233 protein-coding genes, 4 tRNA genes and 1 pseudogene (1 of these 238 running past the window's edge) are annotated in these 226,199 nt (G+C 70.0%); 51 read left to right on the top strand and 187 right to left on the bottom strand.

Annotated elements, in window-relative coordinates; all coding sequences use genetic code 11:
- The 3 genes in view from BMY07_RS12570 to guaB are tightly spaced (at most 31 nt apart) and all read right to left on the bottom strand, a layout consistent with a single transcriptional unit that may run on beyond the window.
- Positions 1-320, bottom strand: the 5' portion of a protein-coding gene (locus BMY07_RS12570) for a GNAT family N-acetyltransferase (protein WP_092777789.1). It extends 181 nt beyond the left edge of the window; only the first 320 of its 501 coding nucleotides appear in the window; its start codon is at positions 318-320; its stop codon lies off the left edge, out of view.
- Positions 317-1,465, bottom strand: a complete 1,149-nt coding sequence (locus BMY07_RS12565; protein ID WP_092777787.1) for a GuaB3 family IMP dehydrogenase-related protein — start codon at positions 1,463-1,465, stop codon at positions 317-319. Before BMY07_RS12565 ends, BMY07_RS12570 begins: the two co-directional genes overlap by 4 nt.
- A 31-nt stretch (positions 1,466-1,496) precedes the next feature.
- Positions 1,497-3,008: an IMP dehydrogenase gene (gene guaB / locus BMY07_RS12560; protein WP_092777785.1), complete on the bottom strand. Its 1,512-nt coding sequence runs from the start codon at positions 3,006-3,008 to the stop codon at positions 1,497-1,499.
- A 245-nt stretch (positions 3,009-3,253) separates the two neighbouring features.
- Here guaB and BMY07_RS12555 point away from each other — a divergent pair, with 245 nt between their 5' ends.
- Complete coding sequence (locus BMY07_RS12555) at positions 3,254-3,628, top strand: DUF5319 domain-containing protein (RefSeq protein WP_092778321.1); 375 nt, start codon at positions 3,254-3,256, stop codon at positions 3,626-3,628.
- A 115-nt stretch (positions 3,629-3,743) separates the two neighbouring features.
- Here BMY07_RS12555 and BMY07_RS33640 read toward each other — a convergent pair whose 3' ends face one another.
- The 4 genes from BMY07_RS33640 to BMY07_RS12535 all read right to left on the bottom strand — a co-directional run bounded on the left by BMY07_RS33640 (position 3,744) and on the right by BMY07_RS12535 (position 7,215).
- Entirely contained in the window at positions 3,744-4,829 is a 1,086-nt protein-coding gene (locus BMY07_RS33640; RefSeq protein ID WP_245782343.1) for an anti-sigma-D factor RsdA, read from the bottom strand.
- A 1-nt stretch (position 4,830) separates the two neighbouring features.
- Positions 4,831-5,403, bottom strand: coding sequence for a sigma-70 family RNA polymerase sigma factor (locus tag BMY07_RS12545; protein WP_092777783.1), 573 nt, complete (start codon positions 5,401-5,403; stop codon positions 4,831-4,833).
- A 286-nt stretch (positions 5,404-5,689) separates the two neighbouring features.
- Positions 5,690-6,286, bottom strand: coding sequence for a response regulator transcription factor (locus BMY07_RS12540; RefSeq protein ID WP_018682728.1), 597 nt, complete (start codon positions 6,284-6,286; stop codon positions 5,690-5,692).
- 122 nt (positions 6,287-6,408) lie between these two features.
- On the bottom strand, positions 6,409-7,215 hold the full coding sequence (locus BMY07_RS12535) for a hypothetical protein (protein WP_245782342.1): 807 nt from the start codon (positions 7,213-7,215) through the stop codon (positions 6,409-6,411).
- A gap of 550 nt (positions 7,216-7,765) precedes the next feature.
- Between BMY07_RS12535 and BMY07_RS12530 the strand changes: the two genes are divergently transcribed.
- Positions 7,766-8,065 (top strand): WhiB family transcriptional regulator, encoded by a 300-nt coding sequence (locus tag BMY07_RS12530; RefSeq protein ID WP_092777779.1) that lies wholly within the window; start codon positions 7,766-7,768, stop codon positions 8,063-8,065.
- A 66-nt stretch (positions 8,066-8,131) separates the two neighbouring features.
- Here the strand turns inward: BMY07_RS12530 and groL are convergent, their stop codons facing one another.
- Both groL and groES read right to left on the bottom strand, forming a co-directional pair.
- A complete protein-coding gene (gene groL, locus BMY07_RS12525) occupies positions 8,132-9,754 on the bottom strand; it encodes a chaperonin GroEL (protein WP_092777777.1) in 1,623 nt (540 codons plus the stop codon).
- Between the two features lie 89 nt (positions 9,755-9,843).
- On the bottom strand, positions 9,844-10,137 hold the full coding sequence (gene groES, locus BMY07_RS12520) for a co-chaperone GroES (protein ID WP_026316263.1): 294 nt from the start codon (positions 10,135-10,137) through the stop codon (positions 9,844-9,846).
- Positions 10,138-10,361: 224 nt separating this feature from the next.
- On the opposite strand from groES, the gene BMY07_RS12515 reads away from it, so the two are divergent.
- Positions 10,362-10,853 carry a GNAT family N-acetyltransferase gene (locus tag BMY07_RS12515; RefSeq protein ID WP_245782341.1) on the top strand — a complete coding sequence of 164 codons (492 nt, stop codon included), beginning with the start codon at positions 10,362-10,364 and terminating at the stop codon, positions 10,851-10,853.
- Positions 10,854-10,865: 12 nt separating this feature from the next.
- Here the strand turns inward: BMY07_RS12515 and BMY07_RS12510 are convergent, their stop codons facing one another.
- Entirely contained in the window at positions 10,866-11,756 is an 891-nt protein-coding gene (locus BMY07_RS12510; RefSeq protein WP_092777775.1) for a patatin-like phospholipase family protein, read from the bottom strand.
- 145 nt (positions 11,757-11,901) lie between these two features.
- Here BMY07_RS12510 and BMY07_RS12505 point away from each other — a divergent pair, with 145 nt between their 5' ends.
- Positions 11,902-13,431, top strand: coding sequence for an alkaline phosphatase D family protein (locus BMY07_RS12505; RefSeq protein WP_092777773.1), 1,530 nt, complete (start codon positions 11,902-11,904; stop codon positions 13,429-13,431).
- Positions 13,432-14,032: 601 nt separating this feature from the next.
- Here BMY07_RS12505 and tsaD read toward each other — a convergent pair.
- Genes tsaD through BMY07_RS12485 form a run of 4 tightly spaced genes read right to left on the bottom strand, consistent with a single transcriptional unit; the run spans position 14,033 to position 16,843 of the window.
- Complete coding sequence (gene tsaD, locus BMY07_RS12500; RefSeq protein ID WP_092777771.1) at positions 14,033-15,076, bottom strand: tRNA (adenosine(37)-N6)-threonylcarbamoyltransferase complex transferase subunit TsaD; 1,044 nt, start codon at positions 15,074-15,076, stop codon at positions 14,033-14,035.
- Entirely contained in the window at positions 15,073-15,549 is a 477-nt protein-coding gene (rimI, locus tag BMY07_RS12495; RefSeq protein ID WP_092777769.1) for a ribosomal protein S18-alanine N-acetyltransferase, read from the bottom strand. The genes tsaD and rimI overlap by 4 nt, the downstream gene beginning before the upstream one ends.
- Positions 15,546-16,184 carry a tRNA (adenosine(37)-N6)-threonylcarbamoyltransferase complex dimerization subunit type 1 TsaB gene (gene tsaB / locus BMY07_RS12490; RefSeq protein WP_092778317.1) on the bottom strand — a complete coding sequence of 213 codons (639 nt, stop codon included), beginning with the start codon at positions 16,182-16,184 and terminating at the stop codon, positions 15,546-15,548. The genes rimI and tsaB overlap by 4 nt, the downstream gene beginning before the upstream one ends.
- Positions 16,185-16,219: 35 nt before the next feature.
- On the bottom strand, positions 16,220-16,843 hold the full coding sequence (locus BMY07_RS12485; RefSeq protein WP_092777767.1) for a hypothetical protein: 624 nt from the start codon (positions 16,841-16,843) through the stop codon (positions 16,220-16,222).
- 122 nt (positions 16,844-16,965) lie between these two features.
- On the opposite strand from BMY07_RS12485, the gene BMY07_RS12480 reads away from it, so the two are divergent.
- Positions 16,966-18,366, top strand: coding sequence for an acyl-CoA synthetase (locus BMY07_RS12480; protein WP_425426284.1), 1,401 nt, complete (start codon positions 16,966-16,968; stop codon positions 18,364-18,366).
- Positions 18,367-18,471: 105 nt separating this feature from the next.
- Here BMY07_RS12480 and BMY07_RS12475 read toward each other — a convergent pair whose 3' ends face one another.
- From BMY07_RS12475 to glmS, 7 genes are all read right to left on the bottom strand, one after another.
- Positions 18,472-18,984 carry an RICIN domain-containing protein gene (locus BMY07_RS12475; protein WP_092777763.1) on the bottom strand — a complete coding sequence of 171 codons (513 nt, stop codon included), beginning with the start codon at positions 18,982-18,984 and terminating at the stop codon, positions 18,472-18,474.
- A 103-nt stretch (positions 18,985-19,087) separates the two neighbouring features.
- Positions 19,088-19,789, bottom strand: coding sequence for an HAD family hydrolase (locus BMY07_RS12470; RefSeq protein WP_092777761.1), 702 nt, complete (start codon positions 19,787-19,789; stop codon positions 19,088-19,090).
- Between the two features lie 30 nt (positions 19,790-19,819).
- Positions 19,820-20,281, bottom strand: coding sequence for a tRNA (adenosine(37)-N6)-threonylcarbamoyltransferase complex ATPase subunit type 1 TsaE (gene tsaE, locus BMY07_RS12465; RefSeq protein ID WP_092777759.1), 462 nt, complete (start codon positions 20,279-20,281; stop codon positions 19,820-19,822).
- Positions 20,268-21,329: an alpha/beta fold hydrolase gene (locus BMY07_RS12460; protein ID WP_092777757.1), complete on the bottom strand. Its 1,062-nt coding sequence runs from the start codon at positions 21,327-21,329 to the stop codon at positions 20,268-20,270. Before BMY07_RS12460 ends, tsaE begins: the two co-directional genes overlap by 14 nt.
- Entirely contained in the window at positions 21,326-22,399 is a 1,074-nt protein-coding gene (alr, locus tag BMY07_RS12455) for an alanine racemase (RefSeq protein WP_092777755.1), read from the bottom strand. Before alr ends, BMY07_RS12460 begins: the two co-directional genes overlap by 4 nt.
- On the bottom strand, positions 22,396-23,823 hold the full coding sequence (locus BMY07_RS12450; protein WP_092777753.1) for an NAD(P)H-hydrate dehydratase: 1,428 nt from the start codon (positions 23,821-23,823) through the stop codon (positions 22,396-22,398). The genes alr and BMY07_RS12450 overlap by 4 nt, the downstream gene beginning before the upstream one ends.
- A 9-nt stretch (positions 23,824-23,832) precedes the next feature.
- Positions 23,833-25,692 carry a glutamine--fructose-6-phosphate transaminase (isomerizing) gene (glmS, locus tag BMY07_RS12445; protein ID WP_092778315.1) on the bottom strand — a complete coding sequence of 620 codons (1,860 nt, stop codon included), beginning with the start codon at positions 25,690-25,692 and terminating at the stop codon, positions 23,833-23,835.
- A 49-nt stretch (positions 25,693-25,741) separates the two neighbouring features.
- On the opposite strand from glmS, the gene BMY07_RS12440 reads away from it, so the two are divergent.
- Positions 25,742-26,548 carry a dienelactone hydrolase family protein gene (locus BMY07_RS12440; protein ID WP_092777752.1) on the top strand — a complete coding sequence of 269 codons (807 nt, stop codon included), beginning with the start codon at positions 25,742-25,744 and terminating at the stop codon, positions 26,546-26,548.
- Here BMY07_RS12440 and BMY07_RS12435 read toward each other — a convergent pair.
- The 16 genes from BMY07_RS12435 to BMY07_RS12365 form a co-directional block, all read right to left on the bottom strand.
- On the bottom strand, positions 26,545-26,757 hold the full coding sequence (locus BMY07_RS12435) for a hypothetical protein (RefSeq protein ID WP_092777750.1): 213 nt from the start codon (positions 26,755-26,757) through the stop codon (positions 26,545-26,547). The genes BMY07_RS12440 and BMY07_RS12435 overlap by 4 nt on opposite strands.
- 2 nt (positions 26,758-26,759) lie before the next feature.
- Positions 26,760-27,605 (bottom strand): hypothetical protein, encoded by an 846-nt coding sequence (locus BMY07_RS12430; protein WP_143073453.1) that lies wholly within the window; start codon positions 27,603-27,605, stop codon positions 26,760-26,762.
- A gap of 440 nt (positions 27,606-28,045) precedes the next feature.
- The gene (locus tag BMY07_RS12425; protein WP_092777746.1) at positions 28,046-28,351 is read right to left on the bottom strand and encodes a hypothetical protein; all 306 of its coding nucleotides are present in this window, start codon (positions 28,349-28,351) and stop codon (positions 28,046-28,048) included.
- A gap of 1 nt (position 28,352) precedes the next feature.
- On the bottom strand, positions 28,353-28,865 hold the full coding sequence (locus BMY07_RS12420; protein WP_092777744.1) for a hypothetical protein: 513 nt from the start codon (positions 28,863-28,865) through the stop codon (positions 28,353-28,355).
- Positions 28,866-28,868: 3 nt separating this feature from the next.
- Entirely contained in the window at positions 28,869-31,163 is a 2,295-nt protein-coding gene (locus BMY07_RS12415; protein ID WP_092777742.1) for a hypothetical protein, read from the bottom strand.
- Between the two features lie 2 nt (positions 31,164-31,165).
- Positions 31,166-31,489 carry a hypothetical protein gene (locus tag BMY07_RS12410; RefSeq protein ID WP_092777740.1) on the bottom strand — a complete coding sequence of 108 codons (324 nt, stop codon included), beginning with the start codon at positions 31,487-31,489 and terminating at the stop codon, positions 31,166-31,168.
- 149 nt (positions 31,490-31,638) lie between these two features.
- Positions 31,639-31,800 (bottom strand): hypothetical protein, encoded by a 162-nt coding sequence (locus tag BMY07_RS34290; protein ID WP_177215552.1) that lies wholly within the window; start codon positions 31,798-31,800, stop codon positions 31,639-31,641.
- 119 nt (positions 31,801-31,919) lie between these two features.
- Entirely contained in the window at positions 31,920-33,254 is a 1,335-nt protein-coding gene (glmM, locus tag BMY07_RS12405) for a phosphoglucosamine mutase (protein ID WP_092777738.1), read from the bottom strand.
- Positions 33,255-33,479: 225 nt separating this feature from the next.
- Positions 33,480-34,097 (bottom strand): 30S ribosomal protein S9, encoded by a 618-nt coding sequence (rpsI, locus tag BMY07_RS35335; protein WP_092777736.1) that lies wholly within the window; start codon positions 34,095-34,097, stop codon positions 33,480-33,482.
- Entirely contained in the window at positions 34,094-34,537 is a 444-nt protein-coding gene (rplM, locus tag BMY07_RS12395) for a 50S ribosomal protein L13 (RefSeq protein ID WP_092777734.1), read from the bottom strand. Before rplM ends, rpsI begins: the two co-directional genes overlap by 4 nt.
- Positions 34,538-34,922: 385 nt before the next feature.
- Entirely contained in the window at positions 34,923-35,216 is a 294-nt protein-coding gene (locus tag BMY07_RS12390) for a WXG100 family type VII secretion target (RefSeq protein ID WP_092777732.1), read from the bottom strand.
- Between the two features lie 71 nt (positions 35,217-35,287).
- Positions 35,288-35,599, bottom strand: a complete 312-nt coding sequence (locus tag BMY07_RS12385) for a WXG100 family type VII secretion target (protein ID WP_092777730.1) — start codon at positions 35,597-35,599, stop codon at positions 35,288-35,290.
- A gap of 217 nt (positions 35,600-35,816) precedes the next feature.
- Complete coding sequence (locus tag BMY07_RS12380; RefSeq protein ID WP_092777728.1) at positions 35,817-36,056, bottom strand: hypothetical protein; 240 nt, start codon at positions 36,054-36,056, stop codon at positions 35,817-35,819.
- A gap of 22 nt (positions 36,057-36,078) precedes the next feature.
- Complete coding sequence (locus BMY07_RS12375; RefSeq protein WP_092777726.1) at positions 36,079-37,836, bottom strand: type VII secretion-associated protein; 1,758 nt, start codon at positions 37,834-37,836, stop codon at positions 36,079-36,081.
- Positions 37,837-38,395: 559 nt separating this feature from the next.
- A complete protein-coding gene (gene eccCa / locus BMY07_RS12370; protein WP_092777724.1) occupies positions 38,396-42,388 on the bottom strand; it encodes a type VII secretion protein EccCa in 3,993 nt (1,330 codons plus the stop codon).
- Positions 42,389-42,684: 296 nt separating this feature from the next.
- Positions 42,685-43,068, bottom strand: a complete 384-nt coding sequence (locus tag BMY07_RS12365) for a hypothetical protein (protein WP_092777722.1) — start codon at positions 43,066-43,068, stop codon at positions 42,685-42,687.
- 131 nt (positions 43,069-43,199) lie between these two features.
- Between BMY07_RS12365 and eccD the strand changes: the two genes are divergently transcribed.
- From eccD to BMY07_RS12350, 3 genes are all read left to right on the top strand, one after another.
- Positions 43,200-44,594, top strand: a complete 1,395-nt coding sequence (eccD, locus tag BMY07_RS12360) for a type VII secretion integral membrane protein EccD (RefSeq protein WP_245782340.1) — start codon at positions 43,200-43,202, stop codon at positions 44,592-44,594.
- Entirely contained in the window at positions 44,591-46,042 is a 1,452-nt protein-coding gene (gene mycP / locus BMY07_RS12355; RefSeq protein WP_092777720.1) for a type VII secretion-associated serine protease mycosin, read from the top strand. The genes eccD and mycP overlap by 4 nt, the downstream gene beginning before the upstream one ends.
- Positions 46,043-46,241: 199 nt before the next feature.
- Positions 46,242-46,796, top strand: a complete 555-nt coding sequence (locus BMY07_RS12350; RefSeq protein ID WP_143073452.1) for a hypothetical protein — start codon at positions 46,242-46,244, stop codon at positions 46,794-46,796.
- A gap of 9 nt (positions 46,797-46,805) precedes the next feature.
- Here BMY07_RS12350 and BMY07_RS12345 read toward each other — a convergent pair whose 3' ends face one another.
- The 3 genes from BMY07_RS12345 to eccB all read right to left on the bottom strand — a co-directional run bounded on the left by BMY07_RS12345 (position 46,806) and on the right by eccB (position 50,080).
- Positions 46,806-48,041, bottom strand: a complete 1,236-nt coding sequence (locus BMY07_RS12345) for a WXG100 family type VII secretion target (protein ID WP_245782339.1) — start codon at positions 48,039-48,041, stop codon at positions 46,806-46,808.
- Positions 48,042-48,051: 10 nt separating this feature from the next.
- Complete coding sequence (locus BMY07_RS12340) at positions 48,052-48,366, bottom strand: hypothetical protein (protein ID WP_092777717.1); 315 nt, start codon at positions 48,364-48,366, stop codon at positions 48,052-48,054.
- Between the two features lie 79 nt (positions 48,367-48,445).
- The gene (gene eccB, locus BMY07_RS12335) at positions 48,446-50,080 is read right to left on the bottom strand and encodes a type VII secretion protein EccB (protein WP_092777715.1); all 1,635 of its coding nucleotides are present in this window, start codon (positions 50,078-50,080) and stop codon (positions 48,446-48,448) included.
- A gap of 525 nt (positions 50,081-50,605) precedes the next feature.
- Here eccB and eccE point away from each other — a divergent pair.
- The 3 genes from eccE (at position 50,606) to BMY07_RS12315 (ending at position 54,540) form a co-directional block, all read left to right on the top strand.
- Positions 50,606-51,790, top strand: a complete 1,185-nt coding sequence (eccE, locus tag BMY07_RS12325) for a type VII secretion protein EccE (RefSeq protein WP_092777713.1) — start codon at positions 50,606-50,608, stop codon at positions 51,788-51,790.
- Positions 51,787-52,515 carry a hypothetical protein gene (locus tag BMY07_RS12320; RefSeq protein WP_092777711.1) on the top strand — a complete coding sequence of 243 codons (729 nt, stop codon included), beginning with the start codon at positions 51,787-51,789 and terminating at the stop codon, positions 52,513-52,515. Before eccE ends, BMY07_RS12320 begins: the two co-directional genes overlap by 4 nt.
- A gap of 414 nt (positions 52,516-52,929) precedes the next feature.
- Complete coding sequence (locus tag BMY07_RS12315; RefSeq protein ID WP_092777709.1) at positions 52,930-54,540, top strand: S8 family peptidase; 1,611 nt, start codon at positions 52,930-52,932, stop codon at positions 54,538-54,540.
- A 95-nt stretch (positions 54,541-54,635) separates the two neighbouring features.
- On the opposite strand, the gene truA is transcribed toward BMY07_RS12315, so the two are convergent.
- From truA to BMY07_RS12115, 40 genes are all read right to left on the bottom strand, one after another.
- Positions 54,636-55,409, bottom strand: coding sequence for a tRNA pseudouridine(38-40) synthase TruA (truA, locus tag BMY07_RS12310; RefSeq protein ID WP_245782373.1), 774 nt, complete (start codon positions 55,407-55,409; stop codon positions 54,636-54,638).
- A gap of 68 nt (positions 55,410-55,477) precedes the next feature.
- Positions 55,478-56,035: a 50S ribosomal protein L17 gene (gene rplQ / locus BMY07_RS12305; protein WP_092777707.1), complete on the bottom strand. Its 558-nt coding sequence runs from the start codon at positions 56,033-56,035 to the stop codon at positions 55,478-55,480.
- Positions 56,036-56,081: 46 nt separating this feature from the next.
- On the bottom strand, positions 56,082-57,131 hold the full coding sequence (locus tag BMY07_RS12300; protein ID WP_092777705.1) for a DNA-directed RNA polymerase subunit alpha: 1,050 nt from the start codon (positions 57,129-57,131) through the stop codon (positions 56,082-56,084).
- A 123-nt stretch (positions 57,132-57,254) separates the two neighbouring features.
- Positions 57,255-57,860: a 30S ribosomal protein S4 gene (gene rpsD / locus BMY07_RS12295; protein WP_092777703.1), complete on the bottom strand. Its 606-nt coding sequence runs from the start codon at positions 57,858-57,860 to the stop codon at positions 57,255-57,257.
- Positions 57,861-57,883: 23 nt separating this feature from the next.
- Positions 57,884-58,291, bottom strand: coding sequence for a 30S ribosomal protein S11 (gene rpsK, locus BMY07_RS12290; RefSeq protein WP_091454169.1), 408 nt, complete (start codon positions 58,289-58,291; stop codon positions 57,884-57,886).
- 15 nt (positions 58,292-58,306) lie between these two features.
- Positions 58,307-58,489, bottom strand: a complete 183-nt coding sequence (locus BMY07_RS12285; RefSeq protein ID WP_092777701.1) for a hypothetical protein — start codon at positions 58,487-58,489, stop codon at positions 58,307-58,309.
- The gene (gene rpsM, locus BMY07_RS12280; protein ID WP_092777699.1) at positions 58,486-58,866 is read right to left on the bottom strand and encodes a 30S ribosomal protein S13; all 381 of its coding nucleotides are present in this window, start codon (positions 58,864-58,866) and stop codon (positions 58,486-58,488) included. Before rpsM ends, BMY07_RS12285 begins: the two co-directional genes overlap by 4 nt.
- 177 nt (positions 58,867-59,043) lie before the next feature.
- Positions 59,044-59,157: a 50S ribosomal protein L36 gene (gene rpmJ, locus BMY07_RS12275; protein ID WP_018682809.1), complete on the bottom strand. Its 114-nt coding sequence runs from the start codon at positions 59,155-59,157 to the stop codon at positions 59,044-59,046.
- Between the two features lie 79 nt (positions 59,158-59,236).
- Positions 59,237-59,458: a translation initiation factor IF-1 gene (infA, locus tag BMY07_RS12270; RefSeq protein ID WP_005166804.1), complete on the bottom strand. Its 222-nt coding sequence runs from the start codon at positions 59,456-59,458 to the stop codon at positions 59,237-59,239.
- 181 nt (positions 59,459-59,639) lie between these two features.
- Positions 59,640-60,410 carry a type I methionyl aminopeptidase gene (gene map, locus BMY07_RS12265; RefSeq protein ID WP_092778307.1) on the bottom strand — a complete coding sequence of 257 codons (771 nt, stop codon included), beginning with the start codon at positions 60,408-60,410 and terminating at the stop codon, positions 59,640-59,642.
- Between the two features lie 53 nt (positions 60,411-60,463).
- Positions 60,464-61,018, bottom strand: coding sequence for an adenylate kinase (locus BMY07_RS12260; protein WP_092777697.1), 555 nt, complete (start codon positions 61,016-61,018; stop codon positions 60,464-60,466).
- Entirely contained in the window at positions 61,015-62,316 is a 1,302-nt protein-coding gene (gene secY, locus BMY07_RS12255) for a preprotein translocase subunit SecY (protein WP_092777695.1), read from the bottom strand. The genes BMY07_RS12260 and secY overlap by 4 nt, the downstream gene beginning before the upstream one ends.
- A gap of 207 nt (positions 62,317-62,523) precedes the next feature.
- On the bottom strand, positions 62,524-63,138 hold the full coding sequence (locus BMY07_RS12250) for a LysE family translocator (RefSeq protein WP_092777693.1): 615 nt from the start codon (positions 63,136-63,138) through the stop codon (positions 62,524-62,526).
- Between the two features lie 273 nt (positions 63,139-63,411).
- Positions 63,412-63,864: a 50S ribosomal protein L15 gene (rplO, locus tag BMY07_RS12245; RefSeq protein ID WP_092777691.1), complete on the bottom strand. Its 453-nt coding sequence runs from the start codon at positions 63,862-63,864 to the stop codon at positions 63,412-63,414.
- On the bottom strand, positions 63,861-64,043 hold the full coding sequence (gene rpmD / locus BMY07_RS12240) for a 50S ribosomal protein L30 (protein WP_092778305.1): 183 nt from the start codon (positions 64,041-64,043) through the stop codon (positions 63,861-63,863). Before rpmD ends, rplO begins: the two co-directional genes overlap by 4 nt.
- Before the next feature lie 5 nt (positions 64,044-64,048).
- Entirely contained in the window at positions 64,049-64,714 is a 666-nt protein-coding gene (gene rpsE, locus BMY07_RS12235; RefSeq protein ID WP_092777689.1) for a 30S ribosomal protein S5, read from the bottom strand.
- A gap of 31 nt (positions 64,715-64,745) precedes the next feature.
- Positions 64,746-65,147, bottom strand: a complete 402-nt coding sequence (gene rplR, locus BMY07_RS12230; protein WP_245782338.1) for a 50S ribosomal protein L18 — start codon at positions 65,145-65,147, stop codon at positions 64,746-64,748.
- A gap of 2 nt (positions 65,148-65,149) precedes the next feature.
- Positions 65,150-65,689 carry a 50S ribosomal protein L6 gene (gene rplF / locus BMY07_RS12225; RefSeq protein ID WP_092777685.1) on the bottom strand — a complete coding sequence of 180 codons (540 nt, stop codon included), beginning with the start codon at positions 65,687-65,689 and terminating at the stop codon, positions 65,150-65,152.
- 12 nt (positions 65,690-65,701) lie between these two features.
- Entirely contained in the window at positions 65,702-66,100 is a 399-nt protein-coding gene (rpsH, locus tag BMY07_RS12220; RefSeq protein ID WP_092777683.1) for a 30S ribosomal protein S8, read from the bottom strand.
- 120 nt (positions 66,101-66,220) lie between these two features.
- Complete coding sequence (locus tag BMY07_RS12215) at positions 66,221-66,406, bottom strand: type Z 30S ribosomal protein S14 (protein ID WP_035279543.1); 186 nt, start codon at positions 66,404-66,406, stop codon at positions 66,221-66,223.
- A 3-nt stretch (positions 66,407-66,409) separates the two neighbouring features.
- Positions 66,410-66,973 (bottom strand): 50S ribosomal protein L5, encoded by a 564-nt coding sequence (gene rplE / locus BMY07_RS12210; protein WP_092777681.1) that lies wholly within the window; start codon positions 66,971-66,973, stop codon positions 66,410-66,412.
- A gap of 2 nt (positions 66,974-66,975) precedes the next feature.
- A complete protein-coding gene (rplX, locus tag BMY07_RS12205; RefSeq protein WP_092777679.1) occupies positions 66,976-67,293 on the bottom strand; it encodes a 50S ribosomal protein L24 in 318 nt (105 codons plus the stop codon).
- A 1-nt stretch (position 67,294) separates the two neighbouring features.
- Positions 67,295-67,663 (bottom strand): 50S ribosomal protein L14, encoded by a 369-nt coding sequence (gene rplN / locus BMY07_RS12200; RefSeq protein WP_018682823.1) that lies wholly within the window; start codon positions 67,661-67,663, stop codon positions 67,295-67,297.
- Between the two features lie 71 nt (positions 67,664-67,734).
- The gene (gene rpsQ / locus BMY07_RS12195; RefSeq protein WP_092777677.1) at positions 67,735-68,025 is read right to left on the bottom strand and encodes a 30S ribosomal protein S17; all 291 of its coding nucleotides are present in this window, start codon (positions 68,023-68,025) and stop codon (positions 67,735-67,737) included.
- Positions 68,022-68,267 (bottom strand): 50S ribosomal protein L29, encoded by a 246-nt coding sequence (gene rpmC, locus BMY07_RS12190; protein WP_092777675.1) that lies wholly within the window; start codon positions 68,265-68,267, stop codon positions 68,022-68,024. Before rpmC ends, rpsQ begins: the two co-directional genes overlap by 4 nt.
- Positions 68,267-68,686: a 50S ribosomal protein L16 gene (rplP, locus tag BMY07_RS12185; protein WP_092777673.1), complete on the bottom strand. Its 420-nt coding sequence runs from the start codon at positions 68,684-68,686 to the stop codon at positions 68,267-68,269. Before rplP ends, rpmC begins: the two co-directional genes overlap by 1 nt.
- Before the next feature lie 3 nt (positions 68,687-68,689).
- Positions 68,690-69,517, bottom strand: a complete 828-nt coding sequence (gene rpsC / locus BMY07_RS12180) for a 30S ribosomal protein S3 (protein ID WP_092777671.1) — start codon at positions 69,515-69,517, stop codon at positions 68,690-68,692.
- The gene (gene rplV / locus BMY07_RS12175) at positions 69,518-69,946 is read right to left on the bottom strand and encodes a 50S ribosomal protein L22 (RefSeq protein WP_092777669.1); all 429 of its coding nucleotides are present in this window, start codon (positions 69,944-69,946) and stop codon (positions 69,518-69,520) included.
- A gap of 50 nt (positions 69,947-69,996) precedes the next feature.
- Positions 69,997-70,278 carry a 30S ribosomal protein S19 gene (gene rpsS, locus BMY07_RS12170; protein ID WP_092777667.1) on the bottom strand — a complete coding sequence of 94 codons (282 nt, stop codon included), beginning with the start codon at positions 70,276-70,278 and terminating at the stop codon, positions 69,997-69,999.
- 16 nt (positions 70,279-70,294) lie between these two features.
- Positions 70,295-71,131, bottom strand: coding sequence for a 50S ribosomal protein L2 (gene rplB, locus BMY07_RS12165; RefSeq protein WP_092777665.1), 837 nt, complete (start codon positions 71,129-71,131; stop codon positions 70,295-70,297).
- A 14-nt stretch (positions 71,132-71,145) separates the two neighbouring features.
- Complete coding sequence (gene rplW / locus BMY07_RS12160) at positions 71,146-71,445, bottom strand: 50S ribosomal protein L23 (RefSeq protein WP_018682831.1); 300 nt, start codon at positions 71,443-71,445, stop codon at positions 71,146-71,148.
- Complete coding sequence (gene rplD, locus BMY07_RS12155; RefSeq protein WP_092777663.1) at positions 71,442-72,125, bottom strand: 50S ribosomal protein L4; 684 nt, start codon at positions 72,123-72,125, stop codon at positions 71,442-71,444. The genes rplW and rplD overlap by 4 nt, the downstream gene beginning before the upstream one ends.
- A complete protein-coding gene (rplC, locus tag BMY07_RS12150) occupies positions 72,125-72,775 on the bottom strand; it encodes a 50S ribosomal protein L3 (protein ID WP_092777661.1) in 651 nt (216 codons plus the stop codon). The genes rplD and rplC overlap by 1 nt, the downstream gene beginning before the upstream one ends.
- Positions 72,776-72,810: 35 nt before the next feature.
- Positions 72,811-73,116 carry a 30S ribosomal protein S10 gene (gene rpsJ, locus BMY07_RS12145; protein WP_003938093.1) on the bottom strand — a complete coding sequence of 102 codons (306 nt, stop codon included), beginning with the start codon at positions 73,114-73,116 and terminating at the stop codon, positions 72,811-72,813.
- A gap of 332 nt (positions 73,117-73,448) precedes the next feature.
- A complete protein-coding gene (gene tuf, locus BMY07_RS12140; RefSeq protein ID WP_092777659.1) occupies positions 73,449-74,642 on the bottom strand; it encodes an elongation factor Tu in 1,194 nt (397 codons plus the stop codon).
- Between the two features lie 136 nt (positions 74,643-74,778).
- On the bottom strand, positions 74,779-76,884 hold the full coding sequence (gene fusA, locus BMY07_RS12135) for an elongation factor G (protein ID WP_092777657.1): 2,106 nt from the start codon (positions 76,882-76,884) through the stop codon (positions 74,779-74,781).
- 66 nt (positions 76,885-76,950) lie between these two features.
- On the bottom strand, positions 76,951-77,421 hold the full coding sequence (rpsG, locus tag BMY07_RS12130) for a 30S ribosomal protein S7 (protein WP_026424116.1): 471 nt from the start codon (positions 77,419-77,421) through the stop codon (positions 76,951-76,953).
- 1 nt (position 77,422) lies between these two features.
- Complete coding sequence (rpsL, locus tag BMY07_RS12125; RefSeq protein WP_092777655.1) at positions 77,423-77,797, bottom strand: 30S ribosomal protein S12; 375 nt, start codon at positions 77,795-77,797, stop codon at positions 77,423-77,425.
- A gap of 492 nt (positions 77,798-78,289) precedes the next feature.
- The gene (locus BMY07_RS12120; protein WP_092777653.1) at positions 78,290-78,667 is read right to left on the bottom strand and encodes a hypothetical protein; all 378 of its coding nucleotides are present in this window, start codon (positions 78,665-78,667) and stop codon (positions 78,290-78,292) included.
- Between the two features lie 45 nt (positions 78,668-78,712).
- Positions 78,713-84,604, bottom strand: a complete 5,892-nt coding sequence (locus BMY07_RS12115; protein ID WP_245782337.1) for a PA14 domain-containing protein — start codon at positions 84,602-84,604, stop codon at positions 78,713-78,715.
- Positions 84,605-85,404: 800 nt separating this feature from the next.
- Here BMY07_RS12115 and BMY07_RS12110 point away from each other — a divergent pair.
- Positions 85,405-86,253: a DUF4082 domain-containing protein gene (locus tag BMY07_RS12110; RefSeq protein ID WP_177215551.1), complete on the top strand. Its 849-nt coding sequence runs from the start codon at positions 85,405-85,407 to the stop codon at positions 86,251-86,253.
- A gap of 15 nt (positions 86,254-86,268) precedes the next feature.
- Positions 86,269-87,972, top strand: a complete 1,704-nt coding sequence (locus BMY07_RS12105; RefSeq protein ID WP_092777650.1) for a DUF4082 domain-containing protein — start codon at positions 86,269-86,271, stop codon at positions 87,970-87,972.
- Here the strand turns inward: BMY07_RS12105 and BMY07_RS12100 are convergent.
- The 18 genes and pseudogenes from BMY07_RS12100 to rplJ all read right to left on the bottom strand — a co-directional run bounded on the left by BMY07_RS12100 (position 87,908) and on the right by rplJ (position 111,133).
- Positions 87,908-88,936, bottom strand: a complete 1,029-nt coding sequence (locus BMY07_RS12100) for a glycosyltransferase 87 family protein (protein ID WP_281245061.1) — start codon at positions 88,934-88,936, stop codon at positions 87,908-87,910. The genes BMY07_RS12105 and BMY07_RS12100 overlap by 65 nt on opposite strands.
- The gene (locus BMY07_RS35330; protein WP_245782335.1) at positions 88,926-89,576 is read right to left on the bottom strand and encodes a glycosyltransferase family protein; all 651 of its coding nucleotides are present in this window, start codon (positions 89,574-89,576) and stop codon (positions 88,926-88,928) included. The genes BMY07_RS12100 and BMY07_RS35330 overlap by 11 nt, the downstream gene beginning before the upstream one ends.
- Positions 89,577-89,635: 59 nt before the next feature.
- A pseudogene (locus BMY07_RS36160) lies at positions 89,636-89,743 on the bottom strand (glycosyltransferase 87 family protein); the annotation flags it as partial.
- Between the two features lie 465 nt (positions 89,744-90,208).
- Entirely contained in the window at positions 90,209-94,105 is a 3,897-nt protein-coding gene (locus tag BMY07_RS12090; RefSeq protein WP_092777645.1) for a DNA-directed RNA polymerase subunit beta', read from the bottom strand.
- Positions 94,106-94,239: 134 nt separating this feature from the next.
- Positions 94,240-97,743 (bottom strand): DNA-directed RNA polymerase subunit beta, encoded by a 3,504-nt coding sequence (gene rpoB, locus BMY07_RS12085; RefSeq protein WP_092777643.1) that lies wholly within the window; start codon positions 97,741-97,743, stop codon positions 94,240-94,242.
- A 333-nt stretch (positions 97,744-98,076) separates the two neighbouring features.
- Positions 98,077-99,123 carry a hypothetical protein gene (locus BMY07_RS12080; RefSeq protein WP_092777641.1) on the bottom strand — a complete coding sequence of 349 codons (1,047 nt, stop codon included), beginning with the start codon at positions 99,121-99,123 and terminating at the stop codon, positions 98,077-98,079.
- A gap of 11 nt (positions 99,124-99,134) precedes the next feature.
- Positions 99,135-99,710: a hypothetical protein gene (locus BMY07_RS12075; protein WP_092777639.1), complete on the bottom strand. Its 576-nt coding sequence runs from the start codon at positions 99,708-99,710 to the stop codon at positions 99,135-99,137.
- Between the two features lie 27 nt (positions 99,711-99,737).
- Positions 99,738-101,003 carry an MCE family protein gene (locus BMY07_RS12070; RefSeq protein ID WP_092777638.1) on the bottom strand — a complete coding sequence of 422 codons (1,266 nt, stop codon included), beginning with the start codon at positions 101,001-101,003 and terminating at the stop codon, positions 99,738-99,740.
- Complete coding sequence (locus BMY07_RS12065) at positions 101,003-102,175, bottom strand: MCE family protein (RefSeq protein ID WP_092777636.1); 1,173 nt, start codon at positions 102,173-102,175, stop codon at positions 101,003-101,005. The genes BMY07_RS12070 and BMY07_RS12065 overlap by 1 nt, the downstream gene beginning before the upstream one ends.
- On the bottom strand, positions 102,175-103,368 hold the full coding sequence (locus BMY07_RS12060) for an MCE family protein (protein ID WP_092777634.1): 1,194 nt from the start codon (positions 103,366-103,368) through the stop codon (positions 102,175-102,177). Before BMY07_RS12060 ends, BMY07_RS12065 begins: the two co-directional genes overlap by 1 nt.
- The gene (locus BMY07_RS12055) at positions 103,365-104,360 is read right to left on the bottom strand and encodes an MCE family protein (protein ID WP_092777632.1); all 996 of its coding nucleotides are present in this window, start codon (positions 104,358-104,360) and stop codon (positions 103,365-103,367) included. The genes BMY07_RS12060 and BMY07_RS12055 overlap by 4 nt, the downstream gene beginning before the upstream one ends.
- Complete coding sequence (locus BMY07_RS12050; protein WP_092777630.1) at positions 104,357-105,391, bottom strand: MCE family protein; 1,035 nt, start codon at positions 105,389-105,391, stop codon at positions 104,357-104,359. The genes BMY07_RS12055 and BMY07_RS12050 overlap by 4 nt, the downstream gene beginning before the upstream one ends.
- The gene (locus BMY07_RS12045; protein WP_092777628.1) at positions 105,388-106,734 is read right to left on the bottom strand and encodes an MCE family protein; all 1,347 of its coding nucleotides are present in this window, start codon (positions 106,732-106,734) and stop codon (positions 105,388-105,390) included. Before BMY07_RS12045 ends, BMY07_RS12050 begins: the two co-directional genes overlap by 4 nt.
- Positions 106,731-107,534 (bottom strand): MlaE family ABC transporter permease, encoded by an 804-nt coding sequence (locus BMY07_RS12040; protein ID WP_092777626.1) that lies wholly within the window; start codon positions 107,532-107,534, stop codon positions 106,731-106,733. The genes BMY07_RS12045 and BMY07_RS12040 overlap by 4 nt, the downstream gene beginning before the upstream one ends.
- A gap of 1 nt (position 107,535) precedes the next feature.
- Positions 107,536-108,324 carry an MlaE family ABC transporter permease gene (locus BMY07_RS12035; protein ID WP_170224127.1) on the bottom strand — a complete coding sequence of 263 codons (789 nt, stop codon included), beginning with the start codon at positions 108,322-108,324 and terminating at the stop codon, positions 107,536-107,538.
- Positions 108,321-109,394, bottom strand: a complete 1,074-nt coding sequence (locus BMY07_RS12030; RefSeq protein ID WP_092777624.1) for an ABC transporter ATP-binding protein — start codon at positions 109,392-109,394, stop codon at positions 108,321-108,323. Before BMY07_RS12030 ends, BMY07_RS12035 begins: the two co-directional genes overlap by 4 nt.
- 730 nt (positions 109,395-110,124) lie before the next feature.
- Positions 110,125-110,511, bottom strand: coding sequence for a 50S ribosomal protein L7/L12 (gene rplL, locus BMY07_RS12025; RefSeq protein WP_092777622.1), 387 nt, complete (start codon positions 110,509-110,511; stop codon positions 110,125-110,127).
- Between the two features lie 61 nt (positions 110,512-110,572).
- On the bottom strand, positions 110,573-111,133 hold the full coding sequence (rplJ, locus tag BMY07_RS12020; RefSeq protein ID WP_092777620.1) for a 50S ribosomal protein L10: 561 nt from the start codon (positions 111,131-111,133) through the stop codon (positions 110,573-110,575).
- Between the two features lie 270 nt (positions 111,134-111,403).
- Here rplJ and BMY07_RS12015 point away from each other — a divergent pair, with 270 nt between their 5' ends.
- The 3 genes from BMY07_RS12015 to BMY07_RS12005 are packed head-to-tail and all read left to right on the top strand — an operon-like array spanning position 111,404 to position 112,939.
- A complete protein-coding gene (locus BMY07_RS12015) occupies positions 111,404-112,174 on the top strand; it encodes a hypothetical protein (RefSeq protein WP_143073451.1) in 771 nt (256 codons plus the stop codon).
- 37 nt (positions 112,175-112,211) lie between these two features.
- A complete protein-coding gene (locus BMY07_RS12010; RefSeq protein WP_177215549.1) occupies positions 112,212-112,499 on the top strand; it encodes a toxin-antitoxin system HicB family antitoxin in 288 nt (95 codons plus the stop codon).
- Positions 112,496-112,939, top strand: coding sequence for a type II toxin-antitoxin system VapC family toxin (locus BMY07_RS12005; protein ID WP_092777614.1), 444 nt, complete (start codon positions 112,496-112,498; stop codon positions 112,937-112,939). The genes BMY07_RS12010 and BMY07_RS12005 overlap by 4 nt, the downstream gene beginning before the upstream one ends.
- On the opposite strand, the gene BMY07_RS12000 is transcribed toward BMY07_RS12005, so the two are convergent.
- Positions 112,940-113,455, bottom strand: coding sequence for a hypothetical protein (locus BMY07_RS12000; protein WP_143073450.1), 516 nt, complete (start codon positions 113,453-113,455; stop codon positions 112,940-112,942). It lies immediately after the preceding gene.
- A 145-nt stretch (positions 113,456-113,600) separates the two neighbouring features.
- Between BMY07_RS12000 and BMY07_RS11995 the strand changes: the two genes are divergently transcribed.
- Positions 113,601-113,867: a hypothetical protein gene (locus BMY07_RS11995; protein ID WP_092777610.1), complete on the top strand. Its 267-nt coding sequence runs from the start codon at positions 113,601-113,603 to the stop codon at positions 113,865-113,867.
- Here BMY07_RS11995 and rplA read toward each other — a convergent pair whose 3' ends face one another.
- The 13 genes from rplA to BMY07_RS11930 all read right to left on the bottom strand — a co-directional run bounded on the left by rplA (position 113,868) and on the right by BMY07_RS11930 (position 123,316).
- The gene (gene rplA / locus BMY07_RS11990) at positions 113,868-114,587 is read right to left on the bottom strand and encodes a 50S ribosomal protein L1 (RefSeq protein WP_092777608.1); all 720 of its coding nucleotides are present in this window, start codon (positions 114,585-114,587) and stop codon (positions 113,868-113,870) included. It lies immediately after the preceding gene.
- Between the two features lie 117 nt (positions 114,588-114,704).
- Positions 114,705-115,136 carry a 50S ribosomal protein L11 gene (gene rplK, locus BMY07_RS11985; RefSeq protein WP_092777606.1) on the bottom strand — a complete coding sequence of 144 codons (432 nt, stop codon included), beginning with the start codon at positions 115,134-115,136 and terminating at the stop codon, positions 114,705-114,707.
- Between the two features lie 110 nt (positions 115,137-115,246).
- Positions 115,247-116,128, bottom strand: coding sequence for a transcription termination/antitermination protein NusG (nusG, locus tag BMY07_RS11980; protein WP_092777604.1), 882 nt, complete (start codon positions 116,126-116,128; stop codon positions 115,247-115,249).
- A 55-nt stretch (positions 116,129-116,183) separates the two neighbouring features.
- Positions 116,184-116,600, bottom strand: a complete 417-nt coding sequence (gene secE / locus BMY07_RS11975; RefSeq protein ID WP_092777602.1) for a preprotein translocase subunit SecE — start codon at positions 116,598-116,600, stop codon at positions 116,184-116,186.
- A gap of 61 nt (positions 116,601-116,661) precedes the next feature.
- A tRNA-Trp gene (locus tag BMY07_RS11970) sits at positions 116,662-116,734 on the bottom strand.
- A gap of 208 nt (positions 116,735-116,942) precedes the next feature.
- Positions 116,943-118,040: an aminotransferase-like domain-containing protein gene (locus BMY07_RS11965; protein ID WP_092777600.1), complete on the bottom strand. Its 1,098-nt coding sequence runs from the start codon at positions 118,038-118,040 to the stop codon at positions 116,943-116,945.
- Positions 118,041-118,101: 61 nt separating this feature from the next.
- Positions 118,102-118,503, bottom strand: a complete 402-nt coding sequence (locus BMY07_RS11960) for a MaoC/PaaZ C-terminal domain-containing protein (RefSeq protein WP_092777598.1) — start codon at positions 118,501-118,503, stop codon at positions 118,102-118,104.
- Entirely contained in the window at positions 118,500-118,958 is a 459-nt protein-coding gene (locus BMY07_RS11955) for a MaoC family dehydratase N-terminal domain-containing protein (RefSeq protein WP_092777596.1), read from the bottom strand. The genes BMY07_RS11960 and BMY07_RS11955 overlap by 4 nt, the downstream gene beginning before the upstream one ends.
- Before the next feature lie 124 nt (positions 118,959-119,082).
- Entirely contained in the window at positions 119,083-119,247 is a 165-nt protein-coding gene (gene rpmG, locus BMY07_RS34955; protein WP_092777594.1) for a 50S ribosomal protein L33, read from the bottom strand.
- Positions 119,248-119,405: 158 nt separating this feature from the next.
- Positions 119,406-119,478, bottom strand: a tRNA-Met gene (locus BMY07_RS11945).
- 62 nt (positions 119,479-119,540) lie between these two features.
- Positions 119,541-119,613, bottom strand: a tRNA-Thr gene (locus BMY07_RS11940).
- Positions 119,614-119,689: 76 nt separating this feature from the next.
- Positions 119,690-122,407, bottom strand: a complete 2,718-nt coding sequence (locus tag BMY07_RS11935) for a putative bifunctional diguanylate cyclase/phosphodiesterase (RefSeq protein WP_092777592.1) — start codon at positions 122,405-122,407, stop codon at positions 119,690-119,692.
- 144 nt (positions 122,408-122,551) lie between these two features.
- Positions 122,552-123,316 (bottom strand): PhzF family phenazine biosynthesis protein, encoded by a 765-nt coding sequence (locus BMY07_RS11930; protein ID WP_092777590.1) that lies wholly within the window; start codon positions 123,314-123,316, stop codon positions 122,552-122,554.
- A 32-nt stretch (positions 123,317-123,348) separates the two neighbouring features.
- Between BMY07_RS11930 and BMY07_RS11925 the strand changes: the two genes are divergently transcribed.
- Entirely contained in the window at positions 123,349-124,233 is an 885-nt protein-coding gene (locus BMY07_RS11925) for a GNAT family N-acetyltransferase (protein WP_092777588.1), read from the top strand.
- Here BMY07_RS11925 and BMY07_RS11920 read toward each other — a convergent pair.
- Positions 124,230-125,171: a winged helix DNA-binding domain-containing protein gene (locus BMY07_RS11920; RefSeq protein WP_177215547.1), complete on the bottom strand. Its 942-nt coding sequence runs from the start codon at positions 125,169-125,171 to the stop codon at positions 124,230-124,232. The genes BMY07_RS11925 and BMY07_RS11920 overlap by 4 nt on opposite strands.
- Positions 125,168-125,587 (bottom strand): VOC family protein, encoded by a 420-nt coding sequence (locus BMY07_RS11915; RefSeq protein ID WP_092777584.1) that lies wholly within the window; start codon positions 125,585-125,587, stop codon positions 125,168-125,170. The genes BMY07_RS11920 and BMY07_RS11915 overlap by 4 nt, the downstream gene beginning before the upstream one ends.
- A gap of 99 nt (positions 125,588-125,686) precedes the next feature.
- Between BMY07_RS11915 and BMY07_RS11910 the strand changes: the two genes are divergently transcribed.
- The gene (locus tag BMY07_RS11910) at positions 125,687-126,196 is read left to right on the top strand and encodes a sigma-70 family RNA polymerase sigma factor (RefSeq protein ID WP_177215546.1); all 510 of its coding nucleotides are present in this window, start codon (positions 125,687-125,689) and stop codon (positions 126,194-126,196) included.
- Complete coding sequence (locus BMY07_RS11905) at positions 126,193-127,410, top strand: hypothetical protein (protein ID WP_143073449.1); 1,218 nt, start codon at positions 126,193-126,195, stop codon at positions 127,408-127,410. The genes BMY07_RS11910 and BMY07_RS11905 overlap by 4 nt, the downstream gene beginning before the upstream one ends.
- A 68-nt stretch (positions 127,411-127,478) precedes the next feature.
- On the opposite strand, the gene BMY07_RS11900 is transcribed toward BMY07_RS11905, so the two are convergent.
- Positions 127,479-128,030, bottom strand: a complete 552-nt coding sequence (locus BMY07_RS11900) for a hypothetical protein (protein WP_143073448.1) — start codon at positions 128,028-128,030, stop codon at positions 127,479-127,481.
- An 836-nt stretch (positions 128,031-128,866) separates the two neighbouring features.
- On the opposite strand from BMY07_RS11900, the gene cmk reads away from it, so the two are divergent.
- Both cmk and BMY07_RS11890 read left to right on the top strand, forming a co-directional pair.
- Positions 128,867-129,541, top strand: a complete 675-nt coding sequence (cmk, locus tag BMY07_RS11895) for a (d)CMP kinase (protein ID WP_092777576.1) — start codon at positions 128,867-128,869, stop codon at positions 129,539-129,541.
- 163 nt (positions 129,542-129,704) lie between these two features.
- A complete protein-coding gene (locus BMY07_RS11890) occupies positions 129,705-130,148 on the top strand; it encodes an HIT family protein (RefSeq protein WP_092777574.1) in 444 nt (147 codons plus the stop codon).
- On the opposite strand, the gene BMY07_RS11885 is transcribed toward BMY07_RS11890, so the two are convergent.
- The 6 genes from BMY07_RS11885 to BMY07_RS11860 all read right to left on the bottom strand — a co-directional run bounded on the left by BMY07_RS11885 (position 130,127) and on the right by BMY07_RS11860 (position 137,393).
- Complete coding sequence (locus BMY07_RS11885; RefSeq protein WP_177215545.1) at positions 130,127-130,729, bottom strand: class I SAM-dependent DNA methyltransferase; 603 nt, start codon at positions 130,727-130,729, stop codon at positions 130,127-130,129. The two genes, BMY07_RS11890 and BMY07_RS11885, sit on opposite strands and share 22 nt — an antisense overlap.
- Positions 130,730-130,775: 46 nt before the next feature.
- Positions 130,776-131,498, bottom strand: coding sequence for a hypothetical protein (locus BMY07_RS11880; protein WP_143073447.1), 723 nt, complete (start codon positions 131,496-131,498; stop codon positions 130,776-130,778).
- 86 nt (positions 131,499-131,584) lie between these two features.
- Positions 131,585-133,276, bottom strand: coding sequence for a thiamine-phosphate kinase (gene thiL, locus BMY07_RS11875; protein ID WP_143073446.1), 1,692 nt, complete (start codon positions 133,274-133,276; stop codon positions 131,585-131,587).
- Positions 133,277-133,611: 335 nt separating this feature from the next.
- Positions 133,612-134,157 (bottom strand): NUDIX domain-containing protein, encoded by a 546-nt coding sequence (locus tag BMY07_RS11870; RefSeq protein WP_092777566.1) that lies wholly within the window; start codon positions 134,155-134,157, stop codon positions 133,612-133,614.
- A 321-nt stretch (positions 134,158-134,478) separates the two neighbouring features.
- A complete protein-coding gene (locus BMY07_RS11865) occupies positions 134,479-136,161 on the bottom strand; it encodes a DUF262 domain-containing protein (protein WP_092777564.1) in 1,683 nt (560 codons plus the stop codon).
- A 98-nt stretch (positions 136,162-136,259) separates the two neighbouring features.
- A complete protein-coding gene (locus BMY07_RS11860; protein WP_092777562.1) occupies positions 136,260-137,393 on the bottom strand; it encodes an NsdA family TPR-like regulatory protein in 1,134 nt (377 codons plus the stop codon).
- A 51-nt stretch (positions 137,394-137,444) separates the two neighbouring features.
- On the opposite strand from BMY07_RS11860, the gene BMY07_RS11855 reads away from it, so the two are divergent.
- From BMY07_RS11855 to BMY07_RS11845, 3 genes are all read left to right on the top strand, one after another.
- Positions 137,445-138,038, top strand: a complete 594-nt coding sequence (locus BMY07_RS11855; RefSeq protein ID WP_143073445.1) for a G protein-coupled receptor family protein — start codon at positions 137,445-137,447, stop codon at positions 138,036-138,038.
- A complete protein-coding gene (locus BMY07_RS11850; RefSeq protein WP_092777558.1) occupies positions 138,035-138,265 on the top strand; it encodes a hypothetical protein in 231 nt (76 codons plus the stop codon). Before BMY07_RS11855 ends, BMY07_RS11850 begins: the two co-directional genes overlap by 4 nt.
- 65 nt (positions 138,266-138,330) lie before the next feature.
- Positions 138,331-138,639 carry an XRE family transcriptional regulator gene (locus tag BMY07_RS11845; RefSeq protein WP_245782334.1) on the top strand — a complete coding sequence of 103 codons (309 nt, stop codon included), beginning with the start codon at positions 138,331-138,333 and terminating at the stop codon, positions 138,637-138,639.
- 138 nt (positions 138,640-138,777) lie between these two features.
- Here BMY07_RS11845 and BMY07_RS11840 read toward each other — a convergent pair whose 3' ends face one another.
- Genes BMY07_RS11840 through BMY07_RS11825 form a run of 4 tightly spaced genes read right to left on the bottom strand, consistent with a single transcriptional unit; the run spans position 138,778 to position 141,693 of the window.
- Positions 138,778-140,772 carry a cell division protein FtsK gene (locus BMY07_RS11840; protein ID WP_425426271.1) on the bottom strand — a complete coding sequence of 665 codons (1,995 nt, stop codon included), beginning with the start codon at positions 140,770-140,772 and terminating at the stop codon, positions 138,778-138,780.
- Positions 140,769-141,098, bottom strand: coding sequence for a hypothetical protein (locus tag BMY07_RS11835; protein WP_092777554.1), 330 nt, complete (start codon positions 141,096-141,098; stop codon positions 140,769-140,771). Before BMY07_RS11835 ends, BMY07_RS11840 begins: the two co-directional genes overlap by 4 nt.
- Positions 141,095-141,421, bottom strand: a complete 327-nt coding sequence (locus BMY07_RS11830) for a WhiB family transcriptional regulator (protein ID WP_342741534.1) — start codon at positions 141,419-141,421, stop codon at positions 141,095-141,097. The genes BMY07_RS11835 and BMY07_RS11830 overlap by 4 nt, the downstream gene beginning before the upstream one ends.
- Positions 141,418-141,693 (bottom strand): helix-turn-helix domain-containing protein, encoded by a 276-nt coding sequence (locus tag BMY07_RS11825; protein ID WP_092777553.1) that lies wholly within the window; start codon positions 141,691-141,693, stop codon positions 141,418-141,420. The genes BMY07_RS11830 and BMY07_RS11825 overlap by 4 nt, the downstream gene beginning before the upstream one ends.
- 157 nt (positions 141,694-141,850) lie before the next feature.
- On the opposite strand from BMY07_RS11825, the gene BMY07_RS11820 reads away from it, so the two are divergent.
- Positions 141,851-142,228, top strand: coding sequence for a helix-turn-helix domain-containing protein (locus tag BMY07_RS11820; RefSeq protein WP_092777551.1), 378 nt, complete (start codon positions 141,851-141,853; stop codon positions 142,226-142,228).
- A gap of 152 nt (positions 142,229-142,380) precedes the next feature.
- Positions 142,381-143,499: an NsdA family TPR-like regulatory protein gene (locus BMY07_RS11815; RefSeq protein WP_092777549.1), complete on the top strand. Its 1,119-nt coding sequence runs from the start codon at positions 142,381-142,383 to the stop codon at positions 143,497-143,499.
- Here the strand turns inward: BMY07_RS11815 and BMY07_RS11810 are convergent.
- The 3 genes from BMY07_RS11810 to BMY07_RS11800 all read right to left on the bottom strand — a co-directional run bounded on the left by BMY07_RS11810 (position 143,482) and on the right by BMY07_RS11800 (position 145,530).
- Positions 143,482-144,033 carry an NUDIX domain-containing protein gene (locus BMY07_RS11810; protein WP_092777547.1) on the bottom strand — a complete coding sequence of 184 codons (552 nt, stop codon included), beginning with the start codon at positions 144,031-144,033 and terminating at the stop codon, positions 143,482-143,484. The genes BMY07_RS11815 and BMY07_RS11810 overlap by 18 nt on opposite strands.
- A gap of 46 nt (positions 144,034-144,079) precedes the next feature.
- Positions 144,080-145,348, bottom strand: a complete 1,269-nt coding sequence (locus BMY07_RS11805; RefSeq protein WP_092777545.1) for a tyrosine-type recombinase/integrase — start codon at positions 145,346-145,348, stop codon at positions 144,080-144,082.
- Between the two features lie 98 nt (positions 145,349-145,446).
- Positions 145,447-145,530: transfer RNA gene (locus tag BMY07_RS11800), tRNA-Tyr, on the bottom strand.
- Positions 145,531-145,689: 159 nt separating this feature from the next.
- Here BMY07_RS11800 and BMY07_RS11795 point away from each other — a divergent pair.
- The 3 genes from BMY07_RS11795 to rfbA all read left to right on the top strand — a co-directional run bounded on the left by BMY07_RS11795 (position 145,690) and on the right by rfbA (position 147,623).
- The gene (locus BMY07_RS11795; protein ID WP_092777543.1) at positions 145,690-146,181 is read left to right on the top strand and encodes a YajQ family cyclic di-GMP-binding protein; all 492 of its coding nucleotides are present in this window, start codon (positions 145,690-145,692) and stop codon (positions 146,179-146,181) included.
- Between the two features lie 56 nt (positions 146,182-146,237).
- Positions 146,238-146,594, top strand: coding sequence for a divalent-cation tolerance protein CutA (gene cutA / locus BMY07_RS11790; RefSeq protein ID WP_092777541.1), 357 nt, complete (start codon positions 146,238-146,240; stop codon positions 146,592-146,594).
- Positions 146,595-146,741: 147 nt separating this feature from the next.
- On the top strand, positions 146,742-147,623 hold the full coding sequence (gene rfbA / locus BMY07_RS11785) for a glucose-1-phosphate thymidylyltransferase RfbA (RefSeq protein ID WP_092777539.1): 882 nt from the start codon (positions 146,742-146,744) through the stop codon (positions 147,621-147,623).
- On the opposite strand, the gene htpX is transcribed toward rfbA, so the two are convergent.
- On the bottom strand, positions 147,620-148,483 hold the full coding sequence (gene htpX / locus BMY07_RS11780) for a zinc metalloprotease HtpX (RefSeq protein WP_092777537.1): 864 nt from the start codon (positions 148,481-148,483) through the stop codon (positions 147,620-147,622). The genes rfbA and htpX overlap by 4 nt on opposite strands.
- Positions 148,484-148,558: 75 nt before the next feature.
- Positions 148,559-149,341: a siderophore-interacting protein gene (locus tag BMY07_RS11775; protein WP_092777535.1), complete on the bottom strand. Its 783-nt coding sequence runs from the start codon at positions 149,339-149,341 to the stop codon at positions 148,559-148,561.
- A 74-nt stretch (positions 149,342-149,415) separates the two neighbouring features.
- On the opposite strand from BMY07_RS11775, the gene BMY07_RS11770 reads away from it, so the two are divergent.
- Positions 149,416-150,744 carry an amidase gene (locus tag BMY07_RS11770; protein ID WP_245782333.1) on the top strand — a complete coding sequence of 443 codons (1,329 nt, stop codon included), beginning with the start codon at positions 149,416-149,418 and terminating at the stop codon, positions 150,742-150,744.
- Positions 150,741-151,253 carry a TetR/AcrR family transcriptional regulator gene (locus BMY07_RS11765; RefSeq protein WP_245782332.1) on the top strand — a complete coding sequence of 171 codons (513 nt, stop codon included), beginning with the start codon at positions 150,741-150,743 and terminating at the stop codon, positions 151,251-151,253. The genes BMY07_RS11770 and BMY07_RS11765 overlap by 4 nt, the downstream gene beginning before the upstream one ends.
- Before the next feature lie 221 nt (positions 151,254-151,474).
- Here BMY07_RS11765 and BMY07_RS35325 read toward each other — a convergent pair whose 3' ends face one another.
- Entirely contained in the window at positions 151,475-152,017 is a 543-nt protein-coding gene (locus BMY07_RS35325) for a GIY-YIG nuclease family protein (protein WP_342741539.1), read from the bottom strand.
- 169 nt (positions 152,018-152,186) lie between these two features.
- Complete coding sequence (ddaH, locus tag BMY07_RS11755; RefSeq protein WP_342741533.1) at positions 152,187-153,053, bottom strand: dimethylargininase; 867 nt, start codon at positions 153,051-153,053, stop codon at positions 152,187-152,189.
- Positions 153,054-153,127: 74 nt separating this feature from the next.
- On the opposite strand from ddaH, the gene BMY07_RS11750 reads away from it, so the two are divergent.
- The 8 genes from BMY07_RS11750 (at position 153,128) to BMY07_RS33630 (ending at position 162,253) form a co-directional block, all read left to right on the top strand.
- Positions 153,128-153,577: an Lrp/AsnC family transcriptional regulator gene (locus BMY07_RS11750; protein WP_092777529.1), complete on the top strand. Its 450-nt coding sequence runs from the start codon at positions 153,128-153,130 to the stop codon at positions 153,575-153,577.
- An 11-nt stretch (positions 153,578-153,588) separates the two neighbouring features.
- Positions 153,589-154,353, top strand: coding sequence for an enoyl-CoA hydratase (locus tag BMY07_RS11745; RefSeq protein ID WP_092777527.1), 765 nt, complete (start codon positions 153,589-153,591; stop codon positions 154,351-154,353).
- A gap of 235 nt (positions 154,354-154,588) precedes the next feature.
- The gene (locus BMY07_RS11740; RefSeq protein WP_092777525.1) at positions 154,589-156,490 is read left to right on the top strand and encodes a 2-oxoacid:acceptor oxidoreductase subunit alpha; all 1,902 of its coding nucleotides are present in this window, start codon (positions 154,589-154,591) and stop codon (positions 156,488-156,490) included.
- Positions 156,487-157,545, top strand: a complete 1,059-nt coding sequence (locus tag BMY07_RS11735; RefSeq protein WP_092777524.1) for a 2-oxoacid:ferredoxin oxidoreductase subunit beta — start codon at positions 156,487-156,489, stop codon at positions 157,543-157,545. The genes BMY07_RS11740 and BMY07_RS11735 overlap by 4 nt, the downstream gene beginning before the upstream one ends.
- Positions 157,546-157,670: 125 nt before the next feature.
- Entirely contained in the window at positions 157,671-158,333 is a 663-nt protein-coding gene (locus tag BMY07_RS11730) for a Crp/Fnr family transcriptional regulator (protein ID WP_177215544.1), read from the top strand.
- A 67-nt stretch (positions 158,334-158,400) separates the two neighbouring features.
- Complete coding sequence (locus BMY07_RS11725; RefSeq protein WP_092777520.1) at positions 158,401-159,288, top strand: nucleotidyl cyclase domain-containing protein; 888 nt, start codon at positions 158,401-158,403, stop codon at positions 159,286-159,288.
- The gene (locus BMY07_RS34275; RefSeq protein ID WP_092777518.1) at positions 159,285-161,174 is read left to right on the top strand and encodes a hypothetical protein; all 1,890 of its coding nucleotides are present in this window, start codon (positions 159,285-159,287) and stop codon (positions 161,172-161,174) included. Before BMY07_RS11725 ends, BMY07_RS34275 begins: the two co-directional genes overlap by 4 nt.
- Entirely contained in the window at positions 161,171-162,253 is a 1,083-nt protein-coding gene (locus BMY07_RS33630) for a hypothetical protein (protein WP_143073444.1), read from the top strand. Before BMY07_RS34275 ends, BMY07_RS33630 begins: the two co-directional genes overlap by 4 nt.
- A 2-nt stretch (positions 162,254-162,255) precedes the next feature.
- Here BMY07_RS33630 and BMY07_RS11705 read toward each other — a convergent pair whose 3' ends face one another.
- From BMY07_RS11705 to BMY07_RS11615, 19 genes are all read right to left on the bottom strand, one after another.
- A complete protein-coding gene (locus BMY07_RS11705; RefSeq protein WP_092777512.1) occupies positions 162,256-162,645 on the bottom strand; it encodes a sunset domain-containing protein in 390 nt (129 codons plus the stop codon).
- Positions 162,646-162,786: 141 nt separating this feature from the next.
- Positions 162,787-164,772 (bottom strand): sunset domain-containing protein, encoded by a 1,986-nt coding sequence (locus BMY07_RS33625; RefSeq protein WP_143073443.1) that lies wholly within the window; start codon positions 164,770-164,772, stop codon positions 162,787-162,789.
- Between the two features lie 146 nt (positions 164,773-164,918).
- Positions 164,919-165,926: a polyprenyl synthetase family protein gene (locus BMY07_RS11695; protein WP_245782330.1), complete on the bottom strand. Its 1,008-nt coding sequence runs from the start codon at positions 165,924-165,926 to the stop codon at positions 164,919-164,921.
- Positions 165,927-166,062: 136 nt separating this feature from the next.
- Positions 166,063-167,643 (bottom strand): NADH-quinone oxidoreductase subunit NuoN, encoded by a 1,581-nt coding sequence (gene nuoN / locus BMY07_RS11690; RefSeq protein WP_092778291.1) that lies wholly within the window; start codon positions 167,641-167,643, stop codon positions 166,063-166,065.
- On the bottom strand, positions 167,643-169,247 hold the full coding sequence (locus tag BMY07_RS11685; protein WP_092777508.1) for an NADH-quinone oxidoreductase subunit M: 1,605 nt from the start codon (positions 169,245-169,247) through the stop codon (positions 167,643-167,645). Before BMY07_RS11685 ends, nuoN begins: the two co-directional genes overlap by 1 nt.
- Positions 169,244-171,199, bottom strand: a complete 1,956-nt coding sequence (gene nuoL, locus BMY07_RS11680) for an NADH-quinone oxidoreductase subunit L (RefSeq protein WP_425426270.1) — start codon at positions 171,197-171,199, stop codon at positions 169,244-169,246. The genes BMY07_RS11685 and nuoL overlap by 4 nt, the downstream gene beginning before the upstream one ends.
- Before the next feature lie 12 nt (positions 171,200-171,211).
- Positions 171,212-171,511 carry an NADH-quinone oxidoreductase subunit NuoK gene (gene nuoK, locus BMY07_RS11675; protein WP_092777506.1) on the bottom strand — a complete coding sequence of 100 codons (300 nt, stop codon included), beginning with the start codon at positions 171,509-171,511 and terminating at the stop codon, positions 171,212-171,214.
- Positions 171,508-172,344, bottom strand: a complete 837-nt coding sequence (locus BMY07_RS11670) for an NADH-quinone oxidoreductase subunit J (RefSeq protein ID WP_092777504.1) — start codon at positions 172,342-172,344, stop codon at positions 171,508-171,510. Before BMY07_RS11670 ends, nuoK begins: the two co-directional genes overlap by 4 nt.
- On the bottom strand, positions 172,341-172,868 hold the full coding sequence (gene nuoI, locus BMY07_RS11665) for an NADH-quinone oxidoreductase subunit NuoI (protein ID WP_092777502.1): 528 nt from the start codon (positions 172,866-172,868) through the stop codon (positions 172,341-172,343). Before nuoI ends, BMY07_RS11670 begins: the two co-directional genes overlap by 4 nt.
- Complete coding sequence (gene nuoH / locus BMY07_RS11660) at positions 172,865-174,166, bottom strand: NADH-quinone oxidoreductase subunit NuoH (RefSeq protein ID WP_092777500.1); 1,302 nt, start codon at positions 174,164-174,166, stop codon at positions 172,865-172,867. The genes nuoI and nuoH overlap by 4 nt, the downstream gene beginning before the upstream one ends.
- Positions 174,163-176,604, bottom strand: coding sequence for an NADH-quinone oxidoreductase subunit G (locus tag BMY07_RS11655; RefSeq protein ID WP_092777498.1), 2,442 nt, complete (start codon positions 176,602-176,604; stop codon positions 174,163-174,165). Before BMY07_RS11655 ends, nuoH begins: the two co-directional genes overlap by 4 nt.
- Complete coding sequence (gene nuoF, locus BMY07_RS11650; RefSeq protein WP_177215543.1) at positions 176,601-177,914, bottom strand: NADH-quinone oxidoreductase subunit NuoF; 1,314 nt, start codon at positions 177,912-177,914, stop codon at positions 176,601-176,603. The genes BMY07_RS11655 and nuoF overlap by 4 nt, the downstream gene beginning before the upstream one ends.
- Complete coding sequence (nuoE, locus tag BMY07_RS11645) at positions 177,911-178,771, bottom strand: NADH-quinone oxidoreductase subunit NuoE (protein ID WP_092777496.1); 861 nt, start codon at positions 178,769-178,771, stop codon at positions 177,911-177,913. Before nuoE ends, nuoF begins: the two co-directional genes overlap by 4 nt.
- Positions 178,768-180,093, bottom strand: coding sequence for an NADH-quinone oxidoreductase subunit D (locus tag BMY07_RS11640; protein ID WP_092777494.1), 1,326 nt, complete (start codon positions 180,091-180,093; stop codon positions 178,768-178,770). Before BMY07_RS11640 ends, nuoE begins: the two co-directional genes overlap by 4 nt.
- The gene (locus BMY07_RS11635; protein WP_092777492.1) at positions 180,090-180,887 is read right to left on the bottom strand and encodes an NADH-quinone oxidoreductase subunit C; all 798 of its coding nucleotides are present in this window, start codon (positions 180,885-180,887) and stop codon (positions 180,090-180,092) included. Before BMY07_RS11635 ends, BMY07_RS11640 begins: the two co-directional genes overlap by 4 nt.
- Positions 180,888-180,891: 4 nt before the next feature.
- Positions 180,892-181,443 carry a NuoB/complex I 20 kDa subunit family protein gene (locus tag BMY07_RS11630; protein WP_092777490.1) on the bottom strand — a complete coding sequence of 184 codons (552 nt, stop codon included), beginning with the start codon at positions 181,441-181,443 and terminating at the stop codon, positions 180,892-180,894.
- A gap of 16 nt (positions 181,444-181,459) precedes the next feature.
- Entirely contained in the window at positions 181,460-181,876 is a 417-nt protein-coding gene (locus tag BMY07_RS11625) for an NADH-quinone oxidoreductase subunit A (RefSeq protein WP_425426283.1), read from the bottom strand.
- Positions 181,877-182,557: 681 nt separating this feature from the next.
- Positions 182,558-183,139 (bottom strand): DUF3800 domain-containing protein, encoded by a 582-nt coding sequence (locus tag BMY07_RS11620; RefSeq protein ID WP_245782329.1) that lies wholly within the window; start codon positions 183,137-183,139, stop codon positions 182,558-182,560.
- Positions 183,140-183,189: 50 nt separating this feature from the next.
- Complete coding sequence (locus tag BMY07_RS11615) at positions 183,190-184,482, bottom strand: geranylgeranyl reductase family protein (protein ID WP_092777488.1); 1,293 nt, start codon at positions 184,480-184,482, stop codon at positions 183,190-183,192.
- A 112-nt stretch (positions 184,483-184,594) separates the two neighbouring features.
- On the opposite strand from BMY07_RS11615, the gene BMY07_RS11610 reads away from it, so the two are divergent.
- Positions 184,595-185,317, top strand: a complete 723-nt coding sequence (locus tag BMY07_RS11610) for a DUF4328 domain-containing protein (protein WP_092777486.1) — start codon at positions 184,595-184,597, stop codon at positions 185,315-185,317.
- Here BMY07_RS11610 and BMY07_RS11605 read toward each other — a convergent pair.
- From BMY07_RS11605 to BMY07_RS11595, 3 genes are read right to left on the bottom strand one after another with little or no spacing between them, the layout of a single operon-like run.
- Entirely contained in the window at positions 185,314-186,003 is a 690-nt protein-coding gene (locus BMY07_RS11605) for a demethylmenaquinone methyltransferase (protein ID WP_092778281.1), read from the bottom strand. The genes BMY07_RS11610 and BMY07_RS11605 overlap by 4 nt on opposite strands.
- A 35-nt stretch (positions 186,004-186,038) precedes the next feature.
- Positions 186,039-187,148 carry a glycosyltransferase gene (locus BMY07_RS11600; RefSeq protein WP_092777484.1) on the bottom strand — a complete coding sequence of 370 codons (1,110 nt, stop codon included), beginning with the start codon at positions 187,146-187,148 and terminating at the stop codon, positions 186,039-186,041.
- Positions 187,149-187,151: 3 nt separating this feature from the next.
- Complete coding sequence (locus BMY07_RS11595; protein ID WP_218150652.1) at positions 187,152-188,267, bottom strand: glycosyltransferase family 4 protein; 1,116 nt, start codon at positions 188,265-188,267, stop codon at positions 187,152-187,154.
- A 177-nt stretch (positions 188,268-188,444) separates the two neighbouring features.
- Here BMY07_RS11595 and BMY07_RS11590 point away from each other — a divergent pair, with 177 nt between their 5' ends.
- Together BMY07_RS11590 and BMY07_RS11585 are read left to right on the top strand one after the other, a co-directional pair.
- Positions 188,445-189,275 (top strand): inositol monophosphatase family protein, encoded by an 831-nt coding sequence (locus BMY07_RS11590; RefSeq protein WP_092777480.1) that lies wholly within the window; start codon positions 188,445-188,447, stop codon positions 189,273-189,275.
- A gap of 103 nt (positions 189,276-189,378) precedes the next feature.
- Complete coding sequence (locus BMY07_RS11585; RefSeq protein ID WP_092777478.1) at positions 189,379-190,131, top strand: alpha/beta fold hydrolase; 753 nt, start codon at positions 189,379-189,381, stop codon at positions 190,129-190,131.
- Here BMY07_RS11585 and BMY07_RS11580 read toward each other — a convergent pair.
- The 9 genes from BMY07_RS11580 to BMY07_RS11540 all read right to left on the bottom strand — a co-directional run bounded on the left by BMY07_RS11580 (position 190,099) and on the right by BMY07_RS11540 (position 199,208).
- Complete coding sequence (locus BMY07_RS11580; RefSeq protein WP_092777476.1) at positions 190,099-191,676, bottom strand: putative PEP-binding protein; 1,578 nt, start codon at positions 191,674-191,676, stop codon at positions 190,099-190,101. The genes BMY07_RS11585 and BMY07_RS11580 overlap by 33 nt on opposite strands.
- Positions 191,677-191,685: 9 nt before the next feature.
- Entirely contained in the window at positions 191,686-192,738 is a 1,053-nt protein-coding gene (gene paaE / locus BMY07_RS11575) for a 1,2-phenylacetyl-CoA epoxidase subunit PaaE (protein WP_092778279.1), read from the bottom strand.
- 2 nt (positions 192,739-192,740) lie between these two features.
- Complete coding sequence (gene paaD, locus BMY07_RS11570; RefSeq protein ID WP_425426269.1) at positions 192,741-193,229, bottom strand: 1,2-phenylacetyl-CoA epoxidase subunit PaaD; 489 nt, start codon at positions 193,227-193,229, stop codon at positions 192,741-192,743.
- The gene (gene paaC, locus BMY07_RS11565; protein ID WP_092777474.1) at positions 193,226-194,110 is read right to left on the bottom strand and encodes a 1,2-phenylacetyl-CoA epoxidase subunit PaaC; all 885 of its coding nucleotides are present in this window, start codon (positions 194,108-194,110) and stop codon (positions 193,226-193,228) included. Before paaC ends, paaD begins: the two co-directional genes overlap by 4 nt.
- Positions 194,111-194,122: 12 nt before the next feature.
- Positions 194,123-194,410, bottom strand: a complete 288-nt coding sequence (paaB, locus tag BMY07_RS11560; protein WP_092777472.1) for a 1,2-phenylacetyl-CoA epoxidase subunit PaaB — start codon at positions 194,408-194,410, stop codon at positions 194,123-194,125.
- Complete coding sequence (gene paaA / locus BMY07_RS11555) at positions 194,407-195,336, bottom strand: 1,2-phenylacetyl-CoA epoxidase subunit PaaA (protein ID WP_092777470.1); 930 nt, start codon at positions 195,334-195,336, stop codon at positions 194,407-194,409. The genes paaB and paaA overlap by 4 nt, the downstream gene beginning before the upstream one ends.
- Before the next feature lie 42 nt (positions 195,337-195,378).
- Positions 195,379-195,849: a DUF3592 domain-containing protein gene (locus BMY07_RS11550; protein ID WP_092777468.1), complete on the bottom strand. Its 471-nt coding sequence runs from the start codon at positions 195,847-195,849 to the stop codon at positions 195,379-195,381.
- Between the two features lie 32 nt (positions 195,850-195,881).
- The gene (gene menD / locus BMY07_RS11545; protein ID WP_092777466.1) at positions 195,882-197,564 is read right to left on the bottom strand and encodes a 2-succinyl-5-enolpyruvyl-6-hydroxy-3-cyclohexene-1-carboxylic-acid synthase; all 1,683 of its coding nucleotides are present in this window, start codon (positions 197,562-197,564) and stop codon (positions 195,882-195,884) included.
- Positions 197,565-197,882: 318 nt separating this feature from the next.
- A complete protein-coding gene (locus tag BMY07_RS11540) occupies positions 197,883-199,208 on the bottom strand; it encodes a hypothetical protein (RefSeq protein ID WP_092777464.1) in 1,326 nt (441 codons plus the stop codon).
- 72 nt (positions 199,209-199,280) lie between these two features.
- Between BMY07_RS11540 and BMY07_RS11535 the strand changes: the two genes are divergently transcribed.
- Positions 199,281-200,192, top strand: coding sequence for a 1,4-dihydroxy-2-naphthoyl-CoA synthase (locus BMY07_RS11535; protein ID WP_092777462.1), 912 nt, complete (start codon positions 199,281-199,283; stop codon positions 200,190-200,192).
- A gap of 5 nt (positions 200,193-200,197) precedes the next feature.
- On the opposite strand, the gene BMY07_RS11530 is transcribed toward BMY07_RS11535, so the two are convergent.
- The gene (locus BMY07_RS11530; protein ID WP_177215542.1) at positions 200,198-201,127 is read right to left on the bottom strand and encodes an arylamine N-acetyltransferase family protein; all 930 of its coding nucleotides are present in this window, start codon (positions 201,125-201,127) and stop codon (positions 200,198-200,200) included.
- A gap of 91 nt (positions 201,128-201,218) precedes the next feature.
- Here BMY07_RS11530 and menE point away from each other — a divergent pair, with 91 nt between their 5' ends.
- From menE to BMY07_RS11515, 3 genes are read left to right on the top strand one after another with little or no spacing between them, the layout of a single operon-like run.
- Positions 201,219-202,349, top strand: coding sequence for an o-succinylbenzoate--CoA ligase (menE, locus tag BMY07_RS11525; protein ID WP_092777458.1), 1,131 nt, complete (start codon positions 201,219-201,221; stop codon positions 202,347-202,349).
- Positions 202,350-202,390: 41 nt separating this feature from the next.
- Positions 202,391-203,131 carry an N-acetyltransferase gene (locus BMY07_RS11520; protein WP_092777456.1) on the top strand — a complete coding sequence of 247 codons (741 nt, stop codon included), beginning with the start codon at positions 202,391-202,393 and terminating at the stop codon, positions 203,129-203,131.
- A gap of 57 nt (positions 203,132-203,188) precedes the next feature.
- A complete protein-coding gene (locus BMY07_RS11515) occupies positions 203,189-204,061 on the top strand; it encodes a 1,4-dihydroxy-2-naphthoate polyprenyltransferase (protein ID WP_092777454.1) in 873 nt (290 codons plus the stop codon).
- On the opposite strand, the gene cds1 is transcribed toward BMY07_RS11515, so the two are convergent.
- The 3 genes from cds1 to BMY07_RS11500 are packed head-to-tail and all read right to left on the bottom strand — an operon-like array spanning position 204,058 to position 205,946.
- Entirely contained in the window at positions 204,058-205,149 is a 1,092-nt protein-coding gene (gene cds1, locus BMY07_RS11510; protein WP_092777452.1) for an L-cysteine desulfhydrase Cds1, read from the bottom strand. The two genes, BMY07_RS11515 and cds1, sit on opposite strands and share 4 nt — an antisense overlap.
- 58 nt (positions 205,150-205,207) lie before the next feature.
- A complete protein-coding gene (locus BMY07_RS11505) occupies positions 205,208-205,477 on the bottom strand; it encodes a DUF4229 domain-containing protein (RefSeq protein WP_092777450.1) in 270 nt (89 codons plus the stop codon).
- Between the two features lie 10 nt (positions 205,478-205,487).
- Positions 205,488-205,946 (bottom strand): Lrp/AsnC family transcriptional regulator, encoded by a 459-nt coding sequence (locus BMY07_RS11500; RefSeq protein ID WP_092777448.1) that lies wholly within the window; start codon positions 205,944-205,946, stop codon positions 205,488-205,490.
- Positions 205,947-206,119: 173 nt separating this feature from the next.
- Here BMY07_RS11500 and BMY07_RS11495 point away from each other — a divergent pair, with 173 nt between their 5' ends.
- Together BMY07_RS11495 and BMY07_RS11490 are read left to right on the top strand one after the other, a co-directional pair.
- The gene (locus BMY07_RS11495) at positions 206,120-206,329 is read left to right on the top strand and encodes a BldC family transcriptional regulator (protein ID WP_092777446.1); all 210 of its coding nucleotides are present in this window, start codon (positions 206,120-206,122) and stop codon (positions 206,327-206,329) included.
- Between the two features lie 112 nt (positions 206,330-206,441).
- A complete protein-coding gene (locus tag BMY07_RS11490; protein WP_092777444.1) occupies positions 206,442-206,633 on the top strand; it encodes a hypothetical protein in 192 nt (63 codons plus the stop codon).
- A gap of 6 nt (positions 206,634-206,639) precedes the next feature.
- Here the strand turns inward: BMY07_RS11490 and BMY07_RS11485 are convergent, their stop codons facing one another.
- The 6 genes from BMY07_RS11485 to BMY07_RS11460 all read right to left on the bottom strand — a co-directional run bounded on the left by BMY07_RS11485 (position 206,640) and on the right by BMY07_RS11460 (position 213,313).
- A complete protein-coding gene (locus tag BMY07_RS11485) occupies positions 206,640-207,932 on the bottom strand; it encodes a MinD/ParA family ATP-binding protein (RefSeq protein WP_092778275.1) in 1,293 nt (430 codons plus the stop codon).
- Between the two features lie 593 nt (positions 207,933-208,525).
- Positions 208,526-209,485, bottom strand: a complete 960-nt coding sequence (gene ccsB / locus BMY07_RS11480; protein WP_092777442.1) for a c-type cytochrome biogenesis protein CcsB — start codon at positions 209,483-209,485, stop codon at positions 208,526-208,528.
- Positions 209,476-210,978, bottom strand: a complete 1,503-nt coding sequence (gene resB, locus BMY07_RS11475; protein ID WP_092778273.1) for a cytochrome c biogenesis protein ResB — start codon at positions 210,976-210,978, stop codon at positions 209,476-209,478. The genes ccsB and resB overlap by 10 nt, the downstream gene beginning before the upstream one ends.
- 47 nt (positions 210,979-211,025) lie before the next feature.
- Positions 211,026-211,796, bottom strand: a complete 771-nt coding sequence (locus tag BMY07_RS11470; RefSeq protein WP_092777440.1) for a cytochrome c biogenesis CcdA family protein — start codon at positions 211,794-211,796, stop codon at positions 211,026-211,028.
- A 63-nt stretch (positions 211,797-211,859) separates the two neighbouring features.
- Entirely contained in the window at positions 211,860-212,588 is a 729-nt protein-coding gene (locus tag BMY07_RS11465) for a GAF and ANTAR domain-containing protein (protein ID WP_092777438.1), read from the bottom strand.
- On the bottom strand, positions 212,585-213,313 hold the full coding sequence (locus BMY07_RS11460) for an ANTAR domain-containing protein (RefSeq protein ID WP_092777436.1): 729 nt from the start codon (positions 213,311-213,313) through the stop codon (positions 212,585-212,587). Before BMY07_RS11460 ends, BMY07_RS11465 begins: the two co-directional genes overlap by 4 nt.
- Positions 213,314-213,821: 508 nt before the next feature.
- Between BMY07_RS11460 and BMY07_RS11455 the strand changes: the two genes are divergently transcribed.
- Positions 213,822-214,346: a hypothetical protein gene (locus BMY07_RS11455; protein WP_092777434.1), complete on the top strand. Its 525-nt coding sequence runs from the start codon at positions 213,822-213,824 to the stop codon at positions 214,344-214,346.
- On the opposite strand, the gene BMY07_RS11450 is transcribed toward BMY07_RS11455, so the two are convergent.
- The 14 genes from BMY07_RS11450 to BMY07_RS11385 form a co-directional block, all read right to left on the bottom strand.
- Positions 214,347-214,916 (bottom strand): TlpA family protein disulfide reductase, encoded by a 570-nt coding sequence (locus BMY07_RS11450; protein ID WP_177215541.1) that lies wholly within the window; start codon positions 214,914-214,916, stop codon positions 214,347-214,349. It lies immediately after the preceding gene.
- Entirely contained in the window at positions 214,916-215,545 is a 630-nt protein-coding gene (locus BMY07_RS11445) for a histidine phosphatase family protein (RefSeq protein WP_092777433.1), read from the bottom strand. Before BMY07_RS11445 ends, BMY07_RS11450 begins: the two co-directional genes overlap by 1 nt.
- Complete coding sequence (gene hemL / locus BMY07_RS11440) at positions 215,542-216,861, bottom strand: glutamate-1-semialdehyde 2,1-aminomutase (RefSeq protein ID WP_245782327.1); 1,320 nt, start codon at positions 216,859-216,861, stop codon at positions 215,542-215,544. Before hemL ends, BMY07_RS11445 begins: the two co-directional genes overlap by 4 nt.
- A gap of 36 nt (positions 216,862-216,897) precedes the next feature.
- Positions 216,898-217,224 carry a hypothetical protein gene (locus BMY07_RS11435; RefSeq protein ID WP_092777429.1) on the bottom strand — a complete coding sequence of 109 codons (327 nt, stop codon included), beginning with the start codon at positions 217,222-217,224 and terminating at the stop codon, positions 216,898-216,900.
- Between the two features lie 26 nt (positions 217,225-217,250).
- The gene (locus tag BMY07_RS11430) at positions 217,251-217,673 is read right to left on the bottom strand and encodes a hypothetical protein (RefSeq protein ID WP_092777427.1); all 423 of its coding nucleotides are present in this window, start codon (positions 217,671-217,673) and stop codon (positions 217,251-217,253) included.
- A 128-nt stretch (positions 217,674-217,801) separates the two neighbouring features.
- Positions 217,802-218,344, bottom strand: coding sequence for a hypothetical protein (locus BMY07_RS11425; protein ID WP_143073440.1), 543 nt, complete (start codon positions 218,342-218,344; stop codon positions 217,802-217,804).
- Between the two features lie 64 nt (positions 218,345-218,408).
- On the bottom strand, positions 218,409-218,861 hold the full coding sequence (locus BMY07_RS11420; RefSeq protein WP_092777423.1) for a hypothetical protein: 453 nt from the start codon (positions 218,859-218,861) through the stop codon (positions 218,409-218,411).
- A complete protein-coding gene (locus BMY07_RS11415; protein WP_092777421.1) occupies positions 218,858-219,352 on the bottom strand; it encodes a hypothetical protein in 495 nt (164 codons plus the stop codon). The genes BMY07_RS11420 and BMY07_RS11415 overlap by 4 nt, the downstream gene beginning before the upstream one ends.
- A 16-nt stretch (positions 219,353-219,368) precedes the next feature.
- Positions 219,369-220,346, bottom strand: coding sequence for a porphobilinogen synthase (gene hemB, locus BMY07_RS11410; RefSeq protein WP_092777419.1), 978 nt, complete (start codon positions 220,344-220,346; stop codon positions 219,369-219,371).
- Between the two features lie 72 nt (positions 220,347-220,418).
- The gene (locus BMY07_RS11405; RefSeq protein ID WP_092777417.1) at positions 220,419-221,951 is read right to left on the bottom strand and encodes a bifunctional uroporphyrinogen-III C-methyltransferase/uroporphyrinogen-III synthase; all 1,533 of its coding nucleotides are present in this window, start codon (positions 221,949-221,951) and stop codon (positions 220,419-220,421) included.
- A 21-nt stretch (positions 221,952-221,972) separates the two neighbouring features.
- A complete protein-coding gene (gene hemC, locus BMY07_RS11400) occupies positions 221,973-222,929 on the bottom strand; it encodes a hydroxymethylbilane synthase (protein ID WP_092777415.1) in 957 nt (318 codons plus the stop codon).
- A complete protein-coding gene (locus BMY07_RS11395; RefSeq protein ID WP_425426282.1) occupies positions 222,917-224,224 on the bottom strand; it encodes a glutamyl-tRNA reductase in 1,308 nt (435 codons plus the stop codon). The genes hemC and BMY07_RS11395 overlap by 13 nt, the downstream gene beginning before the upstream one ends.
- A 17-nt stretch (positions 224,225-224,241) precedes the next feature.
- The gene (locus BMY07_RS11390) at positions 224,242-225,057 is read right to left on the bottom strand and encodes a redox-sensing transcriptional repressor Rex (RefSeq protein WP_092777411.1); all 816 of its coding nucleotides are present in this window, start codon (positions 225,055-225,057) and stop codon (positions 224,242-224,244) included.
- A gap of 178 nt (positions 225,058-225,235) precedes the next feature.
- The gene (locus tag BMY07_RS11385) at positions 225,236-225,907 is read right to left on the bottom strand and encodes a fasciclin domain-containing protein (protein WP_092777409.1); all 672 of its coding nucleotides are present in this window, start codon (positions 225,905-225,907) and stop codon (positions 225,236-225,238) included.
- Positions 225,908-226,199: the final 292 nt, after the last annotated feature.

The raw sequence follows: 226,199 nt of genomic DNA, 5'->3' as shown, positions 1-226,199 counted from the left end.
AGGTGCCCGACCAGCAGCCGCAGCGCCGCGACGCCCGCGCCCCGGCCCCGCGCCGAGGGCAGCAGCCCGATCCCCATGTTCCACGCCGAGCACGCGCGCGTCGGCCCGTACGACACCAGGTGCCAGCTCACGTCGCCGAGCAGCTCGCCGGTGGCCAGGTCGATGACCACCGCGCGGTCCAGGTCGATCGGCCGCGACGTCGGCCGCGGGTCCTGGTCGACGTCGAACGCGCCATCGGACTCCGCCCTCAGCCGCTCCACCTCGCCCTCGGCGGGCTCGGCCAACCCGAACCCGCCGCCCGAGGCCAGCAGCCGCCTCATGCCCGGACCGTCAAGCCGACCTTCTGGAACTCCTTGAGGTCGGAGTACCCGGTCTTCGCCATCGACCTGCGCAGCGCGCCGAACAGGTTGACCAGGCCGTCGGCGTCGGTGGACGGGCCGAACAGCAGGGTCTTGAGGTCCACCTCGACGTCCTCGGCGACCGGCAGCACCCGGCTGCGCGGCAGCGACGGGTGCGCGGCGGCGGAGGTCCAGTAGAGCCCCTGCCCCGGCGCCTCGGCGGCCAGCGCGAGCGGCGCGCCGAGCATGACCGCGTCCGCGCCGCAGGCGATGGACTTGGCGATGTCACCGCTCGCGTGCACGTCACCATCAGCGATGACGTGCACGTACCGGCCGCCGGTCTCGTCCAGGTAGTCCCGCCGGGCGGCGGCAGCGTCAACGATCGCCGTCGCCATCGGGGTCCCGATCCCGAGCGCGCTGTCGGTGGTGGTGATGCCTTCGCAGTGCCCGTAGCCCACGATCACGCCCGCGGCGCCGGTGCGCATGAGGTGCATCGCGGTGCGGTAGTCGTGCACACCGCCCGCGATGACCGGCACGTCCAGGTCGGCGATGAAGCGCTTGAGGTTCAGCGGCTCGCCGTCGTCGTCGGAGTCGCGGGCCACGTGCTCGGCGGAGACGATCGTGCCCTGCACGACCAGGATCTCCACGCCGGCGGCCAGCAGGTGCGGGGTCAGCTCGGCGGCGCGCTGCGGGCTGACCCGCGCCGCGACCGTCACCCCGGACTCGCGGACCGGCCGGATCGCCTCGGCGATCAGCTCGACCTGGATCGGCGCCGCGTGCAGCCGCTGCAGCTCGGCCACCAGCAGACCGGGGTCATCGCCCTTCTCGGCCGCGCTGACCAGCGCGAACAGCTTGTCCGCGACGTCGGCGTGGCGCGCCCACAGGCCCTCGGCGTTGATCACACCGAGCCCGCCGAGCTCGCCGACCGCCACCGCGGTGGCAGGCGAGACGATCGCGTCGGTCGGGTGGGTGATCAGCGGGATGTCGAACCGGTAGGCATCGATCTGCCAGGTGGTGGCGACGTCCTTGGACGAGCGGGTGCGCCGCGACGGCACGATCTCCACCTCGTCGAGCCCGAAGGCGCGCCGGGCGGTCCGGCCCATGCCGATGTCGACAAGATCCCGCACGGGGGTGTCCTTTCCGAGCGCTGAACCGGGTTCAGCGGGTGGTGTAGTTGGGCGCCTCGACGGTCATCGTGATGTCGTGCGGGTGGCTCTCCTTGAGCCCGGCCGCCGTGATCCTGATGAGCTGCGCCTGCTGGAGTTCGGCGATGGTGCGCGAGCCGGTGAAGCCCATGCCCGCGCGCAGGCCGCCGACGAGCTGGAAGACGACCTGCGACAGCGGGCCCCGGTAGGGCACCCGGCCCTCGATGCCCTCGGGCACCAGCTTGTCGTCGGAGAGCACGTCGTCCTGGGCGTAGCGGTCCTTCGAGTACGACTTGGCCTCGCCGCGCGAGCGCATCGCGCCGAGCGAGCCCATGCCGCGGTAGCTCTTGAACTGCTTGCCGTTGACCAGGATCAGCTCGCCCGGGGCCTCGGCGGTGCCCGCGAGCAGGCTGCCGAGCATGACGGCGCCGGCCCCGGCCGCGATGGCCTTGGCGATGTCGCCGGAGTACTGGATGCCGCCGTCGCCGATCACCGGCACGCCCGCGGCGGCGGCGGCGAGGGAGGCCTCGTAGATCGCGGTGATCTGCGGCACGCCGACGCCCGCGACCACCCGGGTGGTGCAGATGGAGCCGGGGCCGACGCCGACCTTGACCCCGTCGGCGCCCGCGTCGACCATCGCCTGCGCCCCCGCGCGGGTGGCCACGTTGCCGCCGACGACGTCGACCGCGTCGCCGAGTTCCTTCTTGAGCCGGGTGACGATGTCGATGACGGCCCGGCCGTGGCCGTGCGCAGTGTCGACCATCAGCACGTCCACCCCGGCCTCGAACAGGGTCATCGCGCGCTTGTAGCCGTCGTCGCCGACGCCGACCGCCGCGCCGCAGATGAGCCGACCGTCCGGGTCCTTGGTGGCGTTGGGGTACTGCTCGGTCTTGACGAAGTCCTTGACCGTGATCAGGCCGCGCAGCTTGCCGTCGCCGTCGATGATCGGCAGCTTCTCCACCTTGTGGCGGCGCAGCAGCCCGAGCGCGGCGTCGGCCGAGACGCCGACCTGGGCGGTGACCAGCGGTCCCTTGGTCATGACCTCGCTGACCAGCCGGGTGTGGTCGACCTCGAAGCGCATGTCCCGGTTGGTGATGATCCCCACCAGGGTGCCCTCGGCGTCGGTGACCGGCAGCCCCGAGATGCGGTAGCGCGCGCACATGGCGTCGACCTCGGCGAGGGTGTCGCCGGGCGAGCAGGTGACCGGGTCGGTGACCATCCCCGCCTCGGAGCGCTTCACCGTCTCGGCCTGCCGCGCCTGCTCCTCGATGGACAGGTTGCGCTGCAGGATGCCGATCCCGCCCTGGCGGGCCATCGCGATGGCCATCCTGGCCTCGGTGACGGTGTCCATGGCGGCCGACGCGAGCGGGATGCGCAGCGTGACGTTGCGCGAGATCCGGGTCGAGGTGTCGACAGTGCTCGGGATCACATCCGACTGGGCGGGCTGGAGCAGAACGTCGTCGAAGGTGAGGCCGAGGGTGGCGAACTTGGGCGGGACCCCGTCAGCGTTGAGCTCGCTGGTCATGGTGGGTGGCGGACCTTCCTGCACGGCTGGCGGTCCCGGTGGCCGAGCCGGGGGTTTCGGGGGTGGCCTGCTGCCGCGCCGTGAGCCCACGTGGTGCGCAGGTGGCCCGGTTCCCCCATGGTATCCGGGCACCCCGCTGGCCCCGCCCGGTACCGTGCGTGGTCGTGCCGCATGACGCGATTCCGCCCAGCCCGTCCGCCGGTGGACCGTGGGACGACAGGTCGACCGGGGGCCACCGCGGCGCGCTGCCGCCCGACCCGTTCGCCGGTGACCCGGACGACCCGGCCAAGGCGCTCGACGACGATGGCGACGACGAGACCACCCCGCCGATGAGCGAGCAGGAGCGCGAGGAGCTGCTCGCCGACCTGTCCGACCTGGCGGTGTACCAGGCGCTGCTGGAGCCGCGCGGGGTGCGCGGCATCGTGGTCGACTGCGGCGAGTGCCAGGAGCCGCACTACCACGACTGGGCGCTGCTGGCGGCGAGCCTGGAACAGCTGCTCAACGACGGCAAGATGCGCCCGCACGAGCCCGCGTTCGACCCGGACCCGGCCAGTTACGTCAGCTGGGAGTACTGCCGCGGCTACGCCGATGGCGTCACCGCGAGCGAGAACGCCCTCTAGCCGCTAGACCACCGAGACAGCCCCTAGGATCCCCGAGACACCGAGAAGGCCCCGTAGGAACGTCCTACGGGGCCTTTTCGGGGCTACTGGGGTGTCTTTCCGGGCTGTTGGAGCGTCAGGGCGCCGAGTCGACCGCGACCGGGGCGGAGAGCGGACCGGACTGGGTACCCGTGCCGGACTGCGGCGGTCCCGCAGGCGGGTCGATCAGCCTGGGCGCGCCGGTCTCCGGCGCGGTGGTCTCCGACGTCGGCTGCGAGGTGGACGACGGCGTCGGCGGTTCGGTGGTGGTCACCGGGGGCGAGCTCGGCGCGGTCGTCACCGGCGGCACCGGGACGACCGTGGTCGTGGTGCTCGGCACGGTCGTGGTCACCGGCGGCAGCATCGTCGGGGTGGCCGACGGCGGCGGCTGGACGCCGTTGGCGGGGATGCCGGGCAGCTGGGAGAGCAGGTCGGCGTGGGTGGCGGCCAGTTCGGCGGCACCGTCCTCGCTGGCGACCGACGGCAGCCCCTTCTTGGCGTCCTCCAGCTTGGACTTCGCCTCGGCGACCTTGCCCTCGGCGAGGGCGGTCTGGGCGATGTCGAGGTCTTGGCGCACCGACGCGGCCGCCTCGACGGAGCGGGCGTGGTCGGCGTAGAGGACCTTGGTGAGGCTCCACAGGGTGTCGCCCGGCTGGGCGTCGCGGGCGGCGAGACCGGCGCCGGTGAAGGCGATGGCCAGCACCGCGGCGGCGGCGGCGAACGGCACCAGGAGCCTGGGTCTGCGCCGCCTGCGGGCCTTCGCGGCGACCACGGTCGCCACCGCGAGCTTGGTGTCGACCAGCTCGCCGATCGGGGCCGAGTCGACCTCGTCGCGCCAGGAGCTGAGCAGCGCGGCCAGTTCGTCGTCGCGGAAGTCGGCAGGCAGGTCGGTGTCGAACACCGAGGGGTCCAGCGGGTCGACGTCGAGCCGCTCACCGCGCACGGCGGCGCCGAGCGCGTCGAGGAACGCGTCGTCGGCGTGCACCCGGGAGAGGTCGACGGCGTCGTCGGCCAGGTCGGCGTACTCGGCCCGGTCGAGGTCCAGGTCGTCGAGCCTGCCGACGAAGGAACCCAGCCGCAGGTCGGAATCGAACGAGACCGGGGTCACATTCGTGTGGTCACCCCGGGCGGCGGACGACTGGTCGTCCACGCCGCGCTCGTCGCGATCGCTCTGGTCGGGCACTTCAGGCCACCTCCTCCGCCGACAAAGTCTTGCGCAACCTGGCAAGTGCCCGGTGTTGGGCCACCCGAACCGCACCGGGCGTGGATCCCACCGCCTCGGCTGTCTCCTCCGCCGAGAGCCCCACCACGACCCGCAGCACGACGATCTCGCGTTGCTTGTCCGGTAGGACCGCCAGCAGTTCGCTCATCCGGCGCGACAGCTCCCCCTGCATCAGCCGCTGCTCCGGCCCTGCCTCGGTCTCCGGTTCGTCAGGTACGTCGGCGACCGGCTCTGATCGGTTACGCGCTGCCGCGCGGTGCGCGTCGGCGACCTTGTGCGCGGCGATGCCGTAGACGAAGGCCAGGAACGGGCGGCCTTGGTCGCGGTAGCCGGGCAGGGCCGTCAACACCGCGAGACACACCTCCTGCGCCACGTCGTCCGCCGAGGCGAACGAGCGTTCCTGCCTGCCGACACGGGCGCGGCAATACCGCACCACCAGGGGCCGAACGGACGCCAGCACCCGCTCCACCGCGCGAGGATCACCCTCGACGGCAGCGCTCACCGACGCGTCCAGTCCGTCCCCCAATGTGGTCATCGCAGAATGCAGCCCTGGTGTTACGAGTGCGGTCATCTGAAGGACACCGAATCGCAGCCGTTGCCCGACACGGGGTCCACCGTACCGCCCTGACCGGTGGGCCCACTGCCGCGGCGGCGGCCGGTGGGGTCGGCGGGACGTGCGGTGGCACGCGACACAGTAGCCGCTCGTGCAAGTGCAGCCGACTGTGCAAGTGCTCACCGGTCGGCTGAGTGAGCACACACGAACAGCCGTGCGGGCCCGGTGCGCTTCGGGCACGCACGGCTGTTCGCCGACGCTGGTGCGGTTAGGAGACCAGGCCGCGCCGGAACCCATGGGCCACCGCCTGAGCACGGTCACGCACGCCGAGCTTGCGGAACAGCCGCCGCGCGTGGGTCTTCACGGTGTCTTCGGACAGGTACAGCTCGCGGCCGATCTGTCCGTTGCTCTTGCCCTGGCTCATGCCGCGCAGCACCTGCAGCTCGCGGTCGGTGAGCTGCACGCCCGGGTCGGACGGCTGGCGCGGTGCCGGTACCGAGGTGCTCGCCAGCGTGTGGGCGAGCGCGGCCACCAGTTCGGGGCGCGAGGCGTCCCAACGGAGGTAACCGCGCGCGCCACCGGCGATGGCGGCGGCGATGCTGCCCGCGTCATCCGGCGCGCCGAACACGATGACGTTCGCCTGGGGGTTGGCCGAGACCAACCGCCGCGTGGCCTCCACGCCGGTGGGCACCGCGCGCTGGGTGCCGACGAGGACGACGTCCACGGGCTGCCGGGAGAAGCGGGCGAGCAGCTCGTCACCGTGCGCTACGCAGTCGATGCGACTGACCCCTGGCACAGCAGACATGACACGGGTCAAGCCCTCCCGAACGCTGCGGCGGTCGTCGCAGATCAAGACCGTCGTCACGGGGACTCCTTCCTGCAGCCGAGTGACGTTCCATAACCCCTATCGGACGCCGGCGCCCGAACCTTGACACGATTCGGTGGTAAATCTGTCAACCAATCCACCGGAAGACCGGACTGCCGATGTCACCTGTTCGGACCAAGGTCAAAACCCGAGGTCGGGACCCATGGCGAGGCCGCGGCCAACGCGCGGCCGACCGGGTCGGCGTGTCGTAACACACAGTCAAGGTCGATGCCCGCCGCCGATCGGTGTCGCGAAGCCCGTTCGGGTTCCAGGTCGGCGAGCACGATGCGGCTGGGCCAACGCAGCGGGACCAACCCGTGGGTGATCGACACCTCCAGGCAGCCGGTGATCGCCCGCACCGCCTCCCCGCGATCACCGACCCCGGCCAGGACCACCCCGAGCACGAGGTCCGACTTGGCCCGCAGGCGGACCGCGGGTGATCTCCGCGCGGCGGCCCAGGCGACCCGTGCGGGGGCCTCGGCGGCGGCCGGGTGCCCCGCGGCCAACTCGACCTCCGCGGCCACCCAGCCGCGTTTGATCGCGGCCCGCCACCCGCCATCGCCCGAGGCGGACTCGATTCCGAGCAGCGCCCGCGCCTCGCCGAGCCTGCCGAGCCCGATCGCGTCGGCGGCGAGGCCGAGCAGGGCGTCGGAACGGGCGGCCGCCGCGTCGGTGCCGTCCGCCGCCGCGGCTTCCCGCTGATCTTGTGGTGATCGTTTCCCGGTGATCGACCCCGCCTCGGTGAGGCGACGCAAACCGAGCGCGTCGAGCTCCCTGGCGGCGGCGTGGCCACCGAGCTGCCTGCGGTGCGCGGCGAGGGTCGTGGCGGCCAGCGCGGCCAGGACCGGGTCGGTCCCGGAGATCACCGGCCAGAGCAGCGCGGCGGCCGCGGCGTAGCGGCCCTGACCACCGAGAGTGACTGCTGCCAACCACCCGGCGCGACCGGAAACACCCACTCTCGGTGGGTGTTCGCCCGGTTCCGAACCGAAGGCGGCCGCCCAGGCGGGCTCACGATCGTGGTCACTCACCCGGCTGATCCTGCTGCACCCGTCCGGCCCGCGGCGAGACGGCGCGGCGCGGTGCGGCCGTCCGGACCAGCGCCGCCGCGGGCGGATCGGCGCGGGCGGCCGTCGGGGCGGCGCGGTTCGAGGGGATCCTTCTCGCTCGCGAGCGGCGTCGTCGTTACACCGCTGTCACCAAGCGGGCGGCTCGCGGGCGGCAACCGACCACGCTCGGTGGAACAGCGGGCGTCGTCAGCGGAGAAGTCGGCCACCACCGGCCCATCGTCGGGTGACACGGGAGGTCCGGCAACCGGACGAGTTGACCACGCTGCGTCGACTGGGTGAATCCGATCGGCTGAATCGCGTATCCGATGAGTCGATCACCCTTGAACAAACCGACAACGCGCTTCTAACGTCTAAGCCGCTGCACCAAATGGAGTAGTGACTCCGCAAGTCCACTCGTCAGGAGGCGGCCACCATGGCGGACACGCGCAGGCTCCCCGGTCCGAACGCCGACGTGTGGGATTGGCAGCTCGACGGTTCCTGCCGGGGCATGGACAGCGCGTTCTTCTTCCACCCCGACGGCGAGCGCGGTCCGGCGCGGGCCCGGCGGGAGGCCAAGGCGAAGGCCATCTGCCAGGCGTGCCCGGTGCTGTCGCTGTGCCGCAGCCACGCGCTCGCGGTGCACGAGCCGTACGGGATCTGGGGCGGGCTCTCGGAGTCCGAGCGCGAGGCGATCATCAAGACGGAGAAGCGCACGCTGGCCGTGGCCAAGTAGCGCGGGAAAGCCGAAGGACCCGGTCGACAAGCCGACCGGGTCCTTCGCGTTTCACACCCCCGCGGATCAGTGCCCGTGGCCGTGACCGTGCCCGTGGCCACCGGCGGCGGGCTCGTCGTCCTTCTTCTCCACGACCGCGCTCTCGGTGGTGAGCACCATGCGCGCGATGGACGCGGCGTTGGCGACCGCGGAGCGGGTGACCTTCACCGGGTCGACGACGCCGTCGGCGAGCAGGTCGCCGTAGACCAGCTTGGCGGCGTTGAAGCCCTGGCCCCAGGGCAGCTCGCGGACCTTGTTCACCACGACCGCGCCCTCCTGGCCGCCGTTCGCGGCGATCCAGAACAGCGGCGCGCTGAGCGCCTCGCGGACGATCGCGACACCGGTCGCCTCGTCGCCGGTGAGGCCGAGGTTGCCCTCGAGCTCCGTGGCGACCTGCACCAGCGCGGAACCGCCACCGGGGACGATGCCCTCCTCGACCGCGGCCTTGGTCGCGGCGACCGCGTCCTCGATGCGGTGCTTGCGCTCGGAGAGCTCGGTCTCGGTCGCGGCGCCGACCTTGATGACCGCGACGCCACCGGAGAGCTTGGCCAGCCGCTCCTGCAGCTTCTCGCGGTCCCAGTCGGAGTCGGACGCCTCGATCTCCTTGCGCAGCTGCTCGGCGCGCCCGGCGACGGCGGACTTCTCGCCACCGCCGTCGATCAGCGTGGTGTCGTCCTTGGTGATCACGACGCGGCGGGCGGTGCCCAGCTGCTCCAGGGTCGCCTCGGACAGCTTGACGCCGATCTCCGCGGAGATCACCTCGCCGCCGGTGACGACCGCGAGGTCGTCGAGGAACGCCTTGCGGCGGTCACCGAAGAACGGCGCCTTCACCGCGACGGCCTTGATCGTCTTGCGCAGGGCGTTGACCACCAGGGTGGACAGCGCCTCGCCGTCGACGTCCTCGGCCACGATCAGGACGGAGCGTCCGCTCTGCGCGACCTTCTCCAGCAGCGGCAGCAGGTCGGCGAGCGCGGAGATCTTCTCGCGGTGCAGCAGGACGTAGGTGTCCTCCAGCACGGCCTCCTGCGCCTCCAGGTCGGTGGCGAAGTGGGCCGAGACGTAGCCCTTGTCGAACTGGACGCCCTCGGTGATGACGAGCTCGGTGGCCAGCGTGGAGGACTCCTCCACGGTGATCACACCGTCCTCGCCGACCTTCTCGATGGCCTCGCCGAGCAGCGCGCCGATCGAGGCGTCGCGGGAGGCGACGGTGCCGACCTGGGCGATGTTGTCGCGGCCCTTGACCGGGGTGGCCTTGGCCTTGAGCGACTCGACCACGGCGTCGGCGGCGGCCTGGATGCCCTTGCCGATCGCGGTCGGGTTGGCGCCCGCGGCGACGTTGCGCAGGCCGACCCGGACCAGGGCCTGGGCCAGCACGGTCGCGGTGGTGGTGCCGTCACCGGCGACGTCGTTGGTCTTGGTGGCGACGTTCTTGGCGAGCTGGGCGCCGAGGTTCTCGAAGGGGTCCTCGAGGTCGATCTCGCGGGCGATGGTCACACCGTCGTTGGTGACCGTCGGTCCGCCGAACTTCTTGGCGAGCACGACGTGACGCCCGCGCGGGCCAAGGGTGACCTTGACCGCGTCGGCGAGCTTGTTCACGCCACGCTCGAGTGCCCGACGAGCGTCCTCGTCGAAGGCGATCTGCTTGGGCATTGCCTACCTCTCGTTGATGGCGGCGCTGGAGACGCCGAACGCCCCGGTAACCCCGAACGGGGCCGCCGGGGCGCTGGTCAGCCGGGGTGTCAGTTGATGACAGCCAGCACGTCGCGGGCGGAGAGGATCAGGTACTCCTCGCCGTTGTACTTGACCTCGGTGCCGCCGTACTTGGAGTAGATGACGACGTCGCCGACAGCCACGTCCACCGGGACGCGGTTGCCCTTGTCGTCGATGCGGCCCGGGCCGACAGCCAGGACCTTGCCCTCCTGGGGCTTCTCCTTGGCGGTGTCCGGGATGACCAGGCCCGAGGCGGTAGTCGCCTCGGCCTCGCTCGCCTGGACGACGATCTTGTCCTCGAGCGGCTTGATGTTCACGCTCACCGCTGTGACCTCCACGGGTCGTCGAAAGCGTTGGCAGGTACAAGAGCGCGACTCCCCCTGGGTGCCGCGCCCACGGCTCCTGCCACCCCGCCGTCGCGGGTGCCGGGGCGGTACTGGCGCCGTGCATCTAGCACTCTACCCATGCGACTGCTAAGCCTGCAACGACCCCCACGTGTGACATGGGAACGTGGCCTGACCAGCCCGGATCGTGATAAGGCTCAGGGGTGATCAGACAGGCGACCTCGGCGGACTTCGAGCGGCTCCGGGAGATCGAGGTGCTGGCAGGTGCGGCGTTCCGCGAGGTCGAGATGCCGGAGATCGCCCAGGACGAGCCGCCGACGGTGGTGGAGTTGGCGGGGTTCGCCGACGCCGGGCGGGCCTGGGTCGGGGAGTACCGGGGGCAGGTTGTCGGATACCTGCTGGCCGAGATCGTGGGCGGGTGCGCGCACATCGCCCAGGTCAGCGTGGATCCGGTGGTGCGGGGACGCGGTCTGGGACGGGCGTTGGTGGACCACCTTGAATCCTGGGCCCGCCAACACAACCTCGAAGCGTTGACACTAACCACTTTCCGCGACGTGCCCTGGAACGCGCCCTACTACGAACGAATCGGTTTCCGCACGGTAGAGCCAACTCCAGCCCTTCAAGCTGTCGTCGACCACGAGGCCACCCTCGGCCTAGACCCAACCACCCGCGTCTGCATGCGTCGCGACCTCTAGGCGCCGATTTCTCTAAGCGCTCAGCGCTGTCAGTGCTGCTTCGCGGCCGAGGCGGACCGCGCGGCGGAGGAGAAGGGTGTCGCGGGTCAGGCGGGGGACCTCGGGGGCGGTGGCGGGTGGTCGGATCTGCAGGATCGACGGGTGGGTCGACAGCTCGGTGTCGTCGGTGAGTTGGCGGCTGTGGCGGGTGTGCCAACCGGAGACGGCCCCGGGGGCCACGCGGCGGAGGTAGCGGGAGACGACGGCGGTCTCGACGCGGGACGGCGGGGTCGCGGACCAGCCATCGGGGCGGGTGCGCAGGACCAGGACGTCGGTCGCGCCGTCCGCGATCGCGGTGCGGAACGGGATCGCCTCGGCGAGACCCGCGTCGATCCAGCGGCGGCCTGCCAGGGTGACCGGGCGGCCGGACAGCACCGGTAGGCCCGTCGACGCGCGTAACGCCAACTGGAGCGAGCGCTGGTCGGTCAGGTGCGGGTGCAGGTCGACGGCCTCACCGGTCGCGGTGTCGGTGGCCAGCGGGTGGAACGTGGTGGGGTTGGCCAGGATCGCCGCGAAGTCCATCGGGACCGCCTCGTAGACGACCTGCACCAGGTGCTCGGTGTCGACGACCCGCCGCAGCCGCCACGGGTTGGTGACGCGGCGCATGATCGCCGGGTCGGACCAGCCGATGGTGCCGATCTGCGCCTGCCCGCCGAGCAGCCACGCGCCGTTGAGCGCACCGGCCGACGCGCCGTAGACCGCGTCGAAGCAGTTGGCGAACCCCAGGTCGTCGAGGCCCGCGACCATCCCGCCGGAGTAGGCGCCCCGGCTGCCACCGCCCTCGACGGCGAGGGCGAGTTTGCGGCCGTCGGCGCGGCTGCCGGAGGCCATGCGGGAGCGCAGCAGCGAGATCACGGGGTGCACGCGGACGACGTTAGCCCAGTCGGCGGCATGTCAGCCGGGGTACGCCGGGTCATCACCCAGGTCTCATCCGGAAGTGGGTCGCGGGAAACCGACGCGGAGCAGGGTGGCTCACCGGCATACCCCGAACCGGGAGGTCCCCACCACCATGAACACCACCCGCAGGTCCGTGCTGCTCGGCGGCGCCGCGGCGGTCGGCATCGCCGCTGTCGGCACCGGCGCGCCCGCGCTGGCCACCCCGAACCGCGGCCTCACCGACCCGTTCACCCTCGGCGTCGCCTCCGGTGACCCGTCCGCGGACGGCGTCGTCCTGTGGACCCGCCTCGCCCAGGACCCGCTCGCGCTCGACGGCCTCGGCGCCATGCCGGGCCGGACGTTCCCGGTGCTCTGGCAGGTCGCGACCGACGAGCGCTTCCGGCACGTCGTGCGCACCGGCGTCGAGTGGGCCCGGCCCGAGACCGCGCACAGCGTCCACGTCGAACTGGCGGGCCTGCGCCCCGGCGCCGAGTACTTCTACCGCTTCCGGGTGCAGGACCACGTGTCCGAGGTCGGCCGCACCCGCACCGCCCCAGCCCCGCACTCGCTGTCCGGCGCGCTGACCATGTGCTTCGCGTCCTGCTCGCACTACGGCGAGGGCTTCTTCACCGCGTACCGCCGCCTCGCCGAGGACCAGCCCGACCTCGTGCTGCACCTGGGCGACTACCAGTACGAGTACGCGGCCAAACCGGCCGACGTCCGCGCGGTCGCGGGCCCGGAGACGCGCACCCTGGCCGACTACCGGCTGCGGCACGCGCAGTACAAGTCCGACCCCGACCTGCAACTGGCCCACCAGGTCGCACCGTGGCTGGTCGTGTTCGACGACCACGAGGTGGAGAACAACTGGGCCGACGAGGTCCCCGAGGCCCCGGACCCGGACTTCCCGGCCCGCCGCGCCGCCGCTTTCCAGGCGTACTACGAGAACATGCCGCTGCGCCGCACCGCCCGCCCGCGCGGCCAGGACATGCAGCTGTTCCGCCGGGTCCGCTGGGGCGCGCTGGCCAACTTCCACATGCTCGACACCCGCCAGTACCGCTCCGACCAGGCCTGCGGCGACGGCACCAAGGTCGACTGCGCCGACCGCCTGGACACCGCCCGCACCATCACGGGTGTGGAGCAGGAGAAGTGGCTCCTCGACGGCCTGCGCGGCTCCCGGGCCCGCTGGGACGTGCTGGGCCAGCAGGTCTTCTTCGCCCAGCGCGACCTCACGGCGGGCGAGAAGCAGGGCTTCAGCATGGACGCCTGGGACGGCTACAAGGCCAGCCGCGACAAGGTTGCCGCCGGTCTGGGCACCGCGCGCAACGGTGTCGTGTTGACGGGCGATGTGCACCGGCACTGGGCCGGAGACGTGAAGGAGAGCTTCGACCGGGCCGACTCCCGCAACGTTGCGGTGGAGCTGGTGACTACTTCCATCACCTCGACCGGGGATGGGGGCGATGACACGAACGCCGGTGTTCTTGCGGAGAACCCGCACCTGAAGTTCTACAAGAACCGGCGGGGGTACGTGCGGACTCGGTTCACGGCACGGGAACTCCGGGCTGACTTCCGGGTGCTGCCTTACGTGCGGACCGCAGGCGGTGCTGCTACCACGGCGGCGAGCTTTGTGGTTGAGGACCGGGGGCGCACTTTGCACCAGGCTTGAGGTTCTTTCGGGGTGGCCCCCTTGCCGGGGCCACCCCGGTCCTTTGTGGACATTTGGCCTGGTTCGCTGCGGTTTGTTGATCGCCGGCGGAGCGGTTTGGGTGCGTGGCGGGTTCGCTGCGGCGGGATGGCGGCCTTGAGCTGGCGATGTATCCGTTGGGCGGCCTGGATGTTCACCCGGTTCAGGGACAGAAGTTATCCACATGTGGATCTTCAGCGGCGCTTTTCAAGATCGACTGTCGGGGGGCGCCGATAGACTGGCACTGGGACGCCCCCCGGAGTGGGTGGGGGCTGGGCAGGGGTCCCCGCGGGCGCACGCGCGAAGCAGCTGGGGCGGGGGTCCTCGCGGGCGCACGCAAATCGGCTGGGCGGAGGTCCTCGCGGACGCGCGCGAAGCAGCGGGGCGGGGCGAGGTGGGGTTAGAGGGCTCGCGGGGTGTGAGGGTTCGGCAGGGGGTAAGGGATTCGCGCGGCGCGGAGGGTTTGGTGGGGGCTAGAGGCGCGCGGAGTGTGAGAGGGCTCGCGGGGGTAAGCGAGGTCGAGGGCCTGGTTTGCGTGGTGCGGGAGCCGAGGTGGGTCTGTCTGGATTGGACGGGGTGTGGGTTAGACCGAGATCACGGAGACCGGTAGGGCTGGGTCCGTGGTGAGGTCCAAGGACGACGGTGTGACGCCGGTGGCTACTAGGTGGGCGCCTAGGGCGGCGATCATGGCGCCGTTGTCGGTGCAGAGGCGGGGGCGGGGGACGCGGAGGGTGATTCCGGCGGCGGCGCAGCGTTCGGCGGCCAGCTGCTTGAGGCGGGAGTTGGCTGCCACGCCGCCGGAGATGATCAGGGTGGTGATGTCCAGGTCGGTGGCGGCGCGGACGGCTTTGGCGGTGAGGACGTCGGCCACGGCTTCCTGGAAGGAGGCGGCGACGTCGTCCACCGGGATGGCCGCGCCCGCGCGCTCCTGGGCTTCGACCCAGCGGGCGACCGAGGTCTTGAGGCCGGAGAACGAGAAGTCGTGGCGGGCGTCGCGGGGGCCGGTGAGGCCTCGGGGGAAGGCGATGGCGCGGGGGTTGCCGCGCTGGGCGGCCTTGTCGATCGGGGGGCCGCCGGGGTACGGGAGGTCGAGGACGCGGGCGACCTTGTCGTAGGCCTCGCCCGCGGCGTCGTCGATGGTGGAGCCGATCTCGGTGATCCGGCTCGCGACGTCGTCCACGCGCAGCAGTTGGCTGTGGCCGCCGGAGACCAGCAAGGCCAGCGACGGCGACGGCAGCGCGCCGTGCTCCAGGGTGTCCGCCGCGACGTGCCCGGCCAGGTGGTTGACCCCGTACAGCGGCACCCCCAGCGACAGCGCGTACGCCTTGGCCGCCGACACCCCCACCAGCAGCGCCCCGGCCAGACCCGGCCCGCAGGTCACCGCGATGGCGTCCACATCGGACAGCCGGAGCCCGGCGACGTCGAACGCCCGGCGCATGGTGGGGACCATCGCCTCCAGGTGCGCCCGGCTGGCCACCTCCGGCACCACCCCGCCGAAGCGCGCGTGCTGCTCGACGCTGGAGGCGACCTCGTCGGCCAGCAGCTCGACCGAGCCGTCCGCGCCGAGCCGGACGATGCCGACGCCGGTCTCGTCGCAGGAGCTCTCGATGCCCAGGATGATCGTCACGTGGTGTCCTCCACCCGTGCGGGCCGGACCATGGTGAAGGCGTCGGCCCCGGAGGGTTGGTAGTAGCGGCGGCGCAGGCCGATGGTGGCGAAGCCGTGGGCCTCGTAGAGCGCGATGGCGGCGGCGTTGTCCGTGCGGACCTCGAGGAACACCTGCGCGCGTTCGTCGTCGGCCCGGTCGAGCAGTCCGCGCAGCAGTGCCCTGCCGATGCCCCTGCCCTGCCAGACCGGGTCGACGCCGATGTTGTGCACGCTGGCCTCCATGTCCCCCGGCGCACCGGCCAGGGACAGGCCGCCGTAGCCGACGAGCAGCTCACCGGCGTGCGCGCCGAGGTAGAAGTGGCCCCAGTCGAGCTCGGAGGCGAACGCGGACTCGCTCCACGGGTCGTCGTTCGGGAACAGGGCGCGCTCCAGTTCGGCGCAGCGGCGCAGGTCGACGCGGCGCAGCGGCTCGATCCGGATCGTCTCGGTCATCCCGGGCTCACCCGTTTGCGGGCGCCCGGCTCGACCGCGTCCGGCCTGCGCAGGTAGAGCGGGGTGAGCGGGCCCGGTTCGCCGTCGAGGTCGGCGGCGAGGACCAGGCCGACCGGGCTCGGGTACTCGGGTCCGGTGATCGGCGCGCCGAGGTCGACGATCCGGGTGCCCGCGATCCGGGTGACACCCCCGAGGGGGATGTCGACCGGCTTGTCGACGCCCGGTCCGGTCGTCCGGGTGCCGTCGGCCGCGTAGGTAGCCCAGTAGAGCTCCTTGCGCCGGGCGTCGGTGACCACGAGCAGCGGCTCGCCGCGCACCTCGGCGGCGATGGCGTCGAGCGAGCACACCGGGAACACCGGCCTGTCCAGCGCGTGCCCGAGGGCGGCGGCGGTGACCATGCCCGCGCGCAGGCCGGTGAACGGGCCGGGCCCGACCCCGCAGACCACGGCGTCGAGGTCGGCCAGGGTGTGGCCTGACTCGGCGACGGCGTCGCGCAGGTGCGGGGTGAGCAGTTCGCCGTGCGCGCGGGCGTCGACGGTGACCCGCTGCGCGAGCAGCCTGGGGGTCCCGCCGGTGAGTTCGACGACTCCGGCGGTGACCGCGGGGGTGGCGGTGTCGACCGCGAGGACCAGCACGGTCGACAAGGGTACGAGGCCGCCCGGCCGCCCGGTCAGGTGACCGGCTGCTGCCGCCTGCGCCGGTTCTCCGCGAAGCTCTCGACCGCGACCGCGCAGAACAGCGCCAGCAGCCCGCCCGCGGCCAGGATGCCGCCGACCTTGGTGATTTTCGCCTTGGGCAGCTTCTCCGGGTCCTGCGGCGCGCTGACGACGCTGACGGTCACCCAGGTGCTCGGCGGGGCGCCCAGTGAGCGCTGCTTGTCGTCGAGTGACTTGCGGATCAGGTCGAACGCCTGCTGGCCGAGCTCCTTGGCCCTGGCGATGGTGGCGCCCTCGACCTTGGCGGTCATGAACGGGCCCTCGCGGGTGATCTCGACGGCGTCCTTGGGCTGGGTGACCAGCTTGCCCGCCGAGACCGCGGTCTCCTCGATGAGCATGATGGTGATGGTCGAGAGCGTCGGCGCGAAGGCGAGCAGCGAGTTGGTCTGCTCCAGCTGGCTCGGCGGGCGCACGATCCGGCCGTCCTTGGGGGCGAGCATGACGACGGTGCCGGTCCACTGGTAGCCCAGCGGGGTGGAGACGTAGGCGTACCCCGCGCCGACCAGCGTGACCAGCAGCAGCGGCACGATCACCAGCCACCGCCGCACCAGCAGCGCGAAGAACTTCCCGAAGTACACCCGACGCTCCCGACACCCGAGGCCACCTGGTCGGGTATCGCGCTGACCGACCCCGGTGTAACCGTGTGCGACGAACTTCACCGCCGCTGCGACCGGATCCCGACACTAGGGTTGGTCCGGTGCTGCTGCCCACTCTGGCTGATCGTCCGGACCGTGCCGCGTTGCGCTTCGAATCCGGTGAGCTGACTTACGCAGATCTAGCCGCGGCCGCCGCTGGTACGGCTACCGCGATCTCTGGCGCTAAGAGGGTCGCTGTGTGGGCGACGCCGACCGCGCACACGTGCGTTGCCGTGGTGGGTGCGCTGGCCGCTGGGGTTCCGGTTGTGCCGATCAACCCGAAGACCGGGGAGCGCGAACTGGCGCACATCGTCGCCGACAGCTCCCCTGACCTGGTGCTCGCCGAGGCCGACGTCGACCTGCCGCCCGCGTTGGCCGGGCTGCCGCGGGTCGTCGCCGGTCCCGGGGGTGGCCCGGTGCCGCCGGAGCCCGATCCGGAGTCGGCCGCGGTGATCGTCTACACCTCGGGCACGACCGGTCCGCCCAAGGGCGTGCTGCTGCCGCGGCGGGCGATCGCGACGAACCTGGACGCGCTGGCGGTGGCGTGGGAGTGGACCGCGGCGGACACGGTGGTGCACGCGCTGCCGCTGTTCCACGTGCACGGCCTGGTCCTGGGGGTGCTGGGGCCGCTGCGCCGGGGCGGGACGGTCTGGCACCTGGGCCGGTTCGACACTTCGGCGCTCGCGGCCGCGCTGTCCGGCGAGGCGACGGTGATGTTCGGCGTGCCGACGATGTACCACCGGCTGGCCGCCGACTGCGAGACCGACCCGGCCGTGGCGCGCGGCGTGGCACGGGCGCGGCTGCTGGTGTCGGGTTCGGCTGGTCTGCCCGCGGTCGACCACGCCCGGATCACCGCGGCGACCGGGCAGCGGGTGGTCGAGCGGTACGGGATGACCGAGACGCTGATGAACTGCGCGGTCCGGTCGGACGACCCGCGTCCGGGCAGCGTGGGACCGGCGGTCGACGGGGTCGAGGTCCGGTTGGTGGACGAGGCGGGTGTGCCCGTCGCCGACGGGGAGATCGGCGAGATCGAGGTCCGCGGCCCGAACCTGTTCCTCGGCTACCTGAACCGCCCCGAGGCCACTACCGACGCCTTCCGCGACACCTGGTTCCGCACCGGCGACGTCGCCACCCGCGACCAGGACGGCCACGTCCGCATCCTCGGCAGGCGTGCGACCGACCTGATCAAGAGCGGCGGCTACAAGATCGGCGCTGGCGAGATCGAGAACGCCCTGCTCGAACACCCGGACGTCGTCGAAGCCGCGGTAACCGGCGAACCCGACGCCGACCTCGGCGAACGCATCGTCGCCTGGGTGGTGACGGGCCCGCAGCGCCCCTCGGAACAGACCCTGTCCGACCACGTCGCCCGACTGCTGTCCCCGCACAAGCGACCACGGGTGGTGCACTACTTGGACGCCTTGCCGCGCAACGAACTCGGCAAGGTCACCAAGCGCGCACTGGGGTGAGCGCGGTCTGACGAACGGCCGCAGGGTGTGACATCCGGTGCCGGCGCCTTGGGGGGATTGGCGGCGGGGTCGCGTGCTGCTGGGCCCAAGGCGCCGGGGTGGGGGTTAGACGTTGGTGATGGACCAGGCCTGGTTGTCGTTGCCGGAGCACTCCCACTGGATCACCTTGGCACCGTCCTCAGTGGAGGCGCCGGTGACGTCCAGGCATTTGGAGCTGTGGACGGCCTGGAGTTCGTAGCCGTTGTCGGTGCGGGGGATGAGCTGCCACTGCTGGTTGGTGTCGCCGGAGCAGTCCCACTGGATCACCTGGGCGCCGTTGTCGGTCGAGGCGCCGGTGACGTCGAGGCACTTCCCGCTGCCTGCTGAGACGACCTGGTAGATGTCATAGGACTCCACCAGGACCAGTTGCCATTTCTGGTTGTCGCCGCCGTGACAGGTCCACTGGATGACGTTGGCGCCGCCGTCGAGGCTGGCGCCTGCCACGTCGAGGCACTTGTCGCTGTTGTTCGAGCGTAGCTCGTGCCAGGCGCCGTCGACGTCCGCCGAGGCGGGTAGTGCGCTGGCGAGGACGATCGCCACGGCGCCGGTGATCGCGGCGACAAGGGTTCGTGCCGTCATTGCCAAAACCTCCAGTCCGGACAGGACTGTCCCGTCCGGACACCAACCCTGGCCCGGCGCCGCCGCCAGGCCGATCCCCCGGTCGGCTTGTTCGGCTCCCCGATCAGGTCAACCAGCGGTCCACGACTGCGGGGAGTTCCGAAAGCCGCTGCACCACGGCGTCCGGGGTGACGTCGACCGGTACCTGTTGCGTGATCGGGATGTCACTGTGCGGAATCAACACCGCGCGCATCCCGATCGCCTTGGCGCCGCTGATGTCGTCGTACGGGCGGTCGCCGACGTACACGCAGTCGGCCGGGTCGTCGACGCCGACGGCGGCCATCGCGGCCTCGAACGCGGCGCGGTGCGGCTTGGTGTACTGGAGGTCGCTGCTCCAGACCCGCGCGTGGAACAGGTCGAGCACGCCGTCGCGGTGCAGGACTTCCTCGTGCCACGCCGCGGGCCACGCGGTCGACGACAGCACGCCGGTGAGCAGCCCGCGGTCCCGCAGCCCGGTGAGCATCGGCGCCACCTCGGGATCGGTGTACGTCGCGCGGTCCCAGTAGTCGCGGAACGCCCGCAGTGCCCGCTCGTCGGCGGGCGCGGCGGCGGTGTCGAGCACCTGCGCCAGGGTGAACGCGACGTGCTGCTCCCGCACCAGGGTCCACGCGGCGTTCTCGGCGGTCAGCACGGCCGCCGCCAGTGCGGTGGCCCTGGCCTGGTCGTTCGGGTGCACCACGTCGGCGTACGCGCGCCAGGCGGCGAGGTGGTCCATGGTCACCCACGGGGTCAGCGTGCCGCCCCAGTCGAAGATCACCGCACGCACGAGGCCCCCATCCCGAGCCCCGCCGGGGGCTCAGCTGATCGGTCGGTCGACCCAGGCACCGTACCGTTCGACGGTGGCCACCCGGGAGTCGTCGACCTGCCGGTCCAGCCGGATCAGCAGGTGGTCGCCGGAGAGCCGGTCCGCGCTGCCCTCGCCCCACTCCACCACCACCGCGGAGGAGACCAGTTCGGTGTCGAGGTCGAGGTCGTCGAGCTCGTCGAGCGACCCGCCGAGCCGGTAGGCGTCGACGTGCACCATCGGGATGCCGCGGCTGCCCGCCTTGTGCTCGCGGGCGATGATGAACGTCGGGCTGCTGACCCGCCCGCCGACGCCCAACCCCGCGCCGATGCCCTGGGCGAGCGCGGTCTTGCCCGCCCCCAGCGGTCCGGCGAGCAGCACCAGGTCACCGGGGCGCAGCACGCCGCCGAGCGCTTGCCCGAACGCGTGGGTGTCCTGCGGGGTGGGCAGCGCCACCGTCTCAGTGTTGGTCACGGGTCCCTCCCTGGTGGCTCTCGCGCAGCAGCGTAGCCAGGTGCTCGTCGACCAGGTCCGCCTGCTCCAGAATCACCAGGTGCCCGGCGCCGGGGACCCGCACCAGGGTGGCGTCGGGCAGTTCGGCGGCGATCCGCTCGGCGTGCGCGAACGGGGTCATCCAGTCGTGGTCGCCGCTGAGCACCAGGACCGGGCAGTGCTTGAGCCCGGCGAGCGCGGCGTAGCGGTTGTGGCTGCCCAGGGTGTCGACGAAGTCGGCGAGCACCCGCACCGGGGTGACGTCGAGCAGCCGCACCGCGAAGTCGACCAGCCGGGGGCTGGTGTTGCCGGGGCCGAAGCCGATCGCGCGGGCCGCCTGCCGGGTGATGCCGCCGCCCGCGGTGCGGATGAGCTCGACCGCGGCGGGCTGCCACTCCGCGACCCGGCCGAGGACCCTGGTCAGCGGGTTGTACTTGGACAGCAGCGGCCTGGGCAGTCCGCTGCGGCCGACCTCGCCTGCCGAGGTGCCGATGAGCGCGACGCCGTTGACCCGTTCGGCGAACAGGTCCGGGTCGCGTTCGGCGAGCGCCATCACCACCATGCCGCCCATCGAGTGTCCGATGAGGACGATCGGCCCGTCCGGCACGACCGCGCGCAGCACCTCGTCGAGGTCGTCGGCGAGCTGGTCGATGGTGCTGGATGCGGCGTCCGCGCGGCCGGAGCGGCCGTGGCTGCGGTGGTCGTAGAGCACCAGCCGCACCCTCGGGTCGACCAGTTCGGCGAGGTCGCGGCGCTGGAAGTGCCAGGCGAGCCTGCTCATCGCGAACCCGTGCACCAGCACCGCGGTCACGTCCGGCGCGCCGCCGTCAGCCGGGTCGACTTCCTCGTACGACAGCACGACGCCGTCCGCGGCCACGACCGAGCCGCTGCGGGTCGGCTTCAACTCCCCCAACGGCTCTTCGAGGTACGGGTCCTCGTTCGGGGACCGCTTGCGCACCCCGACGACGACAGCGGCAGCGGCGGCCGCGAGCACACCCGCGCCCGCGGCGACCTTCCCGGCGCGGTTCATCCGCCCAGGTACCGGCGCCGCACCCGCGGTCGGTACATGCCGGTGACGATCTCGTAGTCGATGGTCCCGATGGTCTCGGCCCACTCGGTCGCGGTCGGCTCACCGCGCGCCGCCGAGCCGAACAGCACGACATCGTCCCCTTCGGACACGGCCGAGTCGCCGCAGTCGACCACTATCTGGTCCATGCACACCCGTCCCCGGATCGGCCGCCGCGCGCCGTTGAGCAGCACGTCCATGCGGTTGGACAACAACCTGGGGACACCGTCCGCGTAGCCCGCGGTGACCAACGCGAGCGTCGTGTCCTGCGCGGCCGTCCACGTCTGTCCATACGAGACGGACTCGCCGGCGCGGATCCGTTTGACCAGCGCCACTTGGGATCGGAAGGTCATCACGGGCCGCAGGTCCTCGTGCTGCTCGAGCGGGTTGAGCCCGTACATCGCGATGCCGAGGCGGACGAGGTCGAAGTGCAGGTCGGGCCGGTTGAGCGTCGCCGCGGAGTTCGCCAGGTGCCGCTTGGGGTTCAGCCCGGCCGCCACGGCTTCCTCGTACGCGTCGGCGAACCGCTTGGCCTGCTCGTCGATCGACGGGTGACCCGGGTCGTCGGCGCAGGCGAGGTGCGACCAGACCGCGTACACCTCGTTGTCCGACGCCGCCGCGGCCCGCACCAGTTCCGCCCACCGCTGCGGCGGGCACCCGTTGCGGCTCAGCCCGGTATCGATCTTCAGGTGGACCCTGGCCCCGGACAGCCGCCGCAGCTGCTCCACAGAGGACACGCCAACGTCCACGCCTGCCTCGACAGCGGCGGCCATGTCGGAGTCAGGACCATCCAACCAGGACAGGATCGGCGCCGTGATCCCGGCTTCCCGCAAGGCAAGCGCCTCGTCCAGGGAGCACGAGCCCAGCCAGGTCACGCCCGCCTGCAACGCCGCCTTGGCGACCGGCACAGCACCATGACCGTACCCATCGGCCTTGACCACGGCCATGCTCTCGGCCCCGGCGGCCCGGGCAACCAGCAGCGACACGTTGTGCCGCAACGCGTCCAGGTCGATCACGACCTCGGCCCGGCTCATGACACCACCGACCGGATCGCGTCCGACAACGCCGACACGATCGCCGACGCCGGGGCAGGTGCCCCCCGAGCGGCCGACTCGCCGGCCCGGACGTGCACGAACGCGGCACATCCCGCTGCCAGCAACGGATCCAGCCCCGCCGCGAGCAACGCGCCGATCACCCCGGACAGGACATCCCCGGAGCCCGCGGTGGCCAGCCAGTGCGACCGGGCAGCGTTCACCAGCACCCGTCCGCTCGGGTCCGCGATCACCGTGACGTGCCCCTTGAGCAGCACGGTCACGCTCAACGCGGTCGCCAACTCCAGCGCGGCCGTGACCCGGTCGGCACCCAGTCCGATGCCGTGCGGCTCCGCGATCCGGGCGAACTCCCGGTCGTGCGGGGTCAGCAGCACCGGCACGTCCGGGTCCCGCGCGTCCCACAGGTCCGGGTGGGCGGCCAGCAGCGTGATCGCGTCGGCGTCGGCGCACACCGGGACGCCCGCGCCGAGCACATCCCCGAGCACGTCCCGCGCCGCCTTGCCCGTCCCCATCCCTGGCCCGGCTACCCAGGCCTGGACCCGACCCGCGTCGCCGAGCGACCCGGTCGCGATGACCTCCGGCCACCGGCGGCGCACCTCGTCCGCCGCCGAGCCCGCGTACCTGGTCAGCCCGGACGTGGCCAGCACGGCCGCGCCCACCGACAGCACCGCCGCACCCGGGTAGGTCGACGATCCGGCGGCCACGCCCACGACGCCCTGCGTGTACTTGTCGTCCCCGGACTCGGGCAGCGGCCAGGCAGCGGCGACATCATCGGCCGACAGCACGGAGAACCTCGGCGGAGGCAGGTCGAGCCCGAGGTCGACCAGGTGCACCTCCCCGCAGCGGGCACTGGCCAGGAAGTGCACCGGCTTGTGCCCGCCGAAGGTCACCGTCACCTCCGCCGTCACCGCGGGACCGGTCACGGCGCCGGTGTCCGGGTCGACCCCGCTGGGGAGGTCGACCGCGACGACCGGCGCCCGGACCCTGGCCACGACAGCGGCGGCGCCCGGCCGCAACGGACCCCGCGCCGACAGGCCGACGATGCCGTCGATCACCAGGTCGGCGAAGTCGACGCCCTCCGGCGTGCCGACCCGGCCGCCCGCGCGCTTGAACGCCGCCAAGCCCTCGGCGTGCGCGCGGTCCGGGGCGAGCAGCACCGCCGTCACCCCGACCGAGCGCCTGCGCAGGAACGCCCCGGCCCACAGCGCGTCGCCACCGTTGTCGCCCGCGCCGACCAGCAGGACGACCCGACGTCCGGAAACCCCGCCGGTGCGCCGATCCAGTAACCGCGCCGCGTGCAACGCGACGGCGTGCGCGGCGCGGCGCATGAGGGCGCCTGGCGCGGTCGCGGCCAGGACGGGCCGCTCGGCCTCGCGGACAGCGGTGGTGGTCCAGACGCCCAGCAAACGCGGCTCCTATTCGACGGTGACCGACTTGGCCAGGTTGCGCGGCTTGTCCACGTCGTACCCGCGCGACCGGGCGATCTCCGCGGCGAGCACCTGCAACGGCACGGTCGAGACCAGCGGCTGCAGCAACGTGGGCACGGCGGGGACCTCGATCAGCTCGTCGGCGTAGGGCCGCACCGTGTCGTCGCCCTCCTCGGCGATGACGATGGTCCGCGCGCCGCGGGCCTGGATCTCGCTGATGTTGGACACCAGCTTCGAGTGCAGCACCGCCCGGCCCTTCGGCGACGGCATCACCACGACCACCGGCAGCCCCGGCTCGATCAGCGCGATCGGGCCGTGCTTGAGCTCACCGGCGGCGAAGCCCTCGGCGTGCATGTACGCCAGTTCCTTGAGCTTGAGCGCGCCCTCCAGGGCCACCGGGTAGCCGACGTGCCTGCCGAGGAACAGCACGGCCTTGGCGTCGGCCAGTTCCCGGCCGAGCGCCTGGACCTGGGCGGTGGTGCCCAGCACCCGGCGCACGGCGTCGGGCATGGCCGAGAGCTCGTGGAACTCGCGGGCCACCTCGTCGGGGTACTTGGTGCCGCGCGCCTGCGCCAGGGCCAGGCCGACCAGGTAGTTCGCCGCGATCTGGGCCAGGAACGCCTTGGTCGAGGCGACCCCGATCTCCGGTCCGGCGTGGGTGTAGAGCACGGCGTCGGACTCGCGCGGGATCTGCGCGCCGTTGGTGTTGCAGACCGCCAGCACCCTGGCCTTCTGCTCGCGGGCGTGCCGGACGGCCTCCAGCGTGTCGGCGGTCTCGCCGGACTGGGAGACGGCCACGACCAGGGTGTCGCGGTCGAGCACCGGGTCGCGGTAGCGGAACTCCGAGGCCAGCTCGACCTCGACCGGCAGCCGGGTCCAGTGCTCGATGGCGTACTTGGCGACCAGGCCCGAGTGGTACGCCGAGCCGCAGGCCACCACGAACACCTTGTCCACGTCGCGCAGGTCCTGATCGGACAGCCGCTGCTCGTCGAGCACGATCCGGCCACCCGCGAAGTGTCCGCGCAGGGTGTTTTCGATGGCTGCCGGTTGTTCGCTGATTTCCTTGAGCATGAAGTACTCGTGGCCGCCCTTCTCGGCGGCCGAGAGGTCCCAGTCAACGGTGAATGGCTTGGCGGGGGCGGGCTCGCCGTGGAAGTCGACGACCTCGTAGCCGTCGCGGCTGATCAGCACCACCTGGTCCTGGCCCAGCTCGACGGCCTGGCGGGTGTGCTCGATGAACGCGGCCACGTCGGAGGCGACGAAGGTCTCGCCCTCGCCGATCCCGACCACCAGCGGCGAGCTGCGCCGGGCCGCGACGATCAGGTCCGGCACGTCGGCGTGCGTCACGACCAGGGTGAACGCGCCCTCCAGGCGGCGGCAGACCGACCGGACGCTGGCGGGCAGGTCGCCGCGGGTGTCGCCGTCGGCGTACGCGCGGGCGACCAGGTGCGCCGCGGTCTCGGAGTCGGTGTCGCTGGAGAGCTCGACCCCGGCCGCCTCCAGCTCGGCGCGCAGCGCGGCGAAGTTCTCGATGATCCCGTTGTGCACCACCGCGACCCGCCCGGTGGCGTCACGGTGCGGGTGGGAGTTGCGGTCCACCGGGGCGCCGTGGGTGGCCCACCGGGTGTGCCCCATGCCCGCGGTGCCCGCGAACCCGTCCCGGCCCACCTCGTCCAGCCTGGCCTCGAGGTTGGCCAGCCTGCCCGCCTTGCGCTCGACGGCGAGGCCGTCGCCGACGAGGACCGCGACCCCCGCCGAGTCGTACCCCCGGTACTCGAGCCGTCGCAGCCCGGCGAGCACCACGTCGAGAGCCGGACGGTGCCCCACATATCCCACGATTCCGCACACGCGCACCAGGGTAACGACCGGAAACCTCGACGGCCGATAGGCTTGCCCCATGGCACGCACGGCCAAGCACCTGCTCGACGAGCTCGCCCGCCGGGGTCCGCACCAGGTTCTGCGCGGCGACCTGGCGTTGGTCGGCATGCCGGGGGTGGTGTTCACCCCCGCTTCCGGCCTCGGCCTGCCCGCCGTGGCGTTCGGCCACGGCTGGTTGCAGCCGCCGAGCCGCTACCGGGGCCTGTTCCGGCACCTGGCGTCCTGGGGCATCGTCACCGCCGCGCCCGGCACGCACGTCGGTCCGCTCGGCTCGGCCCGGCTGCTGGCCGCCGACCTGCGCACGGCACTCGACGTGTGCGCCGGGGTCCGCCTGGGTGACGGGGCGATCAGCGTCGACCCGGGCAAGCTCGGGCTGGCCGGTCACTCGACGGGCGCGGGCGCGGCGGTGCTCGCGGCCGCGGACGACGACCGGGTCAAGGCCGTCGCCACGCTCGCCCCGGCGCAGACGAAGCCGTTCGCCACCGACGCGGCCCAGCGGTGTTCGATGCCGTCGCTGCACGTGGTGGGCGGCAACGACCTGGTCGCGCCGCCCCGGTCGCACGGCGAGCTGATCGCGCAGGCGTGGGGCGGGCCGACCCAGCTGCGGGAGTTGCCCAAGGCGTCGCACCTCGGGTTCGCGGAGGGGCGGCACTGGAGCGGGCTGCTCGTGCACGGGAAGGCCGAGCACGCGACGCACCGGGTCAGCCGGGCGCTGCTGACGGCGTTCTTCCTCGTGCACCTGGCGGGGGACCAGACGTACCTGCCGCTGCTGTCGGAGCCGGTCAAGGCCGCGCCGCTGACTTACGAGACTGTGCCGACGCTCTAGCCGCGGTTGGTCATCCAGCTGACGGTGAAGACGCCGGTGTCGGTGGGGTCTTCCAGGTGTGAACGGCGCTTGCGGGGGCGTTGCTCCGGAGTGGCCAAGTCCTGCTCGTAGGTGGCGCGGGAGCGGGCCAACTCGTCGGCGAGGGCGGCACTGAGCTGCTGGAACGGCGCTCGGATGGCGCGGACGGCCGGATCGGTGTCGTCGAGCACGGTCAGCCCCTCGCGCGGTTGGCCGGGTCCTCGCCGATGATGCCGTCGAAGCGCGTGGCCGGGTTGTCGTCCTCGAACAGGCTGCCGACCAGGCGCCACTGGCTCGACTTGCGCTCGGTGTCGCCACCGCCTCCACCACCACCGCCGCCCATGCCACCCATCATCCCGCCTGGTGCGCCGCCTGTCGGGGTGCTGGCCTGGGGGGTGGGGGCTTGGCGTTGGGGGTCCGCGGTTGGGGGTGGGGTTTCGGCGCCGGTCACCGTGCCGGGGCCTGGTTCGGCGGCGGTATGTCCACTTGAGACTGGGCTGGCGGTGGCGGGCTCTGGGTGGGCTGGTTGTTGGGCGGGCGCGGGTGTGGGTGGCTGGGCTTGTGCGGGCGCTTGGGTGGGCGCAGGCGGTTGTGTTGGCGTGGGCGGTTGTTGGTGGTGGAGGCCGTCGATCACGTACTGCTTGCCGTCGACCGCGACCGCCACCGAGTCGCGGCGCGCGGTGACGACCGGCTCCACAGTGGACGTTTCACCGGGCAGCAACCGGACGAACAGGTCCCAGGTGTCGGTGGTCGCTTTGTGCACGGCGGCCAGGTCGCGCCGGAAGCGGGCAATGGCGGCCTCGTAACGGGAGCAGTACCCGTCGAGGTACTCGATCACCTCGGCGGACGACCACGGATCCTCACCGGGCACGTTCAACGCGTGGGCCCCGTGCGTGCGCAGCAATCCCACCGGGTTCGCCCGCACCGCCCCGTCAAGCCGATCGATCTGCGTCAACCGCGTCGGCAGGTGATCAACCTCAATCCCCCGCACCGACTCGGCCTGCTCAGCCCACTCCCGCACCGCCGACCGGACCGTCACCCGAGCCCCATCAACCGCGGCCGCGAGCCGAACCGCCTTCTCCTGCCACCCCCGAGCCTGCCGCGCGAACTCATCAAACCGCCCCGCGGCCGAATCCGCCCCCCGCCCACCCCAGGTGTCAGCCAACCGCCCCCGCAGCCCCCCAGCCCCGTCCCGCACCACCTCTACCGCGGCAGCAACCGCCGCCAACCGCTCAGCGGCCCCTTTGAGAGCCCCGAAATCAGTCCCCCGCAGATCATCGAGCACCCGCTCATCCCGCGTGCCCCACACGTCCTGCCGCCACCCACCGCGCGCAGCCGGATGCACCCGCCACCGCTCGAAAACCGCCCCACCCGCCCGACCCGACAACGCCCACCGAACCCCAGCCAACGCTGCATCGATCACCGAGTCGGAAACCTCAGCCTCGACCACCGGCTCCACCAACAACTCCCGCACCACCATCACCGCTCACCTGCCCGCGTGATCCGGGCGGCGGCGTCGTGGTCGGTTTCGGTGAGGTGTTGGGCGGCTTTCACCAGGCCGGCGACCGTGTTGTCGAGTTCCGGGGCGGCTTTGTGCAGTGCGGCGAGGATTTCGGCGTGGGCGGCGGCGAAGGCCTCGGCTGCGTGGGTGCCGAGGGGGCCGAAGGCGCGGGGGGTGAGGGGGTCGGCCTTGGCGTAGGTGGCGATGTCGGTCAGCGCGGTGTGGAGGGTGGTGGCCTCGGTGGCGAGGGCGGTGACTGCTTGCTGGTCGAGGCGGAGGGTCACCTCAGCGCACCCAGCTGCGGCCGGACCAGTCGTCGTCCTGGTCGTCGGCGGGGGACGGGCGGCGGGGTGGGGTGGGGGGTGCGGGGTCGTCGAAGGGGTCGACCTCGAAGGAGAGGACGGAGGGGCGTTGGTCGCGGGGCCACGCGGCCGGGCGGTCCTCGGGGACGACCACCGCGGGCAGGGACGGCGGCGCGGGGGCGGCCGGGGGTGGCGGGGCGGGGTGGTCCTCGTCGGTGTTGAAGCTGAGCACGGTCGGGCGGGACTCGCGGGTCCAGGCGGTCGGCTTCTCCTCGGCCGCGGCCGCCTGGGCGCGGGCGAACTCCTCCTTGGCCGCCTCGTGCGCGGCGTCGATCGAGGGCTGCTGCTCGGCGGCCAGCCGCTTCTGCTCGGCCACCTCGGCGTCGTGGCTCGCGAGTTCGGCGGCGAACTCCTCGCCGATCTCGTTGACCCTCGCGGTGTACTGCGCGGTGATGTCCTCGTAGCGGGCCAGCACCTGCCTGGTCTCCGGCGTCATGCCTCACCTGCCCCCGTCGATCGCGCTGCTGATCCTGGACTCGGCCGTGGCGTGGTCGTCGTCGAAGAGCTGGCCGCTGGTGCGCCACTGGGACCCGGCGCGCTCCGAGTCGCCGGACCCGCTGCCGCCGCCACCGCCGCCCATGGCGCCCATCGGCATGCCGCCGAGACCGGACCCGGCCTGGCCGCCCGCGTGGTCACCGGAGCCCGGCTGGGCGGTCGCCAACCCGGCCTCACCCGAGCCGGACGCCTGGGTGTCGCCGCTGGCGCTGGACATCTCGCCCTGGCCCGCGTCGGCGCGGTCGTCGAACACGCTGCCCGCCGCGCCCCACGCCCCGGACTGGTCACTGGCCGCGTACGTCGACTGCGCCCCACCACCGTCGTACGCGGCGGCCAGCGGCTCAGCGGCATACCCCTGCGGCTCAGCTGCATACCCCTGCGGCTCAGCTGCATACCCCGACTGGACCTGCGGCTCGGCCGGGTAACCCTGCTGGCCCGGCGCGGCGGCCGCGGCGGCCTGGGGCTCCGGCGCGCCCGGCTGGGCCAGCTCGCCGAGATCACCGACGAAAGCGCTTGCGGTCGGCTTGACCTCGGGCTGGCCCACCGTGGGCGCCGCTGGGTCCTGGTAGTCGACCGTGTACGTGACCGGCTCGCCGTCGCCGTCGTCCACGGTGATCTTTACCGTGTCCGGGTCGGTGGCGGACCGCTCGGCGGTGATGGTCAGGTCGCCGTCGTGGATCACGGCCTTCCCGTCCGGCCCCGCCTGCACGTGCTGCACACCGTCCTGGCCCGGCACCGGCCGCCCGGTCACCGGATCGACCCCGGGCTGCCCGGTCACCGAGTCCACCACCGGCCGCCCCGTCGCCGGATCAACCCCGGCCTGCCCGGTCCCAGGGTCGAGCACCGGCTTCCCGGTCAGCGGGTCGAGCGCGCCCGGTGTGGACTGTCCGAAGTCGAGCTCGTAGGTCTTGGGCTTGCCGGTCCCGTCGTCGACCGTGACGCTGACCCTGCCCTGCCCGTCCGGGCTCTGCACGCTGATCGACCGGTCCCCCTCGGTGATCGTCACCGTCTCCGGCGCCCCGGTCGGCGGGACCTGGGGGACCTGCGGGGTCTCCGGGACGGCCGCGGCGGGATCGGTCGGCTGCGGCATCGCGGGCGGTTCGTGCGCGGCGGGCGGGGGCGGGCCACCACCGGTCTGACCAGGACCGGGACCGCCGCCGGTCTGCGTCGGCTGCTGCACCGGCTGCTGCTCGACCGGCTTGGCGTCCGGCTTCTTCTCCTGCGGCGGCGGCTGGGACGCGCCCGCGAGGCTGAGCTTGCCGAACGGGTCCGCGGTCATGGTGATGGTGGCCGAGTTCAGCTCGTCCCACGCGGACTCGACGGCCTTGATGGTCTCCTCGATCCGGCGGCGCAGGTTGCCCACGGTCAGGAAGTAGCACTCGCAGAAGTCGTTGAGCTCGCGGCAGATCTGGTCGGACCACCGGTTGTCGCCATCGGTCAGCCGCACCTGCCCCGGCTGGTGCAGCGAGTCGGCGGTCACCGGCACGACGGACAGGTTGAGCAGGCCCTGGCCGAAGCCGCTGAGGAAGGTCGCCTCCTCCTTCGCGGAGAACCCGGACTCCCACACCCCGCTCTCGAGGATGCGGCCCATCTCGTCGATGTAGGTCTCGTACTGGTCGCGCGGGAACATGTCGAACGGCCCGCCGATGGCGTACTTGCCGTACCGGTCGACCATGGGCTTGCCGCCGACGTCCGAGGAGTCGGCGAACCCGGCGAGCTTCTCCACCACGGTGCGGGTCGCCGAGCGGGCGCCGTCCACGTGGTCGCGCAGCTGGGTCAGCAGCGACTGGTAGTCCACCGACGCGGCGCGCAGGTCGTTGATCCGCCCGGCGGCGGCCTCACCGGCCTTGCTGCTCCACGCGCCCTGCAGCTTGGTGGTGACCGCCCCCGCGGCGCCGTCGAGCGCGCCAGCGGCCTTGGCCAGGTTGTCGAGCCTGCCCCGGGCGCCCCACAGGTAACCCCAGTTGATGATCTTCAGTTTGTAGAGGCCGCCGGAGGAGTCGGTCTTCTCCTGCCAGCCGTCCCCGCAGGCGGGCTGCGACGACCACTTGCTGCGGTTGCCGGGCAGGCAGGCCGGGTGGTTGCGCCACTTCTCGTAGAGGAACCCGAGGAAGTCGCGGCCCATGACCTTGAGGAAGTCGTCCAACTTGGCCAGCATGGCCGCGGAGTGGTCCTCGGTGTGCACATCGGACGGGGTTTGCAGGGCGGCCTGCACCTCGTGGCTGAACTGCTCGGCCACCCTCACGCACCCCCGGCCGCGGTGATGCCCCACGCGTTGTCGACGTCGGTGTTGTCGGTGGCCTTGGCGGAGTCGGTGAGCCGCTTGGCCGCCTCGACGCAGTACTGCTGGGCCTTGCCGACCGAGCCCGCGAGCTGCTGGACGATGCCGTTGAAGGCGGTGAACGCGGCCGCACCGTCCGCGGTCCCGCCGAAGTGCTCGGCCTTGAGCCCGTCCCCCGTGGCGTACCGCTGCACCTCCTGCAGCGAGACGGCCAGGTCGGCCATGTCCAGACCCGCGGACCGCACCACCTCGTGGTCCATCTTCATGGTCTCGTCCAGCGCCACCGCGCCCCCCTGACTTCCTGCCCCTCGATGTGGTCCTGCGTTGGACGCGAGCCGCTGACCTGCGGTGCCGTCACTTACGCAAAGAAGAACCTACCGAGCCCAGCTGTGCATCGACCCAGGAATCACTGCATTCACTCCGCGTGAGTTGCTCAGCGGGGGTCGTCGGGCGGCGCGAGCCGGTCCAGCTCTTCCCTGGCCCTCAGCTCGCGCTCGCGGCGCTGCTTCTCGGCGGTCCTGGCGACCACCACCACGGTGAGCAGGACGAGGCCGACCAGGACCACGATCAGGAACTCGGACAACCCCATGCTCACTGCGGCCCCCTCTCGGCGCGGGCATCGTAACGACGGCCCGCGCCGAGGGGTTAGGACTCAGCCCACGTGTGAGCCGGGCGCCCGCGGGGAACGTGGGGCACGGCACACCGGCGGCGGGGTCAGCGCACGTCGGCGACGACGGCGGCGAGGCGGTCGGCGGCGGTCCGCGCGGCTTCCTCGCTGGGCGCCTCGACCATCACCCGGACCAGCTGCTCGGTGCCCGAGGGCCGCAGCAGCACCCGGCCGGTGTCGCCGAGCTCGGCCTCCACGGCCGCGACGGCCGTGCTGACCAGCGGGGACGCCGCGACGGTCGCCTTGTCGGTGACCCGGACGTTGATCAGCACCTGCGGCATCCTGGTCATCACCCCGGCCAGCTCGGCCAGCGAGCGGCCGGTGGCGGCGACCCTGGCCATCAGCCGCATCGCGGTGAGCAGGCCGTCACCGGTGGTGGCGTGCGAGGGGATGAGCACGTGGCCGGACTGCTCGCCGCCCAGGGCCAGCCCGGTGGCGCGCAGCTCCTCCAGCACGTACCGGTCGCCGACAGCGGTGGTGCGCAGCTTCACGCCAGCGTCGCGCATGGCCACGTGCAGGCCGAGGTTGCTCATCACGGTGACCACGAAGCTGTCGTCGACCAGCTCACCGGCCTCGCGCATGGCCAGCGCCAGCACGACCATGATCTGGTCGCCGTCGATGTCGGCGCCGGTGGCGTCCACGGCCAGGCAGCGGTCGGCGTCGCCGTCGTGCGCGATGCCCAGGTCGGCGCCCTCGGCGACCACGGCGGCGCGCAGGTCGTCGAGGTGGGTGGAGCCGCAGCCGTCGTTGATGTTCTCGCCGTCTGGCAGGGCGTGGATCGCGATGACCTCGGCGCCCGCCTCCCGGTAGGCCTGCGGCGCGGCGGCCCACGCGGCCCCGTTGGCGCAGTCGACGACGACCTTGAGCCCGTCGAGCCGGTTCGGGGTGGCGGCGAGCAGGTGCGCGACGTAGCGGTCGTGGGCGTCGGCGATGTCGTAGATCCGACCGACGCCCGCGCCGGTGGGGCGCTCGACCGGCGCGGTGAGCGCGGCCTCGATCTCGTCCTCGACGGTGTCGGGCAGCTTCTGACCACCGGCGGCGAAGAACTTGATGCCGTTGTCGGGCATCGGGTTGTGCGACGCGGAGATCATCACGCCCAGGTCGGCGCCCAGGTCACCGACCAGGAACGCCACCGCGGGGGTGGGCAGCACGCCCACCTGCATCACGTCGACCCCGGCCGAGGCGAGTCCGGCGGCGACCGCCGCCTGCAGCATCTCGCCGCTGGCCCTCGGGTCGCGGCCGACCACGGCCACCGGGCGGTGCGCGCCGTCGTGGGTGGTCAGCACCCGGGCCGCCGCGGCGGCGACGGACAGCGCCAGTTCCGGGGTGAGCTCGGAGTTGGCGAGACCGCGCACGCCGTCGGTGCCGAAGAGTCGAGCCATGGACGGGATCCTCCGCGTGTGGGGACGGGCTGGGAGGCAGGGTAGGTCCTGGGCCGGGTCCGGGACAGCACAGCTCAGGGGAGAGCCCGGATCCGCGGGGCGGGCGGATCCGGGGAAAGCACAACCCCGGGTCGCGCGGACCCGGGGAAAAGCACAGCGGGAGCAGCCTGTTCGTGTCGCGAACGTGCTGCTCCCGCTGGGTGGTGCCGGTGCTGCCGCCGAAGATCAGCGCTTGCTGTACTGCGGCGCCTTGCGGGCCTTCTTCAGGCCGTACTTCTTGCGCTCCTTGGCCCGCGGGTCACGGGTGAGGAAGCCTGCCTTCTTCAGGACCGGGCGGTCCTCGGAGTCGAGCTCGATGAGCGCGCGGGCGATCGCCAGCCGCAGCGCACCGGCCTGGCCGGTGATGCCGCCGCCGTGCAGGTTCGCGCGGATGTCGAAGGACTCGGGCTTCTCGACGACCACGAGCGGCTCGCGGATGAGCTGCTGGTGGACCTTGTTCGGGAAGTACTCCTCCAGCGACTTGCCGTTGAGCTGGAACTTGCCGCTGCCCGGGGTGATCCGGACGCGGACGACGGCCTCCTTGCGGCGGCCGACCGTCTGCGCGGTCTCCGAGGTCAGGTGCGGCAGGGCCGGGGCCTGGTCGGCGTCGGCCTCGTCGTCGAGCGCGTCGAACTCGGCGACCGCGGCCGCCTCGTCGGCGACCGGGGCCTCGTCGGCGGCGGGCGCCTCATCGGCGGCCGCGGCCTCGTCAACGGCCGGGGCCTCGTCGGTCTCGACGGGGGCGGTGTCCTCGACGGCGGCGTCGGTGTCGACGGCCTCGGGGGTCACGGCGTCCTCACTCACTTGGCGACCTTCGCAATCTCGAACGGCGTGGGCTGCTGGGCAACGTGCGGGTGCTCGGGGCCTGCGTAGACCTTGAGCTTCTTGCCCTGGGCGCGGCCGAGCTTGTTCTTGGGGAGCATGCCCTTGACGACCTTCTCGAGCAGCCGGTCGGGGCGGGTGTCGAGCAGCTCGCCGAAGGACCGCTTGCGCAGACCGCCGGGGTAGCCGCTGTGCCGGTAGGCGAACGCCTGGTCCCGCTTGTTGCCGGTGAGGACAACCTTCTCAGCGTTGACGATGACGACGAAGTCGCCGGTGTCCACGTGGGGGGCGTAAGTGGGCTTGTGCTTGCCGCGAAGGAGCGTCGCGACGTGCGTGGCGAGACGACCGAGCACCACGTCCTCGGCGTCGATCACGTGCCAGGCTCGGTCGACCTCGCCGGGCTTAGGGCTGTACGTGGGCACGGGTCTACCTCATCGTCAACATGCGTCATGGGTGCCTGTGCGGGCATCACCCCTGGGCGAACGGGTCGCCCAGAAGCGCGCAACGCGGCTCGACTCGCACTGAACAAGCCGAGCTTTACGCCCCGCGCCGCACAACAACGTAAGAGATTACCGGGTGCCCGTTGGAGGGTCAAAACCGCCCTCCCTTCACCCACCCCAGTGTGGTCTGCGCCACGGTGCAACTCTCCCCCGCCACCCACCCCCTCGTCCCCGCCCGGCATCGTTGCAGGCTTGGCAGCGGACGGGGCGGCGGTGCCGGTGCGATGGGATTCGGACACCGGACACACGACAAGGCCCGGGGGTACAAGCCCCGGGCCTTGTGGGTACGAGCGGAGAACGGGACGGCTCAGCCCCAGCGGTTGGCGTTCGCGCGCTCGGTGGCCTCGTAGTTCTCACCGGACTGCTGCACCGCGACCGCGATCGAGGACAGGACCTGCTTGAGCTCGTCGTAGGCCTTGTCCCACTCGGCCTGCTTGGCGTTCCAGGCCTCGGAGGCGGCACCGGTGTACCCGGCGGCCAGGGGGGCGAGGCGCTGCTTGAGGTCGCCGAGCAGGGTCTCCAGCTGGCTGGAGGTCGACGCGAGCGACTGCGACGCGTTCGCGACCTCCGCGAAATTGACCTTGATGATGTCGCCGGACATGGGGTTTCTCCCTGAAGTCGTCTAACAAGTACGGGGTGGGCCGGAAAGCACTACCGCGGAAGAGAAAGGACTCAGCCGCCGAGGACGCTGGTGATGTTCGAGAGCGAGGAGGAGGACTCCTCTTCCTGGCGGACGTAGGCCGCGTTGCTCTCCTTGAGCTGCTGCGAGATCGCCTCGAGGGCGGTGTGCAGCTTGTTGGCGTCGTCGTTGTAGCGCTGCATCAGCGTGGCGAAGGCGCGAGCGGCGTTACCAGACCAGTTGTCGTGCAGCGGCTGGAGCGCGGAGCCGAGGCTCTTGAGGGAGTTCTGGCTCTCCTCGTTGACGTTGTCGACGTCGACGGCGGCCTTGGCCATCTCTTCTGGCGTGATTCCGTAACCGGACATTGGGAGAAACCCCCTGGCTTGTGGTTGGGTCGTACGCCTTCTTCGTTCGTACGCCGCTTACGACGAAGACCCTGCCAGGTTTGGTTCCCCCTCGGTGCAGGTTCCCCGCAGGTCGTTGCTCCCGTTAACGGTGTTTCCGGGAACCCGCAGGTCACGACCGGTGCGGCGCGCGGGACAACGGCAGGGGCAGTTCACAGGTGTGAACGATCGCCGCAGGTCAGCCGCCGTGCAGCAGGATCTGGTCCTGGGAGAAGTCGTCGTCGTCCGGGGGCGGCGGCGCGGGCCGCTGCTGCTCCGGCGGCGGCGCGGTGGCCGCCTTCGCCGCCAGCCGCTGGGTGTCGCGCCGGAACGCGGCGCTGGTCTCCCGCGCCTCCGCCGAGGCCCGCCGCGCCTGGGTGATCGCGGAGGCCACCTCGGCGCGGAACCTGGCCACCTGCTCGCCGAACCCGTCGTTCACCGCGCGCCTCCCTGGTCCCGGCTCACTTCCCCCGCCGCACGACGGTGGAGCGAACCACTGTCTCGCAAGCCTGCCGCACCGGGACCCGCCCGGCCTCGGTGTACTGGCAGCCGATGCTCACCTGGTACTTGCCCTCCAGGATCACGTACCAGTCGACGGTAGCGCCCTGCTTGGTCAACTGCTCCCGGTAGTGCACGACGGTCCGCCCGCCGAAGCTGGCGCCCTCTTCGTACTCTGACACGTCCGGCGCGCGTTTGGCGTAGTCCTCGCGCAGCCGCTCCAGCGCCCGCTGCTGGTCGGTGCCGCTGTCGAAGGCCAGTTCGCGTTCCTGCACCAGCACGAGGTCGTTGCCCTGCTCGGCACCGGTCGGCTTGATCTCGGTGCGCATGATGCCGGGACTGCCGCCGGTCTGCGTCCACCCGTCGGGCAGGGCGAAGGTGTAGTCGTAGCGGTCGATCGTGGTGGCGGCCGGGTCGTCCTGGTCCAGCGCGACCCGGAGCCCGATCCCGCCGCCGACGAGGGCGAGCAGGAGCAGCCCGATGCCGGTGTAGAGGCCGGTCTTGCGGCGCGGTTTCGTTGGCGTGGCGGGGAAGTTGGCTGGCGGGAAGATCGGTTGGGGGCCGGTGTTCTGGTGGCTCGTGCTGTGCTGGCCCGTGCTGTGCTGACCTGTGCTGTGCAGGCCGGAGAGCGGTTGCGGGCCGGTGAGCAGGCCGGTGTGCGTGACGTCGGGTGCGACCGCTCGCAACGCACCGCGCGCGACGACGGTCTCCGGCTGGTCGAGGGTCACCGGCACCACACCGGTCCGCTCGGCGACCAACCGCGCCACCAACGGGATCCGGCTCGACCCGCCGACGAGGAAGATCCCGGAGAGCTGCGCGGGCGTGATGCCCGCGTCCCGCACCGCCGCGAGCGTGAGGTCGACGGCGGCCCCGATCGGCTCGGCGATCAACCGCTCCAGGTCGTCGCGCGTGATGTGCGCGTCCGGGAAGGGCGACGGCAGGGGGACGTCGGTGTAAGGGTGCCGCGACAGGGTTTCCTTGGCGCCACGCACATCCTGCTGGAGCACCCGTCTGCGCCGCCGGTCGAGCAGGTCGCGGCCCCGCATGAGCGAGTCCCACTCCTCGGGGTGGCCCGCCACCCGACCCAGGTGCTCCAGCAACGACTGGTCGATGTCCGCGCCGCCGAAGGACGGATTTCCCTTGGTGGCCAACACGGTGAACAGCGTCGTATTCGGCTCCGTCCGAACAACGCTGACATCAACCGTCCCACCACCGAGGTCGAGCACGGCGAGAATCCGCCCGGGCCCGGGAAAACTCGCCGAGTGGAATACCGCGGCGGCCACGGGTTCGGGCACGAGCAGGATCCTGTTGCCCAATCCGGCGGCGGCCTGCCGGAGGACCTGCGTGCGCACTCCACCCCAATCCGCCGGGTGGGTGAGCACCAATTGATCAACCGGCACCCCACCGGCCACCCGCCGCGCCTCGGCCACCGCCCGACCTAGAACAGCCCGAAAGACCTGCACGACCGGAATGACTCGATCACCGAGGAGAAGCTCGGCTTCGTCGACGCGCCGCTTGGGGTGCGGCTCGAACCTGGACGGGTCCAGTGCGGCTTGGCGCTCGGCTTCCTGGCCGACGAAGAGAGTGCCGTCGGTGCCTGCGTAGACAGCGGAGGAGAGGAGTGGTTGACCATCGACCACGACCACCTGGGGCTCGCGGCCCTGGAAGGAGATCGCCACACAGGTACTGGACGTCCCAAAGTCCACCGCGACTCGCAGCACCGGTGCCACCTTCCCTGGCAGCGGCTGCCACCGAATCTGGCGGTATGTCGGAGGTCACCCTACGTGGTTGGTGGGGGGTGGGGCGGGTGGGGTTATCCACAGGGGCGGCTCTCGTGCTCGCTTGCGGCGTCGACGATCAACGGCTCGCCTTCGGCATTGGCCTGGGCGCGAGTTTCGAGCTTTGCTCGATGCGGCGAACTTGTTTGCGCGGGCCCCTACGACACCCGGGCAGAACCACAAAGCAGGGGCCCACAAGCAGGCCCTGCCACGTGAACGACGCTACGGGTGCCGTCCCCCACACAAACAAGTCCACCCCATCGAGCCGACTTGGCACCAGCGACTCCGAGGAGCGCGTGGTGGGCCAACGTTGTTCGGGGCGCGTGGTCGGCCAACGTCTGCGAGGGCCGGGTGGTTGGCCAACGTCGTAGAGGGGCACGTTGGGGACTATCGCCTGCGAGGGGCGCGTTGGGGCCAACGATCGTGAAGGCCGGGTGGGGGCCAACGTTGTTGGGTGCCTGGGTGGGTGGGGGTGGCGGCGAAGGGGCCGCCAACCGGGGGGTTACTCGGGTTGGATCCAGGCGATGTGCATTAGGGATTGGCCTACTTTGCGGCTGACCAGGGTGCCTCGGCCGGGGGGAAGGGCGGAGGGTTTGACGGTGCCTAGGAGGGCGCCTTCGTCTTTGCTGCCGCTCATCACTACGCCGGGGCTGGCGATTTCGCGGAGTTTGCCGAGGACCGGGTCGAACATGGCGCGGGAGGCGCCGCCGGTGCGGCGGGCGGTGATGACGTGGAGGCCGACGTCCTTGGCTTGGGGGAGGAACTCGGCGATGGGCTGGAGGGGGTTGTTGCCCTGGGTGGCGACGAGGTCGTAGTCGTCGACGATGACGAAGAGGTCGGGGCCCTTCCACCAGGAGCGGTTCTTCAACTGCTCCTGGGTGACGTCCGGGCCGGGGAGGCGCTTGAGCATCGAGCCGCGGACGTCCTTGATCATGTCGCCGAGTTGGTTGGAGGAGACGGCGTAGCCGAGCAGGTGCTCGGTGTTGACGAAACCGAGCATGGTGCGCCGGTAGTCGACCAGGATGATGACCGCTTCCTTGGGCGTGTAGCGGTCCATGATGCCGCGCACGATGGTGCGCAGCAGGTTCGTCTTGCCGGACTCGCCGTCGGCGAAGGCGATGAAGTGCGGCTCGGACTCCAGGTCGAGGTACACCGGGGCCAGGTCGTTCTCGTCGACGCCGATGGGCACGAGCTTGCTGTCGCGGCGCGGGTCCTGGGCGATGAGCTCGTCGTAGGGCAGCACCTCGGGCAGCAGCCGCACCTTGGGGGCGCCGCGCCCGCGCCAGGCGGACTTGATCTTGGCGACCGCGTCCTGCACGCCACCGGCGACGTCCTCGGGGTTGCTCGACCCGTCGATGCGCGGCAGGCCGGTGAGGAAGTGCAGCTTGTCGCGGGACAGGCCGCGGCCGGGGCGGCCTGCCGGGATGTTCACCGCCACCCGGCGGTCCACATCGGACTCGGACGGGTCGCCGAGGCGCAGTTCGAACCGGGTGCCGAGCAGGTCCTTGAGCGCGGGCCGGATCTCCGCCCACCGGTTCGCCGCGACGATCACGTGGATGCCGAAGGACAGGCCCTGCGCGGCGAGGTTGACGACCTGCATCTCCAGCGCCTCGAACTCCTGGCGGAAGTTCAGCCAGCCGTCCACGATCAGGAACACGTCGCCGAACGGGTCTTCCTTGATCTCGCCGCGGCGCTTGCGGTTGCGGAAGTCGGTCATCGAGTCGATGCCCAGGTCGCGGAAGCGCTGCTCGCGCTCGGCAACCAGCCCGGTGACCTCGGCGACCATCCGGCGCGCCTTGTCCGGGTCGATGCGGCCCGCGACACCACCGACGTGCGGCAGGCCCTCGATCGAGCCGAGGGTGCCGCCGCCGAGGTCGAGGCAGTAGAACTGGACCTCTTCCGCGGTGTGCGTCAACGCCATCGACATGACCAGCGTGCGCAGCATCATCGACTTGCCCGACTGCGGGCCACCGGCGATCGCGGCGTGCCCGGCCGCGCCGGAGAAGTCGGCCCACAGCAGGTCGCGGCGCTGCTCGAACGGCTTGTCGATGATGCCGAGCGGCACCTGGAGCCTGCCGTTGCCGTAGAACCCGACCGGCGAGAGCCCCCGGTCCTCGGTGGGCTGCAGCGGCGGGAACAGGGTGTCGAGCGAGTTCGGCTCGTTGAGCGGCGGCAGCCACACCTCGTGCGCGTTCGGCCCCTGCCCCACCAGCCGGTTGACGATCACGTCCAGCTCGCTGGCCTCTTGGCCGCCCTCGGGCTTCTTCTCCTCGCGGACCGGTTCGAGCGGCTTCTCCGGCTCCTTGGGGATCTCCACGTAGTCCGGCACGAACAGCTTCGCGCGCCGGTCGCCGGTGACCGCGGCGACCGGGCCTGCGGCCTGCATCCCGGCGGGGCGGTACGGGCCGGACACGTACGCGGCCTTGAACCGCACCATGGTGCTGGTGTCGAACTTCAGGTACCCGGAGCCGGGGATCGACGGCAGCTCGAAGGCGTCCGGCACGCCGATCGCGGCGCGGGACTCCGCGGCGGAGAACGTCTTCAGACCGATCCGGTAGGACAGGTGCGAGTCGAGACCGCGCAGCTTGCCCTCTTCCAACCGCTGCGACGCGAGCAGCATGTGCATCTGCAGCGACCGACCCAGCCGTCCGATCGCGACGAACAGGTCGATGAAGTCCGGCTTGGCCGAGAGCAGCTCGGAGAACTCGTCGACCACGATGAACAGCGCGGGCAGCGGGTCGAGGTCGGCGCCGTTCTCGCGCGCTTTCTCGTACTCCCAGACGTTCTTGAAGTTGCCGCCGTTCTTCAACGCCTCCTGGCGCCGGTTCATCTCCCCGGCAAGCGCGTCCTTCATCCGGTCGACCAGCGTGAGGTCGCCCTGCAGGTTGGTGATCGTCGCGGCGACGTGCGGGGCGGAGTCGAGGCCGAGGAAGGTCGCGCCGCCCTTGAAGTCGACCAGGATGAAGTTGAGCGTGGTCGAGGAGTGCGTGGCGAGCATGCCGAGCACCAGCGTGCGCAGGAACTCGGACTTGCCGGACCCGGTGGCGCCGATGCACAGGCCGTGCGGGCCCATGCCCTCCATCGCCGCTTCCTTGATGTCGAGCTCGACGGCCTGGCCGAACTCGCCGACGCCGAAGGGCACCCGGTAGCGGTCGCGGACCGGCCGGGGCCGCCACGCCTGCTGCACGTCGAAGGTCATCGGGTCGCCGGGGATGCCGAGCAGCTCCAGCAGCGTCGGGTTCGACAGCAGCGGCTCCTCGTCACCGGAGTCGGCCGCGGTCGCCGAGAGCCGGTACGGGGACAGCTTGCGCGCCAACGCCTCCGCCTCGGCGACGCTGAGCGTGTCCGGGCTGGCGAACCACTCGACGCCGGACGCGCTGCGGGCGCCGAGCCGGTCCTCCTCGACGACCAGGCGCAGGCCGCGGCGGGCGGTGAGGTTGCCGAGGCACTCGGACAGGTCGATCAGCGTGACGCCGACCAGCCCCTCCTCCAGGATGATCTGCTCCTCGCGGGTGACCTCGCCGTCGTCGATGACGATCACCACGTGCGGCTGGTCCGGCTGCGGCGGGGCGTTGCGGGTGAACCGCTGCCGGTCGCGCAGCTCCTCGTCGAGCCAGGCCTCGATCTGCGCCAGCGAGCCTGCCATCATCCGCAGCTGGCCGATGCCGTCGAGCAGGGTCGGGTGCTGGGCGTGCGGGAGCCACTTGGCCCACTCCCACTCCGCCTTGGCCTTGCCCGAGGTGACCACGGCGATGAGCACGTCGTCGGGGGTGTGGAAGGTGACCAGCTGGGCCAGCAGCGCGCGGGTCAGGCCGCGGGTGAGCGCCTTGTCGCCGGTGAGGCCGACCGCGGCGAACCCGCGCACGGCGACCTGGATGGGCAGGTCCGGGACGATCGAGTGGGCGCGCACGAACCGGCGCAGCGCCAGCGTGGCGATCGGCTCCAACTCGTCGACCGGCCCGGTCTGCGGCGGCACCAGCCGGGTCGCCAGCCGCTGCGAACCGCGGCCGACGCGCAGGTGGCAGAAGTCCGAATCGGCCTGGCGGCGCTCCCACATGCGCCTGCTGGTCGCGATCGACCACAGCGCCTGCGGGTCCGGGTGGGTCCACTCCAGCGACGAGCGCTGGTCCAGCGCGGCCTCGCGGGCCCGGTCGCGCATCTGGCCGAGGTAGCGCAGGTAGTCCTTGCGGTCCTCGTTCATCTCGGCCTTCTTCTGGCCGCCCCCGCGCCCGCCCATGCCGCCCGCCATCATGCCCACGGTCGACATCAGGAACATCCCGCCGAACAGCAACGACGTCGGGTTCCGCCCACCGACGACGAACATGAACGCCATCATGCCGATCGACGCCACGATCATGACCCCGGGCAGGATCTTCATCATGATGTTGCCCGGGATCACCCTCGGCACCTCGGGCGGCGGCTCGAGGTGGACCTCACCACCCGGCTGCCTCGGCGCGGCTAGGCGGGGCGAACGCTTGAACTGCAGCGTGCTCACCGGGAGGACACCTCTTCGTCTCGACGGGCGGGACTGGGAGAAACTACCGAACCACCGCGCGACGGCACGGCGAACGTCGACACCGCACCGGTGCGCGCGGGCACGGCACGCACCCACGACAGCGTCCTGACGTCAGCCACCCCATACCCCCTCGCACCCGGCCGGAACCCGATCGCCGCCGAACCGGCGCACCACGCGACATCGGTGCGGCCATCCTAAGACCGGTTCCGGTCGCGCCGGGGTCGGTCCGCGCAGACCTGTGGACAACTCACGGCGTTGTGGGCGAACCGCGCGGGCTAGCCGTCCCGGTCGGACGCGGCGGTGGTTCCCACCAGCCGGGACCACGCGATCAGCCCGAAGACCAGGACGGCGACGAAGAGCGCGTGCGCCACGACCAGCAGCACACCCGCGCCCGCGAACCACTGCAGGTAGGTCGCCACGACCGACGCGGCCACCAGTACCGCGCCCACCGCGAACTCGGCGGGCCCGCGCAGGTTCCGGGTGAGCGCGTAGACGACGGCGACCACCAGCACCAGGCCGACGAGGACGAGCCGCGTGGGGTTGCCGCGGTCGTTGACCAAGGCGAGGAAAACCAGCACCGCGGGGTACACGGGCAGGAACCGCAGGAGCAGGACGCGCCACGGCGCGCCCGACCCACCGAACCGCTCACCACCAGCCACAGCACACCCCTTTCCCCGACTTCCGCCAACCGGCGCGTCGCGGGATATCGGTGCGGCCATACTAGGACCGATTCCGGTCGCGCCGGGGTCGGTCCGAGCAGACCTGTGGACAACTCACGAGGGGGCGGGCAGTGGCAGCCGGTACGACCGTGTTCAGCAGGGTGACCGTGGTCGCGCCGAGGACGCGTATCGATGTGGCGCTCCCGGCGGACGTGTCGGTGGCCGACCTGCTGCCGATGCTGCTGGAGATGGCGGGGGAGACCACGCCGGACGGTGGGGCGCGGCACGGGGGGTGGTGCCTGGCGAAGCTGGGCGACAACCCGCTGGACCCGAGTCGGACGCTGGGGTCGCTCGGGGTGGTCGACGGGGACATGCTGCAGTTGCGCAAGCGGGCGGAGAACCCGCCGCCGCCGCTCTACGACGACGTGGTGGACGCGATCGCGGAGTCCACGCCGGACAGCTACCGGCCGTGGACCAAGGAGACGGCGAACCGGATCGGGCACATCGCGGGCGCGCTGGCGTTGCTGACGGCGGCGTTCGCGGTGCTGATGGCCGGTCCGCTGTGGGGTGGCGGCAACATCGGGCCCGCGGTGGCGGGTGGGACCGGCGCAGTGGTCGCGGTGGTGCTCGGTGCGGTGTTCGCGCGGGTCTACCAGGCGCGCACGACCGGGGTGCTGATCGCGGCGGCCGGGGGGTTGCCGCTGGCGTTCGTCAGCGGGCTCTCGATCGTGCCGGGTGAGCCGGGCAGGCCGAGCCTGCTGCTGGCGTCGGCGCTGGTGCTGATCGTGTCGTCCGCGTCGATCATGGTGATCGGCGCCGGGATCACCACGTTCGTCGCCGCGGGCACGGCCGCGGCGCTCGGGGTCATCGCGTTCGCGGTGGCGACGTTGATCGCGCACCCCGCGGCGGGGATCGCGGCCGGGACGGTCGCGGTGGCGCTGGGCGCGCTGTCCGTGCTGCCCAGGTTGACCATCCAGTTGGCACGCCTGCCGCTGCCGAACGTCCCCGGCAACGCCGAGGACCTCAAGGAAGACACCGGTTTCCCGGACTACCGCTCGATCGAGCGCCGCGCGGGCCTCGCCCACGAGTACATGACCGGCATGATCATCGGCTGCGGGTCGGCCGCGGCGATCGGCGCGGTGGTCTCGGCGGGGGCGCCCGGTCTGTGGGGCGTGCTGCTCGGTGTCGTCGCGACGCTGGTGCTGCTGCTGCGCGCGCGGACCTACGCCAACGGCAGCCAGGCGATCGCGCTGCTGGCGACCGGGATGCTGGCCGCGGCGGGCATCCTGCTCGGTTGGCTGTTCACCGCCGACACCTTCGGCAGGCTGCTGTGGGTGTTCGGCACGCTCGTCCTGCTCTCGGCAGGCGCGCTGGTGCTCGGTGTGGTGTTCCCCGAGCAGCGCTTCTCCCCGCCGCTGCGGCGGACCGTGGAGATCATCGAGGCGATCTGCATCGCGGTGGTGTTGCCGATCGCGCTGGCGGTGATGGACCTGTACTCGACGCTGCGCGGCGTGAGCTTCGGATGAGGACGGCAACCCGGGTCGCCGCGGCGGTCGGCGCGGCGGCGTTAGCGATAGCGCTGCCGATCCCCGCTTCGGCCCAGCAGACGCCCACGGCCGCCGAGAAGGCCGAGCGGATCAAGTACATGGCCGAGCCGCCGCCGTTGCCCGCGGACTTCCCGGTGCCCAGCGGTTCCGACCCGGACACCCCGTACTCGTTGGTCAGCAACTGCATCGGCTCGCTCAACCAGGGCACCACGGACCTGAAGAACAAGCCGTGGGGCCAGACGCAGTTGCGCTTCGACGAGCTGCACCAGTTCGCCACCGGCAAGGACGTCCTGGTCGCGGTGATCGACACCGGGGTGCGCGCGCACCCGTTCTTCGGCGGCCGGGTGCAGCCGGGTGGCGACTTCGTGATCAAGGACAAGCAGGGCATGGAGGACTGCGACGGGCACGGCACCGAGGTGGCGGGCATCATCGCGGCCAACCCCCCGGCCACCAGCGACATCGGCTTCCGCGGCATCGCGCCGGAGGCCAGGATCCTGTCCATCCGCCAGTCCAGCGGCAACTACAAGGGCAAGCGGGTCACCGCGGCCCGCCCCGAGGGCGAGGACCTGCCCGCAGGCACCCTGGAGACGCTGGCCAAGGCCGTGGTGCTGGCCGCGGACCAGGGCGCCCGGGTGATCAACATGTCGGTGGACAACTGCCGCGCGGTCGCCGAGGGCCCGATCACCAACGCCGAGCGGCAGTTGCAGGCCGCGTTGCGCTACGCCTACGAGCAGAAGGACGTCGTCCTCGTCGCCTCGGCGGGCAACACCGGCGAGAAGGGCTGCCCGGACCAGCGCAACGGCGTCGACCCGTACAAGCCGACGCACATCGTCACCCCGCCGTGGTTCGCCGACTACGTGATCTCCGTGGCCGCCATGTCCCGCAACGGCGACCCGGCGACGTTCTCGGTGCAGGGCCCGTGGGTCACCGTGGCCGCGCCGGGCACCGACATCATCTCCCTGGACCCGGCCACCAACGGCCTGGCGAACCTGCAGGTGCTCGCGAACGGGGACCAGACCTCCATCCAGGGCACCAGCTTCGCCGCGCCGTACGTCGCGGGCCTCGCCGCGCTGATCCGCCAGCGGTTCCCCAACCTCAAGGCCCCCGAGGTGGTCAACCGGATCAAGGTAACCGCCTCGCACCCCGCGGCCCCGGACGGCAGGGACAACCTGGTCGGCCACGGCATGATCAACCCGATCGGCGCGCTCACCACGCTGATCCCGAGCGAGCAGGGCGTCGCGGACGACAAGGCGCTCGACGTCAAGGCAGCGCTACCCGCTCCGCAGATCAAGAACTGGGCCCCCACACAGGTAGCGCTGATCGGCGCCGCCGGTGGTGTGCTGCTCTTGTTGCTGACGCTGTTCGTGGTGCACACGGTCCGCCGCACCCGTACAGGCACACAGCGAGAGGCTCGCGGCTCGGCATAAGGGTTGTCCGCGTCACCAGTTCGTGGTCGATTCCGCAGTGGTGCGGAATCACTTCGGACCGGTTGGACCTACCCTGCCCTTCTGTCCCAAGACAGGAGGTGCTGTGGCTCGCCGACCGCGAATCCGCCCTCTCCCCCGCACCGCACCACCGGCGCGGTCGACCTCGGTCGCTATATGGCCTGTCGCGGGAGTCTTACTCGTGGCCGCTGTCTTGATGCGCGCGCCCGAGGACAAGCCCACGGCCCTACCTGAAACCACAACACCGTCAGCCGAACCGCCGCGGCACGTAGTCGAACCCGTCCCGGCGACGACCGCGGCCAAACCGGACGATCTACAGGACGCCCGGGTCGGCAGTTGCCTCCAGGACATGAGCACCGGTGAGTCACACGACTTCACGTTGGCCGATTGCGCGGACGGCACCTACGAACTCCTACGGCGACTCCCGGCAGCAGCGGAAAGCGAGGTCTGCTGGGCGGACGAGCGCGCGAACTGGCTGGTGCGGTCAGCGGATTCGACGCTGTGCCTGCGGTACCGCTACCCGCACGGCACGGGCAATCTCGCGGTTGGCGCGTGCGTCGTGTTGACGTCCAAGAGCGGCGCGATCCCCAGCGACTGCGAACCGGGCAGGTTCACCGTCTCCGCCAAGCACTACGGGACCGTCGACGGCGACAAGTGCGGCAAGGACACTCCTAGTGTCCACACCCACCCCACGCGCGCCGAGTTGGGCGTAGTGCTGTGCCTGCGCCGAATCTGACCCGGGTGGTCAGTCGTCGCCGATGACCGGTGGCGACGACTTGGTGGGCTTGCCGAAGATCTCCTCCGGGTCGCCGGTGACCCGCGTGCGGCGCTTGTGCTCCGAGTCGGAACCGCCACCGCCCATGCCACCCATGCCCATCGGCATGCCGCCGCCCATCATCCCGCCCGCACCGCCGGTCTTGCCGCCACCGCCTGCCGCTCCCGCCCCGGACATGCCGCCCGCGGGCTGGCTCGGCAGCGCCTCACCGACCGAGACGTACCCACCCGGTCCTGGCGGCGTCGCCGGGGTGGCGCTGGGACCACTGGCCCCGCCGCCGAACCCGCCGCCACCGCCGCCGAGGCCACCGCCACCGAGGCCGGAGGAGCCCAGCCCAGCCGCCAACCCCGCCGACGACGGGACGGACGTGCCGGGACCGCCGGGGACCGTCACCGAGGGCACCTCGGGCACCGACCAGTTCTCGGTCGGGAACGTGTGCGCCATGGTGATCGGCTCGAAGACCTTCGACCCGTCGATCCCGTCGCACAGCCGGACCAGCGCCTCCATGATCTGCCGGACCGCCTCGAACAGCTGGCGGGTCGGCCGGTTCATCGCGTCGACGTACTGGCGGCTGCGGTCCTCGCCCCGGCCAGGCTGGGCCATCGCCTGCGAGGTGTTGTGGGCGACCTCGGCGAGCAGGCCGGCCATCTCGGTGACGATCTCGCGCAGCCCGTCCGCGGTCAGGTCGAGCACCTCGCCCATGGCGATCATCGCGTCGGACATGTCGTTGCCCGCGAGGCCGACCCGGTTCATGTACTCGATGAACGAGTCCGCGTCCGCGCCCTGCCACGCCGCGTCGAGCCCGCCGAGCGGCTTGGTCAGCTCACCGACCACGACCTCGGAGTACGCCCCGACCGCGCGCCAGCGCCCGGCCTCGGCGTGCAGCTCGCTCCACCGGCCGACGACCGGGGCGAAGTACTCCTCGACCGGGTCGGGGATGCCGAGCTCGCGGCACAGCCTGCTGAGGAAGTCCAGGTAGGTGCTGAAGTTCGACTGGAGGTCGGGCCCGTCGAGGCCGCCCTGCGCCGGGACAGCGGGCGCGGCCGAGGCCAGCTCCGGCTGCCCCCACTGCGGCTCGGCGGCCGCCGCGGCGTCCGGCTCGGCCGTGGCCAGCGCCGCCTCGCGCGGTGGCGCGGGCGTCCAGTCCTCGGTGGTGCTGACCACCGGTGCCCAGTCCCAGCTCTCGTCCTCGTCCGCTCGCCGCACCACGACCCCCTCAGCCCTGACCGCTGCGCTTGATCGACTGGGCGCCGTCGTCGTCGGAGCCCTTGTGCTTGTCCGCGATCTGCCCGAGCGCGGACGACGCCGCCTCCAGGGCCTCGACCCCCCTGGTCAGCTGGGAGCGCAGCAGGTCGGCCGCGCGGGTGAAGGAGTCGGTGACCCTGGTCTGCTTGCCGAGGGAGCCGAAGGACTCCGGGGTCAGCGGGGCGGTGCGCAGCACGTCCGCGCCCTTGGCGAGTTCGTCGGCGGCGGCGCCCACGGTGGTGGCGTACCCGCTGATCCAGGCGGGGTCTACCTCGATTGCAGCCATGGCTGACCTCCCGGTCGTCGAGTCCGGTGCCGGTTCGACGTCGATGCTCCCCGCTCGGTTCCCGGCTGGGAAGGGGGATCTAGGGCGTCGCGGGCGGTTGCGGTGTCGCCGGGGGCAGCGGCGGCGGTGTCGTGGACGGGAACTGGCCTGCCCCGACCGGCACCGTGTCGTAGGTCTGGAGCACGTCGCGGGTGTTGAGCGAGGCGCCGTTGGGCAGCAGCCGCACGATGGCGTCCGGCGCGGGCAGTTGGGTGGCGAGGCCGAGCGCGGCGGCGGTGCGCTGGTCCGGGATGCCGAACTTCACGCCGCGGTCGGAGATCAGGTAGATCGGGCCGGTGGCGAAGTCCTGCCGGGAGGTGGCGCCGCGGACCACGGCGGCGCGGCCGGGCGGCATGTAGAAGTAGTCGAGCCGCTGGCCATCGGCGCTGGGCGTGCTGATCCGCACGGACGCGGCCTTGCCGGTCTGGCTGCGCGGCAGCGGCAGGTCCTTGCCGATGTGCACCTTGGTGTGCTGGTCGGCCGACGGCCCGTCGCCGACGATCGTCCAGCCGAGGCAGGCGACCGGGTAGTTCACCGGGCTGAGCACCTCGGGCACCACCTCGGGGAAGGTCTTGTCCTCGATGCCCTGCTTGGCGGACACGGTCGGGATCTGGTCCGGGCGGACCTTGGTGATCGCCGCGCCGCCCTCGGTGGTGGTGAACCGGATCAGGTCGGCGGTGGTCTTCTTGATCTGCTGCACACCGTCGACGAGCACCACGTAGTAGTCGGTCCGGCCGGCGCGCTCGACCTGCACGACCGAGCCGACCGGCAGCCCGTTCATGTCGACCTGGCCGCGCTCGCCCCGGTTGGGGATGGTCGGCGGGGTCAGCTCGGGCGCCTCGGGGATCGCGTTGAGCAGGCCGGTGGTGATCTGGCGCACCGACCCCTCCGACAGCGAGAGCGCGGCGAGGATGTTGCCCTTGCTCATGTCCACCTTGGCGCGCACGGTGCCGGCGTTCTTGATGTTGGCGGTCGGCGGCGTCCGGTAGACCAGGTAGGTGTCCTTGGTCGCCGACTTGACCAGCAGCGCCTCGGTGAGGGCGAGCTCGGGGCCCAGGTCGCGCACCCCGCCTGCCACCGTCGTCTCGATCTTGTTCTCGGCGGCCGGGTTGTTCAGGCTCTGCTCGAGCTTGTACTCGTCGCACACCGCCCAGTCGCCGCTGACCCGCTGCGCCGCCTCGGGCAGCAGCTGCGGGCCGTCCTGGATGCCGGTGAGCCGGTCGCGCGGGATGTCGACCAGCTTGTCGTCCGGGATGACCTCGGCCTGCACGGCCTCGGTGGTGCCACCGGCGTCGGTCTGGCTGCCGGGTTGGCCCTGCGCGCCGGGGTTCGTGCGGGCCAGCAGCAGGAGCCGGGCCGAGGCGAGGTTGAAGGTGGGGATGAGCACCTTCCCCTTCTCGGTGTTGGTGAGCAGCACGTACACCGAGCCGGACGGCTTGGCGATGATGATCCCGGACTCGCTGGGCAGCTTCGGCGCCGGGCTGAGCAGCCCGTAGACCAGGAAGCCGACCATGCCGACCGCGGCGATGCAGACGCCGACGATGGTGGCCCTGCTGTGCGTGCGCATCGGGTCGTGCAGCATGACCGCGTCCTTGCGCACCAGGGCGGACTGCATCCGCCGCAGCACGAAGCGGTACGCCTGGACCTGGGACTTGGTAGTCGGTGTTGATGGCATTCTCGGCCTGCTGCTCTCCCCGTCGCGGTACGGTTCCGCAGGATAGCCGTACGGTGTCGGCCGGACGCGGGTCTCCGGCAAACCTGTGGACAACTCGCGCGGTGGTCGCAACGAGGGGAAGAGAACGAGCGGATGTCGGTGAGCACGTCTGGACGGCACGGCCGCACGCCACCCCCTGGTCAGCCCCCTCGGCCCGGTGGCATGCCGCCGGGGCCGGGTCGCCAGCCGGGTCCCCCACCGGGAGCCCAACCGCCGGGGCCGCCCGCAGGCGGGCCCCCGCCCGGGGCCAAGCCGCCCGGTCCGCCCGCTGGGCCTCCGGGTCCGCCTGGGCCGCCCGCTGGTCCGCCGGGTCCGCCCGCTGGACCGCCTGGGGGTCAGCCTCCGGCCGGTCCTCCTGGGGGTCCGTCTGGTGGCCCGCCTGGGGGGCCGTCGGTTCCCGGTGGGCAGCCCGCGCAACCGGCCAAGCCCGCGACCAGGGTCGCCGCGCGTCGGCGCAACCGGGGGGCGAGCCTCGGCGCGCTGCCGGTGGCGAACCTGGTGGTGCTCGAGGTGGGCGTCGCGATCGGGTTGGTGCTGCTGGCGATCTCGACCACGCTGGTCTACGTCGCGATCGGGGTCGCCGCGGTGGCGCTCGTGGTGGCGTTCCTGCGGTGGCGCGGCCGGTGGTTCACCCAGTGGGTCGGGGTGACGGTCCGCTACTCGGTCCGCTCGCACACGCGGGTCAGCAAGCCCGCCGCGCCGGTCAGCATCGAGGAGTTGGCGGCCGCGGACGGTTCCGCGGTGACCGGGCCGGACGACCCGAGGGTCAGCCTGCTGCGGTTGGCGGTGCCGGACCTGGTCGTCGCGCACGGGGTCGACCACGAGCGCAGGCCGCTGGGCATGGCCTGGCACGAGGGGACCTGGACCGCGGTGCTGCTGGTGGACCCGGCGCCGGCGCTGGTCAGCCAGGTCGGGTCGACGCCGAGCCTGCCGCTGGGCGCGCTGGCGCCGTGCCTGGAGGACCGCGGTGTGGTGCTCGACGCGATCCAGGTGATCTGGCACTGCTACCCCGGCAGCGCGGCGCTGCCCCCGAACTCCCCCGCCCTCGCGTCGTACCTGGAGGTGCTCGGCCCGCTGTCGGCCGCCGCGCGCCGCACCACGTGGGTCGCGGTGCGACTGGACCCGAGGCGCTGCCCGGCCGCGGTCCGTGAACGTGGTGGCGGTGTGGTGGGCGCGCACCGGGCGTTGATCGGTGCGCTCTCGCGGGTGCGCAACGCCCTGGAGTCCCGCGGCGTGCCGACCCGCCCGCTCGACCCGGACGAGCTGCTCAAGGCGGGCATCGCCTCCGCGGAACTGACGGCCGTCGCGGGCTCGAACACCCCGGTCGGCCTCCGCGAACGCTGGACCGGCGTCACCGCCGCGGGCATCGGCCACGCCAGCTACGCCATCACCGGCTGGCCCCAGGGCAAGGCGGCCACCAGCCTCAACGCCCTCACCGGCGTCCGAGCCCTCTCCGCCACCGTCGCCATGTCCATCGCCCCCGGCGCCGACGAGGGCCAGGTCGGCCTCCGCGGCCTGGTCCGCGTCAGCGCCCGAACCCCAGACGAACTGAGCCACGCCGACGAACGCCTCAACGCCATCTCCGACCGGCTCGGCATCACGCTGACCCCGTTGCGGGGCCTCCAGGTCGCCGGTCTCGCTGCAACGTTGCCGTTGGGAGGGCAGGCATGAGTTCGAGTCGGTTGCTCGACACCAAGGGTGGGGCGGGTGGGATCGCGCCGGAGTTCTTGGTTTCGCCGGAGATGTTGGATGCGGTGAGTCCGTCCGGGGACCGGGGCGGGATGGTGCTCGGGTCGGGGTTGCAGGGGGAGCCGCTCACTATTTCGGCGTTGCGGCCTGCGCCCACCAGGATTGTGCTGGTCGGCGGGTTGTACCTGGCCAGGCAGGTCGCGTTGCGGGCGATGGCGGTGGGGGCGTGGGTGGTGGTCGCCACCGGACGGCCCGCGGCGTGGCAGGTGTTGCAGAAGGCGGCGGGGGCCGGGCCGGACGGGCGGCAGGCGCCGCTGGTGCAGATCCGCAGGCTGAGCCCGGTCGAGCTGCCCCGGCCCTCGGAGGACAGCCCGCTGCTGGTGGTGCACGACGGTGGTCCGACGCCGCAGGAGCTGTTCCCGCCGCGGTCGCCGTGGCAGACCACGGTCTACGTGCTGCCCTACATGCACCCGCAGGCCGGGGCGACCGCGAACGCGGCCGACCTGGTGCTGCTGCAGCGCCTCCCGGTCGGGCAGGCGCAGCTCGCGGCCAGGGTGTGGCGGTTGCCGCCGCCGATGGTCCAGCAGCTGACCACGCTCGCCGACGACCAGGTGGTGGCGCTCGGCCGCAACCTGTGGCGGCCGCTGCGGCTGGTCACCACCCAGAAGGAACAGCAGATCCTCGGCCCGGTCCGCCGCGGCGACTGAGGTCACAACGGGAGCGGTTCGATAGGCGGACGGTAATCACTCGGGTGCGTCCCGTGCCCTTTCCGGCCCTTTTTCGGCCGCTACTGTTCCGCAACCGTCGCGCACCGGAACCGAATACGAGCACCCGGTGTCCTTGAGCAGCGACCCAGGGCGTCCATCACACTCACCGCAATCGCGACTCCTCAGAAATGGCCCCGATCGGCCGAACTGACAGACCCGAGCGGAGTTCACGGGTAACCGAGAGCTTCGTGACTGTCGGTCTCAGGCACACGAACGGGTCGGTTCCCACCTTCGTGCAGCGAGACCACTGGGGTTGGGAAAGGCGTCGTTTCCGCGCGCCGGTTCCCCCTCGGTGGCCCGTTGTCCGAAAGGGACCGGGCCGCACGGTGTTCCTCCTGTGAAGGAGTCCAAGGAATGGGTATGTCTCGCGCCGCACGGATGCGGCGAATCGGCGGAGTCGGACTCGCGGTCACCGCGACCGTCGCTACCGCGGCCATTGGTTTCAGCCTCTCGCACTCGGCGACCGCGGCGGAGGGCCCGATCCTGGGCGCCGACAAGCCGACCGCCATCGCGGGCAGCTACATCGTCGTCCTCAAGGACGGGGTGTCCGCCCAGGCGGCCACCGCGACCTCGGACGGCATCACCCAGAAGTTCGGCGGCACCATCAAGCAGCGCTTCTCCCAGACGGTGAAGGGCTACTCGGCCAAGATGACCGAGCAGCAGGCCAAGTACACCGCGGCCGACCCGTCCGTCGCCTACGTCGAGGCCGACCAGAAGGTCGCCGCGACCGTCGACCAGCTGACCCCGCCGTCGTGGGGCCTCGACCGCGTCGACCAGGCCGCGCTGCCGCTGAACAACAAGTACACCTACGCCACCACCGCGTCGAACGTGAACGTCTACGTCATCGACACCGGCATCAACCTGACCCACGCCGACTTCGGCGGCCGCGCGGTCAGCGGCATCGACAAGGTCGACAACGACAACAACGCCACCGACTGCAACGGCCACGGCACGCACGTCGCGGGCACCATCGGCGGCTCGACCTACGGCATCGCCAAGGCCGCCAAGCTGATCGGCGTCCGCGTGCTGGACTGCAACGGCTCCGGCAGCACCTCCGGCGTCATCGCCGGTGTCGACTGGGTGACCGCGAACCGGGTCAAGCCCGCTGTGGCGAACATGAGCCTCGGCGGCGCCGCCTCCACCGCGCTCGACCAGGCCGTGCAGCGCTCGATCGCCGCTGGCGTCACCTTCGCGGTGGCCGGTGGCAACTCCAACGCCAACGCGTGCAGCTACTCCCCGGCCCGCGTGCCGGAGGCGATCACCGTCGGCGCCACCACCAAGACCGACGCGCGTGCCAGCTTCTCCAACTACGGCACCTGCACCGACATCTTCGCCCCGGGTGAGGGCATCACCTCGGCGTGGATCGGCGGCACCACCGCCAAGAACACCATCAGCGGTACCTCGATGGCCTCCCCGCACGTGGCGGGCGTCGCCGCGCTGTACCTGGCGACCAACCCGAACGCCTCCCCGGCCCAGGTCGCGACCGCCCTGCTCGGCGCGGCCGCCACCGGCAAGGTCACCAACGAGGGCACCGGGTCGCCGAACAAGCTCCTGCAGGTCGTGGCGGCCCCCACCACCACGCCGACCCCCACTCCCACCCCGACGCCGACCCCGGTCGGCTGCGCGGCGATCACCGCGGCCGGCAAGGTCAACATCCCGGACATGGGCGCTGCCGTGACCAGCCAGGTCACCGTCAACTGCACCGGGAAGGCCGACGTGGCCAGCAAGGTCGTCGTCGACATCGTCCACACCTACCGCGGTGACATCAGCATCGACCTCATCGCGCCGGACGGCACCACCTACCGCCTGAAGAACACCTCGACCAGCGACTCCGCGGACAACATCAAGGAGACCTACACGGTCAACTTGTCCGCGAAGAACGCCGCGGGCATCTGGAAGCTCTCGGTCAAGGACGGCTACAAGGCCGACGTCGGCTACCTGAACAGCTGGTCCCTCGACATCTGAGCCGACCGCTAGGCACTGCCCAACGACCGAGAACCCCCGGGGCGACAGGGAAGTCGCCCCGGGGGTTCTTGGCGTGTCCATCCACAAGCGACTGTCTACAGTGTCCGCACCCGGCGGGTCTGCTCGGCGCGGGCGGCGAGTTCGTCGTCCGGTGGGTAGTCGACGGCGATCAGGGCGAGGCCGTGGGCGGGGGCGACGGTGATGGCGCTGGGGCGCTCGGTGGCGGTGAGCATGGAGGCGGGCCAGTCGACGGGTTTGCGGCCTTCGCCGACGGCCAGGAGGGCGCCGACGAGGCTGCGGACCATCGAGTGGCAGAACGCGTCCGCCGAGACCCAGGCCACCAGGACACCGTCGTCCTCGCGGGTCCACTCCAGGCGCTGGAGTTCGCGGATCGTGGTGGCGCCCGCGCGGCGCTTGCAGAAGGCGACGAAGTCGTGCTCCCCCGCCAGCAGGGCGGACGCGGCGTTGAGCAGGTCCACGTCCAGCGGCCGGGGCCAGGTGACGACGTGGTTGCGGCGCAGGGGATCCGCGCGCCACTGGGTGTCGCACACGCGGTAGGCGTAGTGCCTGCGCAGCGCGCCGAACCGGGCGTCGAACTCCGGCGGGACGACCCGGGCGCCGGTCACCCGCACGTCGGCGGGCAGCGCGCGGGCCAGCCGGAAGACCAACTCCTGCGGCTGGACGTCCGCGGGGACGTCGACGTGCGCGACCTGCCCCGTGGCGTGCACACCGGCGTCCGTGCGACCGGCGACCGTCAGCCGGACCTTGCGCCGCAGCACGTGCAAGAGCGACTCCTCCAGGACCCCGCACACCGTGCGCCTGGCGGGCTGGACCGCCCACCCGGAGAACTCGGCCCCGTCGTAGGCGATGTCGAGCCGAACGCGGACGAGCCCGCCGGTCCCAGGGGATTCGGCGGGCTCGTCGTGGTGCTGAGCTGTCAGGACTTGTCCTCGGCCTTGTCCTCGGACTTGTCCGAGGTGGTCTCGGGGGCCTCGGTGGTGGCCTCGGTGTCGGTCGCCTCGGGGGCGTCCTCCACCTTGTCCTCGACCTTGGTCTCCTCGGCCTTGGGCGCCGCGTCCTTCTTGGCGTCCTTGGCGAACTTGGTCTTGCGCGCGGCCTCGGCCTCGGCGGTGACCGTCTTCTCCTGGATCAGCTCGATCACGGCCATCGGGGCGTTGTCGCCCTTGCGCGGCATGGTCTTGGTGATCCGGGTGTAGCCACCGTTGCGGTCGCTGAAGAACGGGCCGATCTCGGTGCACAGGCGCTGCACGACGTCCTTGTCGCGGATCACCTTCATGATCTCGCGGCGGTTGTGCAGGTCACCGACCTTCGCCTTGGTGATGAGCTTCTCGGCGTAGGGGCGCAACCGCTTCGCCTTGGCCTCGGTGGTGGTGATCCGGCCGTGCTCGAACAGCGCGGTGGCCAGGTTGGCCAGCAGCAGCCGCTCGTGAGCCGGACCGCCGCCGAGGCGGGCGCCCTTGGTTGGGGTGGGCATTGCTTGCTCCTTGGGGAAATCCGCTGCTCAAGAAGTCCAGTCAGGACTAGAGCTGCTCGGTCTCTGCGTAGTCCTGGCCGTCATCGGTGCCGGTGTCCGGGCTGTCGGTCCACGTGTCCGCGGCGAAGTCGGTCGCGGCCGCGGTCGGGTCGAACCCGGGCGGGCTGTCCTTGAGCGCCAGGCCCAGGCCGACGAGCTTCATCTTGACCTCGTCGATGGACTTGGCACCGAAGTTGCGGATGTCCAGCAGGTCCGCCTCGCTGCGCGAGACCAGCTCGCCCACGGTGTGGATGCCCTCGCGCTTGAGGCAGTTGTACGAGCGCACGGTGAGGTCGAGGTCCTCGATCGGCATCGCGTAGGCGGCGATGGTGTCCGCCTCCTGCGGCGACGGGCCGATCTCGATGCCCTCCGCGTCGATGTTGAGCTCGCGGGCGAGCCCGAACAGCTCGACCAGCGTCTTGCCCGCGGAGGCGACGGCGTCGCGCGGGGTGATCGACGGCTTGGTCTCGACGTCGAGGATCAGCTTGTCGAAGTCGGTGCGCTGCTCGACGCGGGTGGCCTCGACCTTGTAGGTGACCTTGAGGACCGGGGAGTAGATCGAGTCGACCGGGATCCGGCCGATCTCCGCGCCCGCCTGCTTGTTCTGCACAGCGGGGACGTAGCCGCGACCGCGCTCGACGACGAGCTCGATCTCCAGCTTGCCCTTGCTGTTCAGGGTCGCGATGTGCAGGTCGGGGTTGTGCACCGTGACGCCCGCAGGCGGCACGATGTCACCGGCGGTGACCTCACCGGGGCCCTGCTTGCGCAGGTACATCGTCACCGGCTCGTCCTCCTCCGAGGAGACGACGAGCTCCTTGAGGTTGAGGATGATGTCGGTGACGTCCTCCTTGACCCCCGGCACGGTGGTGAACTCGTGCAGCACCCCGTCGATGCGGATGCTGGTGACCGAGGCACCGGGGATCGAGGACAACAGGGTCCGCCGCAGCGAGTTGCCCAGGGTGTAGCCGAAACCGGGCTCGAGCGGCTCGATGACGAAGCGGGAGCGGGTCTCGTTGACCGGCTCCTCGGCGAGGCCAGGACGCTGTGAGATGAGCACTTCTAAGTTCTTCCTTCCCGGGGCGCCCGCTATTTGACGCCGGTGGTGACTGGGACGGCCGCGGTACCCGGGCGGGTACCGCGGCCGGGGCGGCGGCACTCGGCGCCACCGCCCCCGAACGGCTTACTTCGAGTAGAACTCGACGATCAGCTGTTCCTGGACCGGGACGTCGATCTGCGCGCGCTCGGGCAGCTGGTGCACGAGGATGCGCAGGGTCGACGGGACGACCTGCAGCCAGCCCGGGATCGGGCGGTCGCCGTAGGCCTCCTTGGCCGCGACGAACGGCAGGGTGGGCAACGACTTCGGCTTCACGTCGATGATGTCGAACTTCGACACCTTGAAGCTGGGGATGTTGACCTTCTTGCCGTTCACGATGAAGTGCCCGTGGCTGACCAGCTGGCGGGCCTGGCGGCGGGTGCGGGCCAGGCCTGCGCGGTAGACCACGTTGTCGAGGCGGGACTCGAGCAGCTGGAGCAGGACCTCACCGGTCTTGCCCTTGCGGCGCGCGGCGGCCTCGTAGTAGCGGCGGAACTGCCGCTCCAGGATGCCGTAGGTGTAGCGCGCCTTCTGCTTCTCCTGCAGCTGCTGCAGGTACTCGGTGTCCTTGCTCCGGCCGCGGCCGTGCTGGCCGGGCGGGTAGGGACGGCGTTCGAACGCCTGGTCGCCACCGATGAGGTCGACCTTGAGGCGCCGCGAGATACGGGTGGCCGGGCCGGTGTAACGTGCCATGTCTTTCTAGTCCTCCCCGTTCCTCAGACCCGGCGCCGCTTGGGCGGGCGGCAGCCGTTGTGCGGCTGAGGCGTCACGTCCTGGATGGTGCCGACCTCGAGGCCCGCCGCCTGCAGCGAGCGGATCGCGGTCTCCCGGCCGGAGCCGGGGCCCTTCACGAACACGTCGACCTTCTTCATGCCGTGCTCGGCCGCCTTGCGGGCGGCGTTCTCGGCTGCCATCTGCGCGGCGAAGGGGGTGGACTTGCGCGACCCCTTGAAGCCGACGTGACCGGAGGACGCCCAGGCGATCACGGCGCCGGTCGGGTCGGTGATGGAGACGATCGTGTTGTTGAACGTGCTCTTGATGTGGGCGTGCCCGTGGGAGACGTTCTTCTTTTCCTTGCGCCGGACCTTCTTGACTCCGGCGCCGGTACGCGACTTCGGTGGCATGTCTGCGGGTTTCTCCTAGCTGGTGCGCGAGGTGGTGATCTCAGGAGCTGCGTTGCGGATGATTGATCCGGCGTCCGTGTAGAGCTCGCGCAGTGCTGCCGGGCGGGCGCACTTGGGCGCGACGGTGAGGGCCATGAAGGCCCGGTTCCGACGTCGTTGGGGAACGACGGCGACCACGGTCTCGCAGCTCTTGGTCACTTCTTTCCGGCCTTCTTCTTGCCGGCGACGGTCTTCTTCGGCCCCTTGCGGGTACGGGCGTTGGTCTTCGTCCGCTGGCCGCGGACGGGAAGACCGCGGCGCCACCGCAGACCCTCGTAGCAGCCGATCTCGATCTTGCGTCGGATGTCGGCCTGCACCTCGCGGCGGAGGTCACCCTCGACCTTGAAGTTCGTCTCGATGTAGTCCCGGAGCCGGACGACGTCCTCGTCGGACAGGTCCTTGGCCCGCAGGTCCGGGCTGATCCCGGTGGCGGTCAGCAGCTCCTTGGAGCGGGTCCGACCGATACCGAAGATGTAGGTCAGCGCGATCTCCATCCGCTTCTCGCGGGGGAGGTCTACGCCTGCGACACGTGCCATTCTGGCGGTATCTCCTCGTCAGTGATCCCCAGGTCTTCTCCCGCACCGCCCTGGGTGGCTACCCAGGCCCCGGCCTGGAGTCCGGGGGTGAGTCGGGTCCGTGTGACCCGACAGGTGGCGGGAGGTCCTCTTCCTTGCTGTCGCGTAGCTCGGCGACCGGCTAGGCGGTGAGCGTGCTCAGCCCTGGCGCTGCTTGTGGCGCAGGTTCTCGCAGATCACCATGACCCGGCCGTGGCGGCGGATCACCTTGCACTTGTCGCAGATCTTCTTGACGCTCGGGTTGACCTTCACGTCTGTCTTCTCCTGCTTCGGCCGCGTGCCCCCGTGCGGGGGCACCGATAGTGGCTTCCCGGCTGGTCGGCCGGGAACGTCACTTGTAGCGGTAGACGATGCGGCCGCGGGACAGGTCGTAGGGCGACAGCTCTACGACAACCCGGTCCTCGGGCAGGATGCGGATGTAGTGCTGCCGCATCTTGCCGCTGATGTGTGCCAGCACCTTGTGGCCGTTCTCCAACTCGACGCGGAACATCGCGTTGGGGAGTGGCTCGACCACGCGGCCTTCGACCTCGATGGCCCCGTCCTTCTTGCCCATGTCCTCCGCGTTTCGTGACGGTGGGTGTAGCTTCGGCTTACCGCCGGACGCGCGGGGTGGCCAGAACGACCCCCACCCGGATGACACGCACGACGGAATCGGCGCATTAGAGCGCCAGCGGTCAAGTGTACGCGCGTGTGTATACCGGCCCCAAATCGGGGGGTATCGGCCGGGGGACGGCCTACTCGGGGGCGGTCAGCACCCAGGGGCCGTCGTCGGTGACCGCGACGGTGTGCTCCCAGTGCGCGGCGCGCGAGCCGTCCGCGGTGACCACGGTCCAGCCGTCCTCGAGCTCGACGGTCTCCTCGACACCCAGGGTGAGCATCGGTTCGATGGCGATCGCCATGCCGACGCGCAGCCGCGGGCCCTTGCCGGGCTTGCCGTAGTTGGGCAGGAACGGGTCCATGTGCATGGCGCTGCCGATGCCGTGGCCGCCGTACTCGCGCACGATGCCGTACTGGCGACCGTGCGTTCGCTCGCTCGCGTGAACCGAGGTCTCGATCGCGTGGGAGATGTCGGTGAGCCGGGCACCAGGGGTGACCGCGGCGATGCCCGCGCGCATGGCGTCGCGGGTGGCGTCCGAGAGCGCCTGCTCGGCGTCGGTGACCGACCCGACGAACAGCGTCACCGCCGAGTCGCCGTGCCAGTCGTCGAGGATGGCGCCGCAGTCGACGGAGATGAGGTCGCCGTCGGCGAGCACCTGCCCGCGCGAGGGGATGCCGTGCACGATCTGCTCGTTGACCGAGGCGCAGATGCTGGCCGGGAAGCCGTGGTAGCCCTTGAACGAGGGCACCGCACCGGCGTCGCGGATGGTCTGCTCGGCGAGCTCGTCGAGCTCGGCGGTGCTGACCCCGGCCTTGGCCGCCTCGGCGACCGCGGCCAGGGCGCTGGCCACCACCAGCCCAGCGGCGCGCATGGCGTCGAGCTGGGCCGGTGTCTTGATCTCGATCATCCGCGACTTCCAGGACGCGATGGTGAGCCGGAGACCGCCGAGCAGACCACCGGTCACGTCCGGTCGCGCAGCGCCGAGAGCACGCGCTCGGTGATGTCGCCGACCTCGCCGACGGCGTCGACGGTGATCACCGAGTCGCCGTAGTAGCTCAGCAGCGGCGCGGTCTCGGAGCGGTAGATCTCCTGGCGGCGGCGGATGACGTCCTCGTTGTCGTCGGTGCGGCCCCTGGCCAGCAGCCGCTTGACCACGACGTCCTCGTCGACCTTGAACTCCACCACCGCGTCGATCGCCTGGCCGGTGCTGCTCAGGATCTTGCCGAGCACCTCGGCCTGGCCCACGTTGCGCGGGAACCCGTCGAGCAGGAAGCCCGCGCGCGCGTCCGGCTCCTCGAGCCGCTCGCGGACCATCTCGTTGGTGACCTCGTCCGGCACGAGCTGGCCGGAGTCCAGGTACCGCCGGACGTCCTGGCCGAGCTCGGTGTTGTTCGCGATGTGCGCCCGGAACAGGTCCCCGGTGGAGATGTGCGGTACACCGAGCTGTTCGCTCAGCGCTGTCGCCTGGGTGCCCTTGCCCGCTCCGGGCGGTCCAACGAGAACAACACGCGTCACTTGAGGAACCCTTCGTAGTTGCGCTGCATCAGCTGGCTCTCGATCTGCTTCACCGTGTCAAGGCCGACGCCCACCATGATGAGCACGGCGGTACCGCCGAACGGGAAGTTCTGGTTCTGGCCTTGACCGGTGACTTCGAGGAAGAAGTTCGGCAGCACCGCGATGATGCCGAGGTAGATCGAGCCGGGGAGCGTGATGCGGCTCAACACGAAGCTCAGGTACTCCGACGTCGGGCGGCCCGGGCGGATGCCGGGGATGAACCCGCCGAACTTCTTCATCTCGTCAGCACGCTCGTTCACGTTGAACGTGATGGTGATGTAGAAGTAGGTGAAGAAGATGATCAGCGCGAAGTAGATGCCGATGTGCACCCAGCTGGCCTGGTTCACGATGTGGTCGGCGATGAAGCGCTGCCAGGCGGAGCTGTCCTGGCCGACCAGCCGGGAGATCAGGTCCGGCAGGTAGAGCAGCGAGGACGCGAAGATCACCGGGATGACACCGGCCTGGTTGACCTTCAGCGGCAGGTAGGTCGAGGTGCCGCCGTACATCCGGCGACCGATCATGCGCTTGGCGTACTGCACCGGGATGCGGCGCTGGCCCTGCTCGATGAACACGACGCTGGCGATGATCAGCAGGCCGAACACGCAGACGATGGCGAAGACCAGGCCGCCGTTCTGCTTGAGGATGTTCATGCCCTCGGACGGGATGCGCGCGGCGATGTTGACGAACATCAGCAGCGACATGCCGTTGCCGATGCCGCGCTCGGTGATCAGCTCGCCGAACCACATGATCAGCGCGGTGCCCGCGGTCATGGTGATCACCACGACGGACAGCGTGAAGATGTTGCTGTTCGGGATGATGTCGTCCGGGCAGTTGCCGAACAGCTGCTTGCGGTCGGCCATCGCGACGATGCCGGTCGCCTGCAGCACGGCCAGCGCGATGGTGAGGTAGCGCGTGTACTGCGTGAGCTTGCCCTGGCCCGCCTGGCCTTCCTTCTTCAGCTGCTCGAAGCGGGGGATCACCACCGTCAACAGCTGGATGATGATGCTCGCGGTGATGTAGGGCATGATGCCCAGCGCGAACACCGACAACTGGAGCAGGGCTCCGCCGCTGAACAGGTTCAGCAGGCCGTAGATGCCGCTGTTGTCGACGAGGTCGAGGCACTTCTGCACGTTCGGGTAGGACACGCCCGGCGACGGCAGCAAGGCACCGATCCGGTAGACCACGATGATCCCGAGCGTGAAAAGGATCTTACGGCGCAAGTCCGGCGTCGCGAGAGCCGAGCGGAAGGCGCTGAACACGCAAGAACCTCCTCGGCGTCACCGGCAGCTCATTACCGGTGAACGGCTGAACCGGCTTTGCGCCGGCGGGTACAGGGTCGGCCTGCCAGGTATTGGCAGGCCAGGGGCGCTCCGGGGCAACTGACCTCGAAGCGTGCTCTCGACTCTAACAGCACGCCCGCGGCCTCCAGCACCCCGAGGTACCGAGATCCTGCCGGACAACGGGCTTCAGCGGGGTGACGTGGCTAACAGCGCGGCCATTCCGAGCAGGATGACCCCGGTTCCCTGGTCCAACCGCCGGTGCGCGCGCCTGCTCATCCGCACCGCCCTGACCACCGCGCCGACCCCGACGTAGATGCTCCCGGCGACCAGCTCTGCCAGCAGGTACAGCGCGCCGAGCAGCAGGACCTGGACGGTCACCGGCCCGCGGTCGGGCTCGACGAACTGCGGCACGAAGGCGGTGAAGATCAGCACCGCCTTGGGGTTGGTCACCGCGACGAGGAACTCCTTGCGCGCCAGGCTGATCAGGTTCGGTGCCACCTGCTCCTCCGGCACCTCTTCAGGGACCTGCCTGGTCAGCAGGATCCTTGCGCCCAGGTAGACCAGGTACCCGACACCGGCCCACTTGACGACGGTGAGCGCGATCTCGGAGGCGGCCAGCAGGCTGCCCAGCCCGGCCGCCACGGCGGTGATCAGCAGCGCGAACCCGGTCAGCCGCCCGACCAGCGCGGTGACCCCGCGGGCCGGGCCGTAGCGCATGCCGTGGTGCATGCCGAGGAGGTTGTTCGCCCCGGGCGTCATGGCCACCAGGAACGCCGCACCGAGGAACACGAGGACCCACATGGCGGAGTCCTATCATCCGATGGTTGTCCCGGCCAAGGGCTTAAACCGGGAAATCACCAGAGTTGCCCGGCCGCCGGCCGTCCACACCGGACCCGAGCTGTCCACAGATCGAGCCGAGGTGTCCACAGTCCGGAGCGGGTTGTCCACAGGCAGCGACCACGCGCTTCCGCCCCGGCGCCGCCCGCTGGAAGGATCGATCCGGGGGCTGCTCAGCGCCGGGAGACGCCGAAGGGCCCCGGACACGAGGTCCGGGGCCCTTCGGGAAGAGCGTGCTTACGCGCTCGCCAGGGTGGCGGTGCCACCCGCGGCGGTCAGCTTCTCCGACGCGGAGCCGGAGAACTTGTCCGCCGTGACGTTGAGCTTGACGCCGTTGACGTCGCCGTTGCCCAGGACCTTGACCAGCGAGCCCTTGCGGACCAGACCGGCGTGGACCAGGTCGGCGATGCTCACGTCGCCGCCGTCGGGGAACGCCGTGGCGACGTCCCCGACGTTGACGACCTGGTACTCGACCCGGAAGCGGTTCTTGAAGCCCTTGAGCTTCGGCAGCCGCATCTGGATCGGCATCTGGCCACCCTCGAAGCGCGCGGGGACGTTCTTGCGCGCCTTGGTGCCCTTGGTGCCTCGACCAGCGGTCTTGCCCTTGGAGCCCTCACCACGACCGACACGGGTCTTGGCCTTGTTGGCGCCAGCGGCTGGCCGCAGGTGGTGGATCTTGATGGCCATCAGTCGACCTCCTCGACGGTGACGAGGTGGCGGACGGTGTGGATGAGGCCGCGCACCTCTGGCGTGTCCTCGCGCACGGTGAACTGCCGGATCTTGCGCAGCCCGAGCGTGCGGAGGGACTCACGGTGGTTGCGCTTGGTGCCGATGGAGCTGCGCACCTGCGTGACCTTCAGCTGTGCCATCGTCGTCACGCCCCCGTCCCGGCGGTGGCCGCGGCGGCGCGGGCGCGGAGCATGCCCGCGGGTGCCACGTCCTCCAGCGGCAGGCCGCGGCGGGCCGCGACCTCCTCCGGGCGCTGCAGGCCGCGCAGTGCGGCCATGGTCGCGTGAACGATGTTGATGGCGTTGTCGCTACCCAGCGACTTCGACAGCACGTCGTGCACGCCCGCGCACTCCAGGACGGCGCGGACCGGGCCACCGGCGATGACGCCGGTACCGGCACTGGCCGGGCGCAGGAGCACCACGCCAGCCGCCTTCTCACCCTGGATCGGGTGCGGGATGGTGCCGCCGATGCGGGGGACGCGGAAGAAGTTCTTCTTCGCCTCCTCGACACCCTTCGCGATCGCGGCGGGCACCTCCTTGGCCTTGCCGTAGCCGACACCGACCATGCCGTCGCCGTCACCGACCACGACCAGGGCGGTGAAGCTGAAGCGACGACCGCCCTTCACGACCTTGGCGACCCGGTTGATGGCGACCACGCGCTCGAGGTGCGGGGTCTTCTCCGCGGCGGCACCGCGGCCGCCACCGTCACGGCGGTCGCGCCGGTCGCGGCGCTCACCGCGGTCGTTGCCGCCCTGGCCGCCGCCGGGGCCGCCCTGGCCCTGGCCGCCGAACTGCCGCGTACGTCCCGGCATCAGGCGTTCCTTCCCTTGTGCAGAACCATCATCAGAACTCCAGCCCCGCTTCGCGGGCCGAGTCGGCCAGCGACGCGATCCGGCCGGTGTACTTGTTGCCGCCCCGGTCGAAGACGACCTTGGCGATGCCAGCGGCCTTGGCGCGGTCGGCGAGCAGAGCGCCCACCTTGGCCGCGCGGGCCTTCTTGTCGCCGTCCACCGCGCGGACGTCGGCTTCCAGGCTGGACGCACTGACCAGAGTGTGCCCAGCGAGGTCGTCGATGACCTGCGCGGTGATGTGCCTGGCCGACCGGTGCACGACCAGGCGGGGGCGCTCGACGGTGCCCGCGACCTTCTTGCGGAGCCGGAAGTGCCTGCGAGCCTTGGAGACGCGGCGCCGGGTGGAGATGTCCTTGCCCACCGGCTTGCGCTTGGTGACTGTGGAGTCGCTCATGATCACTTACCCGTCTTTCCGACCTTGCGGCGGATCTTCTCGCCCGCGTACCGCACGCCCTTGCCCTTGTACGGGTCGGGCTTGCGCAGCTTGCGGATGTTGGCCGCGACCTCGCCGACGCGCTGCTTGTCGATGCCGGAGACGGAGAACTTGGTCGGGCTCTCCACCGCGAAGGTGATGCCGTCTGGGGCGGTGACCTTGACCGGGTGGCTGTAGCCGAGCGCGAACTCCAAGTCGGAGCCCTTGGCCACGACGCGGTAACCGACGCCGTGGATCTCCATCTTCTTCTCGTAACCGGCGGTGACGCCGATGACGACGTTGTTGACCAGCGAGCGGGTCAGGCCGTGCAGGGCCCGGTTCTGCCGCTCGTCGTTGGGCCGGGTGACCTGGAGGGTGCCGTCCTCGGCGCGCTCCACGGTGATCGGCTCGGACACGCTCAGCGCCAGGGTGCCCTTGGGGCCCTTCACGCTGATGCTCTGTCCCTCGATGGTGACGTCAACCCCGGCTGGGACGGGGATCGGAAGCCTTCCGATGCGAGACATTCTGTTTCCCCCTTACCAGACGTACGCGAGGACTTCGCCGCCCACGCCCTGCTTACCGGCTTGGCGCTCGGTCAGCAGGCCGCCGGACGTGGAGATGATGGCCACGCCGAGGCCGCCGAGGACCTTGGGCAGGTTGGTCGACTTCGCGTACACCCGCAGGCCGGGCTTGGACACCCGTCGCAGACCGGCGATGCTCCGCTCGCGGTTCGGGCCGTACTTCAGCTCGACGACGAGGTTCTTGCCCTTCTCGCCGTCCTCGTCGCGGTAGCCCGCGATGTAGCCCTCGCGCTTGAGGATCTCGGCGATGTTCGCCTTGAGCTTGCTGTGCGGCAGCACGACCGAGTCGTGGTATGCCGAGTTGGCATTGCGCAGACGAGTCAAGAAGTCTGCGATCGGGTCGGTCATCGTCATGGTGACCTGTCAACCTTTCTCGCCGGGGTTCCCAGGGGAGGGCCTACGGCGAACTGGGGGATACAAGCCGGTGAGGCACCACTGGGCCACTCCCGATCAGGAGTGGCCCGAGTGGTTCACCTACCAGCTGGACTTGCTGACGCCGGGGAGTTCACCGCGGTGTGCCATCTGCCGCAGGCAGATCCGGCACAGCCCGAACTTGCGGAACACCGAGTGCGGGCGACCGCACCGGTTGCACCTGGTGTAGGCGCGGACCGCGAACTTGGGCTTGCGGGCTGCCTTGGCGACCAGAGCCTTCTTAGCCATGGATCACTGCTCCTTGAAGGGGAAGCCCAGGTGCTTGAGCAGCGCCCGGCCCTCCTCGTCGTTGGTCGCGGTGGTCACGATGGTGATGTCCATGCCGCGCTGCCGGTCGATGGAGTCGGGGTCGATCTCGTGGAACATGGACTGCTCGTTGAGACCGAAGGTGTAGTTGCCGTTGCCGTCGAACTGCTTGCCCGACAGGCCGCGGAAGTCGCGGATGCGGGGCAGTGCGATCGTCAGCAGGCGGTCGAGGAACTCCCACATGCGGTCGCCGCGCAGCGTCACGCGCGCGCCGATCGGCATGCCCTCGCGCAGCTTGAACTGCGCGATGGACTTGCGGGCCTTGCGGACCTCGGGCTTCTGGCCGGTGATGGTGGCCAGGTCGCGGACCGCGCCCTCGATGAGCTTGCCGTCGCGGGCGGCGTCGCCGACACCCATGTTGACGACGACCTTCACCACGCCGGGGATCTGCATGATGTTCGCGTAGTCGAACTCACCCCGCAGGGTGGTGACGATCTCTTCGCGGTAGCGGGTCTTGAGCCGCGGGATGACCTTCTCAGTGGTAGTCATGATCAGATCTCCTTCCCGTTGCCCTTGCCGCGGGCCACGCGGACCTTGCGGCCGTCGTCGTTGAACGCGTACCCGACCCGGACGGCCTTGCCGTCGGCCACCAGCATGACGTTGCTGACGTGGATCGGGGCTTCCTGGGTCACGATGCCGCCGGACTGCGCGCCGCGCTGGGTCTGCGAGATCCGGGTGTGCTTCTTGATCCGGTTGACGCCCTCGACCAGGACCTTGTTGGTGGTCGGGTAGGCCTGGATGACCTTGCCCTTCGCGCCCTTGTCCTTGCCGGAGATCACGACAACGGTGTCACCCTTTTTGATCTTCATGTCAGAGCACCTCCGGTGCGAGCGAGATGATCTTCATGAACTTCTTGTCGCGCAGCTCGCGGCCGACCGGGCCGAAGATGCGGGTCCCGCGGGGCTCGCCCTCGTTCTTGATGAGGACGGCCGCGTTCTCGTCGAAGCGGATGTAGGAACCGTCCGGACGACGGCGCTCCTTGACGGTGCGGACGATGACCGCCTTGACGACGTCACCCTTCTTCACACCGGCACCGGGGATCGCGTCCTTGACGGTGGCGACGATGATGTCGCCGATACCCGCGTAGCGGCGGCCGGAGCCACCGAGAACACGGATGCAAAGGATTTCCTTCGCACCGGTGTTGTCGGCGACGCGCAGCCGCGACTCCTGCTGGATCACGTGCTCAACTCCCTGACCATTCGTGGCCTGCCAGATTTCCGACCTGACAGGCTCGGCCTAGCTGTCTTCCCTTACTTGGCCTTCTCGAGGATCTCCACGAGCCGCCAGCGCTTGGTCGCCGACAGCGGGCGGGTCTCCATCAGCAGGACCCGGTCACCGACACCCGCGGTGTTCGCCTCGTCGTGCGCCTTCACCTTGGTGGTGGAGCGCAGGACCTTGGCGTAGCGCGGGTGCTTCTTGCGGTCCTCGAGCGCGACGACGATGGTCTTGTCCATCTTGTCGGACACGACCAGGCCCTCGCGGACCTTGCGGTTGTTGCGCACGTCGGTCGCGGTCTCGGTCACGGTCTCGTTCTCGCTCATGCAGCACCTTCATTGCTGGTCGCGTCCGGGGACGCCGAGAGGCCGAGCTCGCGCTCGCGCATCACGGTGTAGACCCGGGCGATGTCCTGCCGGACGACCCGCAGCCTGCGGTTGTTGTCCAGCTGCCCGGTGGCCATCTGGAAGCGGAGGTTGAACAGCTCCTCCTTGGCCTCCCGCAGCCGCAGCACCAGCTCCTCGTCGGTCAGCTCGCGCAGGTCCGAGGACGTGGTTCCCGCCGCCATCAGAAGTCACCACCCTCACGCGTGACGATCCGGCACTTCATCGGGAGCTTGTGGATGGCGCGACGCAGCGCCTCGCGCGCGACCTGCTCGTTCGGGAAGCTCATCTCGAAGACGACGCGACCCGGCTTGACGTTGGCCACCCAGTACTCCGGGGAGCCCTTGCCGGAACCCATGCGGGTCTCGGCGGGCTTCTTGGTCAGCGGGCGGTCCGGGAAGATGTTGATCCACACCTTGCCACCGCGGCGGATGTGCCGGTTGATGGCGATACGCGCGGACTCGATCTGCCGGTTGGTCACGTAAGCGGGCTCCAGCGCCTGGATGCCGAACTCGCCGAAGGTGACCTTCGTTCCGCCCTTGGCCGCACCGGCCCGCTTGGGGTGGTGCTGCTTGCGGTGCTTGACCCTGCGCGGGATCAGCATGGGTCAGCCCTCCCCGTTACCCGCGGAGCTCGACGCAACGTCGGACTCCGACTTCGTCTGCGCCTCGGCGGCGGCACGCCCCGCCTCGGTGCTGGTGGCAGTGGTGCCGGTGGCACCGGAGCGCCGAGCGCGGTTCGGGCGCTCGCGGCGCGGCTCGCGCCGGGAGTCCGGCGCTGCCGAGCGGGTGTCGGACTCGCGACGACCGCCGACGACCTCGCCCTTGTAGATCCACACCTTGACGCCGATGCGGCCGAAGGTGGTGCGGGCCTCGAAGAAGCCGTAGTCGATGTCGGCGCGCAGCGTGTGCAGCGGGACGCGACCCTCGCGGTAGTGCTCGGAGCGCGACATCTCGGCGCCACCGAGGCGGCCACCGCACTGCACCCGGATGCCCTTGACCTGCGGCGAGCGCATGGCCGACTGGATGGCCTTGCGCATCGCGCGGCGGAAGGACACCCGGTTGGACAGCTGCTCAGCGGTCACCTGGGCGACCAGCTGGGCGTCGGCCTCGGGGTTCTTGACCTCGAGGATGTTGAGCTGCACCTGCTTCTTGGTGAGCTTCTCCAGCTCGCCGCGGATCCGGTCGGCCTCGGCGCCGCGGCGGCCGATGACGATGCCCGGGCGGGCGGTGTGGATGTCGACGCGCACCCGGTCGCGGGTCCGCTCGATCTCCACGCGGGAGATGCCCGCGCGCTCCATGCCCTTGGACAGCAGCTTGCGGATCTTCACGTCCTCAGCGACGTACTCCGCGTACTGCTTGTCCGCGTACCAGCGCGACCGCCAATCGGTGGTGATGCCGAGTCGGAAGCCGTGCGGGTTGATCTTCTGCCCCATCTAGCGGGCACCACCCTTCGTGCTCGTCCGGCGCTTGGGCGCCTGCTTGGCCACCACCGGACGCGACTCCACCTCGACCGTGATGTGGCTCGTGCGCTTGCGGATCCGGTACGCCCGCCCCTGGGCGCGCGGCCGGAACCGCTTCAGCGTCGGGCCCTCGTCCACGTACGCCACGGCCACCCACAGGGTGTCGGGGTCGAGGTTGAGGTTGTTCTCTGCGTTGGCGACGGCGCTCGCGAGCACCTTGGCCACCGGGTCGCTGGCTGCCTGCGGCGCGAACCGGAGCACGGCCAGGGCCTCGCTGGCGCTACGTCCCCTGATGAGCTCGACGACGCGGCGCACCTTCATCGGCGTGGCGCGAACGTAGCGAGCCCGTGCCACGGCGCGCGGAAACTCTTCCTGCGCCTCGGCATCGTTACGGGCGTTCATCGCTGCTTCCCTTGCTCTCTTCTAGCTTGCTCTGGTGATCGAGCCGCCGACTAGCGGCGACGGGCCTTGCGGTCGTCCTTGATGTGGCCCTTGAAGGTGCGGGTCGGGGCGAACTCGCCCAGCTTGTGCCCCACCATGGCCTCGGAGACGAACACCGGGACGTGCTTGCGGCCGTCGTGCACCGCGATCGTGTGCCCCAGCATGTCGGGGATGATCGTGGAGCGACGCGACCAGGTCTTGATGACGGTCTTCTTGCCGGACTCGTTGAGCACGTCCACCTTCTTGAGCAGGTGGTCGTCCACGAACGGGCCCTTCTTCAGGCTGCGTGGCATTGTCTTAACCTCCTGCTCAGCGCTTCTTGCCGGTACGGCGGCGGCGGACGATCATCTTGTCGCTGGCCTTCTTGCGGCTGCGGGTGCGGCCCTCGGGCTTACCGGCCGGGTTCACCGGGTGGCGACCACCGGAGGTCTTGCCCTCACCACCACCGTGCGGGTGGTCGACCGGGTTCATCGCGACACCGCGGACGGTCGGGCGGCGGCCCTTCCAGCGCATGCGGCCCGCCTTGCCCCAGTTGATGTTGGAGTGCTCGGCGTTGCCGACCTCGCCGACGGTGGCGCGGCAGCGCACGTCGACGTTGCGGATCTCGCCGGAGGGCATGCGCAGCTGCGCGTACGGACCGTCCTTGGCGACCAGCTGCACGCTGGTGCCCGCGGACCGCGCGATCTTCGCGCCGCCACCGGGGCGGAGCTCGATCGCGTGGATCACGGTGCCGACCGGGATGTTGCGCAGCGGCAGGTTGTTGCCCGGCTTGATGTCGGCGCGGGGGCCGTTCTCAATCGGGTCGCCCTGCGACAGCTTGTTCGGCGCGATGATGTAGCGCTTCTCGCCGTCGGCGTAGTGCAGCAGCGCGATGCGCGCGGTGCGGTTGGGGTCGTACTCGATGTGCGCGACCTTGGCTGGCACACCGTCCTTGTCGTTGCGCCGGAAGTCGATCAGTCGGTACGCGCGCTTGTGACCGCCACCCTTGTGCCGGGTGGTGATCTTGCCGTGCGCGTTGCGACCGCCCCGTCCGTGCAGCGGACGGATCAGTGACTTCTCCGGCGTCGACCGCGTGATCTCGGCGAAGTCCGAGACACTGGCGCCGCGACGACCCGGGGTCGTCGGCTTGTACTTGCGGATACCCATGTCTGCTCAGTCCCTTACGCGGCCGGGCCGCCGAAGATCTCGATCGGCTTGCTCTCGGCGGACAGCGTCACGATTGCCCGCTTGGTGTCCTTGCGCTTGCCGTACCCGGTGCGGGTCCGCTTGCGCTTGCCGTTGCGGTTCAGCGTGTTGACGCTGACGACCTTGACGCCGAAAACCTTCTCCACCGCGATCTTGATGGCGGTCTTGTTGGCGTCCGGGTGCACCACGAAGGTGTACTTGTTCTCCTCGAGGAGCCCGTAGGACTTCTCGGAGATCACCGGCGCGAGAAGGATGTCTCGGGGGTCGGGGATCACTTGTCCTCCTCGGACTTCGCGGCCTCGGCCGAGGTGGCCCTGGCCTTGCCGACCTTGACCGGCCGGGACAGGAAGTCGTCGTAGGCGGCCTTGGTGAACACCACGTCGTCGTTGACCAGCACGTCATAGGTGTTGAGCTGGTCGGGCGCGATCACGTGCACGTGCGGCAGGTTGCGCACCGACACCCAGGCGACGTCCTCGTCGCGGGTCAGCACGACCAGCACGCGCCGGGCGCTGGTGATCGACTCCAGCAGCAGGCGGGCGGTCTTGGTCGACGGGGTGTCCCCGTCCACCAGGCCGGTCACCACGTGCACCTGGCCCGCGCGCGCCCGGTCGGAGAGGGCACCGCGCAGGGCGGCGGCCTTCATCTTCTTCGGGGTGCGCTGCGAGTAGTCGCGCGGCTGCGGGCCGTGGACCACGCCACCGCCGACGAACTGCGGCGCGCGGGTCGAGCCCTGGCGGGCGCGGCCGGTGCCCTTCTGGCGGTACGGCTTCTTGCCGCCGCCGGAGACCTCGCCGCGGGTCTTGGTGGAGTGCGTGCCCTGGCGGGCCGCGGCCAGCTGGGCCACCACGACCTGGTGCATCAGCGGCACGTTGGCCTGGACGTCGAAGATCTCGGCGGGCAGCTCGACGCTGCCGTCGGTCTTGCCGCCAGGGGCCTTGATGTCAACGCTGCTCATCAGGCACCGCCCTTCGCGGCAGTCTTGAGGAACACCAGACCGCCCTTGGGGCCGGGAACGGCGCCCTTGAGCAGGATCAGGCCGGACTCGGCGTCCACCTGGTGCACCGTGAGGTTCTGGGTGGTCACGCGCACGTGGCCCATGCGGCCCGCCATGCGCAGACCCTTGAAGACGCGGCCCGGGGTGGCGCAGCCGCCGATGGAGCCGGGCGAGCGGTGCTTGCGCTGGGTGCCGTGCGAGGCGCCGAGGCCCTTGAAGCCGTGGCGCTTCATGACACCAGCGGTGCCCTTGCCCTTGGTCGTACCGGTCGCGTCGACCACCTGACCGGCCTCGAACACCTCAGCGGTGATCTCCTGGCCGAGCTCGTAGGACGCGGCGTCGGTGGTGCGCAGCTCAGCGAGCACGCGGCGCGGGGTGACACCGGCCTTGGTGAAGTGCCCTGCCTCGGGCTTGTTCACCTTGCGCGGGTCGATGGCGCCGTACGCGAGCTGGACGGCGACGTAGCCGTCGCTGTCCTGGGTGCGCACCTGCGTGACCACGTTGGGCCCCGCCTTGACGACGGTGACCGGGACGATCCGGTTGTTCTCGTCGAAGACCTGGGTCATCCCGAGCTTGGTGCCCAGGATTCCCTTCATCTGCCTGTCAGACATGACTGTGTTTCTCTCCGCCGCTCAGCGCCGCACGCTTACTGGATGTTGACGTCGACACTCGCAGGCAGATCGATGCGCATGAGCGCGTCGACCGTCTTCGGGGTCGGGTCGAGGATGTCGATGAGACGCTTGTGCGTGCGCATCTCGAAGTGCTCGCGCGAGTCCTTGTACTTGTGCGGCGAGCGGATGACGCAGTAGACGTTCTTCTCCGTGGGCAGCGGCACTGGCCCCACGACCCGTGCGCCGGTGCGCGTCACGGTCTCCACGATCTTTCGCGCGGACGCGTCGATCGCCTCGTGGTCGTAGGCCTTGAGCCGGATGCGGATCTTCTGTCCCGCCATGGTGGCTTGCCGTTCCTCTTGTCGTTGCGATGTCGGCAGACCTGTCAGGCCGAACCGCGCCGCTTCCCTGTTCACATGCTGCGATCCCGCGGCTCCCGGTCCACGCGGTCGGGCGTGTCGCGCCCGTGTCGCATGGCGGTCCCTTGGACGAAATCCTTGGGCAAGCCGAGCATCTGTTGTCTAGAGGGGTGCTGACACCCCGGCTCCCACGCGGAGGCGGCCGGTACGTGGAACCCGGCCGCCCCGCGACGAGCAACCCATGAAGGATGCCACACGCAGGTGTGACGATCCAAATCGGGGGGTCGGACCGCCTGGTCCGACCCCCGGTGGCACTACTTGAGGATCTTGACGACCCGACCGGCGCCGACGGTGCGGCCACCCTCGCGGATGGCGAAGCGCAGACCCTCGTCCATCGCGATGGGCTGGATCAGGTTGACCGTCATGCCCGTGCTGTCGCCCGGCATGACCATCTCGGTGCCCTCGGGGAGGGTCACCACGCCGGTCACGTCGGTGGTGCGGAAGTAGAACTGCGGGCGGTAGTTGTTGAAGAACGGGGTGTGACGACCGCCCTCGTCCTTGCTCAGGATGACGACCTGGGCCTCGAACTCGGTGTGCGGGGTCGTGGTGCCCGGCTTCACGATGACCTGGCCGCGCTCGATGTCCTCGCGCTTGATGCCGCGCAGCAGGAGACCGACGTTGTCACCGGCCTGGCCCTGGTCGAGGAGCTTGCGGAACATCTCGACACCGGTGACGGTGCTCTTCTGCGCCTTCTCCTTGATGCCGACGATCTCCACCTCCTCGTTGACGTTGATGATGCCGCGCTCGATGCGACCGGTCGCGACGGTGCCGCGGCCGGTGATCGTGAAGACATCCTCGACGGGCATGAGGAAGGGCTTGACGACGTCGCGCTCGGGCTCCGGGATGCTCTCGTCCACGGCGTCCATGAGCTCGATGAGGCGGGCGCCCCACTCGGCGTCGCCCTCGAGGGCCTTGAGCGCGGAGACGCGCACGACCGGGAGGTCGTCACCCGGGAAGTCCTGAGCGGACAGCAGCTCGCGGACCTCGAGCTCGACGAGCTCCAGGATCTCCTCGTCGTCGACCATGTCGGCCTTGTTCAGCGCGACCACGATGTAGGGCACGCCGACCTGGCGGGCCAGCAGCACGTGCTCACGGGTCTGCGGCATCGGGCCGTCGGTCGCCGCGACCACCAGGATGGCGCCGTCCATCTGCGCGGCACCGGTGATCATGTTCTTGACGTAGTCGGCGTGACCCGGGCAGTCGACGTGCGCGTAGTGGCGCTTCTCCGTCTGGTACTCGATGTGCGCGATGGAAATGGTGATACCGCGCTGCTTCTCCTCCGGCGCCTTGTCGATCTCGTCGAACGGCGTGAAGGGGTTCAGGTCGGGGTACTTGTCGTGCAGGACCTTCGAGATGGCCGCGGTCAGCGTGGTCTTGCCATGGTCGATGTGACCAATGGTGCCGATGTTGACGTGCGGCTTGGTCCGCTCGAACTTGGCCTTCGCCACTGGACTGTCCTCCTGGACTGGATCTGCTGCTCTGTTCCACTTCCGAGCCGGACATTATCTGCCCGGCCCGGGAGCGGCTATCTGGGTCTGTTGCGGGCCGCGGGGCCGAGGTGGCCCCGCTTACGCGGGTAGGGGACTACTCCCCCGTCGCCTTGGCGATGATTTCCTTCGCCACGTTCGCGGGAACCTCGGCGTAGGAGTCGAACACCATCGAGTAGTTGGCGCGGCCCTGGGTCTTGGACCGCAGGTCGCCCACGTACCCGAACATCTCAGACAGCGGCACCAGCGCCTTGACGATGCGGGCCCCGCTGCGCTCCTCCATGGCCTGGATCTGGCCGCGGCGGGAGTTCAGGTCGCCGATGACATCGCCCATGTAGTCCTCGGGCGTGGTCACCTCGACCGCCATCATCGGCTCCAGGATCACGGGGCCTGCCTTGCGGGCAGCCTCCTTGAGCGCCATGGAACCGGCGACCTTGAACGCCATCTCGGAGGAGTCCACCTCGTGGTAGGCACCGTCGAGCAGCGTCAGCTTCAGCCCCACGAGCGGGTAACCGGCGAGAACACCGTACTGCATGGCGTCCTGCGCACCGGCGTCGACCGAGGGGATGTACTCGCGCGGGACGCGGCCACCGGTGACCCCGTTGGCGAACTCGTAGAGCGCGCCGTCGCTGGTCGTGGTGTCGAGCGGCTCGAGCTTGATGACGACCTTCGCGAACTGGCCCGACCCACCGGTCTGCTTCTTGTGGGTGTAGTCCAGCTTCTCGACCGTCTTGCGGATGGTCTCGCGGTAGGCCACCTGCGGCTTGCCGATGTTGGCCTCGACCTTGAACTCGCGGCGCATGCGGTCCACCAGGATGTCCAGGTGGAGCTCGCCCATGCCCGCGATGATCGTCTGGCCGGTCTCCTCGTCCAGGCTGACCTTGAAGGTGGGGTCCTCCTCGGCCAGCTTCTGGATCGCGGTGCCCAGCTTCTCCTGGTCGGCCTTGGTCTTGGGCTCGATGGCGACCTGGATGACCGGGTCCGGGAAGGTCATCGACTCGAGCACGATCGGGTTCGCCGGGTCGGACAGGGTCTCACCGGTGGTGGTGTCCTTGAGCCCGATGACGGCGTAGATGTGCCCGGCGATGGCCTCGTCGACCGGCTGCTCCTTGTTGGCGTGCATCTGGAAGAGCTTCCCGATGCGCTCCTTGCGGTCCTTGGTCGAGTTGATGACCTGGGCACCGGAGGCGACCCGTCCCGAGTAGACGCGGACGTAGGTGAGCTTGCCGAAGAACGGGTGCGAGGCGATCTTGAAGGCCAGCCCGGAGAACGGCTCCTCCACGCTGGGCCTGCGGGTCACCTTGGTCTCGCCGTCCTGCAGCGTGCCCTCGACGGCGGGGACGTCCAGCGGCGACGGCAGGTAGTCGATCACGGCGTCGAGCATGGGCTGCACGCCCTTGTTCTTGAACGCCGAGCCGCAGAGCACCGGGTACGCGGTCGCGTCGGTGACGATCTTGCGGATGCCGGTCTTGATCTGCTCGACCGACAGCTCCTCGCCACCGAGGTAGAGCTCCATGAGCTCGTCGTCGGTCTCGGCGACCGCCTCGATCAGGGCGTCCCGGTACTCCTGCGCGGTCTCCAGCAGGTCTTCCGGGATCGCCTCGATCGTGTAGTCCTCGCCCTTCTTCACCTCACCGCGCCAGGTCAGCGCCCGCATCTCGACCAGGTCGACGACGCCGATGAAGTCGCCCTCGGCACCGATCGGGATCTGGATGGGCAGCGGCTTGGCGCCGAGGCGCTCGGAGATGGTGCGCACGGTGAAGTAGAAGTCCGCGCCCAGCTTGTCCATCTTGTTGACGAAGCAGATGCGCGGGACGTCGTACTTCGATGCCTGGCGCCAGACCTGCTCGGACTGGGGCTCGACACCTTCCTTGCCGTCGAACACCGCGACGGCACCGTCGAGCACCCGCAGGGACCGCTCCACCTCGACGGTGAAGTCGACGTGCCCCGGGGTGTCGATGATGTTGATCTGGTGGTCTTTCCAGTAGCAGGTGGTGGCAGCCGAGGTGATCGTGATGCCCCGCTCCTGCTCCTGCTCCATCCAGTCCATGACCGCGGCGCCGTCGTGCACCTCGCCGATCTTGTAGCTGATCCCCGTGTAGAAGAGGATCCGCTCGGTCGTCGTGGTCTTGCCCGCGTCGATGTGGGCCATGATCCCGATGTTGCGGACCTTGGCCAGGTCGGTCAGCACGTCGAGTGCCACGGGTTCTTCCCCTGTCCTTGAGCTACGGCGCCGCTGAGGCGTCCACCGGATGGCGGACGCCCGTGATCACCAGCGGTAGTGGGCGAAGGCCTTGTTGGACTCAGCCATCTTGTGCGTGTCCTCGCGGCGCTTGACGCTGGCGCCAAGACCGTTGGAGGCGTCGAGAAGCTCGTTCATCAGCCGCTCGATCATGGTCTTCTCGCGGCGGGCCTGGGAGAACGACACCAGCCAGCGCAGCGCCAGGGTCGTCGAGCGACCCGGCTTGACCTCGATCGGCACCTGGTAGGTCGCACCACCGACGCGGCGGCTCTTGACCTCCAGCGTCGGCTTCACGTTGTCGAGAGCGCGCTTGAGCGTGACGACCGGGTCGGTACCGGTCTTGTCGCGGGCACCCTCGAGGGCGCCGTAGACGATGCGCTCGGCGACCGAGCGCTTGCCGTCCTTGAGCACCTTGTTGATGAGCTGGGTGACCAGCGGCGAGCTGTACACCGGGTCGGAGATCAGCGGCCGCTTCGGGGCCGGTCCCTTACGGGGCATGTCAGCTCTTCTCCTTCTTCGCGCCGTAGAGGCTGCGCGCCTGCTTGCGGTTCTTCACGCCCTGCGTGTCCAGCGAGCCGCGGATGATCTTGTAGCGAACACCCGGGAGGTCCTTCACACGACCGCCGCGCACGAGCACCATGGAGTGCTCCTGCAGGTTGTGGCCCTCACCAGGGATGTACGCCGTGACCTCGATGCCGCTGGTCAGCTTGACGCGAGCGACCTTGCGGAGCGCGGAGTTGGGCTTCTTCGGGGTGGTGGTGTACACGCGCGTGCACACGCCACGCCGCTGCGGGCTCCCCTTGAGAGCCGCAGTCTTCTGCTTGGCGACCTTGTCCTGGCGGCCCTTGCGGACCAGCTGCTGGATCGTGGGCATAGACCGGCTTTCTCTTTAACTCTCGACACCCCCGCGAGGGCGCCGAAGGCACTGTGTACTTGCGGTTCCTGCTCTTCCGCCCGCCCCCCGAGGTCGGGCGTGTCGCCCTCTCTCGCGGCACCCGCACGGGAAGAAAACCATCCCAGCGGGGTTCGGGAGGAACTCCGGCGTGACTGGCAGGAGTCCACCCGACGACATCCAGGTGGACGCCCTCGTCGTGGACCGCGCGGCACAGGCACACGGACCGACCCGACATGGGTCGGGCACGAGTAGCAAAGATACCTTGGCCGTGACGGGGAGGTCAAAACGGGGGTACCCAAGCAGCCGCGCGGGTGGTCCACCCGAAGGGGTGTTCGAAAACACCCCGTGGTGTGGCGTCGCTCTCAGTCAACACGCGTCGGCGGGTCGTCGGGGAGAGCGAGGCGAGTGCGGACGACAGTGGCGCGGGTGGGCCGGATCCGGCCCACCCGCGCCACAACAGGCACTACCCGGTCAGAACGGGTGCTGGTAGTCGCCGCGCATCTCCCGGATGTCCCGCGCCTGCTTGGCGTTCTCCTCGCTGAGGACGACCAACCGCGAGTCCGCGCCGTCCAGGTGCCGCCACAGGCTGGGGGCGAGGATGACCACCTCGCTGTCGCGGACCTTCGCGATGCGCGCGGAGGCATCCGCGTCGACCATGCGCGAGCGGACGTCCGGGGTCACCGAGGCGCCCCATTCCCAGCTCTCGCACTCGTCGATCGCCACGACGGCACCCGCCCGCACCCAGTCAGCCACCTCGTCGGGCTCCAGCCAGCCGGTGACCTCGACCCAGACCTGGTCGTCCGGTCCGACGAGCTCGTCGCCACCGAGTCGGTAGTGCGGGGTACCCATGCCCTGTCTCCATCCGATTCTCCGGCACGCAACCGTGTGCCGTGCTCACCAATAGTAGTGCCGGGTTCCGATGCGGTCCTTCTTCCTTCCCTTCCGGGCTTTGTTCTTGTCCGGGTAGTAGTCGCAGTGGACGTGGTTCTTCGCATTGCAGGTGCCCCGGTAGCGCGCACGTGCCCCGGTCCTGGCCCGGTCGCGTTTCGCCGCCTTCTTGGCGGCCGACTTGGACGGGTACGTCTGGCCCGAGTTCCCCGCCACCGGCTTGTAGGTGGTAGGGGCGTGCATCGCCTCCCACGCCGCCAGCGAGATCACCGGGGCGGGCGCGTAGTTGACTCGCGGAGCGGCACCGCCGCCACCACCGGAACTGCTCGAACCGAAACTGGGCCACGACACGTGGATCGGGTGCTTGGACACCCAGATCGCCCCGCCCGCGGTGACGACCGCCCCGACCACGAACACGACGAGCATCCCCTCGCCGACGCAGGCATCCCAGAAGCAGTTCCCGTCGAGGTCGGTGTTGCTGATCGGGTTGCCTGCCACGTAGTCGTAGTCGTTGGCGCTCCCGCCGTCGACCGGGTCGACCAACAGGAACCGGCCCAGGACCGGGCTGTAGGGGCGAGCACCCATCTCGACGATCGACAGCGACCCCGAGTGCTCGTACGGCCGCTGGTACTGGCCGAGCCAGCCGTAGTCCAGGTTGCCGGGCTGGTTGTCCGGCGTGCCGTCGTTGGCGGTCGCGCCGGGCTCCCCGAACGGGCCGTAGGTGCGCAGCGCACCCGACTGGACACCGGTCGAGGTGGTGGTCAGCGCCAGGTCACCGCGGACCGTGGGGTGGTCCCAGGTCTGGCTTGCGGCAACGGGTTTCCAGGTGTAGATCACCCCACCTGGCAGCGTGATGGACCGCGTGAGGATCTTCTTGTCGGACCCGTTCAGCGCGAAGTCCGCGTTGTCGTCCGACCCGGTGTAGCCGTAGCGGACGTCGGCGACGGTGTCGCCCTGCGCGGCCTCGCGGCGGATGATCCGGTTGGCCGTGTCCCGGGTGTAGGAGATGCTCGCCGGGTCGGCGCCGGTGGTGGTGAGCAGGATGTGGCGGTCGGCGCTGTCCCAGCCGAAGACCGTGGTCGCGCCACCCTGGGTGTACTGGGTGGTGGAACCGTGGGAGTTGTACTGCACGCCGCTGACCGGGTTGGCACCGGTCGTCGCGAGCAGTCGGTCGGCGGCGTCGTAGCAGTACCCGGTGTCGGCGGTGCCGCCCGCCGTCTCGTCGTAGAGGTGCACGCGGTTCGTGTTCACCCCCGCGTTCGACTGGGTGCCGGTCGGGCAGGTGGCGGGCGCGGACGAGGTGAAGTCGTAGCCGTAGTGGTGACCGGTCACCCAGGCGTCGGTCAACCGTCCCGCGCTGTCGTAGGTGTAGTTCGGCAGACCAGGACGCGGGTCGACCCCGCCGAGGGACTCGTCGAAGACGGTGCCCGCCCTGGTGCGGGAGACCACCGAGGTGGTGGTGACGTTGTCGCTCGTCTTCCAGCTCAACGACGTGGTGCGACCCGAGGCGTCCCTGCCGATCGCGGTCAACGCGCTGCCGTTGGCGTAGGTCACGGTCGCGGCCTCCCCGGTGGCGTCGTAGGTCGCCGTGGACAGCACCGTGCTGCCCAGCTTGGTGGTGAGGACGCGGCCCGCGTCGTCGTAGGTGTTGCGGATCTCCTGAGCCGCGTCGGTGGCGTTCGGCGGGACGCTCTTCTCCAACGTCACCCGCCCTGCCTGGTCGTAGGTGGTCTCCGTGCGTAGACCCGAGGTGTCGGTGTAGGCGATGACGCGGCCGAGGAGGTCGGCCTGGGTTGTGGCGGTGCCGTTGTAGTCCGCGACCGACGTGGTGAGCGGGTCGCCGCCCACGGCGTAGTTGTTGGTGACGGTCCGTTCCCCCGCCGAGGCGTTCGCGGGGACCTTCGCCGATACCGCCCGGTCGCGGGCGTCATAGGTCGAGCAGGCCCAATCCCCGGAGATGGCGCTGGCCACCACCCGACCAGAGGCGTCGAAGACCTGTTCGACCGAGCGGGCGACACCGGTGGCGGGCGTGGTCGAGGTGGACTTCTTGACCATGCCGCCCTGGTTGACCTGGTTGTCCCCCGGCGTGCAGGGGTCGTCCCGGGTCTCGGTGTCGCCGTAGTGCTGGTAGGTGACCTGGGCGCCGCTCGGCATCGTCTTGGAGGTCTTGCGGAGGTATCCCACGCCCGGGGTCTCGAATCCCGAACTGGTCGTCAGACCACCGGAGGTGCCACTGGTCGCCAGGCCGTAGGTGGGGTCGAGGCCGTTCTCGCCGTAGTTCGTGGTGGCGGTCGGGTCTGGGACGCCGCTCGACTCGGTCGTGGTGGTCGAGGTGGCCAAGCCGTGCCTGGGTCGCAGGGCGGAGCCGGGGACGACTTCCTGGACCGCGGCCGGGGTGGTCCAGTGGAGTTCGAGTTGGGCGCCGAGGTTGACCTCGAAGTAGTCGATGCGGATCTTCTTCGACTCACCGGCGGCACCACTGACGACGTTGGCGTTGCGCCACAGCGGGTAGGTGCCGATCCAGCTGTCGATGATCAGCTGGTCGTCCACCCAGACGCGGATGCCGTCGTCGGCGAGCAACCGGAGGTTGAAGGTACCGGCGGCCGGGAAGACGATGTCGCCAGTCGCTCGCAGCGAGAAGAAGTCCGCCGGGATACCGGTAGTGGGGACTCCGGGCCAGGTCTGCTGGAGCTTGCCGGTGGGGTCGTTGAACCCGGTCGTGTAGACCTTCGGCGCACCGGACAACGTGTTGTTGTCGTACCACGACACAGCAAGACCGTTGATGTTCTCGTCGTACCCGGTCGTGGTCCTGGGCACGGTGCTCGCGCAGGCCGCAGTCGGGAGCTGACCGGAGAAGCACGACGCAGGCGCGGGACCGTAGTTGTCGACCGGTCGGTCCTGGGCGTCGTAGACCGTGGTCGTGACCCGACCGGCGGGGTCGGTGGAGGTCAGCTTGAGGTCCTTGACGTTCCAGGTCTGCGAGGAGACCTTGCCGGTGGCGTCCGTCGCGGACAGAAGCCGGTCGGCGTCGTCGTAGGTGACCTTGTTGGAAAAGCCGATCGCGGGGGTGATCCCTGCGATGTCGGTGTAGGCGATGCGGTTGGGCCGGTCGTAGCGATAAGAGTGCCCTGGTCGCGCCGCGCCCACCGAGGGAGCCGGAGAAGTCACCGAGGTGGCAGCCGGCTTGACCGCGGCGGTGTTGTCGTAGCCGATGGCAGTGTAGGTGTCAGCGGTGTCGCGGACGCCGGGGTTGACGGCGACCCAGTCGGCGGCCAGGGCGTCGCGGGTGCCGGTGAGGATTCCGTTGGTGTAGGTGTAGTCGGTGATCTCGCTGCCCGGGTCCTCGATCCGGAACAGCTGCCCCGCCTTGTACCAGAGCCGCGAGGTGCTGCCGTCCCAGTAGACGATGCGGCACAGCATCTGGGCGGGCGGCAGCGAGTCCGCGCCGGAGGGAACCGAGGCGCCGCCGTAGCAGTCCTCACCCGGGCGGTTGTAGTAGAGCTGGTGCTGGCGGTTGGAGACGGGGTCCTTGATCTGGACCAGTCGCGACGGGGTGCCGTTGTAGAGGTTCTGCAACGCGGCGGGCTTGCGGGAGTCGGCCACATTGGACTGCGTGTCGAGCTTGCCGTCCGTGCGGAAGACGAAGATGTCGGCACCCTGGGTCAGGGTCACCCGGCCGGTGCTGTCCAGGCCGAGCGTCCCCTCCTCGTCCTCCGGCGGCGAGTAGCCACCCGCGGACTTCTTGGTCCAGGTGTGCTTGGCGCCGGTGGCGTCGGTGATGACGATGGTCTGGTCGACGACCTTGGCCTCGGTGTAAGTGCTACCGGTGCCGTCGAGGTCCGCGGACAGGGTCCAGCCCTTGGGCAGAGCGGGCGCGTCTGTGGACGCGAGCCATGCCGAGGGGACGATCTGCTCGGTGACCGGACCACCGGCGGTGGTGCGGGTGTAGAGCTGCATCTTGGCGGCGCCGGTCATCTCCTGCAGTTCGACCTTGATCGGGACCGCGACGCCCTGCGTCAGCGCGATACCCGTTGCCGCGCCCCAGTTCAGGGCGGTGACGGCGTTGGGGACGTCGTAGACCTTGGTGTTGTTGATCCAGATGGTCGGTCCGTCGTCGTGGATACCGGCGAACTGGTAGGTGCCGGTCACCGGCGGGATGAACCAGCCCTCCCAGCGGACCAGCCACCAGTCGCCGCCCAAGGCGGGCGAGTGCGGGGAGCTGGTGCCCCAGTCGACGTTGATCTGCGGCTCGTTGCGGATCAACGCCGGGATCTGGCCGTCGTTGATCAGGCCCGCGTGGGAGACGTCGTCGAAGTAGGACGCCTTCACCCCGGTCGCGACGGGCTGCTGGGAGTTGTAGGTGAAGCTGAGACCGGCGGTCCCGCCCACGGTGGTGAACGTCGGCGACGACGCCGAGGTGGACACGTTGCCGTTCGCGAGGTTCACCTTCACCGGACCGACCGTGTCCACAGGGGACGGGCCGTGGTCGCCGATGCGTTGGTCGACCTTGAAGTGTCCGACCCATGTGGATGGTGTGAGGCTGTAACCGGATGCGGTGGTGGCTTTCCAGGTGTAGGCGGCGCCGTCGGTGAGGACGCCTTCGGGGATGGTCCAGGTGGGTGTGGTGACGCAGCCGGAGTCGACGACCTGCCCGGATTTGCCGTCGGTGCCGGTGGCGACGGTGAAGCAGTACTTGACGGTGTCGCCGTCGGCGTCGGTGACCGGGTTGACCGCCAACGTCGGGGTCAACGAGGTCAGCACGCTGTTGTCCGCGGGGGCCGAGAGGACCGGTGCGGGGGGTGCGCTGCCGGTGTCGACATAGAGGGTCGCGTTGAGGTTCTTGTAGGTGTAGACGCCGGGGTTCTCGGTGCCGGTCAGCATGAACCAGTAGGCCCAGTTGTTGGTGTCGACCGCGTTCTTGATGAAGTTGGTCAGCGCGGTGCTCTGGAAGCTGCCGACGTCACCGACGACCGAGGACGCCAGGAACGGGCCGGGGCCGTTGAAGCTGAAGTTGTTGAGGTCGTAGAGGTTGGTGTTCCACGCCTTGTTGTAGCCGCCGCCACCCGAGCGCGCCACGTCCAGGCGCACACCGACGACGGTCTTGCCCGACAGCGACGGGTAGTTGTAGTGGAACGCCGACCGCCAATAGGTGTCGCCGCCACCGGAACCGGACTGGCTGTTGCCGATCCGCACACCGCACTGCTGGCACGAGTACCCGTCGGACTTGTACGCCCACGCGTTGTCGGTGTTGAAGCTGAAGGTCGGGTCGACACTGACCGGGTAGACCCGCTTGGAGTCCCTCAACCACGCCTCGTCGACCGACACGGTCAAGGCCCACGTGCCCTTGACCCGCTCCAACGCGTACCGGCCACCGGTCTGCGCCGGGGCCTTGTCCTTGCCGTCCCCGGCGGAGTCCCACGTCTCCACCGGCGGCATCACCGCCTTGATCTTCCCGCCCGCGTCCACCAACTCCACGCCATCACCCGCAAGACGCGGAGTCAGACCGCCGGTGTCCAGAGTGAACCGCCACGACGAACGGCCCGGCTTGCGCAGGACGATCGTCTCCTTCACCGCACTCGCCGTGACCTCATACCTCAGGTCCGTGTCCGGCGCCACATCCGAGTAGTCGGCGGCCTTGCCCGCCACCCTCGCCTTGCGGCCCTTCGCCGCACCATCCAGACCCAGCGACACCGTCGCACCGTCGACCTCGATCGCCACCAGCGACTGATCATCAGCGGTGGCACCAAGAGAGGCGTTGAGCGGATGCCGCTTCGCCCTCGCCCGACCGGACCTGTCGACCTCCAACGTGGCATCGATCGGCTGCCAGTTGCCCGCGGAGTCCCTGACGTTCAACGGTTCCGCGGACTGCTTGGTGGTGCGCGACCCATCCGGGTTCACATACTCCTCAACGAACTGCGACCGCGACACCACCCGCGACCGCACCGGATCAAACCGCGAACCCGCATCAGCCGCCCGCGTGAGCGGAGCGAAATCCGCGTCCACCCTTGGCGGAGCCTGCTTGCCAACCGCAGCCGGAGCGTCGGCGAGTGGGAGGGCGCGGGGGTCGACGGTGGTCGAGGCCGCGGGTTTCGGCGTGGCAGCGGCGGGCGTCACCGCGGTCACCCCGGAGACGACCATTGCCAGTGACAGGGCGGCACCCAGACCTCGGGCAGCCCTCATCAGGCGCACGCGTTCACGCGCGCCGCTATAGCGACGTTTCACGAATTACCCCAGTGCTCAGGCGGTCCCCAACAACCGCACCAGCGAGACCCATTCAGCGGGTCCAAAATCCGCCGACTCGGCGATACGCCAATCGGGTACAAGGGCCAGGTATTGCCGAAACTGCCTGATCAGACCTACCGGAAGTTCACCAAAAGGACATCGGCACTCGGCGGCAATGGCAGACCCGATCGCTCCGCGAGACCGAAGGCAATTCCTCGCACGGCACAAATGGCGTGAACCGGAATGAATGCGATGAGGACCCGATCAAGTCACAAATGCCATGAACCACACGCCCACAAGGCGTACTCGGCCTTCCCTCTTCCGCGACTAGCCCAACACGCCCACTCGGGGTGTCGGCCACCACCTGGCGCAGTGGAGGTGATCCGAGCGCCGGGAGTCACCCGCTTGGCCGCGTCCCCGCTGTGACCTGCTCGGATACGTTGGCGCGCAATCGCTCCGACCGAGGGGAGGGCGTTGTGCGCCGTCTGGTCGCGCTCGTTCTCGGCTTGCTGTTGCTCACCGCCGGTACCGCGTGGGCCGATAGCCCCCGGGTCTGGGTCGACCTGCCCGCGGACAACGCGCAGGTGCCGGTCGGCCAGGCCGTCACCATCCGCGGTCACTCGGCCGGGGTGCCCGGCGACGGTGTCAAGTTCACCGAGCTCGCGCTGCACGACCAGAACCACTTCATCGTCATCGCGGGCGCGGGACAGACCGACTGGGAGTACACGTTCACCCCCAGCGAGCCGCAGATCGGGCCGTTGACCGTGTTCGCCCGTGTTGTCCTGGACAGTCGGCAGTCCACCACCACCGAGGTGCTGCACCTGCGGATCGCGGACCTGCAACGCCCGTCCGCCGCGTGCCCGTGTGTGTTCGAGCCGCCCGGTACCGGCAGGCTCTACAACGAGCGAGCATCGCTAGAGCTCGGCCTTCGCTTCTTCGTCGACCGTCCCGGCAGTGTCACCGGCGTCCAACTCGCGGCGGGCTTGCCGTGGGCTGAGGGCATTACCGCCCACCTCTGGACGCTGAACGGCACACTCCTCGCCAGCACTACCGAGCACGCCAACTACCCGCGGCTCGACTTCGCGTCTCCGGTACCGGTCGACCCCTTCGCCGGTTATGTCGTCAGCTACACCTCTCCCAACGGCGTCTACTACGCCACGCCGGGCTACTTCACGCAGCGGATCAGCATCCCGCCGATCACCGCGCACTACGACAACTACGAGCCGTTCCCCCACTCCGCTCCGGGCCTCTTCGGCCAGGCGGGCGCGTACCCGCGCTCGACCTACAACGGCGGCAACTACTGGGTGTCCCCCGTCTTCGCCTGAGCCCTGGAGGGTCTCGTGCTCCGCAGGTTCGTCGCCGTGCTCTCGGCTGCCCTGCTCATCCCCGCCACCGCGTCCCCCGCCACCGCCGCACCGCTGCCGGACCAGCCGGACTCCGCGATCAGCACCCCCGACCAGGACAGCGTGCTCCCGCTCGGCACGCCCGTGCTGATCACCGGCACCGCCCGCTCCGGTGCCCCGACCACCGCCGTCGACCTCTCGTTCGACGGCGGCCAGACCTGGGAGAGCGCGACCACCAGCGACACCAGGTGGGCCGTCGACCACACCTTCACCACCCCGGGCCCGGTGGCCGTGCTGTCCCGCGCGTCGACCGCCGCCGGGGTCCAGCAGGCGCCGTTCCCGCAGCGGCACTTCTGGGTCGGCCAAGGCCCGCAGGCCCCCCTGCCCTGCACCACCTGCTCGCTGCGACTGCCCAGCCGCGTCGACACGACGTTCACCGCCGTCGACCCGGACCCGCGACCGGTCGAGGTCGGCACCCGGTTCCAGGTCGACCGCCCCGGCTTCATCACCGGCATCGACGGCTACAACGCCTACGACGAGGGCGAGGGCGTCCGCGTCGGCCGCCTGTGGACCGCCGGTGGCCGACTCCTGGGCGAGGCCGCGGCGGCCTACCCCTGGAGCTCGTCGTTCACCTTCCCGGCGCCGATCCCGGTCCAGCCCGGCGTCACCTACGTGGCGGGCCACTACGTCCCGTGGGGCCATTACCCGGTGACCGAGAACTACTTCGCGGCCGCCGTGGTCCAGGCACCGTTCGTCGTCGGGCAGGGCGCGGGCGTGTACCGGTACGCGGATGACGGCAGCGAGGGCGTCCCCACCGAGTCGTACGCGAACAGCTCCTACTCCGTCACGCCCGTCTTCGTCCCCCCGGCCGGGATCCCCGCGCAGGACAGGGTGCAGTCGACGGTCAGCTCCCCCGGGCCGAACAACGTGCTCCCGCTCGGCTCACCCGTGCTCTTCTCCGGCACCGCCAACTACCGCGCGTGGTCGAGCGCGCCGGAGAAGCGGATCACCGGCCTCGACGTGTCCTTCGACGCGGGCCAGACCTGGGAGAGCGCCGCCGTCCGCGGGTCGTTCTCCACGGCCACGTGGAGCACCACCCACACCTTCACCAGCCCCGGCCTGGCATCCGTGCTCACCCGGGCGTCCTCGGTGTCCGACGTCCAGCCCGCGCCGTTCCCGCAACAGCACTTCTGGGTCGGTCAGGGCCCGCGAGCCCCCTTGTCCTGCACCAGCTGCGCGTTGACACTGCCGGGCCGCGCCGACACCACCCTCACCGACATCGCCGCCGACCCGCGCCCGGTCGAGATCGGCACCCGCTTCCAGGTCGACCGGCCCGGCGTCATCACCGCCATCCGCGCCGACAACCGGTACAACGCAGGCGAGGGCACGCGCGCGGTCCGGCTGTGGACCGCGGACGGGCAGCTCCTCGGAGAGGTGCAGTCGACTCAGACCTCGCTGTGGGAGTTCACCTTCACGACCCCGATCCCGGTCCAACCGGGCGTCACCTACGTCGCCTCTCACTACACGCCTTGGGGCCGCTACCCGGTGATCGAGAACTACTTCACCGCCACCATCGCCCAATCCCCCTTCCTGACCGCCCCTAACGCAGGCGTCTACCGGTACGCGGACGACGGGTCTAAGGAAGTTCCGACCGAGAGCTTCGCAAGCAGCTCTTACCTCGTGACGCCTGTCTTCGGCTAAGAGCGGTGGACAGCAGGGTGATGAGTAAGAGCAACAGGTAGGTGTTGCTCGCGAGGAACCACAGCGGCCCGCTGGTGAGCACGGGAACGGCTCCCAGCGGGTTCGCTGTTGCCAGGACCGGTGGGAGGGTGCCGAGCAGGAAGGGCACCGGTAACAGCCACACCCACTGCCTGGCCGCGAGTTCACGGCCGACGACGGCGATGAGCGGGATCACCCAGACCCAGTGGTGGCCCCAGGACCAGGGCGACACCGCGGCCCCGGTCATCCCCACGACGGCGACGGCGAGGACGCGGTCAGCCTTGGCGGCCAGCACCAGCGCGCCGACGGCCAGTGCGGCGGCGAGGGCGAGCCACACCACCGGCGACTCCACGCCCAACCGCAGCAGCAGGCCGCGCAACGACTGGTTGTGCGGCGCCCCGGACTCGGCGTAGACCCGGCCCGAGTCGGCGAAGAGGCCGCCCAGCCAGTAGTCGACCGAGTCCTGCGGCAGCGCCAGGAATCCGACCCCCACGGTCCCCGCCGCCACCCCCACCGCGACCCCGGCGTCGCGGAACCTGCGGCCCACCACCATCCCCACCACAAAGATCAACGGCGTCAACTTCACCCCCGCCGCGACCCCCACCCCGATCCGCGGCGCCGCCAGCACCAGCGCCACCAACGCCAGGTTGACCTGCCCCAGGTTGACGCTCGTGTGCACCGCCTCCGTGCACAACGCGGCCACAACCACCACCGGCCACCACTCCGCCGCACACCGCCAGGCGATGAAGCAGAGCAACACCCCGTTGATCGCGACCACGGCCACTTGCGCCACATCCAGGCCCATTACCGACAGCGGCAGGAAAAGAATGACGGAAAACGGCGGATAAGTGAACTCGAGCCCAGCGACGACCGGGCCGGCGTACAAATCGATCCCAGCTCTGACGAATTCCGCACCGGCACGGTAAACAGCGAGGTCAACAGGCACGGCTCTGGTCGCTCGGAACAGGATCCCGCAGGTCACCAGGCCCGCGAGGGCAAAAAGCCGCCACTTTCGCAGCAAGGATTTCCCACCAGGTCGGCACCGATCCCCAGTCCCGGAAATCCTCCCACAGTCCGATTCCCGCGATAGGTTCCCGTCCTGGATTGGCGCTAACGGAACGGCCCGTCCACAACGCCAGGCCCAGCACGGTCACGAACAGCACCAGGTACAGGTTGCCCACGAGGAACCACAGCGGGCCGGACGTCAACACCGCGGGACCGGCCGCGTCGGGCGGGTCGGCCAGGGCAAGCACCCACGGGGTCGTGGCCACCAGGAGCACACCTGGGACGAGCCAGGCCCACTGGCGACGGCGCAAGACCCGGTCGGCGACGACGACGGTCAGCGGGGTGATCCACACCCAGTGGTGACCCCACGACCAGGGCGAGATCGCGGCCGCGCACAAGCCGACCAGGGTCGTCGCGAGCAGGCGGTCGCAGCGGCGGGCGGCGACGAGGGTGAGCAGGCAGACCAGGCTGGCGATCCACGGCCAGAGGGCGGGGAGGTCCGCGCGGAGGAGGAGGCCGCGCAGGGACTGGTTGTGGGTGGAGGTGAGGTCGGCGTAGATGCGGGCGGGGTCGGCGAACATGCCGTCAGCCAGTAGGTCGCGGAGTCGGCGGGGAGGACGGCGAAGCCCAGGGCCACGGTGGCAACGGCGACGGCCATGGCCACTGCGGCATCCCGAAATCGACGGACGGCGACGAGGTAGACCACGAACAGCAGCGGCGTCAGCTTGAGGCCTGCGGCGATGCCCACCCCGATCCCGCGGCCGCGACCGGTGAGATCTCCCAGCACCAGAGCGACGAGCAGCAGACTTCCGCACCCGCCAGGTACACCGCGAGATCGACGGCCTCCGCGCGCACCGCGAGCACCAAGACCCACACAGCAAACACACCGGGCACGACCCGGCCTGAGAGGTGAACCACGTGCGTCCTCTGGTGAGGGAACCGATCGACAGCCGGTCACCCACCAAGCACCCCCGGGCAACCACCGAAGATCAATACGACCCCACCCCCACCGCGGTTGCCCTGCCCCGAGGGTCTTCCACACCACCTTTGCCGAAGCCCATCGCCAACACAGCGCACCGTCAGGGTGGACGCCGGAACCCCAGCCCGGTTTGGCTACCCAGGACCTCTGGCCGCGCAAGGTTCCGAGGCTCTGGGCGGGGAATAGCAAAACGCCCCCGGCCGAGGTGGCCGGGGGCGTTCTGGTGACTGTTGGCTAGCGGTAGTCGCGGCCGAAGTCGTAGTCGTCGAGCGGGACCGCTGCACCTGTGCCGGTGCCGAAGACATCCGGGGTGTAGTAGCCGTCGTCGTAGGACGGGATCGCGTAGGCGGCGACCCGGGCCTCTTCGGTCGGCTGGACCTGGATGTTGCGGTACTTGTTGATGCCCGTGCCAGCCGGGATCAACTTACCGATGATGACGTTCTCCTTGAGGCCCACGAGCCGGTCCGAGCGGCCGTTGATGGCCGCGTCGGTGAGGACTCGGGTGGTCTCCTGGAAGGAGGCCGCCGACAGCCACGAGTCGGTGGCCAGCGACGCCTTGGTGATGCCCATCAGGACCGGGCGGCCGGAGGCGGGCTCGCCACCGGCGGCCACGACGCGGCGGTTCTCGGACTCGAACTCGGCGCGCTCGATGAGCGCTCCGGGCAGGAACTCGGCGGCACCGCTGTCGAGGATGGTCACCCGGCGCAGCATCTGCCGGACGATGACCTCGATGTGCTTGTCGTGGATCGACACGCCCTGCGCGCGGTACACCTTCTGGACCTCGTCGACGAGGTGCAGCTGCGCCTCGCGGGGGCCCATCACGCGCAGCACCTCGTGCGGGTCCCGGGTACCTTCGAGCAGCTGCTGGCCGACCGCCACGTGGTCACCGTCGGACAGCGGGCCGTCCGGGGTGGCCGCGAGCCGCTGGCGCTTGGACAGCTTCTCGAAGATGATCTCCTCGCTGCCGTCGTCCGGCGTGAGGGTGATCTTCCAGAACCGGTCGCCGTCCTCGATGCGCACGCGGCCGTCGACGTCGGCGATGGGCGCCTTGCCCTTGGGCACGCGGGCCTCGAAGAGCTCCTGAACACGCGGCAGACCAGTGGTGATGTCGTCGTTGACGACGCCACCCTGCTGGAACGTACGCATGGTCAGCTGGGTGCCGGGCTCACCGATGGACTGCGCCGCGACGATACCCACGGCCTCACCGATGTCGACCAGCTGGCCGGTCGCCATCGAACGGCCGTAGCAGGTCGCACACACGCCGACCTGGGCCTCGCAGGTGAGCACGGAGCGCACCTTGACCTCGGTGACGTTCGACGACAGCAGCCGCTCGATGGCCGGGTCGCCCAGGTCGTCGGCGCGGTTGAGGATGACGTTGCCGTCAGCGTCCTTGACCTCACCGGCGACGCAGCGCGCGTAGACGCCGGTCTCCACGTACTGGGCGCGCACGACCTTGTCGCCAGCCTGCTCGCCCAGCTTCATCAGGATGCCGCGCGAGGTGCCGCAGTCGACCTCGCGGACGATGACGTCCTGCGACACGTCCACCAGGCGCCGGGTCAGGTAACCCGAGTCGGCGGTGCGCAGCGCGGTGTCGGCGAGACCCTTTCGGGCACCGTGCGTCGCGATGAAGTACTCCAGCACCGACAGGCCTTCACGGAAGTTGGCCTTGATCGGACGCGGGATGAACTCACCACGCGGGTTGGTCACCAGACCGTTCATGCCCGCCAGCTGGCGGATCTGGGTCATGTTGCCCGCCGCGCCGGACTTCACGATCGTGGGGATCGGGTTGTCGTCGGGGAAGTTCTCCTCCATGGCGCGCGCGACGTCCTCGGTCGCGTTCGACCACACCTTGACGAGCTCGTTGTTGCGCTCGGAGGCGGAGAGCTGGCCGCGCTGGTAGCGCTTCTCGACGGTGTCGGCCTTCTTCTCGTACTCGTCGAGGATGCCCTGCTTGGCGGGCGGCACGACGACGTCGGAGATGGCGATGGTGACACCAGAGCGCGTGGCCCAGTAGAAGCCCGCGTCCTTGAGCTTGTCCAGCGTCCGCGCCACGGTGACCATCGGGTAGCGCTCGGCGAGGTCGTTCACGATCGCGGCCTGACGCTTCTTGGGCATCGGCTCGTTCATGAACGGGTAGTCCGCCGGGAGCAGCTCGTTGAACAGCACGCGGCCGAGGGTGGTCTCGGCCAGCCACGGCTGGCCGGGGGTCCAGCCCTCCGGCTGCATGCCGGGGCCGGGGTAGCGGTCGTGGATGCGGATCTTGACGGCCGACTGCAGACCGATGATCTTGCGGTCGAAGGCCATGATCGCCTCGGCCGGGGAGGAGAACGCCAGGCCTTCGCCGACGCCGCCGTCCTTGGGCCGGGTGAGGTGGTAGATGCCGGTCACCATGTCCAGTCGCGGCATCGCCAGCGGGCGACCCGAGGCCGGGGACAGGATGTTGTTCGACGACAGCATCAGGATCCGGGCCTCGGCCTGGGCCTCGGCCGAGAGCGGCAGGTGGACCGCCATCTGGTCACCGTCGAAGTCCGCGTTGAACGCCTCGCAGACCAGCGGGTGCAGCTGGATGGCCTTGCCCTCGACCAGCTGCGGCTCGAAGGCCTGGATGCCGAGGCGGTGCAGCGTGGGCGCGCGGTTGAGCATCACCGGGTGTTCGGTGATGACCTCTTCGAGCACGTCCCACACGGCCGGGCGGGCGCGCTCGACCATCCGCTTGGCGGACTTGATGTTCTGCGCGTGGTTGAGGTCGACCAGGCGCTTCATCACGAACGGCTTGAACAGCTCGAGCGCCATCGCCTTGGGCAGGCCGCACTGGTGCAGCTTGAGCTGCGGGCCGACCACGATGACCGAACGGCCGGAGTAGTCGACGCGCTTGCCGAGCAGGTTCTGGCGGAACCGGCCCTGCTTGCCCTTGAGCAGGTCGGACAGCGACTTCAGCGGCCGGTTGCCCGGGCCGGTGACCGGACGACCGCGGCGGCCGTTGTCGAACAGCGCGTCGACGGCCTCCTGCAGCATCCGCTTCTCGTTGTTGACGATGATCTCGGGCGCGCCGAGGTCGATCAGCCGCTTCAACCGGTTGTTGCGGTTGATCACGCGGCGGTACAGGTCGTTGAGGTCGGAGGTGGCGAAGCGGCCACCGTCGAGCTGCACCATCGGCCGCAGGTCCGGCGGGATGACCGGGACGCAGTCGAGGACCATGCCCATCGGCGAGTTGCGGGTCGCCTGGAACGCGGCGACGACCTTGAGCCGCTTGAGCGCGCGCAGCTTCTTCTGGCCCTTGCCGCTGCGGATGGTCTCGCGCAGGATGTCGGCCTCGGCGTCGACGTCGAAGTCGCGGGCCAGGGTCTGGATGGCCTCGGCGCCCATCGAGCCGGTGAAGTAGTCGCCGTAGCGGTCGATCAGCTCGCGGTAGAGCATCTCGTCGGCGATGAGCTGCTTGATGTCGAGCTTGGTGAAGGTCGTCCAGATCTCATCGAGGCGGTCCAGCTCGCGCTGGGCGCGGTCGCGGAGCTGGCGCATCTCCCGCTCGCCGCCCTCCTTGACCTTGCGGCGCACGTCGGACTTGGCGCCCTCGGCCTCGAGCTGCGCGAGGTCGGCCTCGAGCTTCTGCGCGCGGCCCTCGATGTCGGCGTCGCGCTTGTTCTCGACCTGCTTGCGCTCGACGCCCATCTCGGACTCGAGGGTCGGCAGGTCGTTGTGCCGCAGTTCGGCGTTCACCGAGGTGATCACGTAGGCGGCGAAGTAGATGATCTTCTCGAGGTCCTTGGGGGCCAGGTCGAGCAGGTAGCCCAACCGGGACGGGACGCCCTTGAAGTACCAGATGTGGGTGACCGGGGCGGCCAGCTCGATGTGGCCCATCCGCTCGCGGCGCACCTTGGCGCGGGTGACCTCGACGCCGCAGCGCTCGCAGATGATGCCCTTGAAGCGCACGCGCTTGTACTTGCCGCAGTAGCACTCCCAGTCCCGGGTGGGACCGAAGATCTTCTCGCAGAACAGGCCATCCTTTTCCGGCTTCAGCGTCCGGTAGTTGATGGTCTCGGGCTTCTTAACCTCACCAAAGGACCACTGGCGGATGTCGTCAGCAGTGGCCAAACCGATGCGGAGCTCATCAAAGAAGTTAACGTCCAGCACTAGTCCGCCTCCCCGGGATTCTTCTCCGGTAGTTGCGTTGAGCAGAGAGAGTTACGACTCATCGGATTCCTCGGCCGGCCGCCGTCACGGTCCCCTGAGGTTCCCGTGACGACGACCGACTTCCTAAAGACGGACTAATTCACGACGTCATCGACGGACGGCGACTCGTTGCGGGACAGGTTGATGCCGAGGTTGGCCGCGGCACGCTCCAGGTCCTCGTCGTCCCCGTCGCGCATCTCGATCGCGGCACCGTCGCTGGAGAGGACCTCCACGTTCAGGCACAGCGACTGGAGCTCCTTGAGGAGCACCTTGAACGACTCCGGGATGCCCGGCTCGGGGATGTTCTCGCCCTTGACGATCGCCTCGTAGACCTTCACGCGGCCCAGGACGTCGTCGGACTTGATGGTCAGCAGTTCCTGCAGCGTGTAGGCGGCGCCGTAGGCCTGCATGGCCCAGCACTCCATCTCGCCGAAGCGCTGGCCACCGAACTGCGCCTTACCACCGAGCGGCTGCTGGGTGATCATCGAGTACGGGCCGGTCGACCGGGCGTGGATCTTGTCGTCGACCAGGTGCAGCAGCTTGAGGATGTACATGTAGCCGACCGAGACCGGGTACGGGTACGGCTCGCCGCTGCGGCCGTCGAACAGCTGCGCCTTGCCGTCCTCCTTGACCATCCGCTCACCGTCGCGGTTGGGCCGGGTGGAGGCGAGCAGGCCGGAGAGCTCGTTCTCCTTGACGCCGTCGAACACCGGGGTCGCGGTGTTGGTGTCGGGCTCGACGTCGTAGAGGTCCTCGGGCAGCTTCGACGCCCAGTCGGGGTTGCCCTCGATCTGCCAGCCCTGTTTGGCGATCCACCCGAGGTGGGACTCCAGGATCTGGCCGATGTTCATACGACGGGGGACACCGTGGGTGTTCAGCACGACGTCGACCGGGGTGCCGTCGGGCAGGAACGGCATGTCCTCGACGGGCAGGATCTTGCCGATGACGCCCTTGTTGCCGTGGCGGCCCGCGAGCTTGTCGCCGTCCTGGATCTTGCGCTTCTGGGCGACGTAGACCCGGACCAGCTCGTTGACGCCGGGGGGCAGCTCGTCCTCGTCCTCGCGGGAGAACACCCGGATGCCGATGACCTTGCCGGTCTCGCCGTGCGGCACCTTCAGCGAGGTGTCGCGCACCTCGCGCGCCTTCTCGCCGAAGATCGCGCGCAGCAGCCGCTCCTCCGGGGTCAGCTCGGTCTCGCCCTTGGGCGTGACCTTGCCGACCAGGATGTCACCGGCGCCGACCTCGGCACCGATGCGGATGATGCCGCGCTCGTCGAGGTCGGCGAGCACCTCCTCGGAGACGTTCGGGATGTCCCGGGTGATCTCCTCGGCGCCGAGCTTGGTGTCGCGGGCGTCGATCTCGTGCTCGTCGATGTGGATCGAGGTGAGCACGTCGTCCTGCACGAGGCGCTGCGACAGGATGATCGCGTCCTCGTAGTTGTGGCCCTCCCACGGCATGATCGCCACGAGCAGGTTCTTGCCGAGGGCCATCTCGCCGTCCTCGGTGCACGGACCGTCGGCGATGACCTGGCCAGCCTCGATCCGGTCGCCCTCGGCGATGATCGGCTTCTGGTTGATGCAGGTGCCCTGGTTGGACCGGCGGAACTTGTGCATCCCGTAGGTCTGGCGGGTGCCGTCATCGGCCATGATCGTGATGAAGTCGGCGGAGAGCTCCTCGACCACACCGGCCTTGGCCGCGACCACCAGGTCGCCGCCGTCGACCGCGGCGCGCAGCTCCATGCCGGTGCCGACCAGCGGCGACTCGCTGCGCAGCAGCGGCACCGCCTGGCGCTGCATGTTGGCGCCCATCAGCGCGCGGTTGGCCGCGTCGTGCTCGAGGAACGGGATCATCGCGGTCGCGACCGACACCATCTGCCGCGGCGAGACGTCCATGTAGTCCACGTCGAACGGCTCGATGAACTCGACCTCGCCGCCCTTCTTGCGGACGAGCACGCGCTCTTCCTCGAAGTGGTTCTGGTCGTCGAGCGGCGCGTTCGCCTGGGCGATGACGTGCCGGTCCTCCTCGTCCGCGGTCAGGTAGTCGATCTGGTCGGTGACCTGACCCTCGACGACCTTGCGGTAGGGGGTCTCGATGAAGCCGAACGGGTTGACCCGCGCGTAGCTCGACAGCGAGCCGATCAGGCCGATGTTCGGGCCTTCCGGGGTCTCGATCGGGCACATGCGGCCGTAGTGGCTGTGGTGCACGTCGCGGACCTCCATGCCCGCGCGCTCCCGGGACAGACCACCCGGGCCGAGCGCGGACAGGCGCCGCTTGTGCGTGAGACCGGCGACCGGGTTGGTCTGGTCCATGAACTGGGAGAGCTGCGAGGTGCCGAAGAACTCCTTGATCGCGGCCACGACCGGCCGGATGTTGATCAGGGTCTGCGGGGTGATCGCCTCGACGTCCTGGGTGGTCATCCGCTCGCGGACGACGCGCTCCATGCGGGACAGGCCGACCCGGATCTGGTTCTGGATCAGCTCGCCCACGGTGCGCAGGCGGCGGTTGCCGAAGTGGTCGATGTCGTCGACCTCGACCGGCACCTCGTTGGCGTCCTCGCCCTTGCCCACGGTCATGGTGGTGTCACCGGCGTGCAGGCGCACCAGGTACTCGATCGTGGTGACGATGTCGTCCTCGGTGAGCACCCCGGTCTGCACCGGCAGCGCGACACCCAGCTTCTTGTTGACCTTGTAGCGGCCCACCTTGGCCAGGTCGTAGCGCTTGTCCTTGAAGAACAGGTTCTCCAGCAGGGTCTGCGCGGACTCCTTGGTCGGCGGCTCGCCGGGGCGCAGCTTGCGGTAGATGTCGAGCAGCGCCTCGTCGGTACCGGCGGTGTGGTCCTTCTCCAGGGTCGCCAGCAGCGTCTCGGAGAAGGAGAACCGCTCGCGGATCGCCTCGGTCGTCCAGCCCAGCGCCTTGAGCAGCACGGTGACCGGCTGGCGGCGCTTGCGGTCGATGCGGACACCGACGGTGTCGCGCTTGTCGACGTCGAACTCCAGCCACGCACCCCGGCTCGGGATGACCTTGACGCTGAAGACGTCCTTGTCGGTCGTCTTGTCGATGTTGGTGTCGAAGTAGACACCGGGCGACCTGACCAGCTGCGAGACCACGACACGCTCGGTGCCGTTGATGATGAACGTGCCCTTGTTGGTCATCACCGGGAAGTCACCCATGAACACCGTCTGGCTCTTGATCTCGCCGGTGGTGTTGTTGGTGAACTCCGCGGTGACGAACAGCGGGGCCGCATACGTCATGTCCTTGTCCTTGCACTCCTCCACCGAGGCCTTGACCTCGTCGAAGCGCGGGTCGGAGAAGGACAGGGACATGGACCCGGAGAAGTCCTCGATCGGGGAGATCTCGTTGAGGACTTCCTCAAGGCCGCCGACGGGGTTCTCGTCACCGGCGTCGACGCGGCGCTGGAACCACGCCTCGGCGCCGGTGAACCACTCGAACGACTGGATCTGCAGGTCCAGCAGGTTGGGGGTACCCAGGGGCTCGCGGATCTTGGCGAACGAGACCCGGCGGGGGGCGTTCGGGATGCCCGAGTTCGAGGGGGTGGAGTTGGTCGCAGCAGTGGCCTTGGTCGCGCGGGAGACTGCCAAGATGCGTCCTTCCAGGACTATGAGCGGTTGACAGCCGCGCTAGCAACAGATAACGCGTCTGTCAAGGGTGCCGTGGTGCCCAACATCCTAGCTCTTGGCAAAGGGCGTGCGGAAAGTGGGCAGCGCAAAGGGGCAGTCTAGCCACTATAGAGGCGACTGTCGAGGCCCGCCGCTCAATCGGTCCTCCCGCTCAGTACGTGCTGGGTAACAGACTGACCCCGGCCGGTCCTGTAGTCAAGATGCCACGCGAACCAGACCACTTTTGCAGCAGTGCACTTCCGCTCACCGATCAACGCTTGACCTGCGCAAACGCAGCTGCTACCCCGTTCGCGCTCAGCACCCGGCGGTGCTCTGGCCGCCCGGGAGGGCCTGGTCGAGCATGTCGAAATCCGTGATCTTCCACGCACCGCCGAGCTTCTCCGCGCGGACCCCGAACACCGCCCCGCTGGCGGTCGTCTGGGCCTGGTCGGCGCGCGTGGTGGACTGGTCGACGAAGACCAGCAGGTCCGCCCGGTCCCGGTCGAGCCGGGTGACGCCGATCTTGCGGACCTTCGTCGTCAACACCAGCTTCTGCTCCGGGGCGAGCTTGCGGACCTGCCCGAACAGTTTGTCGTACTCGCAGGTGGCCGTCCCGGCCAGGGTCTCCTGCACGGCCTTGGCGTTGGCGTCGAGGTCGGTGTAGCTGTAGGAGAGGGTCCGCTCGACGGCGACGGTGAGCCTGCCGGTGACCTCGCTGGTGGTGGCCGCGTCGACCAGGGCGGTGTTGCCGCTGTCGACGCCTGCGGTCAGCGAGTCGTACTTGCCCTTGAAGAACAGGCCCGCGCCCGCGAACAGCACGGCGAGCAGGAGCAGCAGGAGGGCGGTGCCGCCGAGCCGCGAGCGGGCGGGCCCGGGCGCCTCGAAGACCGGGAGGGCGTCGGGCACGGGAGTACCGGTCGACGTGGGCTTGCCGGTCGGCCTGGGTTTGCCGGTCGGGTGGACCGGCTCGTCGGCGCCGATGACGCCGTCCGCGACGAGCTGTTCGCGGTGGTCAGCGGGGTCCGGGTCGATCGGGGCGGGCACCGCGCGGGCGGGGGCGGCGATGTCGAGGGGCTGGCCGAGCACGTTCTCCGGCGGCTCCTCGTCGGCCCCGTCCGCGTCGTCCGTCTCGGCAGGCACGCCCTGGCGCCTCGGCTGGGCGGGCGGGAGGTCAGCGGACTCGGGTCCGGTCGCGGGCTCCGGGGCGACGGCGACGCCGTGATCACCAGAGTCCGGGGTGGCCCCGGGCAACTGGTGGTCGTCCTCGGTGGGCGCGGGGGCGGTCGGCTTGCGCAGCCCCGCGACGCGGGGGCGGCGGGCGGGACCGGTGGCGGGGGTCCGGCGGCGGGGTGGGGTTGGCACGGGGTGTCCTCTCAGCCTGCCGGGGTGAAGGGCACGGGGGTGACACCGCTGAGCTTCCAGCCCTGGTCGGTGCGGTCGAGCGCGGCTTGCAGGCGCAGGTACTTGGGGGTGGCCTGCTTGCCGTCGGGGGTGACGTCGACCCGCACCGCGGCGATGACCTCGGCCTTGCCCTCGCGCTCGCGCAGGTCGGTCACCGCGATCTTGAGCACGGTCGCGGTGGTGACGGTCTTGGCCTGCTCCAGCGCGCCCTTGCTGGAGGCGCGCCTGGTCTCGAACTCGTCGCGCAGCGGGCCGGTCGAGGCGTTGACCCAGCGGTCGAGGTCCTGGTCGACGTGCCGGAAGTCCAGGGTGCTCACGGTGACCAGCGCGGCGCAGGCGACCCGGGAGACCTCGTCGCGGGTGCCCGCCAGGTCCAGGTCGTCGTCGGCACCGGCGCGGGCCCAGGCGATGCCGAACCACGCGGCGAAGGCCAGCCCGGCCACGGCGAGGACGACCAGCACGAACACCATCGTCGAGGTGACCCGCGGCAGCGGTCGGCGGCGCTCGGGGCTGCTCGCCCCGGCGTCCGGCTCGGTCTCGGCGGTCATCGCGCTCCTTCTCTACCCGGAGGTAGGTTAGCCCCCGAGGCCAAGCAGCCCGGCGAGGCTGGCGAGGCCGCCGAGACCTGGCTGGGTGAGGGTGCCGGGGATGCTGTTCTGGGCCATGTCGGCGAGCTGCTGGGCGGGGCGGTCGCGGTTGGCGGCCAGGTCCTGCGGGGTCGGCTGCACGGGCTTGCCGCCGAAGGGCGCGTTCTGCGACCCGCGCACGGTGATGGGGCTGCCGACCGGTTCGGCGCAGTAGGCCTGCGCGTTCTCCGGGACCGGCGTGATGTCGTTGCCCGCGCGGCGCTGGGTGCCCTCGTAGCCGCGGGTGCAGGCGGGCGGGTCGAACAGGTTCAGCGCCAGGCCGAGGTGCGCGGTGCCGTCGCCGGGCACGACCGTCTTGGGGCCGACCGCGACGACGGGGTAGGCGACCAGCGCGAGTTCGAGGCCGTCGACCCGGGTGACCAGGATGTTCGAGGTGGTCAGCAGGTTCGCGGTGAGGTAGCCGATGCCCTGGCCGGACTCGCGCAGCAACCCGGTGACCGCGTCGGCCGCGCCCGGCGTGGCCGCGATGAGCTGCCGGATGGCCGGGTCCGAGGCGCGCAGCTGGGCGGAGAGGTCGCGCAGGTCGGCGGCGAAGGACTTGATGTTGCCGGACTGCGCGGCCTGGGTGCCGAGCACGATCGCGCCGTCGTCGATGAGCTTGATCGTCTGCGGCAGGTTCTCCTTGGCCGCCTGGGTGAACTCGCCGGTGGTGTCGATCAGCACGCGCAGGTCGTCGCCGGTGCCCGCGAACGCCTTGTCCAGCTCGTCGACCACGGTGCGCAGCGCGTCGGTGGGCACCGAGTTGGCCAGGGTGTCGAGGTCGCGGATGACGGTGTCGGTGCTCACCGGGGTCTTGGTGCGGTCGGCGGGGATGACGGTGCCCTCGGCGAGCCGGGTGCCGCCGTCGGCGCGCGGGCGCAGGTCGACGAACTGCTCGCCCACCGCGGACCGGTTGGCGACCACGGCGTCGAGGTCGGCGGGGATCTCGGGGGCGGACGGGTCGATGTCGAGGTCGACGTCCATGCCCGCGCGGGTCAGCCGGATGTCGCCGACCCGGCCCACGTTCACGCCGCGGTAGGTGACCTCGGCGTTGGTGAAGATCCCGCCGGAGTCGGTGAGCTGGAGCGTCACCCGGTAGCCGTTGGCGCCGAAGACCCGGCCGACGTCGGTGAACCGGAACGCGGCGTAGACCACGGAGACGACCGCGATCAGGAAGAACGCGACGAGCTGGAGGCGGACCTTCTTGGTCAGCATCAGGAACCGCCTCCCAGCAGGATGTCGAAGAGGCTGGGCAGCCTGGGCTGCTGCTGGTTGGGCGAGCCGAGGACCGGCAGCGGCAACGGGGCCGGGGCGTTGGTGGGGACGCCCGGGGTGCCGTTGGTGGCCGGGCCGATGATCGGGATGTCCTGGAGCGGGTTCTGGCGGCTGCGGCTGAGGTTGTCCAGCACGCTCTGCAGGTTCAGGTCGATCTTGGCGTAGAGGTTGAAGTAGTCGCCCTGCACGCCCTTCACCGCCTGGTCGGTGAACGGGAAGGTCAGCATCAGCTCCAGCGACCTGGGCAGGTCCGCGCCCGCCTCGCCGAGTTTCTGCAGCGTCGGGGTCAGCGCCTTGAGGTCGGCGACCAGGTCGGCCTGGCTCTTGTTGACGGTGTCCACCGCGACGTCGGAGAGGGTGTCGAGGCTCTGCAGCATCGTCACCAGCTGGCGGCGCTGGTCGGAGAGCACCTGCAAGCCGGGGCCGATGTCGTCGATGGCCCCGACGAGCTGGTCCTTCTGCGCGTTGAGGGTGCTGGCGAGCCGGTTGACGCCGTCGAGGGCGCGGGTGATGTCGGACTTGCCCGCGTCGAGGGTGGTCACCATCGTGTTGACGTTGTCGAGCAGGGCGCGCAGGGCGGTCTCGTTGCCCGCGGTGGCGTTGTTGAGCTCCTTGGTGATGGTCTGCAACTGCTCGACGCCACCGCCGTTGAGCAGCAGCGACAGCGCGCCGAGGACCTCCTCGACCTCGGTGTTGCGGTTGGTCCGCTCCACCGGGATCAGGGCGCCGTCGGTGAGCTTGCCGCCGGCCTGGTCGGCCGGTGGCCTGCTCAGCTCGACGTACTTCTCCCCCAGCAGGCTGGACTGGCGCAGCTTGGCCAGCGCGTTGGCCGGGAGGTCGACACCGCCGTTGACCAGGACGGTGACCTCGGCGGTCCAGCCGTCCTGGGCGAGGGTGATCTCGTCGACCCGGCCGACCGTGACCTCGTTGACCTTCACCCCGGACTGCGGCACGAGGTCCAGGACGTCCTTGAACTGCACCTTGACCCGGTACGGGTGGTCGCCCAGGTCAGCGCCACCGGGCAGGGGCAAGTCGTAAATGCCGGTAAAACCGCAGGCAGACAGGGTCATCGCGGCGGCGGCGAGCATGGCGGCGATCTTCACGCGGGCCATCAGCGACCCCCCAGCGAGTAAGCGTCGCCGGCGATGGGTAGCGGCAACGTGGGCAGCTTGCCGCTGCGCATGCCCTCGATGACCTGCGCGGGAGAGGGCAACGGCACCGCGCCCTGCACCACCGGCGCGAGCTGGTCGCACAGGTCGGCGAGGGTCTGCGGCAACGGCTGCGCGGTGCCCTGGCGGACCAGCTTGCACACGGTCACGATCGGCGGCTGGGTCAGCTCGTTGATGTTGGCCCGCGCGTCGAGGGTGCCCGATGACGCGTTGTAGGTGTTGATCACGTTGCTCAGCGCGAGCGGCGCGATGTCGAGCGTCTCGGCCAGCGCGGCCCGCTGGTCGACCAGCACCTGGGTCACCGAGGCCAGCTTGTCCACATTGGACTTGAGGTGGCCGCGGTTGTCGTTGATGAACTTCTGCACGGTGCCCAGTGCGATGCCGAGCTGGTCGACGGCGGCGGCCAGGTTGCCGCGTTCGGCGGAGAGGAACTTCGAGGCCTCGGCCAGTTCCGTGGTGAAGGTGCGCACGTGCTCGTCGTTGGCGGCCAGCGTGCTGGTGAACTTCTGCAGCTGGGTGATGGTGGCGAACAGGTCGTCGGAGTTGCCGGACAGGGTGCTGCTGAGCTTGCCGAGCTGGGTGACGGTGTCGTTGACCGCCTGGCCGTTGCCGTCGAGGTTGCGCGAGAGCGCGATCAGCAGGTCCGACAGCGCGCCGTCCTTGTTGACCCCGTTCGGGCCGAGGGTCTCGCTGACCCTGGCCAGGCTGGCGTAGAGGTCGTCGACCTCCAGCGGGGTCGCGGTCCGGTCGCGCGGGATGACCGCGCCGGTCGCCATGACCTCGCCGCCGGTGAAGGCCGGGGTGAGCTGGACGTACCGGTCGGACACCAGCGACGGCGCCACGATGACCGCCTTCGCCTCGGCAGGCACCTCCACGGTCCGGTCGACCAGCATCTCGACCTCGACCCGGTCGCCCTTGGGCGTGATCTTGTCGACGGTGCCGACCCGCACGCCGAGCACCCGCACGTCGTTGTCCTCGTAGAGCCCGACGACCCCGGTGAACACCGCCGTGTACCGCTTGGTGTTCGGCTCGCGCAGCAGCCACCACAGCGCGGCGGCGACCACGAGGCCGAGCACGCAGATCAGGGCCAGCACCCGCGCGGCGTCGCGGCGGTTCTTGGTGGCGAAGGTGCTCATCGCGTCTCCCCCAGGCAGCCGGGTTGGTTGACCGGCCCGATGGACGGGGGCAGCAGGCCGCAGATGTAGTTGTCGAACCAGCGGCCGCTGCCGATCGCGTTATTGAACTGCCGCACGAACGGCGCGAACTTGCGGATCCCCTCGGCCAGCGAGTCCTGGTTGCGCTGCAACATCGAGGAGAGCTGGTCGAGGCTCTGCAGCACCGGGCCGAGCTGGGCGTTGTTGTCGTCGACCAGGCCCTGCAGCTCGGTTGCCAGGTCCTTGGTGCCGGTGAGCAGCGCGGCGATGGCGTTCTTGCGGTTGTTGAGCTCGGTGAGCAGCAGGCTGCCGTCGGAGAGGATCTTGGCGACCTGCGCGTCGCGGTCGGCGAGCGTGGTGGTGATCTGCCGGGTGTTGTCCAGCAGCGAGGCCAGCTGCTCGTCGCGGGAGGAGATGGTGCGCGAGAGCGACTGGAGCCCGGTGAGCGCGCCGCGCACGTCGTCCGGGGTGTCGGCGAAGGTCTCGGCGATGACCTCCATGCTGCGGGCCAGCTGGGTCGTGTCGATCTCGTTGACCGTGTCGGCCAGGCCGCGGAAGGCCTCCAGCACGTCGTAGGGGGCGGTGGTGCGCTCGCGCGGGATGCGGGTGCCGGGGTCGAGCACGCCGGTGCCCTCGGGCGCCAGCGACAGGAACTTCTGCCCCAGCAGGGTCTTGATCTTGATCTCCGCCCTGGTCCGGTCGCCCACCCAGGCGTCCTTGACCGTGAACCGCACCACCACCCGGTCCCCGTCGAGGTCCACATCGGACACCGAGCCGACCTTGATGCCCGCGATCCGCACCTCGTCGTCGGCCTGGATGCCCGCTGCCTCGCTGAACTCGGCGCTGTAGGTGGTGCCGCCGCCGATGATCGGCAGGTCGTCGGAGTAGACCGCGGCCAGCAGCACCAGCGCGAGGGTGAGCAGGCTGACCACCCCGATCGGGACCGGGTTGCGGGAGCGGAACGACCGGCTCATCGCAGGCACCTCGGCTGGCTGGCTGGCAGCACCGGGATGTCGAGCGGGGTGCTGATCAGGCCGGGCACGCTGACCTCGCCGGAGGCCTCGCAGAGGTAGAAGTTGAACCAGGAGCCGTAGCTGACCGTGCGGGTGAGCGCTGCGGTCTTGGTCGGCAGGAACTGGATGAAGTGCTCCACGGTCTGCTCGTTCTCGTTGAGCGTGCGCACCAGGCCGCCGAGGTTGGCGATGTCCTGCTTGAGCGGCGCGCGGGCCTCGTCGAGCAGCCCGGCGGTCGTGGTGGTCAGGCCGCCGAGCGCGTCGACGGCCTGCCCGATCGGCACCCGGTCCTCGGCCAGCCCACTGACCAGCTGCTGGACCTGGGTGATCACCGTGGACAGCTGGTCGCCGTGGGCGTTGACGGTGGTCAGCACGGTGTTGAGGTTGGTGATCACCTCGCCGATGACCTGGTCCTTCTGCGCGAGGGTGCTGGTCAGCGACGCCGTGTGCGACAGCAGCGTCTCGACCGTGCCGCCCTCGCCCTGGAGCACCTGGATGATCTCGTAGGACAGCTTGTTCACCTCGTCCGGCGACAGCGCCTGGAACAGCGGCTTGAACCCGTTGAACAGCTGCGTGAGGTCCAGCGCGGGCTTGGTCCGCTGCACCGGGATGGTGCCGCCGGGGTTGAGCACCGCGTTCGGGTTCTCGGCCGCGCCCTGGCCGAGGGACACGTACCGCTGGCCGACCAGGTTCCGGAACTTGATCTGCGCGGTGACCGAGGCGGGCAGCTTGCGGTCGGCGGCGACGGAGAACGTCACCAGCGCCTGGGTCCGGTCGGCGACCGCCACCTCCTCGACCTGGCCGACCCGCACGCCCGCGATCCGCACGTCGTCGCCGGGCAGCAGGAGCGTCGCGTCGGTGAACCTTGCCTGGTAGGAGTTGGTGGAGCTGAGGTCGACGTTGGCGATGCTGATCGCCAGCACGGCGGTGGCCGCGACGGTGACGACCATGAACACGGCCAGCTTGACCAGGGGTGCGGCGAGACTCCTCACTGGAACCTCACCTCCGCGCCCCGGAACGCCGGGCCGAGCAGCATCGTCGACCAGCCCGGGACTCCCTCGGGGGTGGTGCCCAGTTCGGGGGCGATGATCTGCGCCAGGAAGGCGGCTTCCTGCGGGGAGTTCGCGATGCCAAGATCAGCACCGCCCGCGACCGCACCATTGGGCACAGTGGCGTTGGGCGTGGTGTTGCCGGGCGGCAGCAGTCCATCCTGGACGGACCGGGCGGGCGGCGGGTTGGTGGCGCCGTCGCGCAGCGGGCCGTCCGGCGGGGACTGCGGGAACGGCGAGGGGAACTGGGTGAAGTCGTAGCAGCGCGGGCCGCGGTTCTCCTCGTAGCGCGGCTCGTCCTTGCCCGGCCGGTAGGGGCCGCGGTTCACCGTGATCTCGATGGTCGCGTGCAGGCCGGGCTTGGTGGTGCCCTTGCCGAACGCCTTGTCCAGCTCCGGCACGGCCTCGGCCATCAGCTGCAGCAGGCACGGGTACTCGGGGGAGTAGCGGGCCAGCGTCTCCAGCGTGGGGCGGGAGGTGTCGGCGAGCTGGATCAGGTTGTTCTTGTTGACCCGCAGGAAGGCGTCGAGGTCGCGGGCGGCCGTGGTGGTCGTCGCGTAGAGGGCGTCGAGGTTGGCGCGCTGGTCGGCGATGGTCTTCGAGGTGGCGGTCAGGTCGGTCAGCGTCGCCACCAGGTCGGGCGTGGCGTCGCTGTAGGTGTCGGCGACCGTGGCCAGCGTGCGCAGGTCCTTCTGCAACTGCGGCAGGTGCGGGTTCAGCTCGCCGACGAGTTCACCCAGGTCGGCGAGGGTCTTGCCGAGGTCCTCGCCGCGGCCTTCCAGCGCGGTCGCGATGGCGGTGAGGGTGCTCGACAGCTTCTGCGGCTGCACGGCCTGCAACACCGGCAGCAGGCTCTCGAAGGCCTGCTCCAGCTCGACGGCCCGCACGGAGGTGTCCTGCTTGATGCGGTCCCCCGCCGCCAGCGAGGTGGGCGCGGCGTCCTCGGGGATCTGCAGCGAGACGTAGCGCTCGCCGAACAGGGTCTTGGGCAGGAACCGGGCGGAGACGTTGGCCGGGATCACGTCGATCTTCGCGGGGTCCAGCGCCAGGTCGAGCTCGGCGCCGGTCGCGGTCGGGGTGATCCGGCGGACCTCGCCGACGATGAGGCCGCGCACCTTCACGTCGGAGTGCACCGCGAGCTGGTTGCCGACCTTGTCCGTGGTGAGCGTGACGGCCGCGACCGGGGTGAACGCCTTGTTGTACATGGCGATGCTGAGCCCGACCAGGGCCGCCACCACCACGAGGAACAGCACCCCGTTGAGCCTGCGTCGGATCGTCGCGCTCATCCCGCGATCCTCACCGTCGTCGTGGTGCCCCAGATCGCGAAGCCGATGAAGAAGTTCACCAGCGCCACGGTGACGATCGTGGTCCGCACCGCCCGCCCGACCGCGATGCCGACCCCGGCCGGGCCGCCGCTGGCGGTGTAGCCGTAGTAGCAGTGCGACAGGATGATGATGATCGCGAAGATCAGGACCTTGCCGAAGGACCAGAAGACGTCCTCCGGGGGTAAGAACAGGGTGAAGTAGTGGTCGTACGTGCCCGCGGACTGGCCGTAGAAGTGGACCGTGATGGTGCGCGACGCGAGGTACGAGGTCAGCAGCCCGATGATGTAGAGCGGGATGACCGCGATGAACCCGGCGATGATCCGGGTGGTCACCAGGAACGGCAGGCTCGGCACGGCCATGACCTCCAGCGCGTCGATCTCCTCCGAGATCCGCATCGCGCCGAGCTGCGCGGTGAAACCGGAACCGACGGTCGCGGAGAGGGCGAGACCGGCGACGAGCGGGGCGATCTCGCGGGTGTTGATGTAGGCGGAGGCGAACCCGGAGAACGCGGCGGTCCCGATCTGGTCGAGCGCGGCGTAGCCCTGGAGGCCGACGACCACGCCGGTGAAGACGGTGAGGCCGACCATGACCCCGACCGTGCCGCCGATGACCGCGAGCGCGCCGCTGCCGAAGCTGACCTCGGCGAGCAGGCGCAGCGTCTCCCGGGTGTAGCGGCGCAGCGCCCGCGGGATCCACGCGATGGCGCGCACGTAGAAGGAAAGTTGGTCCCCGAGCTGGTCGAGGGTCTTCAGTGGCCCCATGTCAGCTGCCCTTCGCCGGGACGACCTGCAGGTACACCGCCGTCAGCACGAAGTTGACGAAGAACAGCAGCAGGAACGTGATGACGACGGACTGGTTCACCGCGTCCCCCACGCCCTTCGGGCCGCCCTTGGGGTTGAGCCCCCGGTAGGCCGCGACGACACCGGCGATGAAGCCGAAGATCAGCGCCTTGAGCTCGCTGATCCACAGGTCCGGCAGCTGCGCGAGGGCGGAGAAGCTGGCCAGGTACGCGCCCGGGGTGCCGCCTTGCAGGACCACGTTGAAGAAGTAGCCGCCCATCACGCCGACGACGCTGACCAGGCCGTTGAGCAGGACGGCGACGAGCATCGCGGCCAGGACCCTGGGGACGATCAACCGCTGCACCGGGGAGACCCCCAGCACCTCCATGGCATCGATCTCCTCGCGAATGGTGCGAGAACCGATGTCGGCGCAGATGGCGCTACCGCCCGCGCCCGCGACTAGAAGCGCGGTGACAAGAGGGGCGGCCTGCTGGATGATCGCGAGAACGCTGGCGGCGCCGGTGAAGGACTGCGCTCCCAGTTGGACGATCAGCGTGCCCAGTTGCAGGGCGACGATCGCGCCGAACGGGATGGCGACCAGGGCCGTCGGCAGGATGGTGACGCTGGCGATGAACCAGCACTGCTGGATGAACTCGCGGGTCTGGAACGGCCGCCGGAAGGTGTTCACCACGACGTCGATGCCGAGCGCGCACAGCCTGCCGGTCTCGCGCAGCGCGCCCGCGCCGGGGAAGGACCTGGTCGCGGCCGTCATGGTCGACCGCCCGGCCAGACCGGGATCTCCTGGGTGTCGTCGTGGGCGGGGCGCGGGCTCGGCGCGGTGAGGCCGTAGCGGAGGCGGTCCTCGTGGGTCAGGGAGGCGATGATGCCCTCCCGGGCGGCGGCGGGCAGGGAGTGCAGCACCTGCATCACCCGGTCCTTGCGCCTGCGCACCGCCTTGCGCTCGGGCAGGCCGGGGGTGGGTTCGAGCTGCGCCACGATGCCCCGCAGGTCCTCTTCGGACGACCCGTCGGAGTGCCCGGCCGCCGCGTGCGCCGCCTCCTGCGCCATCTGCGCGGCGTCCTTCTCCTCCGACATGCCGATCGGCCCGATCCTGCGGCCGTTGAGGAACTGCTCGACCACCGGCTCGTCGCTGGTCAGCAGCACCTCGCGCGGGCCGAACATGACCAGTTCCTTGCGGAAGAGCATGCCCAGGTTGTCCGGCACGGTCCTGGCGAGGTTGATGTTGTGCGTGACGATCAGGATGGTCGCGTCGATCTGCGCGTTGAGGTCGATGAGCAACTGGCTCAGGTAGGCGGTGCGCACCGGGTCGAGCCCGGAGTCCGGCTCGTCGCACAGGATGATCTCGGGGTCGAGCACCAGGGCGCGGGCGAGCCCGGCGCGCTTGCGCATGCCGCCGGAAATCTCACCGGGGAGCTTGCGCTCGGCCCCCTGCAGGCCGGTGAGCTCCAACTTGTCCAGCACGATCCGCTTGATCTCGGCCTCGGACTTGCGCGTGTGCTCCCGCAGCGGGAAGGCGACGTTGTCGTAGAGGTTCATCGACCCGAACAGCGCGCCGTCCTGGAACAGCACCCCGAACAGCTTGCGCACCTCGTAGAGCTTCGCCTCGGAACAGGTGACGATGTCCACCCCGTTGACCACACACCGGCCCCGGTCCGGCTTGAGCAGCCCGATCATGGACTTCAGGAACACCGACTTCCCCGTCCCCGAGGGCCCGAGCATCACCGACACCTCCCCCGGCGGCAGCGTGAGCGTGACATCCCGCCAGATGGCCTGATTCCCAAAGGACTTCGTCAGCCCCTCGACGACCACCTCGGCGCCCATCAACCCTCCCGACCCTCACGGCCCGTTCACCCCAGTGCAACGAGGGCGACCCAGCCGGGTTACTAGCGAAGTTACTGCCGAGTTGGAAAAGTACTCGGATCCCTCCCTGTTCGCTCAACCGGGTTATGAGATTGACCACAGGGGAACTATGGGTTGTGAGGGGTGACTCTTCGTGTTGGGAGCGGGTGGGCGCTGGGTTGTCCACAGGGGGCTGGTCGCTTTGCCCGTTCTGTCGGGGCTCGTCGGTAGGCTGTGTATTGGGAGGTGCTTTGGCGGGTTTGATCTTGAGCTGGGGTTGTCCGGCTCTCGTGCTCGCCTGCGGCGTCGACGGTGGACGCCTCGCCTTCGGCATTGGCCTGGGCGCGAGTTTCGAGCTTTGCTCGATGCGGTGGACTTGTTTTGCGCGGGGCCCCGACACCAGCCGTGGCAGGACCGCAAAGCAGGGGCCGAAAAGCATGGCCCTGTCCGCGAACGACGCTACGACTGGCGCTCCCCCACACAAAACAACTCCACCCCATCGAGCCGGCTTGGCACCAGCGACCCCGAGGAGCGGTCCAGGGCCAACGTTGTTTAAGGGCGCGTGGTTGGCCAACGATCGTGAAGGCCGGGTGGGGGCCAACGTTGTTTGCGGGCGCGTGGAGGCCAACGCCTGTGAGGAGGTTGGGCCAACTGGAGACGTGGAAGAGCCCGGCACCGTGGGGGTGCCGGGCTCTTCGGGGAAAGCTAGGAACTACTTGACGGAGATCTTGGCGCCTGCGGCCTCGAGCTTCTCCTTGGCGGCCTCGGCGGCCTCCTTGGCGACCTTCTCGAGGACGGCCTTGGGGGCGGCCTCGACGAGCTCCTTGGCCTCCTTGAGGCCCAGGCCGGAGACGACCTCGCGGACGACCTTGATGACCTGGATCTTCTTGTCACCGGCGGACTCGAGGATGACGTCGAACTCGTCCTGCTCCTCGGCGGCCTCGGCCGGGGCGGCGCCGGGGGCGGCGGCGGCGACGGCGATCGGGGCGGCGGCGGTGACCTCGAAGGTCTCCTCGAACTGCTTCACGAAGCCCGAGAGCTCGAGGAGAGTCATCTCCTTGAACGCGTCGAGCAGCTCGTCGGTGCTGAGCTTCGCCATGGTGGCGGTCCTTTCACTAACACACCCGGGCTAGCGGGCGCGATTCTTCCGGGTGGGGTGTTCAGCTCTCGGCTGCGTCGTCCGCGGGAGCGGGGGCACCGCCTTCGGCGGCCGCCTTCTTCTCCTGCAGCGCCGCGGCAAGGCGGGCGATCTGCGAGGCCGGGGCGTTGAACAGCCCGGCGGCCTTGGCGAGGTTGCCCTTCATCGCGCCCGCCAGCTTGGCGAGCAGCACCTCACGGCTGTCGAGGTCGGCGATCTGCCCGACCTCTTCGACGGTGAGCGGGCGGCCCTCCATGTAGCCGCCCTTGATGACCAGACCCTTGTTGTCCTTCGCGAAGTCGCGGATGGCCTTCGCGGCGTCGACCGGCTCGCCCTCGACGAAGGCGATCGCGGTCGGGCCGATGAACAGGCTGTCCAGGCCTTCCACACCCGCGTCAGCGGCAGCCCGCTTGACCAGGGTGTTCTTCGCGACACGGTAGGTCGTGCCAGTGCCGAGAGCGCGACGCAGCGTGGTCAGCTGGGCCACGGAGAGGCCGGTGTACTCGGTGACGACGGTGGCCGAGCTGGTGCGGAACTTGTCCGCGATCTCGGCGACTGCGCCCACCTTCTCTGGCTTCGCCATGGGTCGCCTCCTCTCGTGTTCGGTGTCGCTGGTCGACCCCCGAGAACGAGGAAACGCCCCGGCGCAAAGGCGGCACGGGGCGCGGCAGGGTGCGTGACGCACCCGGAAGCACTATCCATGTCCCCCTGCGCGGGCCGCCCACGGTCTGTGGGGCCTTCGCCTGCCGTTCGCACGACAGGGACCAGCGGTCTTCGGTGAACCAGGGGTAAGACTAACCCCAGTCCCTCGGCGATCCAAACCGGGGTCGACCGGCACGGCATGATGGTCACCATGGCCGACCAGGAGCAGCCGGACCGCGACAACCCACCGGCGGGGCCACCCGCGATCCGCCCGCCAGGGCAGCCCCCCGCGGTGCCCATGCCGGACGACGAGCAGTGGCGCCAGTTCCAGGAGTTCCAGCGGTTCCAGGAGTTCCAGCGCGGCCAGGCGGACGGCACGCTCCCCCCTCCGCCGAGCGGCCCCAAGCGCCGACCGCTGTGGCTGCGGGTGCTCCTGGCGAAGTGGTTCCGCAGGTTGATCTACCTGCTGGTCGTGCTGTTGGTGCTCTCTTGGGCGTACCAGCACTACCTGGGCAATCCCGACGAAGACCTCCCGGCTTCGCAGACCGGCGGCGGTAAGACAACCAGGACTGTCTTGTTCGCGACCTCCGCCAAGGAAGCCGTCCGCGCCTTCTATGACAACGTCGCGCAAGAGGTCCTGCCCGACGCGTGCACCCGGTTCGAGACCAAGGAGGTCGAGGACCAGTTCGCGCGCCACTTCAACGCCCCCGACTGCGAGACCGCGGTCAAGCGCCTGCACGCGGAGGTCGGTCGCGCCAACGACTACGCAGAGCCGCGCTTCCCGCTGTCGATGGACCTGACCCCCCGCACGGACGGCACCGTGGTCATCAGCTCCTGCGAGATGGAGGTCTACGACGGCCCCCGGCTCGGCCGCTTCATCGTCAAGATCATCCCTGGCTCCCGTGGCGACCAGTGGACCATCGCCCGCCACGACGACGAGCCCACCCCCTGCCCGGCCAAGGCCGTCCAGCCCACCGGCTGACCTGCTATCATTGCGCCGCGAGTGCTATCATCGTGGGGTGAAGCAGCTGATCACCCGGGTCGACGACGGCCTGCACGCCCGGCTGAAGGCCCGCGCGGCAGGCACCAACCGCAGCGTGAACGACCTGGTCGTCGAGGCCCTGGTGGCGGTGCTCGACGGCGGCGAGAACCGCAGGGCCGTCCGCGAGCGGGCCAGGGCGGCCGGTCTGCTGGTGGTCCCCGAGGTCACCGGCCCGGTCGACGCCCGCGACGAGGTCATCGCCGCGACGCGCGACAGCGGCGACGCCATCAGCTCCGCGCTGGACGAGGAGCGCTCCGCGCGGTGACCCTCATCTACGCCGACACCAGCGCCGTCGTGCGCGCCTACGCCGTGGGCGAGACCGACCACGAGACCCTGCGCGCCCTGCTGTTCGAGGGGCCGGACCCGGTGGTCACCAGCGAGTTGACCACGGTGGAGTTCGCCAGCGCGGTCGCCGCGGCCGCCCGGGCAGGGCGGGTCGACGAACCGCACCGCCTGGTCGCCCGCTTCACCGCCGACTGCGCCGAGGGCGGCCCGGTCAGCGTGCTGCGGCTGGTGCCGGAGTCGGTCCTGCCGACCGCCAGGCGGCTGGTCACCGAGCACGCGATCCGCACCCTCGATGCCCTGCACCTGGCGGTCCTGCTGACCACCGCGACCAGCCTGGCCAGCGGCGACGACGTCGTCCTGGTCAGCCGCGACCGGCAGCAGCTGCGGGTCGCGGCCGAGCTGGGGATCGCGGTCGCCTAGTCAGGGGCAGGTGACCTCGACGGTGACCTCGTGGGTGGCGGCGATGCTGCTGCCCCAGTTGCCGAGGACGTCCTTCATCTGGACGCCGTAGTAGGAGTAGAGGCGCCAGGGGCCCGTCTGGCAGGGGTACGCCTCGGCGGCGGAGTTGGCCGTGTTCGACCCGGAGGCGCCGGGGAAGGTCTTGTCGGTGGTCTTGGTGCCGTCCGGGAAGGTGATCTCGTAGTAGCTGGGTTCCCAGACGCGACACCCGTTCGGGGGCTTCTCCCAGCCGATGCCGAACAGGGCCAGCCAGCCGCACTCGGTCCACAGCATCGGGTAGACGCCGCCGTCGCCGGAGTCGTAGAAGCACAGCCAGCTCTTCATCCGGCGGTTCTCGCTGCCGTTGTAGTCGACCCAGTCACCGCAGTGCGGCTCGGCGACGGTCAGCGGCGCGGCGGCGGTGGCGGACGCGGGAACGGGGGCGAGGAGGGTGCCGAACGCGAGCACGAGGGCGGCGAACACCCGAGAAGTCTTCATGTGGAGATCGTTTCGGATCCGGACCACCCCGCGCCCGGCCAAGTCCGCTGACTCACCGGGACGTGTGACTACCCCCGGAGAACGACCCGTGCCCCACCCCGTGGCATGACTCGCCAGTACCCCCGTCAGCCCTACCGTCCCGGGTATGGACGAGCGCGGTTACGACGGCCTGCAGGCGGTGGTGTTCCTGGCCGGGATCTACGAGGGGCTGCTGCCGTTCGTGTCCAAGGTCTTCGCCTGGGACCCGTTCCTGGCGTTCCCGTTGCGGCTGCCAGACCCGCTGTGGTGGATCGTCTCCGGCGCGGCCCTGGTCGTGTGCGTCGTGCTGCTGGAACTACTCGACCGGGCCAAGAAGCGGGTCGGCTCAACGAAAAAGGCCCCGCCGGAGCGGGGCCTCTTCCACAAGAGCTGACTACGCCTGCACGTCCTCTTCGAGGAGGTTGCGCAGCTTCGCCGGGTCGACCGGGATGCCGGGGCCCATGGTGGTGGAGAAGGTGATCTTCCGCAGGAACCGGCCCTTGGCCGCCGACGGCTTCGCGCGCAGGACCTCGTCGAGGGCCGCGGCGTAGTTCTCCACCAGCTTGGTCTGGTCGAACGAGACCTTGCCGATCACCAGGTGCAGGTTGGACTGCTTGTCCACCCGGAAGTTGATCTTGCCGCCCTTGATCTCGTTGACCGCCTTGGTGACATCGGGGGTCACCGTGCCGGTCTTCGGGTTCGGCATCAGGCCGCGCGGGCCGAGGATGCGGGCGATGCGGCCGACCTTGGCCATCTGGTCCGGGGTGGCGATAGCGGCGTCGAAGTCGAGCCAGCCCCCCTGGATGCGCTCGATCAGGTCCTCGGAGCCGACCGCGTCCGCACCGGCGGCCTCGGCCTCGGCGGCCTTGTCGCCGGTCGCGAAGACGATGACGCGGGCGGTCTTGCCGGTGCCGTGCGGCAGGTTGACGGTGCCGCGGACCATCTGGTCGGCCTTGCGGGGGTCGACGCCGAGGCGGATGGCGACCTCGACGGTCGCGTCGAGCTTGACCTTGGAGGTCTCCTTCGCCAGCTGCGCGGCCTCGAGCGGGGTGTAGAGCCGCTCGCGGTCGATCAGCTCGGCGGCCTGGCGGTATGCCTTGCTGCGCTTTGCCATTGCTGTTCCTTCTAACGGATGTGTGCGCGGCCGGTCGGGAAGCAACCGGTGGCCGCGTGGATCAGTTGTGGTGCGAGCCAGCGCCTGGCCCTCCCACACGTGCTTCGCGGGTGGTGCTTATTCGACCGTGATGCCCATCGACCGGGCGGTGCCCGCGATGATCTTGGCGGCCTGGTCGATGTCGATCGCGTTGAGGTCGGTCTTCTTGGTCTCGGCGATCTCGCGGACCTGGTCCCAGGTGACCTTGGCGACCTTGGTCTTGTGCGGCTCTGCCGAGCCCTTCTCGATCCCGGCGGCCTTGAGCAGCAGCTTGGCCGCGGGCGGGGTCTTGAGCTTGAAGTCGAACGAGCGGTCCTCGAACACGGAGATCTCGACCGGGACCACGGTCCCCCGCTGCGACTCGGTCGCGGCGTTGTAGGCCTTGCAGAACTCCATGATGTTGACGCCGTGCTGGCCCAGCGCGGGGCCGACCGGCGGGGCCGGGTTGGCCAGGCCCGCCTTGATCTGCAGCTTGATGATCGCTGCGAGCTTCTTCTTCTTGGGTGGCATGTCGGGCTTCCTTCAGTGCTTCCAGTATGCGGCGCGCGGAGCACCGCCGAGGACACGGACCGCGCGAATGGCTGCGCGCGACCGTGCCTGCCGGTCCGGTGGCCGGACCGTCAGATCTTGGAGACCTGGGTGAACGACAACTCGACCGGGGTCTCCCGACCGAAGATCGACACCAGGACCTTCAGCTTCTGCCCGTCGGCGTTGACCTCGCTGATGGTGGCGGGCAGCGTGGCGAACGGGCCGTCCATGACGGTGACCGACTCGCCGATCTCGAAGTCCACCTCGACCGTGCCGCCCCGACCGGCGCCGGCAGACGAGCCCTTGGCCGCGGCGGGCTTAGCCTCCTCGACCTGCGGGAGGAGGAACTTGAGCACCTCGTCGATGGTCAGCGGGGACGGCTTCGAGGTCGCGCCGACGAACCCGGTCACGCCGGGGGTGTTGCGGACCGCGGACCAGGACCCGTCGTTGAGCTCCATCCGGACCAGGATGTAGCCGGGCAGCACCTTACGCTGCACCTGCTTGCGCTGGCCGTTCTTGATCTCGGTGACTTCCTCGGTCGGCACCTCGACCTGGAAGATGTACTCCTCCATGTCCAGGGTCTGGATGCGCGTCTCGAGGTTGGTCTTGACCTTGTTCTCGTAGCCCGCGTAGGAGTGCACGACGTACCAGTCGCCGGGGGCCGAGCGCAGCGCGTCGCGCATCTCGGCGACCGGGTCGGCCGGGGGGGCGTCGATCGGCGTGGTGTCGACCTCGGCCTCGGCCGGGGTCTCGTCATCCGCGTCGTCGGCCGAGTCGTCGGTGTCCGAGTCGGAGTCGTCCGAGTCGTCGGACGCGTCGTCGTCGAGGGCGTCCTCGGCGGCGTCGGTGTCGGGTGCGGCCTCGACGACCTCGTCGGCGTTGACCTCGTCGGCGGGCCCGACGTGGTCGACACCGTCATCGGCGACGAGGCTGGTCAGGTCGCTGCCCTGGGCCGCGCCGTTCTCGGAGGTCACAGTAGGTCTCGCTTCCTTTCGTGCAGCACGTGTTCGCGGCGGTTGCGGCGTGGACTCAGCCGAACAGCCAGAACACGCCCTTGCCAAGGCCGACGTCGAGGCCCGCCACGAGCGCCACCATGAAGGTGACGAAGACCAGCACGACGGCCGTGTAGCCGATCAGCTGCTTGCGGGTGGGCCAGATGACCTTGCGCAGCTCGGAGACGACCTCGCGCAGGAACCGGGAGGTCCTGGCGAAGATCGAGCCCCGGTCGTCCTTGCGGTCGCGGGTGGGCGTCGGGCGGCCCTTGCGGTCGGCGGAGTCGGACTTGGCCGCGTTGTCCGGCCGTGCCTTGCTCCTCGGTTCCGCCTTGCCGTCAGCGTCCTTGCGCGCGGCCGGTCGAGCCGCACCGCGGCGCTCGCGCCGGGCAGCGGCGGTGGACGGACGAGAAGGGCGCTCCTGCCCCTCTTCCCGCTCCTGGTCCTCGGCCACGCTTCCTCCGCTCGATGGTTACCCAGTCCTGCGCGGGGTCAGCCGGGCCGGACGTTCAACGCAGGGGCGACAGGAATCGAACCTGCAACCTGCGGTTTTGGAGACCGCTGCTCTGCCAATTGAGCTACACCCCTTCGCACTCCTACCGGCCACTCTACCGGCGGACCGCGTTCGGACGCACTCCACTATCCCCACCGGAAACCCGAGGGGGACGGTCAAGTCGTTCCAAGCACGAGAGCATACGGTACCCGCTCCCACGCTCCTAAACCGAGCCCCGATCAAGGCCCTGACCTGCCGGTTCGCCATGGTGATCAAGAACACGGCGAACCGGCGGGCGCCCGCTCACGCACCCAGCGAGCGGACCGCGTCAGCGAGCCGGGCGACACCCTCGGGGATCTGGTCGACCCGCACGCCGGAGTAGGCCAGGCGCATGGTCGACCGCCCACCCTCCAGCAGGAAGTCGGTGCCCTTCACGAAGGTCACCCCGCGCTCCTCGGCTGCGGGCAGGAGCTTGGCGACGTCCACGCTCTCCGGGAGCTCGACCCACATGAAGTAGCCGCCCTCGGGGGCGGTGAACTTCGCCTCGGGCAGCTGCTCGGCCAGCGAGTCGCACAGCACCTGCACCCGCTCGGCCAGCGCGGCGTTGACCGTGGCCACCGCGTCGTCGAACCGGCCGCTGATGGCGAACTGGTGCACGATCGCCTGGGCCAGCATGTTCGGCGAGATGTAGGTGTTGGTGGCGGCGACGCGGACCTTGTCGATCAGCTCGGGCGTGCCCACCAGGTAGCCGACCCGGGTGCCGGGGGCGACCGTCTTGGAGAAGGAGCTGGCGTAGACAACGCGGCCGCGGCCCTCGTCGAGCTCGAGCATCGTCGGCAGCGGCTCGCCTGCGAAGCGGATCTTGACGTACGGGTCGTCCTCGAAGATGAGGAAGTCGTACTGCTCGGCCAGCTCCAGCAAGCGCTTGCGCTTGGCCAGGCTCAGCGTGTAGCCGGCCGGGTTCTGGAAGTTGGGGATGATGTGGGCGAAGGTCGGGCGCAGGCCACCGGCCAGCAGCTCGGCCAGTTCCTCGGTGTCGATGCCGTCGACCTCGAGCGACACCGGGCGCACGTCGGCCTCGCGCTGGCGCAGGCCGAGCAGGGTGCGGTCGTAGGTCGGGCGCTCGACGACCACCGGCTGCCCGGAGGTGACCAACTGGTCGAACAGGAACGCGTCGGCCTGCATCGAGCCGTTGGTGACCAGCACCTGGTTCTCGGCGACGCCGTGCAGGTCGGCGAGGCGCTTGCGCAGCGGGAGGTAGCCGACCGCGGTGCCGTAGCCGAGCGCGGCGCCGGGGTCCTTGGTGAGTGCGGCGTCCGCGGCGGCCTTGAGGCCGTCCACGTCGATGATGTCGAGGGAGGGGGCGCCGCGGGCGAAGGAGATGAGTTCTGAAGCCGTCACGCGTGGAATCTAGATGAACCGGGCGTGGCCTGGCCGATGGGGTCGACCACGCCCGGTGGTCCTACGGGCGGACGATCGCGATGGCCTTACCGAGCACTGCACGGCCCTCGAACTTGGCTGACAGGTCGACGCGGATGGTGCCGTCTTCCAGGATCGCGCCTACCTTGCCGCTCAGCTCTACCAGCGCGCCGGTGTCGTCGTTGGGGACGACCACGGGCCGGGTGAAGCGGGCCTGGTAGTCGACGAGCGCGCCCAGGCCCCACGCGGTCACGACGCGACCGGCGAGCGCCATGGTCAGCATGCCGTGCGCGATCACGTCGGGCAGGCCGACGCCCTTGGCGAACGCCTCGTTCCAGTGGATCGGGTTGAAGTCCAGCGCCGCGCCCGCGTAGCGCACCAGGTCGGCCCGGGTGATGTGGACCTTCAGCTCGGGCAGGGCGTCGCCGACGGCGATCTCGCTCACGCCTGGCCCTCCTCGGCGTCGCGCACCACGAGCAGGGCCCGGGTGGTGACCCTCGGCTCGCCCGCGTCGGTGCGGATCTCCGCCTTGAGGGTGATGAAGTCGTTGCCCGCGCGCCGGGAGATGCTCTCCACGACCGTGGTCACCGCGAGCCGGTCGCCCGCGACGACGGGGCTGTGGTGGGTGAAGCTCTGGTCGCCGTGGACCATCCGGCTGTAGTCCAGGCCCAGCTCGGGGTCGTTCACGATCCGGTTGATCGACGCCAGGTTGACGATGGTGGTGAAGGTCGGCGGCGCCACCACGTCCGCGTACCCCAGGGCCTTGGCGGCCTCGACGTCCAGGTACTCCGGCCGCGGGTCCCCGATCGCCTCCGCGAACTCCCGGATCTTCTCCCGCCCGACCTCGTACACCGACTCCGGCGGATACTCACGCCCCACGAACGACTGCTCCAACGCCACACCCCCAACCCTACCCACCCACGACAAAGGCCACCCCACACAGGTGGGATGGCCTCATCGTCCCGCTGGACCTAACCGAACACTGGCGTGCCCACGACCGTGAGCGCCAGCGAACCGGTCGTCGTCAGCGGGTTTCCTTGTGCAGCTTGTGGGTCTTGCAGTTCGGGCAGAACTTCTTCAGCTCCACCCGGTCCGGGTCGTTGCGCCGGTTCTTCTTGGTGATGTAGTTGCGGTGCTTGCAGCTCTCACACGCGAGCGTGATCTTCGGCCGCACGTCAGTTGAAGCCACAACAACCAGCCCTTCACAAACATCAACAACCCCACGGACAGCCACCCGCCGGGGGTCCGGGGGCGCGCCCCCGGCTGGGGGTCTGGGGGCTCGGCCCCCAGAGACAATGGCGAAGCGACGAGGCCAAGGCATTCACTTGGCACACGTCACCCATCGCGTAGCGATGGCCGGACTTGAACCGGCGACACAGCGATTATGAGTCGCTTGCTCTACCGACTGAGCTACACCGCTCTGACATGGATCAAGCCGCGCCACACCGCTGATCTTCTCGGTGTACCGCGGCCGAACCGTCGAGCCCCTTTACGGAATCGAACCGTAGACCTTCTCCTTACCATGGAGACGCTCTGCCGACTGAGCTAAAGGGGCTTGTCCCCGGGGTTGCCCCTGGCGACATGGAGTACTTTACACAGCCCTCCGGGAAGCTCCAAAACGGGGGGTCGATCTACGACAGCAGGGTCAGCACGGTCTCGTCGCGCATGCCCCTGGCCTGCATCGTCCTGGCCTGCAGCCAGGCTTCCAGCCTGCTCTCCGACAGCGGTCGGGAGATCAAGTAGCCCTGGGCGACGTCGCAGCCCATGCCTGCCAGCTGGTCGCGCGCGGCGTCGTCCTCGACTCCCTCGGCGACGACGGTGAGCCCGAGCGAGTGGCCGAGTTCGACGATGGAGCGGACCACGGCGAGGTCGCCGAGGTCGGTGCCCATGCCGAGCACGAAGCTCTTGTCGATCTTCACCTCGTCCACCGGGAGCTGGCGCAGGTAGGCCAGCGAGGAGTAGCCGGTGCCGAAGTCGTCGACGGCGAGCACGACGCCGAGGGTGTGCAGGCGGCGCAGCACCGGCAGGGCGCGCTGCGGGTCGGCCATGACGCCGGACTCGGTCAGCTCCAGGGTGAGCAGCTCCGGCGGCACCCCGTGCCGGTCGAGCGCCTCGGCGACCCGGTCGGGGAACGAGGGGTCGTCCAGGCTGCGGACCGACAGGTTGACCGCGGCGGCGATGCGCAGGCCCCGGTCCATCCACTTGCGGACCCGGATCAGGGCCTGGTCCATGACGAACGTGGTGAGCGCGTCGACCAGGCCCGCGGCCTCGACGGCCGGGACGAACTCGTCCGGGTCGAGCCTGCCGAACTCGGGGTGGCGCCAGCGGACCAGCGCCTCGACGCCGAGCACCTGGCGGCTGGGCAGCGCGACCTTGGGCTGGTAGTGCACCTTCACCTGGCCGGTCTCCAGCGCCTGGCGGAACTGGGTGACCAGCTGGAAGCGGCGCAGGAAGATCTGGCCCATGGTGGGCAGGTAGGCCTTGACCGTGTCGCCGCTGGAGCGGGCGGCGCGCAGCGCGACGTCGGCCCGTTGCAGCAGGGCGTCGACGTCGGTCTCCAGCGGGGCGCCCTCGTGCTCGCCGCAGCGCGGGCCGGAGTAGCCGACGACGGAGTTGGCCTCGACGGTGAGCCGGTCGACCGGGTACGGGGCGGCGAGCTCGGCGCGCAGCCGCTCGGCGATCCCGTGCGCCTGCTCGGGTGTGGTGTCCAGCAGCAGCGCGGCGAACTGGCCGCCCTCCAGCCTGGCCAGCGCGACCTCGGGGCCGAGCGCGTCGCGCAGGCGGCGACCGGCGGCCACCACCATGCGGTCGCTCCAGGCGTAGCCGAGGGCGTCGCTGACGGTGGAGAGGACGTCGAGGTCCACCCGCAGCACGACCGAGTCGTGGTGGCGGCGCAGCGGGTCGCCCGCGGCGCGGCGGAACCCGGGGCGGTTGAGCAGGTTGGTCAGCGGGTCGTGGTAGGCGTCGTGGCGCAGGGTGGCCAGCAGCCGCCGGTTGTCCATCGCGGTGGCCAGGTGGCTGGCCATGGTGCCGATGAGCCGGACGTCGGCCTGGCCGAAGCCGCGCCAGCGGGAGAGCTTGTCGTGCGCCTCGACCACGCCGAGCAGGTGGCTGGCGCTGCGCAGCGGCACCACGAGCGCCTCGTCGGCGGCCCGGCGGAGCAGGGCGTGCCGGATCTCGGGGGTCGCGTCGCCGCGGCGGAAGTGCCGCACGTGCGAGCCGGGCAGGCGCAGCAGGGCGTCGGCGCGGGAGCCGGTGGCCTCGACGTCGTGCGACTCGGGCGGCAGCTCGTCGCCGGAGACGACGGTGTGCAGCGGGAGCTGCGGTTCGAAGCGCAGCCGCAGCACGACCCTGCCCGCGCCGAGCTGGTCCTTGATGCGGTCGGCGATGGTCTGCCACTCGTCGCTGTCGGCTATCTCGGTGAGGTCCGACGGTTCGGTCCGACCCAGCGAGGGTTTAGCCGCGGCCTGGTGGCCGGAGCGGGCGACGATAAGGCTGACTTCGGCGAGCGCTTCTAGGTCGCGTTGTTCGCGGAGCAGGCCGGAGTAAGCGATGTAGAGCGCGGAGAGGCCGGCGAGGGCAAGCACGAGCAGCGGCCATCCGGCCTCCGCGTGCGAGACGACCTGGTAGCCGACTACACCCATAGACGCATTGACCAGGCCAAGAACCAAGGTGCGCAAGACAAGTCTGACGGCGGCGTTGAGGCGCATGGTGCGACCGAGCACGCGCACGCACACCAGGGCGAGCAGGGTGCTCGACAGCGGCGCGACCAACGCGCCCGCCAGCACTCCGGCCCAGGCGGGCCCGAGGTCGCCGAGCACGTCCTTGACCCAGGTGGCCACGGCGAACGCGCTGGTGATCTCGAAGATCATCGCGCCCGCGTTGTAGAGGATCCGGTCCTGGACCTTGCGCACCAGCAGGGTGCCGACGCCCGCCAGCAGGTGCGCGGCGAGCACGACCTCGAACGGGGCGACGAACAGCCCGATGACCAGCGGGATCTCGCAGAAGGAGATCGACCAGGACACCCCGGTGCGCACGTCGATGTTGATCGCCAACTGCTCGGCGACCAGGAAGCCGAGCGCGAGCAGCAGGCCCACCACGACGACGTTCGGGGTGTCGCGGGCGGGCAGCCACCAGGAGACCAGGCCCGCGGCGACGAGACCGGAGACCAGCACCAGGATGGAGAAGAAGAGGAAGCGGCGGTCGGGCGCCTGCTCCTCGGCCTGCCACGCCTGGTCCCTGCTCGGGTCCTGGCGAGTCGGGTCGGGATGAGCCAGTTCGGCGTGTGGCAGATCGCCGCCGCGCACCAGCCCCGTGCCCGGTTCGACCGCTCCAGGATGGTCCGGCATGCAACCTCCTCCAACGGCCGCGGGCGGTGGCCCTGGTGACCTTCCCGGCGCATGGCGGGACCCCGACGGCCCGCTGACTGTACCCCGATCAGGCGAAAGAGGCACGTGTGCTAGTTACCCGCGGCCACCAAGTTCAGCGACCGTTCAGCAGGTGAGAACGCCGGCCAACACGGTCACGGCCTGCCCGGTCAGCCGGATCCGGTCACCGTCCACCCGGACCTCGACGGTCCCGCCGCGGGCCGACAGTTGGTTGCCCAGCAACAACGTCTTGCCGAGCACGGGACTCCAGTAGGCGGCGAGCGTGCAGTGCGCCGAGCCGGTCACCGGGTCCTCGTCGATGCCGACGGCGGGGTAGAAGCAGCGGCTGACGAAGTCGGCACCCTGATCACCGGGTGCGGTGACTATCACCCCTCTGGACGAGTCGAGGGCGAACGCAGAGAGATCGGGCCGCAGGGCGCGCACTTCGGCCGCGGAGGCGACGCGGACCAGGAAATCCTCCCGGCCGCGGTGCACCTCGAGCACGGTCACGCCCGGCAGTGCGGCGACGAGCGGGCCGGGCGGCTCGACGGGTTCGAGCGGGTCGGCGGGGAAGTCCAACTCGATGCCGGTGCCGGTCGCGGTGGCGGTCAGGACGCCGCTGCGGGTGCTGAACCGGCGGTCTCCGCCGAGGACGTGCGCGGCGGCGAGGGTGGCGTGGCCGCACAGGTCCACCTCGGCGACGGGGGTGAACCAGCGCAGCGGGATCGGGTTGGCGCCACGCGTGTCGACGAACGCGGTCTCGGAGTGGTTCAGCTCGGCGGCGACCGACTGCATCCACTCGGTGGGGCGGTCCTCGGTCAGCAGCACGACGCCCGCGGGGTTGCCGCGGAAGGGGCGGTCGGTGAAGGAGTCGACGACGTATACGTCCATGGCTGTCGACCGTACTGCGGTTGGATGGCCGGATGGACGTGTCAGGGATCGAGACCGCGCACGCCGCGCGGGTCGCCGCGCTCGACCCGCTCCTGCCGGTGCCGCCGCCGCTGGCCCCCGGGACCGGGCGCCTGGTGACCGTGGCCGGGGGCGCGGGGATCGCCTGGTCGCAGCAGACGCCCGCGAGCGATCCGTGGAGCCCGCGGCGCAAGCACCTGCTCGAGGTCCGGCTGGCCGACCCGGCCGCGTTCGGCGACCTGCTCGACTCGTGGTTCGACCTGATCCACAGCTCGGTCGTGCCCGGTGACCTGGACTGCGCGGCCGTGGTGGAGGTGCCGAGCCGCGACACCGAGGGGGTGCTCGCGTTGGTGCACCGGGGTTTCACCGCGTCCAGCGTGATCGCGGTGCGGTTGCCCGGGCGTGGACCAGTGGTCGAACCATCCGATGTGGTGGTGCGTCCCGCGGGGCCCGAGGACCTGGCCGTGGTGCTGGACCTGACGATGGCGGTGGTCGAGTACGACGCGCCGTTCGGGAAGATCACGCCGCGCCCGGAGGTCGTCCCCGCTCTGCGATCGCAGCTGGCCGCGTCGCTGGGCCAGATCTGGCTCGGCTGCCGGGGCGACGAGGTGCTCGGTCTCCTCCAACTGCAACTCCCCCCGGCCTCGGCCTGGTGCGACCGCTACTCGGCCGCGCAGGGGGTCGGCTACCTGGCCAGCCTGAGCGTGCGAGCCGACCAGCGCGGCTCCGGCGTGGGTTCGGTTCTGGTCGCCCACGCCCACAGCCTGTCCGACGAAGCCGGGGTCCCGGCAGTACTACTGCACCACGCGCTGCCGAACCCCCGCTCCACTCCTTTCTGGTACCGCAACGGCTACCGCCCCCTCTGGACCACCTGGCTCCGGCGGCCGGTCCTGCGCTAGTCGCGGTTCCAGCGGGCGATGTCCTGGACCTCCGCCTCGACGTCCAGGCCGGGGTCGGTGATGACCTCGTTCTTCTCCAGGCGCCAGGTGCCGACGACGGCGCCGTCGCGCAGGACGGTGGGCATGATGAAGCCGCCGCCCGCCTGGACGCGCTTGGCGAGCTCGGGCGGGACGATGCCGTCGCGGGACTTGTAGCCCAGCAGGTAGGCGTCGAAGTGGCCGAGCAGGCGGGTCGTGGGACCGGGGTCGGCGACCGGGTCGGCCTGCCGGTCACCGAGGCCCGCGCGGGCCTTGCCGAGCGGGAGACCGGACCACGCGGCGAAGTCCTCGGCGGTGGCGGGGCCGTAACCGGTCAGGTAGCGCTCGGCGAGGCGGGCGACGGCGGCGGGTTCGTCGACGGGGTCGCCCGGGTCGAAGCGGACGTAGGTGGGTTCGGTGTCGGACCGGTCTGGTCCGCGGCGGACGCGGCCGGTCATCGCGGCGTAGGCGATCATGTGCGCGGGCGCCTGGGTCTTGGGGTCGAGCGCGATGCCGTTGTCGGCCAGCCGGGCCACCAGTTCGGCGCGGTTGTGCGGCTCGTCGGTCGCGATGATCTCCGCACCGGCCTCGGCCAGCGCGTCGTCGATGCCGAGGCTGAGCCGCCTGCCCCTGGCCGCGTGCGCGAAGCGGGGGCCGAGCAGGTGCACCAACCAGCCCGCGTCCTCGGCGGCGACCATGTGCAACGTCCCGCGCATGGCCCAGGTCCTGACCACGTCGCCGTCGGCAACCGCTCTGTCCACATCGGACCTGGTGAGCCCCTCGGTCCTGACCCGGACCGCGAGCCGCGCCGGGCGCACGTCCTGGGACTGGATCCCGACGACCCGGCGCACAGCGTCCACGACCGTGACCGCCCTGGGACCGGCCAGGCCGTTGGCGACCGTGCGCGCGACCAGGCTCACCTGGCGAACAACCTGCTCGGGTCGGCCATCGCCTTGAACTCCAGCGCGTTGCCTGCCGGGTCGCGCAAGAACATGGTCCACTGCTCGCCGGGCTGGCCCTCGAACCGCACGTACGGCTCGATCACGAACTCGGTGCCCGCCGCGCGCAGCCGGTCGGCCAGCGCGTGGAACTCGGGGACCGGGAGCACCAGCCCGAAGTGCGGCACCGGGACGCCGTGGCCGTCGACCGGGTTGGTCGCGGCGTCGCCCCGGCTGCCGGGCGCGAGGTGGGTGACGACCTGGTGCCCGGCCAGGTCCCAGTCGACCCAGGAGTCGGAGTCGCGGCCCTGCGGGCAGCCCAGCACCTCGCCGTAGAAGCGGCGCGCGGCGGCCAGGTCGTCGACCGGGATGGCGAGGTGGAACGCGGGCCTGGTCATGGCGTCGACGGTACCGCCAGAAATTTCTCGGCGGGTTGGCAACCTTTCCGGGACCCGGTGCGGTCTAGGGGGTGAGTGACCGCGAGAGGAGGTGACGGCTTGCCCGGCAGTGAAACCGGTTTCGACCAGTTTGTCCGAGACCGGTACGACCAACTGCTGCGCTACGCCGTCATGCTCACCGGCCGCAAATGGGACGCCGAGGAGATCGTGCAGGAAGCGCTCTTGCGCTGCCTGCGCCGTTGGCGTCGTGTGCCCGCGGACAACGCCCTCGCGTACGCACGTAAGGCCGTCTATCACGAGTTCTTACGCGTAGCGAAGCGGAAGCCGCAGGTGTCGCTGGACGACCTGGCCGAGCAACTCGACCTGGACGACTTCACCGGCGCGGTAGTCGAACGCGAACACGTGCTGGTCTTACTGCAACAGCTGCCCCCTCGGCAGCGCGCGGCGGTGGTGGCCAGAGTGGTGCTCGACCTGTCCGAGGCGCAGACGGCGGTGGAACTCGCCTGCTCGGTCGGCACGGTCAAGTCGCTGACCAGCAGGGGGATGGCTCGGGTCAGGCAGTTGTGGGCGGCACAGGCGCCCGCGTCGCAGGGAAGGAGGCGGGCGTGATCGCCGACGAGGAGGACCGCGCCGCCGCCCGGCTGCGCGACGAGCTCGACGGGATGCGGCTGTCGAGCACACCGGACCACGTCGACCGGGTCCTCAAGCACGTCCACGGACGCAGGCGCGCACAGCGCCAGCAGCGGGTGCAGATGCTCACGGCGGTTGCCGTGGTGGTGTTCGCGGTGGCCGGGGCGTTCGTGGTCACCGCGAACCCCAGCCAGGAACCGGACACCTACACCGTCGCCGCCGTCACCCAGTGGCAGCTGCGCGGCGACCTCGCGGGCAACGACGACCTGGTGCGGCGCGCGGAGCACACCTGGAAGACCTCGCTCTACCCGCCGACCGCACCGGTGCGCGCGGTGTTCGCCGGGCGCTCGCCCAACCTCTCGGCCTGCTTCGACCTGATCGTGCTGGTCGCCGACTCCGCGGGGTCCGCGGAGCAGGTCGCGTTCGTGACGACGCCGATCTCGATCTCCGGTAAGCCGGACCAGACCAGCCTGGTGCTGCGCGCGGTCACGACCGTGCCGGACGGGCAGCGGGCGGTCGGGTTCCTGTCGACGACACGGGTCCCGGCCGACGAACCGGTCAGCAGCAACGGGGCGATCGGCGTCGCGCTGACCGCGCCGGGACTGGCCGAGATCGAGGTCCGCACCCCGCTGGTGCTCGACCAGGCGCGGCAGACGAACATCCCGGCAGGCGTCGTGTGGCCCGCGCCGGAGCAGGGCACCGGGGCGTGGAACGCGGAGCTGGTGCTGCGGACCCCCGGCGACCACCGGCAGCAGTTCCCGATCGCCGCGGGCATCGGCGACCCGGTGGTGGAGCACGTGTCCCTGCGCTCGGGCAACGGCGTGGTCCGGGCCACCGGCGGCGGCGTCCGGCAGGGCGACCTCATCGCCACCCCGGACGGCATCATCGGGGTGGTCAGCGCGCCGGACGGCACCGTCGACACCCGGCTGACCACGCTCGGAACCCTCGGCAAGGTCCAGACCTCCACCTCGGCGATCCCGGGCAGGCTCGTCGACGGCACCGGCGGGGTGGTGTTCGAACCCACCGCGGACGGGCTGATCTCGGACGGGAACCGGCTGCAGCTGCTGGCCTGGAACCGGCCGGAACTGGCGTTCGACCTCGGCACGCTGCACACCCACGACCAGGGCTGGCTCGTCACCAGGGCCCCCGGCGTCGTCGGCGCGACCTCGGCGTTGCGGATCGGGGGCAGGTGAACGGGCCGGTCGGCGAGACGCGGGCGGGACGACGTGGGTCGTCCCGCCCGTGGGCCCGCCTGCCCGGATCAGCTCGCCGACGCCCAGCCGGTTCCCCAGACGCGCACGGTCGGGCTCCAGTCCTTGACCAGGCGGAAGTAGTGCTCGTGGTAGGGGTAGAGGCCGGTCCAGCAGTAGCCGTACGAGTTGCCGTTGAGCGAGTAGCGCACCGTCGGCCCGACCTTGGTGTCGGTGCCGTAGGCGTTCCACATCTCGATCTTGATTTCCTTGCCGAAGTAGATGGGATCGCTCCCACCCGTGCCACGCAGGCTCACGCAGGTCCGGCCCGCGCTGGTCGGCCAGAACGTGCGCGAGGCCAGCGACGAGGTGAAGTCGAAGTTGAAGGTGAACGGCAGCGGCACCGCCTGGGCACCCACCCCCTGCCCGGTCGGCCGGTCGAGCCCGTCATCCGGCACCAGCGGCACCAGTGGCGCGTCCTTGCTTGGTCGCGCGTCGGTCTGCTTGGCGACTTCGACCCGGTCGCCGTTCTTGTCCCCCGGTTCGGCAACAGCCTGACCGACCGCCGTCGCCATCGCCACTATCACCAGCGCGGCCACCCCGAAACGCTTTATCGAAGACATGGGCTAAACCCCCGTTACTAGTACCCAGAAGACAGGAAAGGAAAGCTAGCCAGTGCACCAACCACCGCACGTCCGGCGTTCGGGTGACACCCCCCGGAAATAGGCCGTTGACCAGGCTTAATGAAGCAGATGGCAGCACCGCGGCTCGCCGCCCGGACCAGACCGACCCCCCGTTCGGCGCAGCCCCGCTATTCTGTTAATTACCGGCAGCCACCCCCACCCGGCCCAGCCCAGGTGCACCCCCGCTCCACCCCCATTCTGGGTATATGTGAACAAAGGTTTTCCGCCGGGTTGGCTCCCCCGCGGAAATAGCGTCCCCATCGCGCCGCCCTCGCGCGCGATGCGGACGCCAGGGACCGGCCACACTGTGCAGGGGTGTGGCCGGTCCCACTTATTTCCCCACCAGGTTCACCGAGGCCAGCAGCGACTGATACAACCCATGATCCCATGTCTGATCTGTTGTTACCACAATATCGGATCGGGACATTCCGGAAGTCAGCCCGAGCGATGTCCATCATTTGTCCTCTTCTCGACTTGTGGAGAAGAGCGCGAGAGAAACTTCTTGCGAAGAGCGAGGGCATGGCGGGAAGTGTCTACGACCGAGCTGATCACTCGAAAAAACGATGACATCGAACCCGTTGGGGTTGTGACCTGCGATGATGACTACTTTAAGTCGGACTCAGCCGCTCTGCCATGGCGAGCCGCTTACGGACATCACCTACAAGAGGTGCGCAGTCCGGCCTCCCTACGCGTTCCGTGTTGTGTACGCTATGTCGCTCAACGACCCAACCGAATCTGACGCGTGAGCCCACCCACCGCGTTCGGAGGGACAACGGATGGAACAGCACATCGTCATTGCCGTCGATGGTCCGGCCGCCGCAGGCAAAACGACGACCAGTCGAGCATTGTCCGATCGATTCAGCCTCAGCTACCTCGAAAGCGGCCGGGCCTACCGAACCCTCGCCCACGAGGCCCTGTCCACCGGGATCAACCCCGAGGACAGCCAGGCAATGATAGGGCTGATCACGGGAATCCTGCAGCGAAGCCGATCGAACGCACTCTTCGATCCAGCGCGGATCAACAACAGTGAACTTCGCACCACCGCCGTGTCCAAGGCGGTGTCCGCGGTGGCGAAGATTCCTGATCTGCGGAAAGCGATAACGTCACTGATGCACAATTGGGCGCAGAGCAGGACGGCCAGCATCATCGAGGGCAGGGATATCGGCACCGTCGTCTTCCCCGATGCTCGAATCAAGTTCTTCCTGACGGCCAGGGCCGATGAGCGAGCAGCCCGACGGCACAGGCAGGAGATCGGTTCCGACTACCAAGAGGTACTCGCCGACGTGGTGCGCCGCGACCACGAGGACACCTCCCGCGCGGCGTCACCGCTGCGGCCTGCCACCGACAGCGTTGTGATCGACACAACCGACCTGTCCCTCGACCAGGTGATCAACACGATGTCGACGGTGTGCCGGATCGCCGGACTGACCGAAATTCGCCACATCGCCTGACCACCTCAGGAACACGGCCGCAGGGCGCCAGGTGCCGTTCACGCTGGAAATGGGCCTGCCGAGTAGCTACGTTGGCTGTCCAGGTCCCCACCGTGCGACACCTGCCGCCCGACCACGCGCCCGAAACCGAGACCGCCGCCAACGAAAAGATCAGGTGCTCGAGATGAACCAGACAGTCAGAAAACCTCCTGGTGAACCAGGAGGCCTCCTGGAGGAGTGCATCTTCTGCCGGGTGCACGACAACTCGGTGAACGTACTCGTGGACGAAACCCACAACTTCTACGCGCGCTACGACAACTTCCCGGCCACCAAGGGGCACGTGGAAATCGTCCCCAAACGGCACGTTGTCTCACTCTTCGAGCTCTCCGCGCAGGAGGTCTGCGAAGCCTACGAGCTCATGCAGCGAGTCCGCGCCAAGCTGGACGCGGAACTCAGCCCGGATGGGTACACCGTCGGCGTCAACGAAGGCCGCGCGGCAGGCCGAACCATCGACCACCTACACATCCACCTGATTCCCCGCTACACTGGTGACGTCGCGGATCCGCGCGGCGGAATCAGGCAGATCTTCCCGGATTGCGACCCAGGTCAATGGGCGCCCGCCGACTGACGCGCCCCTGACGCGATGAACCAGGTACCGCGCCCACTGGGTTCGGTGACGACATCGCGGAAACCGATGTCTCGCAGCAGATCACTCACCTGTTCCTGGCGCCAGTAGGTGAACCAGCGCGATTCGTCCATCCGCTCCCCCACTCGCCACCCCTCACCGTCCCCCTCCTTGAGGCTGATCGCGATACGCCCACCCGGAGCGAGCACCCGGAACGACTCGCCGAGCACTCCCGCTTGGCGAGCTCGGGGGATGTGGACCAGGCTCCCGCACATCCAGATCCCGGCGAAGGCGCCGTCGGCGAACGGCAAGGCAGCCATGTCGCAGTGCACCGCGGCCGCGCCGACTCGGGACCTGGCGATGTCGAGCATGTTCCGACTGATGTCGGACAGCACCACCGGTCGACCGAGTTCGACGATGTGCTCGGCATCCCGGCCTGCCCCGCACCCGATGTCCAGAACCGGTCCACCGATGCGGAGGGAACCCACGAAGGCGCCGATCTCCTGATCAAGACCGGGGAACTGCGCCAAGCTCGACGTCGCGAGGCGGTATTGAGCCGCTTTGCTGTCGTACAACGCCCGCATGCGCGAGGTGACAGGATCCATTCCGCGCCGCCCTTCGCAAGACCGGTCACACCAGGTCGAACTCGTCACGCGACATCGACATCGAGAGCGCGTTCATCTCCTCGACGACATCGGACTCGTCGAGAGTCGAGAACCCGCGCTCGGCATCCAAGCTGATGCACCCGATGAACCGGCTCTGCGAGTTGCGGATGGGGACCACGAACAGCGCCTTCCGGTGCCGGACCAGTTCGAACTCGGCCCAATCGAGGTTCATGACGGCCTCGGCACCGTGCTCGGCCCGGTAGGTGTCGAACTCGGCCTGCGTCGTGATCGCGTCCAGCCCGGCCGCATCGATCTTGACCTCGCGGTTGTGCAGCCAGCAGAGGCCGACGGCCCCGACGCCCTTCGGCGGCGCGAACGCCCTCGTCTGCGGGGACGAGGACATCCGGTAGGTCGACAACCTGCGCAGCACCCCGGACACCGGGTGGCGCCAGGTCCGCTGCACCTTCCAGAAGTGCAGGGCGAGATCACCGGTTCTCAGCGGAGGTTCCACCTGCCCGCCGACCTCGAGCATCCGCCCGAACGAGGTCAGGATCCGGCGGCGCATGGTGGTCTTCTGATCCGGCAGGGATCTCGCCTGCCACCACTCGAACGGGCTGAGGGCACCGAACAGGCCGACGACGACGAGCAGACCCAGCGGCACGTAGGGCTGGGCGGTGACGATCGAGTTCCAGAACTGGGTCGACGGAACCCCGTTGGCCTTGCCCGCCAGCGCGATACCGGCGGCCATCAAGATCAGTTTGTCGTACGCCTTCGCGGTCCTACGCCCCATCGGCCGCCGTTCCACCCGGTCTCACTGCCCGTATCCCGACCAGCTCACGCCGTCGTCGCGTGCCGCCAGGCGGCGCCTGGGATGTCCACGCGCTCCCCCGAGCGCAGGCGCATGACCGCGCAGGGTTCCTCGGTGATGCGACCGATCACCCCGAAGGAAAGACCCGCGGTCTCGAAGTCCGCCGCCAACTCGGCCGCACGCTCCGGTGGAATGGTGAACACCAGCTCGAAGTCCACCGAATCGCCCATGATGACGGCCAACGGCTCCTTCGACAACGCCCGGCACACCGCGGTCACGGCCTCGGGCACGACGATGGCGGCCTCGTCCACGACCACCCCCACCCCGCTGGACCTCGCAATGCACTCGAGCGTCGCCTTGAGGCCGTCCGAGGTGTCCTGGCAGCTGGTGACGAATCCGCTGCGCCCGAGGAACACACCCTCCCGCACCCGGGCTTGCGGTCGGGTCCAACTCCGCAGCAACTCGTCCCGGTGGTCGTTCTCGATCGCCTCGACCGTCCTGCCGCTGCGGAAGTACTCGGTGGCGGCGCCCGCGGTCCCGGTCGGCGCCGTCAGGCAGACCAGGTCGCCCGGCCTGGCGCCACCGCGCATCAACGCGCGCCCCGGCATGCACGTCCCGAACGCGGTGGCCGACAAGATCAACCGCTCCGCCCCACCGATGTCGCCGCCGATGTTCGGTGCCCCGAAGTCCGCGCAGGCCTGCCGGATCCCGGTCATGACCTCCTCGAACTTCACGTCGTCCATCTCGGCGGGGTACCGCACGACGGAGACCACGCCGATCGGGGTCGCCCCCATCGCCGCCACGTCGCTCACGTTCGCGGCCACCAGGTAGTAGCCCAGGTCGAACTCCGTGAGGAGCCCGTACTCGTAGAGCCGGAACTTCGGTCCACGGACGTAGTCGGACCCGATCACGAGGTCTTGGTCACCGCGCACCGCCAGCACCGCGCAGTCGTCCTGGCTGTCGGCCCCCGCCACGACCGCGACCGTCGTCCCGTCGGCGTGCCGCGCCGACGGGACAGCCGAGGACTGGTTTGCGAAGAGGGTGGAGATGACCCGGTCCAGCCGAGTCGGTTCATCTGAGAACACATTCGGAACGGACATCGTTGCTTTCTCCAGGTGGTTGAGCAGCAGGCGCTGGGCCACTGTCCATCGACTCGTCTTGCCCATCGTTTCGCGGAGGGCTTCTTTTCGGACAACGACGGCGTAGTCCCACTCGGGGTCCTCCATCGAGAGAACACGACCGGCGACGGATCGCAGGTACTGCCGTTTGTTGGACTCACCCGGGAAGTACAGGCGGTAATCATCGCCATACCCGCGCAGGTAGTACGCGCCAGACCACCGCTCGTCGGCGAGGTCTGCTATTCCGGAAAGGCTGACGTGGCCAGCGGTCTCGGCCACCATGAACTCGTCGACCTTGGCGCCGTCAACGGGGAGAAGATGCCAATGAGCGTGCGTGATGCACCCATTGCCGTCTTCGAACTCGGTGGAACCGTGCTCCAAGATGAGCGGTTCGCCGAACGTCGCTCGGTACAGCCCCAGAACCCTGGACACGAGGTGCTCAACCGCTGCCCGGTGCGCCGCCACCACCTCGGAGAACGAGAGGTAGTGCCTCTTGGGCAACAAGAGGAGGTGCCCGACGACGAGCGGCGACATGTCGGCGAGCAGGACGAAGTCCTCGGTCTCGAGAACCAGCCGAGACGGCGGGAACCCTTCATACACGCGAACGAACGAGATATCCCGAGAACCAGCCAACTCATCGCAGAAGTCGGCCCCGGTGCAATGCGTTCGAGTCGTCACGACTTCCCCCTTGAATGAGCAGTTCCAAGCGGTCGCATGAATCCACCATTCGCCCCGAAGGCTGGACGATCCCCAGGAGAATAGCACCAACCCGGAACAGTCGGTAGCGTGTACGACACCGCGCACACCACATGACGACGCGCTGAGACTCCCGTCGCGGTGAATTCGCAGGTCACACCGCGCAGCTAAATGATCAAGCGAGCACTCTGTCCGGCTTCTGTCGAATTTCTGTCATCAAGACCGATCGCCTCCGAGTCCTACCTACGTGAGTTCAGGTAGTACAGCAGGGACACAAGGGTCCCAGAGCCAAGCAATTCCTGTCGCTGCGCCAGTTCGTTGACACGGCTCAGCGGCACCCACTCGACCCGACCCACTTCTTCGGTATCGGTCGGCTCGCCGAGACGTTCGGCCTGACGCCAGAGATAGACATCCACAGGGGCCGTCACCTGACCCGGCAACGGCTGAAAGGCGACAAGGTGTTCCGGCTCGCCCACCGGTCGCCAACCGCTCTCCTCAGCCGCCTCCCGCGCAGCAGTCGCGGCAGCATCTTCACCGTCGTCAACCAGGCCCCCGAGCAGCTCGTACCCCCATTGGCCGGTCGGGAAGCGATAGCGCCAGAGCATCAACGCCTCGTCGCGCTCGTTCACGATCAACGCAATGGCGATCCGAGCAAGGTGCACGACGTGGTAATCCCACCGCTCACCATTGGGCGCCCCAACGTCAGCAAGCCCAACCCGAACCCACCGGTTGTCGTAGACAGTTCGCTCACCGAAGACCGTCCAAGCACCGCGCTCGTCCCCCACGCCCAGCGCACCTCCCACTGGCCCCACGCACTCGTCCCTCGCGCTACGGGCCCCCGTGGGAGCCTGGGGGGTCGCCCCCCAGATACGACAAACAGACGACCGGGTCCACGCATTCCGTGGACACAGGTCGCCTGAGTCTGTGGCGGGTAGAGGATTCGAACCTCTGTAGCTTTCGCGACGGATTTACAGTCGGCTGACCTGCGAAGATGCCGACAAACCCACAGGCATAGTTCACTCGAACGGGGCAGACTGAAGGCTTCCAGGTGCAGGTGACGACCCAGGTTCGCACCCAAACTCGCACCCACTCCGCCACCTCACCAACTAGTCAGACGTGTCAGAGTCAAGATCATCCGCTACGTCGGTATCTCCAGCAGGTGTGACGGCAGGACCACTGATGCGTGCGAGCTCGACAGCCCGACTCTGAAGATCTTCCGCTCGTATGCGCAAGAACGTATCAAAATCGTCCACCAAGGCTGCGTCTGCCGCCTCTCTGGAAACAAGTGACTTGGATAGCCGGTTATAGAACGGCTTATCACCGATTTGTTCGCGCAGCGCTCCAAGATACCCGGAGGGCGCTTTATCTCTAATCTTGATGTTGCTAATTGAGGAGAGCATGATGATATTGGCGACCTTATTTGGCTTGCTCCATTTCTCGCTACGTGCAACGTATGCTTTGGGAAATAGGTGGTGATACTCTTTGTCGTTCGACCAAGCCAAAGATTTGCCCGTGTCTATCTTCTGCCCTGTCAACAAATCGACAGGGCCCTCATGCGCCAGCATCAGAGCCAGCATCTTCGACGTGGCACTGTTAGAACGAAACTCCCTGATTCGCCATACGGACGCCTGAGGGGCCACGCTTCCGTTATCAATGGAGGTTCCACCTTTGGCAAAATCAGCAACGGCATCGAAGTCCGTCGCCATGTTTCCAGTATTCCAACCACCAAAATAGCTGGAGAAGGTCGTCAACCAGAACCACCGTGCAATCTCCTTGTACTGCGCTTCCGTCGGACTTGGAACACGACGAAAGATTTCGGTCAAGACTGCAAACTGGTTTGTATAGGGTATCGCCGCATCACTTGGTACGCCGATCTGCGTAGAAAGGAAATCGGCGGAGCGACGAGCGGCTTGCGAGGTGCTGGAGACAGCATTGTTGAGATCTTCAGCTTTGAGGTCGCGCAGAGAATCCATGTTCTCCGAAGTGAACCCGAGGCCAGCAGAAGCTGCCACACTCCGCAAGATGGTCTTACGATCAATACCCGAGAATTTCTTCGGCTCCAGGTCAGCAAGTATTGAGTCGATCTTCTCGACCAAATCAAAGTCGGGGGACCAAGTTGCAGCTCGCATTAGATCTACAACCGTTAGACGGGTACCGGTGCTGTTAATCCTCTCAAAGACTGGCCCTACGTCCTTTATAGACATATCGCCGAGAGTTACAACCGCAGTTTGATAATCAGTGAATCGATCAAACAGTGCCTTTGCCCTTACGCTTAGACTCTTTTCCAAGCCAACAAGCCTGCTAAAATAGTCTGAGGGGCTAGCGAGGAACCTCGTGGGGACGACGTGAAGAGCAGGCGTATCCAAAGTGTCGAGATGGAGAAACTTCTCCGCCTTCAAGTCGTATGCGATGTTCCATACACTATCAGCCTTAGTTCCAGACCAAAATAGAGCTCCGCATATTGTCGACAACCTCTGCTGACCATCAAGCAGGTAGTTGACGGGGTAATCTGGCCGAGATTCAGCGATCGCAAGGTCCGCAATATTGCGTTCACTGGCGAGCTTCTGCCTCGACTGCCACAGAAGAAGGCTACCGATTGGATAGTTTCGACGAACCGAGTCCAGAAGATCCAAAATCTGAGAGCGCTTCCATACAAAATTTCGTTGAAAACGTGGAAGCAAGATATCGCCAGCAAGAACGCGCTGCGCCAGTTGATTGATTCTCTCCGGAGAAGGCCGCGGATCCCGAAAAGGCACAGAAGTTATAGTTGACGCAACGTTATCGCTCATGCCGCAAGTATAGTGTATAACGCCGACGAGCGAAAGCTGACCGGGAACCGGAAGGAGGAAAACGATGCGACTTACCGAGCTAGCTTGTGGACAAGTTGCTACACAAGCGCTAAAGCCCGAATCACCTGCCTATTTGAGCCAATCTCTGCGGCAACTGCCGCCGCCTCCTTCGCATGTGACGATGCTTGGTCGAAATCCTTCATCGAGCAGTGAATCAGGGCCAGGTCGATGCGGAGCCCTGTGGCGGCACGGACGAACGTGGGGTCCAGGTCGGCAAGGACGGCCGTCAGGACTTCGTGGGCTTCTCGTCGGCCTAGGCGGGCTAGGGCGTGGCCGCGCCAGCGGGTTAGGTGGGTGGTGTCCAGGGCGACGTATGGGCCAGCCTCTGGGGTGGAGGCCGTCAGGAGTTGTTCTGCCTGGTCGAAGCTCGTCAGGCTGAGTCTGGTGTCACCTGCAGCGGCATAGGCTTCGCCTAGTGCGGCTAGGCACCACGAGCGGATCCCCGACGGAAGTGCCCGTGAGTTAGCCGGGTCCAGGCTTGCGAGCAGGTCTACGGCGTCTGTTGGTTGATCTAGGTCGATGAGCACGATCGCTTGTTCAGCGGTGGCGTGGACTAGCCAGCTTGGGTCGGGGACTTCCCGCGCAGCCACCCTGGCGTCCTCGTAGAACCGCCATGCCTCAAGTGGATCTCCGCAGTCGAGTGCTTGCCATCCCGCCAACGTGCACAGTTCGGATTCGATCGCGGCCAGGGGTGCGCGCACTGCGGGGAGCAAGCTGTGCGCCTTAAGGCGGCGTGTCTGCTCAATCTTGGCCCTGACCTCGCCGCTAGTAACGAGTGCGCCGAACTGGCGGTCCAAGCGGCGGAGGTAGGCCAACTGTTCGCGCAGGAGGTCGACCACGGACATGTCCACACGGCTTGAGAGGTGGACCAGGCGGCGAAGTTCCGCAGCCCCATCGTGTGACACGGGGTAGGCCGGGGGGCGAAGCAAGGTCTTGACGTTGTGCTCGAAGAAGCGTTCGAGCAGGCGGGCAGTTGCAGGACGCGGCGGAGCGAGTGGGGAGCCGTCCGGGCGGCGACCGGCGGCTAGGCGCTGGAGGTGGCGGGCGCTGAGGGTGCCTGGCTCGCCGGTGTCGTGGGCTAGGCGTTCTAGGGCTTCAGCGCATTCTTCGTAGGTCAGGTTGCGGTCCCTGATGAGATGTTCGAGCAGGGTTCGCGCTGGTCGTTCGTGCATCGCTCCCACGTCCGCTTATGTCGTTCTTAGGTCGTCCGCAGGTCCTTCCGGATGAGCCGCGCTGACGACACGCTGATGTCAGTGTTGCACGAACGGGAACGGCCTTGTGGAGGTCTTGATGGAGGTGAGCGCGAAAGCATGCGTGCCACGAATGGGCGTACGTACGCTAGGAAACTCGGCGCTGGTGGTGAGGCTGTGAGCGGCGTTCAGGGTAGGTCACTGGGTAGTGCGGACGACTACAGGCAATCGTTGATCGGCTTGGCCGAATCAGTGGCGGCCCACATCGGACAGTTCCACCTGCCGCACCCCGGTCGGATCGGGGCGATCTACCTCAGCCGCAGCCGGGCGTGCGTGGAAGTCGACGTCGATGGGATCCACGCGATCGGCCGCATCTGTGCGGATCTGTTGGCGTGGTACGCGACGCTGACGAATCCGACAGCAATGTTCGCCGCAGCGGCTGACGACTGCGAGCCCCGATTTCGGATTACCGGGGAGTTGCACGACGGGACCAGGGTGGCCGTTGAGGCGCACCCGAATCCGGACGACGTTCCGGCTGACAGAAGCGTGATGGAGATCGGACAACCAGTTGTGGACTGGTTGCTCAGCAAGGCCGACGCGGGTGCGGCCGGAGACGAGGAGACATGAACGACTTGCGCGGCAAGGGATATAGCGCGAGCGTGGCGATTGAGGTGGACTTCTGCGAGATCACCACGGACGTGGGGATCAACGGCACGGAGATCGACTTCAACGGCGGCAGCGAGTTCGCGATCCTGTTCAGCCCAAGGGGGCTCGACAACCTGATCGAGAAGGCGACTGCCGCACGTGAGGAGTACAACCGCGAGTTCGGAACGGACTCGCCAGCCGACCGTTAATCACCGGGTGGTTGGAAGTGGCGACAGAGGATTGGCAGGCGGTAGCCAGAACTATTGACCGGCGCGTGCGGCAGTTGCGTCTGCCGCAATGGGAACTCGCTGAACGTGCGCAGGTGTCCCAAGCCATCATCAGAGAACTTCAGTACAACACGGTAGAACGTCGCCGACATGGCCGGACCCTTGAAGCTCTGTCCATCGCGCTCGAACTGCCTCCTGGGCACCTCGCGGGCGTCCTTGCGGGCACGAACGAAGATCCGACCCCGAACGTTGATGTGGGTGCGCGTCTAGAAGCCATGGAGAAGCGCCTCACAGCGTTGACCGAACGTTTCGACCGGATTGACAGCGCGCTGAAAGACAAGTGGAGACGTCTGTGACACGGCGGCTGCCAGCTCTTGTTGAGAGCTTGGCAGCCGCCGCTTGGCGTGTGGGTGATGTGGGCGGGTTTGGGTGTCACAGCCGTCACAACTGCTGTTTCCGCTGGTGAACCCCATGATCGTCAGGCCCGACGAGCGTCACGGCAGTTCGACGGAGGTGTCACCATGTGACGCCCGGCGGATGGCCTCGGTGATCTCCGTGACCAGGTATCCCCGCACCTGCCGGACACCATCGGCGGTGGTGATCCGGTCCCGGGTCGACGCACAGCCGAAGTCGCTCATCTGCCGCCCCAGCGTGCCTGGCTCGACGTCCAGCGCCTCTACTAGTTCAGCGCTGGGGATGAACTCGCGGCCAGCTCCGTGGTGCTCGACGAAGTCCGCCACAGCAGCAAGGACACCCGGCACCGCCGCCGGACCGACCGCACGCAAAGGCTCCACGGGCACCGCGTCGCCAGCAGCGTGACCGGTCAGCGTGCCCTCAGCGGCCCGCAACACCCGGCCCTGCTCGCAGATCACGCGCCAGTCGTCGTTGGGCATGTAGAAGGTCCGCACTGTCGTGGCCAAGACGTCACCGGCTGTCTCGCCGTCCGGGCGGAGGATGCCAACGCCCTTGTGGGAGGGCAGTAGGCGGCTTGCGTCGTACCCCCTGGTGTTCATCTGCTCGCCGAGGACGATGTTGCTGTCGCGCCAGTCCATGACCCGCAGCGCGAACCGGGAGCCCAGCACCGCCCGCAGTCCGGAGGGGATCGTTTTCGAGTCCGGCCGCTGTGTCGCCAGGACCAGGACGAGCCCGGCCGCAGGCCCCTTCTTGGCGAGCCACGTCAACTGCTCGCCGATGTGTTCGCCCGCTGGCACTCGCCTCCCGTCCAGGTCCACGACGGTGTGGTCGTCCAGCGGTACCTGGACCTCGTCGATGATCAGCGCGGTGATCGGCATGTCCAGGGACTTGTCCCGCGACATCGCCGGAGTCACCTTCGACTCTGGGCACACCGCGTCGTCCAACCCGCGCATCCGGCGATAGCGGCCCTGGACCTCCTGCACCAGCTCACCGAGCCAGCCCACCAGGTCGAGTACGTGCGTCGGCTCGTCTCCCGACATGAACCGGTGGGCGACAAGCGCGGCAGCATCCCAGTCCTTGCCAGCCTTGAAGTCGGCCACGTAGAGCCGCGTGTGCGGGTCCAGTACAAGACCTGCCGTAGCCATACGTGCAGCGAAAGTCTTGCCCTGCCTAGGGATCGCACCCACTAGCAACGATGTCCACACCAGAGGCAAGTCAATCCGCCTACCTCGTGCGTCCCGTCCGAAGGGGACCGGCCGCCATGCATCCCATCGGTCAGCGACTCGCAAGGGCGTCCGCTCCGGCGGCTTGTCATACGGGTCGGAGTCGGCAACCCAAATTGCCGCCCGACCAGCGTGTCCACCGTTACCGCGGACTCGTTCCACGACTAGCTGAAGTTCGTCCACAGCGAGCGCGGAGGCCAACGCATCACGGCTTCGGATCACGTCTGCCGCCTTGCGGGTGGCCGGGAGATCCACGGTGACCGCCCATCCGTCGCCACTTCGGATCGGACGTTCGACCAACCGCAGCGACTCGTCCTTGCCGATCAGCCTTGCGTCCCTGAACGCCTCCGCCAGCGCTAGGGGGTCAACTGTCCACGCCAAGCTCCGGGGTCCTGGCAACACAGCCTTACGCCCTGGTGAGCCGTCACGTTGCCGACCTATGAGTGCCAGCGACAACGACACGACTGCGCCAGAGGCCCACCAGACCACGTCTCCGTAGGTCACTTGCAGGACCGTGGCCACGCTCGCAGTCAAGAGCAGGAGACCGGCGCTGACCCGATACCGGAACAGGGTGAGTTCGCGGATCTCCCGGAACTTGTCCGCCAGCTTGTCCTGTTGCTCGGCAGCCTGTCGGAAGTCGCGAACGGTCACCCACCTGCGCCACCAACGAGCCGCCACCGCCAGCCCCCGGAGTACGGCCCGGAAGTACCGCAACGGCAGCCTGACCAGCCACGCCGCAGCATCCCGGCCTGCCTGGCGTGCACGAGCCCGATCCCAAGTCCAGCGGCGTTGCCGACCCGGGCGGGGCAGCCGCACGACGGCGGCTGCCCCTTCCGACTGGCGACGGGTCATCGCTTCCCACCGCGACGCGGTGCGTCGGTCACGACCGTGAACACCCGGACCAGCGTGCTTGCCGTGAACAACGCCGGGAGCCCGAGGACGACGGCCAGCAGCGTCGTGTTCCCCGCCGCGTAGGTGACGACCACCCACTGAACGCCGGTGATCATGCCGCCAAGGACGAGCACCCGGCCCAGCAACGACACGGCACGCGCACCAGCCCGGGCGGCATCAGCGGTCGCACGCCCCTTCCGGGCTCCTGAGCGCCACATCAGCAGCACACCGAGCACGATCCCGAGTGCGGCAAGCAGCATGGTTGGGGTGACAGTGAACGAGGTCATTGCCAACCTCCGACCCTCCGTGCCAGCCAAGCCGCATAGACGGCTTGGCGGTCTTCCACGTTCAGCGCTCCCCAGACCCCTGGGGAGCTGCCTCCGACCGTTCGGAACTCCAGCTCCAGGCACTCATCTCGTACCGGGCAACCAGCACAGATGCGCGCGGCCATCTCGCGATCGGAGAGCACGTCACCGGTGAAGTCAGGCGCCTTGCCGTCCGCGTAGACCGCCATGCAGGCGCCGTCCCGGGTCACCACCTCCCAGAGCACGTCGTCCGGGACGTGCTCGAACTGGTCCAAGGCAGCGGCGGTCGACTCCTCGAAGGTCACCAGCCACCCCCGGTGAGCCGCTGGACCTCCCGGGCGGTCCGCCGCTCAGCAGCGATACGACCTGGGTCGACCAGGCCGCCGGTTTCGGCTGCCTCCGCGATGAGCTTGTCGAGTGCGGCTGACGGGACGACGTAGCGCGTCCTGACCCGCACGGCGGGGAAGCCGTCCTCCCGGATCGCCCGGTAGAGCGTGGCCGGGTCGACGCGCAGGATCTTGGCGGCTTCGCGGACTGTGTAGAAGACGGGACCGGTTCCAGGCATAGCTGTGCTCATGGATGATTTCCCTTAGTTAATGTCAGAAGCTGAAGTGGGGCTTCATTCCATTGACGTCAGCGACTTGATAGACATGCCGCGCTGACGACCGCGATGGGCCACAAGCGAATTGGGACGCGCGCTAATCTCGTCGTGACGGCGGAGCGCGGAGGAATACGTGACAGAGGACTGGTCTGCGGTCGCGAAGGCGATTAAGTCGCGTTCGCGCGAGTTGAACCTGCGCCAGGTCCAGCTCTCCGAACGGTCGCAGGTGTCGCAGGCCATCATCCGCGAGTTGGAGAACCACACCGTCGAGCGGCGCCGCAACACCAAGACCCTCGAAGCCCTGTCCATCGCGCTGGAGTGGCACCCCGGGCATCTGTACGCCCTGCTCCACGGCAGGCGGCCGCTCGAACCTGGTCAAACCGGCGACCGGGGGACCGACCTGATCCTGGAGCGCCTGGAGGCCATCCAGGACCGGTTGGACGATCTCAGCGAGAAGATGGACGGTCTGACCATGGACGTTGTGAGCCTGGTCAACCGGACCGACAAGTAGGCCCGATGACCGGTCTCGCGATGATTGCTTCCTGTCCACACTTACAAGAAACGGCATCCGCGCACCGGAAAACAGGTGGCCAGGGTTAACCGCGGAACCATTATGTCCAGTTAACTTTGCAGGTCAGCACGATTATTCGGGGGTCGGCGCTGATGGCGGTTACACGGTTGCAGGCCGTCCGGAAGTCGCTGGGTTACTCAGCGGACACCGTGATCGGCATGCTCCACCAACGCGCGTCCATGATCGGTGAGACCGTCATGTCCCGCGCCAGCCTCAAGACCAAGTTGTCCCGCTGGGAGAACGGTCACGAGGCGGTGAGTTGGGCGCTATATCAGCGCCTCTTCCGCGACATCTACGGCCGGACGAACGACGAACTGGGGTTCCCGCCGGACGAGATCGACAGCGAGGCCAACGAGCTACGTGCGCGCCTGGGTGCGGCACGAACAGTCGATGCCGCCACCGTTGACCTGTTCCGCCGCCAAGTCGACAACGCCCGGCACGTCGACCGCCGCTTCGGCGGGATCAGCCTCCTCGACCAACTCCGGACCCTGATCAAACAGATCGAGGACCTACTGCGGTACGGCTCGCAACGAGGCCAACGCGAGGCTCTAGCGGCGGTTCTGGTGGAAGCCTCCACCCTCGCAGGATGGGAGTCCCTAGACCGGAACGCCACCAACCAGGCGTGGGGCCACTACGAGCGCGCCAAGGCAGCGGCGCGCGAGGCAGGCTCTATACCGCTACTCGCGCACGCCATGGCCGAACAAGGCTTCGTCCTCATCGACATCAACGAACCACGCCTAGCCGTCGCACAGATCGCAGAAGCACGATCCCTCGCCGAAGGCATCGCGACACCGTTGCTCCGCTCCTGGATCGCAGCCGCTCACGGCGAGAGCCACGCCACCGCAGGCGACACCGACCAAGCCCTAGAGGCATTCGACGACGCGAGCACCCTGCTCCCCGCCGACCCGGTCGACCCCGCCCTACCCTTCGTCTTCCTCGGCGACAGCCACCTAGACCGCTGGCGAGGCAACGCCCTAGCCAAACTCGGCGACCCCGACGCCATCAACCACCTGGTCGACGCCCTCTACGGCACGCCACCCGACTTCCTCCGCGCCCGAGTAACCATGCTCGTAGACCTCGCCTACGCCCACGCGGCAGCAGGCGACCGCACCGCCGCCCAGTCCTACGCCCGAGAAGCCAGGCGCCTAGGAATGCAGATCAAGACCGACCGCCTCCTACGCCGCCTCAGCCACCTAGTCCTGCCGACGTGAGTTCAGGTAGTACAGCAGTGACACGAGGGTCCCGGAGCCCAACAACTCTTGGCGCTGCGCCAACTCGTTGACTCGGCCAAGCGGAACCCACTCGATCCGACCCACCTCTTCGGTGTCGGTCGGTTCACCGAGCCGTTCGGCCTCACGCCAGAGGTAGACATCCACGGGAGCCGTTACCTGCCCCGGCAACGGCTGAAAGGTGACCAGATGTTCCGGCTCCCCCACTGGCCGCCAACCGCTCTCTTCCGCTGCCTCACGCGCGGCAGTCGCAGCGGCATCCTCGCCTTCATCGACCAGCCCACCCAGCAGTTCGTAACCCCACTGGTCGGTCGGGAAGCGGTAGCGCCAGAGCATCAACGCCTCGTCGCGCTCGTTCACGATCAGCGCGATGGCGATCCGCGCCAAGTGCACGACGTGGTAGTCCCACCGCTCGCCATTGGGCGCCTCGACGTCAGCAAGCCCTACCCGAACCCACCGGTTGTCATAGACGGTTCGCTCACCGAAGACCGTCCAGGCACCGCGTTCATCGCTCACGCGGACACGATACCGACGCGACCCGTAGTTGCGGACTACGCGTTGATCATGGCTTCGGACGACGCTTGGGCATGCGCGACGCAAGGATCTCGGCGGCCTTGCGGTCGGCACCAGCCACCCAGGCCGCGTAGACACGCAACGTCGTGGCGCCACCTCCGCCGTGTCCCAGCCGACCGGCCACCGTCCGCAGGTCCACGCCTGCGGTCAGGAGTTCGGTCGCGGAGTAGTGGCGGAGTTCGTGGATGTGCGTCTCGATGCCCAGCTTGGTTGCCATGTACTTGTACCGGCCGGAGATGCTGTCCGGCTTGCACGGGACACGCGGGTGGGGCTTGCGCACGCCTACGAACACGTACAGGTCACCGGTGAACTCAATGTTGAGGGCCGCGCATCGTTGAATGCACCGCTGGCGCAGTTCACCCAGCAAGACAACCGTTTCCGTGTCCAGCGCGATCCGCCGCATCTGGTGCGTCTTGGTGTCCTTGATCTTCTTGATCCCGCCGCGATCGATGTAGCTCTGGCGGATCTCCAGCACGCCCAGGTCCAAGTCGATGTGGTCCCAGCGGAGCGCGCAGACCTCCCCGCGCCGCATCCCGGTGGTCATGACCAACCAGACCAACGTTCCCCAGTCGTCATCGACCTCGAACGCGGCTTCGATCAGCAGAGCGGCTTCCGCCGCTGACGGCGGGTCCGGCTGGGATGGGCTCTGACGCGGACGGTGGGCCTTGCGCGCGGGGTTGTCGTCCAGCCATTCCCAGCGCACGGCCGCCGCCATCGCACCACTGATCACGGCGTGGATCTGCCGCACTGTCGATGCCGCCAGCGGCTTGCACACGTGCGGCTTGCACCCGACGCTGAGGCAGTCGTGAAGCCCGGTGGCCTTGTGGGCGATGTACGGCTTGCCGTCGCACCGCTCCCGGCACCTGCGGAGTTCAGCGTTGAACGACTCCAGGACACGAGCGGTGACCTTGCGAGCGGCCAAGGCGCCTAGGGCAGGCCGTATGTTGCGCTCGATGTAGCCCCGATAGCCCGCGCGGGTGCTGTCTTCCATCTCGGCGACCTTTAGCCACTCTTCAAGTACCTCACCGAGCGAGATAGAGGTCTCGGTGACCCGTTGCTTCTCGACTTGGGCGAGCAGGCGGGTAAGTACCGTGTTTGCTCGCTTATAAGCAGCCTTGTCGTTGCCCTTGACCGACTCGCGGAGGTACGAGCGCTTGCCAGTGACCGGGTCATCGCCCGCGTAGACGACTACGCGGAGGTTGGACCCACGCTGCTCGATCCGACCGCGCTGGCGGGATTCATCTGGCAAAACAGGCATGGCCTTGAGTGTACGTTCGCACCCAAAGCCGCACCCAAAGATCATCTTGGCCGAAGCCGACGATCTACTATTCGGTTATATGCCCTGGTCAGGACATGTGGTGGCGGGTAGAGGATTCGAACCTCTGTAGCTTTCGCGACGGATTTACAGTCCGCTCCCATTGGCCGCTCGGGCAACCCGCCGGGGTGTCCGGTGCTGCTGGACGTCGGGAACCATACCGAATGGGGTGGGGGGAGTTCCAACGGGTACCCCCCTCTGCGCGGCGACCCCCTGGTGGGTGGTGGCGGCGGTACCATCCGTGCCGACCTGAACTACCCCTGTACAGCGGAGGTGCGAGGCACGTGGCGGACCCGTCATTCGACGTGGTGAGCAAGGTGGACCGGCAGGAGGTCGACAACGCGCTGAACCAGGCTGGCAAGGAGTTGGCCACCCGGTTCGACTTCCGCGGCACCGGGGCGAAGGTGGCCTGGTCCGGCGAGGAGGCGATCACCTTCGAGGCCGAGACCGAGGAGCGTTGCGCCGCCGCGATCGAGGTCTTCAAGGAGAAGCTGGTCAAGCGGAACATCTCCCAGAAGGCGTTCGACATCGGTGAGCCCGCGCCGTCGGGCAAGGTGCACAAGGTGACCGGCACGCTGGTGCAGGGCATCTCGGCGGAGAAGGCCAAGGAGATCGCCAAGAAGATCCGCGACGAGGGCCCCAAGGGCGTCCAGGCGCAGATCCAGGGCGATCAGTTGCGCGTCTCGGGCAAGAAGAAGGACCACCTGCAGGACGTCATCAACCTGCTCAAGACCGGCGACTTCGGCATCGCCCTGCAGTTCACGAACTACCGCTGACGCCCGGTGGTGGGTTGGCCCCGTGCCCGACCCACCACCTCCCGGGAGGTGGACCTGTGCAGGCCTGCGAGGTCGTCATCACCGCGGCTGACGCCGGGTGGCTGGTGGACTTCACGCGCGCGCTCGTGGCCGACCGGCTGGTGGCGTGCGGGCAGCACATCAGCCCGGTCAGGTCCGTCTACCGGTGGGATGGCGCCATCCAGGACGACGTGGAGGCGCGCGTGGCGCTGCACACCCGCCTGTCGCTGGTGCCGGAGATCGTCGCCCGCGCCGACCGGGACCACCCGTACGACGTGCCGTGCGTGTTCGCGCTGCCGATCCAGGCGGGCAACCCGGCCTACCTGGCGTGGATCGTCAGCCAGACCAGGGAACCTGCCGATCACGACACTCTCGGTGTCGATCCAACCGGCTGACCAGCCGATCAGGGCGTGGTGTCCGGCATCACTGGTAACCCTGCGTGCACTAGGGGCGATGCACTGTCGGGGAGTCGCCGCTCGATAGGGGATGCGGGTGGCTCTTACGTGGGTAGCCTCGGATTGGTGAACACGACAGGAGCCGTGATGAAGGGCATCGTCCTCGCTGGGGGTAGTGGGACCCGGTTGCACCCGATCACGCAGGCGGTGTCGAAGCAGCTGCTGCCCGTGTACGACAAGCCGATGATCTACTACCCGCTCTCGGTGCTGATGCTGGCCGGGATCCGGGACATCCTGATCATCTCCACCCCCGCCGACCTGCCGAACTTCCAGCGGCTGCTCGGCGACGGCAGCCAGTTCGGGGTCGCGTTCTCCTACGCGGAGCAGGCGGAGCCCAACGGGCTGGCCGAGGCGTTCATCATCGGCGAGGACTTCGTCGGGGACGACTCCGTGGCGCTGGTGCTCGGCGACAACATCTTCTGGGGTCTCGGGTTCTCGCAGATGATGCAGGCCAACATCGCGGACCTCGATGGCGCTGTCTTGTTCGGTTACCCCGTCAAGGACCCCCAGCGCTACGGCGTCGGTGAGGTAGACGCGGACGGTCGGCTGCTGTCCATCGAGGAGAAGCCTGCCGAGCCGAAGTCGAACCGGGCCATCACCGGGCTGTACTTCTACGACAACGACGTCATCAAGATCGCCAAGAGCCTGTCGCCGTCGGCGCGGGGCGAGCTGGAGATCACCGACGTCAACCTGGAATACCTGCGGCAGGGCCGGGCCAGGCTGCTCGACCTCGGCCGGGGCTTCGCCTGGCTGGACACCGGCACGCACGACTCGCTGCTGGAGGCGGGCCAGTTCGTCCAGGTGCTGGAGCACCGCACCGGCGTCCGGATCGCCTGCCTCGAGGAGATCGCCCTCGACCGCGGCTTCATCACCCCGGACGAGTGCTACGCGCTGGGCACCAAGCTGGCGAAGTCCGGTTACGGCGAGTACGTCATGAGCGTCGCGAAGGCCGCGGGCGCCACCGGTTAGGACTGCTCCAGCGCCATCCGTTCGAGCCGCGCTATGCGGTCCGCGATGGGTGGGTGCGTGGAGAAGTGCCGGGAGATGCCGTCGCCGGGGCGGAACGGGTTGGCGATCATCAGGTGCGACTGCGCGGCGACCGCGGGCTCGGGGGCCAGCGGCGCGGCGCGGGTGCCCTCGTCGAGCTTGCGCAGCGCGGAGGCCAGCGCGAGCGGGTCGCCGGTGAGCCGGGCGCCGGACTCGTCGGCCTGGTACTCGCGGGAGCGGCTGACCGCCATCTGCACGATGACCGCAGCGATGGGGCCGAGCATCGCGATCAGCAGCATGGCGAACGGGTTGGCGCGGTCATCGTCGTCGTCACAGAAGATGCCCGCGAACAGCGCGAGGTTGGCCAAGAGGCTGACCACGGTGGCCAGCGCGCCCGCGACGCACGAGATGAGGATGTCGCGGTTGTAGACGTGCGCCAGCTCGTGGGCCAGGACGCCGCGCAGTTCGCGTTCGTCGAGCAGGTCCAGCAGGCCCGTGGTGCAGCAGACGGCGGCGTTGCGCGGGTTGCGGCCGGTGGCGAACGCGTTCGGGGCGGCCGTGGGGCTGACGTGCAGGCGGGGCATCGGCTGCCGGGCGGCGGTGGCCAGCTCGCGCACAATCCGGTACAGCGCGGGCTGTTCAGCTTGCGAGACCGGCCGCGCGCGCATGGCCCGCAGGGCGAGCTTGTCGGAGTTGAAGTACGCGTAACCGTTGACGCCCGCGGCAACCAGAACGCCGATGATGAGCGCCGTGCGGCCGAAGAACGACGCGACCAGCACGATCAGCGCGCTGAGACCGCCCAGCAGGAGCGCGGTCCGCACCCCGTTGACATGTCCGTGCACCCTCGCCTCCTCGGTTCTCGTCGGCCCGGGAGTCCAACGAGCGCCCGGGGTGAGAAGTTCCAACCGGACAGTCGATCAGTTGCCGCTCTCGCCCAGGCGCCAGTAGGTCGTGGGACGCACGCGCTGGCGGGGGTAGCCGCGGTCGTCGAGCAGGTGCGACCGCACCGCGAGCATCGCCGACCGCTCACCGGCCATCCAGACCTCCGGTAGCCCTTCCGGCAGCGTCGCGGCCCTGATGGCTTCGACTAGCACCGTGTTCTGGCCTGCCGGTGCGCCGTCGCGGTAGAGCCATGTGACGCCATCGAGTGGCTGCGCTTCTGCGGCGTTGGCTACCTCGACGAAGGCCAAGACCTGCTTGTCTTGCGGCAACGCGGCGAGGATCGCGGCGATGGCGGGGATCGCGGTCTCGTCACCCGCGAGCAGGTACCAGTCCGCGGTCGGGTCGGGCTGGTAAGCGGGCGACGGTCCGACGAAGATCACCTCGTCGCCCGGCTGGACCCTGGACGCCCATGCCGAGGCCGGGCCCGCGTCGCCGTGCAGCACGAAGTCGAAGTCGACCTCGTTGGTGGCGGGGTCGTGCCTCCGGATCGTGTAGGTGCGGGTCAGCGGCCGGACTTGTGCCCACAATCCGCGTGCGGACTCCAGGGTCAGCGGCTCGGGGAGCTGCGTGCCCTCGGGGTAGAGGTAGAGCATCACGTTCTGGTCGGTGCGCGCCCCGGCCAGGCTCGCCAGCGACTCGTGCTGGACGGTCACCCGCGCCATCTGCGGGGTGACGCGCTCGACCCGGGTGACCGGGACGCGCCAGAGCCGGGTCTCTTGCCTGCGGGAGCGCCTGCGGGCCTCGGGTTGCGTGCTCATCTCCCCATCCTCGCGCCCGTGGTCTCGGCGGCGTGAACCGGCTACCGTTCGTTCGAACGAACAAGGAGGTCGCCGTGCTCGGACTGGAGGCCAACGCTCAGGCTCTTGCTGCCGGGTCGACCACGTCAGTAGCGCTGACGACCGCGGTCTTGGACTCGATCAGGCAGAGCCAACCGACGCTGAACGCGTTTCGCCGTGTTCGCGAGGTAGCGCTCACTGATGCTGCGGCGGCGGACCGGGCTCTTGGTGCGGGCGAGCGGTTGCCACTGTTGGGCGTACCGGTCGCCATCAAGGATGACGTCGACATCGCCGGTGAGCCCACCGCGTTTGGTTGCCCGGGCGAGTTTCCTGCGGCTACAGCGGACTGCGCGCTGGTTGGGCGGCTCAAGGCTGCTGGCGCTGTCATCGTCGGCAAGACCAACACACCTGAGTTTGGCCAGTGGCCGGTAACCGAGGGATCTGCGTTTGGGGTGACCCGGAACCCGTGGGATCTGGGGCGAACGCCTGGCGGGTCCTCTGGTGGTTCGGCTGCTGCTGTCGCGGCGGGGTTGGTGCCCGCGGCCGTTGGGTCGGACGGCGCCGGGTCGGTGCGGATTCCGGCGGCGTGGACGCATCTGGTGGGGATCAAGCCGCAGCGGGGGCGGGTGTCCAGTCCGGACCTGTTCCACGGCATCACGACTGATGGCGTGTTGGCTCGTACGGTCGGGGATGCGGCGTTGTTGCTAGAGGTGCTCGCTGGTGCGCCGTTCCGGGATGCGGCTGATATAGACCCGGGCAGGTTGCGGATAGGACTGTCGTTGCGGCCAGCGTTCACTGGCATGCGGGTCGCCCTGGATCCGTTGGTGCGTACGGCCGTTGTGCGACTCGCGCGAGTGCTGCGGTCGCTGGGGCACGAGATCGTCGTCGCGAATCCCGACTACGGCCTGATTGGACTCAACTTCCTCCCCCGCTCTCTAGGCGGCGTCCACGACTGGCACGACCGCGTCCCGGATCCGCTCTTGCTCGATACACGCACTCTAAGCAACGGGCGTCTCGGGGCTCTCTTGCGCGGGCGTGGATTGCGCGCCGCTAACGCCACCTTGCGGCTGTTCCAGCGCCGGGTTGGGCGGGTGTTCGACCGCGTCGACGTACTCCTGACACCGACGACGGCTTCCCTACCGCTGCCCGTTGGCGCTATCGACGGACTTCGCGGGTGGCAGACGGATCAGGCGATCATCCGCGCGTGCCCGTACGCGTGGCCGTGGAATGTGCTCGGTTGGCCTGCCATGAACGTGCCCGCGGGACTGGTACCGCTGCCGGTGGGCGCGCAGCTGTTGGGACGTGCTGACAGCGAGCGGCAGCTGATTTCCCTTGCCGCGCAACTGGAGTCCGTCGAGCGCTGGGACCGGAGGTGGCCGTCGTGACCAGGGACCGGATCCTGCGCGCGACCCTGCGGGTAATCGCCGACAAAGGCGTCGCCGGGGTGACGAACCGGCGGATCGCCCGGGAAGCGGAGGTCTCGCTCGGGTCGATCACGTACCACTTCGCGACCCAGACCGACCTGCTGCGAGAGAGCCTGCTGCTCTTCGTCCAAGAGGAGACAAGCCGACTCGCAACCTTCGAGCTACCAGCGACTCTTGAACAAGCGGCCGCGTTGGTCCAACAGGTCGTGGAGAACCTACCGTCCGACCTAGCCCCGTTCGAGCTCTACCTCCACGCCGCCCGCGACCCCTCTTTGCGCGACGCCACATCCCGCTGCTTCGCCGCCTACGACGCGCTGACGCTGACCATCCTCACAGCCCTCGGCGTCCCCTCACCCGAACACCTCACCGGCCCCGTCGTGGCCCTAGTAGCGGGCATGCAACTCCGCCACCTAGCCACCGGCACACCCCCCGACATCGCCAACGCCCTCTTACTGCTCGTCAGCCCTTAGCCGCACTGAACACCGGATTCCCCACCGAAACCCGCTGCACAGGCACCACCACCCGCGGCACCTCCACGACAACCCCACTGCGAAACACCGGCACCTGCGGCTTCGCCGGACGCACGTTCACACTCATCAGCCCTCCCACAATCCACTGTCGGCCCAGAAGTGCCCAGCATCCGCCGAGCTGTAACGGCCTCCCGCACAGTGGACCACCGGGGTACGACAGTTCAGCGCTTGGCGGTGCTCCGGCCCGACGGGTTCGGGAGCACCGGGAGAGCGCGGGCCGCGGCCTTGGCGTCCTTCCGGATGCGGGTGAGCTCCTCGAAGAACGGGTTGTGCCGGTTGTCGCTCAGGTTCAGCGGCAGGTACTCCCGCTCGATCACCGCCTGCTCCACCTCCCGCGGCGACTCCACCGCGAGGTAGGACACCCGGGCGTGGGCGTCCAACCACTTGTTCAACACCTGCTCGCCGTGCACGAAGGTCAACCGGCTCCCACTCCCGACGCGACGCAGCTCCAACCCCAACTGGTCAGCAAGCAGGCACCCCAGCGACAGCCGGAGCGTGGACGCCTCCGCGTTCCCCCTGAGGTGCTCCTTCACCCGATGCCGAATCGTCCGCGTGCTCGCCCGCGCCCCATTCCGCGGCGCAGGCTTCGGCGCAATCCCCACATACAGCAACTTCCACGGCGCCTCCGCCAACCCCTCCGGCAACGGCACCACAGGCGGAACCTCATCAAAGAACCAGCCATACAACCCCGCCAAAGCCGGCACCGGACACGGCTTCCCCAGGAGAACTTCGTCCCGCGAGTACGTCAGCTGAGGCAGAAGCAACGGCTTCAGTAAGTCCTCATACCCATCATCACCCACGACTTCACCCCAGCCCGGTAGCCCTACCTTCCAGAGTCGAACCTACCGAGCCGAAGCGGGCCCACACCCCTCTTTAGCGCGTCCGATCGCGGAGTTCCATGGTGCAGCACTTTGGCCCGCCGCCGGATTTGCGGAGTTCGGTGATGTCTACGGGGTGGGGGGTGTAGCCGTGGGTGTGGAGTTGGGTGGTGAGGGTGGTGGCTTCCTTGGGAAGGATGACGTTGCGGCCGTCGGAGACGGCGTTGAGGCCTAGGCAGGCGGCGTCCTCTTCGGTGGCGAGGATGGCGTCTGGGTAGAGGCGGCGGAGGAGGCGTTGGGTGCCGGGGGAGAAGGCGGCGGGGTAGTAGGCGATGTGCGCTCGGGAGGTGGGGGTGGCCTCGGTGAGCACAAACAGTGCGACGTCCAGGTGGTAGTAGCGGGGGTCTACCAACTGGAGTGACACCACCGGGACGCCCAGGACTTCCTGGGCTTCGGCGTGGGCACCGGGGTCGGTGCGGAAGCCGGTTCCGGCGAGCAACAGATCGCCGGTCCAGGTGAGGTCGCCCTCGGCTTCGTTGATCTTCTCGGGCATGACGATGTCGCGGTAGCCGCGGTCGAGGAACCAGGTGCGGAAGAAGTCGGCCTCGGCGGCGCGCTGGGGGGCGCGGAAGCGGGAGCCCAGCACCACGCCGTCGATGACGGTGCCCGAGTTGGCGGAGAAGACCATGTCCGGCAGGCCGGGCTGGGGGGCGATGGTCTCGACGGTGTGGCCGAGGCGCTCGTAGGTCTCCTTCAGCGCCGTCCACTCGGCGACCGCGCCCTCGGTGCTGACCGGGCGGGTGGGGTCCATCCAGGGGTTGATGGAGTACTCGACCGCGAAGTACGTGGGCGAGCACATGAGGTACCGCCGCGTCGTGGCGAGGCGGGTGGTCGCGGGCTGCCGCACGGGTGCCGAGGTCATGGATCGAAATGTAGAGCCCCGGAAAGCAGTCATCAATGTCGCTAAGACGCCCTCGAACATGCAGAATGTTGCGTGTGGACGTCATTGATCAGCGAATCATTTCACAGCTCGTGGCCGACGCGAGGTCGAGTTACGCCGAGATCGGCAAGGCCGTCTCGCTCTCGGCGCCCGCGGTCAAGCGGCGGGTGGACCGGCTGCTGGAGACCGGGGTGCTGCGCGGGTTCACCGCCGTGGTCAACCCGGAGGCGCTGGGCTGGGGCACCGAGGCCTTCGTCGAGGTGCACTGCCAGGGCAACGTGTCCCCCGACCGGATCCGCCAGCGGCTCGAACCGCTGCCCGAGGTGGTGGCCGCCTACACCGTCTCCGGGTCGGCCGACGCGATCGTGCACCTGCGGGCGGCCAACATCCACCACCTGGAGGACGCCCTGGAGCGGCTGCGCGCGGTCGACATGGTCTCCAGGACCGTCTCCACCGTCGTCCTGTCCACCCTTCTGGAGCGTCCGCCCGCGCCCGAGCCCGGCTAGGGTGCGCGGACATGACCGTCCTGCTTGAGCGGCGCGACGGCGTCGCCGTGATCACCCTCGACGACCCCGACCGGCGCAACGCCCTGACCCTGCCCATGTCGGCCCGGCTCGCGGAGCTGGTGGCCGAGTGCGAAGCCGACCCGGACACGGCCGCAGTCGTGGTGACCGGCACACCCCCCGCGTTCTGCGCCGGGGCAGACCTAACGGTGCTCGGAGAGTCGCGCGAGGAGGGGCTGCGCGGCATCTACGCGGGGTTCCTGGCCGTTGCGCGGTGTTCACTGCCGACGATCGCGGCCGTCGGCGGGGCGGCGGTAGGGGCAGGGTTGAACCTGGCGCTGGCCGCGGACGTCCGGATCGCGGGACCGCGGGCCCGGTTCGACGCGCGGTTCCTCCAGTTGGGCATCCACCCAGGCGGCGGCATGACGTGGATGCTGCAGCGGCTCGTGGGCCCGCAGACCGCGACCGCGATGACCCTGTTCCGGCACGTGCCGGACGCCGCAGAGGCACTACGGGTCGGTCTGACCCTCACGACCGTCGACGGCGACCACGACGCGCTAGTCCAAGCGGCCGTCGACCTCGCCGCGGCTACCGCCAAAGCGCCCAAAGACCTGGTGCTGTCGATCAAAAGGTCGATGCGCGCGACCGCGGCGCAAAGCTGCCACGACGACGCGATCGAAACCGAGCTCGCCGCGCAGGTGGCCTCGATGGACTCCCCCGCGTTCGCCCAGCTCCTGGCGGAGATGAAGGCCCGGATCTCGTCCGCGCCGACCCCGTAAGCTGTTCGCGGCATCCCACGGGGTCGGAATCCGACGCCCATCATCCGGGATAAGTGTAACCGCCGGTTACACTCAAACCGGGACCGCACCAGGCCCTTACCCGATACCGTTGATCGGGGGCTCGCGCGGGACTGTGATCTGCAACGCGTTGCTCGGGTCCGTGGTCCGGCGATGCCTACCGTTGAACGCGACACGACCAGCCAGTCGGGTGTCAGGAGAGAGGGATCGGCAGCTCATGAGCACAGGTGTGGACGGTGGTACTGCCGCCACCGGGACCCCGCGGGCGGCCGCGGTCACCAAACTCGACCGAGTGGTGATCCGGTTCGCCGGTGACTCCGGTGACGGCATGCAGCTCACCGGCGACCGCTTCACCTCGGAGGCCGCTGCGTTCGGCAACGACCTCTCCACCATGCCCAACTTCCCGGCGGAGATCCGCGCCCCCCAGGGCACCATCCCCGGCGTCTCCAGCTTCCAGGTCCACTTCGCCGACTACGACATCCTGACCCCCGGCGACCGCCCCGACGTGCTGGTCGCCATGAACCCGGCCGCGCTCAAGGCCAACATCGCCGACCTGCCCGCGGGCGGCACGCTGATCGTCAACACCGACGAGTTCGTCAAGCGGAACCTGACCAAGGTCGGTTACGCGGTCAACCCGCTCGAAGACGACTCGCTCGCCGCCTACCAGGTCCACCAGGTCGCGATGGCCACGATCACCCAGGGCGCTCTTGCCGACACCGGCCTCGGTAAGAAGGACGCCGAGCGGTGCAAGAACATGTTCGCGCTCGGGCTGCTCTCGTGGATGTACCACCGGCCGACGGAGGGCACCGAACGGTTCCTGCGCGAGAAGTTCGCCAAGAAGCCGGACATCGCGGAGGCCAACGTCCTCGCGTTCCGCGCGGGCTTCTACTACGGCGAGACCACCGAGGCGTTCGCGGTCACCTACGAGGTCGCCCCGGCCAAGCTCGCCCCTGGCACCTACCGGCAGATCACCGGCAACACCGCGCTCGCCTACGGGATCGTCGCGGCGGCGCAGCAGTCGAAGCTGCCCGTGCTGCTGGGCACGTACCCGATCACCCCGGCGTCGGACATCCTGCACGAGCTGTCGAAGTACAAGCAGTTCGGCATCACGACCTTCCAGGCCGAGGACGAGATCGCGGGCATCTGCGCGGCGCTGGGCGCCAGCTACGGCGGTGCGCTCGGGGTCACCTCGACCTCGGGACCCGGTGTCGCGCTCAAGTCCGAGACCATCGGCCTCGGCGTGATGACCGAACTGCCGCTGCTGGTGATCGACGTGCAGCGCGGCGGGCCGTCGACCGGCCTGCCGACCAAGACCGAGCAGGCCGACCTGCTGCAGGCGATGTTCGGCCGCAACGGCGAGTCGCCGGTGCCGATCGTCGCCCCGCAGTCGCCTGCCGACTGCTTCGCCGCCGCGATCGAGGCGACGCACATCGCGCTGAAGTACCGCACCCCGGTGCTGCTGCTCTCCGACGGCGCGGTGGCCAACGGCTCCGAGCCGTGGCTGATCCCCGACGCCGCCGACCTGCCCGACCTGACGGTGGAGTTCGCGACCGAGCCCAACTCCCCGGACGGGTCGACGTTCTGGCCGTACCTGCGCGACCCGGAGACGCTGGCCCGCGCGTGGGCCGTCCCCGGCACCCCCGGCCTGCAGCACCGCATCGGCGGGCTGGAGAAGGCCGACGGGACCGGCAACATCTCCTACGAGCCCGACAACCACGACCGGATGGTCCGGCTGCGGCAAGCCAAGATCGACAACATCCCGGTGCCGGACCTCGCCGTCGACGACCCGACCGGCAAGGCGCGGGTGCTGGTGCTGGGCTGGGGCTCGTCGTACGGGCCGATCGGCGCCGCGTGCCGCCGGGTGCGCAAGCTCGGGCACTCCGTCGCCCAGGCCCACCTGCGCAACCTCAACCCGTTCCCGGCCAACCTCGGCGACGTGCTGCGGTCTTACGACAAGGTCGTCGTGCCGGAAATGAACCTGGGGCAGTTGGCGTTGCTGCTCAGGGGCAAGTACCTCGTCGACGTCGTCAGCTACACCAAGGTCGCAGGCCTGCCGTTCAAGGCCGAGGAACTGCAGAACGTGCTCACCGACATCGTGAAGGGGGTCGATGCGGGATGACCACGATCGACTTGGGGCTCCCCGGACTCGCCGGGGTGCCGACCACCGACGAACCGCAGAAGGCCAAGGACTACAAGTCCGACCAGGAAGTCCGCTGGTGCCCGGGGTGCGGCGACTACGTCGTGCTCAACGCCGTGCAGTCGTTCCTGCCGTCGCTGGGGCTGCGCCGGGAGAACATCGTCTTCATCTCCGGCATCGGCTGCTCGTCGCGCTTCCCGTACTACATGAACACCTACGGGATGCACTCCATCCACGGCCGCGCCCCGGCCATCGCCACCGGCCTGGCCACCGCCCGCCCCGACCTGTCGGTCTGGGTCGTCACCGGCGACGGCGACGCGCTGTCCATCGGCGGCAACCACCTGATCCACACCCTGCGCCGCAACGTGAACCTCAAGATCCTGCTGTTCAACAACCGGATCTACGGGCTCACCAAGGGCCAGTACTCGCCGACCTCGGAACCGGGCAAGGTCACCAAGTCCACCCCGATGGGCTCGCTGGACTACCCGTTCAACCCGGTGTCGCTGGCACTGGGCGCCGAGGCCACCTTCGTCGGCCGCGCACTGGACTCCGACCGCGCCGGGCTCACCGAGGTCCTGCGCCAGGCCGCCGAACACCGCGGCTCGGCCCTGGTCGAGATCTACCAGAACTGCCCGATCTTCAACGACGGCGCGTTCGACGTCCTGAAGGAAGCGGGCGAGGCCGAGCGCAGGCTCATCCCGCTGGAGCACGGCAAGCCGATCCGCTTCGGCGCGGAGGGCGAGTACGGGGTCATCCGGTCCGGTTTCGGGTCGCTGGCCGTCGCCAAGGTCAGCGAGGTCGGCGCGGACGCCCTGGTCGTGCACGACTCGCACACCGAGGACCCGTCCTACGCCTTCGCCCTCTCCCGCCTGTCCACCCAGGACCTCAGCCACACCGTCACCGGCGTCTTCCGCTCGGTCTCCCGCCCCACCTACGACGACCAGGCCCGAGCCCAGGTCGACGACGCCAAGGCCACCCGCCCCGCAGACCTCGACACCCTGCTCCGCGGCAAGGACACCTGGACCGTCATCGCCTAGGTCCCGCTCCACCGAACCGAGCCCTCACCGAACCGGTGGGGGCTCGCTTCTTTTCCCGGCGGGCAAACGGGTGATCGTCGACCGGCGAACCACGGTCACGGTCAGCGATGCGCTATTCATCCAGCGTGAACAAGGGTGCGCGGGGATTCCGCGGCGTGGTGGGGGAATCGAAGTGGGCGCGACTGCTGGAGCTCGGCGTCCCGCGCGTGCACGGCCCCCGGGTGCCGCTGCTGCGGCAGGGCGATCCGGGGACGACGGTGCTGGTGCTGCTGTCCGGTCGGGTGAAGGTGTTCGGCACGGAACCGGACGGCGGTCGGCTGCTGCTCGCGCTGCGCGGGGCGGGTGACCTGCTGGGGGAGATCGCGGCGCGGTCGGCCTCCCGGCGCACGGCGACCGTGGAGACCATCGACCGGTGCACCGTCAGCGTCGTGCCCGCCGAGCGGTTCAACGCCTTCCTGGAGGAGCACAACGGGCAGGCGGCACTGGCGGACTACTCGCTGTCGAAGCTGTCGCAGACCGTGCCCTACCAGGTCGAACTGGTGCACTTCAGCCCTGAGCGCAAGATCGCCCGACTCCTGCTCGAGGTGGTGGCGCTCGCCGACGACGCCGTCGCCGACCGGTACCGGGTCCCGTTCTCCCAGCAGGAACTGGCCAACTCGCTGGGGGTGGTCCGCAGCACCATCTCCCAGCACCTGCTGCGGCTCAAGGACAGCGGCGCGCTGCGGCAGGACCACGGGCACCTCGTCGTCGCCGATCCCGGCCTGCTGCGGGCGTTCGCCGGTCTGTGACCCAGCTCGCAGTCGACCTGTCCGATGGCGGACAGTTCGGCGCCCGGGGGCTGGCCAAGCTCGTCGGGTGACCGACGACAAGACCGACCACCCCGCGAGCAGGGCGACGCGGCTGCCGCCGTACCGGGCGCTGCTGGTGGTCGACATCCGGGACTTCAGCGGCCTGCTCGGCCACCACCACGCCGAGGTGACCGACCGGGTGCCCGCGGTGCTGCGGGCCGCGTTCGAGCGGTGCGGGCTCAGCGAGGTGTGGGACACCAGGCGGTTCGGGTTCGGCACCGGTGACGGGTACGCGGCCGGGTTCCCAGCCGAGGTGCTCCCGCTGCTGCTCACACCGTTCCTGCGGGCGCTGCACGAGGAGTTGGAGTTCTGGGACCGGGTCGCCGCCGACGCGGCGCCGCTGCGGATGCGGGTCAGCGTGCACGTCGGCCCGGTCACCGACTCCGGCCGCGAGCTGCTCAGCGAGGGCAGTGGCGTGGCGCGGGTCGAGGCGCACCGGCTGCTCGACTCCGCGCCGGTCAAGGACCTGCTCACCCGCTCAGGGCCGAGCACCCGGGTCGCCGCGATCGTGTCCGGGCGCGCTTTCACCGACGCGGTCCAGAGCGGGTACAGCGGTGAATCCCCGGAGCTCTACGTCCAGGCGCCGGTCGAGGTCAAGTCCTACAGCGACCTCGCCTACCTGCGAGTCCCGGTGCCGACGGGCGACCTGCTGCGCCACGGGTTCCTGCCGCCGGTGACCCAGGCCGAGCAACCGACCGAGGACATCGACCACGCCGCGGGCTCCACCCGGAACACCGCCCACCACGTGCACGGCGACGTGGTCCAGGCGGGCCGCGATGTCACCCAGGCGACCAACAACTACACCTTCCAGAGGCCGGCGAACGTCAACACCGGTTCCGGCAACCAGTTCAACGGCGACAACGCCCAGTACCACGACAACCGCGGTACCCGATGACCTCCACCAGCTACAGGTTCGACGAGACGGCCAACGTCAACTCTGGTTCTGGCAGCCAGACCAACGTCACCAACAACCACTACCACGCGCAACAGCGCGTAAGACGCAGCCTGCGGTTCATCGCGGCCGAGGAGATCCGCAGGCGAGCCGAGCGGTTCGTCGCGCCCGCGGGTTTCCCGTTCGCGGCGTTCACCCGGTCGTCGACGGTAGTGCTAGCCGGCACCAGCGAGTCCGGCGCGCGCACCACGGCGCTGATGTTGTTGACAGCGCGCGGAAACAGCCATCTCGACGAACTCCGCGTGCTGGACGACCGCGGCGACGACGAAGACCCGGCACTCGACACCACCCAGCTGAAAGAGGGTGAGCGGCTGCTGCTCGACCTGTGCGCGGCCGACGACGAGCGGGTGCGGGCCATGCAGCCGGACCTGGAGGCCTACCAGGCGGAGGTCACGCGCAAACAGGCGCGGCTGGTCCTGCTGGTGCGGCCCGACCAGGTCTTCCTGCTCGCCGACTCCCTTGCCGCACTCCGGGTCGACGTCGACCGCCCGGACGGCGCGGAGGTCCTGCGCGCGCACCTGGCCCCCGAAGGCATCGGCCTGCCGGACCCACCGCCGCCGGTGGCCAGGCTGGCGGACTGCCTGCGGTCCGACCCGGTGGGGCGCATCGCCGACCTGGCGAGGGTGGTGGTCAGGGCCAGGGACACCGGCCAGGGCAAGACCACCGGCACCTGGCTCGCGGCGGCGATGGCGGCGCGGTTCGAGCGGGCCGCCCAGGCGCAGAAGCTGTTCTCCGGCGATCAGCAGGCCGCTCGCCGGGCCCTGCTCGTCGCCGCCGCGTTCCTGCCCGGCGCCCCGGTCGAGGCGCTGGCCACCGCGGAGCAGGCGCTGCACGACGAGATCGAGATCCCGGCGGCCGAGGAACACGTCCTCGACGGCACCCACCTGGCCGAGCGGATGACGGCCGCGCACCTGCGCGCCGACGGCTGCCGCACCGTGGAGTTCACCGACTTCGCACTGGACTCGGCCCTGCGCACGCACTTCTGGACCTACTTCCCCGGTCTGCGCGCGGAAGTCGCCGAGTGGGTCGGCACGGTCGCCGTGTCCGAGGACATGCCCTACGAGGCCGCCGCCGACCTGGTGGACCGGTACGCGGAACTCCAGCTCACCACCGGCGCGCCGGAACCGCTGCTGGCGCTGGCCCGCAGCTGGTCGGACCACCGGCGCGGGATCGCGCTGGCAGCCCAGGCCGTCGCGATCGGACTGCGCGACAACCGGACTTCCAAGGCGGCCAGGCGATACGTCTACCACCGAGCCACGGACCACTCCCTGCCGACCTCGTTCGCCAGGGTGCTCGTCGACGCGTGCGTGGAGGACATCGCACCGACCAGGCCGTTCCAGGCCCTCGTGCGGCTGCACCACTTCACCCGGCACCGGGACACCAAGGTGGTGGGCGCGGCAGTCGACGCCCTTGTCGGGCTGGTGCGCAAGCACGGCCTGCACCGGTGGCTGCTCTACCGGCTGCTCGACCAGCGGATGAACTCGGCCAACCGCGCCATCCTGCTCGCGCTCGACCTGCCCCCACACCTGGCCGCCGAGACCCGCTCGCGCGACGACCTGGTCCAGCTGTGGGAGGCGCTGCTGTGCGACACCACCCGCGTCGTCCCACCGGACGACCTGTGGCGGTGGATCGGGACCGATCCGGCGCTGGTGGTGCGGGCCTGCGCGGGCAGGTCCGCGCTGCTCAACGAACTCTTCGTGCTCGCCAGGGCGCAGGTCCGGCGAGCGAACGACCCCCAGGCGCGGCAGGCGGCCATCGCCCGTGCCGAGACGTTGCTGCCGCTCATCGACGCGGCACTGGACACCAGCGAACGGAGTGGACGGGCATGACCAGGGACACCAGGGTGGTCCTCACCGGCGGAACAGCACTGGCGCTGGCCCTCACCGCGGGCTCTCTCCTCGAGTGGGCGGACTGGGTCAACATCGTGCTCGCGGTGGCCCTGATCGTCGGCACCGGGGTGCTGGCGACGCGAGGTCCGGATCGCCGGGAGAGCAGGTCGATCCCGCCACCGCGGCAGCAGCCCGAGCCGGAGCCGGTGCCCGCGCCACAACCCCCGCCGCCCGCGAGCCGCGAGGTGACCTCGGTGCGCCTGCCGAGTTCGGAGGGGGACATCCCGTTCACGCTCAGCTGCACCGTGCAGTGGTACCAACTGGCGCACGGGCATCCGGATCCGGGAGTGCTCGCCGTGCAGGCAGTACTGCACCGCGCGCACCAGGCCGCCCGGTCCCACCACCCCGAGGACACCGGCGCGGTCCACGCCATCGCCGCCACCCTCAGCCACCCCGCGACCGACAGCACGAACACCGTGCGCGCCTGGGCCGCGGAGGTCCGGGTGTACGTCAACGAGGAACACCGCGCCTACCTGCGCGACATGGCCGCGCTGCGCAGGCAGCAGCACCTGGCCAAGCTGGAGATCGCCAACGAGCGGTTCGTGCGCGAGTACCTGACCGACGAGGTGCTCACCAGCGCCGGGAGCACGGTGGTGTGGTGGCTGGCCAGGGACAAGTCCAAGGTCGAGGAGACCGTCGACCTCATCGGCTCACTCGCCCGGCTCTCGGCCGCGGCCAGGGACACCGAGGTGGACGAGGCGTTCCGCTCCCTGGTACCCGAACACCTGCGCCCCACGGCCCGGCTGGACCAGCAACCAGGCCTGGACAACGGGTTCGCGGAGCCGGGTCTGTTCGTCGTGGACAGTTCCGGGGTGGTGACCGGTCCCGACGAGGTGCCGGACGAGCTGCTGCCGGACCCGGCGGACGAGCGCCACGCGCTGTTCGGCCGCGACCTGGTGGACCTCCTGGTCCGGCACGACCACCCGGACCTGGCCGCCAAGGCCCGCGACCGCTACGGGGTCGACGATTGGTCTTCTGGACCAACCCCTGACAACGCCGACCAGCACCAGGCGAGCTAGAGCTACCGGTCGCTGGTGGTGGTCCAGGGGAGGAAGCCTGCGCGTTCGGCGTCGGCTACGGTGCGGAACCAGACGGTGGCTGTGGTGGTGGGGTAGGCGGGGGATTCGGTGGTGTGGAAGATGCCGTGGGTGCCTTTGACGGTGTAGTCCGTGGAGGGGGCCATGCCGTCGGGGCCTGCGGGGGCGGCTGGGGCGGTGAAGGCGTCGTCGAGGGTGCCGGAGACGTGGGTGAACTCGTCGTCGGGGGCGGTGGGGGATTGCAGGGGGATGCGGACCTTGGGGGTCGGGATGACCCAAGGGGGGCGCGGTGGGGGCTTGCGGGTGAGGTAGCGCCAGGTGAGGGCCACGCCCAGCAGGAAGGACAGCACGCACCACAGAACCGGTCGCCTCACCGGATGCCTCCTCGTGCGCCGTCGTGCCCAACCGGGGTTCGCCGTTGTGCTACAGCCAGACACCCCTTGTATCACTCTGGGTGGACAGCTGCCACCTAGGCGCGGCCGGACGGTTCCCGGACCGGACACCTTCGGGTGACGTCAGCCGAGGGGGCGGAAGCCGACCCGCTCGGCGTCGGCGACCGAGCGGAACCACACCTCGGCGACCGTGCGGTCGAACTTGGCCGAGTCGGGGGCGCAGTAGCGCAGGGCCGTCACGCTGGCCTTGATCGTGTACTCGCTCGACGGGGACCGGCCGCCGGGCAGCGGCATCGCCGAGCCGGGGCCGAACGGGCCGGGCGGGACGAACGGGTCGACGCCGGACGGGGTCTGCTGCAGGGTCCTGGCGCCGCGCAGGCGGTTCGGCGGCGGGGGCGCGGGCTTGGCGGCCTCGGCGTTGTCGGCGGGCAGGATCGGCTCGAACAGCGACCGCTCGCGGTCGGGCGTGGTCTGCTTCGCGGCGACCGGCTCGGCGACCACCGGCGCCGGGACGGACGCGGTCGGCGTGGTGGAGGTCTGCACACCGAAGGGGAACCGGTTCTGCGGCTTCGACGGGATCCGCTTGGGCAACAAACTCGAGTTCCTCTCCGGCAGCGCCTCCGCGTAGGCGGGCGTCGGCTGAATTGGCTGCTGGAACCCGGGCTGGTCGGTCACCGCCAGTGCGGGTTCCTGCTCGACGAACCCGACCGGCTCCACCGCGGCGTGCGCGGGCTGCCGCTGCGGCTCGACCTCGGCCACCGGCTCCGGCTCGACGTGCTCCGGTTCCACCCGCGCGACCGGCACGACGAACTGCGTCGCGTCGACGGTGTTGATCGCGGGGTCGTCAGCGCGGCGTTCGGCGGCGCGGGTCTCCTCGTCGTGGTCGTGCTCGGTGCTGCTGTCGCCGTCGTGGTGCTCGTCGGCGTCGGCGAGGTCACCGCGGGCGGCGTGGTCGCCGTAGCGGGCGACCGCCTCGGGGTCGAGGTAGCCGGTGCGGTCGAGGTCCGGCTCGTCGTCGAGGTCGTCGACCAGCGCGTCGTCGGTCAGCGAGGTCCCGTTGACCGGGGCGTGGTCGGCCTCGGCCTTGCCCTCGGCGTCGATCCGGCGGATCAGCTCGGCCGGGATCGGCGTGGTGTGCTGGGTGAAGATCGTGCCGGTCTCGTCGTCGCGGTCGTCCTCGGCGGCGGGCAGCGCGTGCTCGTCGTCGGTGTCGCCGACAACCCGGGCGGCTTGGTCGTCGTCGGCGTAGTACTCGGAGTCGGCCTCGGTGTCGGCGGTCTCGTCGAGGTCGTCCACGAGCCGGCCGGGCCGGTCGCGGTCGAACCAGTCGCGGTCCTCGTCCTGCTCGGCGGCCGCCCGGAAGCCCTCGCGGTAGTCGGCCTCGACGCCCGCACCGTCCTCGCGGTACTCCCCCGCGGCGCTTTCGCGGTACTCGGCAGCGTCCTCGCGGTACTCGGCGGAACCCTCGCGGTACTCGGCGGTGGCGTCCTCACGCTCGTCGGCATCCGAGTCGGCTCGGTACTCCGCGGCTTCCTCGCGGTAGTCGGTGCCGGACTCCGTGGCGGGCGGGATGTACTGCGTCAGCTCGGCGGCGGTGTGCTCCGGCTCGCGGTCCCAGTCCCGCTCGGCACCGTCCCGGTCGTCCTCGCGGTCGTCAGCGTCTTCGTGCCGGTCTGCGTCTTCGTGCCGGTCGACACCCTCGTGCCGGTCCGCGGCATCGACCCGGTCGTGCTCGTCGTCGCGACCCGCGTCGTGCTGGTGGTCGTAGTCGGTGTGCCCGTCGACCGCGGGGGCGGGCATCGAGCGCAGGCCGTTCTCGTCCTCGTCGGACAGCGTCAGCAGCCCGCGGCGGATGGAGTCCTCACCGGTGCGCCGCGGCTGGACGAAGCCGAGGTCGTCGCGGGTGTCGGTGAGACCGGGCACGATCGCCGAGGTGTAGCCGCTGTCCTCGGCGGCCAGCCGCGCCTCGCGCTTGCGGACGGCGGTGAGCCTGCCCTCGAGCTCGGTGACGCGCTTGCGGGCGGGCAGGGCGATCAGCAGCCAGCAGAGCACCGCTCCGACCAGGAAACCGGCGAGGCTCCACACCCACACCTGCCCGAAGAACGGCATCGCCGATGTCTCCCTCCCGGTCGCGTCCCGGTCGACGCGGCATACGGTTGTTCAAGCCTAGGGGAGGTTACTGCGACGCGTCGGACCATCGGCGGCATGCCGCGCAATTAGCCGCTACGTCACAGTTCGGTACGCGCCAGGGTGCCTCATCGGGTTCGGGCGACTACATAACGTGTCAGTAGCTCGAGCGCGTCGCGGGCGGCGCACCCCGGCAGAGCGGCCAATTCCGCGTACGCGCGGTCGGCGTAGGAGTCCAGCGTCCGCCGGGCGCGGTCTAGACCACCCGATCGGCGCAGCAGCTCCAGCGCCTCGTCGACCTCCGCGTCGTCGGTGATCGGCGCGGCCAGCAGCTGGTGCAGCCGGGCGTCGCCGCCGTCGGCGAGCGCGTAGAGCATCGGCAGCGTCCGCACGCCCTCGCGCAGGTCGGTGCCGGGCGTCTTGCCGGACTCGTCGGCGGGCGAGGCGATGTCGATGACGTCGTCGGAGATCTGGAACGCGGCGCCGATGATCTCGCCGAAGCGGCACAGCGCGTGCACCTCGGCCGGGGAGGCACCGGAGAACATGGCGCCGTAGCGGCCGGAGGTGGCGATCAGCGAGCCGGTCTTCTGCGCGATCACCGACAGGTAGTGCTCGATCGGGTCGCTGTCGCCGGGGCCGACGGTCTCGCGCATCTGCCCGGTGACCAGCTCGCGCATGGTCTCGGCGATCACCCTGGTGGCGTCGGCGCCGAGGTCGGCGACCAGCATCGAGGCGTGCGCGAACAGGAAGTCGCCGGTGAGGATGGCCACCGAGTTGTTCCACCTGGCGTTCGCGCTCGCGTCGCCGCGGCGCATGGTGGCCTCGTCCATCACGTCGTCGTGGTAGAGCGTCGCCAGGTGCACCAGCTCGACCGCGGCGGCCGCGGTGATGACGTGCTCGGTGCTGCCCTGGTTGAACTGGGCCGACAGCAGCGTGAACAGCGGGCGGAAGCGCTTGCCCCCGGCCTTCACCAGGTGCAGCGCGGCCTCGTCGACGAACTCGAAGTCGCTGTGCACGACCTGGCGCAGCAGCGACTCGACATTGGCCAGCCCGGCGGTGACGGTGCCGACGAGTGCCGGGTCGGCGTCGTCGAGCCCCAGGAACGCGGGGATGCCGGAGTTCTCGGTGGTGGTCACGGCGGCGGCACTCCTGATCAGCTGTGGCTGTGGAATGCCGAGCCTACTTGGCATCCCGCCGTGACCAGGCCTGGATGTCTCGAAGGCCACCCCCCGGGTGGGAGGTGGCCTTCGCGACAGGACAACCGATCTCGGGTTACCGGATGGCGAACACACCGCTCGACGCCCAGTCGAGGGCGAAGGCCGGGGCGATGCCCAGCAGCAGCGTGATGATGACGCCGAGGGTGATCGCGGCGGTGGTGAACGCCCCCGGCACGGTGACCGTGGGACCGTCCGCGGCGGGCTCGCTGAAGTACATCAGCACGATCACCCGCAGGTAGAAGAACGCGGCCACCGCGGAGGCGACCAGCGCCACCACGACCAGCGGGCCCATGCCGTCGGAGAGCGCGGCCTCGAACACCACGAACTTGCCGACGAACCCGCTGGTGAGCGGGATGCCCGCGAGCGCGAGCAGCAGGAAGGTGAACACCGCGGCCAGCAGCGGCGACCGCTTCGCCAACCCGGCCCACTGCGACAGGTGCGTCGCCTCGCCGGAGGAGTCGCGCACCAGGCTGATCACGCCGAAGGTGGCGATCGTGGTGAAGCCGTAGGTGAGCAGGTAGAACAGCGTGCTGGACAGGCCCTTCTCGGTGACCGCGATGGAGCCGATGAGCAGGAAGCCCGCGTGCGCCACCGAGGAGTAGGCGATCATCCGCTTGACGTCGGTCTGGGTCAGGCCGAGCACCGCGCCGATGACCATCGACACGATCGCCACACCCCAGAGCACCCCGCGCCACTCCCACTGGGTCGACTCCAGCGCGACCTGCAGCACGCGCAGGATCCCGCCGAACGCGGCGACCTTGGTGCAGGCGGCCATGAACGCGGTGACCGGGGTCGGCGCGCCCTGGTAGACGTCCGGGGTCCAGGTGTGGAACGGACCGACGGCCGCCTTGAACAGCAGGCCGACCACCAGCAGGCCCATGCCCGCGAACAGCAGCGTGTCGGAGCGGTCACTGCCCGCGGCCGCCTCGGAGATGTCGGCCAGGCGGACCGAGCCTGCGTAGCCGTAGAGCAGCGCGACGCCGTAGAGGAAGAACGCCGAGGCGAACGCGCCGAGCAGGAAGTACTTGACCGCGGCCTCCTGCGAGAGCAGGCGGCGACGGCGGGCCAGGCCGCACATCAGGTACAGCGGCAGCGACAGCACTTCCAGCGCGACGAACATCGTCAGCAGGTCGTTGGCCGCGCAGAAGACCATCATGCCGCCGAGCGCGAACAGCGTCAGCGGGAAGACCTCGGTCTGCATGCCGGTCGAGCCGACCTGCGCGCGGTCCTGCACGGTGCCGGGGCGGATCGCCGCGGTGGCCACGAACGCTCCGCCCGGCTCGACCGAGCGGTCGGCGATCAGCAGCACCGCGCCCAGGGAGAGCGCGAGCAGCGTCCCCCACAGGAACAGCGCGGGCCGGTCGACGGCCAGCGTGCCGAACATCGCGGTCTCCCCGGCCGCCGGGGCGCCGGAGACGTAGGTGACGAGCTTGACGCCCGCGGCCACGATGGTCAGCAGGGTCAGCACGACCTGGCCGGGCCAGCGCAGGTGCTTGGGCAGCAGGGCCTCGAACAGCACGCTCAGGCACGCCGCGCCGAGCACGATGAGGATCGGCCAGATCGCCGTCAGCGGGGGCGCCTCGGCCCTGGCGGGGGCGGGCGCCTGCTCCTGGGCGAGCAGGAGCACGGAGGACATCACCGACACTGCAACTGCCTCTCTCCAGACTGGACCGGGTCGGCCAGGGCCGCCTGGCACATCGTGGCGTCCACGGCCGGGGTCACGACGTCGAGCACGGGCTTCGGGAAGAACCCGAGCCCGACGATCAGCACGACCAGCGGGGCGAGGACCAGCTTCTCCCGACCGCTCAGGTCGGCGATCGCCTTCTTCGCGCCGACCGCGGGGTCGACCATCGTGCCCGGCCCGCCCGCGGCGCCGACCAGGGCGTCACCGCGCACCGGGCCCTGCATGATCCGCTGGTAGAGCCAGAGCACGTAGAGCGCGGCGAGGACCATGCCGACCGTGGCGATGATCGTGTAGACCGGTGCGTTGGGGAAGGAGCCGATGAGCACCAGGAACTCGCTGACGAACGAGTTGGTGCCCGGCAGCGACATCGAGCTCAGGCCCGCGATGAGCAGCATGGCCGCCAGCACCGGGGTCAGCTTGGCCATGCCGCCGTAGTCGGCGACCCTGGTCGAGCCGCCTCGGGCGATCACCATGCCGACCACCAGGATCAGCATCCCGGTGGCGATGCTGTGGTTGACCATGTAGGTGACCGAGCCGACCATCGCCTGCGAGCTGAAGGCGAAGATGCCGAGCGCGATGAAGCCGAAGTGCGCGATGGAGACGTAGGCGAGGAACCGCTTGATGTCGCGCTGCCCGGTCGCCAGCATCGACCCGTAGATCACGCCGACGACGGCGAGCACCAGCACCAGCGGCGCGAGTTCCTTGCTGGCCAGCGGGAACATCGGCAGCAGGTAGCGCAGGAAGCCGAAGGTGCCGACCTTGTCCAGGATGCCGACCAGCAGGACGGCCACCCCGATCGGCGCCTCGGCGGTCGCGTCCGGCAGCCAGGTGTGCAGCGGGACCAGCGGCGCCTTGATCGCGAAGGCGGCGAAGAAGCCGAGGAACAGCCAGACCTGGGTCTCCAGCGGCGCGGTGCTGACCACCTTGACCAGCTCGGCCCACTCGAAGGTGCCGGTGCCGTTCTGCTCGACGGCGAGCACGTAGCAGCCGATCACCGAGGCCAGCATGATCAGGCCGCCGAGGAACGAGTACAGGAAGAACTTCACCGCCGCGTACTGCCTGCGCGCCCCGCCGTAGGAGCCGATCAGGAAGTACATCGGGATCAGCATGATCTCGAACAGCACGTAGAACAGGAACACGTCGGTCGCGGCGAACACACCGACGGTCAGCGCCTGCTCCAGCAGGATCAGCGCGAAGAAGCCGCCCTTGGTGCGGCCCTCCGGCAGCTTGTCCACCCAGCCCGCGCCGATCACCAGCGGCACCAGCAGGCCGATGACCGCGATCATCACCAGGGCGATGCCGTCGACGGCGAACGAGATGTGCACGCCGAAGGCGGGGATCCAGTCGAACGAGAAGGCCTGCTGCAGCCGGGCACCGCTCGGTTCGAACTGGACCCAGGCCACCACGGCGAGCGCGAACTCGGCGAGGGAGAAGGCCAGCGCGGCCGACTTGGCGGTCTTGTCGTTGCCGCGCAGCGCGACCACGACGGCGGCGCCGACCAGCGGCAGCAGCAGCAACGCCGCCAGCAGCCAGGACCCGGTCGAGGAGGTGCTCATGCGAACCTCACCATCAGCAGTGCGGCGATCACCAGGATCGACCCTCCGAGCATGGACAGCGCGTACGAGCGGACGAAGCCGGTCTGCAGCCTGCGCAGTCGACCCGAGCTACCGCCCAGGCCTGCCGCGATGCCGTTGACCAGTCCGTCGACGCCGCGGTTGTCGACGAACACCAGGAACCTGGTGAGCCAGACACCGGGGCGGGCGAACAGCGCCTCGTTGAGGTGGTTGCCGTAGAGGTCGGCGCGCGCGGCGCGGACCGGGAAGGACACCCGCTGCGGCCGGGTGACCGGCTGCTCGCGGCGACCGAACAGGGCGAAGGCGATGCCCGCGCCGATGGCCGAGATGGCCACGGTGAGGATCGCGATCACGGTGTGCGAGAGCGGACCGTGCTCCTCGACCAGCTCGCCGAGCGTGGGGGACAGCCACTCGGGGAGCATGCCGGACAGCACGGCACCGGCGCCGACCGAGCCGACCGCCAGGACGATCATCGGCAGCGTCATGGTCCAGCCGGACTCGTGCGGGTGGTAGGCCCGACCGTCCTCGCTCTTGAGGTTCTCCCAGCGCGGCTTGCCCAGGAACACCAGGATCAGCAGGCGGGTCATGTAGAACGCGGTCAGGCCCGCGCCCAGCAGCGCGATGCCGCCGAAGACCCAGCCGCGGCTGCCGCCCTCGCTGAACGCCGCGGCGATGATGGCGTCCTTGGAGAAGTAGCCGGACAGGAACGGGAACCCGATCAGCGCCAGGTAGCCCAGCGTCCAGGTGATGAAGGTGATCGGCATCTTGCGCGCGAGCCCGCCGAGGCGGCGGATGTCGCCCTCGTCGTTCATGCCGTGCATGACCGAACCGGCACCGAGGAACAGCCCGGCCTTGAAGAAGCCGTGCGTGAGCAGGTGCAGGATGCCGAAGGCGTACCCGGCCGGGCCGAGGCCGACCGCCAGGATCATGTAGCCGATCTGGCTGACCGTCGAGTAGGCCAGCACCTTCTTGAAGTCGTCGTAGGCGCAGCCGATGACGCACCCGATCAGCAGCGTCACCGCGCCGACGATCATCACGACCAGTCGGGCGTCCTCCGCCTGCGGCAGCGAGTACAGCGGGTTGGAGCGGGCGATGAGGTAGACGCCCGCGGTCACCATCGTCGCGGCGTGGATCAGCGCGGAGACCGGCGTCGGGCCCGCCATCGCGTCCGGGAGCCAGGCCTGCAGCGGGAACTGGCCCGACTTACCGCAGGCGCCCAGCAGCAGCAGGATGCCGATGGCCACGATCACGCCGGTCGACTGCTCGCCGATCTTGTCGAACACCACCGAGTACTGGGTGCTGCCGATGTTCTTGAACATCAGGAAGATCGCCAGCGCCAGGCCGACGTCGCCGACCCGGTTCATCAGGAACGCCTTCTTCGCCGCCGTGGCCGCGAAGTCCTTGCCCTGGTACCAGCCGATCAGCAGGTAGGAGGCGAGGCCGACGCCCTCCCAGCCGAAGTAGAGGGTCACGAAGCCGTTGCCCAGCACCAGCAGCAGCATGGCCGAGACGAACAGGTTCAGGTAGGCGAAGAACCGCCGCCGGTCCCGGTCGTCGGACATGTAGCCGATCGAGTAGATGTGGATCAGCGACCCGACCCCGGTGATCAGCAGCACGAAGGTCAGCGACAGCGGGTCGATGCGCAGTCCGAACTCGACGTTCAGGCTGTGGATCGAGATCCAGTCGAACAGGTGCGCTTCGCGCGTGCGGTCGTCGGCGGCCAACGACGTGGTGTCGAAGAACAGCAGCACGGCGTAGACGAACGCGGCGATGACCGTGGCGCTGCCCAGCAGGTGGCCCCACTTGTCGGCGCGGCGGCCCGCGATGAGCAGCACGGCGGCGCCGAGCGCGGGCAGCGCGAGCAGCAGCCACGCGAGGTTGGCGATCCCGGAGGCCTGCTGCACCTCGGCCGCCAGGTTGATGGTTCCCGTCACCGGAGGTTCCCCTTAGTACTTCAGCAGGTTGGAATCGTCGACCGACGCGGTCCGGCGAGTCCGGAAGATCGACATGATGATCGCCAGACCCACCACGACCTCGGCCGCGGCGACGACCATCACGAAGAACGCCATGATCTGGCCGTCGAGGCTGCCGTTGATCCGCGCGAAGGTCACCAGCGAGAGGTTCACCGCGTTGAGCATCAGCTCGATGCACATGAACACCACGATGGCGTTGCGGCGCACCAGGACGCCGACGGCGCCGATGGTGAACAGCAGCGCGGACAGCAGCAGGTAGTACGTCGGGGTCACGACTCCTCCTTGCCTGGGGCGAGCGCGCGGGCGTCCGGGCCGGGCAGGGTGCCCGCGACGGCCTTGCGCTCCTCGTCGAGCTTGGCCGAGGCGGTCGCGTCGATGAGCCGCGAGAGCGACTCCTCGGCGACGGAGCCGTCCGGCAGCAGCGCCGGGGTGGCGACCGAGTTGGACGTGGCGAACACACCGGGCCCCGGCAGCGGGGACGGCCGGTCGTGCTCACCGCGGAAGCGGGCCTCGACCAGTTCCTTCTGGGTCTTGCGGCCGCGCACGTGCCGGTCGACGTAGCCGAGCACCATCGCGCCGACGGCCGCGGTGATGAGCAGCGCCGAGGTCAGCTCGAACGGGAAGACGTAGTCGGTGAACAGGGCCTTGCCGATGTTGAAGACGTTGCCCTGCCCGCCGTTGGCGGTCTCGCCTGCCAGCCCGACCGGCCGGACGTCGGTGAGCGCGCGGGCCACCGCGGCCACGATCAGCACCGCGAGGCCGACGCCGAACACCGTCGCCCACAGCCGCTGCCCGCGCAGCACCTCGACCACCGAGTCCGAGGAGTCCCGCCCGACCAGCATCAGCACGAACAGGAACAGCATCATGATCGCGCCGGTGTAGACGATGATCTGCACGAAGCCCAGGAACGGGCCCTGCTGGACCATGTAGATGACACCGAGGCTGAGCATGGTCAGCACCAGGAACAGCGCGGAGTGCACCGCGTTGCGGGCGAAGATCATGCCGAGCCCGCCAGCGAGGGCGAGCGGGCCGAGCACCCAGAACGCGATCGCCTCACCGGTGGTGACGTGGGTGGCCGCCTGCTGGGCCAGCAGCAGCGCGCTCACTTGGCCGCCTCCGCGTTGCGGGCCAGCTGCGGGCCGTTGACGTAGTAGTCCTGCTCGTTGTCGCCGAGCCGCATCGGGTGCGGCGGCTGCTCCATGCCGGGCAGCAGCGGCGCGAGCAGCTGCTCCTTGGTGTAGATCAGCCGCTGCCGGTCGTCGTCGGCGAGCTCGAAGTCGTTGAGCATGGTCAGCGACCTGGTCGGGCAGGCCTCGATGCACAGGCCGCAGCCGATGCAGCGCAGGTAGTTGATCTGGTAGTCGGCGCCGTAGCGCTCACCCGGGGAGTAGCGGTCGTCCTCGGTGTTGTCGCCGCCCTCGACGAAGATCGCGTCGGCCGGGCAGGCCCAGGCGCACAGCTCGCAGCCGACGCACTTCTCCAGCCCGTCCGGGTGCCGGTTGAGCTGGTGGCGACCGTGGTAGCGGGGCGCGGTGCCCGGGAAGTTCTCCGGGTACTCCTCGGTGACGACCTTCTTGAACATGGTCGAGAAGGTGACGCCAAACCCCTTGAGGGGGTCGAAGATGCTCACTGCTCAGTCTCCTTCTGGGCACCCGCGGCGGCACCGACGGCGGCCTTCTCCCGCCTGCGGCGGACCCTCGGCTTGAGGTCGGCCTTGTCCGGGACCTTCAGGTCCAGCGGCGGGACCGGGTACCCGCCACCGGTGACCGGGACGATCGGGCCGTCCTGCTTGGGCGCGCGTTCCGGCAGCAGGAACACCACGCCGACCAGGACGGCGAGCACGATGCCGATGGTGATCAGGACCGTGCTGGAGGAGATGTCGTTCTCGTTGCGCAGCGCGCGCATGCCGACCACGAGCACGATCCAGACCAGGTTGGCCGGGACGAGGACCTTCCAGCCCAGCCGCATGAACTGGTCGTAGCGCATCCGGGGCAGCGTGCCGCGCAGCCAGATGAACACGAACAGGAAGATCCAGGTCTTGCCGAAGAACCACAACAGCGGCCACCAGCCGGTGTTGAAGTAGTTGTCGTCGATCAGCGAGATCGGCCACGGCGCCATGTACCCGCCGAAGAACAGCGTGGTGCAGAACGCGGAGACGATGACCATGTTGACGTACTCGGCGAGGAAGAACAGCGCGAACTTCATCGAGCTGTACTCGGTGTGGAAGCCGCCGACCAGCTCCGACTCGGCCTCGGGGAGGTCGAACGGCGCCCGGTTGGTCTCACCGATCATCGAGATGAAGTAGATGAGGAAGCTGGGGATCAGCAGGTAGAAGTACCAGCCGCTGGCCTGCCGGTCCACGATGTCGCCGGTGGACAGCGATCCCGAGTAGAGGATGACGGCCACGATGGACAGTCCCATCGCGATCTCGTAGGAGATCACCTGCGCCGCCGAGCGCAGACCGCCGAGCAGCGGGTACGGGGAGCCGGACGCCCAGCCCGCGAGCACGATGCCGTAGACGCCCATCGACGAGCAGGCCAGCACCACCAGCACACCGACCGGCAGGTCGACCAGCTGCAGCACGGTGCGCTCGCCGAAGATCGAGACCTCCGGGCCGAACGGGATCACCGACAGCGCCAGGAACGCCGGGATGGTGGACATGATCGGGGCCAGGAAGTAGACCTTCCGGTCCGCGGTGTCCGGGATGATCTGCTCCTTGAACGGGAGCTTGATCGCGTCGGCGATGGACTGGAACCAGCCGTTGGGGCCGACCCGGTTGGGACCGGGTCGGTGCTGCATCCTGGCGACGATCTTGCGCTCCAGGATGATCATGGCCATCGTCGCCACCGCGCCGAGCAGCAGCAGCGCGACCGCCTTGATCAGGATGAGCCAGATCGGGTCGTCGGCCAGGAGTTGGGCCCTGGTCATGAATTGCCTCCAGTCACCGTCACCACGGCGCCGTGGCCGACCCCGAGGGTCCTGCGCACGGTCGAGCCCGCGGAGTTGCCGGGCAGCCAGACGACACCGTCGGGCAGGTCCGCGATCCGCACCGGCACGGTGACCGCGCCGCGGTCGGACGCCACCGTCGCGGTGCCCGCGACACCGAGGTCGGTCGCGGTCTTGAGGGAGAGCCGGGCGTAGACCTGGCGGGCGGTGCCTGCCAGGTTCGGCTCACCGTCCTGCCCGGACCCGAGGTCGAGCAGCTGCCGCCAGCTGGCCAGCACGGCCTGCCCGGCACCGGCGCTCGGGGCCGCGGTGGCCGCGACGTCCGGGGCGGTGGCCGAGCGGGCGACCGAGCCGAGCCTGGCCAGGTCGGCCGCGCTCGCGGCCGGGGTCTGGGTGAACAGGTCGACGTCCATCTCGACGGCGAGCGAGTCGAGGACCCGGCCGTCGGGCAGCGCGCCGGTGCCCTCCAGGGTGTTGCCGAACTCGCGGCGGCGGCCCTCCCAGTTGAGGTAGCTGCCGGACTTCTCCACCGCGGGGGCGATCGGCAGCACCACGTCGGCCAGCGCGGTGACCGCGCTGTGCCGCAGTTCCAGGCTCACCACGAACCCGGCCTCGGCGATCGCGCGCAGCGCCAGCTCCGGGTCGGCCAGGTCGTACGGGTCGACCCCGCCGACCACCAGGCCGTCGAGCTTGTGGTTGTCGGCGGCGGCGAGGATCGCGTCGGTGTCGCGGCCCGGGGTGGCGGGCAGTGACCCGGCGGCAAGGCCCCAGGTCTGCTCGACTGCGGCGCGGGCGGCGTCGTCGGTGACCAGCCTGCCACCGGGCAGCAGGTTCGGCGCGGCACCGGCGTCGAGCGCGCCGCGCTCACCGGCCCGCCGCGGGATCCAGGCCACCTTGGCGCCGGTCTCGCCTGCCAGCCGCAGCACCGCGCTGAGCAGGCCGGGCACCCCGGCGGCGCGCTCGCCGACCAGGATCACCGACCCGGCGGCGCCGAGCGCCTCGGTGACGTCCGGGGCGTGTGCGGCGAGGCTGTCGAGCGCGGCTGGCTCGCTGCCGGGAACACAGGCGAGCAGCGTGCCGTTGGTCTTGGTGACGCTCGGCGTCGTCCACTGCCCGAGGTGGAAGACCTTCGTCCGGTTCTTGCGGGCCGCCTTGCGCAGCCGCAGGAAGACGATCGGCGCCTCCTCCTCCGGGTCGAGCGCGACCAGCAGCGCGGCCGGTGCGTGCTCGATGCCGGTGAAGGTCACCCCGGTCTCCGGGGTGGTGCCGACCACTGTGGACGCCAGGAACTCCAGCTCCTCGGCCGAGTGCGGCCGGGCCCGGAAGTCGATGTCGTTGGTGCCCAGCGCGATCCGGGCGAACTTGGCGTAGGAGTAGGCGTCCTCGACGGTCAGCCGACCGCCGGTGAGCACGCCGACGCCCTTGCCGTCACGAGCCCGGACGAGGCCTGCGGCGGCCAGTTGCAGCGCCTCGGTCCAGCTGGACTCGACCAGCCTGCCGGTGCCCGCGTCGCGCACCAGCGGCCGGGTGATCCGGTCCGGCTGGGTGCTGTAGCGGAAGGCGAACCGGCCGCGGTCGCAGATCCACTCCTCGTTGACCTCGGGGTCGTCGCCAGCGAGCTTGCGCATGACCTTGCCGCGCCGCCAGTCGGTGCGCTCCGCGCAGCCCGACGAGCAGTGCTCGCAGACGCTCGGGGTGGACACCAGGTCGAACGGGCGGGACCGGAACCGGTACGCCGCGCTGGTGAGCGCGCCGACCGGGCAGATCTGGATGGTGTTGCCGGAGAAGTACGACTGGAACGGCTTCTCCTCGGCGATCCCGATCTGCTGCTGGGCGCCGCGCTCGAGCAGCTCGATGAACGGGTCACCGGCGATCTGCGCGGAGAACCGGGTGCAGCGCTGGCAGAGCACGCAGCGCTCGCGGTCGAGCAGCACCTGGGTGGACACCGGGATCGGCTTGGCGAAGGTGCGCTTGGTCTCGACGAAGCGGGACTCGGTGCGACCGTGCGCCATCGCCTGGTTCTGCAGCGGGCACTCGCCGCCCTTGTCGCAGATCGGGCAGTCCAGCGGGTGGTTGATGAGCAGCAGCTCCATCACGCCCTGCTGCGCCTTGTCCGCCACCGGCGAGGTCAGCTGGGTCTTGACCACCATGCCGTCGGCGACGGTGATGGTGCAGGAGGCCTGCGGCTTGGGCATCGGCCGCCCACCCACCTCGACCTCGACCAGGCACTGGCGGCACGCGCCAGCCGGTTCGAGCAGCGGGTGGTCGCAGAAGCGCGGGATCTGGATGCCCAGGCGCTCCGCGGTGCGGATGACCAGCTCGCCCTTGGGGGCGTCCACCTCGTGGCCGTCGACCACCAGGCGCACGTGCCCCTCGGGCACCGGCTTGGTCGTGGTGGGGTTCTCGGGCGCGATGGTCATGACTGCGCTCCTGCGTAAGCCGGGGAGTCCTGCGCGGCGCGGTTCTGGTCGCACAGCGCCAGGAACTCGTCGCGGAAGTACTTGATGCCGCTGGTGATCGGGCTGACCGCGCCGTCACCGAGCGCGCAGAACGACCGACCGAGGATGTTGTCGCAGATGTCGAGCAGGGTGTCGATGTCGGACTCGGTGCCCTTGCCGTCGACCATCCGCTCGAGGATCCCGGTGAGCCAGTAGGTCCCCTCGCGGCACGGGGTGCACTTGCCGCAGGACTCGTGCTCGTAGAACTGGGTCCACTTCATCACCGCCCACGGCACGGACACGGTCTCGTTGAAGACCATGACCGCGGTGGTGCCCAGCATCGAGCCCGCGGCCGCCGCGCCCTCGAAGTCCAGCGGGACGTCGAGGTGCTCGGCGGTGAACATCGGAGTGGACGAGCCGCCCGGGGTCCAGAACTTGAGCGGGATGCCGTCCTTCATGCCACCGGCCAGCTCCAGCAGCTCGCGCAGCGTGGTGCCCAGCGGTGCCTCGAACTGGCCGGGGTTGGTGACGTGCCCGGAGATCGAGTAGATCTTCGGGCCTGGCGACTTCTCGGTGCCCATGGTGCGGAACCAGTCGGAGCCGCCGTTGACGATGAACGGCACGCTGGCGATGGTCTCGACGTTGTTCACCGTGGTCGGCGCGGCGTAGAGGCCTGCGGCGGCGGGGAACGGCGGCTTGAGCCGCGGCTGGCCGCGACGGCCCTCCAGCGAGTCGAGCAGCGCGGTCTCCTCACCGCAGATGTAGGCGCCTGCCCCGGCGTGGACGGTGATCTCCAGGTCGAACCCGGAGCCCAGGATGTCCTTGCCGAGGTAGCCGGCCTCGTGCGCCTCGCGCACCGCGGCGTTGAGGCGGCGGATGCAGTGCAGCGCCTCGCCGCGCACGTAGATGAAGCAGTGGTGCGACCGCATCGCGTACGAGGCGATGACGCAGCCCTCGATGAGCGAGTGCGGGTCGGCCATCATCAGCGGGATGTCCTTGCACGTGCCCGGCTCGCCCTCGTCGGCGTTGATCACCAGGTAGTGCGGCTTGTCCTCGTTGGGGGGCATGAACGACCACTTGATGCCCGCCGGGAAGCCCGCGCCGCCACGACCGCGCAGCCCGGACGCCTTCACGAGTTCGACGAGCTGCTCCGGGGTCCCCGCGAGCGCCTTGCGCAGCGCGGTGTACCCCTCCAGCTGCTCGTAGGTCTTGATCGACCACGAGGTCGGGGACAGCCAGCGCTTGGTCAGCACCGGCGTCACCGGGGCAGGCTTGTTCACCGGAGTCGTCACTTCTTCTCCACCTCCGGGAGCGGCGGGTTCGGCATGGCGGGCGCGGTCCAGCCGCGGTCCTCGGCCAGCTTGGCGCCGCGCAGGGTCTCGACCGCGGCCGACGGACCGTCCACAGTGGCCCGGTAGCCCGGCTCGTCCTCCGGCCAGAACCCGGCCAGCTCCAGCTCCGCGGTGCGGAAGTCGCGCAGCGGGGCGCCCCGGGTCGGCGCGGGCTTCTCGCCGTTGCGCAGCGCGTCGACGAGGGCGACGGCCTTCTCCGGGGTCTGGTTGTCGTAGAACTCGTAGTTGACCTGGATGACCGGACCGAGGTCGCAGGCGGCCAGGCACTCGGCGTGCTCCAGGGTGATGGAGCCGGGCGCGCCCGGCTCCCCCGCGGTCTCGTTGTGGCCGACGCGCTTGCCGTCCTCGCCGAGGTGCTCGCCGAGCTTCTTGTAGATCTCGTCGCCGCCCAGCACCGCGCACAGGGTGTTGGTGCAGACGCTGACCAGGTGCTCGCCGCAGGTCTTGCGCTTGTACATGGTGTAGAAGGTCGCCACCGCGCTGACCTCGGCCGCGGACAGGTCTAGCTGCAGGGCGCAGAACTGGATGCCCGCCTGGCTGACCCTGCCCTCGACCGACTGCACCAGGTGCAGCATCGGCAGCAGCGCCGAGCGCGCCTGCGGGTAGCGGGCGATGATCGCCTGCGCCCGCTCGACGGTCAGCGCGTCGAAGACGCTGAGGTCCTCGGCGATGTCGGTGACCAGGTGCTCGGCCTCGACCGGGGAGACGGCCAGCACGTCGGTGTCACCCACCGACGCCTGGTGCGTCCGGCCTGCGCCGACGCTGGAGCCACCGTATGTGGAACCGGTGCTGCTCAACGGTCACACCCTCCCATCACGGGGTCGATCGAGGCGACGGCCGCGATCACGTCGGCGACCTGGCCGCCCTCGGACATCGCGGGCATCGACTGCAGGTTCACGAAGCTGGGTTCGCGCACGTGCACCCGCAGCGGCCGGGTGCCGCCGTCGGAGACCAGGTGGTAGCCCAGCTCGCCGCGCGGGGACTCCACCGGCACGTACACCTGGCCTGCCGGGACGTGGAAGCCCTCGGTGACCAGCTTGAAGTGGTGGATCAGCGACTCCATCGACTGACCCATGATCTTGCGGACGTGCTCGAGGGAGTTGCCCATGCCGTCCGGGCCGATGGTCAGCTTGGCGGGCCAGGCGACCTTCTGGTCCTCGACCATCACCGGGCCCGGCTCGAGCATCTTGAGCGCCTGGCTGATGATCCGCAGCGACTGGTGGATCTCCTCGACGCGCAGCAGGTAGCGGGCGAAGGAGTCGGCGTCGTTGGAGGTGGGGACCTCGAAGTCGTACTCCTCGTAGCCCAGGTACGGCTCGGTCTTGCGCAGGTCCCACGGCAGGCCCGCGGAGCGCAGGATCGGGCCGGTGACACCGAGCGCCAGGCAGGCGTCCACCGGGAGGTAGCCGACGTCCTTGAGCCGGTTGCGCCAGATCGGCTGACCGGTCAGCAGCTTGTCGTAGTCCGGCAGGCGCTTGTTCATCGTCTGCAGGAACTCTTTGACCTTGACCTCGTAGCCGTCCGGCAGGTCCTGGGCCACGCCACCGGGGCGGATGAACGCGTGGTTCATCCGCAGGCCGGTGATGAACTCCAGCACGTGCAGCGCTTCCTCGCGCTCGCGGAAGCCGGAGGTCATCGCGGTCAGCGAGCCCAGCTCCATGCCGCCGGTGGCCAGCGCGACCAGGTGCGAGGAGATGCGGTTGATCTCCAGCAGCAGCACCCGGATGACCTGCGCCCGGCGCGGCGCCTCGATGCCGAGCAGCTTCTCCACCGCCAGGCAGTAGGCGGCCTCGTTGGACAGCGGCGCCAGGTAGTCCATCCGCGTCACGAAGGTGACGCCCTGGGTCCAGGTCCGGTACTCGCAGTTCTTCTCGATGCCGGTGTGCAGGTACCCGATCACGCTGCGGGCCTGGGTGACCGACTCGCCCTCGAGCTCGAGCACCAGCCGCAGCACGCCGTGCGTGGACGGGTGCTGCGGGCCGAGGTTGATGACGATGCGCTCGTCGTGGATGGCGTCCTCGAGGACGGTGTCCCAGTCGCCGCCGGTGACCGTGTAGACGCGGCCCTCGGTGGTGTCCCGCGAGCTCGCATCCTGGATGTTCTCGCTGCTGGTGGTCACGAGTACGACCTCCGCTGGTCCGGCGGAGGGATCTCCGCGCCCTTGTACTCCACCGGGATCCCGCCGAGCGGGTAGTCCTTGCGCTGGGGGTGGCCGTCCCAGTCGTCCGGCATGAGGATCCGGGTCAGCGCCGGGTGCCCGTCGTAGACGATGCCGAACATGTCCCAGGCCTCGCGCTCCTGCCAGTCGGAGGTCGGGTAGACCTCGACCACCGAGGGGATGTGCGCGTCGTCCACGTCGACGGCGACCTCCAGCCGGATGCGGCGGCGGTAGGTCATCGACGTGAGGTGGTAGACCGAGTGCAGGCGTTGCGGCACGTCCACCCCGTAGTCCACACCGGACACCGAGCTGCACAGCTCGAAGCGCAGCGCGGGCTCGTCGCGCAGCAGGCGGCACAGCGCGAGCAGGTGGTCGCGGTGGACGTAGTAGGTGATCTCGCCGCGGTCGACGGTGACCTGCTGGATGGCCTCGGCCGGGACCTCGCGGGTCGCCATGGCGGCGGTGAGGTCGTCGGTGAACTCGTCGAACCAGCCGCCGTAGGGCCGCTCGGCCGGGGCCGGGCTGTAGGCGGGCAGCACGAGGCCGCCGAACCCGGAGGTGTCGCCGGTGCCCGCGACGTTGAACATGCCCTTGCGGGTGCGACCGGCCTGGACCGGCTCGGCCGGGGCCTTGGTGGTGTGCCCGGCGACGGCGTTGGGCTCCTGGAGCCCCTCGGCGGGCTGCTGCGCGCTGGAGTGCGCGGCGCCCGTCTCCTTGCCCGCGTCGGCTTCCGGTGTGGTGGGGTTGTCAGCCATCAGGTCACTTCTTCTTCGCGAACTTCACGGATGAGGCAATCAGTTCCGTGCGGGCACCGCTGGCCGCTCGGATCGCGGCGCGGGTCGCGTTGATCGGCTCGTCACCGATCTTGGCGTGCAGCTTGAGGATCGCGTCGAGCAGCATCTCCGGCCGCGGCGGGCAGCCGGGCAGGTACATGTCCACCGGGACGACGTGGTCGACGCCCTGCACCACGGCGTAGTTGTTGAACATGCCGCCGGAGGACGCGCACACGCCCATCGCCAGCACCCAGCGCGGCTCGGCCATCTGGTCGTAGATCTGGCGCAGCACCGGGGCCATCTTGTTGGTCACCCGACCGGCCACGATCATCAGGTCCGCCTGGCGCGGCGAGGCCCGGAAGGCCTCCATGCCGAACCGGGCGATGTCGTAGCGCGGGCCGCCGGTGGTCATCATCTCGATGGCGCAGCAGGCCAGGCCGAACGTCGCGGGCCACAGCGAGTTCTTGCGGCCCCAGTTCACCAGCTTCTCCAGGCTGGCCAACATGATGCCGTTGGGCAGTTTCTCCTCGATACCCATGTCCGTCCGCCCCCTTTCAGTTCCAGTCGAGCCCGCCGCGCCGCCACACGTAGGCGTAGGCGAAGCCGACTGTCGCGATGAACAAGAAGATCTCGACCAGGCCGAAGAGGCCGAGGAAGTCCGCCGACACCGCGAACGGGTAGAGGAACACCATCTCGATGTCGAAGAGGATGAAGAGCATGGCGGTCAGGTAGTACGCGACCGGGACGCGGCCACCACCGATCACCGGCTGCGGCGACGGCTCGATGCCGCACTCGTACGCGGCCACCTTGGCCCGGTTGTAGCGGCTGGGCCCGAGCAGCGGCCCGAGCAGCGCGGAGAACACGGCGAAGCCGGCGGCCAGCACGAACATGACCACCAAGGGCAGGTAAACGCCCAGGTTGGACACCACATCCGGCGGCTGCGCCACCGGCGTCTGGGCTAGCTCCGTCAGCAAAGGCCTAAGCGTGGGCACCCTCGTCGTCCTTTCCCGCGTCCTCGGCCGGAACCCTATGGTCCCCGGTTCCGACCACCGTTTGTTAGGCTTGCCTAACCCACAGTGTGCCGAGCTTGTGAAAACATTCACAAGCTCGGCTCGGAGTTGTGAACGGCTTCACATGCATCGGGGCCAGTGTAGGACCTTGCTCACAGCCGGAAACCGGACCCCCTCGGCAACTCTCCGTGAACACTCGATGATCCTTTCCGCTGCCCTGACCAGCGCTAACACACCGCTTGCACCAGCTAACAGACCAATTCGAGAACTCATCGAATGAATTCTGGTGCGCAGTACGGAATCGCGCAGTCCAGCCACACAACCGAGTGATAGACCCGAAGCCGACACGCGAAATACCCACCCCGCCCAGTAGCTTGACCGCCGAGAGTCCAGCGTCGTGGGCGGTGGGCGAGTCGCAAGGCCAGGTGCACCTGGGGCAGACCGGGACCCTGGCCCTGCGCACGTCTTGGGCCGTCCGGTGATCCACTCGATCGAGTCACGGTTACGAGATGACGAGCCGAGTCCGCTCGGCTAGGCTTGTCAGCGAGAGTTCACCGTCGTGGGCGGTGGGCGAGTCGCAAGGCCAGGTGCTCCCCGGGGTATACCGGGACCCTGGCCTTACGCATGTCTTGAAGCTGATCATCATTGTCTGATCGAGACAGCGCACTCAGCCACGCGGGGAGCGAGCAGGTCCCACAGCTCAGACGAGCCCGCCAGACCAGCGTGGGCGGCGCCTGCCAGGATGTCGGCAGCCCAGAGCAGTGGTTCCTCCCCGCCGCGGAGATGGGTGACCGCGAACTGGGTCCCTTTGGGCAGGTTGGACCGAGCTCCCATCGCAACGCGAACATCGCGTTCATTGAGCTGCCGCGTTCGCCCCTCCATGAACAACTCGGCCACGCCGCGGACATGCAGTTCGTAGACGAGGCGTTCCAAGCACTTCGCCCGACCACGCTCTTGCTCTGCCGTGGCAACAGCTGTCCCGAACACAACAACGTGACTGCCACCCACCCCAGCAAGGGTCTTGGCAGCCTGCGTCCGCGCTTCGCGCTTCATGTCGTGCCAGTGAAGCTTGCCGCTCTTCTTGCGGCCACGAAGCCCAAGCATCGCTTCACGGAACACCTCGCGGTCGGAGTCCGCGACGATGACCGCGCCAACGATGTACCAACCGCCCTGTCCGGCGGTGAAGTAGGACTCGTCGGCGAAGGCTTGGGGGGTGGGGAGCACCGAGCAAGGCTAGGGACTCGAAAACTCCTCACCCGATCGAGGCATACGGGTCAGGCGCTGGGGGTGAGGCGGGTGGCGGTGGTGATGATGCGGTCGTAGGCGTCGCCGTCTTTGGGGTCGTAGAGGCCTGCTAGGAGCTTGAGGACGAGCTTCATCAGGGTCTTGCGGGGCAGGCCGTACTTGGTGGCGATGCTCATGATCGTGGGGTTGCCGATCAGGCGGGAGAAGGTGTTGCCGAGGCGGTAGTAGCTGCCGAGGGCCTGCTTCATCGCGACCGGGTAGCCCTCCAGGGCGCGTTCGCGGGCCGGGCCCTCCGCGCGGGCGAGGGCCTGCACGACGATCTCGGCGGCGATGCGGGCCGACTCCATCGCGTAGCCGATGCCCTCGCCGTTGAACGGGTTGACCATGCCGCCCGCGTCGCCGACCAGCAGGAGGCCGTCGCGGTAGTGGGGGGTGCGGTTGAAGCCCATGGGCAGGGCGGCGCCGCCGACCTTGCCGATGGCGTTGGGTTCGCGGAAGCCCCACTCCTCGGGGGTGCCGTCGAGCCACGAGCGCATCAGCTGGCGGTAGTCGGTGCTGCCGAAGGCCTTCGAGGTGGACAGGATGCCGAGGCCGACGTTGACCGTGCCGTCGCCCATGCCGAAGATCCAGCCGTAGCCGGGCAGCAGCACCGGGTTCGCCGGGTCGGAGCGGTCCCACAGCTCCAGGTGGGACTCCAGGTAGTCGTCCTTGCTGCGCGGCGAGGCGTAGTACCGGCGGACCGCGACCCCCATGGGGCGGCTGTCCGTCTTCTCCATGCCTACCGACAACGCCAACCGGGCAGACACACCGTCGCAGGCCAGTACTAGAGGCGCGCGGTAGGTCACAGGGGCCTTGTCCGGTCCGGCCTTGGCGCTGACGCCGACGATCCGGCCGTTCTCGACGATGGCGCCGGTCACGGTGGTCTGCTCCAGCAGCCGGGCACCGGCGCGCTGGGCGGTGCGGGCGAGCATCTCGTCGAAGTCCTGGCGGGGCCGGACCACGCCGTACGGGGGGAAGGTGGCCAGGTCGGGCCAGTCCAGCTCCAGGGTGACGCCACCGCCGACGACGCGCAGGCCGCGGTTGTGCAGCCAGCCCGCCTCCTCGCGGGTGTCGATGCCCAGGTCGATGAGCTGCTTGACCCCGCGCGGGGTCAGCCCGTCGCCGCAGACCTTCTCCCTGGGGAAGGTGCTCTTCTCCAGCAGCAGCACGTCGAGACCGGCCCTGGCCAGGTAGGTCGCCGCGGTGGACCCGGCGGGACCGGCGCCGACCACGATGACCTCAGCGTCCTCGCCAGCCTTGCGGCGGCCGACAGTCGTGCTCATCGCGCTCCTTGTGAAAGCCTTCACGTACCTGGTCGAGTCTAGAGGGAACTGAAACGCCCGGACTGTGATCAGCGATCCACCGGGGACGCGCAGGGACCAGGAGAGGCCACCGATGACGGATCCAGACCAGGCCACCCCGGCGTTCGGCATCCCCGTGGTGCAGCTCCCACCAGATCTTCCCCGAGCGAAGCCCGCGCGCGCCGCCCGGTTCGTCGCGTCCGCTCTTATCCTGCTCAGCACTGCCGTGGCCCTCTTAACGGCGTGGCAGTCATGGCGGTCGTATTGGCTGGTCAGGGACGTGTACTCGGTAGTGCCAACGGTCACCGAGGAGCAGCTACGGGTCGCCACCGAGCGCACGAACATCTTGTCCTACGCCTGGCTGGCCGGGGTGGCGCTGTCCGGCATCGCCTTCCTGGCGTGGCTGTGGCGAGCACGGATCAACTCGGCCCGCATCTGCGACGCACCGCAGCGGCTGCGCATCCGGTGGGCCGTCCTGGCCTGGGTAATCCCGATCGGCAACCTGTGGCTCCCGCAGATGGTCCTGGGCGACGTGTGGCGCGCGAGCAGGCCGGACACCCCCGCGCGGGGCGGTGACCTGCGGAAAGTCCCTCCGAGCAAGCTGATCGCGATCTGGTGGGCCCTGTTCGTCCTGATGCACGCCGTCGACCTGTTCGCGGTGAACCTCCTCACCCGCGACAGCTCGGTGGCCACCTTCGAGTCCGTCTTCTTCGCCAACTCGATCAGCGGCGCCCTCGCCGTCCTGACCGCCCTGACCATCCTGGTCGTCATGCGCCGCGTCGACCGCTGGCAGGACGACCGCGAGATGATCCGCTAGGCCGGGTTGGTCGCCCGGTGCAGGGCCACGACGCCGAAGGTGAGGTTCAGCCATTCGACGTCGTGCCAGCCTGCGGTGGCTATCAGTTCGGCTACGGCTCGTTGGTCGTGCCAGTCGCGCATTGACTCGGCGAGGTAGGAGTAGGCCTCGCTGTTGGACGAGAACGGCTTGGTGATCAGGGGGAGTCCGCGCAGGACTGTGTTGCGGTAGAGCCAGCGCAGGGGGCGCAGTGGGGGCTGTGAGACCTCGCAGATGACGAGGCGGCCGCCAGGGCGGACGACGCGGCGCATCTCGGTGAGGGCGGCGACGGTGTCGTTCATGTTGCGCAGGCCGAAGGACACGGTGACCGCGTCGAAGGCGCCGGTGGCGAACGGCAGGTGGAAGGCGTCCGCGGCGACCCTGGGCACGCCCCGGTCGGCGCCGCCGCGCAGCATCTCCAGGGAGAAGTCGGCCGCGACGCACCAGGCGCCGGAGCGGGCGTACTCCACCGTGGACACGGCGGTCCCGGCGGCGAGGTCGAGCACCTTCTCCCCCGGCGCGGCGTCGAGCACCTGGCGGGTGATCTCGCGCCAGCGGCGGTCGAAGCCCATCGTCATCACCGTGTTGGTGCGGTCGTACCCCTTGGCGACCCCGTCGAACATCACGGCGATGTCGCGGGGGTCCTTGTCCAAACCGGCGCGAGCCATCATGTGCGCAGACTACGAGGGTCCGTGCAATCGCGTCATGCCAGGCTCAGTGCGGTGAGCATCCCCTGCACGGAGCTGGGCCAGTCGAACTGCTCCGCGCGTGCCCTGGCCGCCGCGCGACGGTCCTGTTCCGGCAGGGACAAGAGGCCTTCGACGGCTCCGGCGAACGCAGGCGCGTCGTCGGACACGGCCTGACCACAGTCGGGCCTGACGATCTCCGGTAGCGCTGACGACTCGGACACCACGACGGGCGTGCCGGACGCGAGGGCCTCTAGAGCAGCGAGTCCGAAGGTCTCGTGCGGGCCAGGGGCCAGCGAGACGTCCGCGGTCGCGAGTAATCGGGCGACGTCAGAGCGGTCGGCGACAAAGCCCAGGAAGGTCACCGGTAGGCCTGCCGCACGCCTGCGCAGCGATGCCATCTTCGGGCCGTCACCAGCCACTACGAGCCTCGCCTTCGTACCTGTGGCGTACAGCTCGGCTAGGGCGTCGATGCTGCGGTCGACGTGCTTCTCCGGGGAGAGGCGACCGCAGTGGACCAGCAGGGCGTCAGCGCCTCGTGCGAGTTCCGAGCGGAGGGTGCTGTCGCGGCGGGTGGGGGTGAACGTCGTCAGGTCGACGCCGAGCGGGACGCGGGCGACGTTGGTCACGCCGATGCGGTCGAACTCGGCTCGGGCGAACCCCGTAGTGCATACGACGGTGTCGTAGTTGGCGGCCATGCGTCGGTTAGCGGCATCCGCGACGGACCGAGCCACCACGCCAGGTAGCAGGAACTGCTGCAGTAACCGGTCGAGCCGCTCGTGGGAGATGACCACGCTCGGGATCCCCCGCTCAGCTGCCCACCGGCCCATACCGCGCAGGGTGAGCCTGTCCGACACCTCCAGCCGATCCGGTCTCAGCCTGGCCAAGAGAGTCGATACGCGGAGCGGGTCCACAGCGCGGTAACCGCCGGTGCCCGGGATATGCGGAGCAGGCAGGGTTATTCGGCGGACCCCGGTCGGCAGCCATTCGTCGCCGGTACGCCTACCGGGCACGACCAGTACGACTTCGTGCCCGCTGGCCACGTAACCCGCGCCGAGGTGGTGCAAGGCAGTGCGCAGGCCGCCTGAGCGTGGGCCGTAGAAGTTGGCGAGCTGCACGATCCGCATGGCTTACGCGGCCTTCGACCTTCTTCCCAGCGCCACCGCGTCGTAGTGCCCTAGGAGTTCCTCGCACACCGCGCTCCAGGTTCTGCTGAGCACCGCCGCCCTGCCTGCCGCCCCCATCCGGCGGCGCAACAGCGCGTCGGTGAGCCTGTCGACGACGGGGACGAGCTGCTCGGCGAAGTGGTCCGGGTCGAGCAGGAAGCCGGTACGGCCGTGGTCGACCAGGTCACGCGGGCCACCAGCGTCGGGCGCGACCACCGGCAGACCGGACGCCATCGCCTCTTGCACTGCCTGGCAGAAGGTCTCGTGCGGGCCGGTGTGCACGAACACGTCCAGGCTCGCGTACGCGGCGGCCAGGTCAGAGCCGTCGCGGAAGCCGAGGAACGCCGCGTTGGGCATCCGCTCTCGCAGCGCCTTCGACTCCGGCCCATCGCCTACGACCACGACCCGCACCCCGGCCAACGCGTCGATCGCGGCTAGATGCTCGACCCGCTTCTCTGGCGCGAGCCGTCCCACGTAGCCGACCAGGAGTTCGCCGTTAGGGGCGAGCTGTGAGCGCAGCGAGCGGTCGACGTGCTCGGGGGCGAACCGGCGGATGTCGACGCCACGCGCCCACCGGTGCACGCGGGGCACACCGTGTCTGGTCAGGTCGGCCACAGCGGCGGACGACGGCGCCAGGGTCCGGTCCGCGCCCGAGTGCAGCCTGCGGATCCACCGCCACGCCGCTCGCGACCCACGACTCAAGCCGTAGGACGCGGCGAACCCAGCGACATCGGTCTGGTAGACGGCCACGGTAGGCACCCCGAGCCTCTTAGCCGCCCACAGCCCTCCTGCACCGAGCACGAACGGTGACGCCAAGTGGACGACATCCGGGTCGAACTCGGCCAGGTCAGTCAGCACCTTCGGGGTGGGTAGGCCTATCGGCAGGGAAGTGATCCCCGGCAGGTCGACCGCGCGGACCCGGACGACGTCCGCGCCGAGGTGGCGGTCCGGTCCGGCACCGGGGGCGATCACCATCGCCCGGTGTCCGCGCTGGTCGAGGTGTTCGAGCACCCGCAGGACGGAGTTGGTGACGCCGTTCACCTGGGGCAGGAAGCTCTCGGTCACGATGGCGACGCGCACGGGAGCGACCGTCGCACCCCGCGCCGTCATCGGGGTGGGCGACCGCGTGACGGCGCGGCGAACGACACCGGAACAGCGGGTGGGTACCGCCGGAATGACCAACCTTGGCCTGGCGCTACCCGGCTTTTCATGTTCCGGACGCGCCCCGGCCACACGGTGTGGTCACTCTAGGTTGGCATGACGCTCTTGTCCTCCCGCTCGCGCAAGCCGGTGGAGCCGGGGCTGCTCTCACGAGCCTTGGAGATCGCGGGCCGCCTGGCCAACGACGCGACCGATGTGATCACCGCGACCGCGGGCCGCGGTGCCAGACCGGTGGTGCTCGACTCGCCGTTCGACTGGGTGACCGACACCGACCGCATCCTGGAGCGGCACACCCGCCGGGTGCTGACCGCCGAGTTCCCCGGCATCCCGGTGGTGGGCCAGGAGTTCGGCGCCGACCTCGGCTCGGACGAGTCCGAGTACCGCTGGGTGGTGGACCCGGTCGACGGCACCGCCAACTACATCGCCGGGGTCCCCTGGTGCGCTTACAGCCTCGCCTTGGTCGACGCCGAAGGTCCGGTCGTCGGTGTAGTGGCCGACCCGTATAGAGGCCAGATCTACGCCGCGGCGCGCGGACGAGGTGCGCGGGCCAACGGGGTGCGCGTCCAACTGACCGACCGGACGTCCACGGCGGGCACGATCGTGTGCACCGAGCTGGCCAAGACCGGCCCGTGGCCGGGCATGGGCGGCTTCATCGAGCGGGCCGCAGCCGCACACGCCGGGGTCCGGGTCCTGGGCTCGGCCGCGCTCGCGGTCACCCAGGTGGCACTCGGCCACGCGGCGGCAGCGGTCCTGCACAGCTACCACGAGTGGGACGTGGCAGGCGCGGTCGCCTTGGCACTCGAGTCCGGGGCGGCGGTACTCGACCGACGCGGCGAGGACGCCCCGCTGCCGGTGGACGGGCTGTTGGTGGCGGCACCGGGCGTGGCGGAGACGGTCCTGTCGTGGTGGCAGGAGACCGCCGTCTGACCTGGTGCTGAGCGGCGGGTTTCAGCTGGGAGGATGCTAGGTGTCCGTTCCGGCTCGACTCGTTCGTCGTCCTGACGGGACGCGGGCTCGATGGGAGAGACAGATGCAGACTGTTCAGTCGGCGGACGGTACGGCTATCGCGTACGAGGCTGTCGGTAGCGGCACCCCGGTGGTGCTGGTCGGTGGGGCCTTCAATGACCGCAACTCGACTGCGGGTCTAGGGGCCTTGCTGGCGGAGGCAGGCCTGACGGCTGTCTCCTATGACCGGCGGGGGCGTGGGGGTAGCACCGATACGCAGCCCTATGCGGTTGAGCGGGAAGTCGAGGACTTGGCGGCCGTGCTCGCTGGTGTGGGCGGTAGTGCTGTCTATGGCATGTCGTCCGGGGGGATCTTGGCTCTCTTGGGCGCCCACCACGGACTTCCGGTCGCCCGCGTCGCCGTCTACGAGCCGCCGTTCAATGACGACTCCTCTGAGGACTTCGCCAACGCCCAGGCCGCGCGAGCCGCGTCCGGTCACCGTGACGAGGCCGTCGAGGCCTTCCTCACCACCACCGGCATGCCACCTCAGGCGATCGACAACATGCGCCAAGGCCCGGCGTGGCCCTACCTCGTCGGCCTAGCGCACACGCTGTCCTACGACGCCCACATCGTCGCGCGTGGCTCGATCGCGGCTCTGACCACACTCGCCACCCCCACCCTCGTAGTAGACGGTGACGCCAGCCCGCCCTTCCTCCGCAACGCCGCTAAGACCCTCTCCGAAGCCCTCCCCAATGCGACCGCGGTCTCCCTCCCAGACCAGACCCACAATGTCGACATCCAGGTCCTAGCCCCGGAACTGGCCCGCTTCTTCGGCTAACCGTCGAGCTGTCGCGCGGGCCTCCGCCGGTGTGGTGGCCCGGCGGACGGCGGCGGCCAGTTCGCGGCACTGGGGCAGCGTGTGGGCGGCCAACGCGGTGCGGACGGCGGGGAGGCTGATGGGCGCCATCGACAGCGCGCCGATCCCCAGGCCCGCGAACACCAGCGCCAGCAACGGGTCGGCGGCCGCCTCGCCGCACACGGAGACCGGCTTGGGGATCGTGGCCACGTGGGCGACGAGGTCGAGCAGGGCGGGTTGCCAGGGGTCGAGGAGATCGGCCAGGTCGGTCAGCAGGCGGTCGGCGGCGAAGGTGTACTGGGCCAGGTCGTTGCTGCCGATGCTGAGGAAGTCCACCTCGGCGGCGATGTCGGCCGCGCGCAGCGCGGCGGCGGGGACCTCGATCATGGCGCCCGCGGTGGTCAGGCCGTGTTCGCGGGCGGCGGTGGCGAACGCGGCGGCCTCGGTGGCGGTGGTGATCATCGGGGCCATCACCCACGGCGTGGCGCCGGTGTCGGCCGCGGCGCGGGCCAGCGCCTCCAGTTGGTCGCGCAGCAGGTCGGGGCGGGCGCGGGCGATGCGGAAGCCGCGGATGCCCAGTGCCGACCCGGTCGCGGCGTACGGGATCGGCTTGTCCGACCCGGCGTCCAGGGTGCGGACGACGACCTTGCGGCCGACCAGCGGGGCCAGCACCTCCCGGTAGGCGGCCTGCTGCTCGCGCACGGTCGGCGGGCGGGACCGGCCGAGGAACAGGAACTCCGTGCGGACCAGGCCGACCCCTTCGACACCGTGCACCGGGTCGGGGCCGCCGATGTTGGCCAGGAGCTCGATCCGGTGCCCGTCGGCGGTGCGGCCGGGGCCGACGTCGAGCAGGGTGCGCGCGGTGACCGGGACCGGGTCGGTGCGGACCACCCCGGCGTCCCCGTCGACCTGCACCACCTGTCCGTCCACGAAGGACCCGGCGCAGCCGACGACGGCCGGGATGCCCAGTGCCTTGGCCAGGATCGCGGTGTGGCTGGTCGGGCCGCCGCGTTCGGTGACGATGGCCAGCACCTGGGCCGGGTCGAGCAGCGCGGTGTCGGCGGGCGCGAGGTCGGTGGCGACGAGGACGTACGGGTGTCCCGGCGACGGCGGGCCGGGCACGGGCTGGTCGAGGAGCCAGGCCACCGCGCGGTCGCGGATGTCGTCGAGGTCGGTGGTGCGCTCGGCCAGGTGGCCGCCCGCGAGCAGCGCGCGGTACTCGCCGACCGCGCTGTCGACGGCCCAGGCGGCGGGTTGCGTGCGGGCCAGGTCGGCGACCCGGTCGGCGAGGCCGGGGTCGCGGGCGATCATCGCGGTCGCGGCCAGGATGTCGGAACCGTCGGACCCGGCCCGCTCGGCCCGCCGGTCCAGCTCGGCGGCGACGTGCTCGAGCGCGGCGGCAGCGCGACCTGGCTCGTCCGGCCCGAGACCGGGGGCGGTCATCGGCAACACCGGCCGCGCCCCGAACCGCGCCACCGGCCCCGTCGCCACACCCGGGCCGGCACCGATCCCCCGACGAGTGCTCACCCCGCCAACTTACGCGTCGAAGTCCACCGTGACGGCGTCGCTTTCCGGCAGACCCTGGCAGGTCAGGACAAAGCCCGCGTCGAGTTCGTGCTGCTCCAGGGCGTAGTTGCGGCGCATCCGAACCTCGCCGGTGACTACCTTCGCCCGGCAGGTTCCACACACCCCACCGCGACAAGCGAACGGGAGATCGGCGCGGATGCGTTGTGCGGCGTCGAGGATGGGCTCGTCATACGGCAGCGACAGGGTTGTCTCGCGGCCGTCGAGGATCACGGTGACCGACGCGGTAGGGCCATCGACGCCTTGTTCGACCCGCTTGGGCTCCGGGGGCGGCTCGTCTACGTAGAAGAGTTCGCGGTGCACGCGGTCGGTGGGCACGCCCCGGGCGGCCAGCAGGGCGGAGGCGTCCTGAACCAGGCCGAACGGGCCGCACAGCCACCAGTGGTCGATGTCGCGCGCGGGCACCACCCGGTCGAACAGCTCGCCGAGCCGGGCCGCGTCGAGCCTGCCGGAGAACAGCTCGACGTCGCCGGGCTCGCGGGACAGGACGTGCACCAGCTGGAGCCGGTCCGGGTAGCGGTCCTTGAGGTCGGCGAGGTCCTCGGCGAACATCACGGTGTCGCTGCGGCGGTTGCCGTAGAGCAGGGTGACCCGGGTGGTCGGGTCGGCGAGCACGGTGGCCGCGATCGACAGGACCGGCGTGATGCCCGACCCGGCGGCGACGAAACCGTGGTGGCCGCCCGGTTCGACGACCGGGGTGAAGGTGCCCTGCGGCGGCAGGACCTCCAGCGTGTCGCCCGCCTTGAGCGAGTCGACCAGCTGCGCGGAGAACAGCCCGCCCTCGACCCGGCGCACGCCGATCCTGGGCGCGGCGCCGACCGGGGCGCAGATCGAGTACGACCGGCGCTCCTCGCGGCCGTCGACGTCTTGGCGCAGGGTCAGGTATTGGCCCGCGCGGAAGGCGAACCGGTCGCCGAGGTCGGCGGGCACGGCGAAGGTGATCGCGACCGCGTCGTCGCAGAGCCGGTCGACGGCGGCGACCGGGAGGGAGTGGAAGGCGCGCACGGTCACAGTTCCTTGATCTGCTCGAACGGTTCCCGGCAGTCCTCGCACCGGCGCAGGGCCTTGCACGCGGTCGACCCGAACCGCGACAGCTCAGTGGTCCGGATCGATCCGCACAGCGGGCACGGCACGCGCCGCGACGGCGGCTCCAGGTTCAGCGGCACCGGCCCCACCGCGTGCGGCCCGATCCGCTGCGGCGGCGCGATCCCGTGGTCGGCCAGCTTGCGCAGCCCGTCCTCGCTGATCCAGTCCGTCGTCCACGCCGGGTGCAGCACCGTGCGGACCTCGACGTCGGCGTACCCGGCCTCGGTCAGCCGGGACACCAGGTCGGCGCGCATCTCGTCCATGGCGGGGCACCCGGAGTAGGTCGGCGTGATCGTCACCGTCACCCGGCCACCGTCCTCCCGCACGTCCCGCAGCACCCCGAGGTCGGCCAAGGTCAGCACCGGCAGCTCGGGGTCGAGCACCTGCTCGGCCACCTGCCGGGCGGTCACCAGACCGCTCCCGGCATCGAGCGGGCGATGTGCTGCATCTCCGCGAGCAGGAAGCCCATCGCCTCGGTGTGGATGCCGTCGCGGCCGGACTGGCCCGCCAGGGGCGCGACCTGCCTGGTCTCGGGGAGGTCGAGGCCAGCCGCGGTCAGCACGGTGCCGATGACCTGGTCGAACTCCGCGCGGAGCTCGGCGGGGTCGACCGCGACACCGGGCAAGGCAGCCTCGACGGGATGCGTGGCGAAGAGCTCGTCGGTGAACGCCCACACCTTGGCCAGACCCTCGACGATCCGCTCGCGCGAGTACTCCGTGCCGCCCGCGAGCCGCAAGACCCACTGGGCCGCGTGGTCGCGGTGGTACGCCAACTCCTTCACACCCTTGGCGGCGACGGCGGCCAGCACCGGGTCCGCTGACCCCGCCAGCCGCTGGAAGAGCGCGAGCCGCCAGGTCGAGAACACCAGCAGCCGGGCGATCGTGGTGCCGAAGTCGCCGCCGGGCCCCGGGCCGCAGTCGATCTCGGCGAGCCGGACGTTGCGGAAGGCGCGTTCGTCGCGCAGGTAGGCCAGTGCGTCCTCGTCGCGGCCCGCGTCCTCGACCTCGGCGGCCCGGGAGAGCAGCAGCCTGGCCTGGCCCAGCAGGTCGAGGGCGATGTTGGCCAGCGCGACGTCCTCTTCCAGTTCGGGCGCGCGCGAGCACCACTCGGCGAGGCGCTGCGAGTAGACGAGCGCGTCGTCGCCGAGCATGAGGCAGTACGCGGTGAGGGCTTCCCGGTCGACGGCGGGGATGTCGCGGCCGACGCCGGTGAGGGCGTCGGTGAAGCCTGTGCCGAACGCCCAGTGCTTCTCCTCGCCCGCGTCGGTGAGGCCGTCGTAGGCGTTGTCCATGCGGTTCCGTTCTTAGAGGTGCGGGACGTCCTCGGGGATCGCGTAGAACGTGGGGTGGCGGTAGACCTTGTCGCCGCTGGGCGCGAAGAACGGGTCCTTCTCGTCCGGGCTAGAGGCGGTGATGGACTCCGCCTTCACGACCCAGATGCTCACGCCCTCGTTGCGCCGGGTGTAGAGGTCGCGCGCGTTGCGTAGTGCCATCTCGTCGTCGGGGGCGTGCAGCGAACCGACGTGCACGTGGTTGAGCCCGCGCTTACCCCGCACGAAGACCTCATAGAGGGGCCAGGAAGACCTGGTCATGCCGCCTGCTCCTTCTTGCGCGCGTATGCCGTCGCGGCCTCGCGAACCCACGCGCCGTCCTCGTGCGCCTTGCGCCGGTGCTCGACCCGCTGCGCGTTGCACGGCCCGTCGCCCTTCACGACCTGCCAGAACTCGGTCCAGTCGATCTCGCCGAAGTCGTGGTGGCCGCGCTCGGCGTTCCACACCAGGTGCGGGTCGGGCAGCGTGACGCCCAGCTTCGCCGCCTGCGGCACCGACATGTCCACGAACCGCTGGCGCAGCTCGTCGTTGGTGTGCCGCTTGATCCGCCACAGCATCGACTGCTCGGTATTGGAGCTCTCCGCGTCCGGCGGGCCGAACATCATCAGCGACGGCCACCACCAGCGGTCGACCGACTCCTGCACCATCGCCCGCTGCTGCTCGGTGCCGCTCATCATGGTCATCAGCAGCTCATAACCCTGCCGCTGGTGGAAGGACTCCTCCTTGCAGACCCGGATCATCGCACGCGCGTACGGGCCGTAAGAGGTGCGGCACAGCGGTACCTGGTTGCAGATCGCGGCGCCGTCGACCAGCCAGCCGATGACGCCCACGTCGGCGTAGGTCAGCGTGGGGTAGTTGAAGATCGAGGAGTACTTCTGCCGACCGGCGATCAGCTTCTCGGTCAGCTCGGCCCGGTCCGCGCCCAGCGTCTCGGCCGCGGCGTAGAGGTAGAGGCCGTGCCCGGCCTCGTCCTGCACCTTGGCCAGCAGGATCGCCTTGCGGCGCAGCGAGGGCGCCCGGCTGATCCAGTTGCCCTCCGGCTGCATCCCGATGATCTCGGAGTGCGCGTGCTGGGCGATCTGGCGGACCAGGGTGGCCCGGTAGCCGTCCGGCATCCAGTCCCGCGGCTCGACCCGGTGGTCGGCGGCCACGGTCTGCTCGAACTGGTCCAGCTCTCGGCTCTGCACACCGCCGATGTTACACCTGAACGCCGAAATCGCGGAGAAGTGTCATAGCCGGATCCGCCGCCGGGGGCGCAGCCGCCGCACGTTCAGGGGACCCTGCCGTCGCAGCCAGTAGAGGAACCCGCCCGCCACCACCCACACGCCCAACACGGCCGTGCTGACCGGCAGGATCGTCAGCGCGGCACCGCGCCCGGCCACCCGCACCAGGTCCGGGTTGCGCTGGTCGTACTCGACCCGCACGACCTGCCCCTCCTCCAGCGCCTCCGGGTAGAGGACACCCACGCTGGGCAGGTGCTCGGCGCCGTCCGGGGTCTGGAACCGGACCAGGGTTCGGCTGAACGACACGCTCACCACGTCGGCGTTCGCGTTGCCGGTGTACCGCTCGATCGCGGCGTCCTCGGTGACCGCGGCCACCACCAGCAGCACCCCGAGCGCGGCGATCACCCCCGCCACGACGATGGCCACCAGCGCGGCCACCGCACGGCGGCGCTGCGGGCGGGTGAGTTGGTCGTCCACGGGGTGGAGGGTATCCGGGCCGGTCACGGGCGTCACGCGATCGCGGTGCTGACCGCGGCGCGCAGCCGGGCGTGCAGGTCGCGCAGCCCTTCCCTGGTCGCCCTGACCTCCACGACGCGCAGGCCGGGCTCCGGGGCGAGGGCGTGGCGCAGGTCGGCGGCGGTGGCGGCCTCGGTGTGCTTGACGCCGTGCGCCTGGCAGAGCGCGGCCAGGTCGACGCCGTGCGGGGTGCCGAACACCCGCTCGAAGCTCGCCCGGTGCTCGGCAGCGCCCTGTTCGAGCAGCGAGAAGATGCCGCCGCCGTCGTCGTTGAGCACCACGATCGTCAGGTCGGGGCGCTGCTCGCCGGGGCCGATGAGCAGGCCGTTCGCGTCGTGCAGGAACGTCAGGTCGCCGACGAGCGCGTACGTCGGGGCGCCGCCGCCGAGCGACACCCCGGCCGCGGTGGACAGGTTCCCGTCGATGCCCGCGACACCGCGGTTGGCGTGCACGGCGAGGTCGACCCGGTGCCGGGCGATCAGGTCGACGTCGCGGACGGTGTTGGACGAGCCGAGGAACAGCGTCGCGCCCGGCGGCAGCCCGGCGACCACGTCCCTGGCGACGTGCAGCCCGGTCGGCCACGGCTCGGCGGCCAGCAGCGCGGCCACCGCCTGGGCCGCGGCGTCCTCGGCGTCCTGCCACCCGGCCAGCCAGCCCTGGTCGTGCCCGGTGACGTGGACCAGGTCGTCCTGGTCGAGCCAGCCGCGCACGTGGGTGGCGACGAACTGCGGGTCGGTCCACTGTGGATGATCGCCGATGCCGTACACCGGGACCCGGTCCATCAGCCCGCGCACGCCGCGCGACAGGGTCGGTCTGCCGACGACGACCACCGCGTCCGGTTGCAGCGACTCGGGCAGGGCGCCGGTGCCGAGCAGCAGCGGGCCACCGCGCAGCACGTGGGCACCGCCCGCGATCGCCGCGGCGGCACCGACCGGCTCGGCGACGACCGGCCAGCCCGCCTTCGCGGCCACGCTCGCGGCGGAGGTCGCCCTGGCCGCGTCGCCGCTGCCGACCACCACGAGGGTCCGCGCGGGCAGCGGGAAGTCGACCCGGTTGCCCGGCACCGTGCGGGCCGCCGACGACGTGGTCCAGCGCAGGCCGCCCGGCCTGCCGACCAACTGGTCCGGCCACTCGTCGCCGAAGGTCGGCACCAGCGGCTCGCGGAACGGGATGTTGAGCTGCACCGGCCGCCCGGTCTCGGCGCGGGCCACCCCGCGGCACACCAGGCCGCGCCAGACCGGGTTCAGCCCGGCCCGCCGCTCGGCGACCGGGAAGTCCACGGTGACCGCGGCGCTGCCGAAGATGCCGCGCTGGTCGATGGTCTGGTTCGCGCCGGTGCCGTGCAGCTCCGGCGGCCGGTCCGCGGTGATCAGCAGCAGCCCCACCCCGGAGTGGTGCGCCTCCAGGACCGCCGGGTGCAGGTTCGCCACCGCGGTCCCAGAGGTGCAGACCACCGCGGCGGGCCTACCGGAAGCGCGCCCCAAGCCGAGCGCGAAGTACCCGGCAGACCGCTCGTCGACCCGGACGTGCAGGGTCAGCTCACCGCGGTTCGCCGCCTCGAACAACGCGAACGCGACCGGCGCGTTGCGCGACCCCGGGCACAGCACGACCTGCCGCACGTCGTTGCGCACCAACTCGTCGACCACCACGGTGGCCATCGCGGTGGACGGGTTCACCGGACCCCGATCCCGGCGGCACCGTCCACCGCGCACCCGCCCACGACCGACTCCCGTTCGGCTACATCCCCCACCGGCACACCTCTCCCAACACCGTCACACCCGCCCGGGGTCCCCCGACCGGCACGCCGGGCGACCCACCCGCCTCCCGACCCTTCACCGCCGCCGCCCCGACGGGCAACCGGCGCCCGCCAAGTAGGCGAAGATCGGCCGGATTTCCTTGCGCGCGCAAGGAAATGGGAGCGCGACCACGCGGGCCGCCACCGGTCCCGCGCCCAGGTTGTCTGGGCGTCGGACTCGCCCCCTCCGATGCCACGCTCATACGAGGGTCAGATCATCCGGGCGGTGCCGGAACAAGACCCGCGCGCGCAGGCTCCAGCGGGCGATAGCGCGGCCCGCGTCAGTCAGCCCTACCCGGCGGGCGTTCCAGTCAGCGTCAACAGCGTCGAGCACCCTGAGCCTGCGCAAGAACCAGGACCCCACCTCGGCCGCCCTGGTCGGACCGAAGTCGGCCCCACCGGCCTCGGACCACCCCTCCTCGGCCAGCACGTACGCCACCTTCTCGAAAACCCGGCTCGGCGACATCCGGTCCTCCAGCAGCAGCGCCGCGAAGACCACCTCCTGCACCGTGCCCAGCGCGGAGCGCTCCAGCGAGACCAGCCGCTCGCCGACCGTCATCAGCAGCGAGTCGGAGTCGTCGACGAGCGCGGCGCCCTGCTCGGTGAGCCGCAGGCGGGCGCCCGCGCGGGCGGTGAGCCCGAAGTCGGCGGACAGCTCGCGCAGCAGCTTCACCGGCGGCCACTGCGACTCGCTGCGCCCGGTCGCGGCCACCTCGGCGCAGGTCGGCATCAGGTCGACCAGCTCGCTGACCAGCGTGGTCGGCAGGTACCCGCTGCTGGTCAACCTGGCGCCCTGCTCGCGGCACTGGGCCAGCAGGTAGCTCAGCGCGGGCAGCTGCGCGCCGTCGCTGTCGGGGGCGCGGCGCACCTCGGGGCGCAGCCGGACCATCAGCTCGCGGCGGGTCTGGCTGCCGTGGCCGCGGGTCCACTCGTCGAGCCGCTCGTCGAGCAGCCGGACGAACCAGGTCTCGTCGCCCTCGTTCTCCGGGCTGGTCAGCAGCCGCATCACCAGGCCGACCCGCATCGCGTCGCCGCCGCCGACCGGCAGCGTGCCCGCGTCGACCGCCTCCTCCAGCAGCCTGCCCGCCGCGGCGTGCAGCGCCGTCTCGATCGGGCCGCCGTGCTCGGACCAGGTCATCAGCGGCGTGTCCGGCGGCCACACCCCGGACGCGCGCCACGCCGCGGCCACCAGCCGCCGGTAGCGGTCCTCGTCCTCGGCCGCGTCCAGGATCGTGTGCGTCTCCCGCGCCCGGCAGACCTCGGCGTACCCGTCGTGGCCGAGCAGGGCGAGCAGCTCGGCGAAGGACTCGCAGGTCTGGTGCAGGTCGTCGAAGGCGCCCTGGCCACCGGGGCTGCGGTGCGCCTGCGGGAGCGTGCCCCAGACCATCTGCTGCACGTCGTAGCGGGTGACCTTGGTGGGGTGGGCCGCGGTGGCCCGCATGACGTGCCAGAGGGCGTGCGCGTGCTTCGCGGCGGTGTCATCACGCGCGCGGATGACCTCCAGGGCCGAGTCCAGGTCGTGCACGAGTCCAGCTTGACACGGCGACGGCCAACCCCGCGAACGACTGTCCACAGGCCCGCCGGCATCCTCGACGGCGTGGCTGAGCCCGAGGTTTCCGAACTGTTCGACCCGGCCCGGTGGCGTGCTGTCGACGGGTTCGACTTCACCGACATCACCTACCACCGGGCGGTGGACACCGGCGCGGTGCGCATCGCGTTCGACCGGCCCGAGGTGCGCAACGCGTTCCGACCGCACACCGTCGACGAGCTGTACCGCGCGCTCGACCACGCGCGGATGAGTTCCGACATCGGTTGTGTGCTGTTGACCGGCAACGGGCCGTCGCCGCGCGACGGCGGGTGGGCGTTCTGCTCCGGTGGGGACCAGCGCATCCGTGGTCGTACGGGCTACCAGTACGCGTCAGGGGAGACATCGGAGACGGTGGACCCCGCGCGCGCGGGACGGTTGCACATCCTTGAGGTGCAGCGACTGATCCGGTTCATGCCCAAGGTCGTTATCGCTGTCGTGCCAGGTTGGGCTGCCGGTGGCGGGCACAGCCTGCACGTGACCTGCGACCTGACGCTGGCCAGCCTGGAGCACGCCCGGTTCAAGCAGACCGACGCCGACGTCGGCAGCTTCGACGGCGGGTTCGGCTCGGCGTACCTGGCCAGGCAGGTCGGGCAGAAGTTCGCGCGGGAGATCTTCTTCCTGGGCCGCACCTACAGCGCCGAGGACATGGTCCGGATGGGCGCGGTCAACGAGGCCGTGCCGCACGCGGAGTTGGAGGAGACCGCGCTGCAGTGGGCGCGGGAGATCAACGGCAAGTCGCCGACGGCGCAGCGGATGCTCAAGTTCGCGTTCAACGCCATCGACGACGGCCTGATCGGGCAGCAGGTGTTCGCCGGTGAGACGACCCGGCTCGCGTACATGACCGACGAGGCCGTCGAGGGCAGGGACTCGTTCCTGGAGAAGCGGGACCCGGACTGGTCCCGCTTCCCGTACTACTACTGAGCGGACTACTGCTGAGCGGACTGACGCACGAACTCCTCGTGCTTCGCGACCACCTCGCGGTAGAGAGCCGCCTTGCGGTCGTCGTCCACATCGGACAGCGGTAGGTGGAAGACGTCGGCGAGCGTGGCGAAGTACTCGGCCGCGCTACCGATGTCGTGGTGCTCGTCGCCTTCCGCGCTGTGGTGGAGCAACCGGAGACCACGCAACACGGTGGCGCTGTCTCCGTCGCGTCGACACAAGGCGACTACGCGCACGAACCCCGAGTCAGGACTCGTGGACTGGTTCTCGTGCTCGACGAGGAAGTCCTCGACCGTGGCCTCATAGGGCGCGTAGTCCATGCCCGGGCAGCGCGCCCACTCGTCGTGGTCGAAGCGCCAGCCGCCGGGGACGACGTCGGAGGGGCGTAGTCCGAACTCCATCGGGTGCTGCCGGTACTTGCCCGCCACAAGAGGCAGCGGCCCGTGCAGCGCGTCACCGATCCCGGTGTCGACCAACCACACCCCGTCCGGCGATGAGGGACTCGGCAGGCCGTGAACCTCGATCGTCAAGTGGTTGCTGTTAGCGCCAACGGGCCCGGCCTTCTGTGGACCCTGGACACCGCCAACGCGCCAGTGGACGTCGAAGCCGAGCCAGTCCAAGAGGCATGCCATCGCGCCATTCAGGTGGTAGCAGTAACCGCCGCGGCCAGCGACTACATACCGGACAGAGTCGAGCGGCTCTACCGTGCGCTCTTCGCCCAAGGCAATCCACACGACCTCGTAAGGCACTAGAGCGGTTTGTGCCTGGTGCAGGGCGATGAGTGTGTCCAAAGTCGGCTTGGGCGGCGCCGACCAGCCCAACCGGAGCAGGTAAGCGTCACGGAGTTCGATGTCGACAGGACGGCGCCAGAGCCTGTCCGCGCGCCTCGGGTCGTCCAACGGGAGTGGTTCAGCCACCCTCTGTCGCGCTGTGGACACAGTCACCACTCCTCTCCTCGCTTGCGGCGAGCGTAAGCACCACCACCGACAAGGCTGCCAGGATGGCGCCATGCACCCCGTCACGCTCGACGGCACCGAGGCAGCGGTCCGGGCCCTCACGCGCGCCCTGCGGCCGCTCCTGGACGGCGCTGGCGGTCCCGCCGTGCTGCCGCTGGCCCCGGGTGAGACGCCGATCCGACCGGACCTGCCGGTGGAGGCGGGGACGGCGCTGATCGTGCACACCTCGGGGTCGACCGGCGCGGCCAAGGGGGTCATCCTGTCGGCGGCCGCGCTCCGCGCCTCGGCGACGGCGACGCACACGCGACTCGGCGGCGCTGGGACGTGGCTGTTGGCGATGCCTGCGCACCACATCGCCGGGGTGCAGGTGGTGGTGCGGTCTCTGCTCGCCGGAACGCCGCTGGCAGTGCTCCCGGGTGGGGGCTTTCGCGGTCGGCAGTTCGTGGAGGCGGCATCGGACGTGCTGGCCGCTGACGGTCCCCGATACACGGCGCTGGTGCCAACACAGCTGACACGGCTGCTAGCCGAAGGTGGCGACGCCTTGGCCGCCGCGCGTTCGTTCGACGCGGTCCTCGTCGGCGGCGCGGCGACGAGCCCTCTCACGCTGTCTAGGGCTAGCGACGCGGGGATCAAGGTGGTCACCACGTACGGAATGACGGAAACAGCCGGCGGGTGTGTGTACGACGGCGTCCCGCTAGACGGCGTGCGAGTGCGCCTAGAGGACGACGTGATCCACCTGACCGGCCCGACTCTCGCGCACGGCTACCGTCTGGACCCGGACAACCCCGCCTTCGCCGATGGCTGGTTCCACACCTCCGACCTAGGACGACTGGTCGACGGTCGGCTGGAAGTCCTGGGCCGCACCGACGACGTAATCAACACCGGCGGCAAGAAGGTCGCACCAACGGCGGTAGAGCGCGTACTGACCGCTCAGGCCGGGGTGGTCGAGGCGTGCGTGGTGGGCCTACCGGACCCGGAATGGGGCCAACTAGTCGCAACCGCCATCGTGGCTGAGGGAGACGTAGATCTAGGCACCCTCCGCGAGGCCGTCAGGAACGCTCTTGGCGCACACGCTGTGCCCAAGCAGGTTCATGTGATCGCGGAACTGCCTCTACGCGGCCCAGGAAAGGTCGACCGCGCGGCCGTCGCTCAGCTCTTGAACGAGGCGCCAAGGCGCGGGTAAACCGGTGGAGGTGGGGATGGGCGGCGGGTAGCGTCCGGCGGGTGGACCTCGTCATCGTCTCGCTTGCGGAGCGGCCTGATCTGGCGCCGTTGCTCGAGGAGTTTCCGGGCAGTTGGCCGGAGTTCATGCACCACGACCCCGCTTCGGGGATGTACTACGGGGTGGCCGGGCTGCACTACCCCGAGCACGTGCTGATGGCGTTCGACCGCGATCACCCCGAGCGGCTGGTGGCGAAGGGCTACAGCGTGCCGTTCCGGTGGACCGAGGACGTGTTGCCGCCGGGTGGGTGGGACCGGGTGATCCAGCGGGCGTCGATCGGGTGGGCGAACGGTGAGGAGCCGAACCTGGTCTCGGCGATCGAGATCAACGTGCAGACCGATCTGCGCGGCTCGGGTCTGTCGTCGGTGATGCTGGGGGCGATGCGGGATTCGGTGCGCGCCCTGGGCTACGACACGCTCGTCGCGCCGGTGCGGCCCAACGGCAAGCCCGCGCACCCCGAGGTGCCGACCGGCGAGTACGCGGGGTGGACCAGGGAGGACGGCCTGCCGGTGGACCCGTGGCTGCGGGTGCACGTGCGGGCGGGCGGGGTGATCGAGGCGGTCGCGGTGCGGTCGATGACGATCGCGGGGACCTTGGTGGAGTGGCGGGAGTGGACTGGCCTGCCGTTCGACCGCTCGGGGCAGGTGCTCGTACCTGGCGCTCTGGTGCCGGTCCTCTGCGATGTGGAGCACGGCTACGCGGTGTACGTGGAGCCGAATGTGTGGGTCCGACACAAGACGTGACCATTCACTCAGCTGTCCCTCAGCACCCGCGGGCACGTGATCGGTGAAGATGGACCGATGGCGACAGTCGCGGAGTGGATCGAGGGCGCGCGGGTTCGCACGTTGCCGAACTCGGTCGCGCCGGTCCTCGTCGGCTCAGGTGCCGCTGCCGCGATAGGCGCGTTCTCCTTGGCCCGAGCGGCGTTGGCGTTGTTGGTGGCCCTGGCACTACAGGTCGGGGTGAACTACGCCAACGACTACTCCGATGGCGTAAGAGGCACCGACAGCGACAGGGTCGGCCCATTGCGCCTAGTGGGCTCGGGAGTGGCCTCGCCCGGCGCCGTGAAAGCGGCGGCTTTCGCGTGTTTCGGGCTCGGCGCGGTCGCGGGCCTGGCGTTGGTGTCGCTATCCGGTCAGTGGTGGATGTTGGCCGTGGGCGCTGCCTGCATCGCGGGGGCGTGGTTCTACACCGGTGGCGAGAAGCCCTACGGCTACTCGGGCTGGGGCGAGGTGGCCGTCTTCCTCTTCTTCGGTGTCATCGCCGTGCTAGGGACCGAGTACGTCCAAGCCGACCGCGTCAGCTGGTTCGGTGCCGCGGGAGCGATCGCGATGGGGTCGTTCTCCGCCGGGGTGCTCGTCGCGAACAACCTGCGCGATGTCCCTACCGACCGGGTCGCGGGTAAGAACACCCTGGCGGTACGACTGGGCGAGGAACGTACCCGTGTGCTCTACCAGATTCTGGTCGTCATCCCGTTCGTCGTGACTGTGGCGGCAGCGTTCGCGACGCCTATTGCCCTTGTCGGCCTGGTTTCCGCTGTCTTCATCATCCCGGCGGCGCGCCGCGTGGCGAGCGGCGAGACAGGCTTGAAGCTGATCCCGGTCTTGAAGCAGACCGGTTTGGCGATGCTGAGCTGGGCCGTGGTCACCGCTATCGCCGTCGGGCTGTCCTAGCCGTTCCAGACGCCCGTAGCGAGGAAGACGTCCAACACCTCGTTGTGCGGCTCCGGGTCGATTCCCTGCGCGGCAAGCCAGGCGTCGTCGTAGTACGTGTGCGAATAGCGCTCCCCGCCGTCGCAGAGCAGCGTGACGACGCTACCGGCGACCCCGGCGGCCACCAGTTCGGCGACGATCTCGAACGCGCCCCACAGGTTCGTCCCCGTCGACCCGCCCACCCGGCGCCCCAGCACCCGCTCGACCCGCCGCACCACCGCCACCGACGCCGCGTCCGGCACCTTGATCATCCGATCGATCACCTGCCCGAGGAACGACGGCTCCACCCTCGGCCTGCCGATGCCCTCGATCCGCGACCCCCGGCAGCCGGTCAGCCCCGGCTCGGTGTCGCGCCAGGCGTCGAAGAAGACCGAGTTCTCCGGGTCGACCACGGCCAGCCGGGTACCCAGCCTGCGGTAGCGGATGTAGCGGCCGATGGTGGCGCTGGTGCCCCCGGTCCCGGCGCCCACGACCACCCAGGCGGGCTCGGGGTGCGGCTCCAGCGCCATCTGGTCGAACACCGACTCGGCGATGTTGTTGTTGCCCCGCCAGTCCGTCGCCCGCTCGGCGTGGGTGAACTGGTCGATGAAGTGCCCGCCGAGCTCGGCGGCCAGCCGGTACGACTCGGCGTAGAGCTGGCTCGGCTCGTCCACGAAGTGGCACCGGCCGCCCTGGCGCTCGATCAGCTCGACCTTCTCCTGGCTGGTGGTGCGCGGCATCACCGCGATGAACGGCAGCCCGAGCATCCGCGCGAAATAGGCCTCGGACACCGCCGTCGACCCCGACGACGCCTCGATCACCGGGGTGCCTTCCACGATCCAGCCGTTGCACAGGGCGTAGAGGAACAGCGACCGCGCCAACCGGTGCTTGAGCGAACCGGTGGGATGGGTTGACTCGTCCTTGAGGTAGAGCCGCACGCCCCACTCGTCGGGCAGCGGGAACGGCAGCAGGTGCGTGTCGGCGCTGCGGTTGGCGTCGGCCTCGATGATCCGCACGGCCTCGCACACCCAGGCCCGGGTCTTGTCGCTGCACCTGTCCACGGCGGTCATGTACCAACATTATCGCCTAGCAGCGCTTTTACCAGAACCCCAACGGGTGGCGGAGACCTCAGGCGTCGCCGCGCAGCTGCGAGCGCAACCGCGCGCGCTCGGCGTTGCGGTCCTTGTGCCGCTCGGCGAGACCGGCGGTGACCCGGTTGTTCAGACCGCGGAACAGCAGCAGCCCGAGCGGGAACCCGACGACGAGGCCGACCGCGATCGAGACCAGCAGCGGGACGTCGAACAGCACCAGCAGCACCGCGACCACGGCCACCAGGACCAGGCGCAACGCGGTGTAGAGAGCCAGGTCACGACCCAGGGTGCTGTCGGGGGAGTCCACGGCCCCGAGGCTACTCGTCGTCCTCGTCCACGGTGTTCGGCCTGCCCTCGAACCGGGTGGACAGCACCACCGTCGACCGGGTCCGCGCGACGCCCTTGATCCGGCGCAGGCGGCCGAGGGCGCGCTCCAGGTCGTCCACCGTGGCGACCCTGACCTTGACCACGAACGCCTCGTCACCGGCCACCCGGTAGCAGGACTCGACCTCGACCAGCTCGCCCAGGGCGTCGGCGACCTCCTCGTCGTCGGCGGTGTCCGTCGGGTGGATCCCCACCAGCGCGGTCACCCCGAGACCGACCGCGCGCGGGTCCACCTGGGCGTGGTAGCCGGTGATCACCCCGGACGACTCCAGCTTGCCCACCCGCTCGTGCACGGCGGAGGCGGAGAGCCCCACCTGTCGGCCCAGGTCGGCGTAGGTGACCCGACCGTTGGTGCGCAGCGCGGCGATGATGCGGCGATCGACGTTGTCCACGGGACGGAAGCGTACGGCGTGCGCACCCGGTGTCCGAACCGGCCGATTTGTCCCTTACTACCTCTTTACCATCACCCAACCGTTCGAGTACCCGATGGTCGAAGTGCCACGATGCTCCTGGTTTACCCCCGATCGACGGGTACCCCCGATCGACCGAGTCCAAGGAGGCTGCCATGACTGTGGCGCACGTCGGAGAGCGGCTGCTGACCCCGGGAGAGGTCGCCGCGTTGTTCCGGGTCGACCCCAAGACGGTGACCAGGTGGGCGACGGCGGGCCGGATCGGCTCCATCCGCACCCCGGGTGGGCACCGCCGCTTCCGCGAGTCCGAGGTCAAGACCCTGCTCGCCGAGCTCACCACCGAGGCCATCGAGCACGCCGGCTGATCCGGCCAGGGCCGACCACGCCCCACCTGGTCGGCCCCCCGGGCCAGTGGCCCACCCACCAACCCGACAAACCGGCTAACCTCGAACACCCAACGTTCGAAAGGTGGCCCGCATGCTGTACCTGCTCGCCGCGGTCGGCGCTATCACCGTCGGCGTGCTGCTGTGGCGGGCGTTCGGCGTCCAGCCTGCCGAGGTCGTCCAGCGCCCGAGACACGTGATCGCCCCGGACGACGACCCCGAGTTCCTGCGCGGACTCGACAAGTTCCGCGAGAAGCCCGACGGGGACGACAAGCCGCCCGCGTAGCGCGGGTCAGGCCATCCGCGGGCGGGGGCCGCTGGCGAAGTCGTCGGCCACCGTGGCCGCCATCTCCAGCAGGGCCAGCCTGGTCTCCGGCGAGAGCCGCTCCAACTCGATCTCCGCGCCCTCCTCCAGGTGCGGGTCGAACGGGATCCGGCAGACCGCCCTGCACCGGGCGCCGAAGTGCTGGGCCAGCTTGTCCAGGTCGACCGAGCCGGACTTGGGCCGCACCGAGTTGATCACCGCGACCGAGCGGGCGACCAGCGTCCGGTAGCCGTGCGCGTCCAGCCAGTCCAGCGTCGCCGACGCGCTGCGGGCGCCGTCGACCGAGCCGGACGAGACGATCACCAGCGAGTCGGCGACGTCGAGCACGCCCTTCATCGCCGAGTGCATCAGGCCGGTGCCGCAGTCGGTGAGCACGATGTTGTAGAAGTGCTCCAGCAGCGACACGGTGCGCCGGTAGTCGTCCTCGCTGAACGCCTCCGACACCGCCGGGTCCTGCTCGCTGGCCAGGACCTCCAGCCGCGACGGGCCCTGCGAGGTGTACGCGCGGATGTCGCTGTAGCGGCGGATGCGGCCCGCGTCGCGCAGCAGGTGCCGCACGGTGGCCGTGGTCTCCAGCGGGATCTTCTGGCTCAGCGTGCCGCGGTCGGGGTTGGCGTCCACCGCGATGACCCGGTCCCCGCGCAGCGACGAGAACGTCGAGCCGAGGGTGGTGGTCGTGGTGGTCTTGCCGACGCCGCCCTTGAGGCTGAGCATCGCGATCTTGTAGCACCCGCGCAGCGGCTGGTTGACCCGCGCGATCAGCTCCCGCCTGCGGATCTCGGCCGGGCTCTCGCCGACGTTGAGCAGCCTGCCGGAGGCGACGTAGACGGCCTTGCGCCAGCCGGACTGCGGCGCGCGCTTGGACTGCTTGAGCAGCCGCGCCGAGGACAGCTCCTCGCCGCCGTGCCCCTGCTGCTGGCCGTAGCCCTGCTGCGGGTCGGCGTAGTACCCGGCCTGGCCGACCGGGTGCGGCCCGGTGACCGCCGGGTTCGGCGCGAACGGGTGCTGCTGCGGTGCGCCGAACTGCTGCTGCGGCGCGAACGGGGTGCCCTGGGGCTGAATGGGCTGGGGCTGCGGCTGAATGGGCTGGGGCTGGATCGGCTGCGCGGGCACCTGCTGGCGCTGCTGCGGTTGGTGCTGCGGCTGCTGGGGGTGCTGCTGGTGCTGACCGGGGTGGACCTGCTGCTGCGCCTGCACCGGGCGAGCGGGTGCCTGCTGGCCCTGGTGCGCCGGGTTCGGGTGCCCCGGGTTGCGCACGATCTGGGTCTCGTTCGGGTTCGGCTCCTGCGGCTGCTGGGCAACCGCCTGCTGGGGCACGGCTTGCTGGGGTACCGCCTGCTGGGGCGCGGCCTGGTGAGGCGCGGCCTGCTGCGGGATCGCCTGGGGCGCACCGGACTGGGCCGGGTCCTGCTGGGCCCGCGCGTGCTGCGGACCGGCGTGGTGGTCGCCCGACTGCTGGGCCGCGTGCTGCGCGCCCGACTGGGCGGTCACCGGCTGGGTGCCGAGCGCGGCGTCGGCGGCCGGGTTCGGCGGCGCGTACAGCTCGGCCTGGATGGTCGCGGGCTGCTCGTGCGCCACCACTTCGGCGGCGAGGTGCGCCTCGGCCAACTCGGGGTCGGGACCGAAGTCGGGTGTGCCGGTGTCGGTTCCCCCGGTCACGGGCGGCCGCCACGCCGCCTCGGACTCGTCATGGCGTCCAGTCACCCCTGCGCCCTCCCACGAACGTCCGACCCTGTGGTTGCGACGGTAGTCGCTCACCGCGCCACCCACCGAAGGGGGTAACGCGGTGTGCACAAGCAAGCGCAGGTCGGAGGCCTGGCGTGGGCCGCGGGGAGCAGCGCCCCAGCAGAAGATCAGGCGTACGAGTGAAGTCCGGCGATGACCAGGTTGATGAAGAACAGGTTGAACACCACCATGCCGAAGGCCACCGAGTTGATCACCGCGGCCCTGGTGCCGCGCCAGCCCGCGGTCGCCCGGGAGTGCAGGTACCCGGCGTAGACGACCCACGCGACGAACGCGACGGTCTCCTTCGGGTCCCAGCCCCAGAACCGGCCCCAGGCCGCCTCGGCCCAGATGGCGCCGCAGATGATGCCGAAGGTGTAGATCGGGAAGGCGAAGATGGTGGTGCGGTAGGCGAGCCGGTCGAGCGAGTCGGCCGCGGGCAGCTTCGGCCCGAGCCGCGCGAAGCGCCTCGGGTCGGCGTCGTTGCGGACCTTCGCCAGGTACAGCAGGCTGACCACGCCGGGGACCAGGAACAGGCCGCTGGAGATGATCGCCGCGGAGACGTGGACGACCAGCCAGTACGACTGGAGCGCGGGCATCACCGGACCGGCCGGGGTGTAGAGCGCGGTGCCGCCGAGGAACATCAGGATGACGACCGGGGTGAGCACGAACGCGCCCAGCCTGCGCACGTCGAACTTGCGGGCCAGCACCAGCCAGGTCACCACCGCGACCAGCATGGCGGCTGCCCCGTACTCGTACATGTTGCCCCACGGCGCGCGACCGGTGGCGACCCCGCGCAGCACGATCGAGGCGAGGTGCAGCAGGGCGCCGAGGACGGTCAGCGCGACGGCCATCCGACCGAACCGCTCCGGCCTGCCCGCGCTCGGTGGCTCATCGATGCGGCCGATGATGGGGGTTTCCGGTGTGGCCGGTGCGCCAGAGCCGACCAGTTCCCTGGCCAGTTCGGACTTCTTCGCCTTGCGGGTGAAGGCCTGTTCGACGGTGTAGAACACCATCGCGAACACGTAGACCAGCGCGGCGGCGCGGTAGAGCCAGTCGCTGTAGGTGGCCAGCGTGTCGTTCACGGGCATCGGACACTCCCTTTGGACCTGAGCAGCTGCGCTGCGAGCCGGTGGAACTCCTCGCCGTAACCCGCCTGGTCGGTCCGGGCGAGGCCGCCGACGCGCACCACGGTACGTCCCCCGTCGCCGGGGGTCGCGCGGACCCACAGCCTGCGGCGGCGCACGGTCAGCGAGACGCCGAGGCCGAGGAACATGGCGACGGCGGCGACCAGCACCCACACCTGGGTCGGGTCGTGCGAGACCTGGAGCGACACCCAGGGCACCGCGCCGTCGAAGCTGATCTTCGTGCCGTCGTCGATGGTGAGCGACTCGCCCGGCTTGAGGTTCTGCCGGGCGACCCTGGTGAGCCTGCCGCTGTCGACCAGGGACTGGTCGATCTGGAAGATGGACTGGCCGCGCCCGGAGTCGATGCCCAGGTCGCCGCGCATGACGTCCACCGCGACCCCGGGGTCCGAGAGCTGCGGGTGGCTGGAGGTCATGACCTTGTCCTCGACGAGCGCGGTCGGGGCGAACAGGCCGGTGACCGCGATCTGCCGCTTGCGCCGCTCGGCCGGGTCGGTGACCCCGGGCGGGTCGAACTTGGTGGCGCCCTCCGACAGCAGGGTCAGCGTGTCGACCGGTCGCCACTGGATGGTCTGGGTGCGCTTCTTCCCGTCGGGGAAGGTGACGGTGAAGGTGGGCGCGTAGCCGTGGCCGAGCAGGTACACGCGGTCGCCGACGACCCGCAGCGGGTCGTTGACGCGCAGGTCGTAGGGCCGCCAGGTGTCGGTGTCGAGGTCGTCGCCCGCCTGGTAGTCGATCTTGGCGGCGAACTGCTCCGCCTGGCCGTTGGGCAGGTAGGTGGCGTCGAAGGTGTTGACCCGCACGCAGAACGGGTTCAGGTCGGTGCCGTCGACGCGCAGTCCCGGCCGGAACGAGTCGTAGCCGAGGGTGCCGGAGTTGCAGAACTGGGAGCCGTCGGCCAGCACGATGACCTGGCCCTCGTAGTTGGTCATCTTGCCGATCGCCAGCGCCACGATCAGCGCGAGCATGGCGAAGTGGAAGACCAGGTTGCCCGCCTCGCGCAGGTAGCCGCGTTCGGCGCTGAGGCTGCGCGCGCCGTCGGCCTCCTCGCGCTCGACCAGCCGCCACCCCTTGAGCCGCACCCTCGTGTCCGCCATGACCTGCTCGGGCGTGGCGTCGAGTTCGGCGGTCTGGTGGTGCGGCATGCGGGTCAGGTTGCGCGGGGTGAGCACCGGCTTGGTGCGCAACGCCTTGGCGTACTCGACGGTGCGCGGCGCGAGGCAGCCGACGAGGGAGATGAACAGCAGCAGGTAGATCGCGGAGAACCAGACGCTGGCGTAGACGTCGAAGAACTGCAGCCGGTCGAGCAGGGTGCCCCACCAGCCGTGCGCCTCGATGTAGTCCAGTGCCCTCGGCAGGTTCAGCGACCGCTGCGGCAGCAGGGCGCCGGGCATGGCGGCGAGGGCGAGCAGGAACAGCAGGGTCAGCGCCGTGCGCATGGACGTCAGGCCGCGCCAGGTGTTGCGCGCGAACGCCACCGCCCCGCTCACAGCGGCAACTCGAAGTCGGTGACGACCATGTTGCGCAGCCACGACACCAGGTCGCCCCACAGGCCGGTGACGAGCAGGACGCCGACCACGAGCAGCAGCGCGCCACCGAAGAGCTGGATGCCGCGCGAGTGCGTGCGCAACCAGGCGGTCGCCCGCACCGCCCACCGCGCGCCGAGCGCGATCACCAGAAACGGGATGCCGAGGCCGAGGCAGTAGACGACCACCAGCAGGAACCCGCGGGCCGCGTTGCCACCGGTGGACGCGGCGATGGTCATCACGCCGGTGAGGGTGGGGCTCAGGCACGGCGTCCAGCCGAGGGCGAAGATGCCGCCGAGCACCGGCGCGCCCGCCAGGCCGAACCGCGGCGTCTTGTGGATGCGGATGTCCTTCTGCAGCCCGGGAACCAGGCCGATGAACACCAGGGCCATCGCGATGGTGATGACCCCGCCGACGCGTTGCAGGACTTCCTCGTTGAGCAGCAGCGCGTCCGCGAGCCACACGACGCTGCCCACGGTCGCGGCGAACACCACGGTGAACCCGAGGACGAACAGCCCGACCGCGCCGAGCACCCGGTAGCGGCCCTTCTTGCGCTCCTCCTGGTCGCTCACCGCGGGCGCCTCCGCGCCGACGAGCGCGGCGAGGTACGCGAGGTAGCCGGGCACCAGCGGGACCACGCACGGGGAGGCGAAGGAGAGGAACCCGGCCAGCAGCGAGAGACCGGCCGCCACCAGCAGCGGCCCGGAAATGGCTAGCTGCGTCGGGTCCACCCGGTCAGCGTAGGGAAGCGGTCCTGAGGGCCGATCTCGGGTGGTCCACCCGGGGGGCGTGGGTCACACCGGCGGGCGGCGGCCCGCAGGCGGGGTCCAGCCGGTCTCGGTGACCACGACCCTGGCCAGCTCGCTGAGCTTGGTGTTGGTGTCGCGGGCGTGCCCGCGCAGCACGTCGAACGCGCCCGCCATGTCCAGCCCGAGCCGCTCGGCGAGCACGCCCTTGGCCTGCTCGATGATCACCCGGCTGGTGAGCGCCTCCTGCAGCTGCTCGCTGAGCAGCGCGTGGTCGCGGACCGCCCTGGCTTGCAGCAGGCTGATCGTGGCGACGTCGACCAGCGCCTTGGCGGTGTGCCAGGACAGCTCGTCGAGGTCGCCCGCGGTGGCGCTGAACAGGTTGAGCGCGCCGATCGTGTCCGCCCGCAGGCGCATCGGCAGGGCGAAGACCGCGTGGTAGCCGTCGGCGATGGCGGCCGCGGCGAACCGCGCGTCGGCGGCGCCGACCCGGGTGAGGTCCGGCCGCGAGACCACCAGGCCGGTCCGGTAGGCGGCCAGGCACGGCCCCTCGCCGTGGCGCAGCTGGAACAGCTCCAGCCTGCGCACCGCCTCGCTCGAGCTGGTGATCATGTGCAGCTCGCCGTCGACGGTGGCGAGCAGGATCCCCGCCGCGTCGATGGCCAGCAGCTCCACGCAGCGGTCCACGAGCAGTTGCAGGAAGTCCAGGACGTCGAAGTCGTCGACGAGGGTGTCTGCGAGTTCGACGAAGGTCTCGACGAGCCGTTGCTGCTTCACGGGGACTCACCTCCTGTGTCGGGGTCTTCCGGGAATCGGTCTTCGGTGGCGTCGGCGAACCGCACCTTGCGGGCCACCACGTCGTCGGCCAGGTCGACCAGCGCGCGGCCGTCGGCGAACGCGCGCGCCCGCAGTGCGGCGAACGCGGCGGAGACGTCGGTGCCGAGTTGGACGGCCACCATCCCGGTGGCCTGGTGGATCTGCGCGCTGGTCAGCACGGCGGGCTCGGAGATCAGCAGGTCCATCGCCACGCGGGCGAAGAACACCGCGTCGGCGCGGGCGAGCGGGGACAGCTCCCCCACCGTGTGCCGGTAGACGCCGAGCGCGCCGAGGTGGATCGCGCCGATCGTCATGGGGAACGCGAACACCGACGCGATCCGGCCGAGCCCTGGCGCGCCCGCGTACAGCGGCCAGGTGCCCGCGGCGATCGTCTCGGCGAGGTCCGGCACCAGCACCGGCCTGCTGGTCGCCCGCGCTGTGGTGAGCGGGCCCTCGCCGACGGTGAGCTCCCACTCGGCCAACCGCAGGCCCGCCTCGCCGGTGGAGTGGGTGCCGAACGCGCCGTTGTCGACCGCGACGACCAGCACCGCGCCGTCGACGGCGAGTCTGCGTTGGACGAGGACGCACAACAGGTCCGGGGTGAGCGCCGCGCCGTGCGCCGCGGTGGCGGCGGCGATCCACTCGGTCAACTCCGCGAGGTGGCCTGCCCGACCCGCTCCGGTCACGTACTCGCCACTTCCTGTCGAGCGAGTCACCTCCGCACCCGGTGAGCGCGACGCCATCACCCTAGTCCCGTCCAGTGGACTCCATCACCGCGCGGTACTGGTCCCTTCGAGTGGTGCGCGTGGCGAGGGGTTGTGCCCGGGGGAATAGTTGAAGTGCGCTCCAGACCCTGGCGTCGGTGACCACCACGTCAGGAGACAAATATGACCGCGATCACACCAGGTGCCATTTGCGACATCGTCTGCACGGCACTGTCGACTTCACCTGATGAGACTAGGCGAGAAAGCTCGGAAAATCGCAACCTTTGCCCTCGCGCGGCGACCACGGCAATGTCATCACCAGCGCTCGATCAGCGCAGTGGGTATTTGCAGGGAATACCCCACATGGTGCGGGGACACCGCGCACGTCGCCGTCTGGTCGGCACCGGTCGACCGGTGCCCGCGGTGTCCCCGCACTTCCCACCCCGTCCGCACCAGCGGTCCCGACCGAGCATCGACCAGTGGGGCGGGAATGGCTGAGGGGTCGGTGTTGACCACCCGCCAGGCGTGGGACCGCTGCGTCGGCCGCCGCGACCGGTTGAGCGGGATGGTGGTCCGGTTCGGCCTCGACGACCAGGTGGACGACGTGGTCCACGACGCGTTCGTCGCGGTCATGACCATGCCGAGGCTGTACCCGGACGGGTTCGACGCGCTGCTGGAGACCGTGGTGTGGCGGCGGTGCCTGGTCATCGCGGCGAGCGAGGCGGCCCGGCAGCGGCTGCTCGGGCACGCCGCGCTGCGCCCGGCTCCCACCGGGGACCACGCGGAGATGGTGGTCGAGCAGGTGCACGCCCAGTGGCTGCTGCGGCACAGCGGGGTGCTGCGCGAGCCGGACGTCTGGATGCTCGACATGGTCAGCGCCGGGTACCGCAGGCAGGAAATCGCCGATTTGTCCGGGAGGTCCATCACCGAGGTGGACCGGGCATTGCGCTCGGTGCGCCGCCGGGCGCGGGAGAAATACGAGGTCAGGGCATTCCAGGCAATTAATATCAATTAGTCAGGACTCGGCGATGAGCCGGTCGAGCACCGGGGTCAGGTCCTCGGCCAGCAGGTCGCGCATGAATGCGGCCGCGACCCGGCCCTGTTTGTCGAGTACGAAAGTCGCGGGCACGACCGCCCGGGGATAGCCCTTCAGCACGATGAGGGATTTCCCGGGCGGGTCGTAGATCGAGGGGTAGGTGAGGCCGCGGTCGCGCAAGAAGTCCTGCGCGGCGTCGCGCTGGTTGTCGCGGACGTCGACGCCGACGACCTGGACCTGGTCGCGGTAGCGGTCCTGCACCTGCTGCAGCTGCGGCGCCTCGACCCGGCACGGACCGCACCACTGGCCCCAGATGTTGAGCACGACGACCTTGCCCCGGTAGGACGACAGGGAGATCCGCGAGTCGTCCATCAGGGAGGGCCCGGACATGTCCGGCAGCAGCTTGCGGTCGGCGCCCTCGTAGGTGATGTCGGTCTCGCCGCCGGGGGACACGAACACGAACTCGGTGCCGCTGGCGACGGCGTCCTTCGACGCCGAACACCCCGACAGCAGCAGCAGCGCGCCGAGCACCGCGGCGACGACCCGCATCAGGCGCCCGTGTTCTTCGGGTCGCTGGTGCCCGCGGGCTCGGTGTAGCGCAGCCCGACCAGTTCCTCGTCCTCGAACACGAGGCTGGTCAACGACGCCAGCGAGCACTGCCGCTTGCTCGGGTTGTGCCAGAGCCGCTTGCCCTCCAGGTAGCGCCGCACCGTCCACACGGGAAGCTGGTGCGACACGCACACCGCCTCGTGCCCCGACGCCGCCGCCCGCGCGCGGTGCACGGCACCGAGCATCCGGTGCGCGATCTGCAGGTACGGCTCGCCCCAGGACGGGGTGAACGGGTCGCGCAGGTACGGCCAGTTGGCAGGCGAGCGCAGCGCGCCGTCGCCGACGGAGACCTTCTTGCCCTCGAACACGTTCGACGACTCGATCAGCCGCTCGTCGGTCGCCAGCTCCAGCCGGTGCGAGCCCGCGATCGGGTTGGCCGTCTCCTGCGCCCGCTGCAACGGGGACGCCACGACGTGCACGATGTCGTGGTCGGCGAGGTGCTCGGCCACGGTGAGCGCCTGGCGCTTGCCGGTGTCGGAGAGCCGGAAGCCGGGGAGTCTGCCGTAGAGCACGCCGGTGGGGTTGTGCACCTCGCCGTGGCGCAGCAGGTGCACGATCGTCTTGGTCACGCTGGCTCCTTCGCGGCGGCGGCCGCCGCGGCCGCCTTGGGCAGTGCGGCGGCGATCTGCTCGAACGCCGCGTCGTCGAGGGCGGCGCTGACGAACCAGGCCTCGAACGCGCTGGGCGGCGGGTAGACGCCGTGGTCGAGCATGGCGTGGAAGAACGGCGGGAACCGCCAGGTCTGCGCGGCCCTGGCGCCCGCGTAGTCGGTGACCGGGTCCTCGGTGAAGAACACGCTGACCAGGTTGCCCGCGAACTGCACCCGGTGCGCCACGCCCGCCTCCGACAGCGCGGTGCCCAGCAGGGTGCCGAGCCTGGCCGCGTTCTCGTCGAGCGCGCGGTAGACCTCCGCGTCGGCGGCCCGCAGCGTGGCCAGGCCCGCCGCGACCGCGACCGGGTTACCGGAGAGGGTGCCCGCCTGGTAGACCGGGCCGGCCGGGGCGAGGTGGCCCATGATGTCGGCGCGACCGCCGAAGGCCGCGGCGGGCAACCCGCCGGACATGACCTTGCCGAAGGTGTAGAGGTCGCCCTCGACGCCGTCGATGCCGTACCAACCGCTCGCCGAGACGCGGAAGCCGGTCATCACCTCGTCCACGACCAGCAGGGCGCCGTGCTCGCGGGTGATCTCGCGCAGGCCCGCGTTGAACCCCTCGACCGGGGCGATCGCGCCCATGTTGCCCGCGGCGGCCTCGGTGATCACCGCCGCGATCGACGGGCCGTGCTCGGCGAAGGCCGCGCGCACCGCGTCGAGGTCGTTGTAGGGCAGCACCAGCGTGTCCTCGGCCTGCGCACCGGTGACCCCCGGTGTGGTCGGCAGGCCGAGCGTGGCCACACCGGAACCCGCCTCGGCGAGCAGCGCGTCGACGTGGCCGTGGTAGCAGCCCGCGAACTTGATGATCCGCTTGCGGCCGGTGAACCCGCGCGCCAGCCGGATCGCGCTCATGGTGGCCTCGGTGCCGGAGTTGACCAACCGCACCTGCCGCACCGGCTCGACCCGCCGGATGATCTCCTCGGCCAGGTCGATCTCCCCCGCGGTGGGGGTGCCGAAGGACAGCCCGCTGGTGGCCGCCGTGCGCACCGCGTCGACCACGGCCGGGTGGGCGTGCCCGAGGATCATCGGGCCCCACGAGGACACCAGGTCGACGTAGCGGTTGTCGTCGGCGTCCCACAGGTACGCGCCGAGCCCGCTGACCATGAACCGCGGTGTGCCGCCGACCGAGGTGAAGGCCCGCACCGGCGAGTTGACCCCGCCGGGGATGACCGCCTTGGCGCGTTCGAAGAGGGCGGCAGAGCCGCGCACGTGTGCCTGCTCCTGCGCTGTCACCCGACCAGTCTCGCAAACCCGGTCGGGTGGCCGCGCTCACGCCCGGCGCGACCTGGTGCGCACCGCGAGGGCGAGCTGGCGGCCCGCGTCGAGCAGCAGCAGCGCGGCGAGGGTGCCCGCGGCGACGGCGGTGCCGATCCAGTTGCCCGCGTAGTGCTGGAAGTCGAGGTCGGGGCGCTCGGCGACCGGGGCCAGCTGCACGGTGCCCTCGTCGTAGGCCCACAGCGCGAACCACACCAGCGCGGCGACCAGGACCAGTTCGACGGCGGCGACCGCGGCCCGGCGCGGCTGGTTCAGCCCGCCCGCCCGCTGCGGCCAGCCGAGCCCGACGGCCTCCGGCTCCGAGGTCTGCGGTGTGCTCACCCGCTCAGCCTCTCATGCCAGGCGGCTCACGCCTCGCCGACGGGCAGCGGCGTGAAGTAGGACCTGGCGTCGACCCGCAGCAGCAGGGTCACCACGGTCACCCAGATGACGACGATGAGCACGAACAGCAGGAACGCCAGCGACGAGGTGGCGTGCGCGTTGGCCGCTGCCGGGGCGCCGAGCGCGCCGACCAGGGCGGTGACCACCAGGCAGAACCGCGCCCACGGCTTGCCCGCGCGCACCGGCCAGGCCAGCACGAGCGCGGCGACGGCGGACAGCCCGGCGCCGAGGCCCAGGTAGCCGGGGGGCCGGTCGCCGGAGACCAGCAGCCCCCCGGTGAGCACCGCGCTGACGACGGCACCCCAGACCGCGAGCGTCACCGCTGGTGGCCTGCGGGCGGGCTGGTCGGGGGTGTTGTCCGGGTCCGGGGTGGTGGTCGGCTCGGTCACGGGAGTTATGTAGCCCCAGCCCATCCCGGTGTTACGAGGCGCTCGACACGTCGGCAGCGGCGTCCCGAATCCGGGTTCCGGCCCTCTCGGACAGGTGGACCCAGGTCAGGACGCCGCGGTGGCCGATCTCAGCGTGCGCGCCGCGTCTCGAAGTACGCCTTGGACTCGGCGGTGAACAGGAAGTAGATCGCGGTGCCGACGATGAGGACCTGGATCACGTTGATCACCATGTCGACCGGGGCCGCCTTCTCGGTCAGCAGACCGAGCACGGAGAGCAGGATGCCGATGGTGCCCAGGATCGCCAGCGTCATCCGGGCCCAGTTGCGCCCGGCCCGCATCTTGAACGCGAACAGCAGGTAGAGGGCGAAGAAGCCGACCGCGAGCACACCGGCGAAGACCAGGCCCGCGGTGACGACGGTGTCGACGTCGACACCCTGGTTGTTCTGCTTGGCGATCTCCCGCGCGGCGTTCTCCCGCAGCGCGTCCACGCCGAGCAGCAGGGTCAGGATGAAGCCGACGACACCGAGCAGCGCGTTGAGCACCCACAGCTTGAAGGAGTTCTCGACCGACGCGGGCCTGGCGACCGGCTGGCCGTACCCCGGGTCGACCGGCGGCGCGGAGGGCAAGGGCTGGTACGGGTTGTTCTGCGGATCGGGTCCACTCGTAGTCATGGTGGAAAGTTATTGGACCCTGAGAGCGAACGCACGACTGTTAGCTGAGATGTCGCCGTTCCGTTCACTCGGGTGGACCCTTGACCAGCGTTGCCAGCGCGGCGGCGAGCGCGGCCGGGTCGGCGGCCCAGGCGAGGACGACGGAGCCGTCGTCGAGTTCCAGCGGCACCTCGGTGGTCTTCTTCGGCACGGTCCACCCGCCGCCGAGCGGCCGGGCCCCCACGGGGGTGCCGACATCGGTCGACGACGTGATCCTGGCCACCGGCAACGACTCCCGGCCCTGGTGCAGCGCGGCGGGGGTCAGCACGACCCGGCAGATCTTGCGGCGGGCGCTGACCCACCCCGCCGCCATCGCGAACAGCACCAGCCCGACCGTGACCCACGCGAACCAGTGCACCGGCCCGCTGATGGCCTCGACCCCGGCGCCCGCGGCGCTGAACAGCGGCCCCCACAGCACCGGCCACCACGTCGAACCCGGTTCGGCGTAGAGGACTGGACCCTCGTCCGGGTCCGTCACCGGTCGTGGACGGGGAAGAACCGGCGGGCGCTCCTGGTGAACAGCAGACCGATCGCGACGATGATCACCAGCGCGCTGCCGAGGCCGTAGATGGTGACCCGGCCCACCGAGTACTGGAACAGCGCGCCGAACACCGCCAGCACCAACAGCAACGTCCGCGCCTTGCGCACCCCGCGCCGGGCTTGGTGGGCCAGCAGCAGGAAGAAGCCGAGGAACATCACCGAGCCGACCAGCAGCCACCAGGACAGCCCGGTCGCGGTCTCGGACACCTGCCCCGCGGTGACCACCGCGTCACCCGCCGCGCGCAGCCGCTCGTACTGGCGCAGCGCCCAGTCCTCGCGCAGCACGAAGAACAGCGCGGCACCGACCACGCCGAGCAGACCGGCGAGCGCCCACAGCCAGAACGACACCCGCACCGCGATCGGCGGGTCGGTCCGGACCACCGCCTCATCCGCGGTGGGCATGACCGGGGGTTCCTCGGGCACCGTCACGGCGCGAACATACCGGTCAGCCCCGGTCGAGCCAGCCCGCGGCCTCGGTGGCCCAGTAGGTGAGGATCACGTCGGCGCCCGCGCGGCGGATCGCCAGCAGCGACTCCAGCGCGGTGCGCCGCCGGTCCAGCCAGCCGTTGGCCGCGGCCGCCTCGACCATCGCGTACTCGCCGGAGACCTGGTACGCCGCGACCGGCACGTCGGACATGTCCCGCACCGCGCGGATCACGTCCAGGTACGCCAGGGCGGGCTTGACCATGACCAGGTCGGCGCCCTCGTTGAGGTCGAGCGCGGTCTCCCGCAGCGCCTCGCGGACGTTGGCCGGGTCCTGCTGGTAGGTCATCCGGTCGCCGGTCAGCTGCGACTCGACCGCGTCGCGGAACGGGCCGAAGAACGCGGAGGCGTACTTCACCGAGTAGGCGAGGACACCGGTGTCGCCGTGCCCGGCGGAGTCCAGCGCCTCGCGGATCACGCCGACCTGGCCGTCCATCATGCCGCTCGGGCCGAGGTAGTGGGCGCCCGCCTCGGCCTGCGCCAGGGCCATGTCGGCGTAGACGGCGAGGGTGGCGTCGTTGTCGACGTTGCCGTTGTCGTCCAGCACACCGCAGTGGCCGTGGTCGGTGAACTCGTCGAGGCACAGGTCCGACATGAGCACCGTGTCGTCGCCGAGTTCCGCGCGCAGGTCCCGCAGCGCCACGTTCAGCACGCCGTCGGGGTCCACACCACCGGAACCGACGGCGTCGCGGGCCAGCGGGATGCCGAAGAGCATGATCCCGCCGACCCCGGCCTGCACCGCCTCCACCGCCGCCTTGCGCAGCGTGTCCCTGGTGTGCTGGACGACGCCGGGCATGCTCGCGATCGCGGTCGGCTCGGTGGCGCCTTCCTTGACGAACATCGGGAGCACCAACTGCCTCGGCCGGACCTCGGTCTCACTGACCAGGCGGCGCAAGGCAGGCGTGCGGCGGAGCCTGCGCGGGCGGTGGTTCGGGAACATCACAGACCTCTCGGGGGCATAGCCGGAAAAGCAGGCGGGCGGCGTGCTGGTGCACACCGCCCGCTGTTCTGTCTATCGACGCGCGCGCTTGGTCTTGCGCGGCGGGGGTAGCGCGCCCTCGGCTCGCAGTCTGGCGGCGTGCTCGGCGAGCGCGTCCACCAGGGCGGGCACGGTGGCCTGCTCGGGCTGCACGTCGACCCGCAGCCCGAACTCCCGCGCCGTCTCCGCGGTCTTGGGGCCGATGCAGGCCACCAGGGTCCGCGCGTGCGGCTTGCCCGCGATGCCGACCAGGTTGCGCACGGTGGACGACGAGGTGAAGCACACCGCGTCGAACCCGCCGGTCTTGATCATCTCGCGGGTGTCGGCGGGCGGCGGCGCCGCGCGCACGGTCCGGTACGCGGTCACGTCGTCGATCTCCCAGCCGCGGTCGCGCAGACCGGCGGCGAGGGTCTCGGTGGCGATGTCCGCGCGCGGCAGCAGGACCCGCTCGACCGGGTCCAGGATGTCGTCGTAGGGCGGGAAGTCGGCGAGCAGGCCCTCGCTCGACTGCTCACCGGAGGGCACCAGCTCGGGGTTGATGCCGAACGAGCGCACCTTCTCCGCGGTCGCCTCGCCGACGCAGGCGATCTTCACGCCGGAGAACGCGCGGGCGTCGAGGCCGAACTCGGCGAACTTCTCCCACACCGCGCGCACCGCGTTGGTGGAGGTGAAGATCACCCACTGGTACCTGCCGTCGACGAGCCCCTTGACCGAGCGCTCCATCTGCGCCGGGCTGCGCGGCGGCTCGACCGAGATGGTCGGCACCTCGCTGGGGATCGCGCCGTGCAGGTGCAGCCGGTCGCTCATCTCACCGGCCTGGTCCTTGGTGCGCGGCACCAGGACCCGCCAGCCGTAGAGCGCCCGGGACTCCCACCAGGACAGCTTCGAGCGCTGCGCCACCGCGGCGCCCACGGTGACCACCAGGTGACCGGAGATCTCCCCGGCGTCGGCGGCCAGCGAGGCCAGCGTGGTGTCGATGGTGCGCTGGCTGGTGTTGGTGCCGTCCGCGGTGACCGCGACCGGGGTCTGCGGCGCCAGGCCGTGCTCCACCAGCGAGGACGCGGCCTCGGCGAGGTGGCTGGCGCTGGCGTGCAGCACCAGCGGCCCGGGCACCCCGGCAAGACCGGCCCAGTCGATGTCGCCGCGCACGTCGACCTCGGTGTGGGTCGAGCCGAGCGCGATGCCCGCGTAGGCGGGGACGGCGGTGGCGGCGGAGACGCCGGGGATCACGTCGAACACCACGCTGGTGCGGGCCACGGCCTGGGCCTCGGCCACCACAGCGGAGTGGGTCAGCGGGTCGCCTGCGACGAGGCGGACCACGACCCGGCCCGCCTTGGCCTCGCCAGCGAGGTCCTTGGCGACGTCGGCCGGTTCACCGACGGCGGGCCGCACCTCGGCGCCCGCCCTGGCGAGCGCGAGCACGCCGGAGGGGACGTCGGGGTCGGTCACCACGAGCTCCGCGCGTTGGAGCAGCTCTTTCGCGCGGACGGTGAGCAGTCCCGCGTCGCCGGGGCCGGAGCCAACGAAAGCGACGCGTCCGGGGGACTTTCGTGCACGGGTGGTCATTGTCAGGCCACTTCCCATCAACTACGCCTCGGGACCGGAGAGCACCCCGGCCCCGAGTTCCAGCAGCTCGGCGGCCAGCGCGCGACCGAGCTGCTCTCCTGCGGTCAGGTCACCGGTTGCCGATGCGCGCATGATGTCGACGGCCCCGGCCGGGTCGTCGGCGTCGTACGCGGCGGCGACCCCGCGCAACGACAGGCGGAAGACCACCCTGTCGTCGGCGTCGAGGTCTTCCACTACCTCGGCCAGCGCGCCGACCGGCGCGCTGCAGCCTGCTTCGAGCGCCGCGAGCATCGCCCGCTCCGCCGCGACGGCCACCCGGGTTGCTTCGTCGTCCACTGTGGACTGGAGGAGGTGCTCGACGTCGACGTCGTCGACGCGGCACTCCACCGCCAGCGCGCCCTGCGCGGGCGCGGGCAGCATCTGGATCGGGTCGAGGGTCTCGGTGATCTCGGCGAGCCTGCCGAGCCGGGACAGGCCCGCGCGGGCGAGGACGACACCGTCGAGCGCGCCCGCGGTGACCATCGCGATGCGGGTGTCCACGTTGCCCCGGATCGGCACGATCTCGTGCCCGAAGCCCAGCGCGCGCAACTGCGCGGCGCGGCGCGGCGACCCGGTGCCGATGCGCGAGCCGGGCGGCAGCTCACCGAGGGTGAGGCCGTCGCGGGCGATCAGCGCATCGCGCGGGTCCTCGCGCTGCGGCACCGCGGCGAGCGAGAGCCGCCGGTCCGGCGCGGTGGGCAGGTCCTTGTAGGAGTGCACGGCGACGTCGATGGCGCCCTCGGCCAGCGCGTCGCGCAGCGCGGAGGTGAACACCCCGACGCCGATCTCGGCGATCGGGGCCGACGAGCGGTCCCCCGGGGTGGACACGGTGACGATCTCGACCTTGGCGCCCGCGCGTTCGAGCACGTCGGCCACGGTCTGGGTCTGGGTCAGGGCGAGCGCGCTGCCGCGCGTGCCGATCCTGATCACTCGGTCCACGGCTTACCACCGTCCACAGGAGACTCGTGCGGGGTCGTGACGGCCGCCGGGTGCTGCGGGTCGAGCGCGAACAGCTCGCGCAGCACCTCCGCGTACCCGGTTCCCCTCGGTCCCGAGGCCAGTTCCTTGACCCGGACGGTGGGGGTGTGCAGCAGCTTGTCGACCACCCGGCGGACCGTGCGGGCCAGCTCGGCGCGCACCGGGGCGTCCAGCTCGGGCAGCCGCGCGTCCAGGCGCAGCAGCTCGGCGTCGACGACCTCGGCGGCGCGGCGGCGCAGCGCGGTCACGGTGGGGGTGACCTCGGCCGAGCGCTGCGCGGCCAGGTAGCCGCGCACCTCGTCGGCGATGATCTCGGTGGCCAACCGGGTGTCGGTGCCGGTGGGGGACTCGGCCAGGCGGCGCTGCAGGCTGGCCAGGTCGACCACGCGCACGTCGGCGAGGTCGGCGACGCCCTCGGCCACGTCGCGCGGCAGCCCGAGGTCGCAGATGACCAGCGGCCGCCCGGCGCGCGGGGGCACGGTGTCCTCGGTGATGACCGCGCCGACGGCGCCGGTGCACGAGACCACCAGGTCGGCGGCGGCGACGAGCTCGGGGAGCCGGTCCAGGCCGGTCGCGGTGGCCCGCACGCCCTGCTCGACCAGCGACGCGGCCAGCCGCGCCCCGTTGGCCTGCGAGCGGTTGGCGACGACGACCTCGCCGATCCCGGCGCGGCGCAGCGCGGCGGCGGTGAGCCCGCCCATGGACCCGGCGCCCACGATCAGCGCCCGGCGCCCGGCCAGCCCGCCGAGTGCGGCGTCGGCGTCGGCCAGCGCCTCGGACACCACCGAGCCGCCGACCTGGTCGAGGCCGGTGTCGGTGTGCACCCGCTTGCCGATCCGCAGCGCCTGCTGGACCAGCTCGTGCAGGGTGCGCCCGACGGTGCCCGCGTCCTTGGCGGCGCCGTAGGCGAGCCGGACCTGGCCGAGGATCTGCGACTCGCCGACGACCATGGAGTCCAGGCCCGCGGCGACGGTGAACAGGTGCTGGGCGGCGGCGGCCGCGTAGTGCACGTAGAGGTGGTCGTAGAGGGCGGCGACGTCGGTGCCCGAGTGCCGCGACAGCACCCCGGCGATGTCGGCCAGCCCGGCGTGGAACGCGTCGACGACCGCGTAGACCTCGACCCGGTTGCACGTGGAGACCAGCACGGCCTCGGACACGTGCCTGCACCGCAGCAGCTCGTCGAGCAGCTTCGGCACGTCCGGCGCGGCGACGGTGACGCGCTCGAGCAGCCGCACCTCCGCCGAGCGGTGCGACATGCCGACTGCGATCACGCTCACGAGACCACCAGCCCGTCCACCGCCCGACCGTTCGCCGACCTGGCGCTGGCCTCGGCGAGCACCGCGGCGTTATCGGCCCGGCGCGCGACGTGGAAGGAGAGGACCTGCAGCTCGACGGCCAGGTCGACCTTGCGGACCTCGACGTGGTCGGGCACCTGCAGCACGACCGGGGCGAAGTTGAGGATGCACTGCACACCGGCGGAGACCAACCGGTCGCACACGGACTGCGCGGCGGGCGGCGGGGTGGCGATCACGCCGATGGAGACCTCGCGCTCGGAGCACACGCGGGTGATGTCGTCGATGTGCTCGACCGGCAGGCCGCCGACGGGCACGCCGACGAGGTCCGGGTCGACGTCGAACAGCGCGGTCACGGGAAACCCCCGTCCTGGGAAGCCCCCGTAGTTGGCCAGGGCGTGTCCCAGGTTACCGATTCCGACGACCGCGACGCTGTGCTTGCGGGTCAGGCCGAGGATCCGCTCGATCTCCTCGATCAGCACGGTCACCTCGTAGCCGACGCCGCGGGTGCCGTACGAGCCGATGTAGGAGAGGTCCTTGCGCAGCTTGGCCGAGTTCACGCCAGCGGCGGCGGCGAGTTCCTCACTGGAGACGGTCCCCGCGCCGTGCTCCTGCATGCCGGAGAGCACCCGCAGGTAGACGGCCAGCCTGGCGACCGCGGCCTCGGGGATCGCCCGCGCCCGCTCCCGAGCGGCGGGCACCTCGGTGACCCTCGGGATGGGGGTGGTGATCTCCGCGGCGGTGGGGGCGGGCGGGGTGACGCCGACCCCGTTCCGCTGGCCTCGCTGTGCCGCCACGCTGTAGCTCCTCGAGGGTTTTCGTCTCCGGGTCGCCATTACGGTACCGCTTGTGAACGTGTGCACAAAGTCAGTGGCCAGCGGCTTGACCAAGCCCACACCGTGACCGCCGCGACTGCCCCGGACAGACGAAAGGTGGGCGGGTTCGCACCCGCCCACCTGCGTCGATCAGCCCGGCTCAGCCCTTCGGGGTGAGCACGGTGTCGATGACGAACACGGTCGCGTTCTTGGTCGGGATGTTCCCGCACAGGACCTTGGCCCCGTTGATGGTGATGTTGTCGCCGGTGCCCTCGATCTTGATGTCACCACCGGCCGCGTTGAGCGACTTGACGGTCCCCACGGCCACCAGGCCGTCGCGGTCGTAGCGCTTCGGGATGACGTGGAACTGCAGGATCGGCGCGAGCGCGGCCGGGTTGGCGGCCAACTCGGCGAACTTCGCGTCCCCGAGCGCGGCGAACGCCGGGTCGGCGGGCGCGAACACGGTCAGGTTGTCGGTGGTGTTGAGGGTGTCGACCAACCCGGGGATCGCCTTCACCGCGGCCACCAACTTGGTCAGCAGCGGGTTCGTGCTGGCCGCCGTCGCCACCGGCTGCGGCCCCATCGACGTCAACCCACCCGCCGCGTCCCCCTGCGGCAAGTCCTTGCAGTTCGGCCCGAACGTGTCCGCCGCCGTGGTCACCCCATCCGAAGCAGCAGCCGCCGCCCCCCTCTGCGACGACGGAGCCGCAGCAGTCGTCGTCGCCGCAGCCACAGTCGACGCACCGCCCGCGGAATCCTTGCTACTACACGCCGAAAGCACCAAACCCACCACGACGACAGCGACACCGAGGACCGGCTTGAGGTTGCTCACCAGAATCTCCTTGAAAGAGTGGACAGTCCGAGTGGTTCGTCACCGCCACGGGACTCGGTTTGGCTCCACACAAGGATTTCCGGTCCACGTTCGAGTGACGTTCCTGGTCGCTCAACCACTCTTTCGCGCCCTACAGCCCACCCCCCCACCAGCCGAGCCCCAACCCGATCCACCCACGCCCACGCCTCGCCCAGCCCCCCCCGCGCCCGAGACCCCGGCTGTCCTCACACTCGCCGCAGCCACCGCTCCGCGCGCCCGACCCGCCCCGCGCAAGCCTTCTCGCGTTCCTCGA

This window comes from Actinokineospora terrae, assembly GCF_900111175.1.
Taxonomy (GTDB): Bacteria; Actinomycetota; Actinomycetes; order Mycobacteriales; family Pseudonocardiaceae; genus Actinokineospora; species Actinokineospora terrae.
Note: the sequence above shows the minus strand (reverse complement) of the source record. Positions and strands in the feature narration are given on the sequence as shown.

Bases quoted from the DNA above. Each gene is read 5' to 3' on its own strand.
- eccB (WP_092777715.1), bottom strand. From the start codon at position 50,080: ATGCCATCAACACCGACTACCAAGTCCCAGGTCCAGGCGTACCGCTTC.
- BMY07_RS12250 (WP_092777693.1), bottom strand. From the start codon at position 63,138: ATGTGGGTCCTCGTGTTCCTCGGTGCGGCGTTCCTGGTGGCCATGACG.
- BMY07_RS11995 (WP_092777610.1), top strand. From the start codon at position 113,601: ATGGACGAGCGCGGTTACGACGGCCTGCAGGCGGTGGTGTTCCTGGCC.
- rplV (WP_092777669.1), bottom strand. From the start codon at position 69,946: ATGAACGCCCGTAACGATGCCGAGGCGCAGGAAGAGTTTCCGCGCGCC.
- BMY07_RS11815 (WP_092777549.1), top strand. From the start codon at position 142,381: ATGGCGGTTACACGGTTGCAGGCCGTCCGGAAGTCGCTGGGTTACTCA.
- BMY07_RS11935 (WP_092777592.1), bottom strand. From the start codon at position 122,407: ATGCCGGACCATCCTGGAGCGGTCGAACCGGGCACGGGGCTGGTGCGC.
- paaB (WP_092777472.1), bottom strand. From the start codon at position 194,410: ATGACCAGGTCTTCCTGGCCCCTCTATGAGGTCTTCGTGCGGGGTAAG.
- BMY07_RS34275 (WP_092777518.1), top strand. From the start codon at position 159,285: ATGACCTCCACCAGCTACAGGTTCGACGAGACGGCCAACGTCAACTCT.
- BMY07_RS11425 (WP_143073440.1), bottom strand. From the start codon at position 218,344: ATGACTACGAGTGGACCCGATCCGCAGAACAACCCGTACCAGCCCTTG.
- rpsC (WP_092777671.1), bottom strand. From the start codon at position 69,517: ATGGGGCAGAAGATCAACCCGCACGGCTTCCGACTCGGCATCACCACC.
- BMY07_RS12055 (WP_092777632.1), bottom strand. From the start codon at position 104,360: ATGAGCCGGTCGTTCCGCTCCCGCAACCCGGTCCCGATCGGGGTGGTC.
- BMY07_RS11860 (WP_092777562.1), bottom strand. From the start codon at position 137,393: ATGCACGAACGACCAGCGCGAACCCTGCTCGAACATCTCATCAGGGAC.
- nuoH (WP_092777500.1), bottom strand. From the start codon at position 174,166: ATGACCAGGGCCCAACTCCTGGCCGACGACCCGATCTGGCTCATCCTG.
- BMY07_RS11890 (WP_092777574.1), top strand. From the start codon at position 129,705: ATGAACCAGACAGTCAGAAAACCTCCTGGTGAACCAGGAGGCCTCCTG.
- rplE (WP_092777681.1), bottom strand. From the start codon at position 66,973: ATGACTACCACTGAGAAGGTCATCCCGCGGCTCAAGACCCGCTACCGC.
- BMY07_RS12030 (WP_092777624.1), bottom strand. From the start codon at position 109,394: ATGGGCGCCGAGGTGGTCGTCGAGGGGCTGACGAAGTCCTTTGGGAAT.
- BMY07_RS11880 (WP_143073447.1), bottom strand. From the start codon at position 131,498: ATGGCCGCCGGTATCGCGCTGGCGGGCAAGGCCAACGGGGTTCCGTCG.
- BMY07_RS11585 (WP_092777478.1), top strand. From the start codon at position 189,379: ATGCAGACTGTTCAGTCGGCGGACGGTACGGCTATCGCGTACGAGGCT.
- BMY07_RS11405 (WP_092777417.1), bottom strand. From the start codon at position 221,951: ATGACCACCCGTGCACGAAAGTCCCCCGGACGCGTCGCTTTCGTTGGC.
- BMY07_RS11925 (WP_092777588.1), top strand. From the start codon at position 123,349: ATGGACGTGTCAGGGATCGAGACCGCGCACGCCGCGCGGGTCGCCGCG.
- guaB (WP_092777785.1), bottom strand. From the start codon at position 3,008: ATGACCAGCGAGCTCAACGCTGACGGGGTCCCGCCCAAGTTCGCCACC.
- rpsS (WP_092777667.1), bottom strand. From the start codon at position 70,278: ATGCCACGCAGCCTGAAGAAGGGCCCGTTCGTGGACGACCACCTGCTC.
- BMY07_RS12060 (WP_092777634.1), bottom strand. From the start codon at position 103,368: ATGAGCACCTTCGCCACCAAGAACCGCCGCGACGCCGCGCGGGTGCTG.
- BMY07_RS11590 (WP_092777480.1), top strand. From the start codon at position 188,445: ATGACGCTCTTGTCCTCCCGCTCGCGCAAGCCGGTGGAGCCGGGGCTG.
- BMY07_RS12545 (WP_092777783.1), bottom strand. From the start codon at position 5,403: ATGACCACATTGGGGGACGGACTGGACGCGTCGGTGAGCGCTGCCGTC.
- rplX (WP_092777679.1), bottom strand. From the start codon at position 67,293: ATGAAGATCAAAAAGGGTGACACCGTTGTCGTGATCTCCGGCAAGGAC.
- rfbA (WP_092777539.1), top strand. From the start codon at position 146,742: ATGAAGGGCATCGTCCTCGCTGGGGGTAGTGGGACCCGGTTGCACCCG.
- rimI (WP_092777769.1), bottom strand. From the start codon at position 15,549: ATGACCGAGACGATCCGGATCGAGCCGCTGCGCCGCGTCGACCTGCGC.
- cds1 (WP_092777452.1), bottom strand. From the start codon at position 205,149: ATGACCGCCGTGGACAGGTGCAGCGACAAGACCCGGGCCTGGGTGTGC.
- BMY07_RS11850 (WP_092777558.1), top strand. From the start codon at position 138,035: ATGAACGACTTGCGCGGCAAGGGATATAGCGCGAGCGTGGCGATTGAG.
- BMY07_RS33630 (WP_143073444.1), top strand. From the start codon at position 161,171: ATGACCAGGGACACCAGGGTGGTCCTCACCGGCGGAACAGCACTGGCG.
- BMY07_RS12505 (WP_092777773.1), top strand. From the start codon at position 11,902: ATGAACACCACCCGCAGGTCCGTGCTGCTCGGCGGCGCCGCGGCGGTC.
- rpsQ (WP_092777677.1), bottom strand. From the start codon at position 68,025: ATGAGCGAGAACGAGACCGTGACCGAGACCGCGACCGACGTGCGCAAC.
- BMY07_RS11515 (WP_092777454.1), top strand. From the start codon at position 203,189: ATGGCGACAGTCGCGGAGTGGATCGAGGGCGCGCGGGTTCGCACGTTG.
- paaC (WP_092777474.1), bottom strand. From the start codon at position 194,110: ATGGACAACGCCTACGACGGCCTCACCGACGCGGGCGAGGAGAAGCAC.
- ccsB (WP_092777442.1), bottom strand. From the start codon at position 209,485: ATGCCCGTGAACGACACGCTGGCCACCTACAGCGACTGGCTCTACCGC.
- mycP (WP_092777720.1), top strand. From the start codon at position 44,591: ATGAGGACGGCAACCCGGGTCGCCGCGGCGGTCGGCGCGGCGGCGTTA.
- BMY07_RS12070 (WP_092777638.1), bottom strand. From the start codon at position 101,003: ATGCTGACCAAGAAGGTCCGCCTCCAGCTCGTCGCGTTCTTCCTGATC.
- BMY07_RS11740 (WP_092777525.1), top strand. From the start codon at position 154,589: ATGAGCACAGGTGTGGACGGTGGTACTGCCGCCACCGGGACCCCGCGG.
- BMY07_RS11835 (WP_092777554.1), bottom strand. From the start codon at position 141,098: ATGACCTCGTTCACTGTCACCCCAACCATGCTGCTTGCCGCACTCGGG.
- BMY07_RS11915 (WP_092777584.1), bottom strand. From the start codon at position 125,587: ATGACCAGGCCCGCGTTCCACCTCGCCATCCCGGTCGACGACCTGGCC.
- BMY07_RS11605 (WP_092778281.1), bottom strand. From the start codon at position 186,003: ATGGCTCGCGCCGGTTTGGACAAGGACCCCCGCGACATCGCCGTGATG.
- BMY07_RS11455 (WP_092777434.1), top strand. From the start codon at position 213,822: ATGGCTGAGGGGTCGGTGTTGACCACCCGCCAGGCGTGGGACCGCTGC.
- BMY07_RS12120 (WP_092777653.1), bottom strand. From the start codon at position 78,667: ATGGGTACCCCGCACTACCGACTCGGTGGCGACGAGCTCGTCGGACCG.
- BMY07_RS12065 (WP_092777636.1), bottom strand. From the start codon at position 102,175: ATGGCCCGCGTGAAGATCGCCGCCATGCTCGCCGCCGCCGCGATGACC.
- BMY07_RS11635 (WP_092777492.1), bottom strand. From the start codon at position 180,887: ATGGCTGACAACCCCACCACACCGGAAGCCGACGCGGGCAAGGAGACG.
- rplD (WP_092777663.1), bottom strand. From the start codon at position 72,125: ATGAGCAGCGTTGACATCAAGGCCCCTGGCGGCAAGACCGACGGCAGC.
- ddaH (WP_342741533.1), bottom strand. From the start codon at position 153,053: ATGACCTCGGCACCCGTGCGGCAGCCCGCGACCACCCGCCTCGCCACG.
- infA (WP_005166804.1), bottom strand. From the start codon at position 59,458: ATGGGCAAGAAGGACGGGGCCATCGAGGTCGAAGGCCGCGTGGTCGAG.
- BMY07_RS12315 (WP_092777709.1), top strand. From the start codon at position 52,930: ATGGGTATGTCTCGCGCCGCACGGATGCGGCGAATCGGCGGAGTCGGA.
- BMY07_RS12040 (WP_092777626.1), bottom strand. From the start codon at position 107,534: ATGGGGCCACTGAAGACCCTCGACCAGCTCGGGGACCAACTTTCCTTC.
- cmk (WP_092777576.1), top strand. From the start codon at position 128,867: ATGGAACAGCACATCGTCATTGCCGTCGATGGTCCGGCCGCCGCAGGC.
- BMY07_RS12340 (WP_092777717.1), bottom strand. From the start codon at position 48,366: ATGGCTGCAATCGAGGTAGACCCCGCCTGGATCAGCGGGTACGCCACC.
- rpsD (WP_092777703.1), bottom strand. From the start codon at position 57,860: ATGGCACGTTACACCGGCCCGGCCACCCGTATCTCGCGGCGCCTCAAG.
- BMY07_RS11610 (WP_092777486.1), top strand. From the start codon at position 184,595: ATGACGGATCCAGACCAGGCCACCCCGGCGTTCGGCATCCCCGTGGTG.
- BMY07_RS11630 (WP_092777490.1), bottom strand. From the start codon at position 181,443: ATGGGTATCGAGGAGAAACTGCCCAACGGCATCATGTTGGCCAGCCTG.
- BMY07_RS12035 (WP_170224127.1), bottom strand. From the start codon at position 108,324: ATGACGGCCGCGACCAGGTCCTTCCCCGGCGCGGGCGCGCTGCGCGAG.
- BMY07_RS12075 (WP_092777639.1), bottom strand. From the start codon at position 99,710: ATGACCGCCGAGACCGAGCCGGACGCCGGGGCGAGCAGCCCCGAGCGC.
- BMY07_RS11615 (WP_092777488.1), bottom strand. From the start codon at position 184,482: ATGAGCACGACTGTCGGCCGCCGCAAGGCTGGCGAGGACGCTGAGGTC.
- BMY07_RS12440 (WP_092777752.1), top strand. From the start codon at position 25,742: ATGGCACGCACGGCCAAGCACCTGCTCGACGAGCTCGCCCGCCGGGGT.
- BMY07_RS12015 (WP_143073451.1), top strand. From the start codon at position 111,404: ATGGCCGACCAGGAGCAGCCGGACCGCGACAACCCACCGGCGGGGCCA.
- BMY07_RS12420 (WP_092777744.1), bottom strand. From the start codon at position 28,865: ATGACGCCGGAGACCAGGCAGGTGCTGGCCCGCTACGAGGACATCACC.
- BMY07_RS12530 (WP_092777779.1), top strand. From the start codon at position 7,766: ATGGCGGACACGCGCAGGCTCCCCGGTCCGAACGCCGACGTGTGGGAT.
- BMY07_RS12215 (WP_035279543.1), bottom strand. From the start codon at position 66,406: ATGGCTAAGAAGGCTCTGGTCGCCAAGGCAGCCCGCAAGCCCAAGTTC.
- BMY07_RS12000 (WP_143073450.1), bottom strand. From the start codon at position 113,455: ATGAAGACTTCTCGGGTGTTCGCCGCCCTCGTGCTCGCGTTCGGCACC.
- BMY07_RS12390 (WP_092777732.1), bottom strand. From the start codon at position 35,216: ATGTCCGGCGACATCATCAAGGTCAATTTCGCGGAGGTCGCGAACGCG.
- BMY07_RS11865 (WP_092777564.1), bottom strand. From the start codon at position 136,161: ATGAGCGATAACGTTGCGTCAACTATAACTTCTGTGCCTTTTCGGGAT.
- rpsH (WP_092777683.1), bottom strand. From the start codon at position 66,100: ATGACGATGACCGACCCGATCGCAGACTTCTTGACTCGTCTGCGCAAT.
- rplC (WP_092777661.1), bottom strand. From the start codon at position 72,775: ATGTCTGACAGGCAGATGAAGGGAATCCTGGGCACCAAGCTCGGGATG.
- BMY07_RS11395 (WP_425426282.1), bottom strand. From the start codon at position 224,224: ATGTCGCACCGCTCGGCGGAGGTGCGGCTGCTCGAGCGCGTCACCGTC.
- rplA (WP_092777608.1), bottom strand. From the start codon at position 114,587: ATGGCAAAGCGCAGCAAGGCATACCGCCAGGCCGCCGAGCTGATCGAC.
- rplJ (WP_092777620.1), bottom strand. From the start codon at position 111,133: ATGGCGAAGCCAGAGAAGGTGGGCGCAGTCGCCGAGATCGCGGACAAG.
- rpsG (WP_026424116.1), bottom strand. From the start codon at position 77,421: ATGCCCCGTAAGGGACCGGCCCCGAAGCGGCCGCTGATCTCCGACCCG.
- BMY07_RS35330 (WP_245782335.1), bottom strand. From the start codon at position 89,576: ATGTTCGCCGACCCCGCCCGCATCTACGCCGACCTCACCTCCACCCAC.
- glmM (WP_092777738.1), bottom strand. From the start codon at position 33,254: ATGGCTCGACTCTTCGGCACCGACGGCGTGCGCGGTCTCGCCAACTCC.
- rplL (WP_092777622.1), bottom strand. From the start codon at position 110,511: ATGGCGAAGCTCAGCACCGACGAGCTGCTCGACGCGTTCAAGGAGATG.
- BMY07_RS33625 (WP_143073443.1), bottom strand. From the start codon at position 164,772: ATGCCGTTCTTCGGGCAGGTGTGGGTGTGGAGCCTCGCCGGTTTCCTG.
- rpsK (WP_091454169.1), bottom strand. From the start codon at position 58,291: ATGCCACCGAAGTCGCGTACCGGCGCCGGAGTCAAGAAGGTCCGGCGC.
- BMY07_RS11745 (WP_092777527.1), top strand. From the start codon at position 153,589: ATGACCGTCCTGCTTGAGCGGCGCGACGGCGTCGCCGTGATCACCCTC.
- BMY07_RS11655 (WP_092777498.1), bottom strand. From the start codon at position 176,604: ATGACCATCGCGCCCGAGAACCCCACCACGACCAAGCCGGTGCCCGAG.
- rplK (WP_092777606.1), bottom strand. From the start codon at position 115,136: ATGCCACCCAAGAAGAAGAAGCTCGCAGCGATCATCAAGCTGCAGATC.
- BMY07_RS11685 (WP_092777508.1), bottom strand. From the start codon at position 169,247: ATGAGCACCTCCTCGACCGGGTCCTGGCTGCTGGCGGCGTTGCTGCTG.
- rpsL (WP_092777655.1), bottom strand. From the start codon at position 77,797: ATGCCCACGATCCAGCAGCTGGTCCGCAAGGGCCGCCAGGACAAGGTC.
- rpmC (WP_092777675.1), bottom strand. From the start codon at position 68,267: ATGGCGGCGGGAACCACGTCCTCGGACCTGCGCGAGCTGACCGACGAG.
- rpsJ (WP_003938093.1), bottom strand. From the start codon at position 73,116: ATGGCGGGACAGAAGATCCGCATCCGGCTCAAGGCCTACGACCACGAG.
- rplR (WP_245782338.1), bottom strand. From the start codon at position 65,147: ATGAGCGACTCCACAGTCACCAAGCGCAAGCCGGTGGGCAAGGACATC.
- map (WP_092778307.1), bottom strand. From the start codon at position 60,410: ATGATCGAGATCAAGACACCGGCCCAGCTCGACGCCATGCGCGCCGCT.
- BMY07_RS11885 (WP_177215545.1), bottom strand. From the start codon at position 130,729: ATGCGGGCGTTGTACGACAGCAAAGCGGCTCAATACCGCCTCGCGACG.
- BMY07_RS11840 (WP_425426271.1), bottom strand. From the start codon at position 140,772: ATGACCCGTCGCCAGTCGGAAGGGGCAGCCGCCGTCGTGCGGCTGCCC.
- nuoN (WP_092778291.1), bottom strand. From the start codon at position 167,643: ATGTCCTCCGTGCTCCTGCTCGCCCAGGAGCAGGCGCCCGCCCCCGCC.
- BMY07_RS11855 (WP_143073445.1), top strand. From the start codon at position 137,445: ATGAGCCGCGCTGACGACACGCTGATGTCAGTGTTGCACGAACGGGAA.
- resB (WP_092778273.1), bottom strand. From the start codon at position 210,978: ATGCGCACGGCGCTGACCCTGCTGTTCCTGCTCGCCCTCGCCGCCATG.
- hemB (WP_092777419.1), bottom strand. From the start codon at position 220,346: ATGTTCCCGAACCACCGCCCGCGCAGGCTCCGCCGCACGCCTGCCTTG.
- rpmD (WP_092778305.1), bottom strand. From the start codon at position 64,043: ATGGCACAGCTGAAGGTCACGCAGGTGCGCAGCTCCATCGGCACCAAG.
- rpsE (WP_092777689.1), bottom strand. From the start codon at position 64,714: ATGCCGGGACGTACGCGGCAGTTCGGCGGCCAGGGCCAGGGCGGCCCC.
- BMY07_RS11825 (WP_092777553.1), bottom strand. From the start codon at position 141,693: ATGAGCACAGCTATGCCTGGAACCGGTCCCGTCTTCTACACAGTCCGC.
- rplF (WP_092777685.1), bottom strand. From the start codon at position 65,689: ATGTCTCGCATCGGAAGGCTTCCGATCCCCGTCCCAGCCGGGGTTGAC.
- rplP (WP_092777673.1), bottom strand. From the start codon at position 68,686: ATGCTGATCCCGCGCAGGGTCAAGCACCGCAAGCAGCACCACCCCAAG.
- BMY07_RS12045 (WP_092777628.1), bottom strand. From the start codon at position 106,734: ATGAGCGCGACGATCCGACGCAGGCTCAACGGGGTGCTGTTCCTCGTG.
- BMY07_RS11490 (WP_092777444.1), top strand. From the start codon at position 206,442: ATGCTGTACCTGCTCGCCGCGGTCGGCGCTATCACCGTCGGCGTGCTG.
- BMY07_RS12385 (WP_092777730.1), bottom strand. From the start codon at position 35,599: ATGTCCGGTTACGGAATCACGCCAGAAGAGATGGCCAAGGCCGCCGTC.
- BMY07_RS11450 (WP_177215541.1), bottom strand. From the start codon at position 214,916: ATGCGGGTCGTCGCCGCGGTGCTCGGCGCGCTGCTGCTGCTGTCGGGG.
- BMY07_RS12320 (WP_092777711.1), top strand. From the start codon at position 51,787: ATGAGTTCGAGTCGGTTGCTCGACACCAAGGGTGGGGCGGGTGGGATC.
- BMY07_RS11495 (WP_092777446.1), top strand. From the start codon at position 206,120: ATGACTGTGGCGCACGTCGGAGAGCGGCTGCTGACCCCGGGAGAGGTC.
- rplQ (WP_092777707.1), bottom strand. From the start codon at position 56,035: ATGCCCACCCCAACCAAGGGCGCCCGCCTCGGCGGCGGTCCGGCTCAC.
- alr (WP_092777755.1), bottom strand. From the start codon at position 22,399: ATGAGCCGGGCCGAGGTCGTGATCGACCTGGACGCGTTGCGGCACAAC.
- BMY07_RS11775 (WP_092777535.1), bottom strand. From the start codon at position 149,341: ATGAGCACGCAACCCGAGGCCCGCAGGCGCTCCCGCAGGCAAGAGACC.
- BMY07_RS12460 (WP_092777757.1), bottom strand. From the start codon at position 21,329: ATGAACCGCGCCGGGAAGGTCGCCGCGGGCGCGGGTGTGCTCGCGGCC.
- BMY07_RS11735 (WP_092777524.1), top strand. From the start codon at position 156,487: ATGACCACGATCGACTTGGGGCTCCCCGGACTCGCCGGGGTGCCGACC.
- BMY07_RS11805 (WP_092777545.1), bottom strand. From the start codon at position 145,348: ATGCCTGTTTTGCCAGATGAATCCCGCCAGCGCGGTCGGATCGAGCAG.
- groL (WP_092777777.1), bottom strand. From the start codon at position 9,754: ATGCCCAAGCAGATCGCCTTCGACGAGGACGCTCGTCGGGCACTCGAG.
- rpsM (WP_092777699.1), bottom strand. From the start codon at position 58,866: ATGGCACGTGTCGCAGGCGTAGACCTCCCCCGCGAGAAGCGGATGGAG.
- BMY07_RS11600 (WP_092777484.1), bottom strand. From the start codon at position 187,148: ATGCGGATCGTGCAGCTCGCCAACTTCTACGGCCCACGCTCAGGCGGC.
- BMY07_RS11930 (WP_092777590.1), bottom strand. From the start codon at position 123,316: ATGGACGTATACGTCGTCGACTCCTTCACCGACCGCCCCTTCCGCGGC.
- menE (WP_092777458.1), top strand. From the start codon at position 201,219: ATGCACCCCGTCACGCTCGACGGCACCGAGGCAGCGGTCCGGGCCCTC.
- BMY07_RS11900 (WP_143073448.1), bottom strand. From the start codon at position 128,030: ATGTCTTCGATAAAGCGTTTCGGGGTGGCCGCGCTGGTGATAGTGGCG.
- rplB (WP_092777665.1), bottom strand. From the start codon at position 71,131: ATGGGTATCCGCAAGTACAAGCCGACGACCCCGGGTCGTCGCGGCGCC.
- BMY07_RS12475 (WP_092777763.1), bottom strand. From the start codon at position 18,984: ATGACGGCACGAACCCTTGTCGCCGCGATCACCGGCGCCGTGGCGATC.